Below are 230686 nucleotides of genomic sequence, written 5' to 3' on the forward strand. Positions count from 1 at the left end.
AGAAGCAATAGCCACCTGCAGTATTTGATATCAAAGAAAAGAATTCCTGAGTTCCAAGATAATTTATCCAAGGATAAGGTGTTTTAGGTGTTGTGATGACATACTCTCTATTTGGATCATCAAAAAAACCGTATTTCAAAATTATAACCCCTTTCAATTGTCGAATTATTTTATGAGAAATCTATGTTAAGACTATATAACAAGTTTCTCTAATAATCATTATTTTAAATTTTTATATTTAGAACTATTAATTAAGAAAATTCATAATTTAGTATTTTCTAAGAAAATCAAAAAGACGGGGGTCCCTTTTTAGAGACATTTATTTGAACATTAGCTTCTCTTCTCAATTCTTCCCCCGCCTGTTTCTACTTTTTTAAAAATACTTTTACAACACAGATATATTGTTTATAGACAACAAGTGAAACAATACTTTTAATTTTGGTATTGTATATTTGCCGATGCCATTTTTTCGTACAAAAAGTTTAATAATGCAACTTTTTGTAGAAAATCAACCTATTTATATTTTATTCAAATTAAGTAAAACTTGAATAGAACAACTTGCTTTAATGTGCAATATTTTGTCATGGCTTAGTTGTAATAATAATAATCCATATTTACATTACCCAGTTAATTTTCTTTGAGCAGTCATATATCTGCTCAAAGAGTAATTTAACCAGTTTATTTCAAACACGCTAAATACCTATATTATAAGGTATTCAAAACTAAAAACTTTTTAAATTCAATGTACAAAACAAATCTGTACATAAATCTGCAAGTTAGCCTTTTACAGACCCTGCAGTAATACCTTGAATAAGTGATTTTGAGAATATCAGGAATATACAGAACATAGGTATTGTACCAATAACCAATGCTGCTATTCTGGCACCATAATTTGCTCTGTACAACGCATCCAATGTTGATAATCCAAGAGTAACAGTGTACTTCTTCTGATCATTGATTAATACCAGCGGTAACAGATATGAATTCCAAGCTGCCATAAAGGATAATAAAGCCTGTGAACCAAGAGCCGGCTTAATAAATGGCACAACCAACTTGAAGAAAATGCCACCTTCAGTACAACCATCCATTCTTCCGCTCTCAATTATTTCTGTCGGAACACCTTGAACTGTGTATTGTCTTATCCAGTATACTGCAAATGCATTTGCAGCTGCCGGAATGATAAGTGACAAATGTGAGTCAGTCCAACCAATCTTGTTCATTTCAGTTACAAATGCTATCAGACCCAGCTGAGTAGGAAGCATCATAGTAATCAAAATTGCATAATATGCTGTCTTTTTGAGCCTAAAGTTAAATTTTGCAAGTGCATATCCGCACATGGCACATACAAGTACTGTCAATACTGTTGTAAGAACAGCGATGTATATACTGTTAAAATAGAATCTTCCGAATCCCGCATTTAGAAATACATCCTTAATGTTAATCATAAAGTTGTTTCCAGGCAATAAATGAAGGTCAGTAAAAAGAGCATTTGTATCATAAGTACTCATTATTATCATAAGATAAAAAGGACCTATAGCAATTATAGAACAGACAGCGAGAAATATATATAAAATAAAGGAATAAACTTTATTAGATTGCTCCATCTTTATCCCCTCCATTCATGAACTTTAATGATACAAATGAGAATATTGCAATTACAACAAACATTCCATATGCAACAGCACTTCCATAGCCATATTGAGAGTTCTGGAACGCACCCTTACCCATAAGCATTACCAAAGTCATTACTGCATTATCAGGTCCCCCTGAGTATGGTCCGGTTTGATAATTTCCCTGAGTATAAATAATATTTGGTTCATCAAATGTCTGGAAACCACCTATAAGGGATGTAATAACCATATATATAATTATAGGTTTTATCATTGGAAGAGAAATATTCCAGAAATTGTGCCATGCTCTGGCTCCATCAACACGTGCAGCCTCATACAATTCCTCCGGTACTGATACAAAACCGGCTATAAAGAACAGTACACAATATCCTGTGTATCTCCACAACATGATAACTGCAATAACAACTTTAGCTAATTTGGGATTTGCAAGAAAATCAATCGGCTCTTTTATGATATGCAAACTTTGCAATAAAACATTTATTGTTCCTGATGAACCACCATCAAAAAAGAATGCCCACAACAATCCCGCAGCTATCGGTATAACAAGATATGGAGTAAAAACTGCAGTCTTAAAAATTTCTTTGTGCCTGACAAGCTTTGAATTGATCATATAGGCAATAACAATTGCAAACACCAACTGCAATGGTATCAACAGCAACATGATAATCGCAGTATTTTTAAGAGCTAGAACAAACTCCCCATTTTCAAACATTCTCTGATAATTTGCTAGTCCTACAAATTTTATTCCCGAGTATCCATCCCATTCATTAAGACTCATATACAACGTAAAAATTATAGGTATTAAAGAAAATGCTGTGAAAAGCAGGAAGTAAGGTGCCATGAAAAGATAAGGTGTTGATTTCTTTGAGAGATTTTTCATTACTAACCACCCCCGTGTGCTTGATAAAGTACAAACAGTAAAATAATCAAGGAGAGGGAATTTCACCCTCTCCTAAATCATCAATAACATTCAGATAATTCCGAAATTACTTCAATTCAGGAACATTTTTCTTCATATCTGCAATCATAACATCAACTGCTTCTTGAGCTGTCTTTCCTTTTTTGATTTCCTGTAATCCCTTTATAAAGTTATTTTCGAGGAAATTATCGTATTTGCCAAGTGACTTAACCTTTACTGCATCCATGTTGTCCATGAAGAATTGGCCTACATCCTGACCGCCCCAGTATTCTTCTTTTTGGCTGAAGAAGCCTGGTTTATCCATAAATTCTTTAACAGGAGTAATATTCATACCTGTTGTGAATGCGTTCTTAACACCGTTTTCATTAAGTACCTGATCAGCTATGTATCCCCAAGCTGCATCCTTAACTTTTGAATCCTTCCAGATTGACAACGCAGTTCCACCCCAGTTAAACATTCCGCCTGGAGCTACTGTTACTCCCCAGTCACCTTTGCCCTTGGTATCGGCTGGTTCTATAACGTACTTGAGGAACCAAGGTGCTGCTGCTGCAAATACATCCTCGCTCTTAGCGAATGATGCAGTCCAGTTAGGAGCCCACATATCGTATTTGTTGATAACGCCTGCTTTCCACATCTTTTCTATAACCTGGAAAGTAGGAAGATAAACTTCGTTAAATTTGATTGTTCCATCTTGAATTGGGTTTTGAGGATTATATCCGTCAACTATATGGAATATATCTCTTACAGATCTGAATGCGTAAACCTTCTTGCCATCTATCTTAGCATCCTTAAATGCAGCGATTACATCATCCCAAGTCTTAAACTTGTCTGCCAATGCTTTAGGATCATCAGTATTGAATAATGCCTTTGTCATGCTTCTTCTGTAAGCGATACCTGATGGGTTGAACTGTGTAAGAGCTCCTAATACCTGTCCCTTGCTATCTGTAACGAGTGGCAATGCTTTGTCAGCCAGTTTGGACTTATCGAAGTTGAATGGAGCCTGTGAAAGATCTTGACAAATATCCATGTCAAAGAGAGTTCCTCTGAAACCAACTTCTCCTCTTATTACATCTGGTAAAGCTGTCTTTGCTGCTACTGCAGTCTGTATTTTCTTAACATAGTCTGCACTTGCAACCGGTACTGATTCAACCTTTACATTTGGATATCTGGTATTGAAATCAGCTATTGCTGTCTTAAGCTGATCCTTATTTTCCCAGTTCCACATTACTATTGTACCAGAAGCCTTTGTAAAGTCTGTTGATGTAGCAGCTGGTGAAGAAGTAGCTGCTACTGAGCTAGTGCTAGCTGCTGAACTTGATGCAGAAGAAGTGCTGTCACCTGACTCAGTGTTTCCGCAGGCAGCCATACCAAGCACCATAACACCTGTTAAAACAGAAGCTATTACCTTTTTAAACATTTTAAAATCCTCCTTTTTGTTTTAGCAATTTCATATTGAAATGCTTACATTAGTGCTATTAAAGCACTTTGCAACATTAATTCTATAAAAATAGACTTTCATTCTAAATAGATAATGTTGCTTTATGTTTTAATATTTTGACTATATAGGTATGGCAAGAAATTGCACTAAAAAAGACACATATTCTTACAATTATGTGCCTTTTTTGACGATTTTCTTTATTTTTTAAAATTACAGGTCAAATTTTGTCCATTGCTACAACATGGTTACGTGCAATTATTTCCATTAAAAGTCAATATTGAACACCATGTTAGCCATCATAGAATCAAAATAAACTATCTCTGTATTCAGAGGGTGTCATTCCTGAATACTTTTTAAATAGCTTTGAAAAATAGTGCGGGTCAGAAATACCAACCTTTTCTGCTACTTCATAGGTCTTATACCTTACATCCTTTAGAAGTTCCTTTGCTTTATCAATCCTGACATCATTAAGATAATCTACAAAACTTTTACCCAACTCTTTTTTGAACATCCTGCTGATATAGAAGGTACTGACGTATATATTTTCTGCTACTTCGTTAAGAGTTACCTGCTCATTGTAATGGTCTTGTATATAATCTATTGCTTTGCGTAATATAAGTTTTATACTTTTATTATTAAAACTGTTTACCTTGGATGCTATTTTTATGGATACTTCTTCCAGCAGAGAGTTAAGTTCTTCTGCTTTATCGGTCTTTTCTATGAGCTTTATCAGACTTGCTATATCCTCACCTTCTGAATACTTTTTGTCCGTATCCACCGATGAAACTGATATTCTAATGTTATTTATTGAAGACAATGTTGTATAATAAAAATTTCGCATATAGTGTATATTTATATTGTTATTTGTCAGATAATCAGATATAAGCTTTGTATTTTCCCTTACTCCAAGGTCATTTCCCGATTTTATATTTTCAATAAGTTGTTTTTGATACTTGTCCAGTATAGAATAGTCTTCATATCTAAAAAATGAGTTTAAATCACTATACTGAATTATAGAATTTTCTCCCATATAGCTCTTATATTCTAATGAACCCAGACATTCCTTTAGTTTGTCCGGAAGTTCCAGAGCTTCTTTTCCGTTTGAACTGACGGCTATTGTAACAGTAAAACCGAATCCGCTATTTATAACCTCTTGTAGATAGGCACATTTTTCACTTACCTTCTCAATATCCAAAGGTAAGTTATCAGATTTCTGTATTATAAAGCCTACTCTGTTACTGTTGAGCATAATGCTTAAAACTTCATAATTCTCTGCAAATATTTCTTCAAAGGATTTTACAATACCGAATTGGTAAAGGTGTTTATCATACAACGAACTGTTTGATTTATCGTTGTAGTCGTTTTCCATTACAACCAAAACAAAATTTCGTATTGATATATCAAAGAGCTTCATTTTTTCGTATATTTCATTTTCACTTGTATTGAGTCCGTATATAATATCATAAAGAAGTTTTTCTCTGAGTACGGGAATATTTTGTTCAAAAAGCATCCTGAACCGCTCAATCTCATTGTGCTTGTTCTTTTGTTCATTTAATTCATTAACTGCCTTTGTCAGTACAGAAGTCAGTTCTTCAATTTTTGAGGGTTTAAGAAGAAAATCAAATGCTCCGCATTTAATAGCTTTCTGTACATAGTCAAAATCCCTGTACCCCGTTAGTATTATTATTTTTGTGTTTGGAACAATTTCCTTTACCTGCTTGATCATTTCCAAACCGTCCATTCCAGGCATACGTATATCTGTTATAATTACTTCCGGCAGATATTTTTTTATTAGATCAATTCCTTCGATACCGTCACAGGCATCTGCACAAACCTCGCAATCAAGCTGTTTCCAATTAATAATGTTCTTGATGCCTTTTCGTATTATAGATTCATCATCAATTATTAGAACCTTGTACATAATAACTCTCCTTAGTATTGAATGTTTGAAGCGGTAAAGAAACCGTTACTTTAGTAAATATGTTAACACTGCTCTCTATTTTGATACCGTATTTTTCACCGTAGAAGAGTTTTATTCTTCTATTTACATTATCAATTCCGATACTCTTGTTTTTCTTCTCTCTAAGAGATTTAAAATATGTGTCATTATCCATTTCAAGGCTCTTATTTAACTTTATAAGATCATCTTTCGAAATTCCGTTGCCGTTGTCAATTACCTCTAATACTATTAAATCTTCCTGTATTCTGGCATTCAGCATAATGACACCTTTTTCTCTGCTGTTTTCCACTCCATGATAGACAGCATTTTCGATTAATGGCTGTATAAGAAGTCTTGGAATCTTTATATACAGAACCTGAGGGTCAATTTCTTTTTTAAGTGTTATTTTATCTTCAAATCTGCGTTTTAAGAGAGATATGTATTTATCTATATACATAAACTCCTCTTCTATGGGAATAAGCCTGTCATCCCTTCCAATACTGGCTTCAAGCAGTGCAGAAAGGTCCGTTACTATATCGCTTATCTCAGGTACGTTATTTAACTGTGCCATCCAGTTTATTGATTCCAGTGTATTAAAGAGAAAATGGGGGTTTATTTGCGACTGTAATGCTTTCAGCTCAGCCTCTTTACGAGTAATCTGTTCCCTGTAAATCCATGTAACCAGATGGTCAATCTCTTTAGCCATATTATTGAAGGTCTTATGCAGGAAGCCAAGTTCGTCACTTCTGTCAACCTCAATATAACTTTCCGGTATATTGTTTATGTTCATATTTTTCATTGCCTTTACCAACCTGTTGATTGGTTTTATCATATCAAATGACATATAAATGCTGACTACAGACAATATTATAATTGATGCAAGACAGAGCATAATTATCCTGTTTCTCAATATATTTACATCTGAATATAATTCATTTAAAGGAACAAATGTAACTATTCTCCAATTAATATTATCTTTTAAATATGTATAAGCAACAAAAATATTATTTTCCTGATCTATAAAAGAATCCTCATCATACGGTGTATCCTTTATTATGGATTTATACCTTTCCAATGCCGATTTATTCTTTGATACAATTATATCACTATTTGGTGAAAGAATTGTAGTATTTTGCATGACCTCAGATTCCAGTCCCTTTAAAACATCCTTCAAAGAATCCATTTTTATTTGGACTACCAACATTCCTATTTCCGTATAATCATCCCTGTTGTATACCTTTTTTACTAAATAAGCATTCTTGACAACTCCTGAGGACGTTTCAAAGAACCAGGCTGCTTTTCTGGTAACTTCATCAGCCTTTTCACTCATTCGGGAGTATTCTCTGTTTACTACTGACCTTAGCTCCGAGTCAGTACTTGGATAACGTCTCGGTAGTACTAAACCGCTGTCAGTTACTATGCAAATAGAATTAATTTCAGGTCTATTGCCTTTTACCGTTATAAATAGGTTTGTTAACTGAGAATCTATTTCATGAATGCCCATCTCCGTTAAATTATTATTGTTATTACCTGTATCATAGCTGATTAAAGCGTCATATATATTTTTATCCATACTTATGTCACCGGATATGTTGGTCAAATTTGTTACCGTATCTTGTAGTCTTAATCCGATAGAGCTAAGTACATCATTAGAGTACGATAGAGATTTGCTATTAATAATTTCTTCTGAACTCTTATAAGCAAAAAACCCTACAAATATAAGAGGTATTAAAATTTGTAGGTTTACTACAAGCAGTAATTTCTTTTTTATTGATATGTTTTTGTAAAATTGTGAGCTTCTAAGTATTTTAGAAAACATGCTTGAAGTAATTTTATTTATCATTATTCCACCATATCCTAAGCACGAGTAATTAACAAAATGCTATAAATCATTGCAATCTATTCAAAGCTTTTTCCCATATTTCTTCCGCAGAGATTTTATTATCAAGATAATTTGGAAACTCCTTAACAATAACCTTTTCCCATGTGCTTCTATCTATTACATGATCAGGAATGGCACACCGATTCTGTTCTGGAGTTTTTTCATAAACACCGATACTTTGTTTTGCCAATGCGTTATAGGGGGTCTCCATTGATATGTTTAATGTACTGAATAAGCCGGCTTCCTTGTATAAATAGTCTGATGTGTCCTTTGACGTGAGGAACTTCATAAGTTTTACCGTGTTTTCTTTACCTTCTGGTGCGCTCCATGCACTTTTACTTATGTAAAAGGTTCCCCCACCTAAACCTGCAGGTATTTTACTACTTCCATTTCCCATAGACGGAAACGGTATCATTTCAACAGTTTTATCAAATTTACCAAAGTATGCTGCAAACCATGACCCCTGAACTATCATGGCTGCCTGTTTCTTTATAAAAAGATTGTTTCTTTCTTCGCTGGTAATAGATATTAAATCATCCGGAAATGCATGCATTTCATATAGTTCTTTCATATATTTCATTGCATCTATGTAGCATTTATTTATCTTATTATTAACTATAAACTTTTCTACTCCTTCGTTTCCTCCGAGGCTGGCAATCATATTCTGATATATATATGAGCCTTCGGCGGTAGCGTTATAGGCTATAGGGGTTATGTTGTGCTTATTAAATATATTTATTGCATTTTTAAGCTCCTGATAATTTTGAGGTATTTTTACACCAAATTGCTGAAATAAATCCTTATTGATAAACATCCCTTCAAATACAAGCTCAAAAGGTATTCCAAATATCCTGTTATTGTAGGTAGTCAAATCAAAGTAGTTTCCCTTGAAGCTTTCCATCCATTCACTGTCCTTCCTGAGCATGTCCGTAAGGTCAGCAAGCTTGTTTGCCCTGATCATATATTTTATATCCGAGCACGGCCATAAACCAAAAACATCGGGTTCGTTACCTGACGCAAACCTCGTTTTAAGAGTAGGCAAATATTCATCTCCAAAAATAGATTGATTGGAAACTTTTATAGTAGGATTTTCATTTTCAAATTTGTCCAGCAAATCGGTCAAACATCCGGCTTTGCTGTCAACACCGCCCCAACTTGTCATTAAACTTATTGTACTGGTTTCAGTGTGATTAATTTTACTGTTACGAGCGTCTGAAACATACGATTTATCACTACCACAGGAAACTGATATAATACTGACTAATGTAAATAGTACTAAACATAAAAGTTTTTTTGAGTGTTGCATTTGTTTCACTCCAATTCTTATTTTATATAGCCATTTTTTGTCTACTATTAAGAACGAGGATAACACAATCATTCAGGAGAATCCTAAATTTTTTTATACCATATACAATTATAAATACTATTAGGCATATATTGCAATATATTACAATTAAATAATGACTTACTGCAACATAATTTATCAACATTAAAATAGCAGCAAGAGTTGGATTCCTGCTGCTATTTATAATAATAAAATGCTAGACAATTTTTAATGTTACTTCATTATTTTCATCTAAGTCTACCCCTACAAGAGAACCTTCTTTTATTGTACCTTTTAAGAACTCTTCTGAAAGGCGATCCTCTATATAGTTCTGTACTGTTCTTCTCAAAGGTCTGGCGCCAAACTTAGGATCATAGCCTTTTTCCAATATGAATTCTTTAACCTTATCGGAAACATTTACTCTGATATCCTTTTCACCGGCTTCTTGGTAAACTTCTTCCAGCATCAGATCGATTATTTTCTTTAATTCCTCTTTTCCAAGTTCAGTAAATACAATTATCTCATCTATTCTATTGAGAAATTCCGGCCTGAAAGTTTCTTTTATTACATCTCGTACTTTGCTTTCAAGGGCAGTATAGGTATTGTTTGAAAAACCTATGCCACCGGATTTAAAATTAGTTCCTGCATTTGATGTCATGATAATAATAGTATTCTCAAAGTTTACAGTCTTACCGTGACTATCTGTCAATCTTCCGTCTTCAAGAATTTGAAGCAGCATATTGAATACGTCCGGATGAGCTTTTTCAATTTCATCCAAAAGTATTACTGAATATGGTCTTCTCCTTACTTTTTCTGTTAATTGACCTGCATCATCATATCCAACATATCCCGGAGGTGAACCAATTAACTTGGAAACTGTATGCTTTTCCATGTATTCAGACATATCAAGCCTTATCAGTGCTTCCTCACTTCCAAACAGTTCAGTTGAAAGTGCTCGTACAAGCTCGGTTTTACCAACGCCTGTTGGCCCTACAAAAATAAAGGATGATGGTTTTTTCTTCTTTTTAAACCCAGACCTGCTTCTTCTTATTGCTTTTGCTACTCCTTCTACAGCTTTTTCCTGTCCTATTACCCTTTGATGGATACGTGTTTCCAGGCTTATTAGTTTTTCGGCTTCACCCTCGGTGAGCCTTTGAATAGGAATTTTAGTCCACGCTTCTATTACTGCTGCTATATCTTCCATGGTAAGTTCAACATCTTTACTGGTATCCTCTATATCTTTAATAAGCTCATTAAGCTTACACTCATAGACCTTTAAATCTGCTGCCTTCTGGTAGTCTTCTATTGAATCCGCTGAAACCGCAAATTCTTTCTCTTCTTGAACCCTTTTCAGTTCTTCCTTGTATGACTCAAGCTCAGCCAATTTTGTATTATTCAGGTTAGCTCTTGAGCCTGCTTCATCTATTACATCTATGGCTTTGTCAGGCAAAAGTCTGTCGGTTATATACCTTTCAGAATAATTTACTGCAGCCTTTACTATCTCGTCACTTATTTTAACCCTGTGATATTGTTCATAGTAGTGTTTGATACCTTTTAAAATTTCTATACTTTCTTCAATGGATGGTTCATCAACAATTATAGGTTGGAATCTCCTCTCCAAAGCAGTATCTTTTTCTATATGCTTTCTATATTCATTCAGAGTTGTAGCTCCAATTACCTGAATTTCACCTCTGGATAATGCAGGCTTCAAAATGTTTGCGGCATTCATTGCACCTTCAGCCTCGCCGGCACCCATTATATTATGAAGTTCATCGATTACAAGAATTATATTTCCGAATGATTTGGCTTCTTCGATTATCCCCTTCATCCTGCTTTCAAACTGTCCTCTGAACTGTGTTCCTGCAACAACACTGGTCATATCTAAAAGATAAACCTCAGAACTCTGTATTTTTGCAGGAACTGTTTTTTCAGCAATCCTTAATGCCAGTCCTTCTGCAATAGCAGTTTTACCTACACCGGGTTCTCCTATTAAAACAGGATTGTTTTTAGTCCTTCTGTTTAAAATCTGAATAACTCTTTCAATTTCACGGGTTCTGCCTATAATCTTATCAATACTTCCTTCTTTAGCCTTGTCAATAAGATTAGTACCATACATTTCAAGATATTTTTTCTTTTTAACAGTCTTTTTATCCTGAGCTTTTGTTTTAGTAGAATTTTTATCCTTTTCATCCCCGTCTTTATCCTGCCCCATGGGCTGAAGGCTTTTTGAATTATTTGCTTCAATATCATTTGAATCATTTGCCTTTGGAAATGCCTTATTCAATATACTAAAAAAAGGATTTGCCTGATTAATGTTTTCAGGGTCTACCTGCATTGCTTCCATTATTTCAGACCCGTCCATCTCTTCAAGCATATCTCCTACTTGTTTGCTTATATTATCAAGCTCATATTCTGTCATACCAGTTTGCGACAGTAATTGATCTATGGGCTGTAAATTCTGCTTCTTTGCACAGCTTACACATAAGCCTTCCTGAATTTGCTTCCCGTCTATAATTTTTGTTACAAACACAACTGCAATATTTTTATTACAAATGGAACATTTTATCATTTAATCACCTCTTCTTTTAATTCCAGTATATTCCTTCCAATATATATACTATATTATTTCCATAAATGTCCAACAATTTATTATTTAATCTTCTTTTTTATCTATATTAGTTTTTACTAGTATAACACAAGTACATTTCGAGGTCTAACCGATTTGCTTTTATTTTTTTGATTTTTGTCTTATATAAGTAGTTCATATTCTAAAAGACGAATAAACCTGAATTATAGTCCTAATATCTAATCTATACGACTCTAATTCAGGTTTATTAATGTGTAATTGTAACCATTTCTATTTAGAAATAAGTACGTTTTTAATAATTATTAAGCAAAGAATTTAAATATAGTTGTTATAAATGCTCCAATTATTGCTGATACAGGAATTGTAAATATCCAAGCATATACTATATTTCTTGCCAGTGCCCATTTTACAGCAGATAACCTTTTTGAAGCTCCAACACCCATTATTGATGTTGATATAACATGTGTTGTACTTACAGGTGCTCCGAAGTGTGTCATTGTTTCAATAACAATTGCTGCCCCTGTTTCAGCTGCAAAACCGCCAATTGGCTGAAGCCTGATCATGTTAACACCTATTGTTTTAATAATTTTCCATCCGCCTATTGACGTACCAAGTGCCATTGAGACAGCACATGCCAACATAACCCAAGGCTGAACTCCTGTATGGCCATTATTTAAATTTGCACCTATTAATGCCAGTGTTATTATTCCCATTGACTTCTGAGCATCATTATTTCCGTGAGAATATGCCATAAATGCTGCTGAAACTATTTGTAATTTAGAGAACCATTTATTTACGAACCTTTGAGAAAAAGGACGGAGTATCTTGTATAGAAATGACATAAACACAAAACCAATTACAAAACCTATTACCGGGGACGTAATTAATGGTATAACAACCTTGTCCAGTATACCTTGCCATTTTACTATGCTTAACCCACCTGAATATGCTATTGATGAACCTACAAGAGCACCTATCAACGCATGTGATGAACTACTTGGTATACCAAAATACCATGTAATCAAATCCCATATAATTGAAGCTATTAAAGTTGCTATAATTACATATTGTACCTTAATCATGGTACTATCAACCAGGCCGTTAGTAATAGTATGAGCTACCTTACTGCTCATTAATGCACCTATAAAATTAAGTACTGCAGACATTAAAATGGCCTGACGGGGTGACAAAACTCTTGTTGAAACTGAAGTAGCGATAGAATTTGCGGTATCGTGGAATCCGTTTATAAAATCAAATCCTAGTGCCAGTACAACAACTACTACTAATGAAACACTAAGCATTTTTCATAACAACCCCTTCTACTATATTCGCAACGTCCTCACAAGCATCTATGGTATTTTCAAGAAGTTCAAATATTTCTTTCCACTTTATAACTTCTACTGCGTCATGCTCAGTTATAAACAGGTTTGCCATTGCATCTCTGAAAATAGTATCAGCTTCATCCTCAACATTGTTTACTTCAATTATTTTGTTCTGGAGCTGTTTGCTCTTCTTCATATTTTTCATTTCAATCATTACATTTTTCAGCTCGCTTGTTGCTCTGACAATCAACTTTGTCATGGTAACAGCTTCGGGTTTTACAGACTTAACGTTATACATGCTAAACCTATGCGCAGCAGTTTCAATATCATCTGTAATGTTATCCAGTTCTTTTGCTATTGTGAAAATATCTTCACGGTCAATCGGGGTAATAAAAGATTGGTTAAGCTCATTTAGAATTTTATGGACATTACTATCGCATGCATGCTCAGTTCCTTCTATAGTTGAGATCTTTTCATTAACATTTACATAGTTTGTAGTTAAATCCTCAAGAAGTGATGCTGCTTTGCAAATAATCTCACATGTCTCAATAAAATAGTCAAAAAATTTCTCTTCCTTAGGTGTAATTCTAAACATTTATAAATTACCTTCTTTCGACAAAATATAACATTTTTACTATTTAATTATATAGCAATGTAAAATTTTTTACAACAAAGTTAACACAGAATTAACAAACCTTCTTAGTATTTACTACAGTTCTATAGATAATGTAATTTATTATTTTACATATTTTATTATATTATTTTTGATAGACAAGCTTGTACTTTTGGGTAATAATAAAAATATTTCCAAAGATAAGTACGTCAAAGTACCTATCTTTTGGAAATACTTAGTTATCACTGAAATTACTTACTTTCTATAATTTTGCTAAGATATTGTCCTGTATATGATTCTTTTACTTTTGCAATTTCTTCAGGAGTACCCTGTGCTATAATGGTACCTCCTTTGTTACCACCCTCAGGCCCCAGATCAATTATATAATCAGAAGTCTTTATAACATCAAGGTTGTGTTCAATAACTACTATTGAATTACCTGTATCTACCAGTCTGTGAAGAATATCTATCAATCTGTGAACATCAGCTACATGAAGTCCGGTTGTAGGCTCATCCAATATATACAGCGTATTTCCCGTACTTCTCTTTGATAACTCTGTAGCAAGCTTTACTCTTTGAGCTTCACCTCCCGACAAAGTTGTAGAAGGCTGACCAACCTTGACATATCCCAATCCTACATCATACAATGTTTGCAATTTTCTTTGTATTTTGGGGATATTCTTAAAGAATTCCAGTGCATCTTCTATAGTCATGTTAAGCACATCTGATATACTTTTACCTTTGTACTTAACCTCCAGAGTCTCCCGGTTATACCTTTTTCCCTTACAAACCTCACAAGGAACATATACGTCAGGAAGAAAATGCATTTCAATCTTTATAATTCCATCTCCACTGCAGGCTTCACACCTACCGCCTTTTATATTAAAGCTGAATCGTCCGTTTTTATATCCCTTCATCTTTGCTTCATTGGTGGAAGCATACACATCCCTTATAAGATCAAATACTCCTGTATAGGTTGCCGGATTTGATCTTGGAGTTCTTCCGATTGGTGATTGGTCAATATTTATAACCTTGTCAATATTTTTTAAACCTTTTATTGTTTCATGATTGCCCGGTTTGGCTTTGGCTCTGTATAACTGGTTTGCAAGGCTGTTATACAGTATTTCGTTAATTAATGTGCTTTTTCCGGACCCCGAAACACCTGTAACTGATGTCAATACCCCAAGTGGAATCTTGGCATTTATGTTTTTCAGATTATTCTGCTTTGCCCCTACAATTTCAAGCCATTTTCCATTTGGTTTTCTTCTGCCTTGGGGAACTTCTATCTTTTTGCGTCCGCTGAGATATTGTCCTGTTAGGGAATCCTCACATTTTAGTATTTCGTCCAGTGTTCCCTTAGCAACAACATGGCCGCCGTGGATTCCTGCTCCGGGGCCCATGTCAATGATATGGTCTGCTGCATGCATGGTATCTTCGTCATGTTCTACAACAATAAGCGTATTTCCAAGGTTCCTAAGTCTGTTTAAGGTTTTCAGGAGCTTTTCATTATCTCTTTGATGCAGTCCTATACTGGGCTCATCCAGAATATAAAGTACTCCCATCAAGCCAGAACCTATCTGAGTAGCAAGCCTTATTCTCTGTGCCTCTCCCCCGGATAAAGTACCAGCAGGTCTTGAAAGTGTAAGATAGTCCAGACCAACGTCAACGAGGAAGCCTATTCTGGCCGCAATCTCTTTCAAAATCTGGTTTGCTATCATCTTATCTCTTTCACTTAGCTCAATGTTGTCAAAGAATTCTTTTGTATCAGCCACAGACATATAAGATACTTCATGTATATTTTTACCTCCGACTGTAACCGCAAGACTTTCTGGTTTTAATCTTGCACCTTTACAATCCGGACACGGGTTGTTGCTCATAAACTGTTCATAATACTGCTTCATGCTTTCTGACTGGGTTTCATGGTAACGGCGTTCAATGGAATTGATAATTCCTTCGAATGTTGCCATATAAGATCCTTTACCATATTCTCTTTCGTAATCTACTTTTATTTTTTCGCCTTTTGTTCCGTAAAGTACTATATCTACTACTTCTCCGGGAAGCTTATTAAACGGTGTATCCAGTTCAAATTTGTAATGTTTTGCCAGGGCGTTGAATATCATCCTGGTATATGCATCCTCACTCTCAATATTCCAGCCTGTAACATTAATTGCACCATTCGTAAGTGACAATGATCTATCAGGTATGACAAGCTCAGGGTCTACCTTTAGAAGATTCCCTAATCCGGTACATGTCTGGCATGCTCCAAACGGATTGTTAAATGAAAACATCCTTGGTACAAGTTCTTCTATACTGATTCCGCAATCACTGCATGCAAAGTTCTGACTGAACAGTATCTCTTCTTTACCGATTACATCTACAATAACTATACCACCGCTTAAGCGAAGCACTGTTTCCAATGAATCAACAAGTCTTTTCTGTATATCTCCACGTACTACAAGTCTGTCAACAACTATTTCAATATTATGCTTTTTGTTTTTATCTAATTTAATCTCATCATTTATATCTACTATTTGCCCGTCGACACGCAGCCTAACAAAACCATCTTTTTTAGCATCCTCTATAAGCTTATGGTATTCCCCTTTTCTGCCTCTTACCACAGGAGCAAGCAACTGTATCCTGGTTCCTTCTTCAAAAGATATTATCTGGTCTACCATCTGGTCAACAGTTTGCTGTGCAATCTCCTTGCCACACTTCGGACAATGGGGAATTCCTATCCTCGAGTACAAAAGCCTGAGGTAATCGTGAATTTCTGTTACAGTTCCTACGGTAGACCTGGGGTTTCTGCTGGTTGTCTTTTGATCGATTGATATTGCCGGAGACAAACCGTCAATATAGTCTACGTCCGGCTTGTCCATCTGACCAAGAAACTGCCTTGCGTAAGATGAGAGTGATTCAACATACCTTCTCTGACCTTCAGCGTAAATTGTATCAAAGGCAAGAGAAGACTTACCTGAACCGCTCAACCCTGTTATAACAACAAATTTATCTCTTGGTATCTCAACATCTACATTTTTTAAGTTATGCTCACGTGCACCTTTTATAAAAATATTATCCCTTATCATTTAAAACACCTTTTTCATAAATGTTATATTTTAACTATATCGCTAATTATATCCTTAATATTTTCACCACTTTTATTATTATATCAAATTATAAGACAAATGCAAACATTTGTTCGTTGTTTGCCAATATTTTATAAAAACCTACGAGTAAATTTAAAGGTTGATAGTTGTTTAACTATCTGCTATAATCACTTTGGTTAAAAAATTGAATATTAACGGGGAGCTGGAAAATAATTCGGCTGAGATAAGTATGTTTTACTTAAAACCCATGTACCTGATCTGGATAATGCCAGCGTAGGAATTTTATTTTGTCATACTCTGCGCTTTCGATCAGGTATGGCATTTTTTATATTTCGTTGGGGAAAGGAATAGATACTATTATGGAAAAAATGTCTACCAGGATATTGGTGGAAGCAGGGGTTTTAATTGCTCTTGCACAGATTCTCAGTTTTATTAAATATGAAATGCCCTATGGAGGCTCTGTAACACTGGGAAGTATGGTGCCAATAATTATTTTTGCAATTCGTTGGGGTACAAAGCGCGGTATTCTTGTGGGACTTGTTTACGGTTTTCTACAATTTGCTCTTGGAACTAAATTTTCTTATCATCCCCTGGGTATATTTCTTGACTATATTTTTGCTTTCGGCTGCCTTGGCCTTGCCGGAATATTTAAAAAGAATTTATTTGCTATAATTTCAAGTACTGCTTTGGCAATGCTGGGCAGATTTGCGTTTCACTTTCTTTCCGGGATCATTCTTTGGTATACATATGCTCCCGAGGGAATGAACATTTTCCTTTATTCTCTTATTTATAACGGTCAGTACATGTTGCCGGAGTTTATAATAACATCTGTTATTTTGTGTGCTCTTTATAAACCGTTAGGAAAATATATTAACAGGCAGAGTCTTATTTAACCTGCTTGTATAAATGTTTATACGCCAAAAAAGATGATTCTTTATATTGAATCATCTTTTTTTGTTATTTATGTTTAATGTGAGCTACAGTATAATACATATCAATCCGCCGCTGCCCTCATTTATTATTTTCTGCAAGGTTTCCTGAAGTTTGAGCTGTGCGTCCTCCGGCATTCTGAAAAGCTTGTTCTGCAATCCCTCATTAACGAGTTCATGGAGAGACTTTCCGAATATGTTTGACTCCCATAATTTGCCGGTATCGTTTTCAAATTCTTTTAGCAAGTATGAAACCAACTCTTCAGATTGCTTTTCGGTTCCGACCAAAGGTGCTATTTCTGTTTCAATATCAGCCCTTATCATATGTATTGTGAGGAACAAACAGAAGTACTCTTTCGGTCCCGTAATATCTTATAATCAAAGGGTTTTGTCAATACTTTAAAGTATACTTTCAAATCTATTTCGTTTTTCTTGTCTGTCTTATATACTTCAATCTTTTCTAGTAATGACTCTATTAATTTATTATCCAGTCCATCATCATAATTAATTTCCTTCGCAATTATTTTTCGTAAGATTTCAACTGAATAACTTATTTCTTTGTTTTTCAATTCGTCCTCATCCAGTTCCTTTAACCTTATACTCAGTTTATCAATATCCTCATTGAACCTATTGTTTCTTCTTTCAAACTCGTCATCAGACAGTCTTCCGTTTATACTTAACTCCAAAAGCTTGTCTTTCATTTTAAGTATTTGGTCAATCTCCGTCTTAACCTTGGCAATATCTTCTTTTATCTTGGATTGAGCTCCAAGGTTTGAATACATCGTAACCATTTCATGTATAATTTCTGAACGGTTAACTATTATCTCATCATATGCTTTCTTTATTATCATATCCAACTCAGATGTATATATGGATGGAGAAGTACAACCCTCTTTACCCTTCTCAACGTACCTTTTACATTGCCATACTTCTTTATTCCCTGAACTGTAACGATAAAGTGTTCTGTAATATGGAACATTATGCTCTGTACAAATTATTTTTCCGCTGTAGGCGTACTTGTTTTGGTAGCTTGTCTTATCTTCTGCCGATTGCTTTTCACTTCTGCCTTTTAAGATATAATTTGCCTTTTGCCATATTTCTTCAGGTACAATTGGAGGGACTGTATCTTCATCTTTATACATAACCCATTCAGTCTGATCCAGATACTTTCTATCATGAAGCTTATAATCTAATTTGTGTGTTTTATTTCCGCAATAATATCCCATATATTTGGGATTTGTGAGAATACTCTTAATAGTAGAAAAAGAAAACGGATTACCTCTATTATTTTTTATTCCCATATTGTCAAGCTTGGCACTTATCCCTCTTATCCCCATATTTTGTGTAGCGTACATATCAAATATCAGTCTTACTATTTCAGCTTCCTTTTCATCGATTATAAGTTTACCACTATCTTTTTTGTACCCCCATATTTTATTATTTCCAAGTACTACTCCTTTTTCAATGGCTCTTTTAAAACCGAATTTCACTCTCTCAGATATTTTTCTGACCTCATCCTGAGCTATACTGGACATAATTGTCAACCTCAACTCAGCATCGGGCATTAAGGTATTGATATTGTCAGACTGAAAAAGAACCCCCACCCCATATGACAGCAATTCCTGAGTATACTTTATACTATCTAAGGTGTTTCTTGAAAATCTGGAAATCTCTTTTGTAATAATAAAATCAAATTTTTTGAGTTTAGCGTCTGAAATCATTTTAAGGAACGATTCTCTTTTATTTACACTTGTACCACTTATGCCTTCATCAATATATCCGTCTACGTATGACCACTTCTGATTTCTTTTAATAAAATCCGAATAGTACTCTATCTGGTTTTTCAGAGAGTGAACCTGTTCATCCTTTTCAGTAGATACTCTTGCGTAATAAGTAACTCTCAGATTTAAATCATATATTGTTTTACCCGTATTAAGTTCGTTTCTTATAGTGTACAAATCCATCCTACACACCTCGTTTACACTTCTGTTTGATACTTTTCATTATATTATCCGAATAATATTTGTCAACTGTTCTCCCAATAAAAAAGCACCGATTTCCGGTGCAATTTTAGTAATTAATATGTACTAATTCAAAAAACCATCCAATGCAATTGTAGGCTTCCCATCAGAGTCCCAGCAGCCTTTATTGTAGCCGTTCATTCCCGGAAATGACTCCGGTTCCCAATAAAATACTCCCAAACCCTTATTGTTCGGTAACGATTTAGTCTTTTTTATCATGTCAGCAATAAATGACTTACTCTCTGAAGCATAGTTATATTGCATTCCTATTTCACAAATCATTATTTCTTTATTATACCTTGATACCATATCATTCATGTTCGAGAGGCATTGGCTTGAAAGAGCAGAATAGTTGTCTTTGTCAGGATATAGTGACATTCCGATAACATCGTATTTTGCTCCGTTGGAGTTAAGGCCGTCAAACATCCACCTGAACAATGTATTGTTAAATCCATTTGATATATGTACAATTACCTTGGTTTTGGAGCTTACAGCTTTTACAGCATCATAACCGCAATTTACGAGCCATGCGAAATTTTTCATATTATTCGATGCTTTTCCATCCTCCCATAGCATCCCATTGTTGGTTTCATTCCCAACCTGCACCCACTCGGGTGATATTCCGTTATTCCTGAGTTGAGTCATTACATTATATGTATAGTCATATGTCATTTTCATTAATCCATTGAAATCCAGGTTTAACCAGGCCGCAGGTTTTGTCTGCTTTCCGGGGTCTGCCCAGGAATCACTGTAATGAAAGTCGATCATAACTCTGAAACCCAAGTTATTGGCTCTCTTTGCCAAAGCTATAGTTTCGTTGGTACTGCAGTGTCCATTCCATTTATCTGTTGATGGATTTACCCAAGTTCTGATTCTCACGGAGTTGATTCCATAGTCTTTTAAAATTTGTAAACAATCCTGCTGATTGTCTTTATTATTATAAAACTTGTATCCGTTTGCTTCCATCTGTGGCAGCCAGCTTATATCAGCACCTTTTGCAAAAGTATTTGTGGGAGTTTCAATCGGAAACTTTTCTATAATTCCTAAAATAAAACTTTTTGTCAACGAAATATCCAATGAATCTATGCTACCATCTCCGTTTACATCAGCAGCCCTTTTACCGTTAGCCTCAGGGAAGTCGGTTATATTTCCAAGTAAATAGCTTTTTATTAGTGCATAATCCAAGGAATTTACTTCTCCGCTTCCGTCCACGTCACCATATAAAAGCTGTGAAGTGGCGGCTGATACCATATCTACATGCATAAAAAAGTTCTCGAAGAGTATCATCAAAACCAAAAGAGAGACAAAAATCAATTTATTTTTTTTAAAAGCATTCATTATATCTCCCCCAATATGTTTCTTACTTATTAATGTAATATTAAGTATATTATACCAATTAATGTAATGCATTTACAACCTTCATTATTTGACCAACAAAAAAGCACTGTAAACCAGTGCATTATAAAAGGCCATTAATTTATTTTTGTTGCTACCCCTTCAAAATTATTTCCTTTGCTTTTGTATACATTTCTTCGGTTATATACCCTTGTTCAAACAGTCGCTGGTTGATATGTAGTTTAACTTCTACTATCACAAGCTTTACTGCCTCTTCATTAAAAGCCATTTTAACCTCCAATGTATTTTCTATCTGTTATAAATTTATTAGTTAAAAGCTTTTTTATGATTTAAATATAAAACCGTTAATTATTTCCGATTACTACAAACCGTGCATGGATTGAAACAGGTAAAAAACTATTGTTTACAGCGTATAATTAAATGTAAAAATGTGTTATTATTGAAATGAATTTATTTTTGAACAAAATAATCGAAAAAGTAATATAAATATTTCAAAATATCATTTTTTTTACATTAAATGATATCATTTAGGAGAAAAACATAATATAATGTAAATTAGGATAGGTATACTGGAAATTAATTACCCCTTGATTGAAAATAATAAAGATATTATCAAGTATTCCGAGCTTGGAGGGAAATATAGTGTTTATAATCGGTCAGCTGTTGATAAATACATTGTTTGCAATGATAACTGCCTACATAACTTACTTATTTCTTAAAGAAAATTTTGATATAAAAATACAACTGAATTTTTTAGTTGCATTTATTGCTTGTAATGGTGTGCTAAACGGATTTGTGTCTACTTTGTGGATGAGTGTACTTCCCGTACCGGGAAATCTACAATTCCTTAAATCTATAATTTTGACAATCCTCAACATAATTTTAATTAAGTATCTACTACGTGTTGAATGGCTAAAATCGGTATTATCCTTTTGTTTGATTATACTTTTTGTTGGAGTAGGAAATTTTACAGTGCCATTGATTTTTTATTCCGTAGGTATTAATGCAACACCTGAGACAATAAATAATAATCTATTTTTATTTTTTATTATGAATCTGATTATTTATTGCCTAGCCCTGATTCTTATTAAATTTATACCTTATGCTAAATTAATCGGAAATATAAAAAACCTTACACCTGTAGGTATTCTACTTTTTATTACCATATTGATAATGGCCTCTTTTCTTGGAATGCATTTCGTAGTTCACTTTGACCCTGTCTCATTTGTTATTGTACTTATTTCATCTCTCTCATATTTCTTTTTCTCGGCTTGGTATATAAACATCTATCATAAATACGAAATGAAGAAGGAAGAACAAAAGCAGCAGGAATTTTATAATGAATCCCTTGCCAATACACTTCATGATTTAAGACGTATAAAACATGATCAAATGAATCACCTCTCTGTCCTATACGCTATGCACCAAATGAACAAGTATGATGCGGCTGCTTCATATCTAAAAGAAATAATAGGGACAAGTCAAAGTATAGGAAATACTGCTATTTACAATATTAAGAATGCCGGACTATTCGGATTAATATCATCTAAAGTAAACTATGCTAATAGCCATGGAATTAATTTTGACTTGGATACCATCGGCGAAGTTGATTCTATTCCCAATATTAAAATTTCTGATTTATGTGAGGTAATAGCTATTTATCTTGACAATGCACTGGAAGAGGTTTTAAATAACGGAAAACTTAAGCTTGATATGAAAATTTTAAGTACAGATGAAAGCCTTACAATCAGAATAGAAAATGAATGTACTAAAACACCTAACACAAAAAACTCATCAAAGGGTACAGATCGTGGAAACGGGTTAGTCATTGCAAATAAAATAATTGCTTCATATAAAAATATTTCAAGTTCTACTATATTTGATGAAAAAAGAATGATATTCTCACAAGTTCTAAGAATGGCAAAAGAGGCTTAACAGCCTCTTTTTGCTTACTTGAGTAATGATTTTGGACATTCTTTTTGATAATAAGACCAAAACCAGCATGCACCTGCAGAAGCAGTAGCTGCAAATACTCCAATTAGAGATAGAACAGTTAGTACCAGTAATTTAATTTTACCCTTCATGTAATTATCCCACCCCTCTTATTTTTTGTTAATCTATACACTATTGGTGTAATATTAACCGTAGATATTAGTGTAATTACTGAAATGATATTTGAGTAAATATTAGGAACTATTAGTGTAATAACAAAGCATATTACTAATAGAATACTACATTTTATCCTTAAATCCCTTTTTCTTTTTTCAGTAACAATTGGTTTTGACACCAGATCAGCAGGTGCGTATAGAAATGTCAAAATTCCTGATATAGTAAATAAAACTATATTTAAGAATTTTATATTAAGAATCTGTGCCAGATATACAGTACCAAATATAAACGTAAAGTGAGTGATTACACATCCGATTTGTGTTTTTGCATGTACTCCTCCTAAATAGGATTTATTTAATGAAAACACTATCACAGCAACTATGGCATATTTAAATTGTCCCAGGAGTAACGCTGCAATTAACACTGTAAGTAATTTCAAACCATCTGCGAAAGCCATATACAATCCGTAATCAATTTGTTCAGCTTTTTCTTCTGAGATTCCCGGGATATTTGAAACAATCTCATTAGTGATTTTCTTTGTTATATCCTCTAGCACTCAATCACCGCCACTTACATTTTACACCATTATATCCTATTTTTCTTTCTTTGTCGATATTATTTTCTTTATATTAATATGTTTCCAATTGAACAGTAAACGTGATATATCATATTAAGAAAAAGGGGATATATTGCATAATATTATATTTGAGTACTAAATGTTACATTTTTGATCCAGCTATGATGACTTCTTTATTTAATAAATAAATTAATAAAGTCAAGCTGCATTCATCGGCACACAAAATTGTAGCCTGCAAAGATTTTCTTTGCAGGATTTAAATTTATGAAACCCCTATTAGTATTTGAACATTGAATTTAAATTCATGCGGTTTTGTTGTTCCGGCACCTCCTCTTGTTACACATACACTTCTGTTTGTACCTAACAATATGTATTGAAGGAGCACTTGCTCTAAGTTTCACCCCAAACTTGTTACCCTGCTTGATAATCTCCGGTTCCTCCAGAGTGAGTTCTTCCATCTGAGGCGAGACCATTCCATAGCCCTTAACCTTAACTTCATGCAAGGCATATTCTACCCTATCATATTCCTTTTTTACCCTTGCAAGGTCTTTTATAAGGCTTATGAGTTTATGCTCACCCTCTATTTCCATTCCAGACTCTTCGCTTAAAATTCTATACAAAAGTCCGTCAGCAGCCGACAAATCGATTAAAACAGTACCTTCCCCAAGGCTTACCTTATCAATAACTGCCCTCTTAACAAATTCATATTGTTCAAAAGAAGGTAGAGCATCCTTTATTGCACGTATTTTCGTGGCTGCTTTAAAGGTATCTCTTATTGAATTTATAATGTCTGCTTTTAACCAATGAGAATCATCCAAAGCTTCAACCCATTTTGGTATATTAATACCTATTTCACAGATTGGAAACTCATGTAGAACCTTTTCCATAACGGTATCAACATCATCAATTCTCATTTGGAGACAATCCATTGCTATTACGGTTACACCGTACTTTTGCTCCATCTCGTCACGCAATTTCAATGTTTCTGAATCTCTTGGATTTGTTGAATTAATAATCACTACAAAAGGTTTATTTATAGCCTTCAGTTCTGTTATTACCCTTCTTTCAGCTTCAACATAATCCTCTCTTGGGATATCTGAAATTGAGCCGTCTGTTGTGATTACAATACCGATGGTTGAATGTTCATTGATTACTTTCTTTGTCCCAAGCTCAGCTGCTTCCTCAAAAGGTATCTGATGATCATACCACGGTGTTGAAACCATTCTCGGGGCATTATTCTCCAAATGTCCCATTGCACCTTTGACCATGTAGCCCACACAGTCAATCATTCTTACTTTAAGTTGCACGTTTTCATCAATAACAACTTCTACTGCTTCGTTGGGGATAAATTTAGGTTCAGTGGTCATTATAGTTCTTCCGGATGCACTTTGCGGAAGTTCATCTATTGCCCTCTCTTTTTGATATGTGTTCTCTATATTAGGGATAACCAACAAATCCATGAACCTTTTAATAAAAGTTGATTTTCCCGTCCTGACAGGTCCCACAATTCCTATGTAAATATCCCCTTGAGTTCTTTCAGCTATTTGCTGGTATATGTTGAATTTATCCACCCTTAGAACCCTCCCCTATATTGTTACACGTCTCGTTACGGACTATGTATATTGTCTTTTTCAATATTAAATATATGTCCGAAAACAGTTATTATTACAAAAAAATAAATTTATTGAAAACTGTGTTTATATACTGAAAACATTGAGAGGACTGATATAAAACCCGGCAGCCTATTTTGATAAGACGGGAATTGACATTAACAAACATTCCACGATATAATTTTTTTATAAAAGGCTGAATCCTCTTTAAATGAGGTACGGAGGAACCAATTTTGGGGCTAATCTGAAAAAGATAATTAGTAAGTGTACATATATTAATCATTTAATAAATCATCTTTGTCTTTTTCGTAGGGCGATCCTATTACCCGAACCCGACAGCTAACTTCGGAAGCCATAAATAGGAGGCTAAAATGTTGCAACTAAAGAAAATGATTTCCGGTGCAGCAACCATTGTGTTGTGCCTGGGATTGTTTGCATTTTCATCTTTTGCCGATGAAATTCAGACTGGAACAGTTTCCGCATCTGTTCTAAATCTCCGAAGTGAACCCGGAACAACCTCAAAGGTCATTGGAAGTATGACCCGCGGGGACAAGCTTAGTATTCTTGAAAGCTCAGGTGATTGGTTAAAAGTAAAAACATCAGATGGTGAAACGGGCTGGGCGTTCAGTCAATACGTTGCCCTTTCCAAAGATTCCGATGAAGATACATCGGACAGGCAGTCTGAAAATTCTACTGACTTATCAGAGCTGATAGTGAAATTTTCCAAGACTCTATTGGGTACAGAGTATGTTTATGGAGGTACAACTCCTAAAGGCTTTGACTGCTCAGGATTTGTACAGTATGTCTTTAAGCACTTTGATATTTCATTAGAGAGGGTAGCTTCCAGTCAGGCAAACCAGGGTAGCCGTGTTTCAAGTCAAGACTTGAGTGCCGGTGATTTGGTTTTCTTTGACACTGACGGAGGTCACAACAGTATCAGTCATGTAGGGATATACATTGGCGGCGGACAATTTATCCATGCGGCATCAGGAAGTTCTACCCGTAAAGTTATAATTTCTGATTTAACTTCCGGGTATTATGCAAACAATTTTATGAAAGCAAGACGAGTTATAGTATAATTTTTGGGGCTGCTCTTTTGAGCAGCTTTTTTTTATCTAAAAAGGGCTGCCGTCCAATGAAAATAATTCACCCGGTGGCAGCCCTTTCATCAACATTTACATTTCGGTTTTTTTATCTCTGGTCATTAATGCTCCTACAGCACTTCTTGGGTCTTTACCTTCAAAAAGTATTTTATATGCTTCTTCAGTTATAGGCATTGAAACACCAAGTTTTTTTGCGAGATCATAGGCAGGCTTTGTAGTTGCTACGCCTTCAACAACCATATTTACTTCATCCAATGCCTGCTGAACGCTCTTTCCCTGACCAATTAAAATACCTGCTCTTCTGTTTCTGCTATGCATACTTGTACATGTAACTATCAGGTCTCCTACTCCCGTGAGTCCTGAAAAAGTATCCGCATGTCCTCCCATGGCTACACCAAGTCTGGATATTTCTGCAATTCCTCTTGTCATAAGAGCGGCCTTTGTGTTGTCACCATACCCCAGACCATCTGAAATTCCTGCACATAAGGCAATAATATTTTTAAGAGCTCCTCCCAGTTCAACACCAACTACATCAGTATTTGTATAAACTCTGAAATTTGGAGTCATAAATAAATCCTGAAGGAACTCAGCAACTTCTATTTTTTCGCAAGCAGCTACCACAGTAGTAGGTATGTCCCGTCCTATTTCTTCTGCATGGCTTGGCCCAGATAGCACTGCTACGTTGTTATCAGGCAGCTCCTCTTTCATTATTTCTGAAAGCAATTTACAGGTTTCATTTTCAATTCCCTTTGAACAGGTAACTACAATAGTATTCTTGGAAATAATGCTTGCAAGGGTTTTGCAGTTCTGTCTTGTAGTTTGTGAAGGAACAGCCAGCACAACTACCTCCGCTTCTTTGCAAGCCTCCGAAATATCGTTTGTAAATTCAACGCTTTCAGCTACTTTAACACCGGGCAGTCTTGTAATATGCTCTCTGTTTTTCTTTAACATTTCTATTTCTTCTACCATGGGTGACCACAATCTAACCTTGTTACCGTTCTTTGATAACAATACCGCCATTGCCGTACCCATGCTTCCCGCACCAACAATTGCTATATTTCTATTCATGTTTGCCTCCCTATACCAATAAAGTTATATATACATTAAGCTTTTTTCTTTTCACCGATTTTTGATTCTGTTCCATTCAAAAGTCTCTTAATATTCCCATTATGACGGGCGATTGCCAATATTGACAGTATCGTCGCAAATATAATAAAAATCGGACTGTTCCCTTTTATGGCAGCCCCTATTGGAAAAGCTACGCATGCTAATATTGATCCCAGTGATACATATCTGGTAATAACTACTATTATAACAAATACACCCAGAAGAATCAGGCCAAGTTTCCAATCCATCATCATTACCACTGAAAATGAAGTGAGAATACCCTTTCCGCCTTTAAACTCGAAGTATACCGGCCAGTTATGCCCTGCTATAGCAGCGATACCGCCAACCATACCTCCTATCCCTGAAATATTACACAAAGTAATTGAATCAGGTATGGAAGTAATAATCAAGTTACCAATAATATATGATAAAACTCCTTTAAGAATATCTCCGAATATTACAAGAACCGCTGCGGTTTTTCCAAGTGTCCTCAATGTATTTGTCATTCCGGCATTGCCGCTGCCATGCTTACGTATATCAGTTCCGTAAATTCTCCCCACAACAATGGAAGTATTCAAGCTTCCAAGAAGATATCCGATTATCATAACCAATAAAATCTTTATTGAAAAAAGACCCATCTTTCCCTCCATAAGCCTAATCGGCTAAAAATCATTTAAAGAAATAAATCCCTAATCTCTCTACAATTGCTTAGACTAATCTTCCTTTTCACGCTGCCTATGGATAAATCTTATGGGAGTTCCTTCAAAGCCGAAATTTTTCCTCAGCTGATTTTCCAAATAACGCTCATAGGAATAATGGAACAATTCCAAATCATTAACAAATACAACAAATGACGGTGGCTTTATGCCCGCCTGAGTCATATAGTATATTTTCAGTCTTTTACCCTTATCTGAAGGAGGCTGAACCATAGCAACTGCTTCGTTTATAAGATCGTTCAACATTCCTGTAGAAATACGGAAGGCTGCCTGATCGGCAACAAATTTGATAAGCTCATAAATTTTATTGACCCTTTGTCCGGTTTTAGCAGATATAAAGAGAACCGGTGCATAGGTCATAAATCCCAATTTCTCATGTACTACTTTCCTGTATTCCTCTAGTGTACCTGTCTGCTTTTCAATTAAATCCCATTTATTAATAACTATAATTGAGGCTTTTCCCTGCTGATGTGCATAACCCGCAATCTTTGTATCCTGCTCTGTTACACCGTCTTCGGCATCAATCATAATAAGGCATACATCTGCACGTTCAATGGCAGTCCAAGACCTGATTGTACTGTATTTTTCAATGGTTTCGTTAATTTTACTTCTTTTTCTTATTCCGGCTGTATCAATAAAAGTGTACTTCTGTCCATCCTTTTCCACATGAGTATCGATAGCGTCTCTGGTAGTACCCGGAATATTACTTACAATAACCCTGTTTTCACCGAGAATTGAATTTATTAATGAAGATTTTCCTGCATTAGGCTTTCCGACAACGGCTACCTTTATAACATCCTCATCCTCTTCAGCATCCATATCTTCGGGAAAATGCTCAAAAACTGCATCAAGAAGATCACCCATACCAAGGCCATGTACAGATGAAATTATCTGCATATCGCCCATACCCAGGTTATAAAATTCATATACATCAGGAGGCGGGTCACCGACCCTGTCAACCTTGTTTACACATAACACAACAGGCTTCTGGGATTTTCTCAGCATGGTTGCAACTTCCTTGTCGGTAGCTGTCATACCATCCTTTGCATCAACCATAAAAATAATAACGTCTGCCGTTTCAATGGCAATTTCAGCCTGACGCTTCATTTGCTGCATAATGATATCCTCGGAATAAGGCTCAATTCCTCCCGTATCTATTAATGTAAACTTTGTGTTTCTCCACTCTATCTCAGTGTATATCCTATCTCTTGTTACACCAGGAGTATCTTCAACAATAGAAATTCTGCTGCCTGCCAGATAATTAAAAAAAGTAGACTTACCAACATTCGGTCTGCCAACAACTGCTACAACAGGTTTACCCAAATACTACACCTCCACGTAAAATTAACAACTAACTTTATTATATTTATATAAAATATCTAATTTCCAATCAATGCATTTACAAAATCACTACCCGAGCTATCCACTATTCGGATGGGGATGTCAAGCTCAACTTCAATACGTTCAACAGTATAATCGTCGAGGAAGACATGTTCTCCGGCTCGCAGCATATTCCTGCTTATTAACAATTCCTGCCCTAGATCACGGCCTTTCAGCTGCTTTACAATATCCTGCCCCGTAAGCAATCCCGTAACAGTTACATAAGGGCCAAAAAAATCATTTTCTATATCATAAACATTGACTTCCAAACCACTATATACATTTTTTATTTCATCTACCAATTGTAATATATTTTTATATACAAGTCTACCTGTTACCAGACTTACCTTTCGTTGGGTAGACATTATATGCTTTTTCTTATTTTTAAGGGCTTCCTTCACTTCTTGCCTGAGCAATGCCACCATTCCAACACCGTTTTCAATCTGCGGAAAGCCCTCATATTCCTTGTATTTTGGAATATCTATACCTGCATTAATATAAAACTCGTCGGACAGATATATAACTCTGGAGCCTCTCTCTTGCAATAGTTTATTCTGCCATTTATGTACCTGATTTATAACATTCGCACTGCTTTCCATATCAAATGGCTTTAATTCAAACAGGTTTTCCCTATGTCTGCTTATACCCACCGGTACAATTGAAACACTGTTTATAGAAGGATAAAGCTGACACAAATCATCAATAGTTTTATCCAATTCGTGGTGGTCATTGATATCCCTACATAAAACAATCTGACAGTTAACTTCAATACCGTTATCTGTTAACATTCTTATTTTATCCATAACATCACCGGCAAACCTGTTTCCAAGCATGAATTTTCTTAAATCAGGGTTAGTCGTATGAACAGAAACATTTATAGGTGACATTCTATAATGAATAATTCTCTCAAGTTCTTCATTTTTTATATTAGTTAGTGTAACATAATTTCCGGTAAGGAAAGAAAGTCTTGAATCATCGTCTTTAAAGTATACTGTTTCTCTCATTCCCTTGGGAAGCTGGTCAATAAAACAGAAAATACACTTGTTGGTGCAGCTCTTAGCTCCATCAATAAGTGAATCCTCAAATTCCAGGCCTAAATCTTCAATTTCATCCTTTTCGACTTCTATCTCCCATATCTCACCGTCAGGTTTTTCAATCTCCAACAGCAATTCCTCAGAAGCCTGATAATACCTATAATCAAAGATATCCTTTATATTCTGCTTGTTTATGGACAACAGGAAATCTCCTGCCTCAACCCCGGCTTCTTCTGCTATGCTCTCGGACTGAACCATACATATTTTAATTTTGTTGTGCAAGCTATAACACCATCCTACTAATTTTTCATAAACAAGCGAATATTTTTCGCTCTATACTATCATTTGCATCTGCTAAAAAAATAATCAATAATTTTTTGTAAAAATCAAAAAGCAGCAAGATATCATCCTGCTGCTTTAATGACATATTATTATTTAGCTTCTACTTTAACTACCTGTTTGCCATCATAATATCCACATTCACCACATACCCTGTGAGGCAGCTTGAAAACATGACACTGTGGGCAGCTTACTAGAGTTGGTGATGCCAGCTTCCACTGGGATCTTCTCTTACCTGTTCTTGCCTTGGACCATCTACGCTTTGGATTTGCCATCAATAACACCTCCCTACTATAATGCAACCATCAAAGTAGAAACCTACTTGAAATAATCTTTAAGTATTTCCATCCTTGGGTCTACTATCTCTCGCTCATCACACTTGCAACTTTTAATATTTAAATTGGTTCCACAAGTCCTGCATAACCCTTTGCAGTCTTCACTGCATACAATTTTCATGGGCATTGCAAGAATAATGTTGTCCATAAGTGGCTTATCAATGTCAACAACATTACCTTCAAATGTATATGCATCAACATCATCGGATTTTGAAACCTCGACAAAGCTTTCTTCGACCTCAATATCTTCAGTCATGTCTAAATGCTTCAGACACCTGAGGCAGTTTGCACTAAACTCATAATGAAGCTCACCACTTAACTTTAACAGGCCACCTAAATTAACTATGCGCCCTGTAAACTTAAAAGAAGGTTTAAACTCTACTGAAGTATCATACTCCCGTATTTCAGGCAGATCATCAACAAAATTGATATCTATCCCTGCTCCTTCAGTTTTAATAATATCAGACACATTTACTCTCATAAGTAACCTCTTAAAAACCGACAACTGATATTATACTAACTAATGCAGCTTTTGTCAATAATTCAATTTCGGTAAAATTATATTATTAATTACATCACTATTGTTGCCCTGTTTTGACATATATATTATATCGAAAATTACTTTATAAATCTCACTGTTTCTTTTGCAATTGCAAGCTCTTCATTAGTTGGAATTACTAGAGTTCTTACAGTAGCACCTGCAGTAGAAATATCAATTTCCTGTCCTCTGAGCTTGTTTTTTTCTTCATCTATTTTAATACCGAAGAAATCCATATCGCTGACAATCATATTTCTTACTACGGAATTATTTTCACCTACACCAGCTGTAAATATGATTGCATCAACACCGTTCATAACTGCAATATATTCTCCGATGAATTTCTTAACACCATAACTGAAAATTTGAATTGCAAGCTCGGCTCTGCTGTTTCCTGAATCAGCTGCAGCATGTAAATCTCTGAAGTCACTGCTTACACCTGATATACCCAGAACACCTGACTTTTTATTTAAGAGATTGCTTACACCCTTAACATCCAGGTTTTCCTTTTCCATAAGGAATGTAACTACTTCAGGGTCAATTGTACCGCTTCTTGTACCCATTGCAAGTCCCTGCAGAGGTGTAAAGCCCATTGATGTATCAACTGACTTACCCTTGTTTACTGCACAAATACTTGAACCGTTTCCAAGATGACATGTAATTAACTTTAATTCGCTTAATGGCTTATCAAGCATTTCAGCAGCTCTTTCTGCAACATACTTGTGTGATGTTCCATGGAAACCGTATTTCCTTATACCATATTTTTCATAGAGTTCATATGGCAATGCATAAAGGTATGCATAATCAGGCATGGAGCTGTGGAAAGTAGTATCAAATACAGCTACCATCGGTATATTCGGCATAATCTGCTGACAAGCCTCTATACCTATTATATTCGGAGGATTGTGAAGGGGAGCTATGTCTATACACTCTCTTACCGCTGCCATAACCTTTTCATCTATAACTACTGAACTGTTGAATTTTTCTCCGCCGTGTACTATTCTGTGTCCTACCGCTGATATTTCGGACATGTTTTTTATAACGCCGATCTTATTGTCTGTAAGTGCACTAATAACTGCCTCTATCGCATCTTTGTGGTTCTTTAATTCCTTGTTTAAAACAACCGCCTCTTCAGAACCCCTTGTTTGCTTTATAAAGGAATTGTCAATCCCTATTCTGTCACATAACCCCTTTGCAAGAACTGTTTCATTTGTCATATCGATTAATTGATATTTTAATGAAGAACTCCCTGCATTGATAACTAATACCTTCATCGTTAGTTCATCTCCCCTAATAATAGTTAAACGTATTTTTTTATATTAAGAATTTTGTGCCTGTACACAAGTTATCGCAACAACACCTACTATATCCTCCGCACTGCATCCTCTTGAAAGATCATTAACAGGTTTTGCTATACCTTGAATAATAGGGCCATAGGCTTCTGCCTTTGCAAGTCTTTGTGTAAGCTTATAGGATATATTACCACAGTTAAGGTCAGGGAATATTAATACATTGGCCTTTCCTGCAACACTGCTTCCCGGTGCTTTTGATGCTCCAACGGAAGGAACGATAGCAGCATCCGCCTGCAATTCTCCATCAAGCTGAAGGTCAGGAGCTTTTTCCTTTGCAAGTTTTGTAGCTTCAATAACCTTTTCTGTAAGTACACTCTTTGCGCTGCCGTATGTTGAATATGAGAGCATTGCAACAACCGGTTCAGCCTGTACAAGGCTCTTGAATGATTTTGAAGAAGCTATTGCGATTTCTGAAAGCTCTTCTGCATTTGGGTTTTCCACAAGTCCGCTGTCTCCGTAAATGAATACTCCATTTTCGCCGTATTCACAGTCAGGAACAACCATTACGAAGAATGCTGATACCAGTTTTGCCCCAGGTGCTGTCTTTAATATTTGAAGAGCCGGCCTTAATGTGTTTGCAGTTGAATTAATTGCTCCTGCGACCATTCCGTCAGCCTCGCCCATTTTTACCATCATAATTCCGAAGTACAAAGGATTTTCAGATAATATTTTCCTTGCCTCTTCAGGAGTCATTCCCTTTGCCTTCCTAAGTTCATACAGGGTATTTACATACTCATCAAATCTTTCAAAGTTTGCAGGATCAACAATTTTTGCCTTTGATATATCCAGGTCACCACCCAGTTCTTTAATATCATCCTTGTTACCCACAAGTACGATATTGGCAATACCTTGTTCCTGAATCATTGCAGCAGCCTTCAAAGTTCTGATATCATTGCTTTCAGGAAGTACTATTGTTTTGATATCTTTTTTTGCTCTGCTTACAATCTGCTCTAAAAAGTTCATGTTTCAAAAGTCCCCTTTCGTTGTTACGCAATACTAATAAGGCCATTTCATATGGACCCAATTAAAATTATCAAACTGAATGTCTTGTAGATAAGGCAATTCAATTCAACAAAGTTCATATTGCACTTTGACATAATTATATTATTAAAGATTTAGTAAAAATTTATTATTATTACCTGGTTATAATACCTGAAAACAAGTATTTGCACCACTTTTATTATATACAACTTGTTCATTGTATACAAGAAAAAATTTGTTATTAAATTTTGTATTTCAAAACCGTTAAAACTGTTATAAACTTATATAGAAAAAGCACATGTTTATTGTGCCCAATTTACAGCAGATACCATTACGAAAGGTAAGGTTAATAACCAATGAAAAAAAAGCTACTATTATATTCCACATCGTTCTTTTGCGGAATGTCTGTAATGGCAGTAGAACTAAGTGTTTCCAAGCTTCTTGCACCCTATTTCGGGACTTCCCAGATTATATGGACAGTTATTATCGGATTGATTATGATATCCCTGAGTGTAGGAAACGTTTTGGGCGGAAGGTCTGCCGACAAGCATAATAGCATGAACAGGCTTTATCTTATTATATGGGCAGCCGCTATATGGATTGCCATAATTCCTTTTGTAGGCAAATATATCGTTGTAGGTATAATTGGCCTGCTTTTTATGTTTCTTCCTCAGAACCTGCTTATTACAGGTTCGGCAATCTCCTGTCTGGTTCTGTTCTCTGTTCCTTTAATTGGACTTGGAATGGTTTCTCCTTATCTGGTGAAGCTGGGTGTTACCGATATTGAAAATACAGGTAAAACTACCGGGAAGATATACGCCATGAATACTATAGGAAGTATTATCGGGACGTTTTTACCTACTTTTGTTACAATACCTACTGTGGGTACAAGCAAAACCTTTCTTATTTTTGCACTTGTTTTAAACGTTATCTGCCTTGCATATTTTATTATGAATAAAGTTAAAAGTGTTAAGACTTCTTTGACATTTATAATAATTTTCGCTTTGCTCTTTATGCCTCTCTCTAATTCATATGCTTTCTGGAGGGATTGTGTTGTTGAAGACGAATCTGTGTACAATTATTTACAGGTAACGGAAGACAAGGACTCCGTATACCTTTCAACTAATGTAGCTTTTGGTGTTCAGTCGGTATACAAAAAGGACAACAAGCTGTCAGGTATGTACTATGATTTTGCACTGGCAGCTCCGCAATTCATAAAGGATTTTAGAAGCGATGACAAAACGGACCTTTTGGTACTTGGAAATGGTACCGGTACTTATGCAAAACAATCAAGAATATATTATCCGAATATTAAGACAGATGCCGTTGAGATTGACCCTAAGATTGTTGATTTATCCAAAAAGTATTTTGACTTGAAGGATGATGAAGCAACCATTTATGAGACTGACGGCAGAACCTTTCTTTCTGATGAAAATTGCGGTATGTACGACGTAATAATGATTGATGCGTATCATGACATAACAATCCCGTTCCACATGGCCACAAAGGAGTTTTTTTCAAAAGTTTCTGAGCATTTGAAGCCCGGAGGTGTAATTATTCTCAACATTAACATGAAGGCAAAAGGTGATAATCCTATAAACCAGTATTTAAGCCAGACTGTCAAGAGTGTTTTTGAAAAGGTTTATACTTGTGAATTGAAAACAAGTACAAATGAATTGCTGTTTGCATCCAATGATACAAATATGGTGAATAATTTATTTGACAATATTGGCAATATGAATACCTCCAACCCATTAAAGGACGTTTTCCAGTTTGTAATTGAAAATCTGGAGGAGGTTACTGATTCCAGTCATATATTTACTGATGAAGTGGCACCTGTGGATATATTAGGACAGAAGCTTCTAAATTCCATGGTTCAGGACGAAACTTCTGATTTGAAGGAAATGATTAATTTTAAAGAAAAGGGATTCAAAGGTTTGCTTGACATGCTTAGATAGATAATTCACCTTGACACACATTTATTTAAAATAATATAATATTATAGCGGAAGATTACCTTTCGTCCTACATATGGACGAAAGGTTTTTTAATATGTTTTCTCAAAATTATATAAATTTCAGTTGAAAGGAGATTTTTTATGCAAAATGTAAGAACCAGATTTGCACCTAGTCCTACAGGCTATATGCATATAGGAAATTTGAGGACTGCACTTTATGAATATCTTATTGCAAGAAAATACAATGGTAAATTCATTTTAAGAATAGAAGATACCGATCAGGAACGTTTTGTCGAAGGAGCTGTAGACGTTATATACAAAACCCTCAAGCTTGCCGGAATAAACCACGATGAAGGCCCGGATGTTGGCGGTAATTATGGCCCTTATGTTCAAAGCGAAAGAAGAGGCATGTACCTTGATTATGCTAAAAAGCTTGTTGAACTTGGCGGTGCATACTATTGCTTCTGTACAAAGGAAAGGCTTGCAGAATTAAAGGAAAAACAGGATGCCGAAGGTCATGGTCACAGATATGACCGCTGCTGCCTGACGCTTTCCAAAGAAGAGATTGAAGAAAATCTTAGAAACAACGTACCTTATGTTATAAGACAAAAAATGCCGGATACAGGTACTACAAGCTTTGAAGATGCGGTTTACGGCACAATTACCGTTGACAACAGCGAACTTGATGATCAGATTCTTATTAAAACTGACGGACTTCCTACCTACAACTTTGCAAATGTAATTGATGACCATCAGATGGAAATTTCACATGTTGTCAGGGGTAACGAATACCTTTCTTCTACTCCTAAATATAACCTTCTGTATGAAGCTTTTGGATGGGACATTCCAACTTACGTGCATGTTCCTCTTATTCTCAAGGCTTCCGGACAGAAGCTCAGTAAAAGGGCAGGAGACCCCTCATTTGAAGATTTGGTTTCAATGGGCTATCTGGTTGAAGCTATTGTAAACTATGTTGTATTGCTGGGTTGGAGTCCAAGTACAAACCAGGAGATTTACTCTTTAAAGGAACTTGAAGAAGTTTTTGAAATTTCAGGTATCAGTAAAGCTCCTGCAATTTTTGATATTAACAAGCTGACATGGATGAATGGTGAGTATATCAGAAAAATGCCTGTAGAACAATTCCACAAGCTTGCTCTTCCCTTTTATGAGATAGCAATAACCAATAAAAATATTGACACACTGAAGCTCAGCAAACTCCTTCAAATAAGAACAGAGGTTTTAACAACTATTCCGGAAACCATTGATTTTCTTGACCAATTACCGGATTACGATGTTCAGATGTATGTTCATAAGAAGAGTAAAACAACCCTTGAAAACTCCTTGGAGAATTTAACTGCTGCCTATCCGATTCTGGAAGGTATAAGCGATTGGAATGCTGACAGTATTCACGAAAAGATTTTTGCACACATAGAAGCTCTTGGAATCAAAAACAGCTTAATGCTTTGGCCTATAAGAACAGCTGTGTCCGGAAAGGCTGTTACACCGGGCGGAGCTATTGAAATTGCGGATATAATCGGAAAAGAAGAAACACTCAAAAGAATCAGTATTGGTATTGATAAACTAAAAGCTGCTTTGGGGACCAATGCATAAATAATATTAAGTAAAGGATTTGATAGTATGAAATATGTTGTGATTCTTGGTGACGGTATGGCCGATTATCCCATGCCTGAACTTGATAACAAAACCCCTTTGCAATATGCAAAAAAAACGACAATTGATATGCTGGCTTCAAAGGGTACCGTAGGACTTGTTCGTACTGTTCCTGAAGGTATTGCCCCCGGCAGTGATGCTGCCAACCTGTCTGTAATGGGCTATAACCCAAAAGTATATTATACAGGTCGTTCACCTCTAGAGGCTGTAAGCATGGGGTTAGAATTATTGCCTACTGATGTTGCCCTTAGATGCAATCTTGTTCATCTTTCAGAAGATGAACCCGAGTATTCGGATAAAACAATGATTGATTACAGTTCAGATGAAATTTCAACAGCTGAATCTAAAGTTCTGATAGAGGCTGTAAATGATGCTCTTAAAACCGAGAACATTAATTTTCATCCCGGAATAAGCTACAGGCATTGCATGGTTTGGAGCAACGGCAGAACAGACCTTGGATGTACTCCTCCCCATGATATTTCCGACAAAAAGATAACAGATTATCTTCCAAAGGAAGAGTCCGGGCTGTTGCTTGATTTAATGAAGAAGAGTTATGAAATTCTAAAAGACCATCCTGTGAATCAGGCAAGAAAAGCACGTGGACTAAGAACTGCAAACTCTATATGGCTCTGGGGCGAGGGTAAGAAACCGGCTTTGTCCTCTTTCCAGGAAAAATACCACAAAACCGGAGCAATGATATCTGCGGTGGATTTACTTAAAGGTATCGGAATCTGTGCGGGACTTGATTCCATTGATGTGGAAGGTGCCACAGGTAATATTGATACAAATTTTATCGGTAAGGCTAATGCTGCAATTCAGGCCCTTGAAAACGGGAAAGATTTTGTTTACGTACATGTTGAAGCACCTGACGAATGTGGCCACAGACATGAAATCAAAAACAAGGTCAAGGCCATAGAGTTGTTGGATTCACAGATTGTAAAACCTATACTTGAAGGTATAAGTAAGTTTGATTACCGTGTATTGGTACTACCCGACCATCCTACTCCTCTCAGTTTACGTACTCACACCTCCGAACCGGTTCCGTTTATTATTTATGACAGCACCGATGAAATTCAATCACCGGCTAATAGCTACGATGAGTTTGAAGTAAAAAAATCCGGTGTATTCGTAGAGGATGGTTACAAATTAATGGATTTGTTTATTAAAGGAAGTCTGTAATTAAATAACAATAAGGGTTTTCGCAAAACCAATTTTTACCTTTTGAACCTAACACTCAGAGTATAAATTGTATCAATGGAAGCTTGGTTAAAGATATTTGCATTTGTTTATCGGTAAAATATCCTAAGATGAGCCGCTATAAACTCTTGCAAATATCTTGGAAGCAATCATTGATATAATTTTATACGGGAGTACCGATGTTAAAACAGTGAAACTTTTTGTTTTGCGACACTTCCTTATTTTTTTATACTTACTATTTTCTATCTGTCTGCTGTTTCCAGTTATTGTAGTTATATTCGATTACTATGCAGCCGTTTTCTGTATCTTCCAAGGTTGCATCTGTTTCAGGGAGCACATCTTTGCTTTCAAATACTGTTATTTTATTAACCATTAATTCAATTATGTTTCTGGTAATCCCCTGTGTTTTTATTCTGGTAACAAAATTTTTAATAAGCTGTTCTTTATCCAGCTGCTTTGTTTCTTCTTCCTTTAACTTCTCTACTTCCTGCCTTATTGTTGAAATACGGGTCTCAAGGTTTTGGTTCATCCTAAAAAACAGCTGTTCAGAAATTCTTCCTTCAAGCCTATCATTATAAAGGATATCCTGCTGCTTTTGTTTTTGGATTATCTGCTGCTCAAACCTTTTTATACTGTGCAAAAGACGTTCCTTCTCTACAAATTCACTGTTATAATTTATATTCAGGTTATTAATCAGTTCGTTATTTGACAGGAGTTCCAGCAGTTCTTTCGTTACTATATCAATAATGCTCTCTTCTGTAACATAATGGCTTGAGCATGCTTCACAACCTTTTTTGGAATAGGAGCTGCATATATAACCCACCGGCCTATCTTTTCTAACCCGGACATACATTGCCTTACCACATTTGCCACAATAGACAAGGTTACTCAGGAGATGTGTTACATTGCGGTTATATCCCTGATTTGACCTTTTTTTAGCTCTCAATTTCTGAACTTCATCAAATTCTTCATTGGATATTATGGGTTGGTGTGTGTTGGTTGTTATTATCCATTTGTCAAAGGGCAGTCTTCTGGTTTTTTTGTTTTTAAAACTTATTTTTTCACTCACGCCTTGAACCGTGTCTCCGATATATACCCGGTTACATAAGATTCTCTGAACTGCAACCTGATTCCATGGCGTTATAGGTATTTCAGAATTTTTTGATGAGGGCGACGGATATCCTTTTTGGTTGAGCATATTTGCTATGGCAGCATATCCGTAACCCTTCCTGTATAAGCTGAATATTTCCTTTACGACAGGTGCATTTCTGCTGTCTATTACCAGCTTATTTTTTTCATTTACCGATTTCACGTACCCGAATGGTGCATTGCCTATGTATTCACCCTGCTCTATTTTGAACCTGAGATTGGCTCTTATTTTTTTCGATATGTCTCTAATGTATCGCTCGTTGTACCTTATATCATGGATATATCCGTGTAATACTGTTCCTTATGGCAGGTGGAATTCTAGTCCTGTTTTGTGACTTTTTACTTTTTTCATTGGTTTTATTGTTAATAATTCTTCCGTATCCACATATTTACATTGGTGCCCTGTTATACGGGATAAAACATCTCCAACATTGTTAAGTCTTTTTAACCTTTCTTCAGGAGTAATATCTGGTGTAATTATTACTTTATCCGACATAAATACTCCTCCTTACTACAAGTCTATTTTACATGGTCTGTCCCGTATACATTTTTCACGTTTTAATAAGAACTCTTTTTGCATAAAATTTTAATATATATTACTTCAATGGAGTTTTTAAATGGTAAAAACCTGCATATATCTAAGAAAATCAAGAGAAGACGAGAGAATGGAAAAGGAACTTGGAAAAGGTGAAACACTTTCAAAGCATAGAGAAGATTTGTTGAGTTTTGCCAGAAAGAAAGACCTTTGTATTGTAAATATATCTGAGGAGCTCGTTACAGGCGAAAGTCTTCTTTACAGACCTGCCATGCTTGAGCTTCTAAAGGACGTTGAAGCCGGAGCGTACGATGCTGTACTGGTAATGGATCTACAAAGGCTTGGTCGCGGAGATATGGAAGAACAAGGGATTATTCTTAAAGCCTTTAAAAATACAAATACAAAAATTATAACTCCAGACAAGGAATATGACCTTTCAAATGAGTTTGACGAAGAATATAGTGAATTTGAAGCATTCATGAGCCGCAAGGAATACAAAATGATTAACAAGCGCCTTCAGCGGGGGATTATTCATTCGGTAAACAGCGGCAACTACAATTCTCCCTACCCTCCATTTGGTTACATCATAAAGCAGGAAAAATTGGGACGTACTTTGGAACCTCATGTTCAGCAGTCGGAAGTATTGAAGTGTATATTCAACTGGTATGTAAATGAATCGGCAGGCAGTCAAATTATTGCACAAAGACTCAATAGTATGGGACTTAAAACCAATAAAAATAATAACTGGACTTGTCAGGCGGTAACAGCTATTTTAAAAAATCCTGTTTATACGGGAAAAATAGCCTGGAGAAAAACAACAAGCAATCGTCTGACCAAAAAAAAGAGCAAAAAGACCCAACCAAGGCAGGATTGGATTCTTGCAGAAGGAAAACATCCTGCACTGATTTCAGAAAGTATTTATCAAAAGGCACAAAGCATTATGAAAAATAACAGTAAAACTCACACAAAGCAATCATCCGGTCTTCAAAATACTTTAGCTGGAATAATTGTTTGCGGAGTTTGCGGAGCTAAAATGAGGTATAGGCCATACCTTAATTCAGAGCCACATCTTGTATGTATTAACAAATGCGGTAATAAAAGCAGTAAGTTTGATTATATAGAGGACTGTGTGCTGTCAAGCCTTAATGAATACCTGAATGAATATACTTTTGAATTATCTGGAGAACTACAAAAGAAAAACAGCAGTCAGGCTGCTTTGAGGAAAAGTGCTGCTATGCTTGAAAAGCAGCTGAAGGAAGCTTATCTGCAAAAAGAAAATGTTTATAATCTTTTGGAAAAAGGTGTTTATTCCATAGAGGATTTTAATCAAAGACTTATTTCCGTTAATACCAGAATTAATGAACTCCGACAATCTATTTCTAACATAGTCAATCTACATAAAAAAACACTTAGTCAAAAACCCGACAATGCAGAGGTTCAAAGTGGTCTTACAAAAATTATGAAGATATACCATACGCTAAGAAACATTGAAGATAAAAATATTTTAATTAAAAGTGTTTTAGGAAAAGTTGAATACTTCAAAGGCAAGGATTGTAGAAATGATAATTTTATTCTGAGAATATATCCGCTTTTTTAGGCTATCATTTTTCTAAACTTCTCAATAAGCATAACAACCGAGAAAACATTTTGATTCGGCTGCTATGCTTATTAATTCTTCTATGCTATCTGAAAATCACTATAACCTCAAAGACTTCATTAGGGCCTATTGTGTCACTTGCCGCATATAACTTTCTATTATTATCTTTCTGATAGCTTACAAACTTTCCGTTATGTGCCCTTATTGCAACCTTGTTCATACCAAGGCAAATAAAATCGAACGTTTCGTTATTAGTAATACTTTCCTTGTTGGATTTAATTCTTAGCAGTCCATCATCAGCAATACTGAGCAAATCTCTGGTATGTGTTTGTATGTATGCACCGCTCAGTGCCGCCGGCACAGTAAATATAATATCATTCCTTGTTTCATCATACATACCGGATGTTAATAAGGCATCGCTTTCCTTGATACATAGGTATTCGCCATTACTTGCTTTAACAACTACCCTTGCTCCCATAAAAGACATAAATTGTTCCTCCCTTAAAAAAAACTATAAATTTTGTATAATTATAGCAAATTTTATAAGATTTATCAATTAGCCGTTTTTATGGGAACTGTTATAAATACTGTAGTTCCTTTGCCTTCTTCCGACTCAATGGATATGGAACCCCTAAATTGACTTTTAACGGCAATATTTGCAAAATAAAGTCCGAGACCTGAGCCATCTTTGCCTTTAGTTGTAACCATTTCATTGAAAATTCTATTCTTTATCTCTGATGGAATTCCCTTTCCGAAATCCTGTATTGTAAATAGAACACCTTCCGGCTTCCTCTCGGCTTGCAAATTGATTACGCCACCTTCGCTATATGCCTGTGTCGCATTTATTACTGCGTTGCCCAGAATTTGAGTCAATGAAGAAATGTCTCCTTCTATACAAGTATCCTCATTAACATTTAAAATGCTGTTTAAACTACAATTGGACTTTTTTAACTCAAAATCCAACAATAGTGTAAGCTTTGAGAATAACTCCTTAACTTCAAATCTTTTATTCTGGTTTCCAATCATACTGGCCGCCTGTTCTTTAACTGCGGTAATTATATCTGACATATAAACAAGGTAATTTTTTATAGAGTCCTCCCACTTTCTCATGTCAGATACAATATCCAGATATTCAGTGTATTCCCCATTATTATTCATGTCAGTTATTAGGCTCTCTATCTTGCGGGTATGGTTTTTAAGAGCAAGAATACCTCCCGATGATGACATCAGCGGAGATTTCATATTATGAGAAATACCACCTATAAGATTATGCAACGATACCAGTCGTGCCTTTTCAATCATTTGTTTTGCGTTCTCTTCCATGAGCTTTATTACCTGCATATGCTCTGTCATGTCATGGAATAAAATAAGTATTGCAATATATTGCTCATGAGCATATACATGTATAATTTCAATTTCAAAGTAACGCCGGACATTATTTATTATGAATTCCTGCTCAATTTTGGTATTCTGGTGTGTTCCTCCCTTGTTGGCAGTAATTTGGGATATTTGATTTTTGAGATTATGAAAATTGTCATCCTGCATGACTTTATAAAAATCATTCTCATTTTGCTTTATTATTGAGCCAAACTCGGTTTTAAAGTTCTTGTTCATTTCCAGAATGTTGTTTTTATAGTCTATAACTACAAATGAATCACTTATGTAGTCTACAATACTCCTTATTGCAATAGGAAGTGTATCAAGAAACCTATATTTCCTTATTGCAACTGATAAGCAAACCGTTGTAAAGCAATAGCTCAATGTATGTATACTATCGGGCAATGAAATAGGAAGATTTGAAAAATAGTTTAGGTATACCACATAATCCACTGCTATAGGCATAATTATACCCGAAACTACAAGGAGTATTTGCCTTGTAAGGCAGTTTGTGTATTTCAGGCAGAAATATATAAGGTATAAAACCGCAAAAGTGGCATAAATCAACTGCCAGGTACAATGAACATAGTAATAGCTTCCGAATACCATTGTCTTAACATCTGCCGAAATTTCCTTTATAAAAAGCTTATGAAAACTATTGGTAACAAGCATTATAGTACTTGTAACAGGCGGTATGCAGATTAGGATATAAGTTGCAATAGAACTGATTTTGTTCTTTACAAGGAGTATGCAAAGCATAATGAGAGTTGCCGGGAGAAAAAATACACAGATTGAACCTGCAAAGTATATGTTGCATATCCTATAACCGGTAATAGTGTCTATGATAATATTTGACAATGCAAGTATAGTCCACATAAAGAGGATTAAAATATTCAAGGCACAGATACGATGCAGCTGCCTTGAATATTTTATACTTTTTATTCTGATTAGTAGTACTAAATGTACTCCTGCAGAAAATAAATAGATTAAGATTTTTGTTATTGTTTCAAGCATAAAAGCATACCTCTATTTTTTTGCCAGATTAGGGGTATCTCCGAAATTAGCCTTATAGCAAAGTAAATAGTCTGTTGTTACTCTAAAAAGTTCTGCCAGTTTTTTAATGTTTTCCCCTGTAGGCTCAGTTTGATTGGTTTCCCAGTTAGCTATGGCTGTACGACCTACTCCTAAAACTTTACCTAAATCTTCCTGACTAATGTTATGGATTCTTCTCAGTCTTTTTAGACGAATACCGAAGCTTCCTTCTTTTCTTGAATGTTCTACGGATTTTCTTGCTGATTCAATCATAATTAGTATTTCTTCAAAATTTGCTGACTTTTCGCAATACATTTGAATATCAAGATTTTTGAGTGTTTCCAAACCCGGAGCTTCTTCAGCCCTTCCGGTAAGAAGCATAATGTAAAGCTCGTCATCTGTTTTTCTTATCTTTTCGGTTATTTGTTTTCCATTCATGGAATCAATAAAATAGTCTAAAATCAAGAGGTCGTAATTATTTTCCCTTATTGCATCAATGCCTTCCTTTGAAGTCACAAACCCATCAACCAAATATTCGGACGAAAGATTTGCTTTTATTGCATCAATAACTCCCTGTTCATCATCAATAATAATTATTTTGAATTGTTCTTCCATATCGGCCTCCTCACTGCCATACTTTATTTAATTATTATACCGTATTCTGACATTTTACCAACTAAAAATATAGAAAAATCTTCTTTAATAATTCAAATAATAATACAAATTAGTTTTTTAAGCAATCATTTTTTCATTATTTATGACATTTGTTATGCAATATTTTTGAATTAGTTGTATATTATAAATGTCATTATTGCTACACAATAACTGCTTGTAGCACGCTAAAATTAATGGAAAATATTTCTTGACACGTCACATATAATGACATATAATTAGCTCAACAAATGATATCATTTATGACAATTTAGTCAAATACTGAAAGGAGAGTTTAAAATGACACAAGCTTTAACACCATCCCCATCGGATTGTAATGTAAAAATTGTTATTTACGTCGATACTGCCAAAGCAAGAACAGGTTCAACCCAAGGAATCTATATGGTTGATAACAGGGCTCCTAAAAGCTATAACGAGGGGACCGCCGGTCTGGATACATATTGCAACACTAATGACTACATATGCTGGAGAATTTTACCGATTGATCCCGATACTCACGATTCAGTTGCTATTACAAGCTTCGATCAGTCACTTGCTTGGGGATACGGCGGAAGCCCAAAGGCCTCAGATACTACAAACACAGTTTGGGTAGGAAGAGCAGAAAATCAGGGAAGCAATCAGACACCAATCAATATAATTATCACTGAAAGCAACAAAAACCCTGTAACATTAAAAATTAATCCTGTTCTGAATGTTAACGGATAATATTTTTTAAATAAAGGAGGTCACAAAAAATGACTGAAACTATTGTTTTAAAAGCCCAAATAAGAGCGCAAACCAAGATAGTAATAACAGTTGATACTTCAAGAGTACTAAGCGGGGATACAAGAGGAATATTTATGATAGATAATCGCGCCGAAGTCGGAAGTGCTAATGAAGGCACTCTGGAACTTAGCACAAGATGCTTTGCGGGAGATTATGTTTCATGGCTGGTTAACCCTATTGATCCTGATACTCAGGATACAGTGTCCATAGCAGGATTCCAGGTTTCAAGCGGAAATGTATTCGGCGGTGAAGGAAGTCCTCAGCCTGCATCAGATGACAATACATACTGGATGGGTCGTGCATTTAATCAGGGAACCTCAACATATCAAATTAAGCTTCTTATAAACGGTACACACGTTATACAATGGGACCCTTTTATAACTGCTGTATAACCTCGCCTTAGCAAGAAATCTACTCTGTGAAATCCGATGCTTCTTCTCCTAACGGATTACCTCTAAAATGTTGCACTGGATTCCATCAGTCTGGGCTCAAAAGTAGCTAAGTGTGGTACAGAAAAATTTCTATGTTTTCTTTGAACTCTATACACTAGGGGCTGATGGAGAGACACAGAATTTGTACGGGTGCTCCTATTGGGATTCAACTATTGGTGTGCAGTAGTATTTTGAGTTGAGTAAGGAAAGTAAGCCCCCCCGGCTAGGCCGGGGGGGCTTACTTTCTTTATTATCTCTTTACTTACTATCAACGCCTAAAGGACAGTAGTAGCGTAAAGTAACATTGAATGTTACTTATTTTGTTAATTCACTCAACTTGCCCTAAGATAAATTGATTTTTTAGCAAGTATTATCTTTATGTACGGTTTATAACATAATAAAACCAATCCTTTTCAATCCGTTCACATTGACCCATCCCTGGGTCAACTTCAGGTCGAAGGTCACTTTTTATATAAACAATTCCTTTTTCTTGTTCGTCCTCTTGCATTATAAACCAAATTTCACCTTCACCCCTATTAAAATCAACTCTAATTATATTAGTCTGTTTTGCTAATTCATTGTATTGAACCTCTTTATTCAATTTTTCACTGGTATTTTGCTCTATATCTTCCTTTACTTTAATAAAAGATTTTTTATTTTCTTTGTATATATTAATTATCTTTTCGTTTGACAATACTTCCTGGTTCTTAAAATTTATAACAAGAATAATTCCTACAATAGTTATAAGCAATAGTATAATTGAATATTTTATTATTTTTTTATTAATTCTCATTTTAAGTCTCCTTTCTATTTTAACTTAATAACTGATGATTTTTTATGTCATTTGTAATCAGTGAAATATTGCCATTTATTTGAACTCCATGCCTCCCACACCATTTCAACATCGTTAGCATTTACTTTGCCATTGCTTGACATTATATCATCTTCCAACCAATTACCAATAGGTACCTCCAATGTATTTTTTGCAGCAGTTCTCCCTTTGTCTTTATCTCCATAAGCATCTCCTATTCCTAATACATGTCCAAATTCGTGTGCAACTGTATGTGCATACCCTTTTTGACCGTATTCATTAGGATCTCCTCCCCAACTTCTATACATTGTAATTTTCTTCTTATTACTTACGGACCATTTTTCTTGTCCTCCATCCATATGTGGTACATGTGATTTTTTCTTTATGCCAAAGATTGTAGTTGGATTACTATTATCTATATAAATTTCCAAGAAGTTCTTCTGGTAACTAGGTGCTTTTTCCCATAAATTATTTTTACTCGTATCATTACTGTATATTGTTGTTTTTACTGATACATTGTTATTTATTCCAAAATCATAATAAGTACCAGTAAATGATTTATTCCATTGATCAAGTATACCCGCGGCAGCTACCTCTGCATATGTATAATTGGTTTTTTGAAAAATGTCATTTGAACCACCTGTGAAATTTACGTAAGCTTTTATATTTATATTATTCCCCGACCTAGTTACCTGTATAGCAGCTCCATTCATATCTGGTTGAACAACCACATTTGTTTGCTTATTAGAACCATTCCACCAACTAACAGTATCATTAACTCCAGCAATTTTAGCCATTTGGCTAACTCCAACTTGCGTCTTATTATTAGTTATTGTAACATCAAATAGTTTGTTTCCATTTAGATCATAAGCAGCCTTTGTATTGGTATTTAGCGTAATTTTTACATCTTTACCTGTATCAGCATTCGGTATTGTAACTGTGTATACACCGTTTGTAGTTGTAGCCTTAGTTGTACCTCCTAATCCCTTAACAATGTCTGTCAAATTACCCGTAGACCTTCCATTGTTAACTTGAGCATTCCCAACTGGGATACCTCCAACATTAATATTAGCAGATGCATGCCCTGTGGGGTCAACATACATCACCGGCTCATTCGCACAATACGTATACAAATTCAAGCTCAACGGATCATTTTCATCACCTGTATAAGTATCCTCACTTAGGAATCTGGCTGTTTTACTGTCATAGTAGCGGGCATTCAGGTAGTAAAGGTCTGTCTCTTTGTCGTACTTGTAGCCTGCGTAGGTTATGTTGTTGTTAACATCTCCCGTCTGCTCTGTTATGTTCCCGAAGGCATCGTAATAGTAGGTTGCTTGGATTGCTCCGTTTTCCCCTACTAATGCGGTTACGTCTCCGTGGCCGTTGTACATATAGTTCGTTGTATCATTTTGTGCAGTTCTTGTCAGGAGATTTGTTCCATATATGTTTCTGGCTGTCTCGTTGCCTTCTACGTCTGTTTCCAGTACTACCTTGTCGGCTTCATACAGGTAGTTTGTGGTACGCTCGTTTTCGGTCTTGGATACCCGGTAGCCTTCCCCGTTATAGGAATAGGTTGCTGTTTTCTTCCCTGCAGTGGTTTTTATCAGTTGGTTCCAGACATCGAACTTATAGTAGGTTACATTGCTTGCCGTACTCTTACCTGACTTTTCCAGACTGAAGCCACCTGATGTAGATGTGGCAACCGGTTTTACCGTTTCTTTGGTTTTTGAGACTGTGTTTCCGTTGTTGTCAAACCTGTATGTGTCGGTTATTGTTTCCGTGCCGCTTCTCTTTACTGTTGATACCAGTCTGTTCTGCTCGTTATAGGTATATATGGTGGTTACAGAAGTTGCACCTGCAAGTATGGTTTCTGTAAGCCTGTTTCCTGCCTTGTCAAAGGTGTAGTTGGTTGTCCTGCCGTTTGGCTCCGTTACCTTTTCAAGCCCGTTGAGACTGTCGTAGTTATAGCTTGTAGTGCCTTTTCGGTCTGTCTTTGAAGTCTGGTTATGGGCTTCGTCATAGGTATAACTGTAGGTGTCAATTACTGTTCCATCTGCTTTTTTGTTTGTGAGGGTTTTATTTAGTCCGTCCTTGTAGTAGGTATATTCCTCTTTTGCTCCGTCACTGTAGGTTACGGTTTTTCTACTGCCGTTACCGTAATATTCATATGTGGTAGTCTTTCCGTCTGATATCACCTCGTAAAGTCTGCCTGCTTTGTCATATACCTTTTTGGTTAGGTTGTGCTTGAAATCCTCAGCAGTTTCAAAGTATAAGCCTCCACCCTCAGTATTATCATAGGTATAGGTAGTTGTACCGAAGCCCGGTGCTTTTTTGGTTATTACTCTGTTTTCTTCGTCATAGGTTCTGGCAGTAGTCCCCGTTTTGTCAGTTATGGTGAGTTGATTGTCGTTGTTGTCATAGGTATAGCTGATTGCTGCTTCTCCTATTGCTTTTCTGGTAAGTCTACCATGTATATCGTAGGAATATACGGTCTGTTTTCCGTTTCTGTCGGTCTTTGTCTCCATGTTGCCGTCTGCAAAATAGGTGTACTTTTCTGTTTTGGCATCCAGATATGTATATTTCCCCGGTGTACCTATTCTTCCACCCTGGTCTATTTTCCTGATAACCTTATTTGCAGCGTTGTATTCATAGGAGGTTGTATTTCCGTTTCCGTCGGTCTGAGTCAATATTTAGTGACACTTGACATGTAACATTATTGTTTCAAAAAGAAAACAAGCAAAAGAAATGCCTTGACAGCAGTTAAGCCATCAAGGCCTATAACTCAAGTATGGGTTTTGTCTATTCCGCGCAGCAGGCTCATTTGCGATCAACGAAAGTCAATTCCCCGCCCAGTTTTATGTCCTGCAGAGTGAGTTGTTTGTTTTTTGTGTGATGCTAGTGGTTCAAATTGTGCATCCATTTGTAGTTATATTGTAAGTTATGTGGCAAATATTACCACATATTCATTACAGGATACAATTTTAGCAACCAACAGCCTACGTCTAAGCCGTTAGTGGCTGTTGTTAATAGTTTTATTCTGGTTAATGTATATATAACCCAGCGCGCATTCTATCCTGCCACGATTCTAAATCTTTCTCATCTGTAAATTTTATTAATTCCAACATATAAACCCCCTGATTATCAGGATTTATATTATCCGTGTTGTAATCAATCACGAAAAAATGATACGTATCTTTATCCGTTTTTACATCAAAAGAGAATCGAATCATCAAGGATTTTTTACCATCCTCTATTGATTCGTCAGAAGACCAACCATCTCTTTCCCAAGTATTAACTTTGCCTTGTAAAAGTTTGAATAAATAATCAACACCGTTATCAAAATCATCGGATTCGTCTAAGGCTTTCTTTGAAAACAATGATTTTAATGATTCTCTGTCTTTGTCCTTAATCGCTGAGATTATTTGTTCGATTCGTGCATCAGCTTGTTTCTCTTCGCTCCCAATTATTCCCCCTCCGCTAACTCCTCCGATTTTATCACACGAGCTAAACAGCAGTAAACTTACAAGTACAAATAAGATCAATATAATTTTTTTGCTCATAGATAACATCTCCTTCCTTAAAATTTGAACTTAGCTGTATTCGTTTTAGGGTCGAACGACCATCTACTGTCCTTATCTATACCTTGACCATATTTTTTGAAAAAATCATCATACATGGCTTGGGTATTGAATGTTGCTGTGTAAGTAGCTGTTAGCTGGCTGGCTTTTACGTCTTGATAATCCGGATTAAAGCCCGTCACCCACCATTTATCTGTGCTTTCGCGTAGTGGATCAGTAATTTGGGGATCAACTTTCTTGGGATCATAAGATATTATTTGTTTTCTGTTATAGTCTAATGTTAATGTCATTGGCATAGCAAGACTTTGGTCGATAAGCCAATGTTTCGTAGGGTTACCATTAACATCCATGTTTTTATATATACCCATTTCAGCTCCTGCACCTAAATTCAAATAATCCCCTTTCCATGCCCACAAAATGTAATCGTTACCTTTATCATCACTAAATGGGAATTTAGCTTTTTCCATACTTGTAGCGTAATGAAAAACAGTATCATAAAAATCATTATACCCTGAATACTTAAAGCTCTGAATTGACCATTCCTGTCTAGCATGGTAAACGCCATCACCATCCATGACAAATCCACCTGCATAAAATAGTGCTAATACATCCACTCCCGTGAGGGCTTTCGTAATGTATGGATGTTGAGTCGCAAACGCATTAATCGGGTTTCCTATTAACCATTTAGCAATATCTCTTGTTACATCATCAGGTTTAAGATTAGATAAATAGATATTATTCGATGCAGATTCTCCGGAACCTTTTGAATTCACTGTTGTTCCCCTATTGGTGCTTGGTTTTGGTGCAACAGGTTTATTCGGTGAATTGGAACTCTTCACATTTGATATCTGTTGATTAAACGTATACTTTGCATTATTTGTTGCATATGCTCTTGAATTACTTTCGATTAAACTGTTTGCATACTGCATATTATATGAATAATTAAGATATGCTAAAGTTGTTTCTCCGGCTAACCCTCTATTACTTCCTCTATTTCCCGCGGGAAGGATTTTATCCTTATATTTATTCAGTGCAGCTAAAGTATCCGTACCAAAATAACCAGTCGGTTTAAATGTGTTTCCGTTTTCGCCTGTATAACCTAGTTTACTTAACTTTATCTGCAAATCCATTACATCGTCGCCGCTCATCCCCTGCTCCAGTGTCCTATGTCCACTCGGGTCAACATACATCACCGGCTCATTCGCACAATACGTATACAAATTCAAGCTCAACGGATCATTTTCCTCACCTGTATAAGTATCCTCACTTAGGAATCTGGCTGTTTTGCTGTCATAGTAGCGGGCATTCAGGTAGTAAAGGTCTGTCTCTTTGTCGTACTGGTAGCCTGCGTAGGTTACGCTGTTGTTAACATCTCCCGTCTGCTCTGTTATGTTCCCGAAGGCATCGTAATAGTAGGTTGCTTGGATTGCTCCATTTTCCCCTATTAGTGAGGTTACGTCTCCGTGACCGTTGTACATATAGTTCATTGTATCATTTTGTGCAGTTCTTGTCAGGAGATTTGTTCCATATATGTTTCTGGCTGTCTCGTTGCCTTCTACGTCTGTTTCCAGTACTACCTTGTCGGCTTCATACAGGTAGTTTGTGGTACGCTCGTTTTCGGTCTTGGATACCCTGTAGCCTTCCCCGTTATAGGAATAGGTTGCTGTTTTCTTCCCTGCAGTGGTTTTTATCAGTTGGTTCCAGACATCGAACTTATAGTAGGTTACATTGCTTGCCGTACTCTTACCTGACTTTTCCAGACTGAAGCCACCTGATGTAGATGTGGCAACCGGTTTTACCGTTTCTGTGGTTTTTGAGACTGTGTTTCCGTTGTTGTCAAACCTGTATGTGTCGGTTATTGTTTCCGTGCCGCTTCTCTTTACTGTTGATACCAGTCTGTTCTGCTCGTTATAGGTATATATGGTGGTTACAGAAGTTGCACCTGCAAGTATGGTTTCTGTAAGCCTGTTTCCTGCCTTGTCAAAGGTGTAGTTGGTTGTCCTGCCGTTTGGCTCCGTTACCTTTTCAAGCCTGTTGAGACTGTCGTAGTTATAGCTTGTAGTGCCTTTTCGGTCTGTCTTTGAAGTCTGGTTATGGGCTTCGTCATAGGTATAACTGTAGGTGTCAATTACTGTTCCATCTGCTTTTTTGTTTGTGAGGGTTTTATTCAGTCCGTCCTTGTAGTAGGTATATTCCTCTTTTGCTCCGTCACTGTAGGTTACGGTTTTTCTACTGCCGTTACCGTAATATTCATATGTGGTAGTCTTTCCGTCTGATATCACCTCGTAAAGTCTGCCTGCTTTGTCATATACCTTTTTGGTTAGGTCGTGCTTGAAATCCTCAGCAGTTTCAAAGTATAAGCCTCCACCCTCAGTATTATCATAGGTATAGGTAGTTGTACCGAAGCCCGGTGCTTTTTTGGTTATTACTCTGTTTTCTTCGTCATAGGTTCTGGCAGTAGTCCCCGTTTTGTCAGTTATGGTGAGTTGATTGTCGTTGTTGTCGTAGGAATAGCCGATTGCTGCTTCTCCTATTGCTTTTCTGGTAAGTCTACCATGTATATCGTAGGAATATACGGTCTGTTTTCCGTTTCTGTCGGTCTTTGTCTCCATGCTGCCGTCTGCAAAATAGGTGTACTTTTCTGTTTTGGCATCCAGATATGTATATTTCCCCGGTGTACCTATTCTTCCACCCTGGTCTATTTTCCTGATAACCTTATTTGCAGCGTTGTATTCATAGGAGGTTGTATTTCCGTTTCCGTCGGTCTGGGTCAGCTTGTTTCCGTTTAAGTCGTAGGTATAGGTCGTTTTCTCCGACTTTGGGTTAATTACCTCTGCCAACCTGTTGAATTCATCGAATCTATATGTTGTGGTAATGTTCCTGCCGTTTGTTTTGGCTATGATATTGCCTACATCATCATAGGACTGGCTTGTTGTATGGCCCTCAGGGTCTATGGTTGCAATGAGTCTGTTGTTTTTGTCATATATGTAGCGGGTTTCGTTGCCCAATGCATCTGTTGATTTTATCTGTTTACTGTTTTTGTTGTATTCTAACTTTTGTATGGTAGTGTAAGGGTCTCTTTTTTCTATGAGCCTGTTTAAAGGATCGTAGACATTGGTAAATTATATTAGGTTAAGAGTTAGGCGGAATCCTGACAATATTATTATTATAAAATCACGGATAAAAAGAAAAAAGACGGTCATCTTGTAGACAACCGTTCTATAAAACCGGTTAATACTTTTTTCATTTGACAATGTGAATTATATGAAAAATATCTGTTCTTTACTAAAAGATAACTGGTAGCCATTACTATTTCTTGTTACTCTAAGGTGTATAATAGTTGTGTTGTAAGAAATCGTGGTTGTTTCTATATTCTCCAATGAGATATAATGTTTTTCTGCTTTTTTTGGTTATACATTAAATCTTTAGGTCAGTTTACTGTTGATGTATTTAACTATTTTGTCTTTTTAGCTAGTTCCCTTGAATACGCTATCTGCACAGCAGAATCACCATACAAACCATAAGGTTGTGCATCTTGTATTTCATCCTCATTTATTATTAATGCATCTTTGAGGGTATCAAAAGTATCACTTGCTTTGTAAAGTAGGATATTACCTGTTGCATCTGATTTAGTCCAAAAATTTGGCATTTTATAATTAGAATCAATGGGTATATTCCCAATAATTACCCAATTACCCTTTTTAATACCACCGTCAACACACCAAATAGATAGTATCACCTCACAATTATTCAATTTCTCAACATTATTTAAATCTTCTAATCTTTTTTCATTATAAAGTTCAATAAATATAAGTGGCTTATCAACTTTAATTATTCTTCCATAGCCTTTAACTCCATCGTCTAAAGGTATAGAAAAAACATCCCCTATCCTATATTTTACCCGTTTTGCCATAATAATCACCCATCTTTATTTTAATTTTTTTAATACATCCCAAGCATAATCTACATATTTACTAAACTTTTTTGCGCTCATTGGGTTTATCTTGTTTTTTAGTTTATCTAGTCCTCCGTATTGCTCAAAAAGTATCTGTTCTGCTGCTCTAGCCTCATTGTATGACAAATCTGTCCAGCCTTCAACAGCTTTAAATACCAAATTCCCCTTATCAGAACTCAAACTATGTGCTATTCTTCTTGTAGCTGGATTTCGTGTTCGACCAACATATTTCACCTCTCCAGTTGTTTCGTCAACTAATGTGTATATTGTATGTTTAATATTAACATTACTACTAATCGCAGATGTTATAACCGCCATGTTTTTCGCATCTGAGATTTTCTCAATGGCAACACTTGATAAATCAGCAGCATATACCGGTTGTGCATCCCCCAATACATCGAATATAACACCAGCATACGGGATAAATCCACCTAAACCGCATATTACCTCATATGCAAAACTATCGTCTGTATTAATTTTATTATCGTCTCTTAGATTCTGAGCTTTCTCTTCACATAATTTACTTAATGCATTATACTCAAAGTCTTTTATTATTTTATTGTCATATGCAACCTTTGCGTATAGATACATATCATCATAATATGATATCATTTGTTGTATTTCTGGATTTAAATTAAAATCAGAGTTTAAAAATAGACTTTTTGTACTATTGCCCGTCCCATTAACAGTACTCCCATTATTTGTTATTCTCGGACTAGGACTGGAGCTGACTTGAGGTTTTGTCTGTGTTGTTGATTTTTTAACTCCAGCAGTAACAGTGTTCATTGTAGCTTTAATAGCTTGATTTTTATAAGTACTTGGGACATATGGACTTTCAGTAATTTTTAATCCATTTATAGCACTCTGCGTTGACTCCTTTTTATACGTGTTACTAATTTTTAGCCAATCACTGGCTGAAACATAACCGTCTTTTTTTAATTGTTGATCATATAACATCCCAACCTCAGAATATTGAGGCGTCGTTGCAATATTGTCAGAGCAACCTCTTATAGCTGCTGCTTGTGCTGCACACGCTTTCTTTATTTCAGGGTCACTTGTTGTGACATAAATATCTGTCAGCTGAGATATTGCAATTCTAGCACTTTGAATTAGATTTTTATCACTTTCCTGCCAATGTCCCGTCGGATCACTATATGTAATTGGGTTATTAACACAATACGTATACAAATTCAAACTTAATGGATCATTCGGGTCGCCTGTATAGGTATCCTCACTTAGGAATCTGGCTGTTTTACTGTCATAGTAGCGGGCATTCAGGTAGTAAAGGTCTGTTTCCTTATCGTACTGGTAGCCTGCGTAGGTTATGTTGTTGTTAACATCTCCCGTCTGCTCTGTTATGTTCCCGAAGGCATCGTAATAGTAGGTTGCTTGGATTGCTCCGTTTTCCCCTACTAATGCGGTTACGTCTCCGTGGCCGTTGTACATATAGTTCATTGTATCATTTTGTGCAGTTCTTGTCAGGAGATTTGTTCCATATATGTTTCTGGCTGTCTCGTTGCCTTCTACGTCTGTTTCCAGTACTACCTTGTCGGCTTCATACAGGTAGTTTGTGGTACGCTCGTTTTCGGTCTTGGATACCCTGTAGCCTTCCCCGTTATAGGAATAGGTTGCTGTTTTCTTCCCTGCAGTGGTTTTTATCAGTTGGTTCCAGACATCGAACTTATAGTAGGTTACATTGCTTGCCGTACTCTTACCTGACTTTTCCAGACTGAAGCCACCTGATGTAGATGTGGCAACCGGTTTTACCGTTTCTGTGGTTTTTGAGACTGTGTTTCCGTTGTTGTCAAACCTGTATGTGTCGGTTATTGTTTCCGTGCCGCTTCTCTTTACTGTTGATACCAGTCTGTTCTGCTCGTTATAGGTATATGTGGTGGTTACAGAAGTTGCACCTGCAAGTATGGTTTCTGTAAGCCTGTTTCCTGCCTTGTCAAAGGTGTAGTTGGTTGTCCTGCCGTTTGGCTCCGTTACCTTTTCAAGCCTGTTGAGACTGTCGTAGTTATAGCTTGTAGTGCCTTTTCGGTCTGTCTTTGAAGTCTGGTTATGGGCTTCGTCATAGGTATAACTGTAGGTGTCAATTACTGTTCCATCTGCTTTTTTGTTTGTGAGGGTTTTATTTAGTCCGTCCTTGTAGTAGGTATATTCCTCTTTTGCTCCGTCACTGTAGGTTACGGTTTTTCTACTGCCGTTACCGTAATATTCATATGTGGTAGTCTTTCCGTCTGATATCACCTCGTAAAGTCTGCCTGCTTTGTCATATACCTTTTTGGTTAGGTTGTGCTTGAAATCCTCAGCAGTTTCAAAGTATAAGCCTCCACCCTCAGTATTATCATAGGTATAGGTAGTTGTACCGAAGCCCGGTGCTTTTTTGGTTATTACTCTGTTTTCTTCGTCATAGGTTCTGGCAGTAGTCCCCGTTTTGTCAGTTATGGTGAGTTGATTGTCGTTGTTGTCGTAGGTATAGCCGATTGCTGCTTCTCCTATTGCTTTTCTGGTAAGTCTACCATGTATATCGTAGGAATATACGGTCTGTTTTCCGTTTCTGTCGGTCTTTGTCTCCATGTTGCCGTCTGCAAAATAGGTGTACTTTTCTGTTTTGGCATCCAGATATGTATATTTCCCCGGTGTACCTATTCTTCCACCCTGGTCTATTTTCCTGATAACCTTATTTGCAGCGTTGTATTCATAGGAGGTTGTATTTCCGTTTCCGTCGGTCTGAGTCAACTTGTTTCCGTTTAAGTCGTAGGTATAAGTCGTTTTCTCCGACTTGGGGTTAATTACCTCTGCCAACCAGTTGAATTCATCGAATCTATATGTTGTGGTAATGTTCCTGCCGCTTGTTTTGGCTATGATATTGCCTACATCATCATAGGACTGGCTTGTTGTATGGCCCTCAGGGTCTATGGTTGCAATGAGTCTGTTGTTTTTGTCAAATATGTAGCGGGTTTCGTTGCCCAATGCATCTGTTGATTTTATCTGTTTGCTGTTTTTGTTGTACTCTAACTTTTGTATTGTGGTGTAGGGATCTCTTTTTTCTACGAGCCTGTTTAAGGGATCATACACATTAGTGCTTGTATTGCCAAGCCAGTCAGTTTCAGAGGTTTTGTTTCCGTTAGCATCGTATGTGCAAGTAGTTGTTTTTTCCCTGCCACCTACAGTTGTTTCAACAGCTAAAAGTCTGTTTAAACTGTCATACTTATATGTCTTTGCATTGCCATTTCCGTCAGTTTCCGAGAATTTGTTTCCATTTATATCATAGGTTGAATACGTAGTTATGGCTTGGGTATTATCGGACTTTTTCTCTGTATGGGAAAGCTGTCTCCCCTGATTATCGTAGGTATAGAGGTCAACCTTGCCCATTGAGTTTAGTTGTTGCTTTAGTTGTCCCATTTCGTCGTACTGGCTTGTTACCATTATTGACGGTATGGTGCTGTCTCCCGGTGCAACTGTCTTTCTGACTTTCCCCAGAGAGTTATATTCAAATGTAGTGATATTGCCGTTTCCGTCAGTCTGCGCCAGTATTCTGCCTGCAAGGTCATAAGTAGAATGCTTTACTACCTTTGGTGTAGACGAAGCATTCTTTTTCAAGCTTACTGACAGTATATCTCCTGCATCATTGTATGTGTACCGGGTTTCCACTTTGTTTGCATTGGTTTCAGATATCTTTCTTGCCAATCCGTCATATTCATATCTGGAAGTAAATGCAAGATCATGTTCCTTTGCAACCGGGTCTTTTGACGTTATTACCAGGTTTGCCAAATTGTATGTATACTCGGTACCATAACCTGAATTTATTTTTTCTCCCGGTGTTGTTCCTACTCCTGAGTCATACCCCGCTGCATCGAGTTCTTTTATAAGATTACCAGAATTATCATATTTACAGGTTTTTGTGTATATGGTTACCCATTGGTTTGTAACAGGGTCTATATATATGTCCTTTTTCACTAGTACTCTGTCCATTTCATCATAGACATATTCAACCCTGTTCAAGTCATAAATGCTTTTTGTGCTGTCATAGTTTTTTGGTGTTACTTCCGCTATCTTTCTTCCAGCTAGGTCGTAGTCGTACGCTGTTACGCCGTTTTGGGCATCTGTAACTTTAATCAGTAATCCTCTCTGATTATATTCATACTTTGTAATACCGCCCTTTGCATCTGTTTTTGTAAGCGGGTTTCCGGCCCAGTCGTAGGTTGTGGAATTGGTTATTGTAACGGCTTCACCTTTTTCGTCCACTCCGGGTTCACTTTGGGACAGCTGTCTGTCCAGTACATCATATTCAAAGGTGGTGGTTACTTTGTTGGGGGCTGTCACAGTTTTTGTATTACCATTCTTGTCATAGGTGTAGGAGGTTGTAAGTACAGTATCCGTTGTGTCGTCAAAGTCTTTTCCGTAAAGGTCTCCTGTTTTTACATGTTGCTCCTTTTTTTCCAGATTTCCGAGATAATTGTATGCATAATCTGTTACAAGCTTATTGGTTGTATCGGTATATATACTTTCTCTTACAACATTTCCGTCATCATCATACAGATATTCTGTCTTTCTTCCTTCAGAATCGTTTGTCTGGCTGACGTTACCGTTTTTGTAATACTGGTAGTTTGTTATTGCAAGGCTATCGGGTATTGACCACAGGGTTACCTTGTCTTTTCCTGATTCCACCGCAGATTTTCTTCCAGCCTTGTCATATTCGGTTTTGTTGTATGTGTACAGTGTGTTTCCGTTTGATACTTCAAAGGGGGTCCACTGTTCTGTCAACCTGTTAAGGCCGTCATATTTGAAGTATGTGCTACTTCCATTAGCTGCAATCTGCCTGTTAATTGTTCCGTTTGCGTTGTATATTGTTCTGAGCCTGGTTCCATCGGGGTTCTGTTGTTCTACAAGTCTGTCGGCAAAGTCATAGGTGTAAACCGTAACAGCCTTGTCTTTGGAATTCAGATATTTTGTTTCTGTTTTTTGTGTTTTTCCATCCTCCAAAGTTGTATAACTATATTGGGTAAGTAGTACTTCAGCTACTGATGAATTATCTCTGAAGTAAATTTTAAGTGGTCTGTCCAGAACATCATATTCATACTTGTAAATTGCGCCGTTAGGTTTTGTTTCGGTAAGAGTGTTTCCGTATACATCGTAAGTGTAGCTTGTTTTATCGCCTATTGCATTGGTTTGTTCCTTGATTTTACCACTGTCAAAGTATTCGTATCTTGTTCCCACCGTATTGTCAGTGTATGTATCGGCTTCTATATTGTCCTTAGTACTGTCATATTGGTTTGGAGTAATTTCTTGTATTTTTCTTCCCAACAGATCATATACAGTTCTTTGGGTTTCATTTTTTGAGCTTACGGTTCTTGTTTTGATTAGCTGGCCGTTTTTGTCGTAAGCAAATTCTGTTTTGTTGCCCTTTGGGGTTATTTGTGCAGTTTTCCAACCTATGCGGTTGTACTCATAAGTCGTAACTTTTCCTGTCTCCGGGTCAGATATGGTTTTTACATCACCGTAAGTGTTGTAGGTGTATGTGGTGGTATTGCCTTCCGGGTCAGTTTCACTTTTTAATAATCCCTTTGCAGATGAACCCGATTCTTCTCCTGTATAATATTGGTAGGAGGTTATTGCAAAACCTGTATTGCTTGTGCCGTCGTATACATCTAACCCGTTAAGGGGTTGTACCTTCTTTATCAGGTTTATCTTGTTTTCATCGTACAAATTGTAGGTTGTTTTCCCGCACTCATCTACTTCTTTTGTTACATTGTTTTTTTCATCATATTCTTTTAGTTGGGTACTTCCGTCAGGATTGATAATTTTAGTTACATTACCTCTATCATCAATCTCATACTGAGTTTTATTTCCATTACGGTCCGTTTGAGATTTTACATCACCATATTTGTTTTTGCCTCCAATTTGGAAATATTCAGTATAACTGGATTTTCCGTCAGGCTCCTGTATACGTGTTGTAAAAAATGAGGAGTCAAACCAATAGGAGGATACCCTTCCATTTATATCGGTAATGGTAGTTTTTTTATTTGTCATGTCATAGGCATATTTTACTGTATCTCCCAGAGAATCTGTTGCCTCGGATACCTTGTGCTGGTTTTCGCCTTCTGCATGATTATATGTTATTTTTTCAACTATTTTCTGGTTATGATCCTGTATCTGATTCAGATATCCCCATGTATCATAGAAGTACCTCATTTTACCGCCCATAGGGTCTGTAACCACTGACAGTCTGTTATTAGCGTCATACTCGTATGCTACCGTCCTGTTTTCCGGGTCGGTAATTTTTTGAACCAGTCCGTTTGCTCCGTAGCTGACAGTAAAAGCTCTGCCCACGGTGTCGGTTATTTTGGTTATTTTCCCGCTGCCGTCAACAGTTATATTTATGGAATTACCATTTCTGTCCTCCATTTTTACAAGATAACGGTTGGTATTAAAGGTATACTTATATTGATCCGGGGTAGTCAATGTATATGTACCGTCTGCATTTTTTACAAATTTACTTCTGGATTCCTCCGGCTCATATACATTGCCATTTAGCCTGAATCGCTCAATGCTTCCGTTTGGAAGCGAAACATCAACTACCTCCGTCCCCTCGACTCTTCCGGTAAAACCAAAGGTCCAGCCTCTGCCAAATTCTTTGCTGACATCACTTCTGGAGTTGTAGGTACGTGATATGTTTACCTGAAAACCGGGTGCAGGGACACTCATGTCGTTTACTGTAACCGAGAAGTTTCCTGATGCGGGATTCACTCCTGATTCCCCGTAATGGAGCTTCTCTTTTATTTTTGCAAGCTGATCCATGGTGTACCAAGTGTCAATATTACCGCCCTGTTGTCCTGCCGGAACAGTACTGTTGTCATTTCCGGGGCCATCATATGTATCCGGTTCCGGTTTTGTGTTTGTCAAGGCTGCATACGCATCTACCCTTCCTCCTGAGGAAACCTTACCGCTAAGGTTTGTGCAGGATACCACGTTTTCTTTTATACGCTGTGAAATCTGTGTTATTGTCAGGTTTGGCACATAACTTTGCAAAAGCGCTGCAATACCCGTTACAAAAGGAACGGCTGCCGATGTTCCGGTGAAATAATCATATGAGTTTCCGGGTGTAGTACTTAAAATATTCACTCCAGGAGCCGCTACATGTATTTTGTTTCCGTAGCTGGAATAGGGTGAAAGTACTCCCTTGCTGTCTATGGAAGCTACTGATAACACATTCGGAATATCAAAACATGCGGGATATACCGGGGAAACTGCAACATCCGCTCCTCTGTTTCCTGCAGCACATATGAACAGGATGCCGCTGTTTGCCATAGTATCCTTCAGTGCAAAATTGTCATCGGTACCGCCAAAGCTGCAGTTTATTATTTTAACACCCATTTTCATTGCATATTCAATTGCATCTATTGCATCACAGGTATAGCCCCAGTTTCCGTTAATAAATTTTAATGGCAGCACCTTTACTTTCGGTGCAATACCGCATATTCCCTCACTGTTTGCTTCTGCTGCAATTATTCCTGCAACATGTGTTCCGTGAAAGTCTAATGTTGCATCATCAAATACGGTATTATCTGAATTTACGAAGTCCCATCCTTTAATATCATCTATATATCCGTTATTGTCATCGTCTATGCCATTGCCCGGAATTTCCTTTGCATTTACAAATATGTTGTCTTTTAAGTCATTGTGGCTGATGTCCACACCCGTGTCCAAAAGTCCTACTACAACAGAGGAAGAGCCCTGAGTAAGATTCCATGCATTTATTGCATTTATATCTACTCCCGATCTTCCGAGCTGCGCCTCTGTTTCCTGACCATTATTCTGAAGACCCCATTGGTGTTCAAACATCGGGGCTGACGGAGCAGACATGATGTCGAGTTTGTAGTTTGGCTGTGCATACAAAACATCAGGGTCTTTTTTTAACTCGTCAACTACTTGGGATATATCATCCTTTGCGTCTATCTCCAGTAGGTCAATCTTACTTTTTTCATATTTCTTTTTTAAATTCAGCTTCTTGAGCTTTACTTTCTTTTTCAGGTTATTTTTAACCTTGTCCTGATTTGAGCTGCTTTTATATTTAACCAGAATTTCAGTTTTTTCATGGTGAACCATAGCAGCAGTTTGTTTATCAGCTTTTTCATTACTATTTCCTGCTGCAAAGCTTAGCGACGGTAAATATACAAGTATATTTGTTATGAAAAAGGCCATAACAAGAATTCTGGATATTGCGATTCGTATTTTATTTTTCACTGATGTATCACCCCTTTTTATCCTTTACTGTATGGTGTAGGTAATTTCGGCTGGGCCGTCATGCTTTGCCCTGAGCCTTATACTATTAACAATACCTGACCATACCTGCCAGGACTGTGCAGAGCCATTTTTAACAAACACAATTGTTCCGGGAGCTACCTGTTTTACGGTAATATCAGTGCCGTAAATATCCCCTTCCTGGGTGTCTGTCTTTGGAGTGAAGCCGCAAAGGTCGATTAAATCAAAATCGTTAGTATCGTACTGAATCGAGAATGTGTATTTGTTTAAATCCTGAATGTCTGAACCGGATAAAATCAGGTCAAATTCTTCCCCTGCCGATGAAGTAATGTCATATGTCTGTACTGAATTCAGGGTCTTAATTATCATCGGGGTACTCCATTCACTACAGCCTGAAACACTTCTGGCCCTTACTCTGTAGGTATGGGTTGTATCAGGGGAAATTCCTTTATGTAAATAGCTTGTTCCTGTGCCGTTGTCAATAATTGTTCCGTCAACCTCAATTTCAAATTCCTCCGCACCTGCTACTTTATCCCAACTGACAAGTATCGATGTCATGTTAGAGGAGGATACCACATTTGAAGGTATAGCCGGGCCTTGTGGAAGCGTTGAAACAGTAAATTGACTGCACCATTCTCCTGCGCCTGAACTGTTATTGGCTCTTACCCGATAGATATGTTTTGTCCCTGCCTGAAGTCCTTTGCTTGTATACGTGGTTCCATTTGCGTTCGAAGTTACTACTCCGTCTGCTTCAACATCATAGGATGCGGCACCGTCAATTTTATTCCACATGATTGATATTGAAGTCTTTTTAGCAATACCTGATACATTCGGTACATTGCCGGAAGTAAATTTAGTAGACTTGATTAAGGTATTGCTCCAGTTACCGGTACCACCTTCACTGACCGCCCTGACTCTTATCTCATGTTGGGAATTTGGCTCCAGACCTTCGGCTAAATAAGTTGTTTCTGATATTCGTGTAATAATGGAACCATCAAAATCCAGTTCATAAGTTGTTGCTCCCTCAACCTGCTGCCAGTTGATTGTCATAAAAGTTTCTTCTGAGATTGCTGATAAACCTTGAGGGGTTTGGAGTAAAAATGTATTAACTGTCAATGGCTCTGTCCATTCACTTACCTCTGTGTCACTTTTCGCCCTTACTCTGTAGGTGTGGGTTGTATTTGGCAATAATCCGTTATGTATACAGGAGGTCTCATCTCCGTTGTCGGTAACCGCACCATCAACTTCCACTTCATAGCCAGTTGCATGGGCAACCGGATTCCATGATAATATAACTGAAGAATTATCTGCATTGGCCTTTAGGTTTGAAGGTGTTCCAAATTCATTTGTAAGTGTAGCGGAAACAATTGCGGCACTCCATTCACTTGTTATCCCACTCTTCTTTGCCCTTACCCTGTAAACATGCGGTGTTCCCGGTGCAAGGCTGCTATGGGTATAGGTTGTTCGTGTACCATTGTCAAAGGCAGCCCCATCTACTGATATCTCATAGCCTGATGCTCCAATTACCTTGTCCCATGTAAGAGTTATACTGTTTAGAGCCGGGGTTGCTGAAAGATTTACCGGTACCGGCACCGTATCAAGAAGTGTGGTGGTATTCACATACCCACTCCATTCACTCTTCCCTCCCGGATTAATGCTTCTTACCCGGTATGAGTGATGTGATCCCGGAGTTAGACTGTTATGAATATAGTTGGTATTTGGCCCATTGTTGACCAACACTCCATCCACTTCTATATCGTAGCCGGTTGCACCGGAGACATTGTTCCAGGTAACCGTAACGGAGGTACTCAAAGGTACCGTATTAAGGTTAACCGGTATATCCGGCGAAGCGGGAAGTGTAGATTTTGTGATTGGTGTACTCCAGTTGCCGGGGCCCCCTGCATTTCTGGCTCTGACCCGATATGTATGAGGTGTTCCGGGATTAAGACCAACGTGTGTGTAGACAGTGGCAGTATCAGTATTTACAACTGTTCCGTCAACCTTGATTTCATAGCCTATAGCCCCACTTGAAGCATCCCATGAGACGGTTATGGTCTTATCAGTAGCGGTAGCAATAATATTTGCAGGTGAACCGGGAGGTGCAATAAGGGTTGTCCCACTTACGGAAGAACTCTCAACAGTTTCAATATTTTCAGCATTTCTTGCTTTTGCAATAAAGGTATAGGTTTGCTCAGGAGATAAGCCTGTAACAGTAACCTTTTTGTTTGTAAGAGTAATCCAAGCAGGTGCAGAAGTAAGAGTTCCTTCTTGGGTTACATACTGGCTGCCGTCACTTGTACTAATCTGATATTGAGTCCCGGATGGGTTTTCATCATTTGTCTGAATGTCAATAGAATATGATGAAGGATTGCTTGTGGAAAGTACCGGAACTGCAGCTTTTGTATAAATATTTTTAAAACTGCTTGCAATGTGATTTTTTGCATCCCTTGCCTCAAACTTTGTAGGATATTGAGTATTTGGTGTCAAATTATTCTGGGAGGTGTATGTACCTGAGTTAATCCATGAAGATACTTCGGAGCCGATAGTATATCTGTATGGTTCTACAGCAAGCCCGGATATCCCATCTGTGGCCGACCCGGTAATTGTTATTGTATCCGTTGTTGATGAACCCATAACTTCTCCAAGAGTTGGAGCTGACTTGTCCACTTTGAAATTAATAGTCTGAGTAAACGGCTCGGTAGTCCTGCCGTCTGTAACCTCATAGGTGAATGTGTGAGCCCCTTCTGAAAGTGAACTCATGTCAATTGGATTAAATGATACCGGCTTAGTTTCTGTAGTATTATTTACAGACTTAGTATCCCTTGGTGTCGTTTCATAATCTATGTAGTATTTACACGTCAGGGGATCGTTGTTTTCATCAGAAACAGTTATTTGAGGAACAAAATTTGTGTCTGCTTCGGAGAAAACCTCATTTGGCTTTGGAGAAACAGCTTCAAAAGCAGGATAGTAGTTTATTGAGTATTCTGTTACCCGATCTATAAAATTATTTTCCCCATCCAAACCACCGTAAATATACATTTTACCGTTCATTTCAGTAGCTGAGTTATGTTTATGTGCTATTGGACACGACTTCATTTGGGTCCAGATATCATTTTTGGGATTATATTCCAATAACTGGTTTGTAGCAATTTCATTCGCAAAATATCCACCCGATATATACATTTTATTATTTAGTACTACTGCCGCCGGCTGACCGCATACTTCAATAGGGTTATCTTTTTTCTTTAGCCATGTATTAGCAATTGGATCATATTCCCACAAATTATAATGATATGTGGTATCATATCCTCCATATATGTATATTTTCCCATTTATTACAGCGGCTGATTGGAAACTACGAGCAAAAGGAATACCTGTTTTTTGTTCCCAAGTGTCAGTGATAGGATCATATACTAAAATACTAGTAGCGTTATTACCATCGTTACAACCTCCTATCACATACATTTTACCATTTACTACCACCGCTTCATGTCTACTTCTAGCAGCAGGAGCATCTTTCTTTTTCGTCCATTTAGCAGTTGCCGGATCATATTCCCACAAGTCCTTATTATAGACAACAGATCCCGAGTAGTAATTTATCCCACCAAAAACGTACATTTTACCGTTTATAGCCACCGCAGTGTGTTCCTCTCTGCCACTAGGACCATTGTCGGAGTTTGTAGTCCATGTGTTGGCTGCCAAATCATATACCAATAATTCCTTGTTATATCCAGACCAGTAAGATTTGCCTCCAAAAATATAAATTTTGTTACCTATTGCCACACCATTTGTATATACGTGACCACGAATACTACCCATTACTGTCCACTTCTCATCAAAAGTCGCCTTGCTCCCTTTTACATACCAATACCCATCGGTATACACCCCGTCGTCAGGATATGTACCATCCGGAACCTGAATATCAGACTTCACAAGGGAATTCTTTGTAATTACACCATTAACTACTTTGGTAGTATATTGTGAGTAGTAATACATTGCCGTAACCGCATTAACTTCACTTCCAAACTTTACAAATTCTTTCTTTACTGTGGGATTTCCAATTATAGTAATCCCCGATAACACAATAGCCATTGTCAGCAGCAAAGCAATTATCTTCTTACCCTTTTTGTGCAAAAACATAACATAATCTCCTTTTTTATTGAATTTTGTCAAACTATGGATTATATAATATTACCATCATTTACAACCTCTTTCAATTATGTTCTGTTTTTGTTTTATAGTTTTTTATTTACACATTACAAGTCTCTAAATTCCCTCTAACCCATCCACCTACCCACTTTCAGCAATACATCCATGATGTATTGTACTGCTCGTTGTACCATGTATCTATTCCCACGGTTTCATTGTCCTTGAGGCTGTCATATCTGCCGTCAGAAGTAATTACTCGCACTCCGTATTCCTCCAGAAAGTCAAGGAAAAGCAGCGTTTTGGCATTGTTTCTTCCCAGCCTTGACAAGTCCTTTAATACAACGAGATTTACATTACACGCCATTACGTCTTTTTTCAGTTCTTCAAGGGCATACCTTTCAAAGCCCGCACCTGAAACATTGTCATCCACATAAGTTTTATAGATAGTTCCGAAATTATTCTTTTTCACAAAGTCTGCCAGAAGCTTTTTCTGTGTTTCAATAGTCTCAATATTTTCCTCATTCTCATCTCTGCTTTGCCTTACATATATACCTATATGATAATTGATATCAGGTTTGTTAAATCCAAGCATGGCATCCTCCCCATTTTTACGAATTAATCTGCATAAATACTATTCTATTTATATTCAGTTGTTTTGGATTATAAAAATTGTCCATGAAAAAGGCATACTAACCGATTAACAGTTAGTATGCCTTTATATTTTAGAACTCTTATTTATTATTATTTTTTCCCTCACAAGTAGGAAGCATTTCATCAAGATACTCATTTATTAATTCAGCAGGTTTATGTCCCGGCCTTTCAAATCCAAGTATCATATTACAGTGGGCATAACCTTTGACAATATATAACTTTGAATCTTTTGCTCCTTTTTCAATTAGCTTGTCATGTAATTCTATGGAATTTGTTCTGGGAACCAGCCAGTCATCTCCTCCATGCAATATCAGACAAGGGGGTTCTTTTCCGGTTATATGTGAAACAGGTGAGCATTCAACTTTATTTTCATCTCCTCCCAGCATTGCGATTATTGCCGCATTAAGCATAGGGGGCATGTAATTTTCCGGCAGGTTAAAATCATGAATACCACTTAAAGGTATCCAGCATTTAACCTTTTTAATATCTATATCATATTTTTTGTGCCATTTAACTCCTGTAACAAGAAGAGCCGCCAAATGTCCTCCGGCCGAATGTCCTATTACACAAATTCTATTAGGGTCGCCACCATACTCATGTATGTTTTCCTGTACCCATTTAAGAGCTTTAGCACAGTCTTCTATTATTGCAGGATGTGTCACATTTGGTGATAATCTATAGTTTATAGAAACAACCGTATATCCTTTTTTTATCCAGTCATGTGAAACAAATCTTGTATTGCTTTTATCTTCATTTGTCCAGCCGCCTCCATGTATATAGAATATAACCGGTCGTTTCTTTTTTTCTAGAGTTTTTAAATGGTGAATATCAAGTCTTTGCAGCGGATCCTCACTGTAGGGCCTAGCAAAGTAGTCCTCACGATTAGGATCCGGTGTGGCATAAAGAAACGGATACTCTAGTCCACATTGTCCGTAAAATGCCCAATCCTTCTCCTGGATTGAGTTTAACGGTTCCCCTGAATCTACAAACTGCCTATAATCAGCCTCATAATTCATAATTTCTCTGCCTCCGTATTTTGGTTATGACATTGATTTTTAATTTCAATTTGTAGATTCTACAAAATATTTACAAATTCCTCCTATTTGTACAATATTTTTATAAAATTAACAGCTAATTCTAAACTTTCAAATCCCTGTTCTTATAAAATAAATAAGTTGAACTGACAAAAACTGCGACAAGTACAATACACAAAATTACTATTGTAACGTCAATACCCTTCCCGTCAACTATATCCTTGTAACTGAAATATTTAAAAGGCGAAAAAACATTAATTACGTTCACTTTATCTGTCAAGTCAGTAATCTTGGCTACAATAAAGCTTCCCATAAGTATTCCTGCTGCCACTGACCCTGAAGCTTTTGGCTTTTTCATTACAGAAGCAAGAGCTGCGCCTAAAGACAAAAATACAAGCTGAACAATAAACATGCTCACAAAAAATACTGCAATATTCCCTGTAATGTCTTCTCCCTTGTTATAAGCATTAACCATAATTAACGATGAAACAAAGCTTATCAGGTTAATAATCACCAAATTTACAAAAGCTGCAAAAAACTTTGAAGTAATTACATTTGTACGGGACACAGGTTTCACCATCAAAAATTCTGTGGTTTTGTCCCTTTCCTCTTTTGCGATTATCCCACTTCCCAGCAAAACTGCATGTATAGCAACCGCAAGCTCAATATATACAAACATCATTCCAAAAAAACCGCCGATTGTTGTAACATCGAAAGAACCCATTCCCAATAGTGCCTTCAAGGTATACGGCATTTTTTCAAAAACATCACTGCCTGCCCCGCCTGAAGAGTAAGCAGTATATTTTCCCATACCGCTCAGTATCAATAAAAACATGCAAACACTCCATATAATCAAGGCTTTTCTGTTTGCCTTCAATTCTCTTAAAAAAATATTCATAATAAAGCCTCCTTTAGCTAATCCCGGGCAGTTAACTTACTGCATGGATATCCTTTCTGATATAAATGATATAGCTTGCAACAATGGCCGCAACTACTATTACAGCAGCCGTCACAAGATATGAAGCCTCATAGCCTGCATTTTTTATGATATAGGTTATATCAAAATATTTAAAAGGAGAAATATATCGTGCAGCATCATCACTTTTACCTGTAGAAATGAGAGCACCCACCATATAAAATCCAAAAACCACACCAAGAGATATTGGTAGAACAGATTTCAGTTTTTTGAAAAATACTGAAATAATCAAGCCAATCGCCATAAAAATTATCTGTAGGAATAATAATGTCAGATTTATCATAAAGAACAGTTTATTGTTATAACCTTCCGTCTTAACAGCATTGGCTATGGAAAATGATACAACATAAAAAACAATATTTGTTGCAACTATTGTTGTCAATGCAGCCAACAGCTTTGCAGTCACTATTGATTTTCGGGAAACGGGCTTAACCAGCAGGAAATCCGCCGTACGCTCTCTGGACTCCCTTGAAAGTATGGAAATCCCAAGATTCATACCTTGAATTGCACCGCAAAGTGTAATAAATGAGAATACCATGGAATAAAAACCTAATAAGGATGCAATATTATCAATATTTATTCCAAGCATAGCCCTTATTGTCGGAGGATAATTGGCAAGCAGTTTTTTGAATTCTTCAGCATCAGCAGCTACACTGGGATAAATGCAAAGAAAGAGTGCTGACAAAGCTATCAGACTGATTGTCCATATAGCTGCTGTCTTTCTCATGGATTTAAGTTCATGCAGAAACATATTCATATAAATCAATCCTCCTTTACATAGTAATGCATAAAGATTTCCTCAAGGTCAGGTTCTTCGATTGAAATATTTCTAAGGTCAATATCAGCCATCTTTCCCATAATCAGGTTAATATTTCCTTTAAAGATAAAATTAATGCTTTTACCTTTGCTTTCCAATTTGCTGACACCCTTTATATCAAATACTTCCTTAGGAATAATTTCTTTAGTTTCAATGCTAATCTTCTTATAACTGTTTTCCTGAAGGGTACTCATCTTTTCAAGCTTTATAATCTTACCGTCCTTAATGAAAGCCACTCTGCTGCACATTTTCTGAACCTCACTGAGGATATGCGAGGAAAAGAACACTGTTGCTCCCTTACGGTTTTCCTCTGCAATAAGTTCAAAGAATTTCTGCTGCATAAGAGGATCAAGCCCACTGGTAGGTTCGTCAAGAATAATCAGCTTGGGTTCGTGAAGAAGTCCCTGCACAATACCCACCTTTTTCTTATTTCCGAAGGAAAGATCTTCTATTTTCTTTTTCAAATCAAGATCCATTACTTCTGCAAGTTCTTTAATCCTTCTTGTACAGTCCTTTTTGTAAAAGCTGGCTGAATATTTCAAAAGGTCCATTACCCTCATATTGTCATAGTAAAAAACTTCTGAAGGAAGATATCCCAATTCTTTTCTCACCTCGGGATGTTCGGTGCAGCTTTTACCAAAAATAGTTGCACTCCCCTCAGAGGGATATATCAGGCCAAGGAGCGTTCTGATAGTGGTTGATTTCCCCGCTCCGTTGGGACCGATAAAACCAAAAATCTCGCCCTGCTCTACGCTCAGATTTATATTGTTTATACCTCTTGCTTTACCATAACTTTTTGTAAGATTCTTAATTTCAATGACACTCATAAATACTCCTCCTTATAAAAATTGTTCCTGAGCAAATCCATACATTCATAAAATTCCTTTAACATAACATCTAAATCCAGTGTAGAAAAAGACAATTGACTAGAGTAACCTTCAGCCATCCATATAAGCATTTTTAGTACCAACTTGGGGTCAATACCTTCTTTAAATTTTGAAGTATCCATTCCGTCAAAAGCGATTTTATCTCTGTAATCATCTCCAACGGCAAGCAGGGATGTAATATCTGACTTCACTTCGGGGTCAGACTCAAAAAATACACCGATTAGAAAAGCAGGAATATCAGTATGCCTTTTCATTACTGAAGCTTTAAGTTCGGATGATTGCTTGATTCTTTCAAAGAAATCAGTAACCGTGGAATCAAAGCCATTATTTATTTCATTAATAATTATGTCAGTGCACATTTTTACCAAGTATAGGTATAAATCTTTTTTTGTTCCAAAGTAGTGAAATACCATGGCTTTTGAAATATCAGCAGCTTTGGCTATATCGCTGACAGAGGTTTTCTTGTAGCCATTTGAACCAAATGATTTAAGTGCCGCATCTACAATTCTGTTTCTTTTCTCTTCAGGTAGATTTAAAAACTTATCCAAAATATCACCTCAAAAATTATAAACCGAATCGGTTGATACTAGAATATCACCATAAACCGATTCGGTCAATACATTTATTAAATAAATTGGATTATATATTAAAAAAAGCATAACACCGTATGGACGAAGCCTTACAGGCTACTCGCTTTACGGTTATTATGCTTTTTAATTCATTTAGATGAAAATTACCAACCCAAATCAGTTTTTATAGTTGCAGCAAGCTGGTTTGCCATCAGCTCATGTGTTTTAACGCTGGGATGCCAGTCTTCACCGTAGCCGTTTGATTCAACCTGTACCGGAAATTCTATGAAATGAATTTTTGAATCCCCTGAAGTTTTTTTCTGGTCAACAACACTGGTTATGGCATCCTTGCACTTTGTCAGCTGATCCCATGAAAGCATTGGCCCTACTGCACAATATATATGGGCATCAGGATACTGCCCCCTTATTTTTGTTACAAAGTTTGCATATGCCGTTGCGAAGGTTGTTTTATCAATAGAACCGGTACTAAAGTCATTGGTACCCAGATTGATTACAACCACCTGTGGACTCCATTTGCTTGTATCCCAAGTGAGAGTTGTATTATAAGGAAGTACTCGTGAATAAACAGCAGGCATTAAGTCATTAAGATCCCCGCCATAGTTTTGTACCAACCCTTTTCCTGACCAACAGATAGTCATCGGGTCAGCGTTCAACAGTCTTGAAGTTATTGCTCCATACGCCATATACGCATTTTCATTTTTGCTGGTAAATGACTGATACTGGCTTGTTCCTTCGTTACCGTATCCGCATGTAATAGAATCACCTATGAATTCTATTCTTCTTGTTGAAGGTGAAGGGGCAGGTAACAAGCCACCTCCGGTTACATTAAAGCCTAAAAATTGTGTTTCACCGATTGAAGCTTCAGTTCTTCTGACCAGTTCAATGCTATGTATACCGTCTGTCAGGCCGGAAGCAAGGGTAATCGGTGATGATGACCCTGCAGGAACATTAACAGGTGTTTTTACAACACCGTCGATTATAATATTAAACCAGTTGTCCCCTGATGATTTAATAGTTGCACTGATTGCGGTTCCCGTAAAACTTGCCTTTATAGTTGAAGTACTCCATGCAAACTTAGGGCCTGCAGAATCGCTGGTATCAAATCTACCAACCAACAGTACCCCCGGTTTTGTAGGTGTAGAATTAGTTGGCAGGGTCTTAACTATACCCAACAGATATTGTTTCAAAATAGCAAAGTCCATTGCATCCAACGCACTATCACCATTTAAATCCATATAAAAATAGTAAGTAGTATTCTGGTCCATCAGATATTGCTTTAATTTCATAAAATCCAGAGCGTCCACATTCCTGTCACCGTTGAAGTCACCATATACTCCGGGTGGCTCAAGTGCAGAAACGTTGGTGCTTCCTACAGAAGCAAGAAATAATACAAAAAGAAGTGAAAATACAACTAAAAAAGCCCCTGTTTTTCTTGTCATTGTTATTTTTCTCATATCAAAACTCCTATATTCTTATTTTTTTAAATTAACTTAAAGCTTAATTTTTGAAATATAAATGTCGCCGCATCCCCCCTCTATAAAATAAAGTCAGGAAATACCGGTAGAATACAGGAATATTTATAAGGGTTAATAAAGAATTCAATAAGAAAGAAATATATCGTTAGTAAAAAATAACTTAGTTGTTTATAAAATAAAAACCGGTACTGAATATTAATTACAGAATAAATGTCTCACCTCCCAACTCAGGAAATTCAATTTACAAGAATACTTTAATATTAACTTATATTAAATTCAATATAAAAAATTGTACTCCTTTATACGAATAAAAAATATACACCCAAAAATATTACAAATTACGAGTCAACAACTTAATAATAAGTTCCTTAATATCAATTTTGCCTTTATATATGCTAAGAACTTTTTTCGTTTTTGCTTTTGCCATATGAATACACCTCTAACACTGTTAGAAATACTAGTATATTTATATTCAGTTAATGTTAATTTAAAATTTGTCCTTTAAAAATCAAAAAGGCACAACAATCTGAAGTAACCTGTAACAGGTACGTCTTCGGTGTTATGCCCAAAATTTCGAAAACTGATAATTTAGATATTTCTTTCTTCTGTAATTATAATGTCCATAGGAATATCATGTTCATCGCAGGGTATTTCATCCATTATCTGAAAATCAAAAGCAACCCCTACCTTTAAGCAGTTGTCTGATATTAGTTTCAAAAACCTATCGTAATAACCGGCACCGTATCCCATACGGTTTCTATTTAAATCAAATGCACATCCCGGTGCAATCACAACATTGATTAAATCAGGACTAACTGTATTTTTTTGTCCGGTAGTGGGCTCCAATACACCATAGGTTCCCGGCTCAAGTTCTTCGAGACTGCTTATTTTTACTGCCTCCATGGATTTCCTCTTAGCTTTAACAACACGAGGCACACATACCTGTTTACCTTGAGAAAGCCAGGTATTAATAATATCATGAGTATAAACCTCGCTCCCAAAGCTTACATAACACATCAAGGTTTCTGCACGCTTAACACAGTCCAGCTGATTTAGTTTTTGAGCTATAATCTTGGATTTCTCATGTAAACTATCTGAACTTATATTATTTCTAAAGGAAATGTATTTCTTTCTCATTTCATTCTTATTACACAAATTTCAGTATTCCCCTCCAGTTTAGCCATAAAAAAGCCAACGTACAAAATGTCATAATAGAAACAGCTATTAGTACAGTTCCAAACGACCTTTTATCTTTTGCCTCATCAGATAGAAATACCATTCCCGCAATCAGACCGATAATTTGCCCTAATACGGGAATCAGAACGGTAAGGACGGTTAATACTCCTTTTGTCCAATTACTGATAACCTTACTGTTTATGTAATTTAGATTCCCCAGTAACATTTCCCGTTCAAGACTAGTTACCTCACTACTGTCCCAAGTCAGGTGGTTGTTATCAAAACCCTTGTTATTGCTGTATTCCTGATTCATCTGAATTAACCTCCAAACCTATTATGTTAATATTATAACATAATTTAACAGTCACGGAATGAGACCTTATTATCATTTTATACAGGAACATAATACATTTCAAATAGTCCCTTTACAACGTCTTCATAGTTTGAGTTTGTTATTCTGTATAAGTACCCGTTTTCCATATGTAAATACATAGCTACATCGTATTTCTCGCTGTTGTCCATTAACGCACAAATCATGTCTACTGAATCCAACGGCTTGTAAAAGTCCGTTGCCCATCTGCGAAGTGAACAATCTACCTCCATATCTTTCTCATAAAAGCTATCTAAAAATCGATTTAATTCTCCATGCTTGGTTGTCCACAAACTAATTGTAATTGCCATGACTATTCCCCCGTAAAAAAATCTGAATTGCCCAACAATATATATTTGACATTCATTCGGAATAACCTTTATGTAAATAGTGTCAAAAGCTAAGCCAAGAATTACCTGTCTAGAAGCCTCTTGGACAAGGTAGCTACCTCAAACTTAATTTTTTCTTCATCTATCTGTGTGAATTCACGATTCTTCATCAGAATATTTCCGTCTACTATAACAGTATCCACATCAGCTGCCTGTGCAGAATATACAATCATTGCCATAGGGTCATTTTTAGGGTAAAAGTGAGGTTTGTCAGTGTCAACCAATATTATGTCTGCTTTCATCCCTTCAGATAATATACCGGTGTCGTCAAACCCTATGGCTCTTGCACCATTAACAGTTCCCATTCTAAGAACATCATGGGCCTTCATTAGCTGTGGATTCATAGCGACGCCCTTGTGCAGTATTGCAGCAAGATTCATTTCCTCAAACATATTAAGGTTATTATTGCTGGCAGCGCCATCAGTACCAAGGCATACATTAATCCCCATGTCCATCATTTCAGGAACCCTTGCAATACCGCTTCCCAGCTTTAGATTGCTGGTTGGATTATGAACCACACTTGCCTTCTTTTCCTTCATAATTCTAAGGTCGCTATCGCTGAGGTGAACACAGTGTGCCGCCATAACAGGAACGTCAAGTACACCTGTTTCTCTGCATATCTCAATAGAAGTCATACCATAGTCTTTTTTACTGGATTCAACCTCGGATACAGTTTCAAGCAAATGTATATGAATACCCGTATTCAGCTGTTTAGCCAGCTTAGCCGCATTTCTGAGAGTATTTTCATTAAACAAGTAAACTGAATGTATTTCTACAAAAACCTTTATTCTTCCATTTGCCGAATTGTGATATCTGTTGTAATAATCAATGGTTCCCTGACTTGCGTCCAGTCTTTTTAATTGTCCGTCCTCAAAGAACTGTACCGGGCTTTTGCAAAGGTTTGCTTTTATACCCGTTTCAATTACGGCGCGTGCAACCTCGTCCATAAACATATACATATCTGCAAAAGCAGTAATTCCTGATTTAAGCATTTCGGATATACCAAGCATAGTACCCCAGTACACGTCTTTATCCGTAAGCTTCGCCTCAACCGGAAATATATTGTCAAACAGCCATTTTTCAAGTGCTAAATCATCAGCGTAATTTCTCATTAGCGTCATGGCACTGTGAGTATGGGCGTTTACCAGACCGGGCATGGCAATCTTATTTCTCCCGTCAATTACTTGTCTTGCTTCTGCATTTTCAGGGGGACTGTCTGAAATAAAATCAATACGCCCATCCTTAATTCCTATGTATCCGCCGGTAATCAACGGCTTACTTTCATCATTAGTTATCAATTCAGCATTTTTTATAAGTACGTCAAACATAATATTCATCCTCTCACATTATCAAACAATTACTAAAATACACATTTTAATTAAAAATTAAGCATATTACCGAGATCATATGTAAACACGGTTAATATGCTTAATCTAAATTTTCATAATGCAATTTTAAATTTCTTACTCTGCCCAACTGTTAAGATAATTCGTTTGCTCTTTTGAAAGCTTATCTATTTTTACTCCCCATGATTTAAGTTTCATGGTTGCAACCTTTTTATCAAGATCAGCAGGAACGTCAATTACCTTGTTTCCCAGCTTATTGTAATTTTTTAGCATATATTCGGCTGAAAGCGCCTGAAGAGCGAAGCTCATATCCATAATTTCAGCAGGATGTCCGTCACCTGCAGCAAGATTTACAAGCCTGCCTTCTGCCAAAAGATTTATCCATCTTCCGTTCTCCATCTTGTATCCTGTAATGTTATGTCTCTGAATCTGTTTCTCAACAGCTATTTTCTCCAATTCTTCAACCGAAACCTCAACATCAAAATGGCCTGCATTACAGAGAATAGCTCCATCTTTCATAAGATTGAAATGCTCCGCTTTAATAACATCTCGGCATCCTGTTACGGTTATAAAGAAATCGCCAACTTTTGCAGCATCGGACATTTTCATTACCTTGAAACCGTCCATTACTGCTTCTGCCGCCTTAATAGGATCAACTTCAGTAACAATAACACTGGCACCAAAGCCTTTAGCTCTCATGGCAATGCCCTTGCCGCACCATCCGTATCCTGCAACAACTACATTTTTTCCCGCTACAATAAGGTTGGTTGTTCTGTTAATACCATCCCAAACCGATTGTCCTGTACCATACCTGTTATCAAACAAGTACTTACAGTTTGCATTATTTACCGCAACCATCGGAAATCTCAGTACACCTTCTTTTTCCATGGCCTTTAAGCGAAGTACCCCGGTAGTTGTTTCTTCACATCCACCCATAATATGCGGAAGGAGCTCTTTTCTCTTGGTATGCAGCAGGTTAACCAAATCGCCTCCATCATCAATGATAATATTCGGCTTGTATCCTAAAGCAAGATTTAAATGCTCCTCATATTCTTCCTTGGTTGAATTATACCATGCGTATACATCGAGACCGTCTGCTACAAGGCCGGCTGCTACGTCATCCTGGGTGGATAACGGATTACTTCCTGTAACCGACACCTCTCCTCCTCCGATTGCAAATAACTTTGCGAGATAAGCTGTTTTAGCCTCCAGATGAACTGATACTACAACTCTTACTCCGTCAAAGGGCTTTGTCTCCCTGAACTCATCCTCAAGACTTCTGAGAAGAGGCATGTTCTTTCTTACCCATTCAATTTTCTGCTTTCCTTTATCTGCTAAAGAAATGTCGCGGATAACGCTTTTCATAAACCTAACCCCCATCTTTTAATTATCTGCAGTATATAACACCACAGACAAACTACTGGATAATCAGCATATTGTACCTTTTTACATAATCAAATAACCACATATAAAATATTTTTTCAACACCGGATAATATTATACATATCATAAAAAATAAATATATCCGAATTAACCTATTCTATATTATTGTAAAATATCCTGCAAAAATAGTCAAAATATGATAATTCACTAAATCTTTAACGCTTTATTTTTGGTATATTAGTTTTTTTGGTCACATTTTTCTTTCTCACAGTTTTCTTAGATATGTTAAAAACGTAATTTTCACCGGAATTATTATCCCAGTTATCCGCTGCATCCTTAAAACACATACCACAGGTCTTACCGTCTTTTATATCAATTTCGGCTATAAATGTGTCGTTTTCATTTGTCATTGAGACAAAGTATTTATTTTCCCAGCTTTCTCCGAATCCAACATGAACATATATATTCTCAGCTCCAGCTTGGCAAAGTAACCCGTTATACTTTAGAATTACCTTGTCTCCGCTGTATAAAGTTTTTTTTGATAAAAATACTCCATTATCCTCATAATTTTTCTGTGCCATTTAGCTCCCTCCTTGATGTTTCTTCAACACATAGATAATTAATGCTATTTACCAGAATATTATACTATTGGAATTTACTTTTGTCAAAATCTGCCATATGGAGCTAAAAATATGGCTGTATGAGCTTTTCAATAGTGGGATGTATGCCCAGAGTCTCTTTAAGCTTCTTGTACTCACCTATAAGGTTGTAGTTTATACCTCCTGCTTTTTCCGCTCTTATCATAAGGTTTTTTGGTGTTTCCAGAGGTGAAACATATTCTACGATAGATACCTTATACCCAAGTGCCTCAAGAATCAGTAAACGTATCCCATCCGTAAGTACATCTGCTAAACGCGCTTTCAGAACGCCATGCTTTGTAATACTGTGAAGCATATCAAAAGAATACTGGCTCAATATTTCCTTTTGGCAGCAGGGTACCATAACCATTGCCTTTGCATTGTTCCTCACAGCCAGACTTATCGCTTCATCCGTAGCAGTATCACAGGCATGAAGACTTATTACAAGATGAATATCCTTATCAGCAGTATAATCTCTTATGTCCGTTATTTTAAAATCCATATTCTTGTAGTCAAGGCTTTCTGCAATTTTATGTGATGCATCGATTACCGTTTTAGAAACATCCAGACCAGTAAAATAGCAGTTCTTTTTCAGTACATCCTTAATATAATAGTTCAGTACAAATGAAAGGTATGACTTTCCGCATCCGCAGTCAATTACGTTTAAGCTTCCGTATTTTGAACATAATGTTTTAAGCATACCGTCAACTAATTCAATATAGTGATCAATCTGGTTGTATTTTCTTATCATATCATTTCTTATTTTGCCGTTATCTCCAAGAACACCAATTGCCTTTAAGACATCATCCGCAGGCCCGACTTTTATAAAGTAATCCCTGTTTGCAATCTGTGCGGTTTCATTATGGCCTTTAGAGGATTCTGTAGTTTCTGTATCCTTTGTCCTCATTTTAACATTTTTGTCGTCCGCTTCAATTAATATGGAAGTCCCTCTTTCTTCATATATAAGAGTCAAAGCTTCATAACTTTCGGCAATCTTTGAGACTCTGGCAGAAAGCCATGAAATCTCCAGTTTATCAGTCCTGCCATTATAATTTAAAAGCAGCTTTTCGTCCTTTAGGATTATATTGGCTTCATACTGCTTTGTACCTGATTTAAGCTTTATAACTATACCCTTAAAAAAGCTTGAATTGTCTATAATTCTCTGCTCCAGCCCTGTCAGGAAAAGCACCAGTTTTTGTACATTCTTTTTATTCATATCTCTAACCTCAACTAATTTTTATTATCAATAATTACTGCTTGCTTCAGCAGTTCAATGTCACTTTCTCCAAGTTCCTTACATTCCCCAAGTTTTAAATTCACATCCAATCTAAGGTTTCCCATGCTGAGTCGTTTTAAATAAATTACTTTTTTGCCTACAGCCTCAAACATTCTCTTTACCTGATGGAATTTTCCTTCTACTATTGTGAGCTTTATTTCTGATAAATCATCGGATTTTAATATTTCCAAAGTCGCCGGAAGCGTCTTGTACCCATCGTCAAGAGTTACACCATTACTGAAGGCTTCTGCATCATCCTGATTAACCCTTCCGAGCACTTTTGCATAATACTGCTTTGGAACATGTTTTTTGGGAGAAAGAATTTCATGGGACAGCTGACCGTCATTTGTCATCAGTACAAGACCTTCTGTATCTATATCCAGTCTTCCTGCCGGGAAAAGATCAAAGCATTTGTATTCTTCTGGCAGAATGTCAAAGACAGTTCTTTGCTTTCTGTCGCTAGTAGCCGAAATAACTCCCTGGGGCTTATTCATCATGATGTATATAAACTTGCGGTAATTCAGCCTTTCTCCGTTTATTTCAATAATACTTGCTTCAGGGTCGACATGAATTCCGCTGTCTTTTACGATCTGCCCGTCAACTGTAACCAGACCTTTTTTAACAGCACTCTTTATATCATTTCTTGAACCGAATCCAAAATTTGAAATAATCTTATCCAACCGTTGTTTCTGTTTCAAAATATACTCTCCTTTTTTATAGGAATTTAGCAGCTTAGGACATCTTTCTCCACCCTTTGGGATATAGATTTTTAAGCATATCTCCGGTTTGCTTAGCCCATCCAAGAGGAAATTCATCCACACAAACACCAGTATAACCTTTTTCACCTGAAACCATCAGCGTTTCACCCTTCAAATAACTGTTAACCTCACGTGAATCAGACCTGAAGCTTATAATATTCTTTAGTTCCCTTATATTCATTGATACTGCCAATGAATGGGAAGGTATAAAACCTTTGTTTCCAATTTCGCCAAGATACCAGCCAAATTTTGCAACCTTTAGTCCCGATAAATCAGGACATTCAACGGGCAAATGATACAGATTGGCACCCTTTTGAAATAAATATCCCTCTAGACTCAGGTTTGTGTTATTTTCAACAAATTCACCCAACTGAGAGTTGAATTGTTTTACATCTTTTGTGTCATTTACTTTTAAGGCTTGAGACTTATCTACAGACTTGTATACTGCATTTTCACTCCTGTTTGAGTTTTCTGAGGAATCTTTTTTTCTCAGCAATGCTGCAAAATGCCCTTCGCCATTGAGTTTATGAGGCCATAGACGGGCAGCTTTACCAAAGTCATATCCTCCTTTTGACCATTGAGTACGGCCTCCCTCAATGCCACCGGCTTTTGGTATTTCCAGCAGTTCGTAGCTACCTTTATGTTCGTCCATAAACCTTTCTATCATTAACTCATCCTCTTCAGGTGAGAAGGTACAGGTTGAATATAGTATAATGCCTCCCGTCTTTAACATGGTATCAACCTTCTGTAGAATATCCCACTGCATTCCGCAGCACTTTTCACATTTAAATTTTTCCCAGCTTTTTATGGCATCTTCGTCCTTACGAAACATTCCTTCACCTGAACAGGGCGCATCAACCATTATTTTGTCAAAGTAATTCTGAAAGTTTACAGCCAGTTTATCCGGGGTTTCATTGAGAACTATAGCATTTTTCACCCCTGCCAGCTCAACATTCTTTACCAGTGCCTTTACTCTCTCCGAATTTATATCATTAGCCACCAGCAAACCTTGTCCTTGCATCTGTGCAGCCATTTGGACAGTCTTACCTCCCGGTGCGGCACAAAGGTCTAAAACCCTTTCTCCAGGCTTTACTCCTATAACAGCTCCCGGAAGCATGGCACTGGGTTCCTGAATATAGTATAAGCCTGCATAATAATACGGGTGCCTCCCCGGATTATCTCCCTCCTGATAATAAAAGCCATCCTTGGTCCACGGTACAGGTTCAAGATGAAACGGTGCTATTTTTAAGAATTCTTCCACTGATATCTTCAAAGTATTTACTCTGAGACCATAAAATCTTGGTTTTTTATATGATTCAAGGTAGCTGTCGAATTCTTCACCCATCAGACCTTGCATTTTCTCAACAAATTCAATCGGTAGCTTCATATTACAAATATAACTCCTATGTTTAAATTTTTACAGGAGTTATTATAACACATACTTATAAAAGATTTTATAAAATTTTGTAAACCGCACTTGAAAAATAGAAATTGCCATGCTATAATAGCTTTTGTCATTGAAAAAATGGCCCATTGGTCAAGTGGCCTAAGACACCGCCCTCTCACGGCGGTAACAGGGGTTCGAATCCCCTATGGGTCACCAAAAAGAAGCTTTGCATATTTGCAAGGTTTCTTTTTTTGTACTCAAATAAAAAGTCTTGTCATTTCCCTTAAAATATGCTCGCAGTCCTTCGAGCCTCGAAACACTGTCAAGGCCAAGCATTGTTTTTTCTTCTTCAAAGAACCACCTCCCTTTCGAAAGCTTTTGAGGCAACCCATGTCATTGAGGCGTAAGCTGCGTAAAGGCGGGAGGGAACATGCTTGTCTTAGCGATAAATTGTCTTACTCAGGAAAAGAATATAAAATAAGAAAAAACATTATATGTGAAAACCAAAGGCAGTTCTTGGCCGTCTAATAGCTGACCGGTCAAAAATAACAAGAATCACAAGGGGGATAAAAGAGTGACATGTGTCGAATTTTCAACACGCATCGTCGCAATGATGCAAACACTGTATCGCGTCAGTTATGCACAATTATCACAAAGCTGTGACCGAGACGAGGCGGTTCAGGAATGTTTGTATAAGGCGTGGAAGAAGCGAAATCAACTCAAAGATGAGCGCTATATGCAGACTTGGGTGATCCGTATTCTGATCAACGAATGCCATAATATTCAGAGAAAAAAAGGCCGAGAATTGCCGCTGAATGAAGTGCCTGAACGAGTTGCGCCTGCGGATGCCAATTATGAGCTGCATGATGCGCTGTTCAGTATAGATGAAACGCTCCGTATGCCCATTATACTGCACTATATTGAAGGTTTTTCAATAGGTGAAATTGCTCAAATTTTACGATGTCCCCAAGGCACAGTGAAATCACGCATGCTGCGCGGGCGACAGAAACTAAAAATATTATTATCCGAGGAGGTTCAATTGCCATGCGAGATATGAAAGAATTAAAGAACGCTTTCGGTCAGGCTGATAACAACTTTGTCAACAATGTACATCATATCCTGACAGGTATCCAATCAAAAAAGGACGGAAAACCTGTGAAAAAAATATACTTGCGACTGGCAGCTGTTATTACCATTATCTGCATACTGTCTGCCGGGACTGCTTTGGCTTTTACTAATACTTGGGGAATCCTTGATTTCCTGAGCGGAATAAGAACTAATGTAAAGGTTTTGCCCGAAGCCTCCTCAATTGTACAAAAAGTAGTGCCTCAAGAAGGCAACAAAACCGATATTGCGGCTTTTACAATACGCGAAGCCGTATATGACGGGCAGAGCGTCTATATCGTCCTCGACGTCAAGCCCTCTTCGCCCGATTACCTGCTGCTGGGTCCCGATGCCTATCCGTCCGACCAAATCGCAAATATGGGTCCGATATTCAGCGGGGAAACCGGTACGATTGCCGATTACGCCCGTAAAAACCATAAAGTTATGTTTCAAACATCCGTTATCATCAATGACGCTAACTGCTCCATCTCTTATCTGCTTGAAGAAGACGGAACCCTTGTATATATGCTCGACGGGCGTTATGAAGGTGATTTCACTGCGCCGGATGTAGAATTTAAATGTGTTGCCGTTCCTTTTGTCATGGAAAACGATAAGTACACGAGAGATATGGACAGCAGAAAAGATACAACACTCTCAGTCACGCTCAAAAATACCGGGACTAAAGAAACCAAAACCAGCAAAGAACCCGCCGTCTACGGGAAATGCGGAGTTCGGGTGGACAAAATCACGCTCAAAAGTTCGGCTATGTCAACCTATGCGGAAGTTGAGTTCACTGTCTTAGACAAAGAAAAATACACCGAAACCGACGGTATATTGTTTGAATTTCTTGACATATACGGCGAACGCATTCCTAACGGTGCCGCTTCAGGCGGCGGCATTGAGGAAATCGATGACACTCACTATATCGAAAAGATTTCACTGCAGGCAATGGAGAAATTGCCAAGTGAGGTCATCCTTCGCGGATATAGCTATTTGGATAAGTACCAATACGAGACGCATACGTTTGAAATGAAATAACGGTGTAAGACTAGATAGATATATACTGGACAAAATGAGAGTGACACAGCCAACAGCAAAATCAGGAACGACAGTTAACACCGAAAAAGAAGCATACAGCTTCTGTAAAGGAGCATACAGCTTCTGTAAAGGAGCATGGTGAAAGGTAAAACGTCTGGGCGTATACCTTTGTTTTCTACAGTAACTTAAAAGAAATCAGACATCTAACCATTTAATGGTGAATGGATGTCTGATTTCTTTGTCGCCCATTTTCTTATTTCTGATGTTTTTCATTGAAAATCCTGCTGGCGTTTCTGATATGCTCTACTGTCAGCTTCTCAGCAGTTTCTCCGTCTTTCCTGATTATTGCCTCAAATATTGCACGGTGTTCATCAAGTGCTTTAGCCGGTCTGCCCGGTGTCTCAAATGAATTATTTCTGGCATTTTGTATATAGTGATGAAAAGTACTCAGCATATGCATCAAAGGTCTGCTCTTGCAGGCTCTGAAAATAATATCGTGAAATTTGGAGTCGTATCTCATCAGATGCTCCGCGTCGTTCTTTATAGTATAGAACTCCTCAAATTCAAGAGCTTCTTTCAGTTCAATAATCTCTTCCTCGGTAATCTTTTCAGCTGCCCATCTGGCAGCAAGGCCTTCAATCATTGTTCTGATAGTAAATATGTCTTCAACGTCCTGATCAGTAACACCCTTTACTACTGCGCCTTTGTTTGGTATTGATACTACAAGGCCTTCAAGTTCAAGCTGCCTGATTGCCTCACGTATAGGCGTCCTGCTAACTCCAAGCTCCTCTGAGAGACGCAACTCTATCAGACTGTCTCCGGGTTTGTACGCTCCTGTCAGAATCTGCTTGCGAAGCTGATTGAAAACCCTGCCCCTTAATGAATTTACTAAGTTATCACTTTCATCGTAGTCCAGCTTAGCCATTTTATTTACTCCCCTTAGGGCATATTTTTTTAACCATTGTTTACTTTGGTATAGTTAAGCAATCCGCCTGCAAGAATCATCTGCACCTGTCTGTCTGACAAGGTAACCTTTGCGTTAAACTGTATATTCTTTGTAAGATTCTTAACAACTATAGTATCGGCATTTTTAACCTGTTCTATAGCATTATCTATTGCAAGTTCATCATTCATATCTATTTTATCGTAATCTGCTTCATTTTCAAAAGTCATTGGTATGATTCCAGAGTTTATAAGGTTAGCCATATGAATTCTTGCAAAGGATTTTGCAATAACTCCCTTAATCCCAAGCTGCAATGGTGCAAGAGCAGCATGTTCTCTGCTTGAACCCTGTCCGTAGTTTGATCCTCCGATTATGAATCCGCCGCCATTGGCCTTTGCTCTTGCAGGGAATTCAGCATCACAAGGAGTCAGACAGAATTCAGCAAGGTAAGGAACATTTGATCTGAAAGGAAGCAATTTAGCATTTGAAGGCATTATATGGTCAGTAGTTATATTGTCTCCAACCTTTATCAGAGCTTTACCCTCTACTTTATCTGAGAGTGCTTTGTTTATTGGGAAAGGCTTGATATTCGGGCCTCTAACAACCTCTACATCGCTTCCTTCCTGAGCAGGTTCTACAACCAAATTATCATTTATAACAAACTCTTTAGGCATTTCTATCTTTGGAGCCTCTCCGAGTTCTCTCGGATCGGTTAATACACCTGTAAGTGCACTTGCAGCAGCAACTTCAGGACTTACCAGATAAACCTTTGCAGAAGTAGTTCCGCTTCTTCCTTCAAAGTTTCTGTTAAATGTTCTCAGTGATACTGCATCAGAGCAAGGTGCTTGTCCCATACCGATACATGGGCCGCATGCTGACTCAAGAATTCTGGCTCCTGCTGCAACCATATCCGCTAAAGCTCCGTTTTGAGCAAGCATAGTCAAAACCTGCTTTGAACCCGGTGCAATTACCAGGCTGACATTTGGATTTATAGTCTTGCCCTTTAATATTGCAGCCACCTTCATCATATCCATGTATGAAGAATTTGTACAGCTTCCTATTGCTACCTGATCAACTTTAATTTTCCCGATAGTTGATATCTTTTCTACATTGTCAGGGCTGTGTGGTTTTGCTGCCATTGGCTCAATAGTTGATAAATCGATAACGATATGTTCTTCATATACCGCATCAGTATCCGGCAGAAGTTCAACCCAATCCTGCTCTCTTCCCTGAGCCTTAAGGAATTCCAGTGTTACATCGTCACTTGGGAAAATTGAAGTTGTTGCACCAAGTTCTGCACCCATATTTGTAATGGTTGCTCTCTCAGGTACGGTAAGAGTCTTTATACCCTCTCCGGCGTATTCAACAACCTTTCCAACTCCACCCTTAACAGACATTACCCTCAAAACTTCCAATATAATATCTTTTGCAGTAGACCATGGATTGAGCTGTCCTTTTAGCTCAACCTTACAGACCTTAGGCATTGTGAGATAGTATGGTCCGCCGCCCATTGCAACGGCAACATCAAGACCGCCGGCTCCTATAGCAAGCATTCCTATTCCGCCTCCGGTTGGCGTGTGGCTGTCAGATCCCAGCAGTGTCATTCCGGGTACTCCGAAACGTTCAAGCTGTACCTGATGGCATATGCCATTTCCGGGCTTTGAAAAGTATATACCGTGCTTTGAAGTAACTGTCTGTATATACTTGTGGTCATCAGCGTTTTCAAAACCTGCCTGTAGAGTGTTGTGATCGATATATGCTACTGATTTTTTAGTCTTAACCCTTGGAATTCCAATAGCTTCAAACTGCAAGTAAGCCATTGTTCCGGTAGAATCCTGTGTAAGAGTCTGGTCAATATTTATAGAAATTTCATTTCCTGCAACCATATCCCCGCTAACCAAATGGTTCTTGATAATTTTTTGTGCCAAGTTCAAACCCATTATGAAAATTACCCCCTAATTCATTATATTAATCAATACGATTTACGTTTTTTGTATCCGCTTAATATAATAACATTTTTACGTAAAAAAGCCATACGTTAAATACCATTTTTTCAAGAAGGAATAATATCAGGTGCAATTTCCCTAATACCTTTAAGCATTTCCTTATCGCTGATAGAGGTAATTCTGCCTGCTTGGTACTGGGCATCTACCCATTCTTTTATTTTTCCAACTCTTTCATCTTTTTTGTCAATTAAATCGTTTCCTCTGAATCTGAAATTATTGTTAATCCATAGTGCAATTCCTGCAAGACCGGATGTCTGAGTTATTGCAACACCTATTGGCCTGTTAAGCAGCTTGTCGGTATTGAAAATATTATATATCTCCTCATCCTTCAAAAGTCCGTCCGCATGAATACCTGCCTGTGTAACGTTGAAGTGCCTTCCTACGAAAGGTGTTCTCGGTGGAATTTCATAATCAAGCTCTTTTTCATAGTATTCTGCAATCTCAGTAATAATTCTGGTATCCATACCATCAGTTGTTCCCCTCAGTGATGCATACTCAAATACCATTGCTTCAAGAGGAGTATTACCTGTCCTCTCTCCAATACCGAGAAGGGAACAGTTAACTGACGAGCAGCCATATAACCAAGCTGTTGAAGAATTGCTGACAGCCTTGTAAAAATCGTTATGACCGTGCCATTCAAGTAATTCACTTGGGAAGCCAGCATGATGCCTTAGACCGTAAATTATTCCGGGAACACTCCTTGGCAGAGCAGCACCAGGGTATGAAACACCATATCCCATTGTATCGCAAGCCCTGATTTTTATAGGCACTCCACTTTCATCCATCAATTTTCTAAGTTCTAATGCAAAAGGAATAACAAATCCATAGAAATCAGCTCTTGTTATATCTTCCAGATGGCATCTTGGTTTAATACCTACGCTTATAGCTTCCTTTATAACACTCAGATAACTCTCCATAGCCTGTTTTCTGGTCATTTTGAGTTTTCTGAAAATATGATAATCGGAGCAGCTTACCAAAAAGCCGGTCTCTTTCATTCCCATGTCTTTAGCAAGTTTGAAATCGCTTTTTGAAGCCCTTATCCAACTGGTTATTTCCGGGAAATCATAACCTAATTCCATACATTTGTATACAGCTTCCTTATCCTTGTCGCTGTAGAGAAAAAACTCAGTTTGACGGATTAAACCCTTAGGTCCTCCCAACTGATGAAGATATTCGTAAAGCTTAACGATCTGTTCTACGGTATAAGGCGCACGTGACTGCTGTCCGTCTCTAAAAGTAGTATCTGTTATCCAAATCTCATCGGCAGGGTACATAGGTACTCTACGGTGATTAAAGGCACACTTGGGGACATCGTCATAGTTATATATCTCTCTATATAAATTTGGCTCTGAAATGTCCTGAAGTGAATACTTATACTGAGTTTGTTCCAATGTATTAGATTTTTTGTTGAACTCTATCATTTATCAAACCTCCTGCAAAAAAATATTAATAAAAATATCAAAATATCATACGATATTGCTTTTATGTATTAATGAATATTTGTATGTGTGTATAATTGTATACAATCATACACTAGATGTCAACCTGGTAATTTTGTTTATTTGTAAAGTATTTCTAATATCAGAAGGAATTTAATTTTCAATTTAGAATTATTGTTGTATAATGAAGTATATATTTAAGACCAAATACATATTTACCTAAATCGGGGGGATTCACGTTATGAAAAAAACTGAGGAAAGAAGTAGCTCCACCAATTTATACGGTATTGGTGCTATAATTAGTATTGTTTTATGTATTGTAGGCGGTATTATCAGCGGCAAACCTGTATTTGCTGTATATACCTTCTTCGCATGTCTTGTATCCTGTATAACTTTCATAGTTCTGTCAGGGTTACAGTACAAAACAACTATCAAAAGATTCTCTAAAGATATTGATGGGTTCAAGTCCGGAGATTTTTCTCGAATGATTGAACCTAAGCAATATGGTATTCTAGGCTTCGTAGCTTCTGTAGTTAACATCGTAATCAGTGATATACGCTCATTGATAGAAAGTTTCTTTAATCTCTCCTTATCTATAACACAAGCATCCAGAAAAGTAACTTCTACTGCCGAAAATGCATCAAACGCTATTGAAGAAATCTCAAAAACTATTGATGAAATAGCAAAAGGTGCATCCGCACAGGCTGCAGAAGCTCAAATGGGTGTTCAGGTTGTTGATAAGCTTTCTGATCAGATCAATTTTGTATATGAAAGCTACAGTGGAATCACAAATGAAACCAATAAAATTATTGATTTGAATACTGTAGGTTTGAAAGCAGTTACTACTCTGAGAGACAAGTCAAAAGAAACATATGAAACTTCCGAAAAAATATTTGCCGTTGTTGAAAAGCTTACAAATACAACAAAGGATATCGGCCTTTTCGTTGAATCAATTGAAAACATAGCCGAGCAAACCAATCTCCTTGCTCTAAACGCTGCCATCGAAGCTGCAAGAGCCGGTGAAGCAGGAAAAGGTTTTGCCGTAGTTGCCGATGAAGTACGTAAGCTTGCTGATCAGAGCAGAAAGTCAACAGAAGAGATAAACAATATGATGGAAAGTATACAGGAAGAATCCGCATTGGCTATATCTTCAATGGAAATAATGAAAAAGGTATCTCAGGAACAAAATATTGCTGTTGATAAGACAAACAGCTCTTTCAGTGATATTGCAAATGCGATTGATTTTATAGTTTCAAAAATCAATGATGTAAACGAAGCAGTTATTAAAATGCAAACGGACAAGAGCGAAGTAATCAGTGCAATAGAAAATATATCATCTGTGTCTCAGCAGACAGCAGCGTCAAGCGAGGAAGTTGCTGCTACTACCGAAAATCAGCTTAAGATTATTGATGATATGAAGATTGCATCAGAAAGCTTGAATCAGTTGGTTAAGCAGTTGGATAACAAGCTAAAGAAATATAAATTGAGATAATATTTAAAACAAGTTCAAAAAGGGAGATTAAAAAGCTGAATGCTTTTTAATCTCCCTTTTTTGTATATAATAAGTTGTATCTCAAAGATTACTTTCTTCCAATATCTTTTCTGTAGTGCATACCCTCAAACTGTATTTTTGCAATTCCTGCGTATGCCTTTTGGATTGCTTTGTCCATTGTTGCTTCAACGGCGGTAACACCAAGTACACGTCCTCCGGCAGTATAATACTTGCCGTCTTTGCAGGATGTACCTGCATGGAACACAATGGTCTCACTGTTTTCTTCAGCCTTGTCAATACCGTTTACTTCGATTCCTGTAGCATACTTACCCGGATAACCGCCGGAAGCAGCTATTACGCATACAGCCGAATTGTCATCCCATTCTATTTTTATTTCCCTTAGTCTTTCGTCAATGATTGCTTCAAAAACGTCTAGAAGGTCAGTCTTTAATCTTGGTAGGACAACCTGTGTTTCAGGGTCACCGAAACGGGCATTATATTCTAATACCTTAGGGCCGTCCTTAGTTATCATCAAGCCAAAATATAGAACTCCTTTAAATTTACGTCCTTCTTTGTTCATAGCTTCTACCGTAGGTATGAATATTTCCTTCATGCAGTAGTCAGCCAGCTTTTTATCATATAGAGGGCTTGGAGAAAAAGTCCCCATACCGCCTGTATTCGGTCCCTGGTCGTTATCAAAAGCACGCTTATGGTCCTGTGAGGAAACCATAGGGACAATTGTGTTTCCGTCTGTAAATGCTAATATAGAAACCTCAGGCCCCTGAATGAATTCTTCTATTACAACCCGGCTTCCGGCGTCACCGAAAACCTTATCATTCATCATACCGTTTACGGCTTCCTTTGCTTCCTGTATGGTCTGAGCAATTATAACGCCTTTACCCAGAGCAAGACCGTCAGCCTTTACAACAATAGGAGCCGAGCAGGTATCCAGGTATTGCAATGCCTCTGGGCAGTTGTCAAATACCATATAGCCTGCTGTAGGTATGTTGTATTTTTTCATTAAATCCTTTGAAAATGCCTTGCTTCCTTCGATTATTGCGGCTGCCTTAACAGGCCCGAAAGCCCTTATACCTGCTTCCATCAGCTTGTCAACCAACCCAGCTGCAAGAGGGTCATCCGGTGCAACCACAACCATATCTACTTTGTTTTCTTTTGAAAAAGCTACTATTCCGTCTAAATCCATTGCTTTTATGGGAACACTTTCTGCAATTCCGGAAATTCCACCGTTTCCCGGTGCACAGTATAATTTAGTAATTTTAGGGCTTTGTGCGAGCTTCCACACAATGGTATGCTCTCTTCCTCCCCCACCGACTACAAGAACCTTCATATATACCTCCACGTCTCATTCCTCTTGTGCTGCAAGTAATCAACCTTTGCAACACAAGAGGTAGGCTTTTTTAGTGCTTAAAGTGTCTCATTCCTGTAAACACCATTGCGATTCCGTATTTATTGCATGCATCTATTGATTCCTGATCTTTTATTGAACCACCGGGTTGAATTATAGCTTTTATTCCGGCAGCTGCGGCGGCTTCAACACAATCTGAGAACGGGAAGAATGCATCTGATGCCATTACAGCGCCCTGTGATCTGTCTCCTGCATATTCGATAGCTACCTTTGTAGGTACAATTCTGTTTGTCTGACCGGGGCCCACGCCAATGGTCATCTTACCTTTTGCAAGAGTGATTCCATTTGACTTTGTATGTTTTACAACCTTCATTGCAAAAATAAGGTCTTCCATCTGTTCCTTTGTAGGCTGTACATTTGTCACACATTTCAATTCATCCTGATTGAACAGCTTACTGTTATATTTTTGTACCAGTAAACCGCCCGCAACCTTTTTCATGTCGTAGGAATCAGGTGATATCTTGTCGGTAATATTTTCGAGCTTCAATACTCTTATGTTTTTCTTTTGAGTCAGAACCGCCAATGCTTCATCTGTATATGAAGGTGCAACAACTATTTCAACAAAGATCTTGTTTATTTCTTCAGCTGTCTTAACGTCAATTTCTCTGTTTGCAGCAATAATTCCTCCGAATATAGACACAGGGTCTGATTCATATGCTCTCATATAAGCATCATATATATTGTCTGCACTGCCAACACCGCAAGGGTTTGTATGCTTTACTGCAACAACAGTAGGCTCGTCGAATTCCTTGACAAGCTCAATAGCTCCATTAGTATCATTTATATTATTAAAGGAAAGTTCTTTACCGTGAAGTTGTATTGCACTTGGGAGAAGTCCTCTGTTTGCTCCGACTTCTTTATAGAATACTGCTTTTTGATGTGGGTTTTCTCCGTAACGCATTTCCTGAACCTTTTCATAGGTAAGTGATAAAGTTTCAGGGAAATCAATATCTCCAAGAGTGTCTCTCAGATATTTTGCAATTAATGTATCATAATGACTTGTGTGTTCAAAAACCTTGTAGGCCAGTCTGAATTTTGTCTTAACACTGACATCTCCTGATTCGTTCATTTCGCTTAGTACATTTTCATAATCAACGGGATCAACAATAACTGCAACATCCTGATAGTTCTTAGCAGCTGCTCTAAGCATTGTAGGGCCGCCTATGTCAATGTTTTCTATAGCTTCTTCCAACTCTACATTACCTTTTAAAATTGTCTGTTTGAAGGGATAAAGGTTTATTATTACCATGTCGATTGTTTCAACACCCAGTTCCTTTATCTGATTCATGTGTTCTTCGTTGCTTCTTATTGCAAGGAGTCCTGCATGAACTTTTGGATGAAGAGTTTTTACCCTTCCGTCAAGACATTCCGGGAAACCTGTTATATCTGATATGTTTATAACCTTTAGTCCTGCTTCTGAAAGAGCCTTTGCAGTACCTCCTGTGGAAATTATCTCTACACCCTTTGAAGCCAGAGTAGATGCAAACTCAACAATACCTGTTTTGTCTGAAACACTTATTAATGCACGCTTAATCATTTTAAATATCCTCCGATCACTTTATTTAAACTAAATTATCTTAACTCGTCTTCCTTCAACTACCAACCTGTTTTCTGCAAAAAGACGTACTGCCTCTGGTAATATTTCCCACTCAGCCTGTTCCATTACTCTCTTTTGCAAAATTTCAGGTGTATCTTCATCCTCGACATAAACTGCTTTTTGAAGTATTATAGGCCCAGCATCAGCCTCAAGTTCAACAAAATGTACTGTGGCTCCGGTAACTTTGACACCTGACTCAAGTACTTTCTGATGGGGTATGATTCCATAAAAGCCCTTTCCGCAAAAAGAAGGAATCAAAGCAGGATGAATGTTTATTACCCTGCCTTCATAAGCCCTTGTAAAACGTTCCCCAAGTATCGAAAGGAACCCTGCCATTACAACCAAATCAACCTCGAGTGCTTTAAAATGACTTATCAGGGCTTCGTCGTATTCCTCTATGGTTTTAAAAGTTTTTCTGGATATACATATACCTTTGATACCGTGTTTCTTTGCCCTTTCAAGAGCATAAGCATCAGGCCTGCTGGAAACTACTGTAACTATGCTGACATTTTTAATGTAGCCGCTTTCCACCTTGTCTATAATGGCCTGGAGGTTTGAGCCTCCACCTGATACCAGTATACCTACATTTAACATATATCCACCCCTGCTTCGCCTTCGGCAATTGAACCGATAAGGTAAGCCTTTTCACCTTGGGAATCAAGGTAACTGATGATTTCATCCGCTTTTTGTGCATCAACAGCCAGAATCATTCCGATTCCCATATTGAAGGTGTTAAAAATGTCTTTATCAGCCATATTGCCAAGGTCTCTAAGTAAATCAAATATCGGAAGAACAGGCCATGAACCATTTTGGATTTTAACACGCAAGCCCTCAGGAATCATTCTCGGAATATTCTCTATGAATCCTCCGCCAGTAATATGGGATATTCCCTTTATTTCATATTTTTCTATAAGGTCAAGGATTGTTTTTACGTATATTTTTGTTGGCTTTAAAAGTTCTTCCCCCAAAGTACAACCAAGCTTTTCAACATATTCTTTAAGGTTGTTTTCAGTAGGGTTTATAAGCTTTCTTACCAGAGAATATCCGTTACTGTGAATTCCCGATGACGGAAGTCCAATTAATTTATCCCCTGCTTTGATTTTTTTACCGTCTATTATCTTGTTTTTATCAACAATTCCTACTGTAAAACCTGCCAAATCGTATTCATCAACAGGATAAAAACCAGGCATTTCAGCGGTTTCTCCTCCTATAAGAGAACAGCCTGACATCACGCAGCCATCCGCTACCCCTTTTACAATTTGCGCAACCTTTTCGGGATAATTTTTACCGACTGCAACATAATCCAGAAAAAACAGCGGCTCCGCTCCGCTGCATACTACATCGTTGACACACATTGCAACACAGTCAATACCAACAGTATCATGCTTGTCTGTCAAAAATGCAATTTTCAGCTTTGTCCCTACTCCATCAGTTCCTGAAACCAATACCGGCTGTTCATACTTAGATTTATCCAGACTGAAAAGCCCTCCGAAGCCGCCCAGTTCTGTCATAACCTCAGGCCTGAATGTACGCTTTACATGATTCTTCATTAATTTGACAGATTCATAACCTGCCTCAACATCTACACCTGCTTCTCTATAAGTGGTCATGCAATTTACCTCCAAAGAAATTTGTTAATATCTATTTAACAGCCGCAGCTGAATTTATCTCCTTCTTCAGGAACTTCAATAGGATAATTTCCATCAAGACATGCTGAACAAAAACCTCGTTTTGAGCCAATAGGAGTTTTTAAAAGCCCTTCCAAACTGAGATAACCCAACGTGTCAGCACATATCATTTCTCTGATTTCTTCAACCGAAAGCTTATCTGCCACAAGTTCCTTTCTGGAAGATATATCAATTCCGAAATAGCATGGAAATTTTATAGGTGGGGAACTTACTCTCATGTGAACTTCCTTGGCACCGGCTTTTTTAAGAATCTGCACAATCCTTCTTGTTGTTGTTCCTCTTACAATAGAGTCATCAATGATAACAACCCTTTTTCCTTCAACTGATTTTTTTATGGCATTGTGCTTTATCCTGACAGCTACTTCTCTCATACCCTGACTTGGTTGAATAAAGGTTCTGCCCACGTACCTGTTTTTCACAAGACCCTCGCCGTAAGGTATCCCGGTTTGGTTTGAAAAACCGATTGCCGCAGAAATACCTGAATCCGGAACCCCAATTACCACATCAGCTTCTACAGGATGTTCTATTGCCAGACGTTTTCCTGCTTCATATCTGGATTGCTGAACACTTGCACCATCTATAACACTGTCCGGTCTTGCGAAATATACAAATTCGAATATGCAAAGTTTGGTATCTTTTTTGTTAAAAGGCCTTACAGACCTGATTTCATTATTTTCAATAATTACTATTTCACCAGGTTCAACGTCCCTGATAAATTCGGCATTTACTGCGTCCAATGCACATGATTCGGAAGCCAGTACATATGCTCCGGCAGTTTTACCAATACATAAAGGCCTTATTCCGTAAGGGTCCCTTACTCCCAACATTTTAGAAGCAGTCATAAGTATAAGCCCGTATGAACCTTTAACGTCCATCATCATTTTTTCCACAGCTTCTTCCAGCGTTTCTGAAGTAATACTGTGTTTAGTTATAAGATTTATAAGTACTTCGGTATCATTGGTTGTTTGAAATATTGTACCGTTGTTTTCCATCTGTTCTCTGAGTATAGAAGCATTTACTATATTTCCGTTGTGAGCAAGTGCCAACTGTCCGTTCCTTGATCTTACTACTATAGGTTGAGCATTTTCTCTCCTGCTTGCTCCTGTAGTGGAATAACGAACATGTCCGATTGCCATAGTACCTTTCAAGTGGTTTAGCATTACCTTGTCAAAAATTTCGGGAACCAGTCCCATGTCTTTGTGAAATACAATGGTTTCCCTGTCACTTACTGCTATTCCCGCACTTTCCTGACCTCTGTGCTGGAGTGAATAAAGACCGTAGTATGTTAACCCGGCCACATCTACTTCATTGCCGTCCAATGAATACACGCCAAACACGCCGCATTCTTCATGCATCTTATCCATTCTTTCATCAAAACAATCAGGATTACTGCACTTCAAACAATCACCAAAATTACACATGGGTAGCTCCTTTTATCCAGATATGTGAGCGGCTTTGCCTATTAACAAAACCACTTTTCCTATTTTATTTATAAATTTTATTTAAAAGTTAAATTTCCAGAAGCTTTTTTTGAAGCTCTGCATTTTTCTTTTCGACTTTTTCTTGAAGGGATTTTTTATAATCAATCATTTTATGTCTTAATTCGTGATATGCAACCGAAAGAATCTGTATTGCCAGCAATGCAGCATTGTCGGCACCGTCTACCGCTACTGTTGCTACTGGAATTCCCGAAGGCATCTGAACAATAGACAGCAGTGAATCCAATCCGTCCATAGTGGAGGATTTTACCGGTACTCCGATAACCGGAAGTGGTGTGTAAGCTGCCAGTACACCCGGAAGATGTGCTGCTTTTCCTGCTGCTGCAATGATAACATCAAAACCGTTAGCCTCTGCATTTTTCGCAAACTGTGATGCTTTATCAGGTGTTCTGTGCGCTGAACAAACCATTACCTCACAGTCTATTTCGAAATCCTTTAAAATTTTAATACAGCTTTTCATAACTGAAAGGTCTGAATCACTTCCCATGATAACAGCTACCTTTGCATCCTTGGAAATACACATAACATCTGCCCCCTGTATTTTATTTTTTTTCATGAACATTTTTTATATTTTCACAAAAATAATTCGTCTTTTTATGCTTTTATATTACCAATAAAGAGGTTGTATTGTCAATTAATCTAATAAAAAAAGCGAACGTTTTTTTAACGTTCACTTTTAATATTCGGAATGTTTTATCCAAGCAGATATACTATTAACGGAAGTGTAAAAATTGAGAGGATAGTTGAAACAAATATTCCTTCTGTAGCCGCATTATAATCCGAATCATATTGAAGTGCCAATGCAGAAACAATTGTTGAAGCAGGCATAGCCAGTTGCAATACAACTATTCTGACAACAAAGGGATTGAAAACTCCCTTTGTAACGGTAAAAAACAGTATTGCTGCAAACGGAACTATAAGAAGTTTGAACATGGATAATACAAAATATTTAAGCTTTGATACAATATCACTGAAGCCTGTAATTGTTATACCGGAAAGTATCAATCCGATAAATACCATGGACAGGTAGATAGTAGTGTGTCCCAACCCGTTGAAAGCCTCATAAAATACACTCCAGATTTTTTTAAAAGCAAATGTTTTTTCTATTTTGAACTGGAATTTTAAGAATATCATTGCTATTCCGCCTAAAAAGGCAAGTGTATTAGGATTTATAAGGTGAAGCAGGTTATCCTTCCAGTTTTTTGTATTATGCTTATTAAATAGATATATTCCCAGAGTCCATAGTATTGCATCGTTTGCAATATTAAAGAATATGGCATAAACAATTCCTATGTCCCCGTACATTGCTTTTAATAAAGGATATGCCATGAATATAACATTTCCGAACATTGATTGGGCAATATATATGTTTTTTGTCTTTTCTTTTATTCTTAATATTTTACATTGGCCTAAAGCAATCACTCCGGCAATAAGAATGAAAATTACTCCGAAAATAAATATATATAAACCGTTTGTCAGTGTTTCACGGGTAAAAGTATAATTACCCATGGTTGTAAATATCAGAAACGGCATGGTAATTTTCAGAATCAAGGCAGATATATATTTGTGAGAATTTTCAGGCAAAAACCCGCTTTTTCCTGCTGCAAAACCTGTCAGTCCCAGAAGTGTAAGAATTATTATCTGGTTGGTTATAATCTGTATCTGATCCACGGTAATATGCCTCCAAAATTAGAATATATAAAAGCGACTATTAAAGCCGCTTTATGATATCATATAATTTTGTTTTAATATTGTCTACCCGTTTTTACCGTTCAGATTCAATCCGCAGGACGGACAAGTATTATTTTCAGGCTTAACGGTTCCTCCGCATGCCGGACAAGCATCATACGGAATATCCATAATATCATAATTACTATTCGGTTGTATATTCTTCGGTTTATTCTCCTTTAGCGATTTTCCATACTGCTTTTGCAATATTATTCTTATTTGTCTGATTTCCTTGGCTGTTTCAGTGCCGTCAATTGCCGATTGTATCACCCCATATAATATAAATAACGACACAATAAAAAAGAATAATAATAATATAATCTCCATAGCAACCCCCGAACAAAACTTCTTTGTAAAATATACCATATATTCAAATTAATAGCTACATATAATAATGAAGTTGCAGATATTATGCTCGGAGAATTATTGGGTAAGAAGTAAAAGACAATCCTCCGGGAAAAACAAATTAACAGGCAAAGCCTTTTCACAGATTTCCTTCCATATGTCTTTATTAACTTCCCATCTGATTTGTGAATTGTTTTCATTAGAACTTTTGTTTCTGTTTTTAAGCATGATTATATAGGAAAAAGGATTTTCAATGACTTTTACCACTTCGCAAGGCATTACATTTGTACCATTGTTTTTTTCCGAATACTTGAAATAATGAGCTCTCATTCCCACATATTTAATATTTTCGGGTATTTTTCGGTTACAAAACAATGTTATGTTCCAGTCAATAGCCAATAGAGAATTTTCTGATAACCGCTTTACGGCAGATATATTTTTGCATCCTGTCAGGAGTGCTGAAGAAATGGTTTTTGGATTATTAAACAAATCCTCCTTCTTATTTACGGTTTCGATTTTCCCCTCAGTTATTACTGCTATATCATTAGAAAAACGGTACACCTCATTTCTGTTATGCGAAACAAGAAGCACCGTCCCATTGAACTTTGAGAGGGTTTCCATTATTTCCTGCTCCAGCTGCCATTTCAAAAAACTGTCCAGTGCGGAAAATGGCTCATCCAGCATTATTATATCCGGTTCTGAGGCAAGCATCCTTGCCAGGGCAACCCTCTGCTGCTGCCCACCGGACAACTGTGAAGGTCGCTTTTTTTCCATACCTTCTAAAAAAAACATCCTGATTTTTTCTTTTACCTGTATCTCCTTTTCTTTTTTAGGCAACTTTACTCCTGCACCGATGTTTTCTTCTACTGTCATATTAGGAAAAAGTGCATAGTTCTGAAACAGGTATCCCACCCTTCGGTTTTGAGGAGGCAGATTTATTTTCTTTTCAGAATCGAACAAAACACGTTCTTTAAGAACTATCCTGCCTTCATCGGGAGTTTCAATCCCCGCTATACATTTCAATGTCATGCTTTTACCCGAGCCGGAGGAACCGAGGAGAGACATTATGCCCTGCTGTGAATTGAATTGAACTTCAAGATTGAATTTTCCAAGCCTTTTTTTTATGTCTACATAAAGTGCCATTATAATTCCTCCTCATGGGCTTTTTTACCTGATTGTTGTCTGGTGTTCCAGAAATTCATCAGAATCATTGACCCAAAGGACATAGCACATATTATTAAGACCCACTTGTATGCTTGCCCCCTGTCTCCTGCCTGAACTGCTGTGTATACTGCAACGGCCATGGTACGGGTTTTTCCCGGAATATTACCTGCAAGCATTATGGTTGCTCCGAATTCTCCTAGTGCTCTGGCAAAGGCAAGAACTGTTCCTGCTATTAATCCTGGGTAAACATTTGGGACAATAATTCTCAAGAATATTTTTAACTCTGTCATTCCAAGGGTTCTTGCGGCATTTACGAGATTCTCATCAAACTGCTCAAACGCACCTCTTGCAGTCCGGTACATTAGCGGAAAAGAAACTATTGAGGAAGCAATAACTGCTCCCGTCCACGAGAAGACAACACTTATGTTTACCTGTCTCAATACTCCTCCAATGACGCTGTTCCTTCCAAAAAGAATTAATAAAAAAAAGCCCACAACTGTGGGGGGCAAAACCATGGGGAGAGTAAACAATCCGTCTATTAACCCTTTGATTCTCTTTAATTTAATAACATAGTATGCGCAAAGGATTCCCGTAAAAACAGTTATAACTGTTGCAATAACCGCTACTTTAAGTGAAATGTAAAGGGGAGATAAATCCATGGTTCCCACCTCCTCTATATAAGCAGGCTGTTTTTACAGCTTGTTATATGCAATCTTATTTTATTTCAAACCCATGCTTTTTAAATACAGCGGCAGCCTGTGCAGTGGTCATAAAGTCTATAAATGCACCGGCTTCCTGTTGGTTTTTACTATTTTTTATAACAGCTACCGGGTAAATAACCGGCTTGTGGGTATCCTTTGGAGCCTCACAAACAACATTTATTTTTTTAGAAGCTATGGCATCTGTTTGATAGACCACTCCACAGTCCACGTCTCCGTTCTCCACCCACGTAAGCACCTGTCTGACATCACTTCCAAATACACCTTTGCCTTTTACTTTGTTCCAAATGCCCAAGGTTGTAAATACCTCCTGTGCATACTGTCCTGCCGGAACACTGTCAGGCTCCCCCAGTGCAATCCGGGATACACTGTCAGATGCAGCGTCTTGGAACCGTGACAGCTTTATCTTGCTGTCTTTTGGTGAAATCATCACTACTTTGTTAACCAGAAGTTCTTTTTTTGAACCTTCAAGGAGCAAACCTTTTTGTTCAAGTGCATTCATTTGTTTAAGGGCCGCAGAAATAAAGATATCTGCCGGGGCTCCTTCTTCTATTTGGGTTTCCAATGCTCCGGATGAACCAAAGGAAAATTTAATATCTACGTTTGGTTTTTCCTTTTTATATAAATCTGTCAAATTCTTGGCTGCCTCCGAGAGGCTTGCGGCGGCAGACACAAGGAGTTCCACTTTATTTGTGCCCTTTCCCGAAGTATCATTTACCTCCCGCATGCTACAGCCTGTGATAATTGATATCATTATGAAAATACTTATAGCATAGCAAAGTATATTTTTGCTCTTTATCATATCAAATCACCTCCGAGTTTTGTAACCTTGAAAACAGCAATTTTTGTGCCTTTTTATTTATATCTGGAACATCTGAATGACAGGGCTTTATATCAAAAATACGCCCGGCGGCTGCTACAAATTGGTTTAAGTCACAGTTTCCTGCTCTCTCTCCGATACCTGCAATTGTGGTATCTATGTATAAAGCGCCGGCTTTAGCTGCAGTCAGAGAATTTGCCAAGGCCATTCCCAAATCATTATGAGCATGTATTCCCACAGGAATATCAACATTTTCTTTTATTTCGCGTATACACTGATATGTTCTTGATGGAGTTAGAACCCCTACCGTATCGGCGAATCTTACACTTTTTACTCCCATATCAGATAGCAGGTTTGCCATGCTTATTATGAATGTAATGTCTGCCCGAGAAGCGTCTTCAAACCCTACTGTTACTTCATAGCCTTTGTCTTTGGCCATAAAAACACATTCCTGTAGCGTCTTTTTAAGCCATGTTTTATTTTTGTTCAGTTTCGAATATATGTGTATATATGAGATAGGGGCAGTTATATGAATAATATCCGGACGGCAGTCAAAGGAATTATTTATATCGTCCCTGCTCATTCTGTTCCATGTGGAAATCAAGGCCTTTTTTCTTTGACTCATGATTTCTAATATTGTTTCTTTTTCATAATTACCCATTGCAGGTATGCCTGCTTCTATCTGATAAATTCCCGCATCATCCATCAACTTTGCCAGCTCTACCTTCTGAGCTTTGCAGAATGCGTACCCGGGAGTCTGTTCCCCGTCACGGAGAGTTGTGTCGATTATATATTTCTTTTCCTTCATATACATCAACTCCAATTAGTTTATGAAAACTTTCTTGCAATAGAAATAAATTCACTGTCGTTAAGGCCTCTGCCGAGACGTATGCTTTCCTCCCTTATTCGAGTTAACAATAAGGATATTTTTTCATTCTTAGGAATTACTCCGTATTCTTTCAATTTCATTTCCACAGAGGATTTTCCTGAGTGCTTGCCTATTACTATGTTTCTTGACATGCCTACAACTGTTGGTTCAAAAGGCTCATAATTTGAGCTTTTTTTAAGTATGCCGTCCACATGTATTCCAGATTCAACATCAAATATATGATCTCCTATAACAGCCTTGTTTCCGGGAATCTGATACCCGGTTAATTCCTCGTAAAGTTCTTTTATTTTACGGAAAACCGATAAATCCATATTGGGCTTGTGACGTTTTGCAATACGCAGTATCATTATTAATTCTTCAAGTGCCGCAAAGCCGCCGGCTCCACAAAAGCTTACCGCAATGTTTTTTCCTTCATTTAAAGCCCATTCAGCTGCAAGTGCCGTTGCACAATAATACCTGTTCTGGGGGCAAAATTCCAACCTGCCGCTGAATATTTCTTTAATTTTAGCGAATGTATTAACATAATCATGTAACAAAAGGTCATCAAGCCCAATAATTCTAACATTTTTATTTTTTGTGTATTTTGTTATTTGATTTAATTCCCTGATATCATTAACCTGAATTTCCGATATTAAGTTCAGGGGTGTTTCAAAACTTCCGAAACGGCATACGTAGCCTGCAAACCCGGGAAATGTATTTATTTGCGTAGGATAGTGTATTCTGAGAACCGTTTTTGCTTTGTCTACTGCTTTTTCCATTAATTCAAATAAAGGAATATCAATTTCAATATAGCTGCTCCCAGTTTGCAGAAGCAGACTGTAAAGCTGAGAAATCTTATGCTCCGGGGCAGCTTTATAATTAAACGTACATAATGTTATATCCGTTATTTTTATCATATTTTGCTCCCCCCTGATTTTAACTTTACTACCGCTTATATCACCAACTCTTTAACCTTCTCTCCCCCAACAAGGTGCTGTTCTACTATTGTTTCAACATCGTCCTCAGTAACATTTCCGTACCAGGTACCTTCCGGGTAGATTACCACAACAGGCCCCTTATCGCATATTCCAAAACAACCTGTATTTGTTACCATAACCTCGCCAGTCAAATCCTTGTCGTCTATTTCTTCCATAAATCTTTGTATCAGTGCAACACTTCCCTTTGTGTGGCAAAAGCCCTTCTGGGTTCCGTTAATTCTACAGCTTGCACATACAAAAACATGATATTTCGGATTTACCATAAAAACCTCTCTTTCTACAAGCCTACTGGACACATAGTTGTTCAGCCGCCTTTTTTACGGCATCTTCAATTCTGTCATAGGTTGTAAATATCTCAATTGATTGTTCCTTGAGTTTCTGTTTAGGCGCTTCTCCAATTCTCATTGCCACTACTCCGTTACAATCCTTGACAACCTCAAGAATTGCATCCATTTTTCCTTCTTTATTTCCACTACCCATTCCATCACAGCTTTCGGAACCATCGCAATATTTTGAAACACTCCTCTTTTCCCTGAACCGTATGCACTTATTTTCATATTCATATATATAAAAATCCGTTGCATGACCAAAATGCTGGTCTACAAGTACTCCGCTCTTTGAAGAAACTGCAAATAGCATACTTTTTTGCTTCTTTTCTGACGTACATCCCCTGAATTCAATTGACTGGTCATTGTCCAGAGTACCCACTGCATCGGCTCTGCACTGATGGCAATGATACATCTGGGGCATTATCTCTCCGCAGATTTTCCGCATCTCCATAATCTCCTTGTTACTTGTAAGGGGCATATTTTCAAATGCACTCCCGGCTACAGGTATCAATTGCATTATGTTGGATATATCGCACCCAAGTTCTTTTGCTTTTTTAACCACCTGCCGGACATGGTACTCGTTAATTCCTTTGAGCATAACAACATTCACCTTGCATACAACTCCCAGTGAGGAAAGCTTTTTAAGTCCCGCCATCTGGTTCGCCATTAGAATAGCTGCTCCAACCTCTCCAAAATACCTGTTACCCATATAATCAATGTGTTTATATATTTTTGCTCCTATTGTTGCATTTACGGCATTCATTGTAACGGTTACATGAGATACTCCTAGCCCCACAAGTTCTTCTGCATATACTGGCAGCATCAGTCCGTTTGTAGACAGGCAAAAGGTTACTTGTGGGTCAAATTCTCTAATGAGTGCTAGTGTTTTTCTGGTATTCTCAAAATCCGCCAGAGAATCTCCCGGCCCTGCAATCCCAACTACGGTAAGGTTTGGCATCTTTTGTTTTACGATTTTATATTTTTCCAGAGCTTGTTCAGGTGATAGTATTTCAGTTGTAACTCCGGGTCTGCTTTCATTTGGACAGTCATATTTTCTGACACAGTAGTTGCATTGTATATTGCATTTTGGAGCTACGGGAAGATGTATTCTGGCATAGCCGCTGCCACAGCCGTTAAAGCATGGATGAGTGACTGATTTTTTTGTATTTACAGTTTTCATGTCCTCTGAAGTTGTTTCGGCAGCTAAGACAGCCTCACCTATTTTTAACTTTGGTTCAAGGTTTGCTTTGTAATATTTGTTGTATAGAGAGCTGCGGAAGCTGTGTTCTTTTTGCGTTAGTAGAGTATTTGTAATTCTGTCAAGTAGGGTGATTGAGCCTTCATAACCCAGTATTCTTACCCTTTGTCCTCCGATATTGTCATGGATTGGAAAAGCACATCTCACAAGAGGAAGTTTGTATTTTTCTTCAATTCTTCTTCCGTCTGAGCTTCCTATCATTACGTTGGCACCAAGCTCTAAAGCATATTTTTCAATTGTATCAAAATCACAGTCATCAATTATTTTAAATTTTTCCACAAATGCGTAATCAGATGCTTTTTGTATTTCTTCTATTAAAAGATTGCTAAGGGAGCTGCATTTTGCTCCGGTGGCAACTACTACAGGCATAATTCCGTTTTCAGTACACAATCTTACTGTGGAGTATACAAAATCCGGCTCTCCGAAAATCACTGCCCTACCCTCACTATTGTATTTATGTGAATCAATTATGGAATCCAGATATCTTCCCCGTTCTTTTTTAATTTCAGCACTCATAGTGCCTTCTGCCTTTACAAGCTGGCGGAGAAAAATATCCGTATCCCGCAGTCCAACCGGGAGACTGCACCTCACATATGGTACACCATAAGCTTCATATAAATATTGTGCAGGAGAGTCTTCTCCTTTAATAAATGTAGAAAGCTCTATGGTCAGCTTTGCGCCGGCCATAAGTGAAATTTCCTCAATAGAGGTTCCCCCTTCCGGCAGTCTGTTATATACCTTTGAATACTCTCCGTCAAGATTATCAGATATGTCAGGAAGTAATATGTAATCTATTTTCATGGAATCAAGTAATTTTTTTAAATAGCGGGTGTCTGCCGGAGATATAAGACCTGTTATTATGTTTACCTTGTTATTTTTTTTCACGTCCATTTCTACATTTTCAACAATAGCCCTGAGTGCTTTGAAAAACCCTTCGTATTGTGTTCCCGAATAACCTGCCGAGGATACGGGGATTATTCTGACATTTGCTTCAGGATGTTTTTTATAAAATTCATTTATTATTCTATTGATATCTTCCCCGATGGTTTCTGCAAGACAGGTTGTTGCTACTCCTATTATTTCAGGTTTGTACAGTGATATCATGTTTTCAATACCCTTAATAAGATTGCCCTCGCCGCCAAAAACAGTTCCTTCCTCCGTAAGTGATGAAGAAGCTATATCTACCGGTTCATTGTAGTGTGTTGCCATATGCCTTCTTATATATGTGCTGCAGCCTTGGGAGCCGTGAAGAATTGTCATACATTTCTTTATTCCGTAGAAAGCGCTTACACTTCCCATTGGCATACACATTTTACATGGATTTACAGTTAAGTTTACCAGGTTTTTGCTCATACTTATTCACCCCTTCCATTATCAAAATTTAAGTTTCCTGCTTAATGTACTCCCATACAGGACTATTCATTGACAGATTTATTTCTTTTGTAAAATTAACTACTCCCTCATATCCGGCAAGTGCGTGTTTTCTCTCATGGTTATGGTCGCAAAAAGCAATTCCAAGTTTATAAGCAAGGGGCCTTTCCTTAACACCACCCACCAGAATATCTGCATCCTTCTCCTTCATAAAGGCTTCAAGCTCGGCAGGGTTTGCATCGTCCAGAATTACTGCATTTTCACCAACCAGATTTGTAATAATCTCATATTCCTCAGGTTTTCCTGTTTGTGTTCCAACGACAACTGTTTCAATTCCCATTTGGTTAAACTGTCTTATAAGGGAAATTGCTTTAAAGCCCCCGCCCACATAAATTGCTGCTTTTTTGCCTTCAAGCCGGCTTTTATATTTTTCCAATAAGGGTCTTAGTCTGTCTGTTTCAGATTGTGTAAAGATTCTTGCTTTGTTTATATTTTCTTCTGCGCCTATTGCTTCTGCTATTCTGATTAATGATTGCGAGGTGTCTTCTACTCCGAAAAAGCTTACCTTTATAAAGGGAATATTCATTTCAGCTTCCATCTTTTTTGCCAAATAAGTCATTGAACCTGCACACTGTACAAGATTCAGCCTTGCCGAAGGTGCCTTTATAAGATTGTCGTAGCCGGCATCCCCGGTAATTGTTGATACTACGGGAATACCTATTTCATTAAGGTACTTTTTTATTATCCACATTTCACCGGCAAGGTTGAAATCTCCAAGGATATTGACTCCATGAATTTTAGGAATATTGCTGTGAGGCCTCAAAAGTTCCAGTATGGCATTACACGCCATTTTGTAACCATAGGATTTGTTACCTGAGAATCCGGGGGACTTTACGGGGATAACCCTTGTTCCGTGTTGCTTTTCTGCATGTCTGCATACGGCTTCCACGTCATCACCTATTACACCCACAATACATGTGGCATAGACAAAAATCACTTTTGGATTATGCTTTTGAACAACTTCATCAATGGCAGCACTGAGTTTTTTTTCTCCTCCGAAAACAATATCCTGTTCCGTCAGGTCTGTTGAAAAGCTGTTTCTGTAAAGGTCGCTTCCACTAGTCAGGCTTCCCCGGATATCCCAGGTATAACTGGCACATCCTATGGGACCGTGGACAATATGAAATGCGTCTGTAATTGGGTTCAGCACAACTCTTGCACCGCAGTATACACATGCCCTCTGGCTTACGGCTCCCGATACGCTGTTGCTTTCACATTTGATAGCTGTCTTCCCGGATTTTTCAAATCCGAATTTTATAAAGTCTTTTCTTTCTTCCAATATAAGTGACTCTGTCATAATTTTGCCCCCTTCTCCAAAGGTTAAGGTTCTCCTGATTTACATAACTATTTCAAATTCCTCATCCATTGCATCTCTGTCCTGTCTGTCCATCAAGGCTCCTGCAATCATTTCCACCAGTCTTATTGCTCCTTTGTAGCCTAGTATTGGTGCATATGAATGTACATATCTGTCAAGCACCGGAAAACCGGCACGTACAAAGGGTATGTCTTCAGCCTTTGCTATTTGTTTACCATAAGATGTTCCAAGAAGCAGATCAACCTTTTCATTCTTTATCCATTGATGGAGTTCAAACAAGTCCCCTGAAGCCTTTGCAGTGCAATCACTTACACCATAGTGGTCGAAAAGCTTGTTAGCCAGCTTTACAAAAGCTTCACCAGGGGTTCCTGTCAGAACATATTTAGGAATCATTCCCATCTCCAGCACCAGACGGGTAAGACCAAGTACTGTGTCGGGATCACCGAATATTGCAACTGTTTTATCATGAAAATAGAAATGCGAGTCTAAAATTATGTCTACTAATTGTCCACGTTCCTCTTCAAGCTCGTAAGGAATCTCCTCATTTGTTATCTGCGAAAGCTCCATAACGAATTTGTCTGTAGCCTCAATCCCTATTGGCAGCTGCATCAGAGAGTATGGAACCTTGCACTTTCTTTCCAGTACATTTGCGGGCTCCTCACTTGTAAGTTCACCCAGAGCAAGTACCTTCACGCAGTCACCGAGCCCGATTATTTCAGGTATTGTTGTTCCGCCTTTAGGATACATTGAGTAGTTTCCCGTCATTGGTGCATCCATTACTCCACTCTGGTCAGGGAACATTGTAAAAGGTACTTTCATAAGCTTTAGTATTCTTTTTAGTTCCCTGATATCACCGGGATTTACAAACCCGGGAAAAATCGCAGTTTTGCTGTTTGATTGACCTGTTGATTCGGCCATGTAATTGATAAATCCGGACATCATATTATAAAATCCGTTTATGTGCGAACCTACATAGCTTGGTGTGTTTGTATGAACAACATATTTCCCTTCTGGTATATCAATATCCTGAATGAATGCAGTCAGGTCATCTCCTATTGTTTCACTCAGACAGGTGGTATGTACTGCAATAATGTCAGGGCTGTATATATCAAATACATTCTTTACACCTGTTCTGAGATTGCTTCCGCCGCCAAATACCGAAGCACCTTCTGTAAATGAACTTGTAGAAGACATTGCAGGTTCCTTGAAATGCCTTGACAAAAATGTTCTGTGGTAGGAGGCACATCCCTGTGAGCCGTGACTGTGGGGCATACAGTTATGTACTCCAAGTGCTGCATACATTGCGCCAACCGGCTGACAGGTTTTACACGGATTTATTCTTAAGCTGCTGCGTTCTGATATTTCTTTCGGAGTCATTGTAAGCATTATTCTTCACCTCCTGCTAATGAAGCTCTGAGAGTTGATCTGTTTTTCCAAGGTGGTGTAACAAATCCCCAGGCCGGGGTATACAATCCCATTGTTATATCTCTTGCAAAGTTAACGGAGCCTCTGAACCCGGCATACGGGCCGCTGTAATCATAGGAATGCAACTGTCTTGCCAGAACTCCTGCCTTTTGGAGTGAGTATTTATCCTTTATTCCAGAGAAAAATATGTCAGGTTTCAACAGTTTCAGGAACTCGTCAGTCTCAAACTGATTCAAATCATCAACAACAATACTGCCGTTTTCCATATGTCTTATCATACCTGTATAGTCTTCCAGAGGAATTTTTGATTTTAGCATTTCATATTGCTCATCAGTAAGGTATGCATGATATTTTTTGTCGTCTTTTTCTACATTGAGGTGTTCTATATTTTTGCTGTCGGCATCTTCTTTTATAGTAGGAATTACTTCTCTGCCTTCGTAGTCATCTCTGTGTGCAAATTCGTAACCTGCAAGAACTGTGGAAACACCGAAGTCTGAAAGTAACAGCTGATAATGATGTGATCTTGACCCACCTACATAGAGAGCAGCTGTTTTACCTTTAAGCTTTGAATAGTAGTATTCCTTCTCTTCTGCAATGTTTGCAAGTTCGTCGTCTATTACCTCTTCGGTCCGCTCTGCGAGTTCCTTGTCACCAAAGTAAGCTGCCATATCTCTTAAGGATTGTATAGTTGATTTTATTCCAATGAAGTTTACCTTAATCCAGTCCACACCATATTTTGTTTTCATCATTTCAGCAATGTAGTTTATTGAACGGTGACATTGCACCAGATTGAGGTTTGCCATATGAGAATTTTTTATTGCTTCAAAGCTGCCATCTCCGGTAAATACCGATATTACATCGTAACCGATACGCTTCATGATTCTTTCAACTTCCCAGCCGTCTCCGCCGATATTATATTCTCCCAGTAGGTTTACGGAGTATTTATTTTTAGGAGGAGTATCATTTGTGCCTATAATTTTTTTCATAAGAGTGTTATTGGCAATATGATGACCACCACTCTGGCTGACACCCTTGTATCCCTCACAACTGAATGCCATACAGCTAATTCCGTACAATTGTTCAGTTTCTGTCGCAACTGCATGTATGTCGTCACCTATAAGTCCTACGGGGCAGGTAGAGCATATCATGATACATTTTGGCTGAAAAATTTCTACCGCTTCTTTTATCGCCTGTCTCAGCTTTTTTTCGCCGCCAAAAACTATATCAGGCTCCTGAAGGTCAGTTGAAAAGCAATATTCAATAAAGTTTCTTCCGTCCTCAGTTTTTGCTTTGTTTCTTCTGGTTCCCCAGGAATAGAAACCGCATCCTATAGGCCCGTGTGTTAATACCAGAACATCCTTTAAAGGCCCGAGAACAACACCTTTACAACCAGCATAACAGCATCCCCTGTTTGTTATGATTCCGGGAACAGTACGGCTGTTTGCCGCAATGGGCTGATCTTTAGTTTCCTGGGTTAGCTCCATTATGTGTTCTTTTCTATTTTTGTAGACTTTTGCACTATATTTATCCAAAACAATATTTCTTACATTCATTTGTCTCACCACCTGTCATTTAAAGTAGGTTTTCGCCTGTTCTAACCTTATAAGTTTCCTGAATAGGTATTACGAATATTTTGCCGTCTCCGGGATTCCCGGTCTGGTTCACGTTTATAATAGTCTTAACTGCCAAATCCACCTGTTCGTCATCTACAACCAATGAAAAAAATCTTTTGGGAATAAGCCTTGCTGTCTCCGTAAATGCTTCACCTACTTTGGATACGGGCAATTCTCCGGCTTCCATGATATAGTTTAAAACGGTTGCATCAAGGCTTTTTTTACCTCTCCCAAGACAAGGCCTGCAGGAGAAGGCCGGGAACCCGGCATTGGCAAGAGCTTCCTTGGTTTTGTTAACTTTGTTGGTACGGATAAAAGCCATAACCTCTTTCATAAGCAACACCTCCTATAAGCCTTGTTTTGCAGTACTAATGGTATATGCATCCAGAACTTCACTGATAAATATTCTTCCATCACCAAAGTTTCCTTTTTCTCCCGTACGTGCATTCCTCATAATTATTTTTATAACATCATCCTTGTCTTCATCATTTACAACAATTAATAACATTTCTTTTGGAATCTCATCATACTGGATATCACCTATGACAATTCCCTTTTGCTTTCCTCTTCCGTATACATCCATTTTGGTTACTGCGGGAAAGCCTGCTGCCAGCAGTTCTGAAAGCACTATACCTGTTCTTTCTGGTCTGATAATTGCTCTTACCAATATCATAATTTCATCCGCCTTTCCTTATTAGTAGGTTTAATTTCAATCACTAACATTTCAAATTTGAGAAATAATGGGTTTAAACTTTCAATGGTGAAGTCTGATTAAAAATATTTAAACTCATCAGGCATGTCAATAAAGAAGCTGAGTGATTAATATTAAATATCCATAATTCCGTGTTCCATCAACAGTTCCTCAAGTCTTTCCTGTTTTAACGGCTTAGGAATTACAAACATTTTGTTCTCGTCTATCTTTTTGGCAAGAAACCTGTATTCATCTGCCTGATTACATTCCGCATCAAAATCAATTACTGTCTTTTTATGGATTTCAGCCCTTTGAACCATGTTGTCTCTGGGAACAAAATGTATCATTTGAGAGCCAAGCTCCTTTGCGAAAGCTTCAACCAAATCGGCCTCCCCATCAACCTTACGGCTGTTGCATATAATACCGCCAAGTCTTACACCGCCTGTCTTGGCATACTTCTGAATTCCTTTTGATATATTATTTGCCGCATACAGTGCCATCATTTCCCCGCTGGCAACTATATAAATTTCCTGTGCCTTTCCCTCACGAATCGGCATTGCAAACCCTCCGCAAACAACATCTCCAAGAACATCATAGAAAACGTAATCAAGATCATCTTCATATGCTCCAAGTCTTTCCAGTAAACCTATTGAAGTAATTATTCCTCGTCCTGCACAACCGACTCCCGGCTCCGGGCCTCCCGATTCAACACAATTGATTTCGGAGAATCCTTTCTTCATGACCAAATCAAGATCAATATCCTCGCCCTCTTCCCGGAGTGTATCCAGAACTGTCTGTTGTGCGAGGCCTCCCAGTATCAGTCTGGTTGAATCAGCTTTTGGGTCACAGCCTACAATCATAATCTTTTTACCCATTTCCCCCAAGCCCGCGGTCAGGTTTTGTGTTGTAGTTGACTTTCCAATACCGCCTTTTCCATAAATAGCTACCTGTCTCATATAAATACCTCCCATTTTCCTGTACCGTTGTACATTAATTTTCAAACTGTAAAATAAAAAGGCCTCAAAACAGAGCTTACACTCTAAGTTTTAAGACCTCATCGTCTGACTTTTTTGATGTTGTTCTACTAAAAAAGTCCCATTATTCACTTCATAGTGAATTAATGAGACTTCGTCGTCGTTTTTATTAATTTGTTTAGCTTACTAAGAGTATAAGACTTTATAACCATATTAACAATACACGAATTCGTCAATAAAAACTGTTAATTCAAAAATCATTTTGTATATTTCTTACAAATACGTATTTTTTATTCAAGGATACGGTTGATTATTTCTTTCCCTCCTCATATAATAATAATAAGTGCAACGGGGCGTATCAAGCTAAAAGCTTGATGGCCCCGTTTTTGTATTTCTATATAAAAAATATAACATAGGAGGTTAAATTAATGTTAAAGAGAATTGCAGTGATAGTAAATGATGAAGAAGAGCTTTCACCTTTTGAAAAAGGATCATTCATAAATATATACAATAAGAATAATACACAATGGCAACTATTTAAGGAAGTCCGCTACTATATTAATACTAACATGTCCCTTTCGGACCTTAGGGAAAATATTAAAAGTCTTATTATGGAACTTGAGGATTGCAAGATAATAGTCGGCAAAGTAATGTCCGGGCTTGCTTACAACATATTTGACCGGATGGGGTTTGCAATATTTGAAGCAAAGGATATTACAAGCAGTGTTCTGGATGATATTTATAATGAAGTCAGCAGCTTAAAATCTGAAGCTGCGAATTTAAAGCAGGTTGCCCTTTCACCTGTTCAAACAGAAGAAAACGGAGTTTTTTACATAAACCTAATAGAGCTTCAAGCCAAACATCCTGAAATTTCTTCTAAGAAAGCTCTCAAGCCATTTCTGGAAACTAACACTTTTTTCAGACTTGAGGTTATATGTTCCCATGTTCCCCCCTGGTTTGACAATATACTACCGGCATTGAACCTAAGCTATTCAATAGAAGCAAACGGAGATAACAAGTACAAGGTTTCCATATTAAGTAATGTCTGTTCACATTAAATGTTCCATTATAAAATAGGAGGTTGCCAATATGTTAGAAAATATTCGTGAAAATCTCTTGGGTATTGTCAGTGCTTTTTGTTTTGAAAGCGGAAGAATTAAAGAATGTATACTCTGTGAAAAAAATGTTATTAAAACTGAATACGGCGATTTGATTCCTAAATATGGTGAAGATGAAGTGCGTAAAAAATACTGTCAATCTATTTCGTTTTATGAAAGCGGAAGAGTTAAAAGTATTTCTTTAGAAACCTCAACCTTAATAAAAACAACCTTGGGTACTTTCCCTACAGAACTTGTTACTTTTTATGAATCCGGCAGTCTGAAAAGGATTTTTCCGTTGAATGGCAAGCTAAGTGGATACTGGAGCCAAGAGGATGAAGAAAAACTTTGTGACGAATTCCAATTTCATTTTCCTTTTGGCAGCTTCAAGACCAAAATAATAGGTCTTTACTTTTATGAAAGCGGAAACCTTAAATCAATGACCTTGTGGCCGGGTGAAACTATTATCCTCAGAACTGCTCAAAGCCTTCTTCCGGTGAGGATAGGATTTTCATTATATGAAAACGGAAAGCTTAAATCGGTAGAGCCTGCCTATGAAATTACAGTGCCTACTCTCATCGGAGAATTAACAGCTTACAACGAAAATGCTCTTGGTATAAATGCCGACTGCAATTCACTAATTTTTACAGAAAACGGAAATATACAGACTCTTTGCACAAGCAGCAGCAAGGTGGCTATCTTTGAAAAAGACGGCTCATTTGAAACAATGAAAGCAATAGTTAAGCCCGATCCTTATGAAGAAGGTGTAGTTTCCCTAGTGCCTCTGGAAATTTCTTTTGAAGGTCATTATGTAAAATTTAACAGTGATAAAAAACGAATATATGACATCAATACAACAAGATTTACCATAATAAATGATTCCGGAACAAATTCCGGTTCCGGCCTTTCATGTACAGACTGTTCAAGTTGCAGTTTGTGTAAAAAAAGTAATTATATTTAATTGAAAATGTTAAAAATGCAGTGGATTTATCCAAAAGGATAGCCACTGCATTTTTATTACTTTTTGGGGTTTTAGTTTATTTTGCTTCCTGCAATGTTCCTTCCTCTTCCCTGCGCTTCGCCTCATCCAGAATAACCTTGGTTGCTGTAGCACCGAATCTTACCGTACCTTTACTTCTGACAGACAAAGCATCGTTTAGTGTTCTCACTCCCCCTGCAGCTTTTACCCTGACCTTTTCACTGCATGTTCTTCGCATAAGTTCAAGATCTTCCAGAGTAGCCCCGCCGGTACCAAAACCTGTGGAGGTTTTAACAAAATCAGCTCCTGCATCTTCACAAATCTTGCATGCAATTTCTTTAAGTTCATCACTTAAATAGCAATTTTCCAGAATTACTTTTACAATTACACCCCTCTGATGTGCTGCATCGACCACTGATTTTATATCTTTTTCCACATAGTCAAACTGTTTTGAAAGAAGTCTGCCAATATTAAGTACCATATCAAGTTCCACAGCCCCATCATTGATAGCTTCTACAGCTTCCTGCACTTTTACAGATGTCTTGCTTGAACCATGTGGAAAGCCTATTACGGTAGTTACCAGAACATCACTTCCTTCAAGTTCCTCTTTTGCTATTTCTACATCACATGGCTTTACGCAAACCGAGGCGGTTGAATACTCCTTTGCCAGTCTACACCCTTGTCTAACGTCAGATTCATTCAGTTCTGGCCTCAGTAAAGAATGGTCAATCATTTTTGCAATTTCCTTTGCAGTAATCATTTAGTATCCTCCTGCTTTATAATAATTTTTGTTACTGGTATATTCTTATATATCTGTTAATATTCGTTAGGACTAACAAAAATCCTGCGTAATTCCAAAAACACAGGGTTATAAAAAAGTTATAACTACCTAAAAAACCTGTACCCATTATAATGGAATTATGCTTACTAAATCGCTTTTAAATAACACTATTTTATCTACAAACATTATATTATAAGGAGATGAAAAACATGATAACCAACGAAGTATACGAAACAATTGATGAGCTTTTAGGAGACAAGGACAAAAGGTTTTTCAGCAGCGGCTTTAAAAATGTCAAACACCTTTTCAATGACATTTCAATTAGTCCTTGCCGAAATGAATTAACCGCCAAGTGTTCAGCCATATATCCTGAAAACTGGTCGGTAAAAGAAGATGGAACAGTATTAAAACCACATGTAAGCACACTTGATATTTTGGTATTTGTATTCTGTTTAAATAAACTCTTTGTAAGTCATATTTATCAATTAAAAAACAACCAAATTGGTAATATGTGGATAAAAAAGGTTGTAATAAAAGCAGGCAGCGAACCTGAATATAAACTTGAAGATATTGATATTCACACCAGATTTCTAGGTACTGCTGAAACAGGTAATGACCGCTACAACTCGATGTTTTCAAACGAAATTGCAGGTTTTAATATGGTCATTGAATTGGAACATGACATTAACAGTATGACTACGGAAGAAATCTACTACAGCAGCATAAACGATGCCGGTAGTGCTATTACGGGTTATTGCAGCCAACTGGTAGAAAAGAATAAAATATATGATTTAACAAATATTTGCATTGATAAAAACAGCCAATCCCTTTCTTCCAATGTAAATATAAGAAAGATGGAAACAATTTCAGACAACAATATTTATTCCATCATAGACCTGTTTGCCTGTGCATCTCAACAGATGCAGGCACTGATATACCGGGTTGACAGCATAGAGCGTAAATGTTCCAACAACCTGTGGATGAGAAAAGTTGAAATTGAATATAAAAAACCAGTAAGCACCCTTAAAAGCTTCAGGCAAACTGTTTATATCAGCAAGTCAAAAATCCTTCATATGAAAGAAAATACCTGGCGAATAGCCGATTTTAAATGTATTGTGGATTCCCCCTCGAATCCATTGAGTGTAAGTGTAAGCCTTGCACATGAAATTCCTGAATTAGTTATTAATTCCGGACATAAAAAAGTGTCCTGATTTTACAGTACTCTAAAAGTATTATGTGTGTGATATCTTATTTACAAAGGGGATAGTCATAAAATGAACAAGGATTTGCGAATAGCCATATCCGGTACATTTGCAACGGGAAAAACAACCTTGGCTGTAGCTCTGGAACAACTTACGACAATACCTATGGTTTCTGTAAAAAGTATGGAAGAAGTGACGTCTTTACATTTCCCCGGGAAAACCATAGAACAATGCTCTCCCTATGAATACTACCAAATATGTATCTATCGTTTTTTAGAGCAGGTTATGAGTGAAAACCGGGTCCAAGGGAACTTTATAGTAGATGGAACATTAATAGAATCTTACATATATGGTCTGGTTAAACTTAATTCATTGAATTATACACCTTTCAGCTTTAATCTATTTGCAAACAATCTAGAAATTATTACTCATAAGAATTTATACGAAAATTTTTATAAAAGCTTCGGTAATGTTTTTAAGGAATACTGTCGGAGAAACTATCATTCCTTTATACATTTGCCTGTTGAATCTCCTGCTTCACAAGAAAACTATCATTATTATTCTAATAAAGTCCGTAAGACTTGTGATGAAATGATAATAAGTGCCTTAGAGGAGATAGGGATAAAATACTATATTATTACCGGAAGTACGGAAGAACGTCTTAAAAAAATAATGAAAATTTACAGTCTCAAACCTAAAGACCAATTACTTTAAAATTCCCTTGCTATTAATTTTCTTAATAGCTTGTTTACAATTGGCAACGCCCATTTTTTTCAACAGCTTATTAATTTGTGCTTTTATAGTACCAGGTGACTTAAAAAGTACTTCAGATATTTTTGATTGGGAGTATCCTTGCTGTACCAGGCTAAGAATTTCTCTTTCTGCATTGGACAAGGCAGCCACCTGTTCTGCCTCCTTCATCCTTGAGTAATCTTTTAATAAAATCTCCATGGGTGACACCTTATTGTGGACGGAACGGATAGCAGCAGGGATATCCATATAATTACTTTTCAGAACATAGTTTACAGCGCCGGCAGTAAAGGAGTTTCTAATAACCTCCTCGGACTCAATAGAAGTGAGCATGATTATTTTCACATTTTTAGCCTGACTTATTTCTGCAGCGGCATATATTCCATCCATGTTGTTTTCACTTAAATTTATATCCATTAAAATAATATCCACATCATTATTTTTTGCCATTTCCACGGCATCCTTTTGAGTGGAGGCAGTAGCTACGACATTCAGGTCTTCCTCATTGTTCAAAAAAATTTTTAAAGAGCTTAACCACACGGGATCATCCTCAACAATTGCCACTGATATTTTTTTCATCTATACCACCTTCTTAACCTTTTTTGATAAAAACTTCAAAATTACTGCTGTTCCTTTATTTTCATCACTCTCTACCTCTATACCTCCACCGTGCTTATGCATTACATTATAGCAATAGGATAACCCCAGACCAAAATTCATGCTGTTTTTCTTGGTAGAAAAAAACGGATCAAAAATACGGGAAAGATTACTGGCGGGTATACCCGGGCCGTTATCACGAACTTCCACTGTTAAGACCTTTTTACTTTTTATAACATGAATCCCTATCTCTCCGCCGGGTTGAAGTGCTTCAACTGCATTTTTCAAAATATTATTCAAAACCTCCTGAATATGTACTGCATCACACAAAAGTACAGTACCGAATTGACCATATGAATAATAACGCTTAATTGAAATATTTTTTTCCTTAATATGTACTATCATGAGGTTCAATGAGTTCTCTATAATATCTGCTAAATTATGATATTCCTCCCTTATTTCTATCTCATGCATATAATCCTTAATCCTGGCCACTAACGTCATAAGGTGATCAGTTGATGCTGTAATGTTCTGCGTATTTTCACCGATATATCTGTCGAATTTCTCCTTATCAAAGGATTCTTCTGAGGAATTAATGTTCCTGGTGCATAAAGAAATCTTTAAAATCTCATTTTTTATTGCGTGAGTCAAAATCTGGGTTCCTGAACTGATTGACTGCATAGTGCTGTCAAGACGGTTTTTTTCAAATCTTATTTTTATCCCCAAAAAACCATATTTTACAACCAGAACGCAGTATAAAGCTGCTACCACAACAACTACTATTATATTGAATTTCCATAGGTTTTTTATTCCAAGAATAGGGAGAAGAAAGTTTATAAGCCATCCAAATATTGTGGTAGGTATCATGAAAATACCCACAAGGAATATGTTTTTCTTTTTTGGTATGCTGACCGTTTTAAAATACCCAACAATCAATACTGCATTCGATAAAATTACCCCAAACGTAGACCATAGAGTCAAATATTTGTATGAAGGCTTAATTGTAGGATACATAAAATCATTTATCGGTAGAAATACGTAAATTAAAACAACCGGAATAAGCAAAATCCACATCAGAAATTTGTTATACTTAGGTTCAAGTATTTTACTTAAACTTAAGCTGAACATTAGTAAGGTATAGGGGTAAAATACAAAAGAAATTGACGTAAGAATACAAATAATCAGCTTAATGTAATTGTTCACATTAGGTGCAGCAAGTACATTAATACTGTCGGCTAAATACCGCAACCCCACACAAAAGGCTGCGGAACTTAGCCATCTGTTACATTCACTTTTAAAATCTACAACCAATATAATAATCGAAATTATCCATATTAAAATCAATGAAATAATAAATGTCATTAAGGTCCCCCTTTGCTTAAAGCCGCAAGGAGTATGTAGTGTGTTATTTGCAGCTGTGTCCACTAAAATGTCAATCTTGTGTTTTTTATGTCAAATTATTAAAGAAATGATATCATACATAAATTGAGAAAATTGTCATTATATGTATAGTACTATTGTATTTTTTTATAAACAATAACCCATCATAAAGTGTTTTTTCTGATGGGTAGACTATTAGTAAACTTATTTTTTTATTTCGTTCTAATCATTTATGAGTATTGTTTTATCCTTGGCATGCGCTTCTGCACAAGCCATAACTAGCTTTAACGCTCTCAAACCTTCTTCTCCCGATATAGCCGGATCAGTTCCGTTTACAATACTATCCAAGAAAGCATCTGCAATACCTGATGTTTCCTGTTTATCAAAAGTATAACAAATCCTCTCATTTTCAGATTTTGCAACAATTAATGGATAGCCGGGATTACTATAAATTTCTATGGTGCCTTTCGAACAATAAAGTACGGTACTTTTATCCATACCCCCATAATAAGTCCAGCTTGCTGCCAGTGTTCCTATAATCCCGGATTTTGATTTCAGCAAACATACACTATTGTCAGGAGTTTCAACTAATTCTCCGTTTTCACGCTTTTTATCCCTGACCTCCGAGAAAGCTTTTATTTGATTTATACGATCATCTATAAGCCATTCAATCAAGTTTAACTTGTGTACACCAAGATCTGCTAAAACTCCTGTTAAGGAACTTTCATTATCGAAAAACCATGAATCCATGCTTTGATTTACACTCCAGTGCTCCGGCCCTCTATGTCCGAAAGTGGTACGAAAACTAAGTATTCTTCCCATTTCACCGCTTTTAACGATTTCCCTTGCTTTTTTGTGGGCATACTCAAATTTCATGTCATGAGCAATCATTAGACACTTTTTTGTCCTTGCTGCCGCTTCAAGCATTTTTTCACCTTCGTCAACGGTCACAGCTATTGGCTTTTCGCACAAGACATGCTTTCCTGCCTCCATGGCAGCAATGCTCATTTGAGCATGATATTTATTGGGTGAACAAATACAAACTGCCTGCACTGCTGGATCCTCCAGCATTTTTCCGTAATCGGAATATACCTTCCCTCCATATTTGGATGCAAGAATTTCCGCTTTTTCACTAGAGGGGTTAAAGTAACCGATAATTTTAGACAATGGATTAGCAGCAAACTCCGGAACGTGACGATACCTTGCAATAGCTCCGCATCCTACAATACCTACTCCGATCATTTTTATATCTCCTTTATGGACAATTTTTTAGATAAACCTGTAACTTCTTTTTGCTTTGATACTTTTTCCCCTAACCCACGCTTGAATAATAAAATGAACGGCAGGAACATAACTGCATTGACAACCAATGGTACACCCCAGAAGGCAGAGTAATTAATAACACCTGATACTGCTGTTTCAAACATTGTAACAGCCCTGCCGGCTGACAGGTTACCCAAGGATGCACCTACTCCATATGCAAGCATAATTATTATCTGCTGAACCCCCGGCCGTGCCGTACTATCTTCGCACTGACTGTCAAGGTAAATGCACGATGCAGTGAAAAAGAATGCTGATGCCACTCCATGACAAACAAGAGCAGAGATTACAGCCGGAAATGCAGGGCTTATAAGCAGTGCCACAAATCTCCACAAATTGCCTATAAGTCCTATTATCAATACCTTTTTGAAGTCCTTGCGTACTATAAAGTAACCAAGAACTCCAAGTGCCACAGCCTCGGCTATTTGTGCCACACTCATCAAGGGCATAATATTGGTTTCTCCGTAATTACTCTGCTGTAAATACGGCCCGATACCGAACAGATAGTATTGAAATGAAGTAAATGTAATAAAAACCATTGCAGCAAGAAATAGATTCTGTGGCTTTGTAAAAACGGCCAGGGCTTCTCTCGGTACAAGGGATTTCCGGCTGTCAGGCTTAATCTTTTTAACAGGCAAAGAAAAGGTATATACAAATAATATAAACGAAATGCCTGCTGAGATTTTCAATGCATCTGCCATCCGGTTTAAGGCCATGATACCCGTGAAATTTCTCATCCATACAAAGCTGAACAGCCATCCGGCCGATATCCAACCGATAGAACCCCACATCTGGATACCGCCGAAATTTTTCTTTGCATTTTCCTCATGGTGAAATACTACTGCTGATACGCATCCATTTGTACATCCGAATGATAGTGTATAAAGTAAATATGTAACAAGCACCCATTCAAATCTGGTCTGAAAAGTAAGTATAGTCATAAATATAGCAGCAAACAAATGGCAAATTCCAAGCAGACGATTTACTGTCAATATTTTGTCAGCAATCAGTGCTCCCATAACAGATGATAAAATTGTAGTTATCCCCGATACGGAGAGTATAATCCCTGTTTGGTCTCCGGAAAAATGCAGGCATTTTATCAAGTATAAACTCATAATCGGACAAGTAATTCCCGAAATGAAGAATTGTAAAAACATTAACGAGGAGAGTCTTGATTTTATAAATTTATTATCTTTCATAGCACTCCCTTCTTTAAGCTGTAAGGCCCTTTGGCAGTTTTCCTTCTTTTATCCAGTCTGCAGCTTCTATAGGATCAAATACAGTCCTTATTTTCTGCGGCCCGCTGAAGCTGCGTGCATTTTCCAATACATCAATTATCTCCATTACATGAAGTGCATGGCTCATATCCAAACGGCATTTTCTTTTATGTAAAATAGCATCGGCTAGTTCTGCTACTCCCTTTGCCCAGTCCACATTCACTTCATCCTGACTTCTGAACTCAAAATCCTCAGGCCTTTCAAATTCGTATTCTTCCTTCTCTGTTAAATATACATGTGAATTTTTACGGTCTTTTGAATCGGAAGTTATCCTCTTCTGTATATATACTTTTTGCTGGACATCCCAATATAAATCATCGGTTGTAAGTACACCCTCATCTCCCACAATCATCAATGAATGATTATGCGGTGCAACTGAGCCTATAGTCAATCTTGCTACCATACCTGATCTGAATTCAAGGCACGCTTCGCTGTAGTCCGGCCCAAGGTCATCTATCCTGTCTTTGTTTATTTTGTTTGGTACAAGGCAGCGGGTGTATGCCTGAACTTCCTTAACAGGCCCGAAAAACGCCGTTAGTAATGTAAGGCAATACCCTGCATGTTCCAAAAGACTTCCTATCTTAAACTCATTTTCATATGGCCATTCAGTTCCTGTTCTGCTTATCCAAGTCCAGTAACGCATATCATGAACAGCACCGTCATCAAGCTGTGCGTATGCAAGAATAGGATGTCCGATTTCTTTGTCTTTCAAGGCTTTCATAATTCCCTGTGCGTATTCTCCTAAAAGAATACTTGGTGCAGATGCAATGAATAGCTTTCTTTCCTTTGCTAAGTTCACCAGCTTTGATGCCTCATCAAAATCCATTCCCATAGGTTTTTCAGTGTATACATGTTTATTAGCCATAAGCACTGCTCTTGAAACTTCATAGTGGCTGTGTGGATTTGTGCAATTTAAAACAATTGATATCTCCTGTTCCTTCAGTAAATCCTCAACAGTGCTGAAATGCTTAACTCCATAAAACTTTGCAAACTTTTTTGCTCTATCGGTATTAATATCTGTTACTCCTACAAGTTCCAGTTCCGGGTGGTTCGGTAGTGTTGTTGCATAGTAATTAGCAATATAACCGCATCCTACAATTCCAATTTTCATAGTATTTAATCCTCCGATTCTTCATAGTATTTTAGTTTATTACCCGGCTAATTCAAAGTAACCGGTGTTTTGTGTGTATTTTTGCAATTTAACGGTCCGTTATTGTTTACCATTATAAAGTTACCAATTTGAGTTGGGTAGTTATAACATTTTTATAACCATATACAATTAAAGTAGTCGCTTTTTACGGAATTATATATAAAAAGCTACAGGAAAGTAACCTTTTTGTAATTGTAAAGTAACTTTAATATCATTTTCTTAAAATCTATGATAAAATATTACTATTCATAATAAAAGTTGTGTATTTTAGGGGCATAAATAAACTTTACATTTGATACATATATACGGCTAAACTTCTATGTTTTTAATTCTTTTGGATATTCTTTTGTTTATCTTAATGTTCCTATTTATACATTCTTTTTTTGAAAATTTCGTAACTAAAAATACAAATTGAATTGGAGAGATTATGAATTTAAAGAAGATTAAGAGTTTGATAAGTGATATACCTAAGAAAATTAAAAATTATAAAAATAAATATCCCTCAAAATATAAATATATAATTATTTCATCTTCAGGCGCAGCAGCACTGGCTCTTACGGCAGCAATTGTTTTCACTCTGCCGCCCTCAAGCTCTAAATTTGTTGCTACAGGTAAACAGGAAAGTACGGCTTCAGTATCCAGCCAAACAACCCAACAGAAGTATTCGAAAGCCACGTCAGAATCAACTGCATTACCTAAAACATCCCGTGGTATTACTCCTATGAACCCTTTAAAAGGGGATGTTATAAAGTCAGGCGTAAAAGATAGTACAGTTACTGTTATTCAAAAGAGACTCATGGATCTGGATTATCTCGAAATTGACGAACCAACCGATGAATTCGGAGAACCGCTTCAATTCGCAATAGAATTATTTCAGCGTAAAAACAAGTTACCCATAACAGGTGAAGTTGATGCCAAAACATACGAGCTTTTGCTCTCAGAGGGTGCAAAAGCATATACCGTTTCTCTTGAAGCTGAAGGACCTGATGTACAGCAGCTTCAGGAACGTTTGTATGAATTAGGATACATAAATAAGGCAACAGGTTATTTCGGTACAGATACCGACACCGCTGTAAAGGAATTTCAGAAAAGAAACGGACTTTACGATGACGGTAATGTAGGTAAGCAGACAAGAGAAATTTTATATTCGGCAAATGCAGTTCCAATGTCCTTTTATTTAGGGGACGAAAACAGTGAGATACTTCAATATAAGCAAAGATTGTATGAACTTGGTTATCTCACCGCAAAACCCAGCGGAAAGTACGATAACGATACAGTCCTTGCAGTTAAGCGTTTTCAGGAAAATAACGGTTTGATTGCCGATGGTTTTATAGGGCCGGTTACAAAAGATTTGCTTATGTCGGCAGATGCTACTGAAAATGCCCTTGATATAGGCGATAGCGGAGATGATGTTACTAAAGTTCAGACTTACTTGAAGAAGCTTGGATATTTGAAAGGCGTAACAGGTTATTTCGGCTCTGACACGCATAATGCTGTTCTTAACTTCCAGACAAGAAATGGTTTGGGACAGGACGGAAAAGTAGGTTCACAAACAATAGCCAAACTCTTATCACCTGATGCAAGAAAATGGACCGGTGGTTCAGGAAGCGGCTCAAACGGTAACAATTCAGGAGGGTCGAGTAATTCCGGCGGAGGCAACAATTCCGGTGGAGGTAACGGTGGAAACTTTGTAAGTCCAAGTGTTGAACGACTTATATCAGTAGCAAAATCAAAACTGGGAAGCAGATACGTATATGGTGCAAAAGGGCCAAATACCTTTGATTGTTCGGGATTTGTTTATTGGGTATTAAAGAATTCAGGAGTCAGACAAGGTTATATGACCTCCGGAGGATGGGCCGGAAACGGCAGATATAGAAGGATATCCAGTATGAGTAGTATAAAACGCGGAGATATCATTACATACAACGGACATGTCGGTATTGCATTAGGCGGCAACCAGATGATCGATGCATCATCTAGTCAGGGCAGAGTTCGTATTACAAACATAACTTCTTCCTACTGGACAAGGAATTTTATTTGTGCATTTAGAATATTCTAGAATTTGATTAAGACGCTATGCATTCCATAGCGTCTTTTTGTTACGTAAACAGTAAAAAAACCCGCCGGTTTTAACCGACGGATAATTTAGGAGTATTATTTATGGAAGAATAAAATTAGTCTATTTTGATAACTGCCTTAACAACATCCTGCTTATTGTTTATTACATAGTCAAAAGCATGTGCAACATCATCAAAATCAAATTCATGTGTTACTATTCCTGTTATATCTATGATTCCTTTTGAAATAGCCTTTATAGCTATAGGATATATGTTTTTGTAACGGAAAACGGATTTAATTGTAGCTTCCTTTGCCATAATCTTTGCAAAGTTGAATTCAATTATATCCTGTGGAGCCAAACCTACAAGAACAATGGTACCGCCGTTTTTAACAAGGTAAGGAGTCTGTGAAATAGTTCTTGCTGAACCGGCAGTCTCTATAACAACGTCTACTCCCTTTTTATCGGTGAGTTTGTCTATTTCTGCGAACACATCAACTTCTGCTGCATTTATTGTATTGGTTGCTCCCAGATTTTTTGCATATTCCAGTCTCTTTGGTATTACGTCAACTACAGTAATGTCAGTTGCTCCGTTTGCTTTACATGCAAGCAATGTAACAAGTCCTATTGTTCCTGCTCCAAGAATAACAACTGAGCTTCCAAGCTTTACATTTCCCTGGTTTGCTGAGTGCATACCAACAGCCAAAGGTTCAACTAATGCTCCCTCTTTTGTTGTTATGTTATCAGGCAGTTTAAAGCACATATTTTCCGGGAAAGCGATATAATTCATTAATGAACCGTGGTAAGGCGGTGTTGCTAAAAATTCAACATCCGGGCAAAGATTATATCTTCCTGTTTTACAGAATTCGCATTGTCCGCAAGTTATTCCCGGTTCTAAGGCAACCTTATCTCCTACTTTTAGGTTTTGTACTCCGCTGCCAACTTCAACAACTGTTCCGGCACATTCATGTCCAAGTATGAAATCTCCATTTACTATAAAATCACCGATTTTTCCATGCTCAAGATAATGCACGTCAGAACCGCAAATTCCCACATACTCAAGCTTTACAAGTACATCCTTTTCTCTGAGCTTTGGAACCTCTATATCCCTTATCTCCATTTTGTTTATTCCGGTCATATAAGCCGCTCTGTTTTTCATAATAAAAACCTCCACACAATAGATTATCCTTTAAATTTATATTTAAATCAACTTTATTATCAACTTTTATAAAACACTTTAATTAACTTTCTTTTTTTTATAATACACCAAATAATTTAAATATACAATACAAAGATACGTGAATAAAGATTTTTTCACGTACCTTTGTATTTATAATGGTACAAATATTACTTAATAGCTCCGGACTTCTTTAATATATCTATATATTGCTGTACATTATCTTTATTTACAAGTGGGTTACCGATATCTGTATCAACTTGCTTTTCTCCACCTGTTAAAAGCTTATTGCTTGTTTCAAGTAATTTTGTAGCAAGATCATATGCACTTTGCATACAAGTTGAAGTCATTCTACCTTCTTGAATTAAAAGCAGTGCTTCTGCAGTTCCGTCAACACCATATGCAAGCATGTTTTTGAACTTAGGGTTATCTTTAACTACTTCAAGTGCTCCAGCTGCCATGTTGTCATTCATTGAAATAACTGCATCAATCTTGTCATTTGACTGTATCCAGTCTTCCATATACTTCATAGCTTCGTCTTTGTTCCAGTTTGCAATCTGTTCGCCAACGATTTTAACATCAGGACGTTTTTCAAAGAATTCCTTCTGCCAGCTCTTACGTCTTTCATCAGCGTGGAAGTTTCCTGAAGGTCCATCCAATACTACAACTTTTGCATTTTGTGGAATCTGCTCTAATGCTGCACGAGCATTTACTCCAGCCTGCTCATATGGATTTGCGTCTACTGATGATGCTCCTTCAATTCCTGAAATACGAGCATTAGTTGTTATTGCATGTATACCTGCCTTAACCACTTTTTCAACGTATGGTCTTTGAGCTTCACCATTATTAGGCTGAACAATAACCAGATCATACTTGTTTGTGATAGCATTTTCAATCATTGAGTTTTCAGTATCGTCATTTGCCTGACCATCGAATACATCAAGCTTTATTTCCGGGTACTTCTTTGCTTCATCCTTTACAGCGTTTGCAAGCCAAGCTGCAAATGAGTCAGATTGGGCACGAGCTATATATGCTACCTTATAGCCCTTTGAGCTGCTTCCGCCTGAAGATGTTGAATCGGAAGTTTTAGGTGTCCCTGTTCCACATGCTGCTAAAAAAGTAATTGCCAGTGACATTGATAGTACGCTAATTAATTTCTTCTTCATCTGTGTGTCCATCCTTTTAATAGATTTTTTTATAGATATAGTTTTTATTATTTAAACAGCAGTGCTGTTTAATTTAAATTAAGTTTATTTCTTTGCTGCTAATTTTTTGTTTTTTGCATTTTGTTTGTCTTCTATTCTGCCAAGTGTACTCTTTGTTCTACGGTTTTTAGACTGAATATCGTATATAACCGCAAGAGCTATTATTGCACCTCTTACAATCTGCTGCATGTAAGAATCCACACTGGTGAGGTTCATAATATTGTCAAGGAAACCTACTATAAATGCACCGGCCAGTGTACCTGTTGCAGTTCCAACACCACCTGAGAAGCTGGTTCCACCGATGATAGCCGCTGTTAAAGCTGTAAACTCATAACCTACAGCACCATTTGGAAGACCTGCATTAACACGGGACATGAACAATACTCCTGCCAACCCAACGAAAATACCATTGATTATAAACGCAGTGTACTTAACTCTGTGAACATTAATACCTGATGCAACTGATGCTTCTTCATTTCCACCAACGGCATACAGAGAACGTCCAACCCTGGTGTGTTTCAATATATACCATGTTACTATTGCTAATACTACAAGGAATATAATAGGTATTGGAATAACACCTACAGAACCTTGTCCGAACACTACGAATTTGTCCAGCTGTAAAATGTTTTGTCCTTTTGTATAAAGTAGTGCTACACCTCTTGCCATGGTCAGCATTGCCAAGGTTGCAATGAATGGGGGAGCCTTGAAAGTACTGATCATTAAAGCATTTATAAAGTTGCAAACAACACCGGTAATTATACCTACCAACACCGCAACAACCAGTGATCCGGTTGCTTTATAAGCAGATATTGCAAATACTCCTGAGAGAGCCAATACGGAACCTTGAGACAAGTCAAGCATTCCTGAGATTATCAATATTGTCTGACCAAAAGCAAGAATTGTTGTAACTGCCAACTGTCTTGAGATATTTGTCAGGTTGCTGGTTGTTAAAAAGTTTGGGTTTGCCAATGAACAAATTATGAATAATACAAACAGTACCATAAAAATACTGTATTTCTTTTTTGCCGTATTCCATAGGTTATTACTTCTTAAATCCATTTTATCTCACCTCATCTGATGTTAAAGTTCCAGTAGCATATTTCATAATGAGCTCCTGGGAAAAATCTTCTCGTTTAATTTCACCTGTAACTGCACCCTTTGACATTACATAAATCCTGTCACACATACCTATAAGCTCAGGAAGCTCGGATGAAACCATTATTACTCCCTTACCTTCCTTCGCTAAATTTGTCATTAGTTTGTATATTTCAAATTTAGCACCTACGTCTATACCACGGGTAGGTTCGTCCAGTATAAGAACATCCGGGTTTCTTATCATCCACTTTGCCAATAAGACTTTCTGCTGATTTCCACCGCTTAATGAAGCAATAGGTGTTTCCAAAGTAGGAGTTTTTACCCTCATTTTCTCGAACATATCTGATACAATGCTTTGTTCAGCTTTCTTGTGATACCGGAATCTGTAAAATACCTTCTGAAGGAATGCCAATGTTGTATTTTCCCTTACTGACCTGACTGGAATAATACCGTATCTTCTTCTGTCTTCTGATAGCATTACCAGTCCTTTTTCAATAATCTGCTGTACATTTTTGACTTTGACTTCTTCTCCCTTGATATTAACTGTTCCTGATGAAATAGGGTCCAGTCCGAAGAGCGATCTCATAACTTCAGTTCTTCCTGCTCCCATAAGTCCGGCGAAACCAATGATTTCACCCTTTTTAAGGTGGAAGCTTACGTCATGGTAAACGTTTCCGTTACTTAATTTTTTAACCTCAAGTAACTTTTCTCCGATTTTGATTTCTTCCTTTGGATAGGTGTTGGTCAATTTTCTTCCAACCATTAGTGCGATTACGGTTTCAATGTCAAGTTCTTCCTTTGGATGACTCTCAACAACTGTTCCGTCTCTGAAAACTGTTATTTCATCAGCTATCTGGAATATTTCATCCAGTTTGTGAGAAATATAGATGATGCAAACACCTCTGGCTTTAAGTTCTTCAATTTTCTTAAAGAGCTTCTCAACTTCTTTTTGGGTGATGGCCGAGGTCGGTTCATCCATGATTATAATATCGGAATTGTATGATATTGCCTTTAAAATCTCTAACATCTGAATATCGGAAACCGTCAGATCCTTTAACAGTGTGGTAGGTAAATAAGGCAGATTTTCCTTTTTTAATAATTCCTTTGTACGTGTTCTAACTTCTTTCCAGTTTACATTACCAAATTTGTTGACTGGCAGGTTGCCTAGAAACAGGTTTTCCTCTACCGTCATTTCGGGAACGTAGTTCATTTCTTGAAAAATCATTGATATACCAAGATTCCTAGCCTGTATGGGATTATTGATTTTTACAGGTTTCTCATCAATGAATATCTCACCGCCGTCGGGTTGATAAATCCCGTTAATGATCTTCATCAATGTTGATTTTCCTGCTCCATTTTCCCCACACAATACATGCACAGTACCTTTTTTTACAGTAAAATCGATTTTATCAAGAGCTTTAACCCCTGGAAAGGATTTTTCAATTTGCGAAACTCTTAGCTTAATGTTATTGTCCATTTCCTTCCCCCATAAGTTTTCTTGTATAAAAACCCTATAATACTTATTACTATTATTGCCATCTTTCATCGACCGATTTATATAAGACTTTTATAAATTACTTTTAATAAGATTATATCGTATAATTAGTAAAAGTCAACATAAAAAATGAAATTTTTTTAATTTATATTTAGTACATTTGTACAAAAGGTAGAAAATTGTATTTAAAAATGAAAGGCAGCAATATGCTTTTACATATTACTGCCCTTATAAGAATTGCTTTTAAACGTTCTTTATAAATTGATCAACATGAGCAAGCGCAGCACCTACAGCGGTTGCCTCAAGCTTATACTTACACGCATGAAGGTAATTTCCGTCTACTTCAAAAGTATTGTATCTTGCCACCATATGCCTTAGCTCACCAATATACTCGTCCATGTAAGCTCCGGCATATCCGCCTAATATAACTTTACAGTCAAACAACATTCGCAAATTATTTATTGCTACTATTAAATGTGATATATATTCATTCCATAAACGTTTCTGTGGTTCCATATTTAGCTTCAATAATCTAAAAAACTCTGCAATATTTCCGTTGGTACTATCTGACAAAAACTTTGCCGAGCAATATGCATCAACACATCCTTTTTGACCGCAATAGCACTCTCTTCCGTTTGGTACTATAGTCATGTGCCCAAACTCTCCGCCTCTTTGGTTCTGTCCGTCATAAATATTTTTGGCTATTATTATAGAGCCTCCGACAGAATTGTTTAAAGAAAGATATGCCACATTTTCATTTGAATCTTCACGCCACATTTCTGCAAAACCGCCCGCGTTGGCATCGTTGCTCAAAATAATGGGGTATGGAATAAATTCCTGAAAAGCATTTATACTACCACCCTGAAAGTCAATAACCGTAGCGTAACTAACAGTCTCACGGTCATCGGAAAGTATGGCAGGCAATGCTATACCGACCCCAAGTATATTGGCTTCATTAATTCCAGCTTCACTTACCAGCTTTGTAACAAGATCGCCTACTCCCTTAAAATATTCTTTATGATTTTTAAAAGGGTACTGTATTCTAAAATTCTTTAGAAGCTTTCCGCTAAGGTCTATTATTACAATACTTACATGATTGCGTGTTATGTCTAGACCTACTGCATATTTTGCAGAACTATTATATGAGATAGCCTTAGCCTTTCTGCCTCCCGTGGATTCAAAAAGGCCTGTTTCTATTACCAGCCCACGTTCCTGAAGTTCCTTTATATTCTGAGTTACTGTAGGCAGACTCATATTTAAGGTATAAGCAATCTCCTGGATAGATATGGGTTCATGTTTGTAAAGAAAGTTATATATGGCATTTCTATTTATTTTTTTTACCTCAATGCTATTTACCTTAGTTGCCATAATTTCAACCACCCAACTTTTATAAATGTCTTTTATTAATGTTAATACTATAACAAATCTAATATTATTTCAATAGCAGCCACCATGATTATAGCATAAATATTACCATTCTGTATTGGTAATTTTCTGTAAATGGTATAAAAAATTTAGAATTTAGTATTTTTATGAGATATTGTATAGATTTTAGTACATTTTATGGTATAATTGTTTTAGAAAAATAAATAAATACCGCTGTCAAAAGAATAAAAATTGTCGAAATGCAGAGGTGAGAATTATGTATATTCAAAATCGATTGCTCGCATTAATTTTTAGGATTTTGTTTTTATTTGGTTGTGGAATAGGTTTATACTTGAACTCTGGAATTCCCAGTGGAAAATTTGCACCTTATATGCTTATTTTCTATACGATACAGAGTAATGCCTTGTGCTTTGTGTTCTTTTCTATTCTGGCGGTAAAAAATCTGGTTGATATCAAAACTAAGGGTATCAAGGGTTCTACCAGCGTCTTTCCCCACCTAAAGGGTGCAGTTACCATGACAATTTCAATGACATTTATTATTTACCACTTCGTACTGGTTCCTTTATATACTTCTCACGATGCAAACTATAGAATTCTTAACTGGCAAAATATTCTGGTACATTATTTTGTTCCCATAATGACTGTTTTAGATTGGCTGTTATTTGACAAAAAACAAAATTTCAGATGGTTTGATCCCATGCTTTGGATTTCTGTTCCAATCTCATATTTCATATTTCTTATAGTTAGAGCAAGAATTGGCGGAATGATTGCAATAGTTCAAAGCAAATATCCATATTTCTTTGTTGACGTTGATATTCTCGGATGGATTAATGTATTAAAATATGTAGGTGTTTTTATTCTGGGTTTTCTTATTCTTGGGTATGTTATTTATTTGGTTGACAAAATCTCCCTTGACAATATCAGATTTAATTTTGTAAAGCCAACTAGCTTTTATTCAAATACCTATAAAGCTTGATCATGTTTGCGGCATCATCAACGCTTCTGTGTATTGTACCGTGGTAGTTTTTTCTGATTATTTGAAGTGCCTTGACAAGATTGCAGGAGGAAGAAGGGAGTGCTGTAAATTTCATAAACTGTTCCTGTAAATCTATTAGTCCTTCTTTATGGATTATGTTTAAAAAATCCTTATTTTTAGTTCTGTGCCTTCTAAGACTTCGTTTAAGGAGAAAAGTGTCGTAGTTCCCCCATGTATACAGTATGGGGCTTTGAGTGGTTTGATACTGAATTATCCATTGGTAAAAGAGGTCGATTGCCCGGTTGAAATCTATGCCGTTTTCTACATCAGATTGACTAAGGCCTGTAAGCTCTTTGCAGTAATCAGATAAAACGGGCTCTATTTCGGGTCTTATTACAGCTGAAAATTTGCCGATTTCTTTTAAATTTTGTCCGGTTGCCACTGCCCCTATTTCAATTATTTCAGCATGGGGCCGTTTGTATTTCTCATTTTTATCCCAGCAAGTAGCTTCAAAATCAACGAATATTAACATATATCTTCCTAGTTATATAACTGATTTAGCATGGTTTTCTCTTTTGTATACTCTGTGCAGTTTAAAATAAAAATATCCGTAAAAGAGTATTATTATGGGGAATATCAGCCAGGAAAAGCCTCGACCCATTGCAAAAGGAGTTTCGAACATAAAAGATCTCCAGAATCTTATACCTGTCATATCCCAAAGTCCCGGTGTATAATACAATTCTTGCGGATACAGGAAAGCCCTAAGGTTTATATACCCGTTATTGATAAACACTATTGTTATCGGTATGTATGTCAGTACCAGAGTTAGCCACATGTCAGCCATTCTCTTATATTTTGCTGCCTTAGAGGGGGTATCGGAAAATATATCTTCTGGCTCAGAACAGTTTGTTTTTTTGAAATATTGTACACCTGAATACTTAGTCCCTTTGATATGCATCCAACCGCTGTCTTCAAACATTAGCAGATAATCCAAAATCATTTTGTGACTTAAAATACCTGTAGTCGGATTTTATAATTACGTTGGGATTGCTTTCCTCTATGAAATAATATGTGCTGCCGTTAGAATATACAAGTTCTTTTCCTTCTTTGAGCATTTGATTTATCCATTTTTCTTCTTTTACAGGATCCATAAAAAACTTTCTAATTTTCATTATCAACAATCACTTCCTTCAGAAATCTTATAACCATATTTTTCTGCCACGTTTACAATGTGTGCCAACCTGTTTGTTTCCTGCTGCAATACCATTTTCCCAAGCTCTGTAATCTGATAAACCTTTCGTCTCTTATCGCTGACATCCAAAATGCTGATTAAATTCTGTTTTGTCAGGTTTTCCAAGGCTCCATACATGGTACCTGCAGCAATTCGGACTTTTCCGTTGCTTAACTCCTCAACCTTTTGCATAACAATATATCCATGGCCCGGTTCATTCAGGGAAAGGAGAATATACAAGGTTGTTTCTGTTAATGGCAGGTATTTATCTAAATTCAATTTATCACCACCTACAAACTATACAGTTCAACTGTATAGTTTGATTATATACAGTCAGACTGTATATGTCAATGAGTAAATAAAAAACCACCATATAAATTCAGTCAATGTCTATGGCGGTTGTTAGTTATATTTAATTTTTGCTTTGTTTCTATTAATGACTTAATATCTTCAGTAAAACTGATTTTCCTACCGCTTGGACTTTAACTTTACCACCTATTGGGAATGTAGCCATTGGAAAGACATGGCCAAAATCCACATTAAAAACTATTGGTATATTTTTTAATTGTTTTTTTGTTACTACCATTCTTTTTATAGTTTGTACATCCATTTTACAACTTGTGTCAAAACGTCCAAATACAATACCTTTTATCCCATCACTCTCTACTGTCTGAATAAGGGATTGAAGATTTCTATCAAATTCTAAAGGGAAATAGTCTCCCACAATGTTGTCATCCTCAAGAAATAAAACTTTATTTTTCAAGCTGGGCATAAATTGTGTCCCCTGCAACAGGTTTAAGGTGCAAAGGTTTCCTCCTACAATTTCGCCCTCACAAGACCCTTCCTGAATGACATAGTATTCTTTTGCTTGTTGAGACGGCTCAATAAAATACTCGTCGGAATTTATCAAACATTTATCAAAATATTGGTTTGTATACTCAATACCATCACTAAATCCCAATGAAGTAAAATTAGTTCCACAATAAGTAACTAATCCTGTTTTAGTGTAAATTGCATTACTTAATGCAGTAATATCAGAAAAACCACATAGAATTTTAGGATTTTCTTGTATTATAGAGTAATCTATATATTCTAATATTTGATTCACATTAAAACCACCAACACAAGCAATTATCGCTTTAACATTTTTATCCATAAAGGCAGTATGTAAGTCTTCAACTCTCGACTGTATACTAGAAGAATTTGCTTCATCAATTTCCCGACCATTCTTTGAAAAAGTTACTATATACCCTTTATCTGAAAGGAATTTCAGAGCATTTTCAAAAACATCCTGCCTTACGACGCTTAAACTTCTGGAAGGAGCTATTACCCTTATTTCATCATCAAAATTTAGCTTTTTTGCAATCATAAGATTCACCCCAAACTTTCCTTAAATATTTTTTCTAGCCGTTCAAATGGAACCTGTTGATTATGAAAGATTTGCAGCATCCCTTTGGGTGTTATTTTATATTCTGTTAACTCATCTTTGTAGAAAACTACCGCTTTGGCTTCAATACTAATATGGTCTTTAAAAGGAATAAGGCGAACAAAATTCATTTTACAGTTCCTTTTTAATCTACAACCCGACATTGCTATAATTATACATTATATAATTACGTTATTACAAATATTTACTTTAACCCAAGAAAGGCCTTTCCTTTATTTATGTTTATATAATGGAATGCTTGTATTCCCTATAATCAATACAGGTTCACGAGAATAATCAATTGTTGAATCAAACATAACACAGTAATTAGAGCTTTCATCATTTTGTGATGGTGATGATATGGTTGCACCGATATCTTTTAGTGTTGTTCCGTCTCTATATTTTATTGAAATTTGTTGAATAATCGGTTCACTCAGTTTTACCATTACACTCATTTGGTAAACATTGATTGACTCTATTAAAGCAGCTTCAACATATATTTTTTGAGGGAGTAGTATTTCATTAGGCTTGTTATCTAAATTTAAATCAAAACTTACGTTTAACGGCTCTTTAAAAGTATATAATTTGGGAGTATTAATTACCAATTCATAATCATTTATATTATTACTTTCAAGAGGCCCGAATGTGTAAGTATATATTCCCTCGCCTTTATTATCCGTATCATGAATGCTTTGTCCAATAGCATAATGTTCTTGTTTAATTTCTTTATTTCTAATTTTAGGGTTTAGTAAGGTGTAGGCATTTGGTTTTTTTATCTTTAAAGAAACACAGGAATTAATAAATTCCAAGTTGGTAATTCGCATATTCAAATTTTCATCTAAATCATAATTTTTTATATTTAATGGCAGTATTTTCTGATTAACGTTATCTGTTAAGCCTATACTTTCAATAACAAACTTAAATTTGGAATTTTTATCTTTTATTACATCTTTGTTTGATTCAAACCTAAAAATAACACAATTTTGCTTCCCATTGTTAATTTCACCGAAACTGCGAACAAAATTCCTTACACCATTAATCTCAAGATAGCACTCATTAAATGTTGCTTTGTTTTGGAATATGTGCTTCGTTTTATCCGTTAGTTTATAAAATAATAACACACCGTTATTTTCTACTAATGCTGCATTTACAGTCAGCTGTATACCTTCTTGTTCATCGGACTTATTTACTAAGTTGCCATTAACCGGGCCTGGATTACTGCCAAAAAATCTAACAATATAATCACGAATATCAGAGTTTACTGTGGCATATGCCGTAACAGATATTGTTAAGAGTAAAACAATGCACATAGCAACTACAACAGGAGCGTAACGAAATTTCTTTCCGGTAAATGTATTTTTTTTAGGTTCTACAGAAATTTTATTCCAATATTCTGGTGTAATTTGCTTGACTTCTGCCAACAAGGCTTTTTTAATTTTTCTTTCCTTTATCAAAAACATAAAATTTAAGCTCCTTTCGTTGTTTCTATTTCAGTAAATCATACATATCCTTTATTGCGGTCCGGTATTTCCAAGTAATAGTCCCCATAGGACGTTCTAATATATTACTTATTTCCTTAAATTTTAACCCTGCCAGAACGTGCATTACTACAATTTGCTGTTGTTCAAAATCAAGCTGTTTAAGTGCTTCAAATACTATTATTTTATTTTCAAAATCTGTTTTTTGTTTAGTATTAGCAATAATATTTCCGTAGCCGGATTCAGAATCAAAAGTTGTGACGATTTCCTTTTTCTTTCTAAGCACATCGATAGAAGCATTCCTGGCTATCTGCAATATCCATGCTTTAGGACTAGTCCCTTTTTTATATGAAGTAGCATTTGCCATTACTTTAAAAAATACTTCCTGCGACACGTCTTCAGCAAGATATCTATCTTTCAAAATTATATAAGACAGAGTATAAACAGCCTGATTAAGTTCATCATATATGAATTTAAGGCTTTCATAATCACCATTTGCAATTTTTAATATACTCTGCTCTAATTTTTTCAATAATAATTTCACCTCCTATAAATTAAACGTTTAATCGGTACTATTTTATGGAATATTTAGAAATGTTTTTTGATTTATATAAGAATTCTTAAAAAAGAAATTTGTGAATGAATTAACTAGGTAAGAAATTTACGAGGTTATAGTTGCAGTATTTTTTAAGTCCGTCGATTCAATTTGATTGCTTTATATTCTGTATTTGGTATCGAATATAAAACTGAATCTCGCCATCTTTCCTTTACCCATCTATGTTCCCTCATACAACCTTCATATATCATTCCTGCTTTTTGCAAAACCTTGATTGAATCTAAATTTCTTGAATCACACAGTGCGTCAATTCTATGAAGGGATAATTCCTTGAATCCAAATGAAATTACTTCTTTTACCGATTCAGTTGCATATCCTCTTCCCCAATATTCCTTTGATAGCCTATAGACTATTTCACCTCCTTTATGAAAATGGATAGGACAGTTAAGGCCACATTCACCTATTAGCCTATTATTTGATTTTAATATTATTGCAAATCGAATAAATTTTCTTGGTTCTTCTTTTTCCTGACTTGAATACCCACTATACATCTGGAGCTTCAAACCACTTACTATCACTTTTTCCAAAACTTAAGATTGTTATATTCCCCAGCTGTCTTCCGCAGATATTTCTCATCAATTTCAGGCCATTCGAACCCTATTCTACCTAAAAACCAATCGGTAAATTCACATCTGACTGCCGGAACTTTTAATTTTGAATTACTGTTTTTAGTTATTAGAACAAGCTGTTCGAATAAGCGTTCGCTTATCTGGTTATTTCGATATTGCTCCAAAATCATATCATCCTCTGTGTATTTCAAATCAATGCCTGCTTTTTTAATAGCTTTATAATTTTTAGGATAATCTATAAGCTCCCATCTTCATTCAATATCCGTTCTATTATTTCGGAATTTTGTTTGATAAACTCAGGACTTAGCATTTCAATATGAGCACCAAAACCTTGTATGCTCTTGAATCTTTTTGACGTACTATTTGACCATAAGTTACGTTCCCTCGGACTTACCTTTACATTGCCCTCTTCAAGGGACTTTATCAGAATAATATTTGCATCCACCTGCCCCAAGGTAATCAAACTGTCTAAATACCTTGAATAAGCTATTATCTTTTTGCCTACATAATCGGTAAGCGTTCTTTTATCGTTATGACGTTTTATAATTTCATCCTGAGTTCTATTGTGCTTGAAGTAGCTATCTATAAGCTCATTTATCATCTTCTCTCTTTCTTCCTCTGTCAGATTGGTTATTTCTGAACGGTAATAAGAATCAATCATTATTATTTTTGAAACCTCATATCCTTGCCTCTCCAACTCTTTTGCCACTTCAAAAGCCAGGTTCCCCCCCGCTGAATACCCCAATAATATATATGGACCTTCAGACTGAACTTTAATAATTACTTTAACATATTCTTCAATTAAATTTTCATCTTCTATAAAGTTAAAACTATATAAACAATTCGAACCAAGTTCTTCTGCCAACTGCATGTATAATATGCCTACCGCCCCTAAAGAAGGTAAGCAGAATACAGTCTTGCCGCCTTGTTTATTCGAACTTAGCTGAATACAATCATTCAAATAGTTTTTAGATACATCTTGAGAAGTGCTAACAATGTCTGAACAGCCTCTAACTGTCGGATCTTTAAAAACATCTCTGAAAGCAAGCTCAATACCAAACTCAGAATGTACCATCGATAAAAAAGACATTATGCTTAATGAATTTGCACCAAGTTCAAATAAATCATCATTTATTCCCACACGCTCCAGTCCGAGTACTTCACAAACTACCCTGCAAAGCTTCTCCTGAATTTCATTTTCAGGTGCAACATATTTTGTTTTTACACTTAATTCTATTTCTGGCAGCTTCTTTTTGTCAATTTTCCCATTTTCCGTTATCGGAATACTATCAATTTGCATTATATATGTTGGTATCATATACAAAGGAAGTTTCACAGATAATATTTCCCGTACCTTATCCGGCATTATTTCATACTTGGATACAATATATGCATATATACATTTATCGCCGGATTTATCTTCTGAGACCACTATTGCGGCATCATCAATTTTATCCAATTTTCTTAGAACGTTTTCTATTTCCGCAAGTTCTATTCTGTATCCTCTTATTTTAACCTGATCGTCTATTCTTCCTAAAAACTCTATATTTCCGTCAGGCAGCCATCTTGCCAGATCCCCGGTCCTGTACATTCTTTCCCCCGGTACAAATGGATTTTCTGTGAATTTTTCCTGAGTTAATTCTTCATGGTTGATATACCCTCTCGCCAAACTTTCTCCGCTGATGCATAACTCCCCAGCTACGCCTACCGGCTGTGCCTTATTCCCGTTTAATATATACACCTTTGTATTACTAATGGGTTTGCCGATGGGTATATTGGCACTGCTTTCTTTTACCATATAACAGGTGGTAACTACCGTATTTTCCGTAGGGCCGTAATTATTTACGATCTTATATCTCTGTTTGTTAAAATATTTCAGCTTGTCGCCTCCGGTGAGTAAGCACCGTAAGCTTCTATTTTCCAGTTGTATGAACTTCTCGCATATTTGCGTCGGTAGAAAGCTGATGCTGATTCCGTTCTTTTCATAGTACTCGTTGACCTTATTCACATTCAGCCTAATTTCTTCATCGATAACATGGATCGCCGCCCCCTGGATGAGGTATGGGAATATCTCCCACACCGATGCATCAAAACCGGTGCCGGCATATTTGGTGGCCCGGTCCCGGCTTGTGACTTCATACCTTTCAATGTGCCAACTGCACAGGTTAACCAATGCCCGGTGTTCTACCATGACACCTTTGGGCATTCCGGTAGACCCGGAGGTATAGATTACGTAGGCCATATGCTCCGGCTTGCTGTTTGTTTTGCCGACTGCCCTTCTTTCTGCTGATGCCTGGGTATCTCTGATTTCTAAGATTTCGTCGCCAAACTCAATCCCGCTGCTTATTTTCTCTGTGCTGATCAACAGTTTTGCACAGCTGTCCTTGAGCATATATTCGATTCTTTGCTTAGGATAGTCTACATCGATGGGCAAGTATGCCGCACCGGCTTTTAATACCCCCAGGATTGCTGCAAACATGTCAATTGATGGATTCAGCAATATCCCGACAACTTCATCACAGTCTATACCTTTTTCCATGATGTTTTGGGAGACTGCCTCCGCCCTTCTGTCCAGTTCTCTATAGCTGATCTTTTCTTCCCTATGCACAACGGCAATATTCTCAGGGGTTTTCCACACCTGCTCCTCGAAGAGTTCATGGATGGTCTTGTCCCTCGGATACTCAACTTTTGTATTGTTAAAACCATAGAGTATACTCTCCTTCTCCTTATCCGACATCATGTCTAGCTCTTGCAGTTTTTTCTCCGGGTTCTTAACAATTTCATGGAGTAGATTTTGGAAGTGTCCTACGATTCTTTCCACCGTCTCCTTCTTAAACAGTTTGGTACAATAATTAATGAGGAAACTGATCTTATCCCCACTGAATGCCGCCAACAGCGAAAGATCAAATTTTGCTGTTTTATCGACGGTTTCATAGGGTTTTAACCTGAGTCCTGTCTCTTTTTCTAATGTTGCTCCTGCACTCTGCAGAGTAAACATGGTATCAAAGAGCGGATTTCTGCTTATATCCCGCCTTATATCCAGTTTCTCTACAAGCTCTTCAAATTGGAAATTCTGATTTTCATATGCCCTTAATGCATTTTCCCTGACTTCCTCCACGAATTCTTTGAAAGTCTTGCTGCTTTCGGGGTAGTTCCTCATGGCCAGCGTGTTTACAAACATACCGATTAGGTTTTCCAAATCGGTATGGGGTCTCCCGGCGATGGGCGTTCCTACGATGATGTCTTCCTGCCCGGTATACTTCGAGAGCAGTACATTATATGCTGCCAACAACACCATATACAGCGTTGCCCCTGTATCTCCCGCCAGTTTCTCCAAACCTTTTGCAACTTCGGGAACGATATCAAATGTAATGCTGTCTCCTTCGAAGCTTTGCACCCGCGGTCTAGGAAAATCTTCTGGCAAATTCAGCACAGGGATTTCCCCCTGGAATACCTTGAGCCAATATTCTTCCTGTTTCTGCATCCTGTCATCCGCCTTCATCCGGTTTTGCCATGCGGAATAATCCTTGTATTGAATTTTTAAATCCGGCAGTCCCCTTCCTTCATACAGTGCTGCAAATTCTCCCGTCAGAATGTCCATGGAGACACCATCCGATATGATATGGTGCATATCAAACAACAGTATATGCCTTGTTTCACTTAGTTCTATCACACCTACCCTTAATAAAGGTGCTTTGCCCAGTTCAAAGGGTTCTAGAAAAGAATTTATCTTTTCTTTTACTTCAATCTCACTATTAACAGAGATTTTTTTTATGCTGAAATCAATTGTATCGATATTATGTACCCTCTGTATTATTATTTTATCTATTGTTTCGAAGCTTGTCCTTAGAGTCTCATGCCGCTCTATCAATTTTTTAAGGGCTCTCTCAACTCTACCAATTTCAAGTTCTCCTTCAATAAATAGAGCTGACGGCATATTATAGGCGGTACTGTCTTTCTCAACTTGCTGCAATATATACATTCTTTTTTGAGCTGAAGATGCCTCGTAATACTCTTTTTCTTCAACTTTTTTTATTTTCTCATATGTATGCTTTTCTCCAGAGGCTATAAAATCACTTATAGATTCTATATTTCTCAGATTAAATATTTCTTTTAAAGAGATTTTAGCACTGAGCTCATTATATATTTTTGTCATTAATACAGTAGCTTTTAAGGAATCTCCTCCCAGTTCAAAAAAATCGTCATATTTATCTATTTCCTCTATCCCCAGAAGTTTTTGAAATATTTTCACAAGAATTAACTCAATTTCATCTTTCGAAATTGCATGTTGAATATTTCTGTTTAGCTCTTCACCACAGTTTTGATTTTCTCCCCCATAGAACATAGACTCTTTATTCTCTAGCTCTGGCATACCTTTTAGATATAATTCCAAAGAATATGTGGACACTATTAATTGTGATAGAATATAGTCCGGCAAATTACTGTCCAAAATCCGCTTTAAAACCTCGATACCCTCAGAAGTCAGCATACCGGTTTCTAAACTTACCAAGGAATTTCCAGTGTTGACAGAGTCTACAGCCATACCAACTTCTTTCCAACTATCCCAATTGATTGATACCGAATATATTCCAGTCTGGTTAGATTGATATTGAGAGAAGGCATCCAGAAAGCTATTTGCTGAGGAATATCCTATCTGACCGTAGGGTGCGATAATGGAATTCAATGATGAGCATAATATAAGGAAATCAAGCTTATTGTTTTCTATAAATTTATTAATTTCTAATGTTCCATATATTTTGGGAGCAATAACACAATCAGTTGTCGCTCTATTTCTTAACTGAATCATACCCCCGTCAGGTAATCCGGCACCATGAATAATTCCATTGACTTCACCAAACCGTTCATGAATTATTGACATGGCTCTGCTCATCTGTTCGGCATCAGCAACATCTGCATTAATCAGTAAAACCTCCGCACCTGATTCTTGCAGTCCTTTAATTTTCATGATTTTATCTGATAATTTACAATCCTTTTCAGACGAGTTTATATAATCATCCCACTTTTCACTCGGCGGTATCTCTGAACGTCCTATTAATACCAGCTTTGCCCGTACGGTCTTAGCCAAATACTCCGATATTGCCAGACCAATACCACCAAGACCTCCAGTAATCATATATACACCATTTTCCCTCAGACGTGATGGTATCCCATGGCATTCTTTTAATTGTATTTGCTTAAAGTTCTGTACCCAGCGGTATTTCCCCCTGTACGCAACCAGTGAGTCATCCGGGCTGGCTGCCAATTCTGACAACAAACAGTTTATAAGCTGCCGCTCCTTTATTTTATCTGTTTGAGGAAGATCGATGTCAATACCTGTACACTTAATATTATGGTATTCCCTTGGGATAGTTTTTATTGATCCAATAACAACTGACTTCTCTGGGTTAATGCTCTCTTCCCCAGTCACTATATGCATATTATTAGTGACTACTTTAATTGATACCTTTTCTAAAAAGTTTAATTCGCCTATTGCTTGAGCAATATAGATTATTCCATATAATCCTATATCAACTGCAGTTTTAACTTTACTTTTATCCAGTTTGCAAGAGTTATCGTCTGTTAAAGTCCACAAATATAAGATTACATCCGGGGTAAATTTTGATTTGTTCAAGTCATTAAACAAACTTTTGTAGTCTTTATCCTTCCCAGGGTTAATAAAATAGCTGCAACGGGTTTCCTTGTAGAACTCAGCCCCCATCCTTACAAATGTTAAATTATAGTTTGAAAACTCCATGCTTTCTATCAGCTTACTACTGAATTCAAGTGTATTTGTAAAAACTAATATACTCTTCCCAGCGTCAACACTTATATCACTATATGGTAAATCTGTACGCTCCCATGACGGAATAGAAAACCAATTTTTAATATCTTTCTTCTTATAGGTTTGAGCTAATGTTTCTAAACTTTTATTATAGTCCATATCAATCCAATAACGTTTACGTTCAAATGGATAGGTAGGTAAAGGGATACGTCGCCTTTTTTCATTTTTATAAAACTGATTCCAATCTATTTTTATTCCCGCACACCACAACATTCCCAGTTGGTTTAAAAGAAACGCCATGTCTGATGGAGCTTCCTGAATTGAATTAAATAAATTCATAATCTGATTCCTGGGAGACTGCTTTTCTGCATCTTCCCTAAAGTGTCTTAATAGATTAACAACCGGAATTTGAGGTGTATAGTCTTCATGCAGACTGACTGAAGTATTTAGAGTCCATCCAGCTCCCACTTCAATAAATACCGGATTATTTTTTTTCAGTAATTCAGTAATTCCATCTGCAAACCTTACTGTGCCTAATATATGTTCTGCCCAATATTCCGGGGTAGTAGCCTCCTTAGCAGTAATCCATGTACCCGTTACATTTGAAATGTATGGGATCTTCGGCTTATTTAATTCTATTCTTTCTAATTTATTCAAAAAGGTTTGAATCATTGATTTCATTGCGGAAGAATGAAAAGCATGTGAAACCGGCAGCCTTATTCCCTGGTGCCCTATCTCATTTAAATGTTTTTCGAGTGTATCTATAGCTTGCTGGCTTCCTGATACAACGCAGACTGATGAACTATTCACTGCTGCTAATGATAATTCCTCAGTTAAGAGCGGCCTCAATTCTTCTTCAGAAATCATAACACTGAGCATTATTCCGGCAGGCTGTTCCTGCATAAGCTTTCCTCTTAATACAATCAAGCCTAATGCATCTTCTAATGTAAATACTTCAGCCAAACAGGCAGCAACATATTCACCCATGCTATGGCCAATCAGAGCATCAGGCTTAACACCCCAATTTATCAGGCTTTTAGCTAATGAATATTCGAGAATAAAATTTAGTGGTTGAGCCACCAACGTATCTGTAATACTGATATTGTTGATATTGTCCATAGGAAATAAGATATTTTTAATATCAAAATGCAACATCGGTTTTAAAATATCAAAGCAGTGGTCCATCTCTTTCCGAAAATATGGATCACTTTGGTAAAGTTCCAATCCTATATTTACGTATTGATATCCCTGGCCCGGGAACATAAATACAACAGTATTCTGGTCTACTTTCGCAATTTCAGCGGTATATGTTTTATTTAATTCACTAATGGCACCCTTTACATTTTGGAATACCACTGCCCTTCTGTATTTAAATTGAGCTCTTCCTATCTGCATTGTATAAGCAAGGTCAGGAAGGCTTATATCCGGATTCTGTTCCAGATAATAAGCAAAGTTCTTTGATAGCTTATCAAGCGCATTCTGAGTTTTTGCCGATAACGGAATCATGTACCAACTATTGTTACTTACTGATTCATCAAGAGTTGGTGCTTCTTCAAGAATAATATGTGCATTAGTACCGCCAATCCCAAATGAACTTACACCTGCCCGTAGAGGGTATTTTTTATTCTCCCATTTATTCAAGTGTGTATTTACAAAAAAGGGACTATTATCAAAATCAATGCTTGGGTTAGGATTTTTATAATGTAGATTTGGAGGTATTTCTCTATTTTTTAGTGATAATACTGTTTTTATAAATCCAGCTACCCCGGATGCAGCATCGAGATGACCTACATTTGTCTTAAGTGATCCAAGTGCACAATATTGTTTCATATCCGTATTAAAAGCAAGTTTTAGTGCTTCAATCTCTATGGGATCACCAACCGGTGTCCCTGTTCCATGGGTTTCAATATAGCTTATACTTTCCTCTTCGACTTCAGCCATCATCAATGAATCCCTGATAACTTCCGCTTGTCCCAAGACGCTTGGGGCTGTAAATCCTACTTTTCTATTTCCATCATTATTAATCGCACTTCCTTTAACTACAGCATATATATGGTCACCATCGTTAATAGCATCTTCTAAAGTCTTCAAAACTACAACTCCTGCTCCATTACTCATAACTGTACCTTTGGATTTTTCATCAAACGTACGGCAATGACCATCTGGAGATAGCATCATACCATCCTCGTATTTATATCCGGTTATTTGAGGCAGCATTATGGATACCCCACCTGCTAACGCTATGCTGCATTCCCCATTTAACAAACTTTGACATGCCAAATGAATTGCCACCAACGAAGTTGAGCAGGCCGTCTGTACTGTTATTGAAGGACCTTTTAAATTCAATTTATATGATATAAGTGTGCTCAAGCAATCTCTGCTAGATAATAAAGTTTTAGTAAGCATATCTACATCTGAGTTTCCAAATAACGAAACCTTTTGCCTCCAACTTTCATTATCGAAGGCTCCTGCGTATAAGCCAATTGGTTTTTTATAAGAAAAAGGATCATACCCTGCATTTTCCAAGGCTTCCCAAACACACTCGAAAAATACACGTATTTGAGGGTCCATTACTTCTGCCTCACTTGGTGTATAACCAAAGAAATATGGATCAAAATACTCTGCATTAGAAACCATACCCTTTGCTTTTACATATTCGGGGTCATTCAAACAATTAATATCAACCCCGTTTTCTATTAATTCACTATCAGAAAAGAAGGAAATGGATTCAATTCCATTTTTCAGATTGCTCCAAAATTCATTGATATTATTTGCCCCCGGAAACCTGCCGGCTAATCCGATAACCGCAACTTCGAGCCCATTTTTATTATTAATCTCTTCCATGAATTTCGTTCCTCTTTTCTCTTTGTAGTAAAATATTCTTTTTATTCCTTCGTTTACTTACAAAATCTGATGATTTTTCATCTGTAATTGAATCTTGTACATCATCTCTCTTAGACAAATACCTGCTTAATGATGAAATTGTAGTATTTGCATATAAAGAAACTATGGATATATCTATATTAAGCACTGCTTTTAATCTTTGCCTTAACTGAATTAAATGCAATGAATAAGCACCCAGGTCAAAGAAGTTATCATCACGTCCAATATCCGGATAGCCTAATATTTCCTTTAAAATAGCTGTGAGCTTTGACTCAATTTCACTTTGTGATGTAATATCTTGTAGATTCATACATTCCTCAGGATTGTAGTTTTCTTCTGACTTAATTTTGTACTGTTCACGTTCCGTGTCCCATATCCTTTTAAGGTATACTTCTAACGGATATGGGGATATCAGTACTTGAGCTAAAAGATAATCCGGCAGATCACTGTCCAATATCCGTTTGAAAACCTCGATACCTTCAGAAATAAGTATCCCATTTTCCAAATTATCAGAAGAATGTGCGCAAGTTAAATTTACAGCCATACCTACTTGCTTCCATGTGTCCCAATTAATCGACACAGTGTATGTATATCCCTTATTACATTGATGTTGAGAAAAAGCATCCTGAAAATTATTTGCCGAGCAATAACCTATTTGACCAAATGGTGCAATTATAGAGCTAAGAGATGAGCAATATATCATGAAATCAAGTTTGTTGTGTTCAATAAATCTGTTAACTTCCAATGTGCCTTGAATTTTTGAAGACATGATGCTGTCTGTTGTTTTCCTGTTTCTTAGTTGAATTAATCCACCATCAGGTAATCCTGCGCTATGAATAATTCCATTAACTTCTCCAAATCGTTCATGGATTGTAGACATGGCTTTACTCATCTGGTAATTGTCGGAAACATCTGCATTAATGGGCAGAACCTCTGCACCCAATTCTTCAAGCTCTTTGATTTTCATAATTTTATATGCTAATTTGTAATCCTTTTCAGGAGAGTTTATATAGTCATCCCAGTTTTCCCTTGGTGGTATCTCCGTACGTCCTATTAATACCAGCCTTGCCCTGACGGTTCCGGCCAAATATTCTGATATGGCCAGACCAATACCGCCAAGGCCGCCGGTAATCACATATACACCATTTTCCCTTAGACGTGATGGTACACCATGGCATTCTTTTAATTGTATTTGATTAAAACTCTGTATCCAACGATATTTTCCTCTGTAAGCAACTAGTGAATCATTATCGGTAATTGCCATCTCTGCCAATAAACAATTTATAGTCTGCTGTTCTTTGGTTTTATCCTCCTGAGGAACCTCAATATCAATACCGGTGCATTTAATATTGCTGTATTCCTTAGGTATGGTTCTTATTGGCCCAACAATAACAGCTTTCTCCGGATTTATATTTTCTTCTCCACTTACCAGGTGCATATTGTTAGTTACAACGTTAATGGATATTTGATCTGGAATATTTAATTCCCCGATTGCCTGAGCAATATAAATCAAACCGTAAAAACCAATATCAAACGCGGTATTAACTTTGTTCAAATCCGGCTGATGAAGGTTATCTTCTGTTAAAGTCCACAAGTATAAGATAGTATCAGGAATATTTTCTGATTTGTGCAGTTCGTTAAACAAGTTTTTATAATCTGTGTTTTTACCAGGGTTAATAAAATAACCGGATTCAATCTCCTTGTCCTGACAAAATGAAGTCCCGATTTTTACAAAAGTTAATTTCTTAACTGCTGATTCTAAACTTCTTACCAAATTATTACTAAATTCTGTATAGTTTATAAAAACTAAAATATTTTTTAACGTATGGAAATCTTTATTGCTATATGATAAATTCGCACGCCTCCAGGATGGAACGAAAAACCATTCACTAATCTCCCTCCTTTTATAATTGTCCATGTACTTAAAATCAGTGCTGTTGTTTTTGTCCATCCAATAGCGTTGCCGTTGGAATGGATAAGTGGGTAGAGGAAGCTTTCTCCTTTTTTTATCCTTATAAAACTGCTTCCAATCTGTCTTTATTCCGGCACACCACAACCTGCCAAGCTGAGTTAAGATAAATGACATATCTGATGCCTCTTCAGGTAATGATTTAAACAAAGCAGAAATATTAAGTCTTCGAGATTGTCCTCCTCTTTCCTCCTTAGAGTGCCTAATTAAATTGACAACTAAAATGTCAGGTGTACAGTCTTCGTGCAATTTCACTGATGTATTTAATGTTCGTCCCGCTCCTATTTCAATAAATACTGTGCAGTTTTTTCTCAGTAATTCACCAATACCATCTGCAAATCTTACTGTACCGGTTGTGTGTTCCGCCCAATATTCCGGATTTGTGGCAGCTTGAGCTGTAATCCATGTGCCGGTTACATTTGAGATATACGGTATCTTAGGTTTTTTCAAAACTATTCTTTCAAGTTTATCTGAAAACAATGGAAGCATTGCACTCATTGCATTAGAATGGAAAGCATGTGTAGCTGGTACTTTCATACATTCATATCCTATTTTAATTAATTTCTTTTCCAGTACATCTATAGATTCCTGGCTTCCTGATACGACACAGATTGAAGAACTATTTACTGCTGCCAAGGATACTTCTTCACTTAAAAGTGGTTTTAGCTCAGTCTCGGAAATCACTACACTAAGCATTCCGCCTTTTGGCAGCTGCTGCATAAGTCTTCCCCTTAATACAATCAAGTCCAGTGCATCCTTTAATGTAAACACTTCAGCCAAACAAGCAGCAACATATTCACCTAAACTGTGGCCAATTAAAGCTTCCGGCTTTATCCCCCATTTTATTAAGGTTTTAGCCAACGAATATTGTATTATAAAATTTAATGGCTGAGCTACCAGCGTATCTGTAACTTCCATATTATTGGAGCTGTCTTCAGGAAAAAGTATGTCTTTAATGTCAAAAGTCAGCATTGGCTCTAAAATACAAAAGCAATTATCCATTTCTTCCCGGAATGCCTGCTCGCTTTCGTAAAATTCCCTTAACATGTTTACATACTGGTATCCTTGTCCTGAAAACATAAATACGACTTTACTATGTTCTGGTTTTGCAATTTCAGCAGTATGGTTTTTATTTAGCTGATTAACAGCATCCTGTAAATTCTGGAATACCACCACTCTTCTATACTTTAGCTGAGCCCTTCCCACCTGCATCGTATATGCGAGATCTGAAAGATTTATATTCTGGTTCCTCTGCATATACTCAGCAAAATTCTTTGACAGCTTGTCAAGTGCACCTGGAGTTTTAGCTGACAAAGGCAGCATATACCAACCCCCGGATTCTTGCGTACTCTCAGTTGTAGGTGATTCTTCCAGGATAACATGTGCATTGGTTCCTCCTATTCCAAAGGAACTAACCCCGGCACGTAAAGGATATTCTTTTCTCTCCCAGTCGCGCAATGACCTATTTACATAAAAGGGGCTATTTTTAAAATCAATCTTTGGGTTGGGACTTTTATAATGCAGGCTTGGGGGAATTTGTTTATTATATAGAGATAATACCGTTTTAATTAAACCGGTAACACCTGCAGCAGTGTCTAGATGTCCACAATTAGTTTTTACTGAACCAATTGCACAGTAATTCCTCTTGGTAGTGTTAAATGCCTTTTTTAGTGCCTCAATCTCTATTGGATCGCCTAAAGCAGTTGCTGTACCGTGAGCCTCTATATAGCTGATAGTCTCAGTACTTACTTCAGCAAAATGACAAGCCTCTCTTATAACCTGGGCCTGCCCCTCAACGCTTGGTGCAGTATACCCTACTTTACCAGCTCCATCATTATTGATTCTACTCCCTTTTATTACCGCCCAGATGTGATCCCCGTCTTTTAAAGCATCTTCCATCCGCTTTAAAACAACAACTCCCGCACCTTCCCCAGAAACAGCCCCACTGGCTTCTGAATCAAAGGATCGGCAGTGACCATCCCTTGACATTATCATTCCTTCTTGATATAAGTACCCGTTTTTATGAGGTAGAGTGACCGATACTCCTCCAGCCAAAGCTATGTCACATTCTCCTTCTAATAATTTCTGGTATGCTACATTTACTGCTACTAATGACGTTGAACATGCAGTCTGTATCAATAGGCTCGGGCCTCTTAAATTAAGCTTGTATGATATTCGGGTAGTCAGGAAATCTTTATCAGCTAATTGGTTATTACTAAATAAATAAGATGTATTACTTTGATTAACATACATAGACACTAATGTTTGCCATACCGTATTGTTTGATGCTCCTGCAAAAAGTCCTATAGAGCCCCCATACGAGTAAGGATCATATCCAGCGCTTTCCAGTGCTTCCCATACGCATTCATGGAATATTCGAATTTGAGGATCCAGAAGTTTTGCATCACCTGGTGAGTAATCAAAAAAAGCAGCATCAAAGTACTCAGGATCCTTTATAATTCCCTTAGCTTTAATATAATCAGGGTTGTTAAGCAAGGCATCTTCTATTCCCTCTTCTCTTAGTTCATCATCTGTAAAATAAGTTATAGATTCTATTCCATTCTTTAAATTTTCCCAGAATTCATTAATATTATTGGCCCCAGGAAACCTTCCCGATAAACCAATAACCGCTACGTCTTTGTTTATGACTGTGCTGTTTTTACTTATATTTAAATCTTCTACATCTTTCTGCCCATTATTTAAATAATTTATTAGTGAACTGATTGTTGGGTATTGAAAAAGGGTTGTAGTGGATATTTCGCCTGTAAATTCTCCATTAAGCTTCTCATTTATGAGACTACTTAATCTTATGATAGATAATGAGTTACCTCCTATATCAAAAAAGTTATCCGTAATTCCTATTTGCTCCCGATGCAGAACCTCCCGCCAAATATTAGCAATAACTTTTTCATAATCTGTTTTTGGAGCTATGTACTCTACTCCGGTATTAACACTATCAGACGGTTTGGGAAGCATATTTTTATTTATTTTTCCATTTGACGTAAGCGGGATTTCTTCAATTTCTACAAAATGTGAAGGTATCATATAGTCAGGCAAGCTTTTTCTTAGTTCCTTTTTTATATCTTCCATATGACATCCGGTCTGCGCTACCACATATGCACACAGGCTCCCATCCCCATTTTCGTTCTTGTTCTCCAATACTACTGCTTCTTTAATTGAAGGATTTCTAAGAAGCTGTGCTTCTATTTCACCCGGTTCTATTCTAAAGCCTCTTATTTTAACCTGATTATCCATACGTCCAAGAAATTCTATGTTGCCATCAGGAAGCCAGCGTGCAAGGTCTCCGGTACGGTACATTCTTTCCCCAGGCATAAATGGATTAGTCACAAATTTCTCTTCTGTAAGCTCATGACTGTTAAGGTATCCCCTTGCAAGCCCATCTCCACCAACACATAATTCGCCACTAATCCCTATGGGCTGTAAATTATTATACTTATCCAGTATATATGCTGTTGAGTTGTTTATAGGTCTACCTATTGGTATGTTTTGCCCATAGTCTTTATCTATTTTAAAACATACCGAAAATGTAGTATTCTCTGTAGGCCCATATCCATTTGTTATAATAAGCCCCGGACATACGTTTCTTACAGCATTTATGTGGGATGGTGACAGTTTATCTCCTCCAACCAGCAGTTTTTTCAGGCCCACGAATATATCTGGCTTTTGTGTGGAAAGCTGGTTAAAAAGTGGTGAAGTAAGCCACATAGTGCTTATATTGTATTTTTTTATGGCATCGCTAAGATTTATGGGATCCAGAATAATATTCTCATCAGCTATATAAAGCTTTAATCCATTTAACAGCGCTCCCCAAAATTCAAATGTTGTCGCATCAAATGCCAATGCACCCGTCTGTAGTATACTGTCATTTTCTTCAAAATCTATATAATTGGTGTTTTTAACAAGCCTGACCACACTTCGGTGTTCCACCATAACACCTTTTGGCTCTCCCGTTGACCCGGATGTGTACATTACATATGCAAGGTGCTCTGGAGTGCCTATTTTATCAAGATTTAAAGTATTTCCGACATATATATTGCTATCGTTGAGATTTACTATATACCCGTCAAAATCTATTTTACCTATTAGATGATTACATGTTACCAATATACCTGTCCCACTGTCTTTAAGCATAAAGTTTATTCTTTCCTGCGGGTATCGAGGATCTATAGGAAGGTAGGCACCTCCCGCCTTCAGTATACCTGTTATGCCTATTATCATTTCTATTGAGCGTTCTGCCATTATACCAACAATCGTATCAGGTTGTACTCCTTTTTCCCTAAGTACCCATGCAAGACTATTTGCCCTATCATTTAACTCCCTATATGTAAATTTACTTTTTTCAAACACTACTGCTATATTATCAGGGGTCTTTTCCACCTGTTCCTCAAATATTTCATGTACAGTCTTATTTTTAGGGTAGTCAGCCTTTGTATTATTAAATCTATATAATATCTCTTCTTTTTCTTCGTCAGTTATAATATTCAACTCTGAGAGCTTGGTATTCTTGTCAGCAGCAATGTCATTCAGAATATTTATGAAATGCTCTGAAAGCCTTTGTATTGTTCCTTTCCTAAACAATCTTGTACAATATTCAACTTCGAAAACAATCTTTCCATGCCGTTCTGAAGCATTCAATGTAATATCAAATTTTGAGGTCCTGTTTTCAACTATTTGAGGTATGAACTTCAAGCCTTTAACCTGTATATCCGTACTACTTGCATTTTGAAGTACAAACATAATATCAAATAAAGGGTTCCTGCTCATATCCCTTTTTATGTTAAGCTTGTCAACCAGTTCTTCAAACTGGTAATCTTGATTTTCATAGGCCTTCAAACAGCTTTCCTTTATTTCTGCCAAGAATTCATTGAAAGTCTTTTCACCTGTAGGATAGTTCCTCATTGCAAGTGTGTTTACAAACATGCCTATCATATCCTGCAAGTCCGCATGGGGCCTTCCTGCTATAGGTGAACCTACTACTATATCTTCCTGCCCTGTATACCTGTATAGCAGAGCGTTATATGCTGCAAGCAGCACCATGTACATCGTCGTACCTGTTTTTTTTGCAAGGCTGTTTAGTTTCTGTGATATTTCTTCTCCCGCTTCGAAGGCTATTCTATCCCCTTCAAAGCTTTGCACTAGTGGTCTTTGGTAATCTGTAGGCATATTCAATACAGGTACTTCACCCTCGAATCGATGCAGCCAGTATTCTTCCTGTTTCTTTATGCCTCCAGTTCTGAATAGCTCATTTTGCCATTGTGAAAAGTCCTTGTATTGTATTTTGAGTTCAACCAGTTCCTGCCCTTTATATAACTGGGGAAACTCCCTTACAAGTATGTTTATTGATATACCATCTGATATTATATGGTGCATGTCGAACATCAACATATGCCTGTCGTTTCCAATTCTAATAAGCCCTACCCGTAGGAATGGTGCCTTGCTCAAATCGAATGGACGGATAAATACTTTTACTATTTCATCTGCATTATCCTCACTTGACACAAAATAGTCTACTTTGAACTCTACTTCTCTGTGTACCTTTTGTACCGGTTTACCATCTACCATTTCGAATGATGTACGTAGAGTTTCATGCCTCCTTATAAGAGCTCTGAAAGCATCCTCCAATCTATTTGTATCCAGTTTGCCCTCCATTATTATAGTAAAGGGCATATTGTAGTTTTTACCTGCTCCCTCAATTTGATTCAATATATAAAGTCTCTTTTGTGCTGCAGATACAGGATAGTACTCTTTTTCTCCTACAGGAATTATTGATGAATATATACTTTCATCCGTGCTTTTTATATATGCAGCAAGTCCTTTTACTGTAGGCAATTTAAAAATCTGCCTCAAAGGTATTTCTGCGTTAAACTCTTTGTGTATCTTTGATACAAGCAGTGTAGCCTTTAATGAATGTCCTCCAAGTTCAAAGAAGTTATCATTTATACCAACCTTCTCAACTCCAAGGATCTCCTGCCATATTGTTACCATCTTTTCTTCAACTTCATTTGTAGGAGCAACATAAAGGATGCCTGTACTTATATTACCGTCAGGTTCAGGTAATGCCTTCCTGTCAATTTTACCATTGTTCGTAAGTGGTATATTATCAAGATGTATGAAATATGATGGTATCATATAGTCTGGCAGCTCACCGGATAAATAACCTCTTAACTCTTCCAACCTCAATTCACTTTCAGATACATAATATGCACACAGGTACTTACCACCGGCGCTATCTTCTTTTGCGACTACTACAGCCTCTTTGATCAGCTGGTGCTTCAAAAGCTGCGTTTCTATTTCACCTGGTTCAATTCGGAAGCCTCTTATTTTTACCTGTTCATCGATTCTTCCAAGAAACTCTATATTTCCATCCGGAAGCCATCTTGCCAAGTCGCCGCTTCGGTACATTCTACCTTTGCCGAATGGATTTTTGACAAACTTCTCTGCTGTCAATTCTGGCAGGTTCAGGTATCCCCGGGCCAGACCTACTCCTGCAATACATAGTTCTCCTGGCATTCCTATACCACAAAGTTCGTTACTGTTCATGATATAAACCTGTTTATTTACTATCGGTTTTCCGATCGGTACTCTCTTCGGTACTTGCTCCCCGGGGTTACATGCCCAGTGCGTCGCACAAACCGTTGCCTCGGTCGGTCCGTAATCATTGGAATACCTCATATGTTTGCTGTTTGTGCGTACCAGTTCCTGATTAGTTTCCGAACCTCCGGTAATGATAGTACGAAAATGTTGAATATTTACTTGTGCTAAATATTGAGGTGGTAAAATAGCAATGGTGACATTGTGCTTGGTTATATATTCTTCAAATAGTTTCGTGTCTTTTAGGACGTCTACCGGGCACAAACATAGCCTTGCACCAATCAACAAACTCATTGTCATTTCATACACGGTTGCATCAAATGCTAAACTTGCAAATTGAAATACAACATCATTTTGGCTCATACCGTGGGAACAAATAAAATACTTTCGAAAATTAACTATACCACCATGCTCAATCATAACTCCTTTTGGCCTTCCGGTGGTTCCTGATGTGTAAATGATATATATAAGGTCATTCGGTGTATTCACATGTTCCGGATTTTCAATCTTCCCTGTATAAATCGCCTTGTCAAATAGGTCTATCACCGGGATATTTGTTTCTACCGGCAGTTCTACTCTCCCCAAAAGGATCGCTTTGGACCTACAGTCTTCCAGCATATACCATATACGCTCCTCCGGACAGTCCGGGTCTACCGGTACATAGGCTCCTCCTGCTTTGATGATACCATATATGCCAATAACCATCTCGATGCTTCTTTGGGTCAGGATAGCCACCTTGTCGTCCGGTTTAACGCCAAGCTTTCGAAGTTCGTATGCCAGTTGGTTTGCTTTTTCATTAAGCTCTCTATAGGTCATTTTTTCTTCTTCAAATACGACCGCAATATTGTCCGGGGTTTTGCTTACCTGCTCTTCGAAAAGTTCCACCACCGTTTTGCCGCTCGGATATTCTGTGGCCGTGTCGTTGAAGGTCTCAATGACCAGTCTCTTTTCTTCTTCATCCAGCACACTCAGTTCACCGATCTTCCCTTCCGGATTTGCCGTCAGTTCGTCGACCAGATGGCTGAAGTGATTCATCATCCGTTCCACACTTCCCTGTTCGAACAGGTCGGTACAGTATTCCCAATTCATTGCATAGCCGTCTTCTGTTTCACTCATACTTAGGGAGAGGTCGAATTTGGCGATGGTGTGTTCACTGTCTATGCTTGCCACCTCCAAACCCTTCATTTCGAAGTTTACCTGTTCGTTGTTCTGCAGGACAAACATGACGTCAAAAAGCGGATTCCTGGAAAGGTCCCGTTGTATCTCTACCGATTCTACCAGTTCCTCAAACGGATATTCCTGGTTTTCATAGGCTTTCAGGGCACTTTCCCTGACTTCTTTCAAAAAATCCAGATATTTTTTATCTCCTTTGGGATATCCCCGCATTGCCAGTGTATTCACAAACATGCCCATCATATCTTCGGTATCTTTATGAGTTCTTCCCGAAATGGGACTGCCGACAACAATATCTTCCTGACGGCTGTATTTGCTAAGCAGTATCATCATCGTGGAAAGCAATACCATATATGAGGTTGCCCCTGTCTTCCGGCACAGTTCATCCACCGCTTTCTTCTGTTTAGCTGTCAGTATTCCGTTGATGCTGCTGCCTGCATAGCTCTGTGTCTGCGGCCTTAAGTGGTCCAGCGGTATATCCAGCATCGGAACCGAGTCTTTGAATACACCCTTCCAGTATTTTTTCTGTTCTGACAGGTCTCTTGTCCGCATCCATTCGCTGTAATCCTTGTACTGGACACGCAGCGGTTTTAATTGCTCTCCGTTGTACAGCATGGACAATTCTTTTGTCAGAATACTTATGGACATACCGTCGGAGATGATATGGTGCATATCGAACATGAGGATCGTTTTGTCCTCTCCTGTTTTTACTACTTTCACCCGCATCAGAGGTGCCTTTCCGAGGTCAAACGGACGCACGAAACCGGACAGCAGGTTTTCTTCCTTTCTATCCGTCCATTCTTCATACTCTAATTCAATCCTAACTTCTTTAGCGATTTTCTGTACGGCTTCTCCATTCTCACTATGAAAGCTGGTGCGTAAAGCCTCGTGGCGTGCAGTTAGTTGCTCCAATGCAGACTTTATCCCATCAAAATCAAATCTTCCCTGGATTTCCAGTCCCACCGGTATATTGTAGGTGATGCCCTCATCGCCCTTCTGGTTGATCAGGTACAATCTCTTTTGTGCCGACGACATGGGGTAGATTTCTTTTTCCTCTGCGGGTGGGATTGGAATATATTCCTTTGATTTCGCTTCTTCCACTTCTTTGGCAAGAAGCTTGACGTTAGGAGCAGTAAATATGTCCATTAATAGCAGGCGGGCACCAGTCTTGGCTTCGATTTGGTTGACAACCCGGGTGGCACGCAGGGAATGACCGCCCATTTCAAAGAAGTTATCTTCAATCCCCACTGGGGTAATGCCCAATATTTCTTCAAAGATGCCTGCAATGGTTTCTTCGGTCTTGTTTCGTGGTGCAATATATTCCCGCCCGCTTGCTGCTTCCGGTTCCGGCAGGGCACGTTTGTCAAGCTTCCCGTTCCGTGTAACCGGAATAGTTTCGATCTGCAGGATATATGCGGGTATCATATATTCTGGCAGCTCTTTTCTAAGGCTATCTTTGATATCGCTTGCCCGGATTTCCTGATCCGATACTATATAGGCACAGATACTCTTGTCCCCGCTTTTCTCCTTGACCGTCACTACCGCATCCTTGACGCCGATTTGCTTTTTCAAGATACTTTCGATTTCACCCAACTCAATACGGAAACCTCGGATTTTTACCTGCTCATCGATTCTGCCCAAATACTCGATGTTCCCGTCCGGCAGCCATCTTACCAGATCCCCGGTACGGTACATTCTACCTTTACCAAATGGATTTTTGACAAACTTCTCCGCTGTCAATTCCGGCAAGTTCAGGTATCCTCGGGCCAAGCCCACTCCTGCAATGCATAGTTCTCCTGGCATTCCGATACCGCAAAGCTCATTACCGTTCATTATATATGTTTGAGTATTGCTTATGGGTCTTCCTATTGGTATATTATTATTTAAATTATATTTATCAATTGGATAATACGTTGCAAATGTTGTACTCTCAGTCGGACCATAAACATTAGATAAATTGACCCTGCTATCACTATCCATCATCATTCTTACATGCTTCCCAGATGTTTTCTCTCCTCCAAACAATAAATAAATAAGAGAATTAAATATTTTATTATCAAAATTCAGCATCTGATTATATAAAGCAGTTGTTATAAATATAGTATTGATTTTATAGGTATTAATTGTTTTTTTAAATAGTCTTGCATCTATAAGCACTGAATTGTCTACAAGACATAACTTTCCACCATTTAGTACTGTGCCCCATACTTCAAAAGTAGATGCATCAAATGAGATTGCACCAGTTTGCAAAATGACAGTATCTTGATTTAATTCTATATAGTTCATATTTTTAACAAGGCGCACCACACTTATATTTTCAATCATAACCCCCTTTGGCTTGCCTGTTGTCCCGGAGGTGTAAATAATATAAATAAGGTCATTGGGCATATTCACATGCTCAGGATTTTCAATCTCCCCTGTATAAACCTCACTGTCAAAAAGGTCTATCACCGGAATATTTGTTTCTATCGGCAGTTCTGCTTTCCCCAAAAGGATCGCTTTGGGCTGGCAATCTTCCAGCATATATCTGATTCTTTCTCCCGGATAGCCAGGATCCATTGGTACGTATGCTCCACCCGCCTTGATGATCCCTAAAATTCCAATGATCATCTCGATGCTTCTTTGAGTTATTATTGCTACTTTATCATCCGGCTTTACACCAAGTTCTCTTAGTTTATATGCTAGCTGGTTCGCTTTTGAGTTCAGCTCCGCATATGAATTCTCTTCTTCTTCATATACTACAGCAATGTTATTCGGTGTTTTGATTACCTGCTCTTCGAACAGTTCCACCACCGTTTTGTCACTTGGATATTCCACTGCCGTATCATTGAAGGCCTCTATTACAAGTTTCCTTTCTTCTTCATCTGCTACACTCAGTTCGCATATCTTTTTCTCTGGTTTCGCAACAATTTGTTGTAAAAGCAGTTCCATTCTTCCCAGTAATGTCTGGATTTCCCCAGCAGCATATTTGCGAGAATCATACATAATATTAAGCATTAACGCATCACGTATAACCGCACTAACGGAAATACTATAGTTTGTCTGCTCTCTGGAGCTCTCCACATCGATTTTTCTTCCACTTATTCCTTTGTTAATTGATTCATCTACATAATAGTTCTCAAACACAAACAATGTCTTAATCAAATTACTACCAATTGCACTTTTACTTTGTACTTCTGCCAAGGAACAATAGTCATATTTCATACTCTCTATCGACTGTCTCTGCATTTGTTCCAGCAAATCTTTTGCTGTTGTGCTTTCTTCGCATTTAACTCTGGTTGGTATCGTATTTATAAACAGTCCAACTGCCTGCTCAATTCCGTGTATATCAGCATTTCTTCCTGATACCACTTTGCCGAATACGACATCGGTATTCCCGTTATATTTTTGCAGTAAAATGCCCCATACCGTTTCCACTAAGGTACTCATTGTTACATTCATCGAACCGCAAATCTTTTGCAATTGTCCGGTCAATTGTTTACTTATAGTATATGATTCTTCTCCAACCCGCTCTTTTGTATTTCCACTTTGCCCCAGAGGCGGTATCTCGGCAGCTTCATCATAATCTTCAAGCAGGCTCTCCCAGTATGAAAGTCCTTCTTCCTTATCCTGCTTTTCAAGCCAGTGGATATACTCTCCGTAAGATGCAATTCCTTTTTGCTCTTCCCTCACTCTTTCCTTCATAGAAGACAGTTCTTTTCCTTCTACCAGTGCTTCGTAATACTGCATGAAATCTCGGAATAACAGGGATAAACACCAACCATCCATTATGATATGGTGTGAACTCCATAAAAGAACATGCTCTTCTTCCGACTTACGCAGAATTGTCATACGAAGCAGGCTATCTTTTTCCAAATCAAATCCTCGTTGAATATCCGACTGTTGAATTTTTGTAATTTCTTGTTCATTCATTTTCGACAGTTCAATAACATTGCATTCGATTTTCCTCTCATACAGTACAACCTGCCACGGTTTGCTAACTTTTTTGTATAAAAACATTGTGCGCAATATATCATATTTCTCTGTTAATAATGATAAGCTCTCTTTTACCTTTTCTATATCCAGCTCTCTTGACATACAAAATCTGGTTTGAAAAATATAGCTTGTAGACTGTTCATGAACTAGACTATGATACAGCACCCCTTCCTGCATCGGTGTCAGTGGATAAATGAATTTTATATTACCGTTAACCATTTATAATTAACCTTCCTTATATGATTTATCTTGAATTTGTAATAGTAGTTTAAACTCTGAAATACTTATATCAGTTACACCAAAACCAGATGCAGTTTTACAATTTCATTTTGCGATTTACAGTGTTGCATAATTGTTTTACTAGACTAAACATACCAATTTTCTTTACTTCTGTTTCACCCTAGGCCATATAACCCTCCCCTAAACTTTGGTATTTCTAAAGGCATTGGTGGCAATCAATATTTCGTGCATCTGAGTTGTGCCCTCGATAATCTCATTTATCCTGGCATCTCTGTAATATCTCTCAACAGGATATTCACGGGAGCAGCCATTTGCACCGTGAATTTGCACTGCAGCGTTTGAGGCCTTATTTACCATTTTTGAAGCAAAATATTTTGCATTCCATGTCTCCATAATAGAGTCAGGGTCTCCTACATCTTTTAAATAGCCGGCATTAAGACACAACAGTCTTGCAGCTTTTATGTCGACAACCATTTCGGTTATCATTTGCTGTATCAGTTGATTCTGACGTAAAGGAGCTCCAAACTGTTTTCTTTTTCTGGAGTATCCCAAGGACTCTTCAAGGCATGCCTGCCCAAGTCCTACACAACCCCAAGCAACAGTATACCTTCCATAATCCAAACTATTCAATGCAACATGGGATAGACCAGTACCTACTCTTCCCACAATATTTGTATCAGGTATACTGCAGTTTTCCATAAAAAGTTCAGCTACCATAGAAGCACGGCAACCAATTAATCCCGTGATAGGGTTCATTGAAAAACCCGGGCGTGTTCTCTCTACTATAAAGGCTGTAGCCTTGTCTTCACATTTAGCAAAAATGAGGAAAATATCTGCGACCTGTCCCATTGTCGTCCATTTCTTATGTCCGTTTAATATGTATTTGCCATCAGCACAAACCACAGTTGTCTCAACACTTTTGGCATCGCTTCCCACATTTGGCTCAGTCAGCCCGAAAGCTCCGATAACCTCACCTGAAGCCATTTTCGGGAGCCAATATTCCCTTTGTTCTTTTGTCCCCCACCGCAGAATAGCTAGTGCAACCATTCCATGAACTGTCAGGAGACCTCTGATGGATGAACACGCCCTGCCAACTTCTTCATTCAGAAGTCCTATAGTAATCATATCCATACCCAAACCACCATACTCCTTTGGTATCATTGAACCTAAATAGCCTCTATCTGCCAGTTTCTTAATCAGTTCAGGCGGAGTTCTCTCCTCCAGATCATTTTTTGCCGCATAGGGAACAATTTCTTTAGTTGCGAAAGTGTGAAACGCCTCCTGATTGTCCAACTGACCTTTTGTCAGTTCAATTTTCATACTTTTACCCCCATAAAAATTATTTAACTCCTATCCTTTATAACAGCCATTTTGCTTACTGCTGACAAAATCGGCAATAGCCTGGATAGACCTAAAATTATTTATATCAAGATCCTCGTTTTCCACTCTTAACCCAAATTCCTTTTCCAAAAACATTACTAATTGCATCGCAAAAAGAGAGTTTACAAAGCCAAGAGCAAATATGTCATCATTATCATCTAATTCTTGCTTTCTAAAAAAACGATTAAGAAAAGTCTTTACTTTAATTTTTATTTCTTCCATTAATTTTTCTTGTATAATGAACACTTACAGAAATTCATTATACTTTTCCTTTCTTTTTTTTTGTAATCAGTACAGACGCTGTAGATTAGTTAATTTTTCTACAGCAGCTATTTGCCTGACTTTTTCCTTAGGATACTCTACCCACGGCGCTATGTTGAGCGGAATTGTGCCCGTAGTATTTCTTGAATATGTCATCTATAGTTTCCTCTGGTGTATGATACCCTTTTATCACTTCAACCGTCATTTTCACTGGTACAGGATTCATAAAATGTACCAGATAGCATTTTCTGACCTCTTTAGCAAAGAAGCGATTTTGGTAATTGATATGCATGATGTATTGCCAAGAAAAATGCATTTTACTTTACATATCCCGCTAATCTTCTCGTATATAGCCTTCTTTACCTGACAGTTTTAGTTGATTTTCCGGTAGAAATAAATACTGCTCCAATAATATTACCTATTGCAGCAGCCTGTTGTATGAATGATAGATGTAATTTTGATAAACGGAAAATGTTAAACATAACCCTGATTGGTATGTTTTCTACTATTGACCTCCTGACCTTTTATGTATTTAGTATAATTACATATGATGAAATAATAAAAATGCTTTTAGAGTTAATTCTTAATATCAGATGAGAAAACAAGATGCCACAACACAAGTTAAGCCAGTTAATACCATTATATCCTTTTTATTCTTTGTGTCAACAAAAACACTGCCAGATATGTTTACAAATCCTTTGGTTTTTACTTTTGTCTAAACTAGTGTTCAATCTGTAAGTATATCAGGTTTGTGTTGTCAGGAACACGCATTAGGCAAAGTATGAGCCGTGCAGGATGTCTTTATGAAAATGCCCAAATGGAGCGCTATTACAGCAACCTGATAAATGAGTTGGTAAACCGATATTGCTTCCATAAATTTTTCTAATCAAGCGCAAAAAAAGTGTGTACGATATCCAATTTTTATAGTGAACATCATACACACTTTGCATTATTTTCTTGTGAAATTATACTTATATTCTAATTGGCAGCGCTCGGCATACCTAAAGGTACCCGGCTTGCTGCATAGTCGCTCTGCTCCCTTCCGGTCGCATTGCTCCTTGCGCTGCGCAATAAACGCCTTCGCTTCTTCTGCCTTTTGGCAGCGCTCGGCATACCTAAAGGTACCCGGCTTGCTGCATAGTCGCTCTGCTCCCTTCCGGTCGCATTGCTTCTTGCGCTGCGCAATAAATGCCTTCGCTTCTTCTGCCTTTTGGCAGCGCTTGGCATCCCTAAAGGTACCCGGCTTGCTGCATAGTCGCTCTGCTCCCTTCCGGTCGCATTGCTCCTTGCGCTGCGCAATAAACGCCTTCGCTTCTTCTGCCTTTTGGCAGCGCTCGGCATCCCTAAAGGTACCCGGCTTGCTGCATAGTCGCTCTGCTCCCTTCCGGTCGCATTGCTCCTTGCGCTGCGCAATAAACGCCTTCGCTTCTTCTGCCTTTTGGCAGCGCTCGGCATCCCTAAAGGTACCCGGCTTGCTGCATAGTCGCTCTGCTCCCTTCCGGTCGCATTGCTCCTTGCGCTGCGCAATAAACGCCTTCGCTTCTTCTGCCTTTTGGCAGCGCTCGGCGTTTATTCCCATTCAATCGTTGCAGGTGGCTTTGAGGTGATATCATACACAACTCTGTTGATGTGTTTTACTTCGTTGACAATACGAGTAGAAACCTTCTCCAGAATATCATATGGGATTCTTGCCCAGTCGGCTGTCATGAAGTCTGTAGTAGTTACCGCACGAAGAGCCAAGGTATAGTCATAAGTTCTTTCATCACCCATTACACCAACACTTCTCATATTTGTCAAAACTGTAAAGTACTGGTTAATTTCTCTGCCCAGTCCAGCAGCTTTGATTTCTTCACGGAAAATGTAGTCTGTATCTCTTAGAGTATCCAGCTTTTCTTTTGTCAAATCACCGATAACTCTGATAGCAAGTCCCGGGCCTGGGAATGGCTGTCTCCAAACCAAATCTTCAGGAATTCCCAGTTCCTCTCCGGCCTTTCTTACTTCGTCCTTAAAAAGGTTTCTGAGAGGTTCGATAATCTCCTTAAAATCAACATGATCCGGCAAGCCGCCTACATTGTGATGGCTCTTAATAACAGCTGCATCACCAAGTCCGCTTTCTATAACATCAGGATAAATTGTTCCCTGAACAAGGAAATCAACTTTTCCTATTTTCTTTGCTTCATCTTCAAATACCCTTATAAATTCCTCACCAATAATTTTTCTCTTGGTTTCAGGATCAGAAACACCTTTAAGTCTCTGCAAAAATCTGTCCTCACAATTTACACGAATAAGATTTATATCGTACTGCTTTCTGAATATCTGTTCAACCTGGTCTCCCTCATGTTTTCTCAAAAGTCCATGATCAACAAATATACAAGTCAACTGCTTTCCAACAGCCTTATGAATTAAAACTGCTGCAACAGATGAGTCAACACCACCTGACAATGCACACAATACCTTCTTGTCTCCAACCTTCTCACGTATTGCCTTTATTGAGTTTTCAACAAATGAAGACATCTTCCAGTCGCCTTTACACTGGCATATATTGTATAGGAAGTTTCTCAGCATTTCTTTTCCTTTAGGAGTATGCATTACCTCCGGGTGGAACTGAACCGCATAGAGGTTCTTTTCAACATGCTGCATTGCACCTGTAGGGCAATTTGCTGACTTTGCTATTATTTCAAAGCCCTGAGGAGGGGTATCAACAAAGTAGGTATGGCTCATCCAGCAGATTGTATTTTCGTCAACATCCTTGAACAAAGGCTGTGATTTATCAACACAAATTTCAACTTTTCCGTATTCACGCTGATTGGCAGCAGTTACACTACCTCCCAGCATTACGCTCATAAGCTGCATTCCGTAGCATATACCCAGAACAGGTACTCCCAGTTCAAACACACCGGGGTCGCATTTTGGTGCTCCTTCATCTAAAACAGAATTAGGTCCCCCTGTAAAAATTATTCCTTTTGGATTGTATGATTTTATACGTTCTAAAGATGCGTTATAAGGAATTACCTCGCAATAAACATTTGCTTCTCTTACCCGGCGTGCTATCAGCTGATTGTACTGTCCGCCGAAATCAAGAACTAAGACCATTTCATTGTTCAAAACTAACCGCTCCTCTTTACTAAATTAATTTTTTATATATACATTAAAAATACTTTTTTGGCACAGTATTTTTATATTATATCGAATTTTATCTTTTATGCATAGCATAAAGTGATAAATTTAATCCTTAAACCTTTCTAAGGCACTTCCGTTTAAATAATTGAACAGCCTTCCCTGATAACTGCCATTTTCCGTCATTTTAGCCTTGATTGTATCCATAATTTTCCACCAGCTTGTTGACCAGTTACAAAATACAGTCCGTTCTGCCGGAGCCCGCCCCATTAACCTTTGTACAACTATTTCAGGGTTCAGGTGTTCCAGAAAAGCAATTGTTCTGTCAATGAACTCCTCCATTGAAACCGGTACTATTTTACCTTGGGAATACATCTTTTCGAGAACAGTGTCCTTCAAAATATACAAGGAATGGCACTTAACCTGCTTAACACCTAAAGCAGACAGGATTTTAGCACCTTCTATAACATCCTCAATATTATCTGTAGGCAAATCAGTAATATAATGCGCACAGGCTTCAAGGTCATATTTTTTTATTCTTATAACCGCATCTATAAATTCGGCTAAAGTATGCCCCCTTTGGAGGATTTTCAGTGAATGGTAATTAACCGTTTGAAGCCCCAGTTCCATTACTATATCAACACCCTTTTCCTTTTTTATTTCAGCAAGAAACCCCATATATCTGTCGTTAATACAGTCCGGCCTTGTAGAAATATATATTGCTACTATCCCTTCCTGACAGGCCTCAGTGATATTTTTCTTGAATTCTTCAAAAGGAAGATATGTGTTTGAATAATTCTGAAAGTATGCAATGAAAATGTCACTTCCATAGTTTTTGCCTATGTACCTGGCATTTTGTGCAAGCTGCTGTGATACAGACATAGTACTGGAAAGATTTTCGAAGCCCGCACCCTCTTCACCGCAGAAAATACAGCCCCATGAACTGAGGCTCCCGTCCCTGTTAGGACAGGTAACCGGAAGATTCAACGGAAGCTTGTACACCTTGGAGCCATATCTTTTTTTAAGGTAATCAGAGAATTTATTGTACAGCAATATCGTAACCTTCCTGCCTATATTTTTCATTTACCAATTCATATACTTCCTTTATGGGCATACCTGTTTTTAATGCAATACTCCTGCAATCTTCATATTCAGGTGCAAACTTCATTATGTCTCCAATATTTGCAACCTTTACACGAACGTCCCCGTACTGTGTATTAACCTTTACCAGCTCCCTGTCCATGCAGAATCTTTGTGAATGGCTTATCCTGATACCAATGGTAGAAGTTTCACTGAAAATTATATCAGAAATCTTTTTTTCTTCCCCGCATTTAACCAGCACCGTCAGCATTGCTGAAGGCCTATTTTTTTTCATATAAATAGGAGTGTAGTAAACGTCAAGGGCTCCGCTGTCAAGTAACTTTTCCATTGTATAACCCATAATTTCTGGAGACATATTGTCTATATTGGTTTCCAGTATGCTTATTTCATCATTTGGCATCATATCCTGCTGATACAGACTTCCCATGACTACTCTAAGAGCATTAAACCGTCCTGTTTCCCTTTTGCCCATACCATATCCTGTTTTTTCAATTGACATGGGAGGCATTTTACCAAACCCCGAAGATATCATTTTTATAATACCTAACCCGGTTGGGGTAACCAATTCAAAGGGGATGTCTTCTGTGATAAGAGGAATTTTACTGCTGCACAACATTTCCATTACAGCCGGAACCGGAACAGGTAATAGTCCGTGGGCACACTTTACAAAGCCCTTTCCTTCATGAAGCTCGGATGCAAATATCCTTTCTATCCCCAGCATATCAATGCAAATACATGAGCCCACAATGTCCACAATTGAATCAACGGCTCCAACCTCATGAAAATGAACTTCATTTATATCCTTACCGTGAACCTTTGCTTCTGCTCGTGCTATCTCTCTGAAAATCTTTGTGCTCATTGACTTTACTCTCGGCCTCAGATCACTATGATTTATAATAAGCTCAATGTCTTCAAGATTTCTCTCTGAATGGTGGTTATGAGTATGCTCATGGGCGTTCTCATGAGTATGCCCATGCTCTCCATGGTGATGGTGATCCGTATGGTGTATTTCCCCGTACTGATGCTCCTCACCGTCTTCATGATGCCCTGTCTCTTCTAACACTACATGTACATCAGTACCTCTTATTCCGTTTTTAATTTTCTTATTTATCTCAATAGAATAGCCGTCAACCTTTAGTTTCTCTAGCTCTGTTAAGAATGCGGCTTTGTCAATACCAAGATCAAGCAGTGCGCCTAAAGTCATATCTCCGCTTATGCCTGAAAAGCAGTCGAAATATAAAACCTTCATTAACTCCTCCTAATTTACATAAATAGTTTCATATGTTAAACGGGACACATTAATATGTCCCGTTATAAGTTAAAGTTTGTTGATATTACTTGCAAGATATCCTGCCCCGAATCCATTATCGATATTCACTACTCCGATTCCACTGGCACAGCTGTTGAGCATAGTAAGCAGTGCCGACAGTCCGCCGAAGTTTGCACCATAACCAACACTGGTAGGAACGGCAACAACCGGTTTATCAACCAGACCTCCCACAACGCTGGCTAATGCACCTTCCATTCCGGCCACAACTATAATTACGTTTGCCCGGGAAATCACATCCATTTTAGACAGAAGTCTGTGAATACCCGCAACACCTACATCATAAATCCGGTTAACCTTGTTTCCAAGTACTTCTGCTGTGATTGCAGCTTCCTCTGCTACAGGAATATCGGAAGTTCCTGCTGTAATTACTGCAATTTCCTTTTCTGAAACTAAAATCTTTTTTCTCTTAACAACAACAATCCTTGCGTCTCTGTGGTACTCTGCCTCACAAGTAATTTCGCTGATTGCGTCATAAACCTCTCTAGAAGCACGGGTAGCAAGAATATTATTATTTTTTTCCATTAGCCTTTCAACAATTTCAACTATCTGATTAATAGTTTTTCCTTCACAGTAAATTACCTCGGGATACCCGTTTCTTATAGCCCTGTGGTGATCAACTTTTGCAAAGCCCAAGTCTTCATAAGGAAGATCTTTAATTTCCTTATACGCATGTTCAACGTCAACAGAGCCGTTTTTAACATCTTCAAGCAATTTTTTAAGATCATTTGAATTCATATTTTCACGTCTCCAATCAAGACTTCATAGAATTGTCAGATTTATCCATCGAGAGGTATGCATTAATAATTCCGTCCAGTTCACCATCCATAACCGCATCAACATTTCCTTCTTCATAATTGGTTCTATGGTCTTTTACAAGAGTATAGGGACAGAATACATAAGACCTTATCTGGCTTCCCCATGCTATTTCCATCTGAACACCTTTTAAGTCCTCTATCTTTTCCTTCTGTTCCCGTTCTTTTAATTCAAACAGCTTTGCTTTCAGCATTTTCATTGCAGTATCCTTGTTCTGGAACTGTGAACGTTCTGTTTGACATGAAACAACTACTCCTGTTGGAATATGTGTTATTCTTATGGCTGAATCAGTCTTGTTTATATGCTGCCCTCCGGCTCCGCTGGCTCTATACGTATCAATTCTCAAATCATCCGGATTTATATTTATCTCGATGGTATCATCCAGTTCAGGCATTACATCTGCAGATGCAAATGACGTATGTCTTCTTCCGGATGAATCAAAAGGAGATATCCTTACCAAACGGTGGACTCCTTTTTCAGATTTAAGATATCCATAGGCATTTTCGCCTATTACGTGTATGGTTACGCTCTTTATACCTGCTTCGTCGCCATCAAGGTAATCAAGTACTTTTACCTCGTATCCTTTGGCTTCCCCCCACCTTGTAAACATTCTCAAAAGCATTTGTACCCAGTCCTGAGCTTCAGTTCCCCCAGCTCCCGCATGCAATGTAAGAATGGCATTATTTTTGTCATAAGGCCCAGTGAGAAGCGTTTCAAGTCGCAGTGATTCCAAATTGTGTTTAAGTAGTTGAAGGCCTTCCCCTACTTCGGGTATCACGCTTTCATCCTGTTCTTCCAGCCCAAGTTCAGACAGTGTAAATAAGTCCTCCCACTGTGAGGTTATATTATTAAATCTCTCTATCTTTGTTTTCAGTATTTTAGTCTTCTGCAGTATCTTTTGGGAATTCTCCATATCATTCCAGAATTCCGGCTCAGAAGCTTTATGCTCCAACTCCGCTATCTCATCACTTATTCTAGCGATGTCAAAGTGAAGCCCTCATTTCCTCTAAATTGCTTTTCAAGCCCTGAAGCTCCAGCTTGTATTCTTCCAGTTCAAGCATTTAATCATCCCTTTCAAATTAAGTAATACTTTTATTATATCCGACATATCAAAATTCTGCTATTATTTTTAACCAAGGATGAATTTTTCTATTGCCTTGGCTACTCCATCCTCAGTATTTGATGCAGTTATAAAATCAGCTGCCTCTTTTGCACAGTCTTCGGCATTTCCCATTGCAATTCCAAGGCCGGCAAAATTGAACATAGGTATATCATTTTCATTATCTCCAATGGCAATCATTTCCTGATACGGAATTTTCAATACCTCAGCCAAACGTTCCAGAGCCTTTCCCTTGTTGACACCCTTGTTAACTACTTCAAAATTGTTATAGTTGGAGCTTGTAACGTCAACCGTTTCAACAACAGACAGTTTCTTTCTTACTGTGGCCAATAGGTCGGAGTCATCAGAAACTGCAACAAATTTAAGTACTTTACCGTCCAACTCCCTGAGCTTTGTTTCCATATCCGTAACTATGTCAATTTCCACCCTATCCTTTGGAGGAAGGGCCTTGTTCCTTTCATAGTACTTTAGAGAGTTATAATCAAGTTTCTCAGTCAACATGGTTTCTCCGGCATAAACATGAAAATATATGTTGTTCTCATGAAAAATATCAAGTATTCTAAGACAATCCGCTGTATTCATGAAATCAGAGTAAATTACCTTACCATCGGTATTTTCCCTTATAATTGCTCCATTGCATGCTATTATCGGATCCATAATACCCAGCTGCTTTGCGTAAATCCTTGCACCTGAATATACCCTTCCTGAACATATTACAATCTTTACGTCCTTTTCCTTTGCCATATGTATAGCAGTCTTATTTCTCTCTGAAATTTCCTTGTTAGTATCCAGCAAGGTTCCATCCAAATCAATTGCCACCAACCTGTACATTTCATCCTCCGACTCTTTTGTACCTCTGCACAAATCAATATTTATCAGCAAATTCCTTAATTCTTTTCATAGCTTCAATTATATTATCCATTGATGAAGCATAACATGCACGCACATAGCCTTCTCCACATTCTCCGAAAGCTGTTCCCGGCACTACAAGTACTTTTTGCTCAATAAGAAGTTTTTCGCAGAAATCCTCAGAACTAAGACCTGTTTTCTTAATGCATGGAAAAACATAAAACGCACCTTTGGGTTCATAGCATGAAAAACCGGCTTTTCTGAAACCATCAATTGCTACTCTTCTTCTCCTGTTATATTCCTTTGCCATCATTGTTACATCATCTTCACTGTTTCGAAGTGCTTCAATAGCAGCATCCTGAGCCGTTGTAGGAGCACACATGATAGCGTACTGATGTATTTTCTTCATTTCATTTATCAAGTCCTTATGTCCGCAGGCATATCCCAGACGCCATCCGGTCATTGCAAAGGACTTTGAAAATCCGTTTATTACAAGTGTCCTATCTTTCATTTCAGGAAAACTTGCGATGGAAGTATGCTTTCCTTCATAAGTTAGTTCACAGTAGATTTCATCCGACAAAACCACTATATCCTTATCTTTTAGAACCTGCACCAGTTCATAGAGGTCATCTCTGCCCATTATTGCCCCGGTAGGGTTATTGGGAAACGGTATTATAACAACTTTTGTTTTTTCTGTTATAGCAGCTTCAAGCTGTTTTGCCGTTAATTTGAAATTATCTTCCTGCTTCAGTTCTATTGTAACGGGTGTAGCTCCGGTAAAACCCGTACACCCTTTGTATGCCACAAAACTCGGTTCGGGAATTATTACTTCGTCTCCGGGGCCTACAAGGGCTCTTAATGCAGCATCAATCCCTTCACTTCCTCCTACCGTAACCAGAATTTCGTTTTCAGGGTTATAGTGGAGGTCAAACTTGTTGCCAAGATATTTGCTGATTTCCTCTCTTAATTCAATAAAGCCTGCATTTGACGAATATTGTGTATGCCCAGTTTCCAGTGAATATATTCCTGCTTCTCTGATATTCCATGGTGTAATAAAGTCCGGCTCTCCAACCCCAAGAGATATAACATCCGTCATTTCATTAATCAAGTCAAAGTATTTTCTGATACCTGAAGGCGGTACCTTTTTTATTTTATCCAAAATCATGTCCTTCATTATCATAGGAATATCTGCTCCCTTCTGTCCACAACCTTCTCTTCAAAGATTGTACCTTTGTCCTTAAATTTTTTCAGAACAAAGTGTGTTGATGTACTAAGGACGGATTCTAGAGGCGCAAGCTTTTCTGAAACAAACAGAGCTACCTCTTTCATGGTTCGTCCCTCGATAATAACTGTAAGGTCAAATCCTCCTGACATCAGGTAGCAGGCTGTAACCTCCGGATACTTGTAAATCCGGTCGGCGATTTTATCGAAACCAAGACCTCTCTGTGGTGTTACCTTTACTTCTATAAGAGCTGTAACCTTCTCCTTTTGAGTTTTATCCCAATTAATCAGAGTACTATAGCCAACTATTACATTGTCGGCCTCATATTGCTTAATCGCCGCCTCTACCTCTTCAACAGGCAGACCCAGCATAACTGCTATTTCATCCGCAGTAGCCTTGCTATTATGTTCCAAAATTTCCAGAATTTCTTCCATGAAAATCTCCCCTTTTCTTATTTTTTAGAAGCCGAGCGGCTTAATCTTTTTTTAGCAATAAAAAAAACCTGTGTCCTTGTATAAACAGGGACGAAGGTTTCCGCGGTACCACCCTAATTAATGCCATAAAGCATTCTCTTTGGTAAAGTGCGGCAACATAAGAATCTATTGCTTACACCATCAGCCTGTAACGTGGCCTTAACGTCTTTTTCTACTAACAAAATATTTTAATAATATTCTGTGTTGGAAAAGCTACTCCAGGGCTGCCTTCAGTAATATCAGTACCGGACTCTCACCCGCCGTATTAACCGGCCGCCGACTCTCTTAAATCTGATGAATACTTACTCTTCCCATTCACAGCATTTATTTTATTCATATATATATTATATTTAGCCAAATCAAAAAGTTTACACTTAAAAAAGCTATTAGATAAATTATAGTTTAGTTTATTTCAATATTCAAGTTTTTTCTTCCTTGATAAAATCAGAAAGCTGACCTTCGTATTTTTTCAGAGTATCAACAACCTCAACTTTAAGAACCTTTAGTTCTTGCTTGATATCTACAAGCTTTTCTTTTTCCTTCTCTACCTGGTGCTCAAGCTTCTTCTTTTCATTAATAGCTTTTTTCTTTGCTTCTTCAATTATATTTTTCGCCTGCTCCTGAGCTGTAATTAGTGCATTTGCAACTCTTTCACGGTTTTCTTTTATCTCAGCCAGACTTGTACTGATTTCGTCATATTTGTTCTTCATATCTCTATACTGGGTTTTTATATCAACAATTTCTCTTTCTTTTATTTTTAGTTTATCTTCGTATTCTTTGTTTATTTTTTGAAGATATGAATTAACATCCTTTTTGTTGTAACCAAAAAATGAGGTTGAAAATATTTTTTCTCCTGACATAAATTTTATCCCCCTGTGTAATGGAAAATACTGTGTATATTGGTACTTATTCCATGATAACATGAAATGTCCTTTATTATCCACTTATTTTTTTATAAAACAAAAAACACGCCCCCAAAATCAGATAGCGTGTTTTTAATGCTTATATATATAATTTTTTATAGATGCTTTTGAATTAACTCTGCAAATTCGTCTTTTGATCTTGCACCAACTATCTTCTCAACTGCTTCTCCACCCTTGAATACCATAACAGTAGGTATGCTCATTATCCTGAACTGAGCCGCAAGCTCGCCCTCTTCATCAACATTAACCTTTGCTATCCGGGCTTTGCCATCAAATTCGTCTGCCAGTTCTTCCATAATAGGAGCAACCATTCTGCAAGGGCCACACCATGATGCCCAAAAATCAACAACAACTGGTTTATCTGATTTCAAAACATCTGATTCAAATAACTCTTTAGAAATATTAGTAATTTTATCTGACATAAATTATTCCTCCATCGATATAAATAATTCTTAAAACTTAATTTAATAATACCCTATTATTCAGGAAATAAACATAGATATTTTAGTATTCCTTCAATGACGTAATATTAACTTTATTTTCATCCTTTGATACAAGAACACCTTCCAAAATCTCAATAAACTCACCTCTATATGAAGCCTTGAGGTCATTTTTCAGGTTTATAACCTTGTTTTCGTTTTTATTATTAATATAGAGGTTTCCATTTCCTGTCACAACGATATTTTCAGGAGCTGCTGTTTCTTTCATACTCATTTTTGTCCAGTTATCAGTTAGTTCACTATTGTCTTCTATCTTCTGTGAATAAATCTGGGTTACCATGCCGTTTTCATCCAATGCACCTATATACAAAGTATCATTCAAATCTATTCCCAGAACTGTAACATTATTTACGTCTATCGGAACTCTGCTGTTTGCTTTCTTTATTCCGTCATATATATTTATCTGTTTTCCCTTTTCCTGATAAACAAGCTTGTTTGTGTAGGTGCACTCTTTTATAACAATACTGGAATCCACAGTCATTATACGAGCGTATTGTCCCATTACATTAAACCTGATTATCCGTGCTCTTGAATCAGAAGTCTGTACCTTTGCATAGACCATATTTGTATAAGGTGAAAGTTCAATATCCTTTACCTGACTTTTTGCAGGAAGTCCCGACAACTCAGGATAATCTCTTGATGTTTCTGAATCAGCTTCATATGTGGAAACCTGAACTGTACCGTTCTGGCCGTTTTTTGTATCTGAAGAGTAAATTACCATATCCCTGTCAGGGAGCCAGCGGAAATAGGTAATCTTGTCTTTTCCCGTTCCTGCCACAGTTTTACTTTTTCCTTTGTCTACATCGATTATATGAAGTTCCCCTTCGTCCAAATATGCTCCAAACTTTGCATTAAAGGACAGGCTGATCATTCGTGCTCCTTCCGGCACTTTAAACTCACCTGTGGAAGGTTTTTGTTTTACAGCCGAGTTTTCAGATACACTTACGTCAACATCTGTAGATAAAAAAACATTATTCATATACAATAACACGCCGAACTGGAATATCACTGCAAGGAGTATCCATTTATACCACTTAGCTATATTTTTCACAACGTTTCTCCTTTTCTAAGGCATTACAACAAATGCCGTAGCTACTGTTCTTTCTCCCAAAGCATCCGACGGCGTATTTACAACTTTTCCGTCATAGTACATGGTAGCCGATGAACCTCCATCAAGGTTTGCAGCATTTACTGCCCCGTGTTCCAGCATAATATCCTGAACCTCTTTTAATGTTGCTCCAAAGGACTTGAGGCTTCTTCCGTCAATTACCAGAAGCATTACCGATCCATCCTCTCTTTGACCTATTGCGGTTCTTGGAGATATGCCCCAGCCTCCGTCACCTTTGTTAATAGTAGGCTTTCCGTTTACAATCAATGGCGGGCCGAAACTTATTCCTTCTTTAATATTATATTTGGTTAATTCCGCTTGGGAATGTTTTCCTACAATCAACATGCCATCTTTGGTAAACGCTATGGTATCCCTTTTTGTATAGTTATTAGTCAGCTTTCCGCTGATATATTTACCGTTGCTTATTACAAAGCCAAGTGCCACTCCTCCGGTTCCTGCCCAACCTGTGTCAATGAAGCCTCCTCCGTTAATGGCAGCCACTGCTCCGTTCCGCTTTGCAATACTGCTGGTGGTTTCCCCTGCCCGCGGCATTTTACTTGAATACCCTACCTTGATACGTGTAGGGTCATCCACTATAATCATTTTTCCCTTGAAATTTCTGCTCTCAACATCAAAATATTCAAGGTTGTTATTGTGTTTTATACCGAAGTTCAACATTTTTATATCTTCTGTATTTACATTGGAGATTGCATACCCGTCACCAAGTATTTTTGCAATAGCTTTATCGGACAAAAAGGTTTTTGCTATAACCTGTTTTGTCATTGAATTCCAGACCATTCCCGTGGCAGTTCTTTTTACGTTATCAAAGGGCCCGTAGAATATAAGCAGTGGTGTTGTTATCGACAGAAAGAAAAACTCAAAAATTAGAAATCCCAAAAGACTTCTGAACCTGCCTTTTTTCTTTTTCTTCTTTTTGGCAGACTTCTTTTGTATGGTCTTTACCTGCTTTTCATTTAAAGAAATAGTATCGTAATTCATTAGTCCCCCTAGAATAAACTCATGCTAAAAATCAAGTTCCTAGCCTGAGAACCCCAATTTCCCAATAATTTCCCTCACAACAAAAAAGTATACACATATTCAGTGTATACTATAGTTATACTAATTTTATATTATAATCCGCAAGTGTAATATTTTCAAACATTTAATATAAATGTAATATTTAAAATTAGGTTCTTTGCTTAATTACAACCCTATCAAGGGTTTTATGAACCCTTTCAAATAGTAGTCCGGCTATAAACCATGCAGGTGCATAGTCTATCCGTACAAGCCCCTCTACGGCGAATCTTCCATAATACCTCCAAGGATATACATGAAGTATATTCAACAATATCTTACCTGTAGAATATTCTATTCCCCAGATTATGACAACCCAAATGATACCTCTCAAAAATATATTCCAGCTTTGGATTATATCATGCAAAGGCTCCAGGAAAACAGCACTTCCATATATAAAAAACATCCAGAGGCTTGTATAAGCTTCAAGACCGGCATTGCCGTGTGTCAGGGAATATAGTCCCGTCCAGACGATTTCCATGCTCCAGCCAACTATTCCATAAATAAAAAATCTCTTAATCATGCTATTATTATTTTCACAAACAGGTATTTTATTTATTGTTTTTGTACTTTAGTGTATGTATTATTTTCCAGATACTTAGAAGGTTAATTTTTTGTAAATACTACCAATAAGAGTTCTGATATGTTATGATAACAAATAAACATTTCTGGAAAACAGTACTTAGGTTAGGAGGATGAGTATGTATCTAGTCGGTAAAATCAACGTAATATCTACCTTACCAGAAAAATTCAAGAGATTGAATGACATCGCTTATAATTTATGGTGGACATGGAATTCGGAGGCAATTGACCTTTATAGAGAAATTGATTTGGAGCTGTGGGAAAAGGTTGACAAAAACCCTGTCCGTTTTTTACAGGAGGTAAGTCAGAAAAAACTTCAAGCTAAACTTTCGGATGAAGAATATTTGAGCCGTCTTGATAAAGTAGTTGCTTCCTTTGACAGCTATATGTCTGAAAAGAATACATGGTTTTCTCAAAATCATCCGGAACATACCGATAAAATGGTAGCATATTTTTCAGCCGAATATGGGTTAAGTGAAGTCCTTCCCATATATTCCGGCGGTTTAGGTGTTTTGTCAGGAGACCATTGCAAGTCGGCAAGTGATTTGGGTATACCATTTACAGCAATCGGACTGTTTTATAAACAAGGTTACTTCAGCCAGAGAATCAATAAAGACGGCTGGCAGGAGACCTGCTTTAACGATTTAAATATATCTCAGCTTCCCATGCAGCCCGCTCTTAATTCCAACGGCGAACAGGTTCGTATAAACATAACCTTTGCAGGCCGTACTGTGTATGCAATCGTTTGGAAAGTACAGATTGGCAGGATAAACCTTTATCTTATGGATACAGATGTTGCTGAAAACAGCCCTGCAGACAGGTCACTGACATCCAGACTGTATGGTGGAGACCAGGAAACAAGAATTCAGCAGGAGATTTTTCTCGGTATAGGCGGTATACGTGTACTTGATGCTCTTAGCATACAGGCAAATGTATATCATATGAACGAAGGACATTCATCCTTCATGGGGCTTGAACTTATAAGAAAACTTATTAATGAAAAACATCTGAATTTCAACGAGGCAATGGAGGTAGTGGCAAATTCCACAATATTTACTACCCATACCCCGGTTCCTGCAGGAAATGATGTTTTTCCTTTATTTATGATGGATAAATACTTTGGAGATTTCTGGGGGCAGCTTGGCCTTAGCAGATATGATTTTCTTGAACTGGGTCTGAAAAAACCGGAAGACCAGAATTTTAACATGACTGTTCTGGCCCTTACCCTTGCAGGTAGGAAAAATGGTGTAAGCAGACTTCATGGTGCAGTATCCAGAAAAATATTCGGTGACGTATGGCCTGAAGTACCTGAGGATGATGTTCCAATAACCTATGTTACAAATGGAATACATACCCTTACGTGGCTTTCACCAAAAATTAAAGCTTTGTATGATAAATATCTGGAAAGAGACTGGCAAAAGAAAATTTATTCTCAAGAAACCTTTACCAATGTTAATAGTATTCCCGACGAGGAATTATGGGCTACTCATGTTGAACTTAAAAACAAGCTTATAACCTTTATAAGAGACAGATTGAAGAAACAAAAGCTTGCCAACGGAGAATCCATGGAAGCTGTAAGGCAAGTGGACAGCTTTTTGGATCCAAACGTACTTACGATTGGTTTTGCCAGAAGATTTGCTACCTACAAGCGTGCCAATCTGATTTTCAGAAATCTGGCAAGAATACAGAAGATACTAAATGACCCGGAAAGGCCAATGCAGATTATTTTTGCGGGAAAAGCTCATCCTGCGGACGGTCCTGCCCATGATGTTATTAAGAACATAAATGATATTGCTAAAATGGAAGGCTTTTACGGCAAAGTAATCCTTCTTGAAAACTACAATATGACGGTAGCCAGAAATCTGGTGCAAGGTGTTGACGTTTGGATGAACAACCCCAGAAGGCCCCTTGAAGCCAGCGGTACCAGCGGTCAAAAAGTTTGTATAAACGGAGTTATAAACTTCAGTATACTGGACGGCTGGTGGTGTGAGGGTTACAACGGTGAAAACGGTTGGGTAATTGGCGATGAATCCGAATTTGACAATGAGCACATACAGGACAATACAGACAGTGAATCTATTTACGATACACTTGAGCATAAGATTATACCGCTTTTTTACAATGTAAATGAAAAAGGTGTTCCTACCGAATGGGTACGAATTATGAAGAACTCTATAAGTTCTCTTGCATGGAATTACAGTACCGACAGAATGGTAAAGGAATATACCGGAAGTATGTATGTGCCGGCAATAACAGGAAGTTCAAAAATATGTACCGATAATTACAGTCTTGCAAGGTCAATGTGTGAGTTTAGGAGCCATTTAAATTCAAACTGGCCTAACGTACAGCTCTTTGCAGAAAAATCAGCCGGAGACCTTAAATATTACAAAACTGATTCCTGTCAGGAAATATATCTCTCATCAACCGTTTGCCTTGGTTATATAGACCCATCAAACGTAACTGTTGAGGTATACTATGGTACACTATCAAACGGAAAAATAGAAAATGCTCAATCAGCACAAATGCACTGTGACGAAAAAACAGGTGAAGGTACCTACAGGTATTCGATTAATCTTAAAATCTATGATGGAGGAGAATATGGCTATACCTTCCGTATAACACCAAAACATGAATATTTAATAAACAGATTTGATACCGGGCTGATAAAATGGATTGTATAAAACTGATTGCATAAATAAAACAGTCTGATATAAGTTATTAAGCTTACATCAGACTGTTTTTTATTTTATGTATTTCTATTTTCCCGTATCCTTTTTGAAAGTAATTTCGCCGATTTTAACAAAAGTGCCTTTAAAATCGTGATATTTACCTATGCTGTCTTTTTTACCTTCTATTGTTAAAACTACCTTTTCAATGCCCGGAATATTTTGAAGTGTAACAACAAACTCATATGTCAAAGCATCTGCTACTCTTTTATTAGTCTCAAGCAAAGTTGCCACTTTTTGAGGAAGGTCAACAGTTATACACTTATTTTCCTTGTCAATTGTAGCGTTAAGCAAGGACAGCTCATCCGAAGAAAAAACTTCATTTAAAACATTTAATGTGTTATTTTCTAACTCTTCTTTTGCAAAGACTAACAACTCTGTTTGCGCAGGTTTATCTGTAACACCTACATCATATTTGTACAGTCTGACATTAACCTGGCTTGAACCTGCTATTGCTTTTGCACTCTTACTTCCATCCTCCACAATGCTGTCATCCTTGGATTCCGAGCAAGCAGAAAACAAAGTGAGACAAACAGTTATAACAATAAAAAGTAACGCTAATGCCCTTTTTTTATTTATTTTCATATGGTCCTCCTTTCAAATAAAGTTAATAATTTTATTTTATAACAAATTATGGACTTTTAAAAGTATATTTGACAACAATTCTATATACTTTTCACCCTGATTAATTACTTTTTACCGTTTAATTCATGCATTTTGTAATTTAAACGTCATACTACCTCTTTAGGTGGGCAGTTACGAGCGTATAAATTGCAAGGCAATACACGGGATTGGCCCAGATTTTCTAGGTTTCTGCTTGGGGGATCGGATCAAGAATAAATAGAAAGTAATATTATTATAGCCGGGAAACCTTTATCTCCCGGCTATAGTTTTCAATATTTTTGCTACCGTAATCTATACTACTGTTCCACTCCATTTTCCGCATCTGTCACCCCAGCATGCAACGGGGTTGTTGTCCATTATTATCTGAACTATTTCGCAACCGTTAGAACAGCCGTCACACTCCCGGCTTTTTGCGGTATAATCTCCCATAAGTCTGTCAAAGCCAGCAAACCCCGTTTTTTCATAACTGCTTCCCAGCCCTTCATGTGCAAGTATGGCAACACCATATGCTCCCATAACATCGTGATTTTGTGGAATAACAATTTTTGTACCCAATGCCATTTCAAAGGCCTGAATTATTCCGATATTTGCAGCAACACCGCCTTGAAATACTACTGGGCCTTCAAGCTTTTTCCCTTTTCCCAAATTTGCAAGGTAATTTCTTGCAAGTGCATCACACAAGCCTCTTACAATGTCTTCACGTGAATAACCCATTTGCTGCTTATGTATCATATCACTTTCAGCAAATACGGCACATCTGCCGGCAATTCTCACAGGATTTTCAGACCTAACGGCGTATGACCCGAAATCTTCAATAGATATTCCTAATCTAGCTGCCTGTCTGTCAAGAAATGAGCCTGTTCCGGCAGCACAAACTGTATTCATTGCAAAATCATGTACTACATTATTTTTAAGCAATATAATTTTTGAGTCCTGGCCGCCTATCTCAATAATTGTCCTGACATCAGGAATTTCTTTCTGGGCTGCCACCGCATGGGCGGTTATTTCATTTTTTACAACATCGGCACCAACTATAGCTGCGGCCAACTGTCTTCCACTGCCTGTTGTCCCTACTCCGTCTATCTCAATACTTTGACCTAATCTCTCGTACATATCCTTCAGGCCTGTCCTAATGGATTCTATAGGCTGTCCGTCTGTTCTCATATACAGCTTTTCAATCAAATTATTATTTTCATCAATCAAAGTTATATTTGTGCTTACGGAACCTACATCAATTCCCATAAAGCATTTTACTCTGCTCATTCAAATGTTCGTCCCTTCTCTTTTTAAGTAAATCAATAAATGCCTCAACTCTTGTTGCAAATCCTGCTTCTCCGGTCATTTCATCCCTAATTACCGTCATAATGGGTATACCGTAATCTTCCTCAATTCTGGGCAGGATTGCCTGAGATACTATCTCCGGCATACAGCCAAGAGGATAAAGGTGAATTACCCCGTCATAACCGTGCAGTGCATTCAACACACTGTTTCCAACGGTGTGTTGGGCATGTCCTCCAACCATATGAGGCATATATTTTTTTGCAGCCTCCTCATGTTTACTGTCTTTGAGAAATGGCAATCTTTTTTTGACCATTTCATTTATAATCCATCCGCTCACAGTGACAGGCCTTGTAACCATTACTCCCATTTCACCCAGCATCTTTTCAATCCTGAAATTGGCATATGGCTCTATTGTGGTAAATATCTCACCAACTATTCCTACTCTGAGAGGTTTTAAGTCCATGTTGACATCTACCTGATTTAATGCGATCTCTATATCTTTTATAAGCTTTTCTATTTGTTCAGAACCTTTTACGTTGAGAATATCCCTTTGAAAGCCTTGATAAATCTTGTCAACGCTTCCTCTCACCCTCTGCACTGCACGCTTTTCCCTTGCAAGATACTCAAGACTATCCAGCCTGACAGCAATATTTTTTGCGGAATTGATGACTCTGGCTATATTTAATACATTTGATGTACCGCTTACCCTTCGGATACGTGATGCCAGCTCTTTCAATCCCTGATCCGGTACCTCCAATGTAATTAAATCCATTTTTATACCGATATCTTGTGCCTGTTTTTTCAGCATCTCCCCAAAATAGCCCAACCTGCATGGCCCGCAGCCTCCTGTAATAAGCATGGTGTCTGCTCCCATTTCATAAGCCTGCACCATATTCCCCACAAAAAGCTTAAAAGGAAGACAATGGGCTTCTGCACAGTATTTCAGGCCTATTTCCAGTGTTTTGTCACTGTTTAAAGGAGGAACTACATATTCTGCCCCGAAATCATCCAGAAACGATTTAGCAATTATATAAGTGTTTCCCAGATGTGGAAATGTAAAAATCATTATCACGCCTCCTTACAATCATATCGATAAATGCTTCAAGTCTGGTTAAAAATCCGGCTTCTGCAGAATGTTCGTCCAGTACCAGCTTCATAAACGGTATATCGCTTTCCTTCCTTATTTTATTTTCAACAAGCTCGTCTACAAAGCTGTCAACGCCACAGCCGAAAGATGTAAGTGCCAAAATACCGTCTATTCTGCCGCTCTTAATAAGCTGTATGGCACCTCCGTATGCCCTTGTACCGTAATCCCAGAAGAACTGCTTCTCCAATTCCTTACAACTGTCCTTTGATACAAGATAATCCAGCATATCAAGTGTCACCACATCTGCACCGTATTTATTCAGTTTTTTCGTAAGCTCCATATTGAGGAATGTATCATAAACAGTGTAGCTGTGACCTATTATTGCAATAGTCAATTTATTATTTTCCGGGGCTGCACCAAACTCTGTATCAGCAAATTTCAACGATCTTCTTTTACTTTTATACTCATTTAATGCTTCCTTGTAAGCACTGCTTATTTTCTTCCTGTCCCTTGTCAAAAACTCCCCGGTGTAAAGAGCCGCATGCCATGAATTTTTAGGAGATTCTCTTAAGTTTATTTCAGTATCGATTATTTTCGGAAGTTCTTTAACCGAATTACGTATCATGTCGGTTACTCCGCAAATTTCCGGACATATATACTGCTTCTTTGCAACACTAGTGAACCTTGGCATAAATATATAATCAACTTTACCTATCAGTTCCATTACGTGACCAAAATATGCCTTAATTGGAATACATGCTTCTGAAACACATGTATTTGAACCCTTTGTAAGTATTTTTTTGTTGGTAGTATCAGAAACTATTACATCTGCATCAAGATTTTTAAAAAAGGCTTCCCATAGTGTTGAATATTTGTAATAATATAATCCTTTTGGTATACCCACTCTTTTCATAAAAAAACCACCTCAATACAATTATTGACGTGGTTTAATTCTGTTATACAGGGATTACTTTTTCTTTCCGTTATAAAATTTTATGTTATCTTGCATTTGAATACGCCCAGTTTTCAATAGCTTTACCAACAGAATTACCTATCTTAACTTGATTATTGTAATCTGCAAGCCACTCATACTCGGCAGGATTGGACATAAACCCTCCCTCAATAAGAATTGCAGGTGATTGGGTAACAGTACACACTGAAAGGCTCTGCCATCTGTAGCCATCATCCTTTCTCTTGAGGTCAGTCACCAACTGGTCTTTGATATATCCTGCGGCTGCCTTTGAGCTGTCTTTAGAGTACAGTACCAGTAACCCTGTGTGTTTTGTATAGTCAGCGGTTACATCCATTGAATTATTATGGATTGAAACTGCAATATCAGGCTTTTCTTTCCTGATAAGGTTGGCTCTTTCATTAAGGGTGACAGTCTTATCCGAAGTCCTTGTCATAATAACCGTTGCGCCAAGTGATTGCAAGTATTTCCGGGCATTTAAAGTTATTGCCAGATTTACCTGCTTTTCATATAGTCCGTATTTACCCATTGGCCCCGTGGCACCTGATTCTGAACCTCCATGTCCTGCATCAAGTACTACCTTTAAGCCAGTCAAAGGCTTTGACCCACTCCCGGAAATCTTGGGTGCATTTTTAAGGGAAAATACAAGTGAACCATTTTTATATTCCGTATAATAACCAAAATAATTGTTAGCTGATTTCAACTCAAAGATATACTGCGCTCCACCGGAAACAGCCTTATACTTAACTGCAGAAAAGGGTGCACCGGATGGTATCGATTTACTAACGTTCACACCTGATGTATTATACAGTGTCAATTTAATGTTATTAGCAGCAGCCTCAACACCAAACACCGTATTGACAGGCATTTTAAAGCTAATATCCGTATAGCTGCCGTTTGACTTTAAGGATACTGCTGAAATCTTGTTGGCTGCAAGTGCCTTGTCGTTTACAACTTTTACATTGCTTGCGGCTGTCCATACTCCGCTCTTTAATAGGTAAAAACCGTTCTGCTGACCTACAATATAATCTGTCGCACCGTTTATCAAAGGTGTTATTCTTGAATAATCCGTTGATGGGCCTGAGCGCGCTACAGCTTCTGCATCGTTTGTACTAACAACGGCATACTTATAATATTTTGACGATTGTACACTTATTGTGTTGCTTTGCTTTGAGGTGATTTTTGCACCTTTGTATTCCATTACAAAAACAGGTTTTCCAAGACTTTTAATGCGCTCTTTACCTGAAACCTGCGGCATTGTAAAGGTTCCTGAATACTTAGCAGGTGTTAGTGTTCCTTTGTTTGCGTCAACTGTGGCTGTCTGTTTTAACTCAGTCTTGTAGCCTCCAATTTCAACCCACACCTTGGAACCCGCAGGAGCCTGACAGGAAAATGTAATCTTTTGGCCTGTCTGCATAGTCATACTCTGGGTAGGAGAAAAATAACCATTTCTGAACTCAACCTTTGACATCTTGTAAGGACTTGAGGTTGTTTTTGCGGTGCGTGTTATCTTTAATATCGTTTCCTTACCTTTATGGGTGAATATAAGCTTGTTTTCTCCTACTTTTAAGTCTGTGTATACGGTAAAGTAACCATTATCTGAAACCTCAATTTTATTACCGTTAAGATATATAGGCTGTTTAGGGTCACCGCCCCCCAAAATACTTATCTTGGAAGCTGAAGTTTTGTAACCGTTAGAAGGAGAAGCTATAAACAGCTGTCTGTCCTCGGGTACGGCACTTCCGGGGTCTCTGCCGGATACAAATATTCCTCTGAGCTTGTCCTTTATACCAAGTGCATTGTCTCTCAGCTTGGAATATCCATAGAATATACTTCCCTCTACGGCGTTACTTTTCCTGTTATATGCAATTTGCTTTGGAATTTGCAGAGGGTCAAGCCAGTCATTTGATTGTGTTGTGTCATTTATTTTATATGCTGCATGACCAACATATAGCTTCACTTTTGTACCACTGCAAACGTCTTTCCACCAGTTTACCAAGATAGAGTAATCTGCTACCTTGAATCCCATATTCCAATAAATCTGAGGTGCTATGTAATCAATATATGCTTCCCTTACCCACTTTTTAGAATCTGCAAAGTGATCATAATATGTTGATATACCGCCTTGTGTACTCGAGCCCTCTATGTTTCTGTCCTTGTTAGACCATATTGCAAAGGGGCTTATACCGAACTGAACCGTTTGCTTTATATTTTTTACAGTATCGTAGGTACTTTTAACAAGTGTGTTTATGTTATTACGTCTCCAGTCATCCTTGTTTTTAAAACTACCCTTATATTTTTCATAAGAAGCCGAGTCGTTAAAATCAACACCCTTACTTTCTGATTTAGAAGGATAGAAATAGTCGTCAAAATGTATACCGTCAACATCATAATTCTTGACAATTTCGGCTACCCCGTCAGTTATCAGTTTTATAGCAGCCGGATTCCCCGGATCAAGATACAGCTGTCCTGTAGGAGCAGCAACAACTGCGTCAGGTATTTTTCTGGCAGGATGATTAGCTGAAAGTACATTAACATCCTTGTCAGGTTTAGACGCTGTTCCCATCGAAAGTCTAAGTGGATTAATCCAGGCATGAACCTGTATTCCTTCTTTATGCGCCTGTTGAATTATGTATGCCAAAGGGTCAAAACCATTATCGTTTTCTTTCCCCTGTTTTCCCGTCAAGTATTTTGACCATGGAAAAATGGATGATTTATAAAGAGCATCTCCCGTAGGCCTTACCTGAAAAAAAATAGCATTAAGTCCCATGTATTTGGTATTGCTTACTATTTCGTCCAGTTCCTTTTTCTGCATATCAGCGCTGATACCCGGCTTTGAAGGAAAATCTATATTGGATACTGATGCAATCCATACTCCTCGTAAATCTTCATTTTTAGATATCGTCTGTGCATTTGAGACATTTCCTTCGTAATTTTTGTCTGCAAATAGCCTGTATCCGGCGATTGGCAGAATCGTTAGAAATACCAGCAAAATACATACTGCCCCGATTTTTTTATTCATTTTAACCCCCAAAAAGCCCCATAGTTTAGAAATAACCAAAAATAAAACAATATTCTATATATTTCATATAATAAATATAAAGCATTTATGGTAACATTAACAACAAGTGTACCAAAATTTAATATTTTTTTAATACTGAAAAAAATATTGTAATTATCTTACACTCAATTTAACAGCCTTTTTGGGACATACTTCCTCACATTTTCCGCACAAAATACATTCCACATTGTCAATTCTTTTTTTATCACTTTTTACGATTGTGCTGACTTGTATACTCATAGGACAATTGCTGTCACATTTTTTACAATTTACACAAGCCGATGAATCAGTTTTCACATGTAACGACGGATAACCCAGTTTGCTTTTAATTTTGCTCCCCAATATCATAAAAGGTGCCATCCAGCATATGGAATGACAAAAGGATCTTTTTCCAAAACTCAAGGATATTACAGCAATGAGTATTACTACAAACATATATATTATGCATCCCTGTAGGCTTGAGGCAGAAACACCATAGTCTGTCAAAAATACAGGATTGAATTCCTTTATTCCTCCAGCTGATATGAAACCCGCTATTACAGCTAAAAGCCATGGTACCCATATAAAGTATTTAATTAAATTCTGCTTTCTACCGGCAGCTTTGTTATTAATATGTACACAACAATCCTGTACAGCTCCGGCAGGACAAATCCAACCACAGTAGGCTCTCCCAAAAAATAACGAAAAAAGAAACAATGTTAAAAAAAATACTGCACTTCCCGAAACAATACCGGCAAAGCTTCCCTGAACGATAAGATAGGGAGAAAGGTAGTTCAGTGTTACCGGAAAAAGAAGCATGGAAAAAAGTAATAATGTATTTCTGATTTTGTGACGTCTCATTTTTAGCACCCCTTGTCGTTGTTTTGATTTATATGATTTTTTAATAATTTTTGAGCTTCATCCGCCCACTCAATATATGCTTTGTATATAAATTCCCCGAACAAGACTGTCAAAAAGTAATATAAGTGATCGTCTTCTTCGTCAATAACCTTTTCCAGATTCGTCTTATACATCTGAATCATTTTCAAATCATTTATATAGCGTTCTTTGAAATTTTCTATTCTTTCAATATTCTCCCTGTAAGAAACCATATTTCCAAAAAAAAGCTTCAGAAGTATTTCATATTTTGTGTATTCCTTTGCACCTGGTACATTAAGCCAATGTTTCAAGGCCTCCCGTCCTTTTGCAGTAATGGAATAAACGCTTTTTTCAGGGCCCTTTGAGTTTTCTCCTGTACGTTTTGTTACCATCCCACCTTTTTCAAGCTGTCTGAGAGTGGGATACAGCTGACCGTACCCAACCTCCCAAAATCTGCTTATCATATAATCAATTTTTTTCTTTAAATCATACCCGCTGGAATCCTCGTGATTTAATAACCCCAGTATTATAAATGAGGTTGTATTTTCCTTAGCCATAATATCCTCCGTCTGTATCAACATGATATAGTGCAATTATATCATGTTGATACAGATATAACAAGGATTACTATAAATCTCGATAAAATAAAAAGGGGCTGTTGCACAATGAATAAATTTATTCACTGTGCAACAGTCCCCTTTTTGTCCCTAAAATAGTAAAATGCGGGTCCCGTAGGGCCCGCAAGTGTTGTATAATTTAATTTGTGAAAAAACTTATGCAACATAAAAATTATACCGAATTTAACGGATACTATCAATTAGTTTTGCCTTTAAATTTGGAGATGTTAATACCTGAAGATGATTCTGTCAGACTGTTAAGCCAAATATTGGAGGGATTGAATTACACAAAGTTGTATAAGGCTTACTCTTCTACTGGAAGAAAACCGGCAGTTGACCCAAAGACCATGTTTAAGGTAATAACATATGCAAACTCAAATAACATATACTCAAGTAGAAAAATTGAAACTGCATGTAAAAGAGATATTAATTTCATGTGGTTGCTCCAAGGGGAATCAAAGCCAGATCACTCAACTATAGCCAGATTCCGTAAGGATTATCTTCCAGAGGCAATAGAAGACCTATTCTATCAAATGGTACAGCACCTGCATTCTATCGGAGAAGTTAAATTCGAAAACCTTTTTGTGGATGGTACTAAAATTGAGGCAAATGCAAACCGCTATACCTTTGTATGGAAGAAAGTAGTCAATAAAAACGAAGCAAAGATGTTTGAGAAAATAAAAGCTTGCTTAGAGGATATAAACCAGTCATATTTGACTAACTTTTCAGTATCAAAAGATAGCATATTGGCGGATTTAGAGCAAGTTCTTGAATATTTAAAGGACAAGCAAAAAGAAGATAACATAGAATTTGTTCATGGAATCGGAAAACGTAAAACTCAATTACAAAGATTCACAGAGCAGTTCAAGGAATTTAAAGAACGTCAGGAAAAATACAATGCCCATAACCAGCTGTTCGAGGGGAGAAACAGTTATTCCAAAACGGATACTGATGCAACATTCATGCATATGAAAGATGACCACATGCGTAATACTCAGCTAAAACCTGCCTACAATGTTCAGATTGGAGTTGAAAGCGAGTATGTTACTGGCATTGGAATTTTTCAGGATAGGAATGACATTGCTACACTAATCCCATTTCTAAAAAGTATGGAATCAAACTTAGGTAGATGTTATGAAAACGTAATTGCAGACTCTGGCTATGAGAGCGAAGAAAACTATCTGTATTTGGAAGAAAAGCATCAGAAAAGCTATATAAAACCTCAAACATACGAGATATGGAAGAAGAAAAGCTTCAAGAAAGATATCAGCAAGCGTGAAAATATGCAGTATGATGAAGAGAAAGATGAGTATACGTGCCATAATGGAAAACAATTAAAAATGTCAGGAACAACTCATAGAAAATCAGCAACAGGATATCGTTCCGAGATTAGCATATATGAATGTGAAGATTGCAGTAATTGCCCCTATAAGTCTAAGTGTACAAAAGCCCAAGGAAATCGCAAAATGCAGGTATCTAAGACATTTGTAAAAAAGAGACAAAAATCTTATGAAAACATCTTGACGGAGAAAGGCATTCTTCTAAGGGTAAATCGTTCCATCCAAGTTGAAGGAGCCTTTGGAGTTCTAAAAAGTGATTACAATTTCAGCCGTTTTTTAACACGAGGGAAAAACAGTGTTAAAACCGAATTTATCCTGCTGTGTTTTGGCTATAACATAAACAAATTACACTCCAAAATTCAAAATGACCGATGTGGAAAAGAACTTCATGAAGTAAAAGCCTGCTAAAATTCCAACGAAATCTAATAGGCCTATTAAAGTGCGCTCAAATTCCACAAAATAGGGAATTAACTACAGAGTAATCAACAATTTAACAACAAAAAATATTGGAGCAAAAGAAGGGAGCACCGCTGACTACTTTTTAAGTAGTTTTGCGACACTCCCTTTACTTACTTTTAAAGTTTAGTTTATCTATTAAGCTTTACCGTCGCAACCAAGAACGTTAACTATCTTGTTCTTTACAAGACCCTTTATAGCCTCTCTAGCTGGCTTTAAATATTGTCTTGGGTCGAAGTGGTCAGGATGCTCGTTGAAGTACTTTCTGATTGAACCAGTCATGGCAAGTCTCAAGTCAGAGTCGATATTTATCTTACAAACTGCCATCTTAGCAGCCTGACGGAGCATATCTTCCGGAATACCTATTGCATCAGGCATTTTTCCTCCGTTGCCGTTTATCATTTCAACAAACTCAGGAATAACGGATGATGCACCATGGAGAACTATTGGGAAGTTAGGAAGTCTCTTTGAAACTTCTTCCAATACATCAAACCTCAACTGTGGCTTTGTTCCTGGCTTGAATTTGTATGCGCCATGGCTAGTACCAATTGCGATTGCCAATGAATCAACACCGGTCTTTGTAACGAATTCTTCAACTTCAGCAGGATTTGTAAATGCTGCGTCAGCTTCTGATACGTTAACTGCATCTTCGATACCTGCAAGTCTACCAAGTTCAGCTTCAACAACAACTCCTCTTGGGTGAGCATATTCAACAACCTGTTTTGCAAGTGCTATGTTATCTTCGAATGAGTGGTGTGAACCGTCTATCATAACGGAAGTAAATCCGCCGTCGATACATGATTTACAAAGCTCGAAAGTATCACCGTGGTCAAGGTGCAGACAGATTGGCAAACCTGTTTCTATAATAGCAGCCTCAACTAATTTCATAAGATAAGTATGGTTTGCATACTTTCTTGCTCCGGCAGATACTTGAAGAATAAGAGGAGCATTTACTTCCTTTGCTGCTTCAGTTATTCCTTGAATAATTTCCATGTTATTAACATTGAAAGCTCCTATCGCATAGCCGCCTTCATACGCTTTTTTAAACATTTCGGTAGAAGTTACTAATGGCATAATTATGCACTCCTTTATAAGAATAATTTTACCTTTATATTATATATTGTTTATCCAATATTATCAGAAAACAATAAGGTAATTCTAAAATTAACCAACATAAAAACTCACCGTTACTATTTTATGCAATATTATCTTTAAAATCAAGGGATATTTTGATATTTATTTGACAAACCTAGGTAATGTATAATTGCATTTTCCAACTTGTTATGCTATATTTTAATTTGATTGCGGATTGTAATATCAGTCCTTTTGAAGAAAGGTCTGGTAAGAGCAACGTATATATTAATACTTAATATAAATATCAGGAGGTATATAAAATGACTGTTTTAAAAGGCGCCGCTATTTTCGGACAATCAGGTGGACCAACATCAGTAATTAATGCCAGTGCTTGCGGAGTATTTCAGGAAGCATTAAAGCAAGATGCAATAACAGCTGTATATGGTGCAGCTCACGGTATCAAAGGTATTCTTGATGAAAAATTCTATGACATGAGCAAGGAAGATGCTTATGAGCTTGACTTATTAAAGACTACTCCTTCTTCAGCTCTCGGTTCTGTTCGTTACAAGCTTAAATCAGCAGACGAGGACGAAACAGATTACAAGAGACTTGTTGAAGTTTTCAAGAAATATGATATCAGATATTTCTTCTATAACGGTGGAAATGATTCAATGGATACTTGTAACAAGGTTAGCAAGTACATGCAGAAGGTTGGCTATGAATGTAGAGTAATGGGTGTTCCAAAGACTATAGACAATGACCTTTTCGGAACAGACCACTGCCCTGGATATTCAAGTGCCGCTAAGTACATCGCTACATCAACTATGGAAGTTTACCATGATGCAAGAGTTTACAATACAGGTATGATTACAATACTTGAAGTTATGGGAAGAAACGCAGGTTGGCTGACAGCTGCAACTGCTCTTGCTGCTTATAAGGGTGCAGGTCCTGACTTGATATACCTCCCTGAAATCGATTTTGATATGGATCAGTTCCTTGCTGACTGTACTAGAATTTACAAAGAAAACGGAAACTGTATCGTTGCTGTTTCAGAAGGTATTAAGGACAAAAACGGTAAATACATTTCAGAATACGGCTCAAACCTTACTGATCAGAAAGACTCATTCGGTCATGCACAGTTAGGTGGTCTTGCTGCTACTCTGGCTGCAATTGTTAAGGAAAAGACCGGAGCAAAGGTTCGTGGTATCGAATTCAGCCTTCTCCAAAGATGTGCTGCTCACTGCGGTTCTGCAAGCGACGTAAACGAATCCTACATGTCAGGCCAAATGGCTGTAAGATATGCTGTTGAAGGAATGACTGACAAGATGGTTGGCTTCAAGAGAGCTGAAGGAAGCGAATACAAATGTGAAATTCAGTTACTTGATTTGAACGATGTTGCAAATACAGAAAAGAAGATTCCTAGAGAATGGATTAACGAAGCTGGAAATGGCTTAAAGCAAGAGTTTATCGACTACGCTTTACCATTAATCCAAGGTGAATCAGCTCCACCTAAGGAAGACGGTCTTCCTAGATTTGCAAAACTAAAAAAAGTTCTTGCAACTAAATAATATAACTTACAATCATGACCACCCGTAAAACGGGTGGTATGTGTTAGCCCTATAAAGGCTTGTTACCGGCCAGCGTCTAAAAACGCTGGCTTTCACTTTGTTCAAGCTACTATTGCCTTTACCTCCCCTGAAGGGACAAGCCCCCATAAACATACTTGGAATATTTCCAAATGAGTGAACATTTTGTATAATATAACCTGTATCTACTAAGTTCCGTGAGAGCGAGGCAAAATGAAAAGGAATCTGGCATTCAACAAAACAATTTTATCGGTGATTATACTAAATGTTACTCAGGTAGCAATATTAATCGGAATAATGGTGTTCCAGTATTTGAGGGACGCATCCGTTTTTATCACTTTTAACAGTGAAACCATTTCATATATAACAATTGTTTTGATATCCTTTCTCAATACTTTTATCAATATAAAAGATATCCACCGTCTGGGCCAGATCAACTCCAAAAATGATACTCTTGTGCAGACCCTGTTCCAGCTTGAGGAACTCAACAAAACCCTGAGAGCCCAGAGACATGACTTCATGAACCATCTGCAGGTAGTCTACGGACTTATTGAGCTGGAAGAATTCAGCGACACTAAAGATTATATCGAAAAGGTTTATAACGATATTCAAAAGGTAAGCCGTGTAATGCGAACATCCACTCCTGCTTTTAACGCTCTGTTACAGGCAAAGGTTCTTGCCGGAGAAAAAAGAGGAATTGAAACCAGACTAACCATAAACTCCAGATTTGATAAAATCAAGATTCCCACCTGGGAGTTTTGCAGAATCATAGGTAACATTATAGATAATGCCATTTATGCACTTGAAAGCTCTAACGGCAACAAATATATAGAAATTAATCTCCATGAAGACATTAAAAACTACTATTTCACTATCAAAGACAATGGTCCGGGAATCCCCCGGGACATTATAGATAAAATATTTGAAGCTGGTTTCACAACAAAAGACACTAAAGGTGAAGGCATGGGGCTGGCTATTACAAAGGAAACCCTCCTTAATTACGGCGGAAGCATAAATGTACGAGTTGATAACGGTGAAACCATATTCGAAGGGCAAATACCAAAATAAACTTTTGATGAAGCAAACCGACATTTGTGACTATTTATTGTATTTTACAGCAATTACCCGTTACTTAAAATAAATAAAACAATATAATATTCCCAAAAGCATAAATTAATATGCACAGAAAGGGGGCAATCTAATGTGGAAATATTGGATTTCATTGTACAAATAAGTTTAATCCAGGGGCTTATTCTGATAATCGGGGTAACCCTTGTAATAGTAGAGATGTTTCATCCGGGGTTTGGTGCTCCGGGAATCACAGGTGCTATTCTCATAATCATAGGAATTATTTTTATAGCATCAACCTTCCAGCAGGCTTTGATTCTGATGGTACTTGTACTGGCAATTCTGGGAATTGCGCTCAGTATTATACTCCATTCGGCTACCAAAGGAAAATTGTCAAGGTCGCCGCTTATACTAAAGCACTCGCAGCAAAAAGCAACCGGATATATAGGAATAGAAGATCTGGAATTTTTCCTTGGCAAGGAAGGCTTCAGTCACACTGTTTTAAGACCATCCGGAGTAGTGGATTTTGATGGTGTGAAAATTGATGTAGTATCGGAAGGTTCATTTATTCCCCAAGGCAAAAAGGTAAAGGTAGTAAAAGTTGTCGGCAGGAGTATAGTTGTTCGTGAAGTTTAGCTTAATATTATATTGTAGATCAAACGAAAAGGAGAGATTGTTATGAATTTAACAGGTTTTATTATTATATTATGTGCTCTGGCGCTGTTCTTTGCTTTGTTTTTCAGCCTGGTGCCCGTGGGTTTATGGATATCGGCTTTGGCTGCAAATGTAAAGGTCAGCATCTTCAACCTTATTGGTATGAGACTTAGGAGGGTTAAGCCCTACATGATAGTACTGCCTCTAATAAAAGCAGTTAAAGGCGGTATAGATCTCAATGTAAACCAACTGGAAGCCCACTACCTTGCAGGAGGAAATGTAGATATTGTTGTTGACGCTCTTATAGCTGCTCACAGGGCAAACATGAATCTTCCCTTTGAAAGAGCTGCTGCTATTGATCTGGCAGGCAGAAATGTACTGGAAGCAGTTAAAATGAGTGTAAACCCAAAGGTTATCGAAACACCTAATGTTTCAGCGGTTGCAAAAGACGGTATTGAACTTCTGGCAAAGGCAAGGGTAACAGTCAGGGCCAATCTTGACAGGCTCATAGGCGGTGCCGGCGAAACTACCGTTTTGGCCAGAGTCGGTGAAGGTATTGTAACAACTGTAGGCAGCTCTTTTTCGCACAAAGAGGTACTTGAAAATCCTGATAAAATATCCCAGACAGTTCTGTCAAAGGGTCTGGATGCAGGAACCGCCTTTGAAATTCTTTCAATCGATATCGCTGACGTTGATGTAGGCAGAAACATTGGTGCCCAGCTGCAAACTCTTCAGGCGGAAGCCGATAAAAATATCGCACAGGCGAAGGCTGAGGAAAGAAGAGCAATGGCTGTAGCGAAAGAACAGGAAATGAAGGCGGCGGTTCAGGAGATGCGGGCAAAGGTTGTGGAGGCGGAGGCTCTTGTACCGGATGCTATGGCTGCAGCGCTCCGTGAAGGAAAAATCGGTGTAATGGATTACTACAATCTCCAGAATGTAATAGCTGATACACAGATGAGAGATACTATTTCAAAAGCAGGTAAACCTGAGGTTCCTGAAAATATCGATATAAAATCGTAGGATACCGGATAACGGTATCAAAAGGAGTGAAGCTTTAATGGAAGCAGCTGATGAAAAAATACGGTCAACTCAGGAACTACCTGTTCCGGACAGCAGTACGGCTGCCTCAGGTACACCTGATAATTTTAATGTAAATGGGACTCCTGAGAGCCGGAAAAGTGCAAATTTACCCGATAGCTCCGGTACATCCGGCAATTCGGGTAAGCAAGTAAGCTATACTGCATCCAAGCTTTCAGCAGCACCTAAAACATCAGATTCAGATAAAAATAAAAGTGCTGATGCGTGTCTGAAGATTGATTTCAGTGATAACGGCCTGGTGCAGGGGTTCATCATGTCGGAAATACTTGCTCGTCCAAAAGCAATGAAGCGGAGAGGAAATACCATATGGAACTCAAGGTTCTGATTATTGACGATGATGAGGGAATGAGACTTGTCCTTAAAAAAATAATAGAAAAAGCTGAGGGATTTGAGTTGGTTTGCGAAGCTGAAAGCGGAGAAACAGGCTTAGGCCTCGTTGAGGCCCTCTCCCCTCACATTGTTTTTTTGGATATTGAAATGCCCGGCATGGGAGGTATTGAGTGTGCCAAAAGAATAACAGATATTGCGCCCAAAACCTTTATTATTTTCGCTACGGCCCATGAGAACTACATGCCGGAAGCCTTTGAGGTATATGCATCTGATTATTTGATCAAGCCCTTTAAAATAGACAGGATATTGACTACCCTTCAACGCATAAAGGAGATATTTATCAACAAGGAATCTGCCGTAGTTCACACCCCTCAAATCACCAGAGACAGCCTTTCAAAGCTTATAATAAAGAGCAAGGAAGGCATCAGCTTCATTGACTGCAAGGACATAATATTTATTGAGCGTGAAAACCGATCTACACTAATTCATACCCTGACTGAAAGCGTGACTACCTCGGAAGGCTTAAGCGAAATAGAGGAGCGCCTGGACAAGGCACTCTTTTTCAGAAGCCACAAGTCATATATCATAAATCTTTCAATGATATACAAAATCTATCCCTACGGGCGATGGACCTATACCGTCAAGTTCAAGAACACGGATAAGGACGCTCTTCTGACACATGACAGGTATGAACAACTGGAGAAGCTTTTTGACGTGTAGGTCGTTTTCGGTTATTCTTAATATGGAAAGGCTGATATTGTTCAACAGGCAAATAAAATTCTGAATTTAGTTGTCCATTACCCATAACATCTTCCTTCATTCTCATAAACGTGGGTCTTTATCCGTTTTGGAAAAACTGCTTCATGTCACCAGCCCCTTTTGATTATTGCCATTCTTCCCTCAGTATACCGTAACTTACAGAATCATAATACTTGTTATCGACAATCCGGGCCTTACGGTAAACAGCTTCCCTTTTCATACCTAGTTTTTCAGCCAGCTTTATCATCCATTCGTTTCCTGACCATGTAGATACTCCAATTCTCACCAGTTCGTGTCTTTGGTCAAATATTTCGTTAATCCACATTTTCAGCGCTTTATAACCAATTCCGTGTCCCCAGTACTTTTCATTGAATATAACAATTCCAACCTCCATCCAAAGTGTGTCTTTTGATTTCCAGTACCAGTTTACTCTCCCAATCAATTCATCAGTATCCTTATCTGCTATTATTTTTTGATTTGTAAGTACATTTTTATGGCCATTTAATAAAAGAACTCTCATCTCATCTATTTCTTTGATCAATTCTTCTTCATTGTTTTTCTCAAAATACGGACCATTGAATTTGTGAAATTCATGAGAAGGATGGTTCCAGTACAGATAATCTTCCAAATCCTTTAGCTCCAACTCTCGTAGGATTATTTCAGCAAAATTTTGATTACTGCTTTTTACGCACATTTGCGCAGTGTCCCTGTCTATGATCTTCCTGAGGGCTTTTATATTTTCATTGAATCCTGCATAATCTGCCCCATAGTTTAAATTAAATTTGTAGTCAAACCCAACCGGATTTAGGCCTTGATTGTGCTGTATAATTGTTTCCATCTTATCTAATGCCTTTACAAGCTTTGCTTCCTGCGAAACAGCTTCACTGTATTCTTTCCATAGGGAAAAAACCCGTTCACGCTGCTTGTCAGAAAGTTTGTTCGTCAGTGTTATCAACGCCCGTTCTTCCCTATTTAACTTCCCTTCCGGATCGGTCTCGAACTTTGCCGACACATCCCCTTCGTAAATTTCACCGCAATCATGCACAAGACATATTCCTAGAATTTTTGCCATATCCGCATATGGAAAATATTCAGCTAAGAGCAGTGAAAACACTGCTAACCTCCATGAATGCTCCGCCACACTCTCCTGCTTTCCCTCGGACGTCCATGCAGTACGAGTTACATTCTTTAGTTTCTCTATTTCTTTAATAAAATCAATAACCCTATTATAATCTTTCATTTTCTCCACCCACTAAATAGCTTTCAATTTTATAAAATCGGTCGATTTTACAGTTTTTTCCTATAGATAACGATACACAAACATGTGTTCTTTGTCAAGATTCAAATTGGCAATAAATTCACCTCTTGACATATCCGAAAAATATTTTATACTAAAGTTATAAACCATTTTAACAGAACAAACTGTCATACAACTGGCGGACGTGGAGATTACCACATGGGAGTATGACTTTAACAAGCCGGCCGCCTGGGCATCATAACTGCCCAGGCGGTATTTATTTTGTTGTTTCCATAAACATACAAATAAAGTGTTTCCTGGGGAGAAATTTTTCCGAGGGGGTACTAAATATGAATCTAAACATTTCTGATTTCAAACCGGGTAAATGGCAGAATTCCATTGACGTACAGGACTTTATCCAGACAAACTACACTCCATATGATGGTGCTGAAAACTTTCTTTGCAGTGCCAGTTCAAAAACGAAACAGCTCTGGGAATCTTGTAAAAGTCTTTTGGTTGAAGAACATTTAAACGGCGGAATTCTTGATATCGACACAGAAACCGTAGCAAGTATAACAAGTCACAAACCCGGCTTTATTGAAGAGAAATATGAAGTAATAAAGGGGCTTCAGACAGATGCGCCGCTGAAAAGGGCCTTTTTTGCTAAAACCGGCTATAGAATGGCTAAACAGGCCTGCCAGCAGTTTGACACTACACCTTCACCCGACATTGATAAAATTTTCAGTAAAAGCATAAAGACACATAATGATGGTGTTTTCAGCGCATACACAGATGAAATGCGTAAGGCCAGAAGATGCGGAGTTATAACGGGTCTTCCCGATGCCTATGGCAGAGGCCGTATAATAGGCGATTATAGAAGGGTTGCCCTTTACGGCACAGATTTTTTAATAAATCAAAAGCAAAAAGACCTGGACAGTCTCAGAGGCACCATGACTGATGGCGTTATAAGGCTTAGAGAAGAACTTCACGATCAGATTGCCGCACTTAACGATTTGGGTGTTCTTGGAAATTCTTATGGCTTTAACCTGAAGCGCCCTGCACAAAATGCCTTTGAAGCTGTTCAGTGGACATATCTGGCATTTCTAGGTGCCTTAAAGGAAACCAACGGAGCTGCAAATTCTTTAGGCAGGCTCAATGTTTTTTTTGATATATTCATTGAACGTGATATAAATAACGGTACCCTGACAGAAGCAGATGCGCAGGAGCTGATTGACCAGTTTGTTATAAAGCTGAGGCTTATAAGACACTTGCGTACCAAAGAGTATAATGAACTTTTTGCAGGAGACCCGGTTTGGTTGACAGAATCCCTTGGCGGAATCAGTAGTGATGGAAGACATATGATTTCCAAGACCTCCTACAGATTCCTTCAAACTTTGAAGAATCTGGGAGCCGCACCTGAACCGAACCTTACGATACTATGGTCAGTTAAGTTACCTGAAAATTTCAAGAGGTTTTGTGCTCAAATGTCTATTTCAACAAGTGCGATTCAGTATGAAAACGATGATATTATGCAGCCCCAGTATGGTGATGATTATGGTGTTTCCTGCTGTGTATCCGCTATGCGTCTTGGAAAGGATATGCAGTTTTTCGGTGCAAGATGTAATCTTGCAAAGCTGCTTTTATTATCCTTAAACGGAGGACGTGACGAAATAAGCGGTGATCAGGTTGCACCTGAAATAAAGCCATATGAAGGCGAGTATTTGGAATATAATGAGGTTATAAAGAACTTTCTGGAACTTCAAGGTTGGCTGACAGGTTTATATGTTAATACCATGAACATTATACATTATATGCACGATAAATACGCTTACGAGCGTCTCATGATGGCTCTTCATGACACGGACGTCAACAGACTTATGGCTTTCGGTATTTCCGGATTATCAGTACTTGTGGACTCCTTGAGTGCCATTAAGCATACACGTGTTAGAGTAATAAGAGACGAACGTGGTATTATTACAGACTTTAAGCAAGAAGGAAGTTATCCTCAATATGGAAACAACGACGATAGAGCCGACAGTATTGCAAAAGAGGTTGTTACAAGCTTCTACGAAAGTCTGAAAACTCACCCCACCTACCGCAATGCAAGGCATACTTTGTCAATCCTAACTATAACATCAAACGTTGTGTACGGAAAAAAAACAGGCTCTACTCCTGACGGCCGTAAAAAAGGAGAACCCTTTGCCCCTGGTGCAAACCCAATGCACAATAGAGATAAGTCAGGAATACTTGCTATGATGAATTCAGTGGCGAAGTTACCTTATAGTGTGTGCAATGACGGAATTTCCCTTACCCTATCAGTTATCCCGAATGCTTTGGGTAAGGAACTGAATACCAAAATTTCAAATCTTTCTGCACTCATTGACGGTTATGTTATGAGCGGCGGCCATCATATAAATGTCAACGTACTTGATAAAGAAACTCTTGAAAGTGCCATGAAGGAACCTATGAAATATAATCAGCTTACAGTTCGCGTGTCGGGCTATGCAGTACATTTTATTAAGCTAACCAAGGCACAGCAATTGGAAGTAATCTCAAGGACATTTCATGAAGCTATGTAAATGATAAAATGGAAAAGCCTGATCAAGAAAAGCCATATGTTTGGTTTTTCTTGATCAGGCTTAGTTTTACTAACCTACCATATTTATTTTTGATTTCTCTTGAGATTCTTCTTTTTAGTTACAGAATACCCAAAGTAACCCAAAGAGTTTCCAAGGGGATAATACTCACCATGTGAATAACAAATCAATTCCGCTTTCTTTAAATCAAGTTTGCCCTTTTCATCCAATAGTGATTCTTCAACATTTGTAGCTACGATTTCAGCCAAAAACAATACATGTGAACCCAGCTCAATGGACTGTTTTACTACACACTCAAGGTTTAAAGGACATTCCTTTATAAGTGGAACTTGTACTTTTGAAGCAGTTTCAGCCGTCAAACCCATTTCCTCAAATTTATCAATGTCTCTGCCTGACTTAACACCGCAGTAATCAGTTGCGAAGGTCAGCTTTTTTGTGGGAAGATTAATTACAAATTCACCTTTTTCTTTTATAAGTTCATAGGAATACCGTTCTTTTCTTACTGATATTGAGACCATTGGAGGGTCAGAGTTGATTGTCCCCGTCCAGGCAAGAGTAATTATATTAGGTTTTCCTTCATTATCCGTACATGATACCATTACAACCGGTACAGGATTTAACATTGTTGATGGTTTCCAAACTTGTTTAGCCAAAATCGCAGCCTCCTTAAAGTCTAATATTTTCTTTTTAAAATGCTAATACCAATATACTATGAATCCTTTTTTATTTTGATACCCGTTTAGAATTTATCTGTTTGAGTTTAAATAGCCTAAAATAAAAATTACTGATGAATTCCAATAGGTAGCAACCTCATTTGTTGAAAAGGAATTAACATCATCTATATAACACTCCGCAGGAGATTTACCTGAGAGTTTGCTTTTTGCTACGTCGTCCTCCAGAGCCGAATCCGGCCCTCCTACCATTAATCCGGGAACGGGTTTTAATGCAAGGTCAGCCGCAGACGGTCTGTGATACGGCTTATTAACCTGCTTTGAACCAAACCCGGTTATATAGCTCTGGTTAAGTGTATTCCTACCCAGCAGATAATGTGTACAATCTTCGACTGTCTGGGTATATTTGTCATCCGTTTTAAGTCTGTCGGCTATAAGCAGGTGGATAGCATGTGTTGCAACGTTCATGTTACTTCCCCAGTTATACTCCATTTTATGCATTGCAACCAGATATCCGTCTTTTTGACCTGTAGATGCAAACATATCAGCTTTGGCAAGCCACGACTTTTTGATTTCATGCGCTTTTTCCTGATCGGTTCCAGATACATCCGAAAACATATATGCAATTGCTGCAAATCCGCTTACATTCTGCCATCCAAGTCCAAAGCCTTCAACTTGATAATTGTCTACAAAATATTCGTTGTATTTCTCGTCTCCTGTGGCTCTGAAGAGTTCTGCAGCTGCCCAGGCTTTCTCATCCTTCCCTGAGCTGTCACCATACTCGCCTGATGCCACATCTGAAGGATTCTTAAAATAAACAAAATCCTTGTTTTTTACAAGCCATTCCCAGGCTTTTTGTGAGGCCTGCAAACAGTTTTGAGCAAATACAGGATCTATAGTCATATATATTCTTGAAGCCATTGCCGTAACTGCTGCAAAATCAGCAGTAGCATTAGTAGATATTGGCATTACAAGCTGATCGTCAACATCTTTGTCAGGCATTGTTGTCATTTCGGGGAATCCCCTTGAAGTGACCTTGTGATATACTCCGCCTGACTCGCTGTCTTGCATTTTGAGTAGCCACTGTATTCCATATTTTGCTTCATCAAGAACGTCAGGTATCTTATTGCCGCTTTCGGGAATACGAACTGTATCCGTAAAAGCTTGGGGATAAATTTCATATGCCAAAAGTAAGCCTGCTGCTGTCACAGATGCGGGTACAACGTATCTTCCGTAATCTCCTGCATCGTGCCAGCCTCCGCTTACGTCAATCTCTCTGGTTTCATCGTTATACAATTTGGCTAATGCTTTGTGACAATCCGTATGACTGTACTCACCTGCAAATTCAGTTGTCAAAGCTGTTCCGCACCGTTGGTAATATAGTGCTTTAAGCATAGCATCGCCAATCTTTGTATATACATTGTCATCTATAAAAAAATCGTAAGATTTACCTAACCCTGATATCGAGATAAAGTACTTACCGGGTACTGTAATTTTACTAAAGTCCGCATAGCATACAGTATCTCCGCTGGATTCGTCCTTTGTATTCCCAGTCAGATCTCCTGTTAAAACTGCCACACCTGTTTTACTGTCAACCACCTGAAACTTTTTATATTGTCCCTTAATAACAGCTATTTTTTTTGCAAGTAGTTTATAACCCACCTGATCTAAATGGATTTCATCACTGAGTTTATTTTCAGTTTTTAAATTCTGTGACACATTCGTAGCTACATGTGTAGTTTCTTCTGAAATATCACTGCTTACAGGCTTGGACGCACAGGAACTCATGGTAAAAATAAAACTGCCTGCCAGAGTAAGGCTTATAATTGTATTTTTCCAATTCATTAGTAAACACTCTTTCCATTTTATATGTATTATCAAATATTTAGTTTTCAACAAATAATTGCAAAACAATATCTATTATATATTATTCGGGAAGAGAATGTATTAATTTTTTATTAATTAGGCTTAAGTATATATAACTCTAGTTATGTTTTGTCTGTGTGAACTCAATATTTTTATATTTCTTTGCGGTATCTTCCAGTGAAGCAGATGAATCTTCTAATAAATATTTGTTAAAAAAATTCAAAGTAAAATCATTTATAATTTTATGTACACTATGAGGTTTATAACCAATAGATAATAATGGAGTATAAAGGCTTAAATCGGTATAACTAAAGTGATTCGTTTTATTTATTAAGAGAGAATACCCTCCGTTTGAAATAGCATTATTTCTTTGGTTGTACATTTTCTCTTTATAGGCTTTATAACTCTCACGTAAATCACCATCTATTCCCATTTTACTCAAATATTCATCATAATTTTGTGTACTATCCATAGACGCTTCAGCGTCCATCACCATGAATGGCTTCCCTAAACTCTTTTCAGAAAATGGTGACCCCGCAAAAGCACCATCCATGTTTATGCCCGCTTTAACTCTTGAATCCCGCATAACAATTTGTCCTGCTGTTGCACCTCCATATGAATGCCCGAACATGCCTACTTTGTCCAAATCAATTCTTCCAGAGAAATGATCTAGAGGATCTTTTTTATTAATCTCTTCGATTTTATCCAGCACAAACTGTACATCTTTTACCCATATTTCATTGTGACCATCCATTTTTTCAATGTCTTCATTAAGCATCTTTACATTATCATTGCTATATTGAGCAACCCTTCCGTTTGAGAAGACTGTAGCCATTGCATCGTAAGTGTGGTCAATTCCAACTACAATATAACCTTGACTTGCCAATTCTTCCACTTGAAATGTATTTGCATTCCTAAAAAGACCAAAACCATGGGAAAATATCAGAAGTGGATATTTTTGTTGTTTACCGGAAAGCTTAGCATTTGAATAGGAGTTACTTTCTACATACTTTAAGTGGCTAAATAGTACGGATGGTATACCATTTGACTTTTCAATACCCTTTGAAATCTCGGAGAAATCTTTTATATACGGTGCTCTTTTCATGTTGTCAGAATTTTCGGCAGGATACCATACCTGAACCATCAACTCCCTTTTATCATCCGGGTCTTTTGTTGCTTCTTCCAAACGGTTTTCATCAATCCAATCATATGTAACTGTTCCTACTAGGTATGGTCCAGTTGGTTTTTCAAGAGAAAAAACAGGCAATAGTGTCGGAAATGCAACAGCTATTACAAGGTATAAAAATGAAAATATCGACGCCATAACAAATTTCCAGGTTTTTCTGAGCTTTCTACCTTTACGAAAGAAAATCAGGACATTCAGCGGAAGACAGATGTATGCCGGTAACATTTGTATACGGTAACCTTCTAAAATTATTTGGATAAGTGTTATTACAAACGAAATTCCGAATAAAATACAAGGTATTTTATTTGCATTCTTTTTTCTAAATAACAGCCAACCCAGCATGGAAAAATTAATAATAATAAGTACTATTTCAAATAACCTCATTTTATTATCCTTCTAATAAATTTACTAACATGAAATTATAACTTACATTGTAATTATATATCTAGCCAATATGTAAATCTATGGTAATAATACAGTAAATCTGTAAATTTAATGGTTAAAAGTGCATAAAAAAGGCAGAGTATTAAGCTCTGCCTTTTTTAGACATTGTGCCGTTTATTACCAAGAAGTTTACCCAACAAACTCATGAGTCAACATAAACATAACTACCTACCCAAAACATTATGAACTTTTGGCATCCATTCACTTATAGAAATTCTCTGTGGACACTTCTCTTCACAAATTTTGCACTGAATACATGCGATTGCATGTCCGGCCGCATCAAAGAAGTTATGGTATGTTTGCTTTGCTCCTGCAATATCTTCATGTACAATACTCTCATTATATAATTCAAAGTTTCTCGGTATATTTACATTGTTAGGACAAGGCATACAATAGCTGCAGCCTGTACATGGTATTGCAGCCCTTTCATTATACTTTTGCCTTACAAGATCAATTGCATCAAGCTCTTCCTTACCGAACAGTCCAACGCCCGATCTGTTTGCCGAAGCTATGTTTTCCTCAACCTGTTGCATGTTGCTCATACCGCTTAATATAACAGATACCTCAGACTGATTCCACAACCACTGTAATGCCCAGTAAGATGGTGTCCAACCCTTTTTATTCTGATCCATTATTATCCTTATATCTTTAGGAGGGTTGGCTAGCCTCCCTCCTAAAAGAGGTTCCATTATAACAACCCCAATACCTTTAGAGGCTGCATATTTCAATCCTTTTAGCCCTGCCTGATTTTCGATATCCATATAGTTGTATTGAATCTGGCAAAAATCCCATTTGTCATAGCCGTCAACAATTTCTATAAATGCTTTGGCATTGTCATGGAAAGAAAAACCGATATACTTGATTTTGCCGACCTTTTTAGCTTCTTCTGCACGCTTGATAATTTCATGCTTTACTATTACATTTCTGTAGGATTCACCGGATAAAGCATGCAGCAGGTAAAAATCAATACAGTCTGTCTGAAGTTTTTGTAACTGTTCATCCAAAATCCTGTCAAAATCCTCAGGCTTATTAATCAGCCAGGTAGGCGACTTAGTTGCCAGCATTACCTTTTCCCTGTAGCCGTCCTTCAAGGCTTTTCCTGTTACAATTTCGCTGTTTCCGCCATGGTAGGGATATGCGGTGTCTATATAATTAACTCCCTGGTCAATGGCATTACGTATCATTTTTATTGCTTCCGCCTCAACTATGTCCTTGCTGAGCCTATTGCTATTGTTAACGTTTCCATCAGTAGGCAGACGCATTGTTCCGAACCCAAGTGCTGAAACCTTTACATCGAGTTTTCCAAATTTTCTATATTCCATTATTCCCTCCATTAAATATAATGTAGTTAAATTCTACAATAGAATTTATTTTGAATAAATGTATTCTATACCTTAAAGCATACTTTATGGCAATACTTTTTTGTGAAAAAGTTTAAGATTCTTGTTGTTCAAGCTTAATATAATCAATAAATTCTTTTTCCCAATCATAAAAAGAAGAAGAATCAGTCTTATTATCAATAATTCTCTTTTTCAGTTCTTGTATTTCTTGTTGATCAAGGAGTTTGAACACACATTCATATTCCCCGTCAAAGAAACATTCATTGAGAACCTCCGATAAATCATCCAGACTTTTTACACTCTGTGAGACCATTGCAATTTTATCATCCAAAAATCTGCAATCTTTCATTTCATCAATTAATACTCTTAAATCTTCATCTTCCATTTTATTACCATCAATATATCCCGAAAGTAAGTTTTCATCTTCCTCTTCATATAGTGTTATAAACAATTTGTCCAGCTTACCCAGATTTATATTATGTTTAACTCTTGAGATAATATTTTTTAAAGTTATTTTGAAATATTCAATAGTAGCCTGTGATTCCACTTTCATAAATGCCAATACTTTATAAAAAGCTCGCTCCATTTTTTGTACAAGTACCGTTTCATTGACCTTTTTAAGTTGTATTAACAGCCATTCCCTGTCTTCCTCACTTATATCCAGCCTGTCAAGCTTATAACCGAGCATGCTTCTACCAAGTAAATTCATAAGTACCAACTCAAATACATTTAGCATGTCTTCTCTGAAATTCTTGCTATAACCTTTCATAAGACACTCGATGCTATGTGCATCATACAGAGAACAGAAAACATTTTCCATATCAAGGTGGGTTACATATTCATGGATATACTCTATGCCTTTTAAATCCATTTCGTCATAGGAGAGAGGATAATCCAAACTACCGTTCATTTCGTGTGCAGAAAACCTGTAGTCATACCAGTCAAAGAATTCCTTCAGTCCAATAAAAACAGTATCGTTGTACGCCAAATTACTGATTTTCGGACCTTCAGTCTTTATTTTTATCCATAGCCTTTTTGCATCCTCAAAATAATATCTGATTAACTCATTTCCTTTTTCAAACAATTCCTCAATACTCTCATGTTCAAGTAATTCTGAGGCAATAACAACATTGTCCTGACACTTCAATGCCACACTTATAGAGAAACAAATTGAATTGAGTAGACTTTCAGCACTCTCCGCTGTTACAGAACTGCTCTCTCCAAAAGTATACTTTTCTATTTGCTTGGAAAGCAGACCTAGCAGCCCCACTTGAATTTTCTTTACCTGATCGGAACCGATTATACCCTCTTTTGCTGCACCCTGTAAAAGAGACTGAAAATACTCGCTCCTCACAGTTTGTATATGCTCATATCTCTGTAATGCATCCATTATAAGTTCTCCTCCTTAACGTGTATGTTAATCATCATCGTAAGAATCAAGATACTTATAAGCCTCCTGTCCGTATCTTATGCTTCTGCACACATCTTCCAAGCTGGTCTCCCTCAAGTATTCAATTGAACCCTGGCATTGATTATCAAAGCTCTTGCGCATATAGCGTATCAGTTCGTCATCTGTAAATTCATCAAGGGATTCATTTTTAAAATAGTAAAAAATGTCCTGTAGTTCAGATAAAGTATCCATGTAGTTTTCCTGCCAGATAAATGGCGAATCACAAAACTCGAAAATCAGTTTGTCTAGAATTCCCTTCCCCAGTTCTACACGTCCATATCTTTTTAGCGTATTATATCTCTCCTCTGAAAGAGTTTGGATTTGCGCATTTGTAAGCACTAAGCCAAATTTTGACGAAAATTCATTGCATTTTTCAATTTGATTAATTTCAGACTCGTTCTGAGATAATAGTTTTTGTATTTGCAAAAAATCTTTCATAAAAATCCTCCTTTTATTAAAAAAGTCCTTGACAACCACACTCTTTTATGGTATAGTATAATTGGATAGGTTTTTATAATTATTTAGAATTACTAAATTTAATAATATAACTTTTAATATCTTTTGTCAATATAAAAAAAAGATGCCGGCACTAATGTCCGGCATCTTTTTGTATTAAAATTGATTTTTACTCTTTAACAGGGTAGTTTTCCCTTGCAACATAATGAGTGTGTAAAATCTCATGTGCCTTATGGCTTCCCGGCTCTCCAAAATATTTATCATACATTTCTTTGATTACAGGGTTTTCATGTGACTTTCTAATTGGGAGACTTACATCTTCTTCATAAATAGCCTTTGCACGTTCTGCACGCAAATCAGTCCAGCTTCTTACCGAAGAAGGTTGTATCGGCTGTCCTCCGCCATTTACACATCCACCAGGACAGGCCATTATTTCAACGAAGTCATAGGATGCTTCTCCTGCCTTTATGCTGTCAAGAAGCTTTCTTGCATTACCGAGACCATTTGCAACTGCTGCTTTAACTTTCATGTCACCTATAACAACTGTTGCTTCCTTGATACCCTCTATGCCCCTTACAGCAGCATATTCAATATCAAAGGATTTACCTGCAACTATTTCAGATACTGTTCTGAGAGCTGCTTCCATAACTCCTCCGGTTGCACCGAATATTACGCCGGCTCCTGTTGCATTACCCATCGGATCATCAAAATCCTTGTCTTCAAGATTATTAAAATCAATACCTGATTCCTTTATCATTCTTGCAAGCTCTCTGGTTGTTATAACTACATCTACATCCGGCAAGCCTATTGCGGAAAGCTCAGGTCTTTGTGCTTCAAACTTCTTTGCAGTACATGGCATTACTGAAACTACAAATATTTTTTTAGGATCTATACCCATTTTTTCAGCATAGTAGGTTTTTAGCACCGCACCGAACATTTCATGTGGTGATTTACAGGATGATAGGTTTTCAAGAAATTCAGGATAATTGTGTTCACAGAACTTTATCCAACCCGGACTACAGGAGGTTATAACAGGAAGCTTTCCGCCGTTTTTAATTCTGTTTAGCAGTTCAGTGCCTTCTTCCATTATTGTAAGATCAGCAGCAGTATCTGTGTCAAATACCTTTGCAAAACCCATATGATTTAATGCAGCGGCCATTTTTCCGGTAACCCTTGTTCCTATTGGAAGTCCGAATTCCTCACCCAGAGCAACACGAACAGCAGGAGCTGTCTGTACTACAACATGAAGTTCCTTGTCAGCCAATGCAGACCACACCTTTTCAGTGTCATCCTTCTCCCTCAAAGCTCCAACAGGACAAACACTTATACATTGTCCGCACATTGTACATGGAACTTCTTCCAATGACCTGTCGAAAGCACATGAGATTGTTGATTTAAAGCCTCTTTCAGCTGCACTGATAACAGAAACAGTCTGAACGTTTTTACACATGCTTACACAACGTCTGCACAGTACGCATTTATTTGGATCTCTTACAATAGAAGGCGAAAAATCATCTAAAGGTAGATTTGTAGAAGCACCTTCAAATCTTATATCTTTTATATTTAGTTCCTCTGCTAAACTTTGAAGCTCACAGTTTTTACTTCTTACACAGGTAAGACATTTCTTGTCATGGTTGGAAAGGATAAGCTCCAAGGTTACCTTTCTTGCTTCTCTGACAGCCGGACTCTGAGTATAAATTTCAAGTCCTTCTGCTACAGGATATACACAAGACGCCTGTAATGCTCTTGCACCCTTTATCTCAACCAGGCACATTCTGCATGCACCTATCTCATTGATATCCTTGAGGAAGCAAAGTGTAGGTATCTTTATATTAGCCTGTCTGGCTGCCTCTAAAATTGTTATGCCTTGTTCAACCTGAAGTTTCTTACCGTCTATTGTAATATTAACAGTTGACATTTTATTTCACTCTCCTCCCTTATCCCTTTGAAATTGCCTTGAACGGACATTTTTCCATACAGACACCGCATTTTGCACATTTTGTATTATCAATAACATAAGGAACCTTCTTTTCGCCCTTTATACAACTCATAGGACAAACCTTTGCACAGATTCCGCAGCTCTTACACTTACTTGCGTCAACAGTATATTTCATCATTGATTTGCAAACACCTGCAGGACATTTTTTGTCAAATACGTGAGCCTCATACTCGTCTCTGAAGTATTTCAAAGTACTCAAAATCGGGTTAGGAGCAGTCTGTCCAAGTCCGCACAGAGCAGATGCTTTTATATTTTTAGCCAATAGTTCAAGCTTTTCAATATCTCCGGCTTCACCCTTACCTTCAGTTATTCTTTCCAATATTTCAAGCATCCGTTTTGTTCCGATACGACATGGAGGACATTTACCGCAGGATTCATCAACTGTAAATTCAAGGAAGAACTTAGCGATATCAACCATACAGTTGTCTTCATCCATTACAATAAGTCCACCGGAGCCCATCATAGAACCAAGAGCAATAAGTGAATCGTAGTCAATAGGAGTATCCAGATGTGTTGTAGGAATACATCCGCCGGAAGGTCCTCCGGTTTGTGCTGCTTTGAATTTCTTACCCTTAGGTATACCGCCACCTATATCGTAAACTACTTCTCTCAAAGTAGTACCCATAGGAACCTCAACCAATCCGGTATTGTTTATCTTTCCGCCGAGAGCAAATACCTTTGTCCCCTTGCTCTTTTCAGTTCCTATACTTGAGAACCATTCAGCACCTTTCAATATGATAACCGGTACATTTGCATAAGTTTCTACATTGTTTAGAATTGTAGGTTTCCCCCACAGTCCTTTTACTGCCGGGAAAGGAGGTCTTGGTCTTGGCTCACCTCTGTGGCCTTCTATTGAGGTCATAAGTGCAGTTTCTTCACCGCAAACAAACGCTCCCGCACCAAGTCTTATTTCAAGATTGAATTTATGTCCTGTTCCCAGTACGTTGTCTCCTAAAATTCCGTATTCTATAGCCTGATCAATTGCCATCTGCAATCTCTTAACTGCTATAGGATACTCTGCTCTTACATATATGTAACCTTGTGTTGCTCCAATGGCGAAACCTGCTATAGACATAGCCTCTATTACAGAATGAGGGTCACCTTCTAGAACACTTCTGTCCATAAATGCTCCTGGGTCACCTTCGTCGGCGTTACAGCATACATATTTCTGGTCAGCTGTCTGTTTTGCTGCGAAATCCCACTTCATACCTGTTGGGAAGCCTCCGCCCCCTCTTCCTCTAAGCCCTGACTTTTTCATTGTGTCTATTACAGCTTCAGGAGTCATTTCAGTCAATACTTTTTCAAGTGCCTTATATCCGTCAAAAGCTATGTACTCGTTGATATCCTCAGGATTTATACGACCGCAGTTTCTTAATGCAATACGCATTTGTCTGTTAAAGAAATCCACACCTTCCAGCGATTTTGAAATATCCTCAGATTCCTTTTCACCAGCCAGTAAACGCTTTACTATACGTCCTTTTAACAGATGCTCTTCAACGATTTCTTTTACATCAGAAATCTCAACTCTTGTGTACATTGCTCCTTCAGGATATACAACTACTATAGGTCCCTCAGCACAAAGGCCGAAACAACCTGTTTTAACTATTTTAACTTCACTGTCCAGCCCGTTGCTTGCAAGTAATGCTTCCATTTCATCCATAATCTTTAAGGAATTTGATGATGTACAACCTGTACCTGCACAAACCAGAACATGTGCTCTATATAATTGCATCTATAAAAACCTCCTTACAGTTTTTGAGTTATATACTAAGATTAATTACATACCCTCCTGGGCACCTATGGTCAGGTCTGTACATACATTACCGTTTACAATATGCTCAAGAACTACTCTTTCAGCTTTCTCAGGAGTCATGTTTACGTATGTTACCTTTTTGTCGTCTTTGTCAAGTATTTCCACAACAGGTTCCATTTTGCATACTCCGATACACCCTGTAATAGATACGGTAACATTATTCAAATTCCTTTTATTTATTTCTTCAATAAATGCCTTCATTACCGGTCTTGCTCCGGCTGCTATTCCGCAGGTTGCCATTGCAACGACCACTTTGATGCCTTTTTCATTGGATCTGATAGATAACTGGTCTAAAGTTTTCTTTCTGATCTCATCCAATTCAGCTATCGACTTCATTAAGTACACCTCCAAAAATATTCTTTATACCTTCATCAATATACTCTTTCAACCATATAAGGATATCAAACTCCGTAATACTCACATCACCAAGGGTTTTGGCCACCTCATCAGTATCAAGTCTGAAAAGGCCTTTTCCGCTATTCAGTTCCAAAATAAATGAAATCTGTGGGTTTGACGATATTGCTGCTATCAAGGTTTCACCCATTTCCCCTATGGGAAGCCTGTCAATGTGATTTATTGAAAACGCAGCTAATATTTTTGTTCCTCCATTTTTTTCAGAAATAATGTTGAAATTTCCATTGCACTTTATTGCAGCTTCTTTTAATAATGGTATTCCAAGCCCTACTTTTCTTGTCTTTCTTGACGTAAAAAAGGGATCCTGTGCCTTGATTAAAATATCAGAATCCATGCCTGCCCCGTTATCACTAATATTAAGTAATAGATAATCTCTCTGGGAATCTATCGAAATATGTATTTTGATTTTTGTGGCCTGGGCAGTGATTGAATTTTGAACTATATCAAGAATATGAAGTGATAAATCCCTCATGTAAACCTCGTACTGTAGAATTATAAGTCTTTGTATTTCTCCAGTATAGCATCGACATCATCAGGCACTAATCTGCCGTGAACATCATCGTTTACCATAATTACAGGTGCAAGTCCGCAAGCGCCTATACATCTGCATGCATCAAGTGAAAATTTTCCATCCTCGGTACACTGTCCTACATCTATTCCGAGTTTTTGTTTAAATTTGTCCAGAATATCTCCTGAACCCTTTACGTAGCAGGCTGTACCCATGCAGATATTAATTTTGAATCGACCTTTTGGATTTAATGAGAATTGAGTATAGAAAGTAACTACTCCATATATTTCAGCAAGTGAAACATTAAGCTTCTCGGAAATTTCCTTCAATACATCTTCTGGCAAATAACCATATACTTCTTGAACTTCATGGAGTACGGGAATCAAAGCACCTCTTGTTCCCTTGTACTTATCAATAATTTTTCCGAGTTTTAAGCTATTTTCATCTGTGCAGCCACAGCAGCACCTGTTTTCACTCATTAACCAAACCTCCCTTTAGTATGTGTTAATATATTCACAAAATATGTTAATATTATAACAAAACCAGACAATATATTCAACAAGATTGTTAAAAATTTAATTAATTATGGATACGGTAAAATTTGCTGAATTTTTAGCCAAAAAAAGTACCCTGTGTATTTTAACAACAGGGTACTTTTAAATGGATTATTAATTATAATTTGAACTTTGATACAATATCATAAAGTTCTTTTGCACTATCTAAGTTTTCTACCGCTTTTTCATCAACCTCTTCTGTCTTAACAACAATGGATGATGTCTTTATGGCGATATTCTCAATTCCTCTGGCACTTTCAACAACAGTCTGTGCAACTTCATTTATTGCGGTTGATACATTCGTTATTGTAGAATTGAGTTCTTCAGAAGTATTAATGAAGTCAGACATTAATCCATTAACCAAATTAGAATCATTATTGTATTGTTCGCTTATGTCTACCAATTTCTTATAGTCTTTGAGAACCTCCTGATCTACAAAGGATAGTATAGCGGTTGAACTTTCATTCATATTCTTAACTGCCTGATTTACTTCCTCAACCATCCTCTGGATACCGCCGACGGTTTGTGATGATTGCTCAGCCAGTTTTCGGATTTCATCTGCAACCACGGCAAAGCCTTTTCCCGATTCCCCGGCTCTTGCCGCCTCTATGGCAGCATTAAGTGCCAATAGGTTTGTCTGGTCGGTAATCTGAAGGATAGTGTCTGCCAGAAGGTTTATTTGCTGCGTACTCTTGGATTGCTCAATAGATTTCTCTATTTTTTGTTTTACGTCCTCATATATTGATTTTGCATTTTGACCGGATATGATAGCATCTTCCTTGAGTTTTAATGCTCTATCAGTTATCTGTCTGCAAACATCGGCACCCTCTTTAGTTTTCTGAGCAATTGTATTTACATTATTTTCAACTTCAATAATGGATGCTGAAATTTCTTCAGTTGATGCAGCGGACTCTTCTGCTCCTGCCGACAACTCCTGCGTTGTTGCTGAATTATCCTGTGAATTCATTTTCACATCATTTGCCAGAGTACTTACATGCTGTGCATTATCATTTATTCTCTCGGACACTTCAATCAACTTACCTGCCATGCCACGCAAAACCTGACGCATTTCTGCTACAGCCCTGGTGATAGTTCCTATTTCATCCTTACCCTTTAAATATATTTCAAATGAGTTATCATATTTTAAATCCAACTTGGATGTGTTTTGGATAAGATGTGTTACTCTTTCTATAGGCTTTGAAATGCGCATTGCTATAAAATATCCCACTGCTGAAGCAATTAATATCATTATCAGACTTAATGTGAGGATAAAGCCTTCCATCGCAGCTACAGGTGCAGTGACCTCATCAATTGTACCTGACAGCACAAGCAGCCAGCCTGTTTTAGTAATAAACTTATAGGCTGCTATTTTATCTTTACCCTTGTATTCATAATTGATAACGTCTGATATTTTATCTCCCGGTTTACTAATAATATTTTTTATTTCAGGAGTCTCTACCGGGTTTCCGATTTTATTCTTTTCCGGATGATATAGCATGTTTCCTGTTTTATCTAATAAAAAGACATAGCTTGATTTGGTACCGAGAATCTTCTTGTCCTCCAGATAGCCGTTAAAAGTGTCTGTATAAACCGCTGCAGCAACATACCCTAACATTTTACCAAAATCATCTCTTACCGGATATGTAAATACAGAAATGTACCTATCGGTTGCCTTTGATTTAAGAACATCGCTTATTATAGGCTTTCCTTCTGATAGGGTCTGCAAAGAGTATGCACGGTCGGATATGTTTTGACCCAAAGTTTTTTCGTTGGAATCGGCAATTATTACATTTTCCGAGTTAACTATAAAAACATGTTCCAAATTCCATTCTTGTTTTTCAGTATTTTTTATAAGCTTAGTACATTCCTTTTCTAACTGTATACTTTTGTCTGTTTGTTTATCTGACTTGGATTGCTCAAGTAATTCAATAATGCTCCTCTGAGATGCCAGAGCACTTACGACTGATTTTTCCTTTTCAATCAAACTAGAAATATTATCTGCATACGCAGAACTTAAATCCTTTGCCATTGTATTTGTTTGAGTTACAATAATGTCATTGGATTTAAAAAAAGAAAACAATTGTGTTACTGAAATGGAGAGAATTGCTAACCCTGCTACAAAGATAGTAAGCTTTTTCCTAATATTCATATAATCTCCTTTAAATCAATTTGAGTATTTTTAGGTGAGTATTATTTATAACGGTTAACATAAATTAATTATATTTTACAATACTTTTTATAGTTAGGGAATATTAAAACGAAATAATTAGTACCACCTTTGATTTAATACCCATATTGGTATACGGTAAACACAAAAATAAAAAGGACCTCAGCCTTAAAAAGCTGAAGTCCTATTTATTTCAGGGTTTATCTATTCGTTTAATCCGAGCATTGACTACTCATCAAAATCGTATTCATCTTCCATTCTGGTTTTGAATTCTTCAAATACTCTGTTAAGTTCTTCTTCGTCATCAACAGTAACAAACGAGTCTTCACCATCTTCGCTGTGTTCAATTTTCAGAATAACAACTTCATCTACTTCTTCGTTTTCCTGCTCATCAAGGGGGAGTAAAATTACATACTCGCTACCGTCCATTTCTATGGTATCAAGATGTTCGAATTCGACTTCCTCTCCGTCCTCTCCTAACAGTACTACAATATCATCTCTTTCTTCATCGTTCATATATACTTCCTCCTAGTATAAGTCTTTGAATGCCCTAGAATGCATCAGAAATCCGGATGCATTAATTTTATAATAACACACATGTAGATGATTTCCAATATCAACTTTTTTTATTACCGGCCAACCGATCAAGATAACCTTGAAGAATTAATACCGCTGACATTGTATCCACAATGTCCTTCTTCTTTGAAGCTTTTATCCCCAGTTCATTCATAGTTCTGTGTGCTGATACGGTAGTAAGTCTCTCATCCCATTTTATTATATTAAACTGGCCCAAATCAGAAATCTTTTTTATAAATTCTTCTGTTCTTTCAGTTCTTGGCCCCTTAGTACCGTTCATATTGATAGGATACCCTATAACTATGTCTGTAACACCATATTCTTTTATTATTTCCGATAAACGTAAGATAGCTTTTTTCAATCCATCCTTGCTCTTAATCATTTCCAACCCCTGTGCTGTCCAGCCCATAGGGTCACTTATGGCTACACCTATTCTTGAATCTCCATAGTCAATTCCAAGTATTCTCATTCTTGCCTCCGTAAGCAGCTAAAATTAACAGGCACTCTCATTTGAGAGTGCCTGTCTTAATCAATTATTCAGGTACGTTATTATGATTTTCCAGGTAAAATTTAAGGACTTCTTCCAGTAACTCGTCTCTCTCAAGTCTTCGGACAATACTTCTGGCATTCTTATAATTTGTGATGTAAGTAGGATCTCCAGACAAAATATACCCAACCATCTGGTTTATCGGATTGTAGCCTTTCTCTTTTAGTGCCTGATATACAGAAACTAAGATTTCTTTTGCTTCATTCTCTTTTTCATTATCCACTTTAAACATCATTGTCTCGTTAATTCCCATTTATATCACCTTCCCAGTTACCTCTAGTCAATATCCAACTTTTTCTAAATTTGCATAAGGCTATATACTATAATACTACCTCATCCATCAGGCTTTTGCAACAATTTTTCCTTCAAATAACACTCCATTAACTTTTGACAATTTCGTTTCTGCCAGTTTACCTTTGAGACTAATATCACCTTTTGCCATAACCCGAATATAATTATTTGTCAGCCCTTCAATATAACCCTCTTCACCGTGCATCTCCTGCTCGTATAAAACTTCCATATTCCTTCCCACGTACCTTTCCAGATATTTTTTTTCGAGCTCATCCGAGAGGGCCAGCATTATTTCGCTTCTTCTTTCCTTTTCCTCGGGGTTTATCTGGTTTTTCATTTCTGCCGCAGGGGTTCCCTTTCTTGGTGAATATTTGAATACGTGGATTTTAGAAAAACCGATTTCTTCTGCAAAATCACGGGACTTTAAAAAGTCCTCTTCCGTTTCACCGGGAAAACCTACCATCAAGTCGGTAGTGATTGCAACATCAGTAATATTGTTTTTAAGGAGCTCCACACTTTTTCTATATTCATCAGTGTTATATTTTCTGTTCATTTCTGTAAGGGTTTTATCACAACCGCTTTGCAATGACAAATGAAAATGCGGACAGAGCTTCGGCAGCCCACCGGCAGCTTCAACAAATTCTTTTGTAATTGTAGTAGGTTCTATAGAACCCAGCCGTATTCTTTTAATCCCGTCAATACTGTGTATTTTCCGTATAATATCAAGCAGGTCGGTGTCCTCCAGCTCTCTGCCATATGAAGCAAGATGGATACCTGTTAATACAACCTCTAAAAATCCACTGTCTGCAAGATGCCTTACCTCTTCTATTATATCATCCGGCTTTCTGCTCCGTATAGGCCCCCTTGCATAAGGAATTATACAATAGGCGCAAAACTGGCTGCACCCTTCCTGTATTTTCAGGTATGCCCTTGTCCTCTCTTTATATGTACTTAATTTAAGCTCCTCAAAAGACCTTGAAGCCATTATATTGTCCACAGCATTTATTCTGCATTCTCCTGCTTCAATTCTTTCTACATACTCCATAATTCTGCCGCGGTCCTTAGTACCTATAACCATATTAACACCGGGAATCTTTAAAACTTCTTCTGAGGATGTCTGTGCATAGCAACCCATAACAATAACAATAGAATCGGGATTTGTTTTCTTCGCCTTTCTGATAGCCTGTCTGGATTTTCTGTCACTTAGATTTGTAACCGTACATGTATTTATTATATAAACATCTGAATCCTGTTCAAAAGAAACTACTTCATATCCGTTTTGCTCAAATATTGAAGAAACTGCTTCCGATTCATATTGATTAACTTTACAACCTAATGTATAAAAAGCTACTTTTTTCATTAATGCTTTCAATCCTCATTTTTTATTTTAGTCACTTTATATGGTTTCATATATATTAAGAAAGTATAACATTAATATCGTATTTATTTCAACACTAAGCTATCGGTATATTAATTATTGATTGGCTACCTTCTCAAAGTCGTTTCCGCCGTTACCGCTTGCCTGACATCCTATCAGTGTTAAAATACCGGGATTGCTGTTCCAGGTAAAACCGTGCTTCTTATTATTAAATGCCTTGCAATTAACTAACTTGTGATCAACACTGATGCTACTGCCGCCCAACTTGAATCCGTTTCCGTCACTGTCTGAGGTTGAAGAACCGTTTTCAGTCTTTCCGTTGTAGCTTGCTTCACAGTTTTCAAAATAAACTGAACCGATTGGCCCCGTATCGTCTTTTGTATACAGATCCCAACCGTCATCAACATTATATTTGGATATACAGCCAATGAACTTATTACCCTGACCGCATGTAAGTTTTGCTGCAAATCCGTCGGCATCCTCACCATTGTCAGGATCGTAGTTACTGTGTGAATAGCAATTTCTTATAGTATTATTGCTTGGCCATTGTGCTATGGTGTTGTAGTTTGAATTAAATCTTGAAATCTGCAGACCTGAATCACTATTTGCATAAAACTCACAGTCTTCAATTATGTTATTGTTTCCTGCCAACAGCATTCCGTTGTCACCAGCTTTCTGGATTTTAATACCCTTTATGTTCCAGTAATTCCCTGCCAATATTACTCCTCTGTTGGATGAATTAAACACCATGCCGGAGAAATCCAATACTGCCTTTTCATTACCCAGAACAGCTATATTTTTCATACTACCCATATTTCCATTGTTACCCTCAGCTATGGTTACTGTCTTAGAAAATGAATACGTGCCGCTCTTAAGGTAAATTGTCTTGCCAGGTTTAATACTGTCAACAGCCTGTTGTAAAGTCATAGAACCAGTAGGTTCAATTGTAATATCGCCTTCTGTGGGATTAGTGTTTCCACCGGGATCGGTGGTTCCATTATTAACAGGCAGAGTAGTTACCTGCCCCAGCAAATATTTCTTTAATACTGCAAGATCAAGGATGGTTACTGCCTTATCGTTGTCAAGGTCAGAAGCCTCGGTTTTTATTGTAACCGATTGTCCAAGCAGATAGATCTTTAATGTTGCAAAATCAATGGTATCTATATTACCGTCACCATTTATATCACCGCATTTTATGGTTTGACCCGGATCTTGTGGATCGGTGGGGTCAGTTGGATTAGTCGGATTTGAACCATCCAGCTTACCCACGCCTGCATACTGTGTGACCAGTTCCTTTACCTGACTCGCAGGAGTCAGGTAGCCTGTATACTCATATGGCGGGGAGTAGCTGCAGGTTGAGGTTGTTGGCTGATTACCCTTACAGTTTACATATGTATTATCCTTTACATCATAGTAACCGATCGAATCACTATTGTATGATCCTATTGGACCTGCTGCCAGTCCGGACTCTTCATTAACTGCACCTGAACCGACTCTCTCGAAGTAATTGCTTTCAACTTTGAGCTTAGCTCCCATTCTGGAATTTACAGCACTGTTTAAGACATCAGCATAATAGTTGCTGAATATATGTCCTGTTCCGAATCTATAGCTAGGCAAGCGCTCCTTGAGGTTTTTAAACACATTATGGTGATATGTCATTTTCCTGTCATAGTTGTCACTGTCAGATGATCCAACGAGACTTGTCTTAAAGGAATCATGAAAGTAATTCCAAGAAACTGTAATATATGCACTGTCTTTTTTACAATCCAGTAAGCCGTCATACCAATCTACATCACCGCCGGAAATATCGCCCTTCTCATCCACCTTGCCATCGCCATTGCAGTCACCTATCATGTTGTATAACTCACAATGGTCAATCCAGACATTTTTGCTGTCCTCAATTCCTATGCAGTCAGTAGGTGCCAGAGTATGATGGATTTTCAGATTTTGAACAATAATATTGCTGGCTTTTACAATGTTAAGCCCTACTCCTTCCAATTCTCCGCTGCTACCAACACCGATTATTGAAACGTTTGAAACCTCTTTAACTCCAATTGCACCTGTTCCGGTAAGCTTGGATGCTACTTTTATAATTAGCGGAGAAGTGTCATCGTCCTTCTTTCTCTGGTTTAAAAGATCTGACATTTCTGTCGCACTTTTTACCGTCACCTCTTTTCCACCTGCACCCCCGGTGGTCCCGCCATTCATCGTAGCAAAACCAATCAGACCAAACAGTCCATTTCCTGCCGCATGAGCTGTATTAACCCCACCAAGCCCCACAAGGGATTGCGCCATTACTGCCCCGGTCAGAAGAAAAATTTTCATTTTTCTTAACATAAAAAATACCTCCTTGAAATTTATTTGTTTTTTTGTTACCTTTATTAAAATATTGGGGTGATTACCGATTTACCGGTATTTTTAACTACTTGCATCAAGAATACTTCCACAGGACACTTTCCGAACTATTCGGAAGATGGGTATAAATTGGAGAGTTTCAGGGGTGATTTGAATATTCCGGGAGATAAAGTGCAGTATATTTTCGGTCTACTTTCTGGCAGCTTCAATTCTGAACAACATACGATGGTAAGCAAAATAAGTTTTATAGAGTACAATAAAGGGAATAAAGAAAATTACGTAGAAACGTTTTGCCTTAAATCCGTAAGATATTACTTCCAGTATGGACTTAATGTAATTTTTGGCATATACAGGTAAACTTTTCATCAATCCATCAGGTCTTCTATCCTGTTGACTGTTTTCATTTTCAGGGCTGGCGACAGGTTTTGCCCAGGACTTTCCATGTCCCATAAATTCACTGAATGTATCCCTGTTAATATGAAGAACTTTGGCTTTAGGTTCAAAATACAGCTGGTATCCCCTATATATTACTCTTAAACAAAAATCAACGTCTTCTCCTGTCTTCAATTCCTCATTGAACACGCCTATTTCTTGGACGATACTTCTTGGAATACTAATATTAGCAGAGGGAAAATAACTGTTGTTTATCTGTGTATCCAAAGCAGGATGGTATGCGGACCATGAACAGAAGTCATCACATATCGCCCAGAAGTTTTTGTTATAACCTCCTATTCCACCACCTACCATTTTAACTTTAGGATTATTTTTTTTAAAATTTAAATGAGCGTTAACATGGTTCAGTACGAAATCACTATTAGCGAGACAGTCGGAATCCGTAAAAACCAAATATTCTCCGGTGGCAAGTGATATCCCCTTGTTTCTTGAAGGGGATGGGCCTTTTTTCTCATTAAATACATACCTGACATCAAATGATTTTATAATTTCAGCCGTATTGTCCGTTGAATTATTGTCCACAACAATAATCTCAATTTTTTCTTTGGGATAATTCTGGTTAGTCATACAATTAAGGCATCTTTCAAGATATTTTTCCGCATTATATGCCGGAATAATAACAGATACGGCAGGAAGACTACTTGTATCCGAGCCATGAATCAACTCGTTTTTCATAAACCGCACCTCCTTTTTACACTTTGATAATTTCGTTCAATTTTATACTACATATGTTATTATTTTACAATTACTATTATATCAAATGTGTTGCTTCATAGCTATAAAATTAACTACCAACCTTGTCTTAATACAAACAAATATTTTAAGAAATTATTGAATGAAAACATTGCCCAAACTTTGTAAGAAATGCACAACGACCTTCCAAACCCTTTATATAGTAGCACTTCATGGTATCTTATTGTAAAGATTTACCCCAGTTTCAAACATCTTCATTGACTAATATTTGAAAAGCGGTTAATATTAAAATGTAAAAAAAATAATTGTTTTTTACCTTAATTATAAGGAGGATGGATAATATGAAATCATTTGATATTTCTTTAAAATCTATTAACGACGTAAAGGATTTCGTAAATATCGTTAACAAATATGACTTTGATGTTGATTTATCATCAGGACGTTACATCGTAGACGCAAAGTCAATCATGGGAATCTTCAGTCTTGACCTCAGCAAACCGATTAAAGTTGAAGTTCAGAACGATGACAGCGAAAAATTCTGTGATGAAATTAAGCGTTTTGTAGTTTAATTTATTTTTAACGAGTACTAATTATTGATAATAGACAAAATAAAAGCGAGTTTTGAAACTCGCTTTTTGTTATTTTAAAGCATAACAACTATTTCTCTGGAATATCCTCTTCAGTTATTACCTCAAAGCCATTTCTTATTAGAAGTTCTGCTGTTACCCCGTTACCTTCAATCAACTTTCCACTGAATGTTCCGTCATATATTTTTCCAACACCGCAGGATGGGCTTTTTGATTTTAATATTGCTTTGTTTATGTTATAGAGTCTGCCTACCTTTAGTGTTTCTTCAGCACCTTTTAGAAATTTCTCTGTTTGATTTTGCCCTTTAGAGTCTATTATATTTGATTTTCCAGAAAGGACATCTCTTCCGTCTCCGCAGGCAATCTCACAAGAGTCCCTTGGAGTAGGCAGCCCTCCCATCTGTTCAGGGCATACCATAATTGCCTTGCCTTCCCTGACAAGTCTCTCTATATACTCGTTATAATTGCTTTTACCGTTATATTTACTGTCAAGTCCTGCCAGACATGCACTAACCAGTATCATTTAACCCTACCTTTTTTTCCTTTTTCTTTTTCCCATTATTTTTTCATAAACTTTTTTATCTATGATTTTTCCTTTTTTGCCGGGCTTATTACCGGAAGAAGAATTCCTTCTGCCCTTATCCTCAGCTTTATCAGGTTTTGTACTACGGCTGTTTTTCTTAGCGTATGAAGGTTCATTTTTGTGCTTTGTAAATATTATTTCATCTTCTGTTTCCTCGTCTATGCTGTCAAAATCATCATCAGACTCAACCAGCATAAACTCAATTTTTCTTGTAGATATGTCGGCTTTTGCAAGAATGACCTTGACTGTATCGCCTATTCTGTAAATTTTGCGTGTGCGTTCACCTACAAGGCAGTAATGGGCTTCATCATAGTTATAGTAGTCATCTTCCATGCTGCTCATTCTGACCAGACCTTCGATGGTGTTATCAAGTTCAATGAACATACCAAAGGAAGTTACATTTGCAATAATACCTTCAAATATTTCTCCCTCATGGGCTTTCATATATTCTACCTTTTTGAGGTCTTCACTTTCTCTTTCAGCCTCATCTGCTCCTCTTTCACGCTCGGAACACTGTTTTGCTATTTCAGGCAGTATTCCTTCCAATTGACTGATTTTTTCCTCACTCATTCCGCCTTTCAGATAAAGCTTCATTATTCTATGAATTATCAGATCAGGATATCTTCTTATGGGCGAAGTGAAGTGACAGTAGTATTTTGCAGCCAAACCAAAGTGGCCTGTACTTTCATTGCTATATCGTGCTTTTTGCAATGATCTTAGCATAACTGTACTGATTATTCTCTCGTGTCTGGTTCCTTTAACCTTTTCTAGAAGGTCCTGTAAGGCTCTAGGGTGAACTTTATTTATGCCCTTTATACTGTATCCAAGATTGTATAGAAATTCGTTTAGATTGTGGATTTTTTCTTCATCAGGGTCTTCGTGTATTCTATATACAAACGGTGTATTTGTCCAGAAAAAATGTTCTGCAACAGTTTCATTGCAGGCCAGCATGAATTCTTCAATTATCTGGTTGGCAATGGTTATTTCATATCTTTTTACGTCAATGGGCTTACCCTTTTCATCCAACACTACCTTTGCTTCATCAAAGTCGAAATCAATAGCACCCCTCTGGAATCTTTTCTTCCTTAATATCAGTGCCAGTTCCTGCATTTTATAGAAGTCAGGAGCAACATGACTGTAGCGTTGTATAAGGTCTTGGTCATTTTCCACCAGTATTTTATATACGTTGGTGTAGGTCATTCTCTCATCTATATTAATTACACTCTCATATATTTCATGGTTATACACTTTTCCGTTTTTGTCTATGTCCATCATTACGGTAAAACTCAGCCTGTCAACGTGTGGGTTAAGGCTGCAAATGCCGTTGGATAATTTTCTTGGGAGCATTGGGATAACCCTGTCAACAAGATATACACTTGTCCCTCTGTCAAGTGCCTCAATATCAAGGGGAGAATTTTCTGTAACATAGTTGGTTACATCTGCAATATGAACACCAAGCCTGTAATTCCCGTTTTCCAGTATTTCAATTGAAACCGCATCATCAAGGTCTTTTGCATCTTCTCCGTCTATGGTAACCATGCGGAGTCCCCTTAAATCACGCCTTCCTTGTATCATTTCCTCTGTTACTGTTTCACCTATGGAATTTGCCTGATTGAGAACATCTTCAGGAAAATCCTCTTCAAGATTATATGATTTTATTATGGACAGTATATCGACACCCGTTTCGTTCCTGTCGCCTATTATTTCGATTACTCTTCCCTCAGCATTTCTTCTGGCTTCCGGATATTTTAATATCTCAACAACAACCTTCTGTCCTTTTTTTGCACCGTGAAACTCACTTTTTGAAACAAAAATGTCTCCTGAAATTCTCTTATTATCAGGAACTACAAAACCAAAGCTCATACTGTTTTCAAAGGTTCCTACCAAAGTAGTATTAGCCCTTTTCAGTATACGTATTATCTCGCCTTCCATTCTCCTGTCTGTAGAACTTTTCTTATTTACCCGTGCCACAACCCTGTCATTATGCATGGCTCCGTTCAGGCTGTCTGCGGGGATAAATACATCCTCCATCAGCTCATCATCAGGAATGAGGAATCCATATCCTCTTTCATGACCCTGAATCCTTCCTGTCACCAGGTTTAGCCTTGACGGTACGCCATACCTTTTTCCATGGGTCTTAAAAATTCTGCCCTCTTCTTCAAGCTCGTCTATTACCTGTGTAAAAAGTTCAATATCTTCTTCGGGCACGTCAAGAACCATTATAAGTTCCTTAAATAAAAGAGGTTTATACGCTTTATCCCTCATAAATGCAACTATTCGTTCTTTACGTTCTTCCAAATCTGCCATGTATTAAATTACCTTTCCGTCTTTTTATAAAAATTAAGGTACTTCTCCACTTATTCCTTATACTAATATATTATTCCAAGTATTTCAATTAAAATTCACCGTTGTCATAGCTATTGTCAAAAGCCGTATCCGCAAATTCACCCCACATGTCGGCATACTTTCCGGTGGCCCATTCGGTCATAATAATGGACTCTCCTTTTATAAGAGGTATTTTAAGCAGCTGCTTGGTTATAGTATTCTTGTTTTGGACAGTATAAACAATTATATTATCTTCCGATGCCAATATAACGATATCCTTATTAGGTGACATATAAGCATCCCTTGTCCACGGTGATCTGGATTTAATTTCATTCCATGGAACATTCATTTCATCATAATGTATTAGCTTTGGCGGTACCATCTGCTTCAAATCAAAATCTTCATACTTTTTATCACCTGATGTGTCCTTATAATAAAGACGGCTTTTCATTATCCAATGTCCGTTTCTTCTCTGCAAAGTAAAATTGTCTTCCTCCGGCTGATGGTTAAGTTTATTTGCCCTTTTGCTATCCAAAGAGGAAATAAACACCTCTGCCGATTGCTTTAAAGTATTGGCAGAAGCACCTTCAATTATATCTGACAAAAGTACAGGCTTTTTCGTAGCCAGATTGTCTATGGGTAAAACTCCTAGTCGCATGTCACTTTCAATACCTATATAGTCGTTCCCGACAAAAAGTATTTTTGAATCAGGCTTTTTATTTATCATATTTATTTTACTCAGAATCTTTGATTGCTGCTTTTTGGTTAGGTCTGCAAAAGGCTCTGCATATATATTTACCGTATTGTCGATGGCTACGGAACCGATCTCCCAGAATCCCTTTGCCCTCGGAACTACCAGTTGGCTTGTATACAACTTTGCTTTTGTTTCACGGTTTTTAAAATAAAGCCATAGTGTACGGTAATTGTTATCTGCAGATCTTATTCCCAAGAGAACTCCCGACCTGAGCAAGGGGTCTTCCTTATAATCCCCGCTATCTATATCTAAACCAACACTTCCAAGACTTTCTGCTCTGATTTTCTCATCTATATCTACAGAAATTCTTTTCAATGCTAAAAAACCACCTTCCATGTATACATATGCAGTATTTGCATCTGTAACTATAAGCTCATGAAAAAGCTGGTTATCTGTTGTAATTGTGACTATATTCACATTCTCGGTAGTAATTCCAAGAACGTCTTCACTTATACGGTATTTATTTTGTATAAAAGTACCTGCGGATGTTCTTATACTTTTGTATTGGGGATTAATACAGACTTCTTTATAAATGGCACTGACCTCATTATCAAAAACAGCTTCCTTCCCGATAAACTGTTCATACTTCTCCTGTTTTCCAGGTATTAATGAACTATTGTCAGTTAAAATATAATTCTGTATTTTCCATGTACCTTTTACGGCAATGTTCTTACCTTCCGGAGGCTTTATGGTATCCTCAATACTGAAATTAACACTACTACAGCCTGAAAATAAGGATGCAGAAATTAATAATAATATGGTTAAAAGTACTCTGATTTTCTTTGCCAAAATATCAGCCTCCAAAGGGAATCCTAACTGTTACAATTGTTCCTTTATCAAGTTCGCTTTCAATGTTTAGACTTCCATTGTGCAGCTTTACTATTTCATCACAAATCGAAAGCCCCAGTCCGGTATGAGAGTTGCTGCTATTTCCCTTGTAGAATTTCTCCGTTACCAGAGGTAACTCTTCCGGACCTATGCCGCAGCCCGTATCCTCAACCCTCAAAACAATATTCTCATTCTCCAAAAACGAACTTAAAGCTATCTTTCCGTTCTGAGGGGTAAAGTTGAAGGCGTTTCCCAACAGATTGATTAAAAGCTGAGTTATTCTATTCCTGTCTAGCTCTACATATGGCATCTTTTCACATCTTACACTAAAGCTTATTTTTTCTTTTTTTGCTCTATCGCTCATTTGTTTTTCTATATGTTGAATAATCAAACACACATCTGTCTTTTCTTTTTTAAGCTCAACATTTCCCGAAACGATACGAGAAAAGTCCAAAAGCTCCTCAACCATGTCTGTGAGCCGATCACTTTCCTTTACAATGATATTCAATCCGTCACTAAGGATTTCCCTGTCACTGTAATCATCATCAATTATGGTATTTGCCCAGCCTTTTATTGACGTCAGCGGTGTTCTTAGTTCATGTGAAACCGTAGATATAAAGTCATTTTTGATTCTTTCTCTTTTTTGTATTTCTGATGCCATATAGTTCAGAGTGTCCGAAAGCTTACCTATTTCATCGTTTCTGCTTTTGTTTATTTTAACATCGAGATTTCCTTCTGCCATTAATTCGGCTGCTCCCGTTACATTTTTCAACGGATGTATGATACTGTGTGCAAGAGCTATACTAATAGTACCTGCAACCAGAATAACAACAATTCCTATTATTATAAATATCATTGAAATATTAAATATTATTTTATCAACATCTTTCAATGATGTTATAAACCTCACTACTCCAACCTGCTCGGTATCTGATTTCAAAGGATAAGACACAATCATAATCTGCTCGCTGCCATTGTTGAGTCTTCCTACCCACACACCTTTTTTGCCCTGCTGAGCAAGCTTGAAGTCATTACCGGACACATATTCTCCCGACTCAAGCCCTTGGGAATCCAACAATACTTCCCCGTTGTTTCCAACAATCTGAACCTGTCCTGTAGTTTGTTTCCAGAATAAATCGGCATTGTCCATAATGTTAACATCCAAAGGGACATCAGAAAAATATCGGGTATAAAAGTCAGAAGCTGTCTTGATCTGATTTGTCAAAATACTCTCAATATTATTGTAGAAATAAAAACGCGTAAAATAAACAAGCAGTGCTTCAAAAGCAAGAACGCTTATAAGGATAATCAGTATGAAATTTCTTACCAATCTGGCCTGAATACTGTTTTTAAATGTCATAGAAGTCATTCCTTCCGCCATCTGTACCCAATACCCCACACTGTCTCGATAAACATACCGTGGGAATCCTTATCTTCAATCTTGCTTCTCAGTCTCCTTATATTGACATCAACTATTTTGGTATCTCCCATATAGTCATAGCCCCATATCTTGTCCAAAAGTTCATCTCTGGTAAATGCTTTATTTTTATTTTCCAGAAAGATTTTTAATAAGAAAAATTCTTTTGGTGTAAGTAGAATCTCCTTCTCTTCCTTAAATACTCTTTGAGAATAAAGCTCCAGCTTGAATACGCCGCTTTTCAATGTATCCTCTTTACTGTCTGCTGCACTTTTCCCTCCCAAACGTCTTAAAAGGGATTTTGCCCTCAGAATAAGCTCTGTAGTATTAAAAGGTTTTACAACATAGTCATCAGCACCATACTCCAAACCTTTTATCTTATCTATATCCTGTCCTCTGGCAGTCAGCATTATGATTCCCACGCCCGGCAACTCTTTTCTAAGAGTCTCACACACCTGAAATCCGCTTATTCCGGGTAGCATAACATCCAGTAGCACAACATCCGGATTTTCCTGTCTTGCTTTTAATAGTCCCTCTTCCCCCGTAGCTGCTTCGACAACAATAAAATTATGCTTTTTGAAGTTTATTTTCAAGAAACCCCTTATACTTTCTTCATCTTCTATTATAAGAACCTTATTTTCCATATAAAAGAATACCTTCCTACTTTTTCTTGTAAGCGTTATTATATACCTGTCCACTCTGAAGCTTTACCCCTCTGGCAGCATAAAGCTCATCAATGGTAACCAATTTATAGCCCTTTGCAGTCAAGTTTTGTATTATTGCTTCTGCTGCTTGGGCAGTTGGTTTATACAAGTCATGCATCAGCACAATGTCCCCGTCTTTTACTTTACCTACTACTTTATTTACTGTTGTTGTCTTACTCTTTGTTTTCCAGTCTAATGTATCTATGGACCAAAGAATTAGCGGAGCGCCTGCGGATGATTTTACCCTGTTATTCACACTGCCATAAGTTGGTCTTATTATAGACGGTTTTTTTTGAATAATGTTCTGTAATATGTCAGAAGTTTTTTTTATTTCTTTCTTTATACCAGCTTCACTTAACTTTGTTAACTTAGTATGGCTATAGGTATGATTCCCAATCTGATTTCCATTCTGTGAAATCTGCTTTATAACAGCGGGAAATTTTTCTGCTCTGTTACCTACAACAAAAAAGGTTGCATGTCCATTATATTTTTTTAGAGAATTGAGTATCTGGACTGTGTACTGTGGATGAGGCCCGTCATCAAACGTAAGCGCAACCATAGGTTTGATTTTAACAGGGGCCGGCTGTTTCGGTTTTACCTTTTCAGGTTTTACCTTCTCGGGTTCTACCGGTTTTTTATCATCCGGTTTTTTGGTATCAGAGGGAACTGTTGGGTTCTCTTTAGACTCCTGAGAGGGTTCTTTTTTATCATCATCGGTTTCTTTTTGATTTTCTATTTTTGTTTGAATACTGCTATCATTATTGTTATTTAATATTTTAGCTTCTTTAACACATATCGTTGCAACCAACACTATCACTACTAAAACGGCAATCGTTACCCCAAAAAATTTTTTCAATTTATCTTCACCCATACCCCTTTATATTATAAATATTTCAACTACCTCTATTTTATATTTATTTCTTTTTTGAGTAGTTACAAAACAACAAAAAAAAAGTTACAAATAAGTAACCTTTATATTTTTAAATTGTCAAAAGCCTTTTGCATTGCATGTAAGGTTATTTCTACAAATTCTAATAGCGTAATATTCAATTCTTTATAATGCTTTATATGTTCAAAGTTTATTCCTTTAACATCTGATTTTGTAATATTTTCAATTACCATTTGGACTGTAACATCTGAAAGGTTTTTATCAGGCAGTTTATTTGCACAGTAAGTTATTAATTGAGTGAGGTTATCTGCAGCATATAATACTTTATCCATTTTTCTTTTTCGTGGTAATTCATGGTAATCGCTTTGAGATCGGATGCAGTATATAATTGATTCGTCTATATCAAAATTCTCAAGTATTTGAGCAGCTACAAGACTATGTTTTTCCGGATCGCCGGCTGTTTTTTCAATATCAATATCATGCAGCAGACCGGTTAATCCCCACGTCTCAATGTCAGCATCATAATATTTCGCAAACTCTTTCATTACTGCTTCCACTGCTAAAGAATGTCTAAGAAGATCCTTATCGTACAAACGGACTTTGAGTTCTTCAAAAGCCTCATCTCTATTCATATCAACCCTCCAGAAGCCGCAAATATAGCTATAGAATGTAATAAAAATGCATCCTACAACTCTTTTTAATATTAGCATAGTATTATCTGGAATATCAACCAGTATATTATACCCATATTATATGCGAAAATATACCTAACATGCAAAAAGCCCAAGTGTACGATATACACTTAGGCTTAATTTTATAAGTACAAATTAACCAACTCTATCTATCAACAAGTAAAGAGCAATAGATGTAACGAGAAATGCAATCGCAGCAAAAGCAGTATACTTTCCAAGCAATGCATCAATAGTACGACCCTTGTTCTTGCCGAAGAATGTCTCTGCTCCTCCTGCTATTGAGCCTGACAATCCAGCCTGTTTTCCCGACTGTAGCAATACGATAATAATAATTGAAACAGCAAAGACAATGTGAAGTATATTAACAATCCATTTTGCAGCTTCCAACTTAAACACCTCCTAAAATAGACAAGTCAAATTTTATCATACTTAAATGGAAAAAACAAGTCCGGAGACTTGTTTTTCTTATTTATTTTATAAAAACACTCTTTCCAAAAAATTTGTGGGGTACCAGCTTAGCGCCCATATTTTTCTATGATATATGATTTTCACTTAGCATTTCTCTCTACCCTTAATGGTTTAATTAATGGTTTAATTAATGGTTCAATTTAGAAGGCATAAAGAAAGTGTTTTTAACGCTAAGCCGTACCCCGTAAACTAGGAAGGATATGTTTTGTATCTGGCTTTTATTAATGTTATTTTAGGTTGAACCATGCTTTTATACCAGGAAATTCTGCAACTTCCCCCAATTCTTCTTCTATTCTTAATAATTGGTTGTACTTAGCAACTCTGTCTGTTCTGGAAGGTGCTCCGGTTTTAATTTGACCTGAATTTGTTGCTACTGCTATGTCAGCTATAGTCGCATCCTCTGTTTCGCCTGATCTGTGAGATGTAACTGCAGTATAACCTGCACGGTTAGCCATTTGTATTGCATCAAGTGTTTCTGTAAGTGTACCTATCTGATTTACTTTAATGAGGATAGAGTTTGCAACACCTTGCTTAATACCTTTTTCAAGTCTCTTTGTATTGGTTACAAAAAGGTCATCCCCTACCAGCTGAATCTTGCTGCCCAATCTCTCGGTCAACAATTTCCAACCTTCCCAATCCTCTTCTGACACACCGTCTTCAAGAGAAATTA

180 protein-coding genes, 1 tRNA gene, 2 pseudogenes, 3 riboswitches and 1 other annotated feature (2 of these 187 only partly in view) are annotated in these 230686 nt (G+C 37.4%); of the genes and pseudogenes, 29 read left to right on the forward strand and 154 right to left on the reverse strand.

The features are described from left to right. From CLO1100_RS12135 to uvrA, 11 genes are all read right to left on the reverse strand, one after another. Positions 1-139, reverse strand: partial view of a glycosyl transferase gene (locus CLO1100_RS12135; protein WP_014314044.1) — the beginning only. It extends 2297 nt beyond the left edge of the window; the window shows 139 of its 2436 coding nt (coding positions 1-139); its start codon is at positions 137-139; the stop codon falls past the left edge of the window. Positions 140-776: 637 nt separating this feature from the next. After that, the gene (locus tag CLO1100_RS12140; protein ID WP_014314045.1) at positions 777-1604 is read right to left on the reverse strand and encodes a carbohydrate ABC transporter permease; all 828 of its coding nucleotides are present in this window, start codon (positions 1602-1604) and stop codon (positions 777-779) included. After that, positions 1591-2511 (reverse strand): sugar ABC transporter permease, encoded by a 921-nt coding sequence (locus CLO1100_RS12145; protein ID WP_014314046.1) that lies wholly within the window; start codon positions 2509-2511, stop codon positions 1591-1593. The genes CLO1100_RS12140 and CLO1100_RS12145 overlap by 14 nt, the downstream gene beginning before the upstream one ends. A 106-nt stretch (positions 2512-2617) precedes the next feature. Then, positions 2618-3967, reverse strand: coding sequence for an extracellular solute-binding protein (locus CLO1100_RS12150; protein WP_014314047.1), 1350 nt, complete (start codon positions 3965-3967; stop codon positions 2618-2620). Between the two features lie 325 nt (positions 3968-4292). Then, positions 4293-5909, reverse strand: a complete 1617-nt coding sequence (locus tag CLO1100_RS12155) for a response regulator transcription factor (RefSeq protein WP_014314048.1) — start codon at positions 5907-5909, stop codon at positions 4293-4295. After that, on the reverse strand, positions 5887-7770 hold the full coding sequence (locus tag CLO1100_RS12160) for a sensor histidine kinase (RefSeq protein ID WP_014314049.1): 1884 nt from the start codon (positions 7768-7770) through the stop codon (positions 5887-5889). Before CLO1100_RS12160 ends, CLO1100_RS12155 begins: the two co-directional genes overlap by 23 nt. Before the next feature lie 46 nt (positions 7771-7816). Beyond that, a complete protein-coding gene (locus tag CLO1100_RS12165) occupies positions 7817-9115 on the reverse strand; it encodes an extracellular solute-binding protein (RefSeq protein ID WP_014314050.1) in 1299 nt (432 codons plus the stop codon). 235 nt (positions 9116-9350) lie between these two features. Then, the gene (locus CLO1100_RS12170; protein WP_014314051.1) at positions 9351-11702 is read right to left on the reverse strand and encodes an ATP-dependent Clp protease ATP-binding subunit; all 2352 of its coding nucleotides are present in this window, start codon (positions 11700-11702) and stop codon (positions 9351-9353) included. 320 nt (positions 11703-12022) lie between these two features. After that, positions 12023-13021 (reverse strand): inorganic phosphate transporter, encoded by a 999-nt coding sequence (locus tag CLO1100_RS12175; protein ID WP_014314052.1) that lies wholly within the window; start codon positions 13019-13021, stop codon positions 12023-12025. Continuing rightward, a complete protein-coding gene (locus CLO1100_RS12180) occupies positions 13014-13637 on the reverse strand; it encodes a DUF47 family protein (protein ID WP_014314053.1) in 624 nt (207 codons plus the stop codon). The genes CLO1100_RS12175 and CLO1100_RS12180 overlap by 8 nt, the downstream gene beginning before the upstream one ends. Positions 13638-13906: 269 nt before the next feature. Continuing rightward, positions 13907-16738: an excinuclease ABC subunit UvrA gene (gene uvrA / locus CLO1100_RS12185; protein ID WP_014314054.1), complete on the reverse strand. Its 2832-nt coding sequence runs from the start codon at positions 16736-16738 to the stop codon at positions 13907-13909. Between the two features lie 206 nt (positions 16739-16944). After that, positions 16945-17057, forward strand: a riboswitch (TPP riboswitch). 61 nt (positions 17058-17118) lie between these two features. Between uvrA and thiT the strand changes: the two genes are divergently transcribed. Beyond that, positions 17119-17652 (forward strand): energy-coupled thiamine transporter ThiT, encoded by a 534-nt coding sequence (thiT, locus tag CLO1100_RS12190; RefSeq protein ID WP_014314055.1) that lies wholly within the window; start codon positions 17119-17121, stop codon positions 17650-17652. A gap of 84 nt (positions 17653-17736) precedes the next feature. On the opposite strand, the pseudogene CLO1100_RS12195 reads toward thiT, so the two are convergent. The 4 genes and pseudogenes from CLO1100_RS12195 to CLO1100_RS21260 form a co-directional block, all read right to left on the reverse strand. Beyond that, a pseudogene (locus CLO1100_RS12195) lies at positions 17737-18021 on the reverse strand (sporulation stage IV protein A); the annotation flags it as partial. Then, positions 18009-19652 (reverse strand): recombinase family protein, encoded by a 1644-nt coding sequence (locus CLO1100_RS12200; RefSeq protein ID WP_014314056.1) that lies wholly within the window; start codon positions 19650-19652, stop codon positions 18009-18011. The gene CLO1100_RS12200 and the pseudogene CLO1100_RS12195, both read right to left, overlap by 13 nt. Before the next feature lie 123 nt (positions 19653-19775). Next, positions 19776-21047 carry a glycosyl hydrolase 53 family protein gene (locus CLO1100_RS12205; RefSeq protein ID WP_014314057.1) on the reverse strand — a complete coding sequence of 424 codons (1272 nt, stop codon included), beginning with the start codon at positions 21045-21047 and terminating at the stop codon, positions 19776-19778. A gap of 151 nt (positions 21048-21198) precedes the next feature. Then, a complete protein-coding gene (locus CLO1100_RS21260) occupies positions 21199-21333 on the reverse strand; it encodes a hypothetical protein (RefSeq protein ID WP_014314058.1) in 135 nt (44 codons plus the stop codon). 374 nt (positions 21334-21707) lie between these two features. Between CLO1100_RS21260 and CLO1100_RS12210 the strand changes: the two genes are divergently transcribed. Beyond that, positions 21708-23000: a GHKL domain-containing protein gene (locus CLO1100_RS12210; RefSeq protein WP_014314059.1), complete on the forward strand. Its 1293-nt coding sequence runs from the start codon at positions 21708-21710 to the stop codon at positions 22998-23000. A 14-nt stretch (positions 23001-23014) separates the two neighbouring features. Here CLO1100_RS12210 and CLO1100_RS20280 read toward each other — a convergent pair whose 3' ends face one another. The 3 genes from CLO1100_RS20280 to spoIVA all read right to left on the reverse strand — a co-directional run bounded on the left by CLO1100_RS20280 (position 23015) and on the right by spoIVA (position 25322). After that, positions 23015-23149, reverse strand: coding sequence for a cyclic lactone autoinducer peptide (locus tag CLO1100_RS20280; RefSeq protein WP_014314060.1), 135 nt, complete (start codon positions 23147-23149; stop codon positions 23015-23017). Continuing rightward, entirely contained in the window at positions 23146-23730 is a 585-nt protein-coding gene (locus CLO1100_RS12215; protein WP_014314061.1) for an accessory gene regulator B family protein, read from the reverse strand. Before CLO1100_RS12215 ends, CLO1100_RS20280 begins: the two co-directional genes overlap by 4 nt. Before the next feature lie 323 nt (positions 23731-24053). Beyond that, the gene (gene spoIVA / locus CLO1100_RS12220) at positions 24054-25322 is read right to left on the reverse strand and encodes a stage IV sporulation protein A (RefSeq protein WP_014314062.1); all 1269 of its coding nucleotides are present in this window, start codon (positions 25320-25322) and stop codon (positions 24054-24056) included. Between the two features lie 223 nt (positions 25323-25545). Continuing rightward, positions 25546-25731, forward strand: a riboswitch (cyclic di-AMP (ydaO/yuaA leader). Position 25732: 1 nt separating this feature from the next. Between spoIVA and CLO1100_RS12225 the strand changes: the two genes are divergently transcribed. Continuing rightward, positions 25733-26440: an SH3 domain-containing C40 family peptidase gene (locus CLO1100_RS12225; RefSeq protein WP_014314063.1), complete on the forward strand. Its 708-nt coding sequence runs from the start codon at positions 25733-25735 to the stop codon at positions 26438-26440. Positions 26441-26536: 96 nt separating this feature from the next. Here CLO1100_RS12225 and CLO1100_RS12230 read toward each other — a convergent pair whose 3' ends face one another. The 8 genes from CLO1100_RS12230 to pta all read right to left on the reverse strand — a co-directional run bounded on the left by CLO1100_RS12230 (position 26537) and on the right by pta (position 34228). Continuing rightward, a complete protein-coding gene (locus tag CLO1100_RS12230) occupies positions 26537-27532 on the reverse strand; it encodes an NAD(P)H-dependent glycerol-3-phosphate dehydrogenase (RefSeq protein ID WP_014314064.1) in 996 nt (331 codons plus the stop codon). Between the two features lie 35 nt (positions 27533-27567). Then, a complete protein-coding gene (gene plsY / locus CLO1100_RS12235) occupies positions 27568-28209 on the reverse strand; it encodes a glycerol-3-phosphate 1-O-acyltransferase PlsY (RefSeq protein ID WP_014314065.1) in 642 nt (213 codons plus the stop codon). Between the two features lie 75 nt (positions 28210-28284). Continuing rightward, positions 28285-29610, reverse strand: coding sequence for a ribosome biogenesis GTPase Der (der, locus tag CLO1100_RS12240; protein ID WP_014314066.1), 1326 nt, complete (start codon positions 29608-29610; stop codon positions 28285-28287). A gap of 56 nt (positions 29611-29666) precedes the next feature. After that, positions 29667-30983 (reverse strand): DUF512 domain-containing protein, encoded by a 1317-nt coding sequence (locus CLO1100_RS12245; RefSeq protein ID WP_014314067.1) that lies wholly within the window; start codon positions 30981-30983, stop codon positions 29667-29669. A 149-nt stretch (positions 30984-31132) separates the two neighbouring features. After that, the gene (gene rpmF / locus CLO1100_RS12250) at positions 31133-31315 is read right to left on the reverse strand and encodes a 50S ribosomal protein L32 (RefSeq protein WP_004622625.1); all 183 of its coding nucleotides are present in this window, start codon (positions 31313-31315) and stop codon (positions 31133-31135) included. A 43-nt stretch (positions 31316-31358) separates the two neighbouring features. After that, complete coding sequence (locus tag CLO1100_RS12255) at positions 31359-31856, reverse strand: DUF177 domain-containing protein (protein ID WP_014314068.1); 498 nt, start codon at positions 31854-31856, stop codon at positions 31359-31361. Between the two features lie 137 nt (positions 31857-31993). Then, positions 31994-33187: an acetate kinase gene (locus tag CLO1100_RS12260; protein WP_014314069.1), complete on the reverse strand. Its 1194-nt coding sequence runs from the start codon at positions 33185-33187 to the stop codon at positions 31994-31996. 45 nt (positions 33188-33232) lie between these two features. Next, positions 33233-34228 (reverse strand): phosphate acetyltransferase, encoded by a 996-nt coding sequence (gene pta / locus CLO1100_RS12265; RefSeq protein WP_014314070.1) that lies wholly within the window; start codon positions 34226-34228, stop codon positions 33233-33235. A gap of 428 nt (positions 34229-34656) precedes the next feature. Here pta and CLO1100_RS12270 point away from each other — a divergent pair, with 428 nt between their 5' ends. From CLO1100_RS12270 to CLO1100_RS12280, 3 genes are all read left to right on the forward strand, one after another. Continuing rightward, on the forward strand, positions 34657-36204 hold the full coding sequence (locus CLO1100_RS12270; protein WP_242836561.1) for a fused MFS/spermidine synthase: 1548 nt from the start codon (positions 34657-34659) through the stop codon (positions 36202-36204). A gap of 139 nt (positions 36205-36343) precedes the next feature. Further along, the gene (gene gltX, locus CLO1100_RS12275) at positions 36344-37813 is read left to right on the forward strand and encodes a glutamate--tRNA ligase (RefSeq protein WP_014314072.1); all 1470 of its coding nucleotides are present in this window, start codon (positions 36344-36346) and stop codon (positions 37811-37813) included. Between the two features lie 27 nt (positions 37814-37840). Then, on the forward strand, positions 37841-39052 hold the full coding sequence (locus CLO1100_RS12280) for a cofactor-independent phosphoglycerate mutase (protein WP_014314073.1): 1212 nt from the start codon (positions 37841-37843) through the stop codon (positions 39050-39052). Positions 39053-39305: 253 nt separating this feature from the next. Here CLO1100_RS12280 and CLO1100_RS12285 read toward each other — a convergent pair whose 3' ends face one another. Together CLO1100_RS12285 and CLO1100_RS12290 are read right to left on the reverse strand one after the other, a co-directional pair. Further along, positions 39306-40382, reverse strand: coding sequence for a recombinase family protein (locus CLO1100_RS12285; protein WP_242836563.1), 1077 nt, complete (start codon positions 40380-40382; stop codon positions 39306-39308). Between the two features lie 138 nt (positions 40383-40520). Next, a complete protein-coding gene (locus CLO1100_RS12290) occupies positions 40521-40715 on the reverse strand; it encodes a hypothetical protein (protein WP_014314074.1) in 195 nt (64 codons plus the stop codon). A gap of 121 nt (positions 40716-40836) precedes the next feature. Here CLO1100_RS12290 and CLO1100_RS12295 point away from each other — a divergent pair, with 121 nt between their 5' ends. Beyond that, entirely contained in the window at positions 40837-42351 is a 1515-nt protein-coding gene (locus CLO1100_RS12295; protein WP_014314075.1) for a recombinase family protein, read from the forward strand. Positions 42352-42436: 85 nt separating this feature from the next. Here the strand turns inward: CLO1100_RS12295 and CLO1100_RS12300 are convergent, their stop codons facing one another. From CLO1100_RS12300 to CLO1100_RS12310, 3 genes are all read right to left on the reverse strand, one after another. Continuing rightward, positions 42437-42838: a fasciclin gene (locus CLO1100_RS12300; protein WP_014314076.1), complete on the reverse strand. Its 402-nt coding sequence runs from the start codon at positions 42836-42838 to the stop codon at positions 42437-42439. Between the two features lie 65 nt (positions 42839-42903). Beyond that, positions 42904-44742 (reverse strand): ATP-binding protein, encoded by a 1839-nt coding sequence (locus CLO1100_RS12305; protein WP_014314077.1) that lies wholly within the window; start codon positions 44740-44742, stop codon positions 42904-42906. Between the two features lie 12 nt (positions 44743-44754). Then, positions 44755-45375 carry a helix-turn-helix domain-containing protein gene (locus tag CLO1100_RS12310; protein ID WP_014314078.1) on the reverse strand — a complete coding sequence of 207 codons (621 nt, stop codon included), beginning with the start codon at positions 45373-45375 and terminating at the stop codon, positions 44755-44757. A gap of 336 nt (positions 45376-45711) precedes the next feature. On the opposite strand from CLO1100_RS12310, the gene CLO1100_RS12315 reads away from it, so the two are divergent. Together CLO1100_RS12315 and CLO1100_RS12320 are read left to right on the forward strand one after the other, a co-directional pair. Next, positions 45712-46137, forward strand: a complete 426-nt coding sequence (locus CLO1100_RS12315; RefSeq protein ID WP_014314079.1) for a hypothetical protein — start codon at positions 45712-45714, stop codon at positions 46135-46137. Between the two features lie 29 nt (positions 46138-46166). After that, positions 46167-46589, forward strand: coding sequence for a hypothetical protein (locus CLO1100_RS12320; protein WP_014314080.1), 423 nt, complete (start codon positions 46167-46169; stop codon positions 46587-46589). A gap of 415 nt (positions 46590-47004) precedes the next feature. On the opposite strand, the gene CLO1100_RS12325 is transcribed toward CLO1100_RS12320, so the two are convergent. The 24 genes and pseudogenes from CLO1100_RS12325 to CLO1100_RS12435 all read right to left on the reverse strand — a co-directional run bounded on the left by CLO1100_RS12325 (position 47005) and on the right by CLO1100_RS12435 (position 82542). Continuing rightward, positions 47005-47421, reverse strand: coding sequence for a hypothetical protein (locus CLO1100_RS12325; protein WP_014314081.1), 417 nt, complete (start codon positions 47419-47421; stop codon positions 47005-47007). A gap of 47 nt (positions 47422-47468) precedes the next feature. After that, a complete protein-coding gene (locus tag CLO1100_RS21095) occupies positions 47469-50126 on the reverse strand; it encodes an RHS repeat-associated core domain-containing protein (protein ID WP_014314082.1) in 2658 nt (885 codons plus the stop codon). Between the two features lie 354 nt (positions 50127-50480). Further along, complete coding sequence (locus tag CLO1100_RS12335) at positions 50481-50999, reverse strand: DUF5104 domain-containing protein (protein ID WP_014314083.1); 519 nt, start codon at positions 50997-50999, stop codon at positions 50481-50483. 17 nt (positions 51000-51016) lie between these two features. Beyond that, on the reverse strand, positions 51017-53629 hold the full coding sequence (locus tag CLO1100_RS12340) for an RHS repeat-associated core domain-containing protein (RefSeq protein WP_278244411.1): 2613 nt from the start codon (positions 53627-53629) through the stop codon (positions 51017-51019). A gap of 87 nt (positions 53630-53716) precedes the next feature. Then, positions 53717-54115: pseudogene (locus CLO1100_RS21265) on the reverse strand (hypothetical protein); the annotation flags it as partial. Positions 54116-54471: 356 nt separating this feature from the next. Continuing rightward, positions 54472-54930, reverse strand: coding sequence for an Imm26 family immunity protein (locus tag CLO1100_RS12345; protein WP_014314085.1), 459 nt, complete (start codon positions 54928-54930; stop codon positions 54472-54474). 15 nt (positions 54931-54945) lie between these two features. Further along, a complete protein-coding gene (locus tag CLO1100_RS12350) occupies positions 54946-63222 on the reverse strand; it encodes a S8 family serine peptidase (protein ID WP_014314086.1) in 8277 nt (2758 codons plus the stop codon). Between the two features lie 24 nt (positions 63223-63246). Then, entirely contained in the window at positions 63247-67380 is a 4134-nt protein-coding gene (locus CLO1100_RS12355; protein ID WP_014314087.1) for a kelch repeat-containing protein, read from the reverse strand. Positions 67381-67540: 160 nt separating this feature from the next. Further along, on the reverse strand, positions 67541-67981 hold the full coding sequence (locus CLO1100_RS12360) for a recombinase family protein (RefSeq protein WP_014314088.1): 441 nt from the start codon (positions 67979-67981) through the stop codon (positions 67541-67543). Between the two features lie 139 nt (positions 67982-68120). Then, positions 68121-69056 carry an alpha/beta hydrolase gene (locus CLO1100_RS12365; RefSeq protein ID WP_014314089.1) on the reverse strand — a complete coding sequence of 312 codons (936 nt, stop codon included), beginning with the start codon at positions 69054-69056 and terminating at the stop codon, positions 68121-68123. 121 nt (positions 69057-69177) lie between these two features. After that, on the reverse strand, positions 69178-69972 hold the full coding sequence (locus CLO1100_RS12370) for an ABC transporter permease subunit (protein ID WP_014314090.1): 795 nt from the start codon (positions 69970-69972) through the stop codon (positions 69178-69180). A 31-nt stretch (positions 69973-70003) separates the two neighbouring features. After that, on the reverse strand, positions 70004-70807 hold the full coding sequence (locus CLO1100_RS12375; RefSeq protein WP_014314091.1) for an ABC transporter permease subunit: 804 nt from the start codon (positions 70805-70807) through the stop codon (positions 70004-70006). A gap of 5 nt (positions 70808-70812) precedes the next feature. After that, the gene (locus CLO1100_RS12380) at positions 70813-71694 is read right to left on the reverse strand and encodes an ABC transporter ATP-binding protein (RefSeq protein ID WP_014314092.1); all 882 of its coding nucleotides are present in this window, start codon (positions 71692-71694) and stop codon (positions 70813-70815) included. Further along, on the reverse strand, positions 71691-72302 hold the full coding sequence (locus CLO1100_RS12385) for a TetR/AcrR family transcriptional regulator (RefSeq protein ID WP_014314093.1): 612 nt from the start codon (positions 72300-72302) through the stop codon (positions 71691-71693). Before CLO1100_RS12385 ends, CLO1100_RS12380 begins: the two co-directional genes overlap by 4 nt. 185 nt (positions 72303-72487) lie before the next feature. Next, positions 72488-73798: an SGNH/GDSL hydrolase family protein gene (locus CLO1100_RS12390; protein ID WP_014314094.1), complete on the reverse strand. Its 1311-nt coding sequence runs from the start codon at positions 73796-73798 to the stop codon at positions 72488-72490. A gap of 609 nt (positions 73799-74407) precedes the next feature. Continuing rightward, positions 74408-74974 carry a 5-formyltetrahydrofolate cyclo-ligase gene (locus CLO1100_RS12395; RefSeq protein WP_014314096.1) on the reverse strand — a complete coding sequence of 189 codons (567 nt, stop codon included), beginning with the start codon at positions 74972-74974 and terminating at the stop codon, positions 74408-74410. After that, complete coding sequence (locus CLO1100_RS12400) at positions 74967-75308, reverse strand: hypothetical protein (RefSeq protein WP_014314097.1); 342 nt, start codon at positions 75306-75308, stop codon at positions 74967-74969. Before CLO1100_RS12400 ends, CLO1100_RS12395 begins: the two co-directional genes overlap by 8 nt. A 77-nt stretch (positions 75309-75385) precedes the next feature. Then, on the reverse strand, positions 75386-75676 hold the full coding sequence (locus tag CLO1100_RS12405; RefSeq protein ID WP_014314098.1) for a hypothetical protein: 291 nt from the start codon (positions 75674-75676) through the stop codon (positions 75386-75388). A gap of 101 nt (positions 75677-75777) precedes the next feature. Beyond that, entirely contained in the window at positions 75778-77082 is a 1305-nt protein-coding gene (locus CLO1100_RS12410) for an amidohydrolase (protein WP_014314099.1), read from the reverse strand. A gap of 135 nt (positions 77083-77217) precedes the next feature. Next, entirely contained in the window at positions 77218-78465 is a 1248-nt protein-coding gene (locus CLO1100_RS12415; protein ID WP_014314100.1) for an adenosylhomocysteinase, read from the reverse strand. A 233-nt stretch (positions 78466-78698) separates the two neighbouring features. After that, entirely contained in the window at positions 78699-79064 is a 366-nt protein-coding gene (locus CLO1100_RS12420; RefSeq protein ID WP_014314101.1) for a carbohydrate-binding protein, read from the reverse strand. A 103-nt stretch (positions 79065-79167) separates the two neighbouring features. Then, a complete protein-coding gene (locus tag CLO1100_RS12425; RefSeq protein WP_014314102.1) occupies positions 79168-80337 on the reverse strand; it encodes an SAM-dependent methyltransferase in 1170 nt (389 codons plus the stop codon). Positions 80338-80351: 14 nt separating this feature from the next. Continuing rightward, positions 80352-81095, reverse strand: coding sequence for a pseudouridine synthase (locus tag CLO1100_RS12430; RefSeq protein WP_014314103.1), 744 nt, complete (start codon positions 81093-81095; stop codon positions 80352-80354). A 34-nt stretch (positions 81096-81129) separates the two neighbouring features. Then, entirely contained in the window at positions 81130-82542 is a 1413-nt protein-coding gene (locus tag CLO1100_RS12435) for an RsmB/NOP family class I SAM-dependent RNA methyltransferase (RefSeq protein ID WP_014314104.1), read from the reverse strand. Between the two features lie 140 nt (positions 82543-82682). Between CLO1100_RS12435 and CLO1100_RS12440 the strand changes: the two genes are divergently transcribed. The 3 genes from CLO1100_RS12440 (at position 82683) to CLO1100_RS12450 (ending at position 84684) form a co-directional block, all read left to right on the forward strand. Continuing rightward, positions 82683-82758, forward strand: a tRNA-Glu gene (locus tag CLO1100_RS12440). Positions 82759-83116: 358 nt separating this feature from the next. Further along, on the forward strand, positions 83117-83599 hold the full coding sequence (locus CLO1100_RS12445) for an RNA polymerase sigma factor (RefSeq protein WP_014314105.1): 483 nt from the start codon (positions 83117-83119) through the stop codon (positions 83597-83599). After that, positions 83587-84684 carry a DUF4179 domain-containing protein gene (locus CLO1100_RS12450; protein WP_014314106.1) on the forward strand — a complete coding sequence of 366 codons (1098 nt, stop codon included), beginning with the start codon at positions 83587-83589 and terminating at the stop codon, positions 84682-84684. The genes CLO1100_RS12445 and CLO1100_RS12450 overlap by 13 nt, the downstream gene beginning before the upstream one ends. 253 nt (positions 84685-84937) lie before the next feature. Here CLO1100_RS12450 and CLO1100_RS12455 read toward each other — a convergent pair whose 3' ends face one another. The 3 genes from CLO1100_RS12455 to CLO1100_RS12465 all read right to left on the reverse strand — a co-directional run bounded on the left by CLO1100_RS12455 (position 84938) and on the right by CLO1100_RS12465 (position 89054). Then, positions 84938-85609, reverse strand: coding sequence for a GntR family transcriptional regulator (locus tag CLO1100_RS12455; RefSeq protein WP_014314107.1), 672 nt, complete (start codon positions 85607-85609; stop codon positions 84938-84940). A gap of 29 nt (positions 85610-85638) precedes the next feature. Beyond that, entirely contained in the window at positions 85639-87567 is a 1929-nt protein-coding gene (locus tag CLO1100_RS12460) for an aconitate hydratase (protein WP_014314108.1), read from the reverse strand. 113 nt (positions 87568-87680) lie between these two features. After that, complete coding sequence (locus CLO1100_RS12465; RefSeq protein WP_014314109.1) at positions 87681-89054, reverse strand: 2-isopropylmalate synthase; 1374 nt, start codon at positions 89052-89054, stop codon at positions 87681-87683. Between the two features lie 259 nt (positions 89055-89313). Here CLO1100_RS12465 and CLO1100_RS12470 point away from each other — a divergent pair, with 259 nt between their 5' ends. Then, positions 89314-90564 carry a methyl-accepting chemotaxis protein gene (locus CLO1100_RS12470; protein WP_014314110.1) on the forward strand — a complete coding sequence of 417 codons (1251 nt, stop codon included), beginning with the start codon at positions 89314-89316 and terminating at the stop codon, positions 90562-90564. A gap of 88 nt (positions 90565-90652) precedes the next feature. Here CLO1100_RS12470 and purD read toward each other — a convergent pair whose 3' ends face one another. From purD to nifH, 21 genes are all read right to left on the reverse strand, one after another. Then, positions 90653-91912, reverse strand: coding sequence for a phosphoribosylamine--glycine ligase (purD, locus tag CLO1100_RS12475; protein ID WP_014314111.1), 1260 nt, complete (start codon positions 91910-91912; stop codon positions 90653-90655). Positions 91913-91982: 70 nt separating this feature from the next. Continuing rightward, a complete protein-coding gene (gene purH / locus CLO1100_RS12480; RefSeq protein ID WP_014314112.1) occupies positions 91983-93527 on the reverse strand; it encodes a bifunctional phosphoribosylaminoimidazolecarboxamide formyltransferase/IMP cyclohydrolase in 1545 nt (514 codons plus the stop codon). 30 nt (positions 93528-93557) lie between these two features. Continuing rightward, the gene (gene purN / locus CLO1100_RS12485) at positions 93558-94181 is read right to left on the reverse strand and encodes a phosphoribosylglycinamide formyltransferase (RefSeq protein ID WP_014314113.1); all 624 of its coding nucleotides are present in this window, start codon (positions 94179-94181) and stop codon (positions 93558-93560) included. Then, positions 94175-95197, reverse strand: coding sequence for a phosphoribosylformylglycinamidine cyclo-ligase (gene purM, locus CLO1100_RS12490; protein ID WP_014314114.1), 1023 nt, complete (start codon positions 95195-95197; stop codon positions 94175-94177). Before purM ends, purN begins: the two co-directional genes overlap by 7 nt. Positions 95198-95232: 35 nt before the next feature. Continuing rightward, on the reverse strand, positions 95233-96696 hold the full coding sequence (purF, locus tag CLO1100_RS12495) for an amidophosphoribosyltransferase (protein ID WP_014314115.1): 1464 nt from the start codon (positions 96694-96696) through the stop codon (positions 95233-95235). A gap of 88 nt (positions 96697-96784) precedes the next feature. Beyond that, positions 96785-97297 carry a 5-(carboxyamino)imidazole ribonucleotide mutase gene (purE, locus tag CLO1100_RS12500; protein ID WP_014314116.1) on the reverse strand — a complete coding sequence of 171 codons (513 nt, stop codon included), beginning with the start codon at positions 97295-97297 and terminating at the stop codon, positions 96785-96787. A gap of 170 nt (positions 97298-97467) precedes the next feature. Further along, on the reverse strand, positions 97468-98445 hold the full coding sequence (locus CLO1100_RS12505) for an AEC family transporter (RefSeq protein WP_014314117.1): 978 nt from the start codon (positions 98443-98445) through the stop codon (positions 97468-97470). A gap of 84 nt (positions 98446-98529) precedes the next feature. Then, positions 98530-98829, reverse strand: coding sequence for a hypothetical protein (locus CLO1100_RS12510; protein WP_014314118.1), 300 nt, complete (start codon positions 98827-98829; stop codon positions 98530-98532). Between the two features lie 96 nt (positions 98830-98925). Next, entirely contained in the window at positions 98926-99990 is a 1065-nt protein-coding gene (locus CLO1100_RS12515) for an ATP-binding cassette domain-containing protein (RefSeq protein ID WP_014314119.1), read from the reverse strand. After that, on the reverse strand, positions 99990-100670 hold the full coding sequence (gene modB, locus CLO1100_RS12520) for a molybdate ABC transporter permease subunit (protein ID WP_014314120.1): 681 nt from the start codon (positions 100668-100670) through the stop codon (positions 99990-99992). Before modB ends, CLO1100_RS12515 begins: the two co-directional genes overlap by 1 nt. A gap of 55 nt (positions 100671-100725) precedes the next feature. Then, entirely contained in the window at positions 100726-101532 is an 807-nt protein-coding gene (modA, locus tag CLO1100_RS12525) for a molybdate ABC transporter substrate-binding protein (RefSeq protein ID WP_014314121.1), read from the reverse strand. Position 101533: 1 nt separating this feature from the next. Beyond that, a complete protein-coding gene (locus CLO1100_RS12530) occupies positions 101534-102358 on the reverse strand; it encodes a homocitrate synthase (RefSeq protein WP_014314122.1) in 825 nt (274 codons plus the stop codon). Between the two features lie 20 nt (positions 102359-102378). After that, positions 102379-103335 carry an isopropylmalate synthase gene (locus tag CLO1100_RS12535; RefSeq protein WP_014314123.1) on the reverse strand — a complete coding sequence of 319 codons (957 nt, stop codon included), beginning with the start codon at positions 103333-103335 and terminating at the stop codon, positions 102379-102381. 35 nt (positions 103336-103370) lie between these two features. After that, entirely contained in the window at positions 103371-103679 is a 309-nt protein-coding gene (locus CLO1100_RS12540; RefSeq protein WP_041700243.1) for a 2Fe-2S ferredoxin, read from the reverse strand. A 22-nt stretch (positions 103680-103701) separates the two neighbouring features. Further along, the gene (locus tag CLO1100_RS12545; RefSeq protein ID WP_014314125.1) at positions 103702-106356 is read right to left on the reverse strand and encodes a nitrogenase component 1; all 2655 of its coding nucleotides are present in this window, start codon (positions 106354-106356) and stop codon (positions 103702-103704) included. 28 nt (positions 106357-106384) lie between these two features. Beyond that, entirely contained in the window at positions 106385-107731 is a 1347-nt protein-coding gene (nifE, locus tag CLO1100_RS12550; protein ID WP_014314126.1) for a nitrogenase iron-molybdenum cofactor biosynthesis protein NifE, read from the reverse strand. Positions 107732-107770: 39 nt separating this feature from the next. Then, complete coding sequence (locus CLO1100_RS12555) at positions 107771-109135, reverse strand: nitrogenase component 1 (protein ID WP_014314127.1); 1365 nt, start codon at positions 109133-109135, stop codon at positions 107771-107773. Beyond that, positions 109135-110727 carry a nitrogenase component I subunit alpha gene (locus CLO1100_RS12560; protein WP_014314128.1) on the reverse strand — a complete coding sequence of 531 codons (1593 nt, stop codon included), beginning with the start codon at positions 110725-110727 and terminating at the stop codon, positions 109135-109137. Before CLO1100_RS12560 ends, CLO1100_RS12555 begins: the two co-directional genes overlap by 1 nt. Before the next feature lie 19 nt (positions 110728-110746). Continuing rightward, positions 110747-111121: a P-II family nitrogen regulator gene (locus CLO1100_RS12565; RefSeq protein ID WP_014314129.1), complete on the reverse strand. Its 375-nt coding sequence runs from the start codon at positions 111119-111121 to the stop codon at positions 110747-110749. A 12-nt stretch (positions 111122-111133) separates the two neighbouring features. Continuing rightward, on the reverse strand, positions 111134-111460 hold the full coding sequence (locus CLO1100_RS12570) for a P-II family nitrogen regulator (RefSeq protein ID WP_014314130.1): 327 nt from the start codon (positions 111458-111460) through the stop codon (positions 111134-111136). A 152-nt stretch (positions 111461-111612) separates the two neighbouring features. After that, complete coding sequence (gene nifH / locus CLO1100_RS12575) at positions 111613-112434, reverse strand: nitrogenase iron protein (protein WP_014314131.1); 822 nt, start codon at positions 112432-112434, stop codon at positions 111613-111615. Positions 112435-112880: 446 nt separating this feature from the next. Between nifH and anfO the strand changes: the two genes are divergently transcribed. Beyond that, positions 112881-113510 carry a Fe-only nitrogenase accessory protein AnfO gene (anfO, locus tag CLO1100_RS12580; RefSeq protein ID WP_014314132.1) on the forward strand — a complete coding sequence of 210 codons (630 nt, stop codon included), beginning with the start codon at positions 112881-112883 and terminating at the stop codon, positions 113508-113510. Positions 113511-113541: 31 nt separating this feature from the next. Then, entirely contained in the window at positions 113542-114510 is a 969-nt protein-coding gene (locus tag CLO1100_RS12585; protein WP_014314133.1) for a hypothetical protein, read from the forward strand. Positions 114511-114586: 76 nt separating this feature from the next. On the opposite strand, the gene deoC is transcribed toward CLO1100_RS12585, so the two are convergent. Beyond that, a complete protein-coding gene (gene deoC, locus CLO1100_RS12590; RefSeq protein WP_202946042.1) occupies positions 114587-115285 on the reverse strand; it encodes a deoxyribose-phosphate aldolase in 699 nt (232 codons plus the stop codon). Positions 115286-115518: 233 nt separating this feature from the next. On the opposite strand from deoC, the gene CLO1100_RS12595 reads away from it, so the two are divergent. Together CLO1100_RS12595 and CLO1100_RS12600 are read left to right on the forward strand one after the other, a co-directional pair. Beyond that, positions 115519-116520, forward strand: a complete 1002-nt coding sequence (locus tag CLO1100_RS12595; protein WP_014314135.1) for an AvrD family protein — start codon at positions 115519-115521, stop codon at positions 116518-116520. 63 nt (positions 116521-116583) lie between these two features. Next, positions 116584-117225 carry an AAA family ATPase gene (locus CLO1100_RS12600; RefSeq protein ID WP_014314136.1) on the forward strand — a complete coding sequence of 214 codons (642 nt, stop codon included), beginning with the start codon at positions 116584-116586 and terminating at the stop codon, positions 117223-117225. Here the strand turns inward: CLO1100_RS12600 and CLO1100_RS12605 are convergent. The 5 genes from CLO1100_RS12605 to CLO1100_RS12625 form a co-directional block, all read right to left on the reverse strand. Continuing rightward, the gene (locus tag CLO1100_RS12605; protein ID WP_014314137.1) at positions 117217-117840 is read right to left on the reverse strand and encodes a response regulator transcription factor; all 624 of its coding nucleotides are present in this window, start codon (positions 117838-117840) and stop codon (positions 117217-117219) included. The two genes, CLO1100_RS12600 and CLO1100_RS12605, sit on opposite strands and share 9 nt — an antisense overlap. Beyond that, complete coding sequence (locus CLO1100_RS12610; protein ID WP_014314138.1) at positions 117841-119220, reverse strand: HAMP domain-containing sensor histidine kinase; 1380 nt, start codon at positions 119218-119220, stop codon at positions 117841-117843. A gap of 240 nt (positions 119221-119460) precedes the next feature. Then, entirely contained in the window at positions 119461-120480 is a 1020-nt protein-coding gene (locus CLO1100_RS12615; RefSeq protein ID WP_014314139.1) for a Gfo/Idh/MocA family oxidoreductase, read from the reverse strand. A 2-nt stretch (positions 120481-120482) separates the two neighbouring features. Next, entirely contained in the window at positions 120483-121757 is a 1275-nt protein-coding gene (locus CLO1100_RS12620; RefSeq protein WP_014314140.1) for an MFS transporter, read from the reverse strand. Between the two features lie 13 nt (positions 121758-121770). Next, on the reverse strand, positions 121771-122946 hold the full coding sequence (locus tag CLO1100_RS12625) for a Gfo/Idh/MocA family oxidoreductase (RefSeq protein WP_014314141.1): 1176 nt from the start codon (positions 122944-122946) through the stop codon (positions 121771-121773). A 466-nt stretch (positions 122947-123412) separates the two neighbouring features. On the opposite strand from CLO1100_RS12625, the gene CLO1100_RS12630 reads away from it, so the two are divergent. Continuing rightward, a complete protein-coding gene (locus CLO1100_RS12630; protein ID WP_014314142.1) occupies positions 123413-125044 on the forward strand; it encodes a peptidoglycan-binding protein in 1632 nt (543 codons plus the stop codon). 115 nt (positions 125045-125159) lie between these two features. Here the strand turns inward: CLO1100_RS12630 and CLO1100_RS12635 are convergent, their stop codons facing one another. The 5 genes from CLO1100_RS12635 to CLO1100_RS12655 form a co-directional block, all read right to left on the reverse strand. Continuing rightward, positions 125160-126200, reverse strand: coding sequence for an NAD(P)-dependent alcohol dehydrogenase (locus tag CLO1100_RS12635; RefSeq protein ID WP_014314143.1), 1041 nt, complete (start codon positions 126198-126200; stop codon positions 125160-125162). A 188-nt stretch (positions 126201-126388) separates the two neighbouring features. Then, positions 126389-127384, reverse strand: coding sequence for a sugar ABC transporter substrate-binding protein (locus CLO1100_RS12640; RefSeq protein WP_014314144.1), 996 nt, complete (start codon positions 127382-127384; stop codon positions 126389-126391). 84 nt (positions 127385-127468) lie between these two features. Beyond that, on the reverse strand, positions 127469-128485 hold the full coding sequence (locus CLO1100_RS12645) for an ABC transporter permease (protein WP_014314145.1): 1017 nt from the start codon (positions 128483-128485) through the stop codon (positions 127469-127471). Position 128486: 1 nt separating this feature from the next. Further along, positions 128487-129998, reverse strand: a complete 1512-nt coding sequence (locus CLO1100_RS12650) for a sugar ABC transporter ATP-binding protein (protein ID WP_014314146.1) — start codon at positions 129996-129998, stop codon at positions 128487-128489. A 261-nt stretch (positions 129999-130259) separates the two neighbouring features. Next, entirely contained in the window at positions 130260-131384 is a 1125-nt protein-coding gene (locus CLO1100_RS12655) for an ROK family transcriptional regulator (RefSeq protein WP_014314147.1), read from the reverse strand. A gap of 274 nt (positions 131385-131658) precedes the next feature. On the opposite strand from CLO1100_RS12655, the gene CLO1100_RS12660 reads away from it, so the two are divergent. Then, positions 131659-132378 (forward strand): Pr6Pr family membrane protein, encoded by a 720-nt coding sequence (locus tag CLO1100_RS12660; RefSeq protein ID WP_014314148.1) that lies wholly within the window; start codon positions 131659-131661, stop codon positions 132376-132378. On the opposite strand, the gene CLO1100_RS12665 is transcribed toward CLO1100_RS12660, so the two are convergent. From CLO1100_RS12665 to CLO1100_RS12795, 28 genes are all read right to left on the reverse strand, one after another. Then, positions 132347-132910, reverse strand: a complete 564-nt coding sequence (locus CLO1100_RS12665) for a 3'-5' exonuclease (protein WP_014314149.1) — start codon at positions 132908-132910, stop codon at positions 132347-132349. The genes CLO1100_RS12660 and CLO1100_RS12665 overlap by 32 nt on opposite strands. A gap of 12 nt (positions 132911-132922) precedes the next feature. After that, positions 132923-133357 carry a DUF2812 domain-containing protein gene (locus tag CLO1100_RS12670; RefSeq protein ID WP_278244356.1) on the reverse strand — a complete coding sequence of 145 codons (435 nt, stop codon included), beginning with the start codon at positions 133355-133357 and terminating at the stop codon, positions 132923-132925. Beyond that, on the reverse strand, positions 133350-133550 hold the full coding sequence (locus tag CLO1100_RS21270; protein ID WP_278244357.1) for a DUF2812 domain-containing protein: 201 nt from the start codon (positions 133548-133550) through the stop codon (positions 133350-133352). Before CLO1100_RS21270 ends, CLO1100_RS12670 begins: the two co-directional genes overlap by 8 nt. A 2-nt stretch (positions 133551-133552) precedes the next feature. Then, positions 133553-133888: a PadR family transcriptional regulator gene (locus CLO1100_RS12675; protein WP_014314150.1), complete on the reverse strand. Its 336-nt coding sequence runs from the start codon at positions 133886-133888 to the stop codon at positions 133553-133555. Positions 133889-134042: 154 nt separating this feature from the next. Further along, positions 134043-134978 (reverse strand): S66 peptidase family protein, encoded by a 936-nt coding sequence (locus CLO1100_RS12680; protein WP_041700248.1) that lies wholly within the window; start codon positions 134976-134978, stop codon positions 134043-134045. A gap of 5 nt (positions 134979-134983) precedes the next feature. Then, the gene (locus CLO1100_RS12685; protein WP_041700250.1) at positions 134984-135166 is read right to left on the reverse strand and encodes a hypothetical protein; all 183 of its coding nucleotides are present in this window, start codon (positions 135164-135166) and stop codon (positions 134984-134986) included. Positions 135167-135268: 102 nt separating this feature from the next. Then, positions 135269-136495 (reverse strand): DUF4179 domain-containing protein, encoded by a 1227-nt coding sequence (locus CLO1100_RS12690; protein ID WP_014314152.1) that lies wholly within the window; start codon positions 136493-136495, stop codon positions 135269-135271. Positions 136496-136520: 25 nt separating this feature from the next. Continuing rightward, positions 136521-137045: an RNA polymerase sigma factor gene (locus tag CLO1100_RS12695; RefSeq protein ID WP_014314153.1), complete on the reverse strand. Its 525-nt coding sequence runs from the start codon at positions 137043-137045 to the stop codon at positions 136521-136523. Between the two features lie 155 nt (positions 137046-137200). After that, complete coding sequence (locus CLO1100_RS12700; RefSeq protein WP_014314154.1) at positions 137201-137647, reverse strand: GNAT family protein; 447 nt, start codon at positions 137645-137647, stop codon at positions 137201-137203. Next, the gene (locus CLO1100_RS12705) at positions 137644-137889 is read right to left on the reverse strand and encodes a hypothetical protein (RefSeq protein WP_014314155.1); all 246 of its coding nucleotides are present in this window, start codon (positions 137887-137889) and stop codon (positions 137644-137646) included. The genes CLO1100_RS12700 and CLO1100_RS12705 overlap by 4 nt, the downstream gene beginning before the upstream one ends. A 44-nt stretch (positions 137890-137933) precedes the next feature. Further along, positions 137934-146324 (reverse strand): hybrid non-ribosomal peptide synthetase/type I polyketide synthase, encoded by an 8391-nt coding sequence (locus CLO1100_RS12710; protein WP_014314156.1) that lies wholly within the window; start codon positions 146322-146324, stop codon positions 137934-137936. Beyond that, positions 146311-160311: a hybrid non-ribosomal peptide synthetase/type I polyketide synthase gene (locus CLO1100_RS12715; protein WP_014314157.1), complete on the reverse strand. Its 14001-nt coding sequence runs from the start codon at positions 160309-160311 to the stop codon at positions 146311-146313. The genes CLO1100_RS12710 and CLO1100_RS12715 overlap by 14 nt, the downstream gene beginning before the upstream one ends. 201 nt (positions 160312-160512) lie before the next feature. Beyond that, complete coding sequence (locus tag CLO1100_RS12720; RefSeq protein WP_014314158.1) at positions 160513-161652, reverse strand: acyl-CoA dehydrogenase family protein; 1140 nt, start codon at positions 161650-161652, stop codon at positions 160513-160515. Positions 161653-161682: 30 nt separating this feature from the next. Continuing rightward, a complete protein-coding gene (locus CLO1100_RS12725) occupies positions 161683-161934 on the reverse strand; it encodes an acyl carrier protein (RefSeq protein WP_014314159.1) in 252 nt (83 codons plus the stop codon). 988 nt (positions 161935-162922) lie between these two features. Next, complete coding sequence (locus CLO1100_RS12730) at positions 162923-163552, reverse strand: hypothetical protein (RefSeq protein ID WP_014314160.1); 630 nt, start codon at positions 163550-163552, stop codon at positions 162923-162925. Then, positions 163543-165078: a glutamine-hydrolyzing GMP synthase gene (guaA, locus tag CLO1100_RS12735; RefSeq protein WP_014314161.1), complete on the reverse strand. Its 1536-nt coding sequence runs from the start codon at positions 165076-165078 to the stop codon at positions 163543-163545. The genes CLO1100_RS12730 and guaA overlap by 10 nt, the downstream gene beginning before the upstream one ends. A gap of 120 nt (positions 165079-165198) precedes the next feature. Next, a complete protein-coding gene (locus CLO1100_RS12740; RefSeq protein ID WP_014314162.1) occupies positions 165199-166143 on the reverse strand; it encodes a TIGR01212 family radical SAM protein in 945 nt (314 codons plus the stop codon). Then, positions 166130-167440, reverse strand: a complete 1311-nt coding sequence (gene larC / locus CLO1100_RS12745) for a nickel pincer cofactor biosynthesis protein LarC (RefSeq protein ID WP_014314163.1) — start codon at positions 167438-167440, stop codon at positions 166130-166132. The genes CLO1100_RS12740 and larC overlap by 14 nt, the downstream gene beginning before the upstream one ends. 69 nt (positions 167441-167509) lie before the next feature. After that, positions 167510-168256: a nickel pincer cofactor biosynthesis protein LarB gene (larB, locus tag CLO1100_RS12750; protein ID WP_014314164.1), complete on the reverse strand. Its 747-nt coding sequence runs from the start codon at positions 168254-168256 to the stop codon at positions 167510-167512. A 16-nt stretch (positions 168257-168272) separates the two neighbouring features. After that, a protein-coding gene (gene prfB, locus CLO1100_RS12755; protein WP_014314165.1) for a peptide chain release factor 2 occupies positions 168273-169395 on the reverse strand; the annotation gives its coding sequence in 2 pieces (ribosomal slippage) (positions 168273-169319 and positions 169321-169395; 1122 coding nt in all). A 68-nt stretch (positions 169396-169463) separates the two neighbouring features. After that, the gene (locus tag CLO1100_RS12760; protein WP_014314166.1) at positions 169464-170285 is read right to left on the reverse strand and encodes a Cof-type HAD-IIB family hydrolase; all 822 of its coding nucleotides are present in this window, start codon (positions 170283-170285) and stop codon (positions 169464-169466) included. Positions 170286-170319: 34 nt separating this feature from the next. Continuing rightward, positions 170320-171483, reverse strand: a complete 1164-nt coding sequence (locus CLO1100_RS12765; RefSeq protein ID WP_014314167.1) for an aminotransferase class I/II-fold pyridoxal phosphate-dependent enzyme — start codon at positions 171481-171483, stop codon at positions 170320-170322. Further along, positions 171480-171959, reverse strand: a complete 480-nt coding sequence (locus CLO1100_RS12770) for an Lrp/AsnC family transcriptional regulator (protein ID WP_014314168.1) — start codon at positions 171957-171959, stop codon at positions 171480-171482. The genes CLO1100_RS12765 and CLO1100_RS12770 overlap by 4 nt, the downstream gene beginning before the upstream one ends. A gap of 83 nt (positions 171960-172042) precedes the next feature. Continuing rightward, positions 172043-172326 (reverse strand) — a binding site (T-box leader). A 91-nt stretch (positions 172327-172417) separates the two neighbouring features. Further along, complete coding sequence (locus CLO1100_RS12775) at positions 172418-172858, reverse strand: DivIVA domain-containing protein (RefSeq protein ID WP_014314169.1); 441 nt, start codon at positions 172856-172858, stop codon at positions 172418-172420. A gap of 158 nt (positions 172859-173016) precedes the next feature. Then, positions 173017-173343, reverse strand: coding sequence for a thioredoxin (gene trxA, locus CLO1100_RS12780; RefSeq protein ID WP_014314170.1), 327 nt, complete (start codon positions 173341-173343; stop codon positions 173017-173019). 82 nt (positions 173344-173425) lie between these two features. Further along, complete coding sequence (locus CLO1100_RS12785; RefSeq protein WP_014314171.1) at positions 173426-174472, reverse strand: hypothetical protein; 1047 nt, start codon at positions 174470-174472, stop codon at positions 173426-173428. A 15-nt stretch (positions 174473-174487) separates the two neighbouring features. After that, on the reverse strand, positions 174488-175528 hold the full coding sequence (locus CLO1100_RS12790; RefSeq protein ID WP_014314172.1) for a phosphodiester glycosidase family protein: 1041 nt from the start codon (positions 175526-175528) through the stop codon (positions 174488-174490). A gap of 187 nt (positions 175529-175715) precedes the next feature. Further along, positions 175716-176126, reverse strand: coding sequence for a hypothetical protein (locus CLO1100_RS12795; RefSeq protein ID WP_050814145.1), 411 nt, complete (start codon positions 176124-176126; stop codon positions 175716-175718). 178 nt (positions 176127-176304) lie between these two features. Here CLO1100_RS12795 and glgP point away from each other — a divergent pair, with 178 nt between their 5' ends. Continuing rightward, positions 176305-178866, forward strand: coding sequence for an alpha-glucan family phosphorylase (gene glgP, locus CLO1100_RS12800; RefSeq protein ID WP_014314174.1), 2562 nt, complete (start codon positions 176305-176307; stop codon positions 178864-178866). Between the two features lie 75 nt (positions 178867-178941). Here glgP and CLO1100_RS12805 read toward each other — a convergent pair whose 3' ends face one another. The 7 genes from CLO1100_RS12805 to CLO1100_RS12835 form a co-directional block, all read right to left on the reverse strand. Continuing rightward, complete coding sequence (locus tag CLO1100_RS12805) at positions 178942-179496, reverse strand: GerMN domain-containing protein (RefSeq protein ID WP_014314175.1); 555 nt, start codon at positions 179494-179496, stop codon at positions 178942-178944. A 330-nt stretch (positions 179497-179826) separates the two neighbouring features. Next, entirely contained in the window at positions 179827-180798 is a 972-nt protein-coding gene (locus CLO1100_RS12810; protein WP_014314176.1) for an acyl-CoA dehydratase activase, read from the reverse strand. After that, positions 180767-181882 (reverse strand): hypothetical protein, encoded by a 1116-nt coding sequence (locus CLO1100_RS12815; protein ID WP_014314177.1) that lies wholly within the window; start codon positions 181880-181882, stop codon positions 180767-180769. The genes CLO1100_RS12810 and CLO1100_RS12815 overlap by 32 nt, the downstream gene beginning before the upstream one ends. Next, the gene (locus CLO1100_RS12820; RefSeq protein WP_014314178.1) at positions 181836-182816 is read right to left on the reverse strand and encodes an acyl-CoA dehydratase activase-related protein; all 981 of its coding nucleotides are present in this window, start codon (positions 182814-182816) and stop codon (positions 181836-181838) included. The genes CLO1100_RS12815 and CLO1100_RS12820 overlap by 47 nt, the downstream gene beginning before the upstream one ends. A gap of 85 nt (positions 182817-182901) precedes the next feature. Continuing rightward, positions 182902-185895 carry a family 10 glycosylhydrolase gene (locus CLO1100_RS12825; protein WP_014314179.1) on the reverse strand — a complete coding sequence of 998 codons (2994 nt, stop codon included), beginning with the start codon at positions 185893-185895 and terminating at the stop codon, positions 182902-182904. Positions 185896-186048: 153 nt separating this feature from the next. Beyond that, positions 186049-186774: a 4Fe-4S binding protein gene (locus CLO1100_RS12830; RefSeq protein WP_014314180.1), complete on the reverse strand. Its 726-nt coding sequence runs from the start codon at positions 186772-186774 to the stop codon at positions 186049-186051. 2 nt (positions 186775-186776) lie between these two features. Next, on the reverse strand, positions 186777-187349 hold the full coding sequence (locus CLO1100_RS12835) for a PadR family transcriptional regulator (protein ID WP_014314181.1): 573 nt from the start codon (positions 187347-187349) through the stop codon (positions 186777-186779). Between the two features lie 218 nt (positions 187350-187567). On the opposite strand from CLO1100_RS12835, the gene CLO1100_RS12840 reads away from it, so the two are divergent. After that, entirely contained in the window at positions 187568-189157 is a 1590-nt protein-coding gene (locus CLO1100_RS12840; RefSeq protein ID WP_014312332.1) for an IS1182 family transposase, read from the forward strand. A gap of 186 nt (positions 189158-189343) precedes the next feature. Here CLO1100_RS12840 and fba read toward each other — a convergent pair whose 3' ends face one another. Beyond that, positions 189344-190279, reverse strand: coding sequence for a class II fructose-1,6-bisphosphate aldolase (gene fba, locus CLO1100_RS12845; RefSeq protein ID WP_014314182.1), 936 nt, complete (start codon positions 190277-190279; stop codon positions 189344-189346). Between the two features lie 320 nt (positions 190280-190599). Between fba and CLO1100_RS12850 the strand changes: the two genes are divergently transcribed. The 6 genes from CLO1100_RS12850 (at position 190600) to CLO1100_RS12875 (ending at position 195735) form a co-directional block, all read left to right on the forward strand. Then, a complete protein-coding gene (locus CLO1100_RS12850; RefSeq protein ID WP_014314183.1) occupies positions 190600-191847 on the forward strand; it encodes a 6-phosphofructokinase in 1248 nt (415 codons plus the stop codon). Between the two features lie 231 nt (positions 191848-192078). Further along, on the forward strand, positions 192079-192933 hold the full coding sequence (locus CLO1100_RS12855) for an ATP-binding protein (protein WP_014314184.1): 855 nt from the start codon (positions 192079-192081) through the stop codon (positions 192931-192933). Between the two features lie 135 nt (positions 192934-193068). After that, a complete protein-coding gene (locus tag CLO1100_RS12860) occupies positions 193069-193569 on the forward strand; it encodes an NfeD family protein (RefSeq protein ID WP_014314185.1) in 501 nt (166 codons plus the stop codon). A gap of 42 nt (positions 193570-193611) precedes the next feature. Then, positions 193612-194607, forward strand: a complete 996-nt coding sequence (gene floA / locus CLO1100_RS12865; protein WP_014314186.1) for a flotillin-like protein FloA — start codon at positions 193612-193614, stop codon at positions 194605-194607. Positions 194608-194644: 37 nt separating this feature from the next. Then, the gene (locus CLO1100_RS12870; RefSeq protein ID WP_014314187.1) at positions 194645-195010 is read left to right on the forward strand and encodes a hypothetical protein; all 366 of its coding nucleotides are present in this window, start codon (positions 194645-194647) and stop codon (positions 195008-195010) included. Further along, a complete protein-coding gene (locus CLO1100_RS12875) occupies positions 194992-195735 on the forward strand; it encodes a LytTR family DNA-binding domain-containing protein (RefSeq protein WP_014314188.1) in 744 nt (247 codons plus the stop codon). Before CLO1100_RS12870 ends, CLO1100_RS12875 begins: the two co-directional genes overlap by 19 nt. 163 nt (positions 195736-195898) lie before the next feature. On the opposite strand, the gene CLO1100_RS12880 is transcribed toward CLO1100_RS12875, so the two are convergent. Continuing rightward, the gene (locus CLO1100_RS12880; RefSeq protein ID WP_014314189.1) at positions 195899-197014 is read right to left on the reverse strand and encodes a GNAT family N-acetyltransferase; all 1116 of its coding nucleotides are present in this window, start codon (positions 197012-197014) and stop codon (positions 195899-195901) included. A gap of 179 nt (positions 197015-197193) precedes the next feature. Then, positions 197194-197273, forward strand: a riboswitch (ZMP/ZTP riboswitch). An 88-nt stretch (positions 197274-197361) separates the two neighbouring features. Here CLO1100_RS12880 and pflB point away from each other — a divergent pair. Next, entirely contained in the window at positions 197362-199590 is a 2229-nt protein-coding gene (pflB, locus tag CLO1100_RS12885; RefSeq protein WP_014314190.1) for a formate C-acetyltransferase, read from the forward strand. 83 nt (positions 199591-199673) lie between these two features. On the opposite strand, the gene CLO1100_RS12890 is transcribed toward pflB, so the two are convergent. The 18 genes from CLO1100_RS12890 to CLO1100_RS12975 all read right to left on the reverse strand — a co-directional run bounded on the left by CLO1100_RS12890 (position 199674) and on the right by CLO1100_RS12975 (position 220751). Then, positions 199674-200261, reverse strand: coding sequence for a flavin reductase family protein (locus CLO1100_RS12890; protein ID WP_014314191.1), 588 nt, complete (start codon positions 200259-200261; stop codon positions 199674-199676). A gap of 93 nt (positions 200262-200354) precedes the next feature. Then, on the reverse strand, positions 200355-202124 hold the full coding sequence (locus CLO1100_RS12895; RefSeq protein ID WP_014314192.1) for a glycoside hydrolase family 9 protein: 1770 nt from the start codon (positions 202122-202124) through the stop codon (positions 200355-200357). A gap of 139 nt (positions 202125-202263) precedes the next feature. Next, positions 202264-203715 (reverse strand): isoform II, encoded by a 1452-nt coding sequence (locus CLO1100_RS12900; protein ID WP_014314193.1) that lies wholly within the window; start codon positions 203713-203715, stop codon positions 202264-202266. 224 nt (positions 203716-203939) lie between these two features. Continuing rightward, complete coding sequence (locus CLO1100_RS12905; RefSeq protein WP_014314194.1) at positions 203940-205097, reverse strand: aldo/keto reductase; 1158 nt, start codon at positions 205095-205097, stop codon at positions 203940-203942. A gap of 112 nt (positions 205098-205209) precedes the next feature. Beyond that, complete coding sequence (locus CLO1100_RS12910; protein WP_014314195.1) at positions 205210-206505, reverse strand: DUF6179 domain-containing protein; 1296 nt, start codon at positions 206503-206505, stop codon at positions 205210-205212. A 27-nt stretch (positions 206506-206532) separates the two neighbouring features. Then, positions 206533-207003, reverse strand: a complete 471-nt coding sequence (locus CLO1100_RS12915) for a DUF6323 family protein (protein WP_014314196.1) — start codon at positions 207001-207003, stop codon at positions 206533-206535. Positions 207004-207190: 187 nt separating this feature from the next. Next, positions 207191-208939: an NADH-dependent [FeFe] hydrogenase, group A6 gene (locus tag CLO1100_RS12920; protein ID WP_014314197.1), complete on the reverse strand. Its 1749-nt coding sequence runs from the start codon at positions 208937-208939 to the stop codon at positions 207191-207193. Between the two features lie 19 nt (positions 208940-208958). Then, a complete protein-coding gene (nuoF, locus tag CLO1100_RS12925) occupies positions 208959-210752 on the reverse strand; it encodes an NADH-quinone oxidoreductase subunit NuoF (protein ID WP_014314198.1) in 1794 nt (597 codons plus the stop codon). Between the two features lie 45 nt (positions 210753-210797). Beyond that, positions 210798-211169, reverse strand: a complete 372-nt coding sequence (locus CLO1100_RS12930; RefSeq protein ID WP_014314199.1) for a (2Fe-2S) ferredoxin domain-containing protein — start codon at positions 211167-211169, stop codon at positions 210798-210800. Then, positions 211153-211719, reverse strand: a complete 567-nt coding sequence (locus CLO1100_RS12935) for an ATP-binding protein (protein WP_014314200.1) — start codon at positions 211717-211719, stop codon at positions 211153-211155. The genes CLO1100_RS12930 and CLO1100_RS12935 overlap by 17 nt, the downstream gene beginning before the upstream one ends. A gap of 20 nt (positions 211720-211739) precedes the next feature. Next, positions 211740-212234, reverse strand: a complete 495-nt coding sequence (nuoE, locus tag CLO1100_RS12940) for an NADH-quinone oxidoreductase subunit NuoE (RefSeq protein WP_014314201.1) — start codon at positions 212232-212234, stop codon at positions 211740-211742. 193 nt (positions 212235-212427) lie between these two features. Then, positions 212428-214458: a methyl-accepting chemotaxis protein gene (locus CLO1100_RS12945; protein ID WP_014314202.1), complete on the reverse strand. Its 2031-nt coding sequence runs from the start codon at positions 214456-214458 to the stop codon at positions 212428-212430. Positions 214459-214704: 246 nt separating this feature from the next. Further along, the gene (locus tag CLO1100_RS12950) at positions 214705-214992 is read right to left on the reverse strand and encodes a DUF1292 domain-containing protein (RefSeq protein ID WP_014314203.1); all 288 of its coding nucleotides are present in this window, start codon (positions 214990-214992) and stop codon (positions 214705-214707) included. Positions 214993-215092: 100 nt separating this feature from the next. Then, on the reverse strand, positions 215093-215521 hold the full coding sequence (gene ruvX, locus CLO1100_RS12955; RefSeq protein ID WP_014314204.1) for a Holliday junction resolvase RuvX: 429 nt from the start codon (positions 215519-215521) through the stop codon (positions 215093-215095). A gap of 64 nt (positions 215522-215585) precedes the next feature. Beyond that, entirely contained in the window at positions 215586-215852 is a 267-nt protein-coding gene (locus CLO1100_RS12960; RefSeq protein ID WP_014314205.1) for an IreB family regulatory phosphoprotein, read from the reverse strand. An 87-nt stretch (positions 215853-215939) separates the two neighbouring features. Then, positions 215940-217250 carry a tRNA (N(6)-L-threonylcarbamoyladenosine(37)-C(2))-methylthiotransferase MtaB gene (mtaB, locus tag CLO1100_RS12965; RefSeq protein ID WP_014314206.1) on the reverse strand — a complete coding sequence of 437 codons (1311 nt, stop codon included), beginning with the start codon at positions 217248-217250 and terminating at the stop codon, positions 215940-215942. A 114-nt stretch (positions 217251-217364) separates the two neighbouring features. Further along, the gene (locus CLO1100_RS12970) at positions 217365-219605 is read right to left on the reverse strand and encodes a dockerin type I domain-containing protein (protein WP_014314207.1); all 2241 of its coding nucleotides are present in this window, start codon (positions 219603-219605) and stop codon (positions 217365-217367) included. Positions 219606-219812: 207 nt separating this feature from the next. After that, on the reverse strand, positions 219813-220751 hold the full coding sequence (locus CLO1100_RS12975) for a glycosyltransferase (RefSeq protein ID WP_014314208.1): 939 nt from the start codon (positions 220749-220751) through the stop codon (positions 219813-219815). Between the two features lie 359 nt (positions 220752-221110). On the opposite strand from CLO1100_RS12975, the gene CLO1100_RS12980 reads away from it, so the two are divergent. After that, positions 221111-221338, forward strand: a complete 228-nt coding sequence (locus tag CLO1100_RS12980) for an HPr family phosphocarrier protein (protein ID WP_004616702.1) — start codon at positions 221111-221113, stop codon at positions 221336-221338. A gap of 88 nt (positions 221339-221426) precedes the next feature. Here the strand turns inward: CLO1100_RS12980 and CLO1100_RS12985 are convergent, their stop codons facing one another. The 9 genes from CLO1100_RS12985 to eno all read right to left on the reverse strand — a co-directional run. Then, positions 221427-221879, reverse strand: a complete 453-nt coding sequence (locus CLO1100_RS12985; protein ID WP_014314209.1) for a DUF523 domain-containing protein — start codon at positions 221877-221879, stop codon at positions 221427-221429. A gap of 6 nt (positions 221880-221885) precedes the next feature. Further along, on the reverse strand, positions 221886-224246 hold the full coding sequence (rnr, locus tag CLO1100_RS12990; RefSeq protein ID WP_014314210.1) for a ribonuclease R: 2361 nt from the start codon (positions 224244-224246) through the stop codon (positions 221886-221888). An 88-nt stretch (positions 224247-224334) separates the two neighbouring features. Continuing rightward, positions 224335-225807, reverse strand: coding sequence for a hypothetical protein (locus tag CLO1100_RS12995; RefSeq protein ID WP_014314211.1), 1473 nt, complete (start codon positions 225805-225807; stop codon positions 224335-224337). Positions 225808-225811: 4 nt separating this feature from the next. Beyond that, positions 225812-227227 (reverse strand): HAMP domain-containing sensor histidine kinase, encoded by a 1416-nt coding sequence (locus CLO1100_RS13000; protein ID WP_148265074.1) that lies wholly within the window; start codon positions 227225-227227, stop codon positions 225812-225814. After that, entirely contained in the window at positions 227212-227907 is a 696-nt protein-coding gene (locus CLO1100_RS13005; protein WP_014314213.1) for a response regulator transcription factor, read from the reverse strand. Before CLO1100_RS13005 ends, CLO1100_RS13000 begins: the two co-directional genes overlap by 16 nt. 16 nt (positions 227908-227923) lie before the next feature. Further along, on the reverse strand, positions 227924-228823 hold the full coding sequence (locus CLO1100_RS13010) for a polysaccharide deacetylase family protein (protein WP_242836565.1): 900 nt from the start codon (positions 228821-228823) through the stop codon (positions 227924-227926). A gap of 116 nt (positions 228824-228939) precedes the next feature. Next, positions 228940-229488: an HDIG domain-containing metalloprotein gene (locus CLO1100_RS13015; RefSeq protein ID WP_014314215.1), complete on the reverse strand. Its 549-nt coding sequence runs from the start codon at positions 229486-229488 to the stop codon at positions 228940-228942. Positions 229489-229683: 195 nt separating this feature from the next. Continuing rightward, complete coding sequence (gene secG / locus CLO1100_RS13020; RefSeq protein WP_014314216.1) at positions 229684-229935, reverse strand: preprotein translocase subunit SecG; 252 nt, start codon at positions 229933-229935, stop codon at positions 229684-229686. A 308-nt stretch (positions 229936-230243) separates the two neighbouring features. Next, positions 230244-230686 carry the 3' end of a phosphopyruvate hydratase gene (gene eno / locus CLO1100_RS13025; protein ID WP_014314217.1) on the reverse strand. The gene runs 853 nt beyond the window's last position, so the window shows 443 of its 1296 coding nt (coding positions 854-1296); the start codon falls outside the window, past its right edge; it ends in the stop codon at positions 230244-230246.

It is taken from the genome of Clostridium sp. BNL1100 (genome assembly GCF_000244875.1).
GTDB lineage: Bacteria > Bacillota > Clostridia > Acetivibrionales > DSM-1351 > Ruminiclostridium.

Excerpts from the sequence above, each read along its gene's own strand:
- CLO1100_RS12140 (WP_014314045.1), bottom strand. The coding sequence starts at position 1,604 with ATGGAGCAATCTAATAAAGTTTATTCCTTTATTTTATATATATTTCTC.
- CLO1100_RS12145 (WP_014314046.1), bottom strand. The coding sequence starts at position 2,511 with ATGAAAAATCTCTCAAAGAAATCAACACCTTATCTTTTCATGGCACCT.
- CLO1100_RS12150 (WP_014314047.1), bottom strand. The coding sequence starts at position 3,967 with ATGTTTAAAAAGGTAATAGCTTCTGTTTTAACAGGTGTTATGGTGCTT.
- CLO1100_RS12155 (WP_014314048.1), bottom strand. The coding sequence starts at position 5,909 with ATGTACAAGGTTCTAATAATTGATGATGAATCTATAATACGAAAAGGC.
- CLO1100_RS12160 (WP_014314049.1), bottom strand. The coding sequence starts at position 7,770 with ATGATAAATAAAATTACTTCAAGCATGTTTTCTAAAATACTTAGAAGC.
- CLO1100_RS12165 (WP_014314050.1), bottom strand. The coding sequence starts at position 9,115 with ATGCAACACTCAAAAAAACTTTTATGTTTAGTACTATTTACATTAGTC.
- CLO1100_RS12170 (WP_014314051.1), bottom strand. The coding sequence starts at position 11,702 with ATGATAAAATGTTCCATTTGTAATAAAAATATTGCAGTTGTGTTTGTA.
- CLO1100_RS12175 (WP_014314052.1), bottom strand. The coding sequence starts at position 13,021 with ATGCTTAGTGTTTCATTAGTAGTAGTTGTTGTACTGGCACTAGGATTT.
- CLO1100_RS12180 (WP_014314053.1), bottom strand. The coding sequence starts at position 13,637 with ATGTTTAGAATTACACCTAAGGAAGAGAAATTTTTTGACTATTTTATT.
- uvrA (WP_014314054.1), bottom strand. The coding sequence starts at position 16,738 with ATGATAAGGGATAATATTTTTATAAAAGGTGCACGTGAGCATAACTTA.
- thiT (WP_014314055.1), top strand. The coding sequence starts at position 17,119 with ATGGAAAAAATGTCTACCAGGATATTGGTGGAAGCAGGGGTTTTAATT.
- CLO1100_RS12200 (WP_014314056.1), bottom strand. The coding sequence starts at position 19,652 with ATGGATTTGTACACTATAAGAAACGAACTTAATACGGGTAAAACAATA.
- CLO1100_RS12205 (WP_014314057.1), bottom strand. The coding sequence starts at position 21,047 with ATGAATGCTTTTAAAAAAAATAAATTGATTTTTGTCTCTCTTTTGGTT.
- CLO1100_RS21260 (WP_014314058.1), bottom strand. The coding sequence starts at position 21,333 with ATGGCTTTTAATGAAGAGGCAGTAAAGCTTGTGATAGTAGAAGTTAAA.
- CLO1100_RS20280 (WP_014314060.1), bottom strand. The coding sequence starts at position 23,149 with ATGAAGGGTAAAATTAAATTACTGGTACTAACTGTTCTATCTCTAATT.
- CLO1100_RS12225 (WP_014314063.1), top strand. The coding sequence starts at position 25,733 with ATGTTGCAACTAAAGAAAATGATTTCCGGTGCAGCAACCATTGTGTTG.
- CLO1100_RS12230 (WP_014314064.1), bottom strand. The coding sequence starts at position 27,532 with ATGAATAGAAATATAGCAATTGTTGGTGCGGGAAGCATGGGTACGGCA.
- plsY (WP_014314065.1), bottom strand. The coding sequence starts at position 28,209 with ATGGGTCTTTTTTCAATAAAGATTTTATTGGTTATGATAATCGGATAT.
- rpmF (WP_004622625.1), bottom strand. The coding sequence starts at position 31,315 with ATGGCAAATCCAAAGCGTAGATGGTCCAAGGCAAGAACAGGTAAGAGA.
- CLO1100_RS12255 (WP_014314068.1), bottom strand. The coding sequence starts at position 31,856 with ATGAGAGTAAATGTGTCTGATATTATTAAAACTGAAGGAGCAGGGATA.
- CLO1100_RS12260 (WP_014314069.1), bottom strand. The coding sequence starts at position 33,187 with ATGAAGGTATTAGTTATCAATGCAGGGAGTTCTTCATTAAAATATCAA.
- pta (WP_014314070.1), bottom strand. The coding sequence starts at position 34,228 with ATGAACTTTTTAGAGCAGATTGTAAGCAGAGCAAAAAAAGATATCAAA.
- CLO1100_RS12270 (WP_242836561.1), top strand. The coding sequence starts at position 34,657 with ATGGCAGTAGAACTAAGTGTTTCCAAGCTTCTTGCACCCTATTTCGGG.
- gltX (WP_014314072.1), top strand. The coding sequence starts at position 36,344 with ATGCAAAATGTAAGAACCAGATTTGCACCTAGTCCTACAGGCTATATG.
- CLO1100_RS12280 (WP_014314073.1), top strand. The coding sequence starts at position 37,841 with ATGAAATATGTTGTGATTCTTGGTGACGGTATGGCCGATTATCCCATG.
- CLO1100_RS12290 (WP_014314074.1), bottom strand. The coding sequence starts at position 40,715 with ATGTCGGATAAAGTAATAATTACACCAGATATTACTCCTGAAGAAAGG.
- CLO1100_RS12295 (WP_014314075.1), top strand. The coding sequence starts at position 40,837 with ATGGTAAAAACCTGCATATATCTAAGAAAATCAAGAGAAGACGAGAGA.
- CLO1100_RS12300 (WP_014314076.1), bottom strand. The coding sequence starts at position 42,838 with ATGTCTTTTATGGGAGCAAGGGTAGTTGTTAAAGCAAGTAATGGCGAA.
- CLO1100_RS12305 (WP_014314077.1), bottom strand. The coding sequence starts at position 44,742 with ATGCTTGAAACAATAACAAAAATCTTAATCTATTTATTTTCTGCAGGA.
- CLO1100_RS12310 (WP_014314078.1), bottom strand. The coding sequence starts at position 45,375 with ATGGAAGAACAATTCAAAATAATTATTATTGATGATGAACAGGGAGTT.
- CLO1100_RS12315 (WP_014314079.1), top strand. The coding sequence starts at position 45,712 with ATGACACAAGCTTTAACACCATCCCCATCGGATTGTAATGTAAAAATT.
- CLO1100_RS12320 (WP_014314080.1), top strand. The coding sequence starts at position 46,167 with ATGACTGAAACTATTGTTTTAAAAGCCCAAATAAGAGCGCAAACCAAG.
- CLO1100_RS12325 (WP_014314081.1), bottom strand. The coding sequence starts at position 47,421 with ATGAGAATTAATAAAAAAATAATAAAATATTCAATTATACTATTGCTT.
- CLO1100_RS12335 (WP_014314083.1), bottom strand. The coding sequence starts at position 50,999 with ATGAGCAAAAAAATTATATTGATCTTATTTGTACTTGTAAGTTTACTG.
- CLO1100_RS12340 (WP_278244411.1), bottom strand. The coding sequence starts at position 53,629 with ATGGAGACAAAGACCGACAGAAACGGAAAACAGACCGTATATTCCTAC.
- CLO1100_RS12345 (WP_014314085.1), bottom strand. The coding sequence starts at position 54,930 with ATGGCAAAACGGGTAAAATATAGGATAGGGGATGTTTTTTCTATACCT.
- CLO1100_RS12355 (WP_014314087.1), bottom strand. The coding sequence starts at position 67,380 with ATGTTTTTGCACAAAAAGGGTAAGAAGATAATTGCTTTGCTGCTGACA.
- CLO1100_RS12360 (WP_014314088.1), bottom strand. The coding sequence starts at position 67,981 with ATGCTTGGATTTAACAAACCTGATATCAATTATCATATAGGTATATAT.
- CLO1100_RS12365 (WP_014314089.1), bottom strand. The coding sequence starts at position 69,056 with ATGAATTATGAGGCTGATTATAGGCAGTTTGTAGATTCAGGGGAACCG.
- CLO1100_RS12370 (WP_014314090.1), bottom strand. The coding sequence starts at position 69,972 with ATGAATATTTTTTTAAGAGAATTGAAGGCAAACAGAAAAGCCTTGATT.
- CLO1100_RS12375 (WP_014314091.1), bottom strand. The coding sequence starts at position 70,807 with ATGAATATGTTTCTGCATGAACTTAAATCCATGAGAAAGACAGCAGCT.
- CLO1100_RS12380 (WP_014314092.1), bottom strand. The coding sequence starts at position 71,694 with ATGAGTGTCATTGAAATTAAGAATCTTACAAAAAGTTATGGTAAAGCA.
- CLO1100_RS12390 (WP_014314094.1), bottom strand. The coding sequence starts at position 73,798 with ATGAGAAAAATAACAATGACAAGAAAAACAGGGGCTTTTTTAGTTGTA.
- CLO1100_RS12400 (WP_014314097.1), bottom strand. The coding sequence starts at position 75,308 with ATGAATCAGGAATACAGCAATAACAAGGGTTTTGATAACAACCACCTG.
- CLO1100_RS12405 (WP_014314098.1), bottom strand. The coding sequence starts at position 75,676 with ATGGCAATTACAATTAGTTTGTGGACAACCAAGCATGGAGAATTAAAT.
- CLO1100_RS12410 (WP_014314099.1), bottom strand. The coding sequence starts at position 77,082 with ATGTTTGACGTACTTATAAAAAATGCTGAATTGATAACTAATGATGAA.
- CLO1100_RS12415 (WP_014314100.1), bottom strand. The coding sequence starts at position 78,465 with ATGAAAAGCGTTATCCGCGACATTTCTTTAGCAGATAAAGGAAAGCAG.
- CLO1100_RS12420 (WP_014314101.1), bottom strand. The coding sequence starts at position 79,064 with ATGGCACAGAAAAATTATGAGGATAATGGAGTATTTTTATCAAAAAAA.
- CLO1100_RS12425 (WP_014314102.1), bottom strand. The coding sequence starts at position 80,337 with ATGAATAAAAAGAATGTACAAAAACTGGTGCTTTTCCTGACAGGGCTG.
- CLO1100_RS12435 (WP_014314104.1), bottom strand. The coding sequence starts at position 82,542 with ATGAAGCTACCGATTGAATTTGTTGAGAAAATGCAAGGTCTGATGGGT.
- CLO1100_RS12450 (WP_014314106.1), top strand. The coding sequence starts at position 83,587 with ATGCGAGATATGAAAGAATTAAAGAACGCTTTCGGTCAGGCTGATAAC.
- CLO1100_RS12455 (WP_014314107.1), bottom strand. The coding sequence starts at position 85,609 with ATGGCTAAGCTGGACTACGATGAAAGTGATAACTTAGTAAATTCATTA.
- CLO1100_RS12460 (WP_014314108.1), bottom strand. The coding sequence starts at position 87,567 with ATGGGTTTGAACTTGGCACAAAAAATTATCAAGAACCATTTGGTTAGC.
- CLO1100_RS12465 (WP_014314109.1), bottom strand. The coding sequence starts at position 89,054 with ATGATAGAGTTCAACAAAAAATCTAATACATTGGAACAAACTCAGTAT.
- CLO1100_RS12470 (WP_014314110.1), top strand. The coding sequence starts at position 89,314 with ATGAAAAAAACTGAGGAAAGAAGTAGCTCCACCAATTTATACGGTATT.
- purD (WP_014314111.1), bottom strand. The coding sequence starts at position 91,912 with ATGAAGGTTCTTGTAGTCGGTGGGGGAGGAAGAGAGCATACCATTGTG.
- purH (WP_014314112.1), bottom strand. The coding sequence starts at position 93,527 with ATGATTAAGCGTGCATTAATAAGTGTTTCAGACAAAACAGGTATTGTT.
- purN (WP_014314113.1), bottom strand. The coding sequence starts at position 94,181 with ATGTTAAATGTAGGTATACTGGTATCAGGTGGAGGCTCAAACCTCCAG.
- purM (WP_014314114.1), bottom strand. The coding sequence starts at position 95,197 with ATGACCACTTATAGAGAAGCAGGTGTAGATGTTGAGGCAGGTTATGAA.
- purF (WP_014314115.1), bottom strand. The coding sequence starts at position 96,696 with ATGTGTAATTTTGGTGATTGTTTGAAGTGCAGTAATCCTGATTGTTTT.
- purE (WP_014314116.1), bottom strand. The coding sequence starts at position 97,297 with ATGTGTATTTCCAAGGATGCAAAGGTAGCTGTTATCATGGGAAGTGAT.
- CLO1100_RS12510 (WP_014314118.1), bottom strand. The coding sequence starts at position 98,829 with ATGGAGATTATATTATTATTATTCTTTTTTATTGTGTCGTTATTTATA.
- CLO1100_RS12515 (WP_014314119.1), bottom strand. The coding sequence starts at position 99,990 with ATGGCACTTTATGTAGACATAAAAAAAAGGCTTGGAAAATTCAATCTT.
- modB (WP_014314120.1), bottom strand. The coding sequence starts at position 100,670 with ATGGATTTATCTCCCCTTTACATTTCACTTAAAGTAGCGGTTATTGCA.
- modA (WP_014314121.1), bottom strand. The coding sequence starts at position 101,532 with ATGATAAAGAGCAAAAATATACTTTGCTATGCTATAAGTATTTTCATA.
- CLO1100_RS12530 (WP_014314122.1), bottom strand. The coding sequence starts at position 102,358 with ATGAAGGAAAAGAAATATATAATCGACACAACTCTCCGTGACGGGGAA.
- CLO1100_RS12535 (WP_014314123.1), bottom strand. The coding sequence starts at position 103,335 with ATGATAAAAATAACGGATATAACATTATGTACGTTTAATTATAAAGCT.
- CLO1100_RS12540 (WP_041700243.1), bottom strand. The coding sequence starts at position 103,679 with ATGGTAAATCCGAAATATCATGTTTTTGTATGTGCAAGCTGTAGAATT.
- CLO1100_RS12545 (WP_014314125.1), bottom strand. The coding sequence starts at position 106,356 with ATGAGCAAAAACCTGGTAAACTTAACTGTAAATCCATGTAAAATGTGT.
- nifE (WP_014314126.1), bottom strand. The coding sequence starts at position 107,731 with ATGACAGAGTCACTTATATTGGAAGAAAGAAAAGACTTTATAAAATTC.
- CLO1100_RS12555 (WP_014314127.1), bottom strand. The coding sequence starts at position 109,135 with ATGCTTACAATGACTCCGAAAGAAATATCAGAACGCAGCAGCTTAAGA.
- CLO1100_RS12560 (WP_014314128.1), bottom strand. The coding sequence starts at position 110,727 with ATGAATGTAAGAAATATTGTTTTGGATAAATATAGTGCAAAAGTCTAC.
- CLO1100_RS12565 (WP_014314129.1), bottom strand. The coding sequence starts at position 111,121 with ATGAAAGAGGTTATGGCTTTTATCCGTACCAACAAAGTTAACAAAACC.
- CLO1100_RS12570 (WP_014314130.1), bottom strand. The coding sequence starts at position 111,460 with ATGATATTGGTAAGAGCAATTATCAGACCAGAAAGAACAGGTATAGTG.
- nifH (WP_014314131.1), bottom strand. The coding sequence starts at position 112,434 with ATGAGACAGGTAGCTATTTATGGAAAAGGCGGTATTGGAAAGTCAACT.
- anfO (WP_014314132.1), top strand. The coding sequence starts at position 112,881 with ATGTTAAAGAGAATTGCAGTGATAGTAAATGATGAAGAAGAGCTTTCA.
- CLO1100_RS12585 (WP_014314133.1), top strand. The coding sequence starts at position 113,542 with ATGTTAGAAAATATTCGTGAAAATCTCTTGGGTATTGTCAGTGCTTTT.
- CLO1100_RS12595 (WP_014314135.1), top strand. The coding sequence starts at position 115,519 with ATGATAACCAACGAAGTATACGAAACAATTGATGAGCTTTTAGGAGAC.
- CLO1100_RS12600 (WP_014314136.1), top strand. The coding sequence starts at position 116,584 with ATGAACAAGGATTTGCGAATAGCCATATCCGGTACATTTGCAACGGGA.
- CLO1100_RS12605 (WP_014314137.1), bottom strand. The coding sequence starts at position 117,840 with ATGAAAAAAATATCAGTGGCAATTGTTGAGGATGATCCCGTGTGGTTA.
- CLO1100_RS12610 (WP_014314138.1), bottom strand. The coding sequence starts at position 119,220 with ATGACATTTATTATTTCATTGATTTTAATATGGATAATTTCGATTATT.
- CLO1100_RS12615 (WP_014314139.1), bottom strand. The coding sequence starts at position 120,480 with ATGATCGGAGTAGGTATTGTAGGATGCGGAGCTATTGCAAGGTATCGT.
- CLO1100_RS12620 (WP_014314140.1), bottom strand. The coding sequence starts at position 121,757 with ATGAAAGATAATAAATTTATAAAATCAAGACTCTCCTCGTTAATGTTT.
- CLO1100_RS12625 (WP_014314141.1), bottom strand. The coding sequence starts at position 122,946 with ATGAAAATTGGAATTGTAGGATGCGGTTATATTGCTAATTACTATGCA.
- CLO1100_RS12630 (WP_014314142.1), top strand. The coding sequence starts at position 123,413 with ATGAATTTAAAGAAGATTAAGAGTTTGATAAGTGATATACCTAAGAAA.
- CLO1100_RS12635 (WP_014314143.1), bottom strand. The coding sequence starts at position 126,200 with ATGAAAAACAGAGCGGCTTATATGACCGGAATAAACAAAATGGAGATA.
- CLO1100_RS12640 (WP_014314144.1), bottom strand. The coding sequence starts at position 127,384 with ATGAAGAAGAAATTAATTAGCGTACTATCAATGTCACTGGCAATTACT.
- CLO1100_RS12645 (WP_014314145.1), bottom strand. The coding sequence starts at position 128,485 with ATGGATTTAAGAAGTAATAACCTATGGAATACGGCAAAAAAGAAATAC.
- CLO1100_RS12650 (WP_014314146.1), bottom strand. The coding sequence starts at position 129,998 with ATGGACAATAACATTAAGCTAAGAGTTTCGCAAATTGAAAAATCCTTT.
- CLO1100_RS12655 (WP_014314147.1), bottom strand. The coding sequence starts at position 131,384 with ATGGCAACTAAGGTAAATAGCATTGAGGTAAAAAAAATAAATAGAAAT.
- CLO1100_RS12660 (WP_014314148.1), top strand. The coding sequence starts at position 131,659 with ATGTATATTCAAAATCGATTGCTCGCATTAATTTTTAGGATTTTGTTT.
- CLO1100_RS12665 (WP_014314149.1), bottom strand. The coding sequence starts at position 132,910 with ATGTTAATATTCGTTGATTTTGAAGCTACTTGCTGGGATAAAAATGAG.
- CLO1100_RS12670 (WP_278244356.1), bottom strand. The coding sequence starts at position 133,357 with ATGTTTGAAGACAGCGGTTGGATGCATATCAAAGGGACTAAGTATTCA.
- CLO1100_RS21270 (WP_278244357.1), bottom strand. The coding sequence starts at position 133,550 with ATGAAAATTAGAAAGTTTTTTATGGATCCTGTAAAAGAAGAAAAATGG.
- CLO1100_RS12680 (WP_041700248.1), bottom strand. The coding sequence starts at position 134,978 with ATGATTGCAAAAAAGCTAAATTTTGATGATGAAATAAGGGTAATAGCT.
- CLO1100_RS12685 (WP_041700250.1), bottom strand. The coding sequence starts at position 135,166 with ATGAATTTTGTTCGCCTTATTCCTTTTAAAGACCATATTAGTATTGAA.
- CLO1100_RS12690 (WP_014314152.1), bottom strand. The coding sequence starts at position 136,495 with ATGTTTTTGATAAAGGAAAGAAAAATTAAAAAAGCCTTGTTGGCAGAA.
- CLO1100_RS12710 (WP_014314156.1), bottom strand. The coding sequence starts at position 146,324 with ATGGAAGAGATTAATAATAAAAATGGGCTCGAAGTTGCGGTTATCGGA.
- CLO1100_RS12715 (WP_014314157.1), bottom strand. The coding sequence starts at position 160,311 with ATGGTTAACGGTAATATAAAATTCATTTATCCACTGACACCGATGCAG.
- CLO1100_RS12720 (WP_014314158.1), bottom strand. The coding sequence starts at position 161,652 with ATGAAAATTGAACTGACAAAAGGTCAGTTGGACAATCAGGAGGCGTTT.
- CLO1100_RS12725 (WP_014314159.1), bottom strand. The coding sequence starts at position 161,934 with ATGGAAGAAATAAAAATTAAAGTAAAGACTTTTCTTAATCGTTTTTTT.
- CLO1100_RS12730 (WP_014314160.1), bottom strand. The coding sequence starts at position 163,552 with ATGGGAATAAACGCCGAGCGCTGCCAAAAGGCAGAAGAAGCGAAGGCG.
- larC (WP_014314163.1), bottom strand. The coding sequence starts at position 167,440 with ATGAAGGTTTTATATTTCGACTGCTTTTCAGGCATAAGCGGAGATATG.
- larB (WP_014314164.1), bottom strand. The coding sequence starts at position 168,256 with ATGAATTCAAATGATCTTAAAAAATTGCTTGAAGATGTTAAAAACGGC.
- CLO1100_RS12760 (WP_014314166.1), bottom strand. The coding sequence starts at position 170,285 with ATGTACAGGTTGGTGGCAATTGATTTGGATGGAACCTTGCTGGATACT.
- CLO1100_RS12765 (WP_014314167.1), bottom strand. The coding sequence starts at position 171,483 with ATGATAATGAAGGACATGATTTTGGATAAAATAAAAAAGGTACCGCCT.
- CLO1100_RS12770 (WP_014314168.1), bottom strand. The coding sequence starts at position 171,959 with ATGGAAGAAATTCTGGAAATTTTGGAACATAATAGCAAGGCTACTGCG.
- CLO1100_RS12775 (WP_014314169.1), bottom strand. The coding sequence starts at position 172,858 with ATGTCAGGAGAAAAAATATTTTCAACCTCATTTTTTGGTTACAACAAA.
- trxA (WP_014314170.1), bottom strand. The coding sequence starts at position 173,343 with ATGTCAGATAAAATTACTAATATTTCTAAAGAGTTATTTGAATCAGAT.
- CLO1100_RS12790 (WP_014314172.1), bottom strand. The coding sequence starts at position 175,528 with ATGAATTACGATACTATTTCTTTAAATGAAAAGCAGGTAAAGACCATA.
- CLO1100_RS12795 (WP_050814145.1), bottom strand. The coding sequence starts at position 176,126 with ATGATTAAGAGATTTTTTATTTATGGAATAGTTGGCTGGAGCATGGAA.
- glgP (WP_014314174.1), top strand. The coding sequence starts at position 176,305 with ATGTATCTAGTCGGTAAAATCAACGTAATATCTACCTTACCAGAAAAA.
- CLO1100_RS12805 (WP_014314175.1), bottom strand. The coding sequence starts at position 179,496 with ATGAAAATAAATAAAAAAAGGGCATTAGCGTTACTTTTTATTGTTATA.
- CLO1100_RS12810 (WP_014314176.1), bottom strand. The coding sequence starts at position 180,798 with ATGAGCAGAGTAAAATGCTTTATGGGAATTGATGTAGGTTCCGTAAGC.
- CLO1100_RS12815 (WP_014314177.1), bottom strand. The coding sequence starts at position 181,882 with ATGATTTTTACATTTCCACATCTGGGAAACACTTATATAATTGCTAAA.
- CLO1100_RS12820 (WP_014314178.1), bottom strand. The coding sequence starts at position 182,816 with ATGAAAAGAGTGGGTATACCAAAAGGATTATATTATTACAAATATTCA.
- CLO1100_RS12825 (WP_014314179.1), bottom strand. The coding sequence starts at position 185,895 with ATGAATAAAAAAATCGGGGCAGTATGTATTTTGCTGGTATTTCTAACG.
- CLO1100_RS12830 (WP_014314180.1), bottom strand. The coding sequence starts at position 186,774 with ATGAGACGTCACAAAATCAGAAATACATTATTACTTTTTTCCATGCTT.
- CLO1100_RS12835 (WP_014314181.1), bottom strand. The coding sequence starts at position 187,349 with ATGGCTAAGGAAAATACAACCTCATTTATAATACTGGGGTTATTAAAT.
- CLO1100_RS12840 (WP_014312332.1), top strand. The coding sequence starts at position 187,568 with ATGCAACATAAAAATTATACCGAATTTAACGGATACTATCAATTAGTT.
- fba (WP_014314182.1), bottom strand. The coding sequence starts at position 190,279 with ATGCCATTAGTAACTTCTACCGAAATGTTTAAAAAAGCGTATGAAGGC.
- CLO1100_RS12850 (WP_014314183.1), top strand. The coding sequence starts at position 190,600 with ATGACTGTTTTAAAAGGCGCCGCTATTTTCGGACAATCAGGTGGACCA.
- CLO1100_RS12855 (WP_014314184.1), top strand. The coding sequence starts at position 192,079 with ATGAAAAGGAATCTGGCATTCAACAAAACAATTTTATCGGTGATTATA.
- floA (WP_014314186.1), top strand. The coding sequence starts at position 193,612 with ATGAATTTAACAGGTTTTATTATTATATTATGTGCTCTGGCGCTGTTC.
- CLO1100_RS12870 (WP_014314187.1), top strand. The coding sequence starts at position 194,645 with ATGGAAGCAGCTGATGAAAAAATACGGTCAACTCAGGAACTACCTGTT.
- CLO1100_RS12875 (WP_014314188.1), top strand. The coding sequence starts at position 194,992 with ATGGAACTCAAGGTTCTGATTATTGACGATGATGAGGGAATGAGACTT.
- CLO1100_RS12880 (WP_014314189.1), bottom strand. The coding sequence starts at position 197,014 with ATGAAAGATTATAATAGGGTTATTGATTTTATTAAAGAAATAGAGAAA.
- pflB (WP_014314190.1), top strand. The coding sequence starts at position 197,362 with ATGAATCTAAACATTTCTGATTTCAAACCGGGTAAATGGCAGAATTCC.
- CLO1100_RS12895 (WP_014314192.1), bottom strand. The coding sequence starts at position 202,124 with ATGAATTGGAAAAATACAATTATAAGCCTTACTCTGGCAGGCAGTTTT.
- CLO1100_RS12900 (WP_014314193.1), bottom strand. The coding sequence starts at position 203,715 with ATGAGGTTATTTGAAATAGTACTTATTATTATTAATTTTTCCATGCTG.
- CLO1100_RS12905 (WP_014314194.1), bottom strand. The coding sequence starts at position 205,097 with ATGGAATATAGAAAATTTGGAAAACTCGATGTAAAGGTTTCAGCACTT.
- CLO1100_RS12910 (WP_014314195.1), bottom strand. The coding sequence starts at position 206,505 with ATGGATGCATTACAGAGATATGAGCATATACAAACTGTGAGGAGCGAG.
- CLO1100_RS12915 (WP_014314196.1), bottom strand. The coding sequence starts at position 207,003 with ATGAAAGATTTTTTGCAAATACAAAAACTATTATCTCAGAACGAGTCT.
- CLO1100_RS12920 (WP_014314197.1), bottom strand. The coding sequence starts at position 208,939 with ATGTCAACTGTTAATATTACAATAGACGGTAAGAAACTTCAGGTTGAA.
- nuoF (WP_014314198.1), bottom strand. The coding sequence starts at position 210,752 with ATGCAATTATATAGAGCACATGTTCTGGTTTGTGCAGGTACAGGTTGT.
- CLO1100_RS12930 (WP_014314199.1), bottom strand. The coding sequence starts at position 211,169 with ATGAAGTCGATAGCTGAATTGGATGAGATCAGAAAGAAAACTTTAGAC.
- CLO1100_RS12935 (WP_014314200.1), bottom strand. The coding sequence starts at position 211,719 with ATGAGGGATTTATCACTTCATATTCTTGATATAGTTCAAAATTCAATC.
- nuoE (WP_014314201.1), bottom strand. The coding sequence starts at position 212,234 with ATGAGTGAAAACAGGTGCTGCTGTGGCTGCACAGATGAAAATAGCTTA.
- CLO1100_RS12945 (WP_014314202.1), bottom strand. The coding sequence starts at position 214,458 with ATGAATATTAGGAAAAAGCTTACTATCTTTGTAGCAGGGTTAGCAATT.
- CLO1100_RS12950 (WP_014314203.1), bottom strand. The coding sequence starts at position 214,992 with ATGAACGATGAAGAAAGAGATGATATTGTAGTACTGTTAGGAGAGGAC.
- ruvX (WP_014314204.1), bottom strand. The coding sequence starts at position 215,521 with ATGAGAATACTTGGAATTGACTATGGAGATTCAAGAATAGGTGTAGCC.
- CLO1100_RS12960 (WP_014314205.1), bottom strand. The coding sequence starts at position 215,852 with ATGGGAATTAACGAGACAATGATGTTTAAAGTGGATAATGAAAAAGAG.
- mtaB (WP_014314206.1), bottom strand. The coding sequence starts at position 217,250 with ATGAAAAAAGTAGCTTTTTATACATTAGGTTGTAAAGTTAATCAATAT.
- CLO1100_RS12970 (WP_014314207.1), bottom strand. The coding sequence starts at position 219,605 with ATGTTAAGAAAAATGAAAATTTTTCTTCTGACCGGGGCAGTAATGGCG.
- CLO1100_RS12975 (WP_014314208.1), bottom strand. The coding sequence starts at position 220,751 with ATGAAAAACGAGTTGATTCATGGCTCGGATACAAGTAGTCTTCCTGCC.
- CLO1100_RS12980 (WP_004616702.1), top strand. The coding sequence starts at position 221,111 with ATGAAATCATTTGATATTTCTTTAAAATCTATTAACGACGTAAAGGAT.
- CLO1100_RS12985 (WP_014314209.1), bottom strand. The coding sequence starts at position 221,879 with ATGATACTGGTTAGTGCATGTCTGGCAGGACTTGACAGTAAATATAAC.
- rnr (WP_014314210.1), bottom strand. The coding sequence starts at position 224,246 with ATGGCAGATTTGGAAGAACGTAAAGAACGAATAGTTGCATTTATGAGG.
- CLO1100_RS13000 (WP_148265074.1), bottom strand. The coding sequence starts at position 227,227 with ATGGCGGAAGGAATGACTTCTATGACATTTAAAAACAGTATTCAGGCC.
- CLO1100_RS13005 (WP_014314213.1), bottom strand. The coding sequence starts at position 227,907 with ATGGAAAATAAGGTTCTTATAATAGAAGATGAAGAAAGTATAAGGGGT.
- CLO1100_RS13015 (WP_014314215.1), bottom strand. The coding sequence starts at position 229,488 with ATGAATAGAGATGAGGCTTTTGAAGAACTCAAAGTCCGTTTGTACGAT.